The organism is Shewanella algae (assembly GCF_009183365.2).
In the GTDB taxonomy this organism is placed as follows: Bacteria; Pseudomonadota; Gammaproteobacteria; order Enterobacterales; family Shewanellaceae; genus Shewanella; species Shewanella algae.
Genome location: NZ_CP068230.1, coordinates 2,180,874 through 2,411,559, shown reverse-complemented (window position 1 = coordinate 2,411,559; position 230,686 = coordinate 2,180,874). Strand labels below are relative to the sequence as shown.

Annotated in this window: 200 protein-coding genes, 11 tRNA genes, 3 pseudogenes and 1 riboswitch (1 of these 215 running past the window's edge); of the genes and pseudogenes, 81 read left to right on the top strand and 133 right to left on the bottom strand. The window is 52.9% G+C overall.

Annotation, left to right across the window (positions count from 1 at the left end; translation table 11 throughout):
* Positions 1–572 precede the first annotated feature (572 nt).
* Positions 573–1,787, top strand: coding sequence for a multidrug efflux MFS transporter EmrD (gene emrD, locus E1N14_RS10710; RefSeq protein ID WP_255265331.1), 1,215 nt, complete (start codon positions 573–575; stop codon positions 1,785–1,787).
* Between the two features lie 303 nt (positions 1,788–2,090).
* Here emrD and E1N14_RS10705 read toward each other — a convergent pair whose 3' ends face one another.
* From E1N14_RS10705 to dapA, 4 genes are all read right to left on the bottom strand, one after another.
* Positions 2,091–5,183: an efflux RND transporter permease subunit gene (locus E1N14_RS10705; RefSeq protein ID WP_028779221.1), complete on the bottom strand. Its 3,093-nt coding sequence runs from the start codon at positions 5,181–5,183 to the stop codon at positions 2,091–2,093.
* A complete protein-coding gene (locus tag E1N14_RS10700; RefSeq protein ID WP_025009714.1) occupies positions 5,180–6,265 on the bottom strand; it encodes an efflux RND transporter periplasmic adaptor subunit in 1,086 nt (361 codons plus the stop codon). Before E1N14_RS10700 ends, E1N14_RS10705 begins: the two co-directional genes overlap by 4 nt.
* Positions 6,266–6,704: 439 nt before the next feature.
* Positions 6,705–7,805, bottom strand: a complete 1,101-nt coding sequence (bamC, locus tag E1N14_RS10695) for an outer membrane protein assembly factor BamC (RefSeq protein ID WP_025009713.1) — start codon at positions 7,803–7,805, stop codon at positions 6,705–6,707.
* 4 nt (positions 7,806–7,809) lie between these two features.
* Positions 7,810–8,694: a 4-hydroxy-tetrahydrodipicolinate synthase gene (gene dapA, locus E1N14_RS10690; protein WP_028779222.1), complete on the bottom strand. Its 885-nt coding sequence runs from the start codon at positions 8,692–8,694 to the stop codon at positions 7,810–7,812.
* A 174-nt stretch (positions 8,695–8,868) separates the two neighbouring features.
* Between dapA and E1N14_RS10685 the strand changes: the two genes are divergently transcribed.
* On the top strand, positions 8,869–9,417 hold the full coding sequence (locus tag E1N14_RS10685; protein ID WP_025009712.1) for a glycine cleavage system transcriptional repressor: 549 nt from the start codon (positions 8,869–8,871) through the stop codon (positions 9,415–9,417).
* A 40-nt stretch (positions 9,418–9,457) separates the two neighbouring features.
* Complete coding sequence (gene bcp / locus E1N14_RS10680) at positions 9,458–9,925, top strand: thioredoxin-dependent thiol peroxidase (protein WP_025009711.1); 468 nt, start codon at positions 9,458–9,460, stop codon at positions 9,923–9,925.
* 116 nt (positions 9,926–10,041) lie between these two features.
* On the opposite strand, the gene E1N14_RS10675 is transcribed toward bcp, so the two are convergent.
* Positions 10,042–10,668 carry a LysE/ArgO family amino acid transporter gene (locus tag E1N14_RS10675; protein WP_025009710.1) on the bottom strand — a complete coding sequence of 209 codons (627 nt, stop codon included), beginning with the start codon at positions 10,666–10,668 and terminating at the stop codon, positions 10,042–10,044.
* 156 nt (positions 10,669–10,824) lie between these two features.
* On the opposite strand from E1N14_RS10675, the gene E1N14_RS10670 reads away from it, so the two are divergent.
* Positions 10,825–11,718: a LysR family transcriptional regulator ArgP gene (locus tag E1N14_RS10670; protein ID WP_025009709.1), complete on the top strand. Its 894-nt coding sequence runs from the start codon at positions 10,825–10,827 to the stop codon at positions 11,716–11,718.
* Between the two features lie 65 nt (positions 11,719–11,783).
* Here the strand turns inward: E1N14_RS10670 and E1N14_RS10665 are convergent, their stop codons facing one another.
* Positions 11,784–12,875, bottom strand: coding sequence for an AI-2E family transporter (locus tag E1N14_RS10665; RefSeq protein ID WP_025009708.1), 1,092 nt, complete (start codon positions 12,873–12,875; stop codon positions 11,784–11,786).
* A gap of 81 nt (positions 12,876–12,956) precedes the next feature.
* Positions 12,957–13,178 (bottom strand): sulfurtransferase TusA family protein, encoded by a 222-nt coding sequence (locus tag E1N14_RS10660; protein ID WP_025009707.1) that lies wholly within the window; start codon positions 13,176–13,178, stop codon positions 12,957–12,959.
* A 102-nt stretch (positions 13,179–13,280) separates the two neighbouring features.
* Between E1N14_RS10660 and bepA the strand changes: the two genes are divergently transcribed.
* From bepA to E1N14_RS10640, 4 genes are all read left to right on the top strand, one after another.
* Complete coding sequence (bepA, locus tag E1N14_RS10655) at positions 13,281–14,750, top strand: beta-barrel assembly-enhancing protease (protein ID WP_051472599.1); 1,470 nt, start codon at positions 13,281–13,283, stop codon at positions 14,748–14,750.
* 122 nt (positions 14,751–14,872) lie between these two features.
* Entirely contained in the window at positions 14,873–15,223 is a 351-nt protein-coding gene (gene arsC / locus E1N14_RS10650; RefSeq protein WP_025009706.1) for an arsenate reductase (glutaredoxin), read from the top strand.
* The gene (locus E1N14_RS10645) at positions 15,224–15,607 is read left to right on the top strand and encodes a DUF2069 domain-containing protein (RefSeq protein ID WP_025009705.1); all 384 of its coding nucleotides are present in this window, start codon (positions 15,224–15,226) and stop codon (positions 15,605–15,607) included.
* Positions 15,608–15,831: 224 nt separating this feature from the next.
* Positions 15,832–17,781, top strand: coding sequence for a PKD domain-containing protein (locus tag E1N14_RS10640; protein ID WP_062793682.1), 1,950 nt, complete (start codon positions 15,832–15,834; stop codon positions 17,779–17,781).
* A gap of 91 nt (positions 17,782–17,872) precedes the next feature.
* On the opposite strand, the gene hda is transcribed toward E1N14_RS10640, so the two are convergent.
* Both hda and E1N14_RS10630 read right to left on the bottom strand, forming a co-directional pair.
* Positions 17,873–18,583, bottom strand: coding sequence for a DnaA inactivator Hda (gene hda / locus E1N14_RS10635; RefSeq protein ID WP_025009703.1), 711 nt, complete (start codon positions 18,581–18,583; stop codon positions 17,873–17,875).
* A 77-nt stretch (positions 18,584–18,660) separates the two neighbouring features.
* Entirely contained in the window at positions 18,661–19,806 is a 1,146-nt protein-coding gene (locus tag E1N14_RS10630; protein ID WP_025009702.1) for a DUF2066 domain-containing protein, read from the bottom strand.
* A gap of 211 nt (positions 19,807–20,017) precedes the next feature.
* Between E1N14_RS10630 and E1N14_RS10625 the strand changes: the two genes are divergently transcribed.
* Entirely contained in the window at positions 20,018–21,265 is a 1,248-nt protein-coding gene (locus E1N14_RS10625; protein ID WP_025009701.1) for a uracil-xanthine permease family protein, read from the top strand.
* Positions 21,266–21,371: 106 nt separating this feature from the next.
* Here E1N14_RS10625 and E1N14_RS10620 read toward each other — a convergent pair whose 3' ends face one another.
* The 3 genes from E1N14_RS10620 to E1N14_RS10610 form a co-directional block, all read right to left on the bottom strand.
* Positions 21,372–21,851 (bottom strand): GNAT family N-acetyltransferase, encoded by a 480-nt coding sequence (locus tag E1N14_RS10620; protein ID WP_037436570.1) that lies wholly within the window; start codon positions 21,849–21,851, stop codon positions 21,372–21,374.
* 222 nt (positions 21,852–22,073) lie between these two features.
* Positions 22,074–24,011: a sensor histidine kinase gene (locus E1N14_RS10615; RefSeq protein ID WP_062793683.1), complete on the bottom strand. Its 1,938-nt coding sequence runs from the start codon at positions 24,009–24,011 to the stop codon at positions 22,074–22,076.
* A gap of 14 nt (positions 24,012–24,025) precedes the next feature.
* Positions 24,026–26,245, bottom strand: coding sequence for a GGDEF/EAL domain-containing response regulator (locus E1N14_RS10610; protein ID WP_044734446.1), 2,220 nt, complete (start codon positions 26,243–26,245; stop codon positions 24,026–24,028).
* 809 nt (positions 26,246–27,054) lie between these two features.
* Here E1N14_RS10610 and E1N14_RS10605 point away from each other — a divergent pair.
* From E1N14_RS10605 to E1N14_RS10595, 3 genes are all read left to right on the top strand, one after another.
* Positions 27,055–27,489 (top strand): GNAT family N-acetyltransferase, encoded by a 435-nt coding sequence (locus E1N14_RS10605; protein ID WP_025009696.1) that lies wholly within the window; start codon positions 27,055–27,057, stop codon positions 27,487–27,489.
* Between the two features lie 54 nt (positions 27,490–27,543).
* On the top strand, positions 27,544–28,032 hold the full coding sequence (locus E1N14_RS10600; RefSeq protein WP_025009695.1) for a LabA-like NYN domain-containing protein: 489 nt from the start codon (positions 27,544–27,546) through the stop codon (positions 28,030–28,032).
* 95 nt (positions 28,033–28,127) lie between these two features.
* The gene (locus E1N14_RS10595; RefSeq protein WP_062793473.1) at positions 28,128–28,913 is read left to right on the top strand and encodes an alpha/beta fold hydrolase; all 786 of its coding nucleotides are present in this window, start codon (positions 28,128–28,130) and stop codon (positions 28,911–28,913) included.
* A gap of 96 nt (positions 28,914–29,009) precedes the next feature.
* On the opposite strand, the gene ruvB is transcribed toward E1N14_RS10595, so the two are convergent.
* From ruvB to E1N14_RS10565, 6 genes are all read right to left on the bottom strand, one after another.
* Positions 29,010–30,014: a Holliday junction branch migration DNA helicase RuvB gene (gene ruvB, locus E1N14_RS10590; protein ID WP_025009694.1), complete on the bottom strand. Its 1,005-nt coding sequence runs from the start codon at positions 30,012–30,014 to the stop codon at positions 29,010–29,012.
* A 35-nt stretch (positions 30,015–30,049) separates the two neighbouring features.
* Positions 30,050–30,667, bottom strand: a complete 618-nt coding sequence (gene ruvA / locus E1N14_RS10585) for a Holliday junction branch migration protein RuvA (protein WP_025009693.1) — start codon at positions 30,665–30,667, stop codon at positions 30,050–30,052.
* Positions 30,664–31,185, bottom strand: a complete 522-nt coding sequence (gene ruvC, locus E1N14_RS10580; RefSeq protein ID WP_025009692.1) for a crossover junction endodeoxyribonuclease RuvC — start codon at positions 31,183–31,185, stop codon at positions 30,664–30,666. Before ruvC ends, ruvA begins: the two co-directional genes overlap by 4 nt.
* Positions 31,186–31,196: 11 nt before the next feature.
* Positions 31,197–31,943: a YebC/PmpR family DNA-binding transcriptional regulator gene (locus E1N14_RS10575; RefSeq protein ID WP_025009691.1), complete on the bottom strand. Its 747-nt coding sequence runs from the start codon at positions 31,941–31,943 to the stop codon at positions 31,197–31,199.
* A gap of 106 nt (positions 31,944–32,049) precedes the next feature.
* On the bottom strand, positions 32,050–33,831 hold the full coding sequence (aspS, locus tag E1N14_RS10570; protein WP_025009690.1) for an aspartate--tRNA ligase: 1,782 nt from the start codon (positions 33,829–33,831) through the stop codon (positions 32,050–32,052).
* A 188-nt stretch (positions 33,832–34,019) separates the two neighbouring features.
* Positions 34,020–36,836, bottom strand: a complete 2,817-nt coding sequence (locus E1N14_RS10565; RefSeq protein ID WP_247600874.1) for a diguanylate cyclase domain-containing protein — start codon at positions 36,834–36,836, stop codon at positions 34,020–34,022.
* Between the two features lie 147 nt (positions 36,837–36,983).
* Between E1N14_RS10565 and cmoA the strand changes: the two genes are divergently transcribed.
* From cmoA to E1N14_RS10515, 10 genes are all read left to right on the top strand, one after another.
* Positions 36,984–37,715 carry a carboxy-S-adenosyl-L-methionine synthase CmoA gene (gene cmoA, locus E1N14_RS10560; protein ID WP_025009689.1) on the top strand — a complete coding sequence of 244 codons (732 nt, stop codon included), beginning with the start codon at positions 36,984–36,986 and terminating at the stop codon, positions 37,713–37,715.
* The gene (gene cmoB / locus E1N14_RS10555) at positions 37,712–38,680 is read left to right on the top strand and encodes a tRNA 5-methoxyuridine(34)/uridine 5-oxyacetic acid(34) synthase CmoB (protein ID WP_037436567.1); all 969 of its coding nucleotides are present in this window, start codon (positions 37,712–37,714) and stop codon (positions 38,678–38,680) included. The genes cmoA and cmoB overlap by 4 nt, the downstream gene beginning before the upstream one ends.
* A gap of 63 nt (positions 38,681–38,743) precedes the next feature.
* A complete protein-coding gene (locus E1N14_RS10550; RefSeq protein ID WP_037436565.1) occupies positions 38,744–39,508 on the top strand; it encodes an ATP-dependent zinc protease family protein in 765 nt (254 codons plus the stop codon).
* An 8-nt stretch (positions 39,509–39,516) separates the two neighbouring features.
* Positions 39,517–41,022 (top strand): inactive transglutaminase family protein, encoded by a 1,506-nt coding sequence (locus E1N14_RS10545; protein ID WP_028779244.1) that lies wholly within the window; start codon positions 39,517–39,519, stop codon positions 41,020–41,022.
* 1 nt (position 41,023) lies between these two features.
* Positions 41,024–41,971: an alpha-L-glutamate ligase-like protein gene (locus tag E1N14_RS10540; protein WP_025009688.1), complete on the top strand. Its 948-nt coding sequence runs from the start codon at positions 41,024–41,026 to the stop codon at positions 41,969–41,971.
* Positions 41,943–43,781, top strand: a complete 1,839-nt coding sequence (locus E1N14_RS10535) for a M3 family metallopeptidase (RefSeq protein WP_152134906.1) — start codon at positions 41,943–41,945, stop codon at positions 43,779–43,781. The genes E1N14_RS10540 and E1N14_RS10535 overlap by 29 nt, the downstream gene beginning before the upstream one ends.
* Positions 43,741–44,811: a DUF3541 domain-containing protein gene (locus E1N14_RS10530; RefSeq protein WP_247600905.1), complete on the top strand. Its 1,071-nt coding sequence runs from the start codon at positions 43,741–43,743 to the stop codon at positions 44,809–44,811. The genes E1N14_RS10535 and E1N14_RS10530 overlap by 41 nt, the downstream gene beginning before the upstream one ends.
* Before the next feature lie 58 nt (positions 44,812–44,869).
* Positions 44,870–45,766, top strand: coding sequence for a LysR family transcriptional regulator (locus E1N14_RS10525; RefSeq protein WP_025009685.1), 897 nt, complete (start codon positions 44,870–44,872; stop codon positions 45,764–45,766).
* Between the two features lie 387 nt (positions 45,767–46,153).
* Positions 46,154–47,209 (top strand): DUF4365 domain-containing protein, encoded by a 1,056-nt coding sequence (locus tag E1N14_RS10520; protein WP_062793472.1) that lies wholly within the window; start codon positions 46,154–46,156, stop codon positions 47,207–47,209.
* Between the two features lie 100 nt (positions 47,210–47,309).
* Positions 47,310–47,594: a hypothetical protein gene (locus tag E1N14_RS10515; RefSeq protein WP_025009683.1), complete on the top strand. Its 285-nt coding sequence runs from the start codon at positions 47,310–47,312 to the stop codon at positions 47,592–47,594.
* Between the two features lie 129 nt (positions 47,595–47,723).
* On the opposite strand, the gene E1N14_RS10510 is transcribed toward E1N14_RS10515, so the two are convergent.
* The 8 genes from E1N14_RS10510 to E1N14_RS10475 all read right to left on the bottom strand — a co-directional run bounded on the left by E1N14_RS10510 (position 47,724) and on the right by E1N14_RS10475 (position 57,635).
* Positions 47,724–49,136 (bottom strand): putative metalloprotease CJM1_0395 family protein, encoded by a 1,413-nt coding sequence (locus tag E1N14_RS10510; protein ID WP_082813100.1) that lies wholly within the window; start codon positions 49,134–49,136, stop codon positions 47,724–47,726.
* A gap of 3 nt (positions 49,137–49,139) precedes the next feature.
* Positions 49,140–49,394 carry a hypothetical protein gene (locus tag E1N14_RS10505; RefSeq protein ID WP_025009680.1) on the bottom strand — a complete coding sequence of 85 codons (255 nt, stop codon included), beginning with the start codon at positions 49,392–49,394 and terminating at the stop codon, positions 49,140–49,142.
* Between the two features lie 124 nt (positions 49,395–49,518).
* Entirely contained in the window at positions 49,519–50,676 is a 1,158-nt protein-coding gene (gene thiH / locus E1N14_RS10500) for a 2-iminoacetate synthase ThiH (RefSeq protein WP_062793470.1), read from the bottom strand.
* Entirely contained in the window at positions 50,669–51,448 is a 780-nt protein-coding gene (locus E1N14_RS10495; RefSeq protein ID WP_025009679.1) for a thiazole synthase, read from the bottom strand. Before E1N14_RS10495 ends, thiH begins: the two co-directional genes overlap by 8 nt.
* A gap of 1 nt (position 51,449) precedes the next feature.
* Positions 51,450–51,650 (bottom strand): sulfur carrier protein ThiS, encoded by a 201-nt coding sequence (thiS, locus tag E1N14_RS10490; RefSeq protein WP_025009678.1) that lies wholly within the window; start codon positions 51,648–51,650, stop codon positions 51,450–51,452.
* Positions 51,640–54,126 (bottom strand): bifunctional hydroxymethylpyrimidine kinase/phosphomethylpyrimidine kinase, encoded by a 2,487-nt coding sequence (locus tag E1N14_RS10485; protein ID WP_247600876.1) that lies wholly within the window; start codon positions 54,124–54,126, stop codon positions 51,640–51,642. The genes thiS and E1N14_RS10485 overlap by 11 nt, the downstream gene beginning before the upstream one ends.
* A 1-nt stretch (position 54,127) precedes the next feature.
* A complete protein-coding gene (gene thiC / locus E1N14_RS10480) occupies positions 54,128–56,230 on the bottom strand; it encodes a phosphomethylpyrimidine synthase ThiC (protein ID WP_062793469.1) in 2,103 nt (700 codons plus the stop codon).
* A gap of 229 nt (positions 56,231–56,459) precedes the next feature.
* Positions 56,460–56,559: riboswitch (TPP riboswitch) on the bottom strand.
* Positions 56,560–56,723: 164 nt separating this feature from the next.
* The gene (locus E1N14_RS10475; RefSeq protein WP_152134904.1) at positions 56,724–57,635 is read right to left on the bottom strand and encodes a hypothetical protein; all 912 of its coding nucleotides are present in this window, start codon (positions 57,633–57,635) and stop codon (positions 56,724–56,726) included.
* Between the two features lie 90 nt (positions 57,636–57,725).
* On the opposite strand from E1N14_RS10475, the gene E1N14_RS10470 reads away from it, so the two are divergent.
* Complete coding sequence (locus E1N14_RS10470) at positions 57,726–57,956, top strand: hypothetical protein (RefSeq protein ID WP_152134903.1); 231 nt, start codon at positions 57,726–57,728, stop codon at positions 57,954–57,956.
* A 284-nt stretch (positions 57,957–58,240) separates the two neighbouring features.
* Positions 58,241–58,921: a PAQR family membrane homeostasis protein TrhA gene (gene trhA / locus E1N14_RS10465; RefSeq protein ID WP_037436562.1), complete on the top strand. Its 681-nt coding sequence runs from the start codon at positions 58,241–58,243 to the stop codon at positions 58,919–58,921.
* Positions 58,922–58,990: 69 nt separating this feature from the next.
* Here trhA and E1N14_RS10460 read toward each other — a convergent pair whose 3' ends face one another.
* From E1N14_RS10460 to E1N14_RS10445, 4 genes are read right to left on the bottom strand one after another with little or no spacing between them, the layout of a single operon-like run.
* The gene (locus E1N14_RS10460) at positions 58,991–59,572 is read right to left on the bottom strand and encodes a tRNA-uridine aminocarboxypropyltransferase (RefSeq protein WP_025009673.1); all 582 of its coding nucleotides are present in this window, start codon (positions 59,570–59,572) and stop codon (positions 58,991–58,993) included.
* 30 nt (positions 59,573–59,602) lie between these two features.
* Positions 59,603–62,761 carry an error-prone DNA polymerase gene (locus E1N14_RS10455; protein WP_062793467.1) on the bottom strand — a complete coding sequence of 1,053 codons (3,159 nt, stop codon included), beginning with the start codon at positions 62,759–62,761 and terminating at the stop codon, positions 59,603–59,605.
* Positions 62,761–64,446: a Y-family DNA polymerase gene (locus tag E1N14_RS10450; protein WP_025009672.1), complete on the bottom strand. Its 1,686-nt coding sequence runs from the start codon at positions 64,444–64,446 to the stop codon at positions 62,761–62,763. The genes E1N14_RS10455 and E1N14_RS10450 overlap by 1 nt, the downstream gene beginning before the upstream one ends.
* Position 64,447: 1 nt before the next feature.
* On the bottom strand, positions 64,448–65,605 hold the full coding sequence (locus E1N14_RS10445) for an ImuA family protein (RefSeq protein ID WP_152134902.1): 1,158 nt from the start codon (positions 65,603–65,605) through the stop codon (positions 64,448–64,450).
* 152 nt (positions 65,606–65,757) lie between these two features.
* Here E1N14_RS10445 and E1N14_RS10440 point away from each other — a divergent pair, with 152 nt between their 5' ends.
* A complete protein-coding gene (locus tag E1N14_RS10440) occupies positions 65,758–67,185 on the top strand; it encodes a HAMP domain-containing sensor histidine kinase (RefSeq protein ID WP_025009670.1) in 1,428 nt (475 codons plus the stop codon).
* On the opposite strand, the gene def is transcribed toward E1N14_RS10440, so the two are convergent.
* A complete protein-coding gene (gene def / locus E1N14_RS10435) occupies positions 67,182–67,676 on the bottom strand; it encodes a peptide deformylase (RefSeq protein ID WP_025009669.1) in 495 nt (164 codons plus the stop codon). The genes E1N14_RS10440 and def overlap by 4 nt on opposite strands.
* Before the next feature lie 176 nt (positions 67,677–67,852).
* Between def and E1N14_RS10430 the strand changes: the two genes are divergently transcribed.
* Positions 67,853–68,215 (top strand): MGMT family protein, encoded by a 363-nt coding sequence (locus E1N14_RS10430; protein WP_037436559.1) that lies wholly within the window; start codon positions 67,853–67,855, stop codon positions 68,213–68,215.
* A gap of 19 nt (positions 68,216–68,234) precedes the next feature.
* A complete protein-coding gene (locus E1N14_RS10425; protein WP_231473497.1) occupies positions 68,235–68,963 on the top strand; it encodes a DUF3108 domain-containing protein in 729 nt (242 codons plus the stop codon).
* Here E1N14_RS10425 and E1N14_RS10420 read toward each other — a convergent pair.
* Positions 68,907–69,707 (bottom strand): class II glutamine amidotransferase, encoded by an 801-nt coding sequence (locus E1N14_RS10420; protein WP_025009668.1) that lies wholly within the window; start codon positions 69,705–69,707, stop codon positions 68,907–68,909. The genes E1N14_RS10425 and E1N14_RS10420 overlap by 57 nt on opposite strands.
* Positions 69,708–69,959: 252 nt before the next feature.
* Here E1N14_RS10420 and fadE point away from each other — a divergent pair, with 252 nt between their 5' ends.
* On the top strand, positions 69,960–72,410 hold the full coding sequence (fadE, locus tag E1N14_RS10415) for an acyl-CoA dehydrogenase FadE (RefSeq protein ID WP_025009667.1): 2,451 nt from the start codon (positions 69,960–69,962) through the stop codon (positions 72,408–72,410).
* 229 nt (positions 72,411–72,639) lie between these two features.
* On the opposite strand, the gene bluB is transcribed toward fadE, so the two are convergent.
* From bluB to dnaQ, 6 genes are all read right to left on the bottom strand, one after another.
* A complete protein-coding gene (gene bluB / locus E1N14_RS10410) occupies positions 72,640–73,383 on the bottom strand; it encodes a 5,6-dimethylbenzimidazole synthase (RefSeq protein WP_025009666.1) in 744 nt (247 codons plus the stop codon).
* A gap of 201 nt (positions 73,384–73,584) precedes the next feature.
* A complete protein-coding gene (locus E1N14_RS10405; RefSeq protein ID WP_025009665.1) occupies positions 73,585–75,588 on the bottom strand; it encodes a cation:proton antiporter in 2,004 nt (667 codons plus the stop codon).
* A 204-nt stretch (positions 75,589–75,792) separates the two neighbouring features.
* Positions 75,793–75,869, bottom strand: a tRNA-Asp gene (locus E1N14_RS10400).
* A gap of 50 nt (positions 75,870–75,919) precedes the next feature.
* Positions 75,920–75,996: transfer RNA gene (locus tag E1N14_RS10395), tRNA-Asp, on the bottom strand.
* 110 nt (positions 75,997–76,106) lie between these two features.
* Complete coding sequence (locus tag E1N14_RS10390) at positions 76,107–77,417, bottom strand: TIGR03503 family protein (RefSeq protein ID WP_062793466.1); 1,311 nt, start codon at positions 77,415–77,417, stop codon at positions 76,107–76,109.
* Positions 77,418–77,425: 8 nt separating this feature from the next.
* Positions 77,426–78,172, bottom strand: coding sequence for a DNA polymerase III subunit epsilon (gene dnaQ, locus E1N14_RS10385; protein ID WP_025888086.1), 747 nt, complete (start codon positions 78,170–78,172; stop codon positions 77,426–77,428).
* Between the two features lie 72 nt (positions 78,173–78,244).
* Between dnaQ and rnhA the strand changes: the two genes are divergently transcribed.
* Positions 78,245–78,721 carry a ribonuclease HI gene (rnhA, locus tag E1N14_RS10380; RefSeq protein WP_025009664.1) on the top strand — a complete coding sequence of 159 codons (477 nt, stop codon included), beginning with the start codon at positions 78,245–78,247 and terminating at the stop codon, positions 78,719–78,721.
* A gap of 42 nt (positions 78,722–78,763) precedes the next feature.
* On the opposite strand, the gene E1N14_RS10375 is transcribed toward rnhA, so the two are convergent.
* Positions 78,764–79,681, bottom strand: coding sequence for a LysR substrate-binding domain-containing protein (locus tag E1N14_RS10375; RefSeq protein WP_025009663.1), 918 nt, complete (start codon positions 79,679–79,681; stop codon positions 78,764–78,766).
* 5 nt (positions 79,682–79,686) lie between these two features.
* Entirely contained in the window at positions 79,687–80,430 is a 744-nt protein-coding gene (locus E1N14_RS10370; protein WP_025009662.1) for a class I SAM-dependent methyltransferase, read from the bottom strand.
* A gap of 116 nt (positions 80,431–80,546) precedes the next feature.
* On the opposite strand from E1N14_RS10370, the gene gloB reads away from it, so the two are divergent.
* The 3 genes from gloB (at position 80,547) to E1N14_RS10355 (ending at position 84,884) form a co-directional block, all read left to right on the top strand.
* A complete protein-coding gene (gloB, locus tag E1N14_RS10365) occupies positions 80,547–81,359 on the top strand; it encodes a hydroxyacylglutathione hydrolase (RefSeq protein WP_025009661.1) in 813 nt (270 codons plus the stop codon).
* Between the two features lie 274 nt (positions 81,360–81,633).
* A complete protein-coding gene (locus E1N14_RS10360) occupies positions 81,634–83,166 on the top strand; it encodes a LysM peptidoglycan-binding domain-containing protein (RefSeq protein WP_247600906.1) in 1,533 nt (510 codons plus the stop codon).
* Positions 83,167–83,333: 167 nt separating this feature from the next.
* On the top strand, positions 83,334–84,884 hold the full coding sequence (locus E1N14_RS10355) for a methyl-accepting chemotaxis protein (RefSeq protein ID WP_062793464.1): 1,551 nt from the start codon (positions 83,334–83,336) through the stop codon (positions 84,882–84,884).
* A 98-nt stretch (positions 84,885–84,982) separates the two neighbouring features.
* Here E1N14_RS10355 and E1N14_RS10350 read toward each other — a convergent pair whose 3' ends face one another.
* From E1N14_RS10350 to E1N14_RS10340, 3 genes are read right to left on the bottom strand one after another with little or no spacing between them, the layout of a single operon-like run.
* Positions 84,983–85,525 (bottom strand): BsuPI-related putative proteinase inhibitor, encoded by a 543-nt coding sequence (locus E1N14_RS10350; protein WP_081782881.1) that lies wholly within the window; start codon positions 85,523–85,525, stop codon positions 84,983–84,985.
* Positions 85,522–87,357: an AsmA family protein gene (locus E1N14_RS10345; protein ID WP_025009659.1), complete on the bottom strand. Its 1,836-nt coding sequence runs from the start codon at positions 87,355–87,357 to the stop codon at positions 85,522–85,524. Before E1N14_RS10345 ends, E1N14_RS10350 begins: the two co-directional genes overlap by 4 nt.
* A 40-nt stretch (positions 87,358–87,397) precedes the next feature.
* Entirely contained in the window at positions 87,398–87,892 is a 495-nt protein-coding gene (locus E1N14_RS10340) for a putative 4-hydroxy-4-methyl-2-oxoglutarate aldolase (RefSeq protein ID WP_025009658.1), read from the bottom strand.
* A gap of 210 nt (positions 87,893–88,102) precedes the next feature.
* Here E1N14_RS10340 and E1N14_RS10335 point away from each other — a divergent pair, with 210 nt between their 5' ends.
* The 3 genes from E1N14_RS10335 (at position 88,103) to E1N14_RS10325 (ending at position 91,099) form a co-directional block, all read left to right on the top strand.
* Positions 88,103–88,420, top strand: a complete 318-nt coding sequence (locus E1N14_RS10335) for a hypothetical protein (RefSeq protein ID WP_025009657.1) — start codon at positions 88,103–88,105, stop codon at positions 88,418–88,420.
* A 358-nt stretch (positions 88,421–88,778) separates the two neighbouring features.
* On the top strand, positions 88,779–89,777 hold the full coding sequence (locus E1N14_RS10330; RefSeq protein ID WP_062793463.1) for an ABC transporter substrate-binding protein: 999 nt from the start codon (positions 88,779–88,781) through the stop codon (positions 89,775–89,777).
* A complete protein-coding gene (locus tag E1N14_RS10325) occupies positions 89,774–91,099 on the top strand; it encodes a GGDEF domain-containing protein (protein WP_025009656.1) in 1,326 nt (441 codons plus the stop codon). Before E1N14_RS10330 ends, E1N14_RS10325 begins: the two co-directional genes overlap by 4 nt.
* Positions 91,100–91,130: 31 nt before the next feature.
* Here the strand turns inward: E1N14_RS10325 and msrQ are convergent, their stop codons facing one another.
* A complete protein-coding gene (gene msrQ, locus E1N14_RS10320; protein WP_025009655.1) occupies positions 91,131–91,745 on the bottom strand; it encodes a protein-methionine-sulfoxide reductase heme-binding subunit MsrQ in 615 nt (204 codons plus the stop codon).
* Entirely contained in the window at positions 91,742–92,737 is a 996-nt protein-coding gene (gene msrP / locus E1N14_RS10315; protein WP_051546883.1) for a protein-methionine-sulfoxide reductase catalytic subunit MsrP, read from the bottom strand. Before msrP ends, msrQ begins: the two co-directional genes overlap by 4 nt.
* Positions 92,738–93,016: 279 nt before the next feature.
* On the opposite strand from msrP, the gene rmuC reads away from it, so the two are divergent.
* The 11 genes from rmuC (at position 93,017) to E1N14_RS10260 (ending at position 112,404) form a co-directional block, all read left to right on the top strand.
* The gene (rmuC, locus tag E1N14_RS10310; protein WP_025009653.1) at positions 93,017–94,513 is read left to right on the top strand and encodes a DNA recombination protein RmuC; all 1,497 of its coding nucleotides are present in this window, start codon (positions 93,017–93,019) and stop codon (positions 94,511–94,513) included.
* Positions 94,514–94,636: 123 nt separating this feature from the next.
* Entirely contained in the window at positions 94,637–96,511 is a 1,875-nt protein-coding gene (locus E1N14_RS10305; protein ID WP_037436581.1) for a transglycosylase SLT domain-containing protein, read from the top strand.
* 170 nt (positions 96,512–96,681) lie between these two features.
* Positions 96,682–97,398, top strand: coding sequence for an EAL domain-containing protein (locus E1N14_RS10300; protein WP_025009651.1), 717 nt, complete (start codon positions 96,682–96,684; stop codon positions 97,396–97,398).
* Positions 97,399–97,411: 13 nt separating this feature from the next.
* Entirely contained in the window at positions 97,412–98,314 is a 903-nt protein-coding gene (locus E1N14_RS10295) for an AAA family ATPase (RefSeq protein ID WP_025009650.1), read from the top strand.
* Positions 98,202–99,302, top strand: a complete 1,101-nt coding sequence (locus E1N14_RS10290) for a DUF58 domain-containing protein (RefSeq protein WP_247600878.1) — start codon at positions 98,202–98,204, stop codon at positions 99,300–99,302. The genes E1N14_RS10295 and E1N14_RS10290 overlap by 113 nt, the downstream gene beginning before the upstream one ends.
* Positions 99,299–101,362, top strand: a complete 2,064-nt coding sequence (locus E1N14_RS10285; RefSeq protein WP_062793462.1) for a transglutaminase TgpA family protein — start codon at positions 99,299–99,301, stop codon at positions 101,360–101,362. The genes E1N14_RS10290 and E1N14_RS10285 overlap by 4 nt, the downstream gene beginning before the upstream one ends.
* Before the next feature lie 51 nt (positions 101,363–101,413).
* Positions 101,414–105,043 (top strand): exodeoxyribonuclease V subunit gamma, encoded by a 3,630-nt coding sequence (gene recC, locus E1N14_RS10280; protein ID WP_025009648.1) that lies wholly within the window; start codon positions 101,414–101,416, stop codon positions 105,041–105,043.
* A gap of 1 nt (position 105,044) precedes the next feature.
* Entirely contained in the window at positions 105,045–108,716 is a 3,672-nt protein-coding gene (gene recB, locus E1N14_RS10275) for an exodeoxyribonuclease V subunit beta (RefSeq protein ID WP_062793461.1), read from the top strand.
* Positions 108,713–110,680, top strand: a complete 1,968-nt coding sequence (gene recD / locus E1N14_RS10270; RefSeq protein ID WP_081782880.1) for an exodeoxyribonuclease V subunit alpha — start codon at positions 108,713–108,715, stop codon at positions 110,678–110,680. Before recB ends, recD begins: the two co-directional genes overlap by 4 nt.
* Positions 110,681–110,877: 197 nt before the next feature.
* Positions 110,878–111,888, top strand: a complete 1,011-nt coding sequence (locus E1N14_RS10265) for a D-alanine--D-alanine ligase (protein ID WP_025009646.1) — start codon at positions 110,878–110,880, stop codon at positions 111,886–111,888.
* Between the two features lie 123 nt (positions 111,889–112,011).
* Positions 112,012–112,404 (top strand): VOC family protein, encoded by a 393-nt coding sequence (locus E1N14_RS10260; protein WP_062793460.1) that lies wholly within the window; start codon positions 112,012–112,014, stop codon positions 112,402–112,404.
* 111 nt (positions 112,405–112,515) lie between these two features.
* Here E1N14_RS10260 and E1N14_RS10255 read toward each other — a convergent pair whose 3' ends face one another.
* From E1N14_RS10255 to E1N14_RS10235, 5 genes and pseudogenes are all read right to left on the bottom strand, one after another.
* Positions 112,516–113,103 (bottom strand): cytochrome c3 family protein, encoded by a 588-nt coding sequence (locus E1N14_RS10255; RefSeq protein ID WP_025009645.1) that lies wholly within the window; start codon positions 113,101–113,103, stop codon positions 112,516–112,518.
* A gap of 8 nt (positions 113,104–113,111) precedes the next feature.
* On the bottom strand, positions 113,112–113,588 hold the full coding sequence (locus tag E1N14_RS10250; RefSeq protein ID WP_062793459.1) for a nitrate reductase cytochrome c-type subunit: 477 nt from the start codon (positions 113,586–113,588) through the stop codon (positions 113,112–113,114).
* 13 nt (positions 113,589–113,601) lie between these two features.
* Entirely contained in the window at positions 113,602–116,091 is a 2,490-nt protein-coding gene (napA, locus tag E1N14_RS10245) for a nitrate reductase catalytic subunit NapA (RefSeq protein ID WP_062793474.1), read from the bottom strand.
* Between the two features lie 2 nt (positions 116,092–116,093).
* Positions 116,094–116,351, bottom strand: coding sequence for a chaperone NapD (locus E1N14_RS10240; RefSeq protein ID WP_025009644.1), 258 nt, complete (start codon positions 116,349–116,351; stop codon positions 116,094–116,096).
* Between the two features lie 38 nt (positions 116,352–116,389).
* Positions 116,390–116,552, bottom strand: a pseudogene (locus E1N14_RS10235) (nitrate reductase).
* Between the two features lie 618 nt (positions 116,553–117,170).
* Here E1N14_RS10235 and E1N14_RS10230 point away from each other — a divergent pair.
* Positions 117,171–118,484 (top strand): ammonia-forming cytochrome c nitrite reductase subunit c552, encoded by a 1,314-nt coding sequence (locus E1N14_RS10230; protein WP_037436580.1) that lies wholly within the window; start codon positions 117,171–117,173, stop codon positions 118,482–118,484.
* 212 nt (positions 118,485–118,696) lie between these two features.
* Here E1N14_RS10230 and hrpA read toward each other — a convergent pair whose 3' ends face one another.
* From hrpA to E1N14_RS10215, 3 genes are all read right to left on the bottom strand, one after another.
* A complete protein-coding gene (hrpA, locus tag E1N14_RS10225; protein ID WP_062793458.1) occupies positions 118,697–122,572 on the bottom strand; it encodes an ATP-dependent RNA helicase HrpA in 3,876 nt (1,291 codons plus the stop codon).
* Positions 122,573–122,681: 109 nt separating this feature from the next.
* The gene (locus tag E1N14_RS10220) at positions 122,682–123,098 is read right to left on the bottom strand and encodes a CBS domain-containing protein (RefSeq protein WP_025009641.1); all 417 of its coding nucleotides are present in this window, start codon (positions 123,096–123,098) and stop codon (positions 122,682–122,684) included.
* Positions 123,099–123,193: 95 nt separating this feature from the next.
* Positions 123,194–124,228 (bottom strand): isoaspartyl peptidase/L-asparaginase family protein, encoded by a 1,035-nt coding sequence (locus E1N14_RS10215; RefSeq protein WP_062793457.1) that lies wholly within the window; start codon positions 124,226–124,228, stop codon positions 123,194–123,196.
* A 184-nt stretch (positions 124,229–124,412) separates the two neighbouring features.
* Between E1N14_RS10215 and E1N14_RS10210 the strand changes: the two genes are divergently transcribed.
* Both E1N14_RS10210 and E1N14_RS10205 read left to right on the top strand, forming a co-directional pair.
* Positions 124,413–126,212, top strand: coding sequence for an autotransporter assembly complex protein TamA (locus tag E1N14_RS10210; protein ID WP_081782885.1), 1,800 nt, complete (start codon positions 124,413–124,415; stop codon positions 126,210–126,212).
* Complete coding sequence (locus E1N14_RS10205; protein WP_062793456.1) at positions 126,209–130,207, top strand: translocation/assembly module TamB domain-containing protein; 3,999 nt, start codon at positions 126,209–126,211, stop codon at positions 130,205–130,207. The genes E1N14_RS10210 and E1N14_RS10205 overlap by 4 nt, the downstream gene beginning before the upstream one ends.
* A 174-nt stretch (positions 130,208–130,381) precedes the next feature.
* Here the strand turns inward: E1N14_RS10205 and rplY are convergent, their stop codons facing one another.
* Positions 130,382–130,669: a 50S ribosomal protein L25 gene (gene rplY, locus E1N14_RS10200; protein WP_025009640.1), complete on the bottom strand. Its 288-nt coding sequence runs from the start codon at positions 130,667–130,669 to the stop codon at positions 130,382–130,384.
* 294 nt (positions 130,670–130,963) lie between these two features.
* On the opposite strand from rplY, the gene E1N14_RS10195 reads away from it, so the two are divergent.
* Positions 130,964–131,467, top strand: coding sequence for a hypothetical protein (locus E1N14_RS10195; RefSeq protein ID WP_025009639.1), 504 nt, complete (start codon positions 130,964–130,966; stop codon positions 131,465–131,467).
* On the opposite strand, the gene mepK is transcribed toward E1N14_RS10195, so the two are convergent.
* Both mepK and E1N14_RS10185 read right to left on the bottom strand, forming a co-directional pair.
* Entirely contained in the window at positions 131,355–131,903 is a 549-nt protein-coding gene (gene mepK, locus E1N14_RS10190) for a peptidoglycan L,D-endopeptidase MepK (protein ID WP_081737067.1), read from the bottom strand. The two genes, E1N14_RS10195 and mepK, sit on opposite strands and share 113 nt — an antisense overlap.
* 184 nt (positions 131,904–132,087) lie before the next feature.
* A complete protein-coding gene (locus tag E1N14_RS10185; RefSeq protein WP_082813101.1) occupies positions 132,088–133,542 on the bottom strand; it encodes a L,D-transpeptidase family protein in 1,455 nt (484 codons plus the stop codon).
* A gap of 203 nt (positions 133,543–133,745) precedes the next feature.
* On the opposite strand from E1N14_RS10185, the pseudogene E1N14_RS10180 reads away from it, so the two are divergent.
* Positions 133,746–134,036 (top strand): annotated as a pseudogene (locus tag E1N14_RS10180) (HU family DNA-binding protein); the annotation flags it as partial.
* 213 nt (positions 134,037–134,249) lie between these two features.
* Here the strand turns inward: E1N14_RS10180 and E1N14_RS10175 are convergent.
* From E1N14_RS10175 to E1N14_RS10140, 8 genes are all read right to left on the bottom strand, one after another.
* Positions 134,250–134,323: transfer RNA gene (locus tag E1N14_RS10175), tRNA-Cys, on the bottom strand.
* Between the two features lie 36 nt (positions 134,324–134,359).
* Positions 134,360–134,435 (bottom strand) — tRNA-Gly (locus tag E1N14_RS10170).
* Between the two features lie 168 nt (positions 134,436–134,603).
* Positions 134,604–135,152, bottom strand: coding sequence for a CDP-diacylglycerol--glycerol-3-phosphate 3-phosphatidyltransferase (gene pgsA, locus E1N14_RS10165; RefSeq protein ID WP_025009636.1), 549 nt, complete (start codon positions 135,150–135,152; stop codon positions 134,604–134,606).
* A gap of 47 nt (positions 135,153–135,199) precedes the next feature.
* Positions 135,200–137,029, bottom strand: coding sequence for an excinuclease ABC subunit UvrC (gene uvrC / locus E1N14_RS10160; RefSeq protein ID WP_062793455.1), 1,830 nt, complete (start codon positions 137,027–137,029; stop codon positions 135,200–135,202).
* Between the two features lie 90 nt (positions 137,030–137,119).
* On the bottom strand, positions 137,120–137,764 hold the full coding sequence (uvrY, locus tag E1N14_RS10155; RefSeq protein WP_025009635.1) for a UvrY/SirA/GacA family response regulator transcription factor: 645 nt from the start codon (positions 137,762–137,764) through the stop codon (positions 137,120–137,122).
* 276 nt (positions 137,765–138,040) lie between these two features.
* Complete coding sequence (abiEi, locus tag E1N14_RS10150; RefSeq protein WP_025009634.1) at positions 138,041–138,562, bottom strand: type IV toxin-antitoxin system AbiEi family antitoxin; 522 nt, start codon at positions 138,560–138,562, stop codon at positions 138,041–138,043.
* Between the two features lie 507 nt (positions 138,563–139,069).
* Positions 139,070–139,160, bottom strand: a tRNA-Ser gene (locus E1N14_RS10145).
* 847 nt (positions 139,161–140,007) lie between these two features.
* Positions 140,008–140,098: transfer RNA gene (locus tag E1N14_RS10140), tRNA-Ser, on the bottom strand.
* A gap of 206 nt (positions 140,099–140,304) precedes the next feature.
* On the opposite strand from E1N14_RS10140, the gene E1N14_RS10135 reads away from it, so the two are divergent.
* Together E1N14_RS10135 and fabA are read left to right on the top strand one after the other, a co-directional pair.
* On the top strand, positions 140,305–141,909 hold the full coding sequence (locus tag E1N14_RS10135) for a Lon-insertion domain-containing protein (protein WP_062794002.1): 1,605 nt from the start codon (positions 140,305–140,307) through the stop codon (positions 141,907–141,909).
* 76 nt (positions 141,910–141,985) lie between these two features.
* A complete protein-coding gene (fabA, locus tag E1N14_RS10130) occupies positions 141,986–142,501 on the top strand; it encodes a bifunctional 3-hydroxydecanoyl-ACP dehydratase/trans-2-decenoyl-ACP isomerase (RefSeq protein ID WP_025009632.1) in 516 nt (171 codons plus the stop codon).
* Between the two features lie 97 nt (positions 142,502–142,598).
* On the opposite strand, the gene rmf is transcribed toward fabA, so the two are convergent.
* The 5 genes from rmf to rlmKL form a co-directional block, all read right to left on the bottom strand.
* Positions 142,599–142,775, bottom strand: a complete 177-nt coding sequence (gene rmf, locus E1N14_RS10125; RefSeq protein WP_081737068.1) for a ribosome modulation factor — start codon at positions 142,773–142,775, stop codon at positions 142,599–142,601.
* 182 nt (positions 142,776–142,957) lie between these two features.
* Positions 142,958–144,799: a DUF3466 family protein gene (locus E1N14_RS10120; RefSeq protein ID WP_025009631.1), complete on the bottom strand. Its 1,842-nt coding sequence runs from the start codon at positions 144,797–144,799 to the stop codon at positions 142,958–142,960.
* 29 nt (positions 144,800–144,828) lie between these two features.
* Positions 144,829–146,742, bottom strand: a complete 1,914-nt coding sequence (locus E1N14_RS10115) for an ABC transporter ATP-binding protein (RefSeq protein WP_044734386.1) — start codon at positions 146,740–146,742, stop codon at positions 144,829–144,831.
* Position 146,743: 1 nt separating this feature from the next.
* Entirely contained in the window at positions 146,744–146,974 is a 231-nt protein-coding gene (locus tag E1N14_RS10110; RefSeq protein ID WP_025009630.1) for a glutaredoxin family protein, read from the bottom strand.
* A complete protein-coding gene (gene rlmKL / locus E1N14_RS10105; protein ID WP_025009629.1) occupies positions 146,967–149,096 on the bottom strand; it encodes a bifunctional 23S rRNA (guanine(2069)-N(7))-methyltransferase RlmK/23S rRNA (guanine(2445)-N(2))-methyltransferase RlmL in 2,130 nt (709 codons plus the stop codon). The genes E1N14_RS10110 and rlmKL overlap by 8 nt, the downstream gene beginning before the upstream one ends.
* A gap of 243 nt (positions 149,097–149,339) precedes the next feature.
* Between rlmKL and E1N14_RS10100 the strand changes: the two genes are divergently transcribed.
* From E1N14_RS10100 to E1N14_RS10080, 5 genes are all read left to right on the top strand, one after another.
* Positions 149,340–149,416: transfer RNA gene (locus E1N14_RS10100), tRNA-Met, on the top strand.
* Positions 149,417–149,464: 48 nt separating this feature from the next.
* Positions 149,465–149,541: transfer RNA gene (locus tag E1N14_RS10095), tRNA-Met, on the top strand.
* A gap of 41 nt (positions 149,542–149,582) precedes the next feature.
* A tRNA-OTHER gene (locus E1N14_RS10090) sits at positions 149,583–149,670 on the top strand.
* Between the two features lie 41 nt (positions 149,671–149,711).
* Positions 149,712–149,788: transfer RNA gene (locus tag E1N14_RS10085), tRNA-Met, on the top strand.
* Between the two features lie 41 nt (positions 149,789–149,829).
* Positions 149,830–149,906, top strand: a tRNA-Met gene (locus tag E1N14_RS10080).
* A 269-nt stretch (positions 149,907–150,175) separates the two neighbouring features.
* Here the strand turns inward: E1N14_RS10080 and lpxM are convergent.
* The 4 genes from lpxM to pheS all read right to left on the bottom strand — a co-directional run bounded on the left by lpxM (position 150,176) and on the right by pheS (position 154,958).
* Positions 150,176–151,129: a lauroyl-Kdo(2)-lipid IV(A) myristoyltransferase gene (gene lpxM, locus E1N14_RS10075; protein ID WP_054743973.1), complete on the bottom strand. Its 954-nt coding sequence runs from the start codon at positions 151,127–151,129 to the stop codon at positions 150,176–150,178.
* Positions 151,130–151,274: 145 nt separating this feature from the next.
* On the bottom strand, positions 151,275–151,571 hold the full coding sequence (ihfA, locus tag E1N14_RS10070; RefSeq protein WP_025009628.1) for an integration host factor subunit alpha: 297 nt from the start codon (positions 151,569–151,571) through the stop codon (positions 151,275–151,277).
* Positions 151,572–151,574: 3 nt separating this feature from the next.
* Positions 151,575–153,962, bottom strand: coding sequence for a phenylalanine--tRNA ligase subunit beta (gene pheT / locus E1N14_RS10065; RefSeq protein ID WP_025888982.1), 2,388 nt, complete (start codon positions 153,960–153,962; stop codon positions 151,575–151,577).
* Between the two features lie 15 nt (positions 153,963–153,977).
* A complete protein-coding gene (pheS, locus tag E1N14_RS10060; protein WP_037436488.1) occupies positions 153,978–154,958 on the bottom strand; it encodes a phenylalanine--tRNA ligase subunit alpha in 981 nt (326 codons plus the stop codon).
* A gap of 365 nt (positions 154,959–155,323) precedes the next feature.
* On the opposite strand from pheS, the gene radD reads away from it, so the two are divergent.
* The 3 genes from radD (at position 155,324) to E1N14_RS10045 (ending at position 160,238) form a co-directional block, all read left to right on the top strand.
* Positions 155,324–157,072: a DNA repair helicase RadD gene (gene radD, locus E1N14_RS10055; RefSeq protein ID WP_062793484.1), complete on the top strand. Its 1,749-nt coding sequence runs from the start codon at positions 155,324–155,326 to the stop codon at positions 157,070–157,072.
* A 50-nt stretch (positions 157,073–157,122) separates the two neighbouring features.
* Positions 157,123–157,380, top strand: a complete 258-nt coding sequence (locus E1N14_RS10050) for a GrxA family glutaredoxin (RefSeq protein WP_025009626.1) — start codon at positions 157,123–157,125, stop codon at positions 157,378–157,380.
* Positions 157,381–157,616: 236 nt separating this feature from the next.
* A complete protein-coding gene (locus tag E1N14_RS10045; RefSeq protein ID WP_025009625.1) occupies positions 157,617–160,238 on the top strand; it encodes a PDC sensor domain-containing protein in 2,622 nt (873 codons plus the stop codon).
* A gap of 255 nt (positions 160,239–160,493) precedes the next feature.
* On the opposite strand, the gene E1N14_RS10040 is transcribed toward E1N14_RS10045, so the two are convergent.
* From E1N14_RS10040 to E1N14_RS10025, 4 genes are all read right to left on the bottom strand, one after another.
* On the bottom strand, positions 160,494–161,375 hold the full coding sequence (locus E1N14_RS10040) for a putative ATP-dependent zinc protease (protein ID WP_025009624.1): 882 nt from the start codon (positions 161,373–161,375) through the stop codon (positions 160,494–160,496).
* 83 nt (positions 161,376–161,458) lie between these two features.
* The gene (locus E1N14_RS10035) at positions 161,459–161,824 is read right to left on the bottom strand and encodes a SpoIIAA family protein (RefSeq protein WP_025009623.1); all 366 of its coding nucleotides are present in this window, start codon (positions 161,822–161,824) and stop codon (positions 161,459–161,461) included.
* 22 nt (positions 161,825–161,846) lie between these two features.
* Positions 161,847–162,200, bottom strand: coding sequence for a DUF3802 family protein (locus tag E1N14_RS10030; RefSeq protein ID WP_025888976.1), 354 nt, complete (start codon positions 162,198–162,200; stop codon positions 161,847–161,849).
* A gap of 135 nt (positions 162,201–162,335) precedes the next feature.
* On the bottom strand, positions 162,336–162,911 hold the full coding sequence (locus E1N14_RS10025; RefSeq protein WP_025009622.1) for a YceI family protein: 576 nt from the start codon (positions 162,909–162,911) through the stop codon (positions 162,336–162,338).
* Positions 162,912–163,182: 271 nt separating this feature from the next.
* On the opposite strand from E1N14_RS10025, the gene E1N14_RS10020 reads away from it, so the two are divergent.
* Positions 163,183–163,398 (top strand): cold-shock protein, encoded by a 216-nt coding sequence (locus E1N14_RS10020; protein WP_025009621.1) that lies wholly within the window; start codon positions 163,183–163,185, stop codon positions 163,396–163,398.
* Positions 163,399–163,457: 59 nt separating this feature from the next.
* Here the strand turns inward: E1N14_RS10020 and pdxH are convergent, their stop codons facing one another.
* The 11 genes from pdxH to E1N14_RS09965 all read right to left on the bottom strand — a co-directional run bounded on the left by pdxH (position 163,458) and on the right by E1N14_RS09965 (position 174,426).
* Positions 163,458–164,096, bottom strand: a complete 639-nt coding sequence (gene pdxH / locus E1N14_RS10015) for a pyridoxamine 5'-phosphate oxidase (protein WP_025009620.1) — start codon at positions 164,094–164,096, stop codon at positions 163,458–163,460.
* Positions 164,097–164,178: 82 nt separating this feature from the next.
* Complete coding sequence (gene speB, locus E1N14_RS10010) at positions 164,179–165,108, bottom strand: agmatinase (protein WP_025009619.1); 930 nt, start codon at positions 165,106–165,108, stop codon at positions 164,179–164,181.
* A 31-nt stretch (positions 165,109–165,139) separates the two neighbouring features.
* Complete coding sequence (locus E1N14_RS10005) at positions 165,140–166,069, bottom strand: adenosylmethionine decarboxylase (RefSeq protein ID WP_025009618.1); 930 nt, start codon at positions 166,067–166,069, stop codon at positions 165,140–165,142.
* A gap of 52 nt (positions 166,070–166,121) precedes the next feature.
* Positions 166,122–168,035 carry a biosynthetic arginine decarboxylase gene (gene speA, locus E1N14_RS10000; protein WP_025888969.1) on the bottom strand — a complete coding sequence of 638 codons (1,914 nt, stop codon included), beginning with the start codon at positions 168,033–168,035 and terminating at the stop codon, positions 166,122–166,124.
* Between the two features lie 28 nt (positions 168,036–168,063).
* Positions 168,064–168,939 carry a polyamine aminopropyltransferase gene (gene speE / locus E1N14_RS09995; RefSeq protein ID WP_028779304.1) on the bottom strand — a complete coding sequence of 292 codons (876 nt, stop codon included), beginning with the start codon at positions 168,937–168,939 and terminating at the stop codon, positions 168,064–168,066.
* A gap of 107 nt (positions 168,940–169,046) precedes the next feature.
* Complete coding sequence (locus tag E1N14_RS09990; protein ID WP_093983023.1) at positions 169,047–169,193, bottom strand: hypothetical protein; 147 nt, start codon at positions 169,191–169,193, stop codon at positions 169,047–169,049.
* Positions 169,194–169,671: 478 nt separating this feature from the next.
* Positions 169,672–170,331, bottom strand: a complete 660-nt coding sequence (locus E1N14_RS09985; protein ID WP_025009617.1) for a CoA transferase subunit B — start codon at positions 170,329–170,331, stop codon at positions 169,672–169,674.
* Positions 170,332–170,346: 15 nt separating this feature from the next.
* Complete coding sequence (locus E1N14_RS09980) at positions 170,347–171,048, bottom strand: CoA transferase subunit A (RefSeq protein WP_025009616.1); 702 nt, start codon at positions 171,046–171,048, stop codon at positions 170,347–170,349.
* Between the two features lie 30 nt (positions 171,049–171,078).
* Positions 171,079–171,849, bottom strand: a complete 771-nt coding sequence (locus E1N14_RS09975; protein ID WP_044734375.1) for a 3-hydroxybutyrate dehydrogenase — start codon at positions 171,847–171,849, stop codon at positions 171,079–171,081.
* A gap of 36 nt (positions 171,850–171,885) precedes the next feature.
* Positions 171,886–173,118, bottom strand: coding sequence for an E22 family MetX-like putative esterase (locus E1N14_RS09970; RefSeq protein WP_025009615.1), 1,233 nt, complete (start codon positions 173,116–173,118; stop codon positions 171,886–171,888).
* A 9-nt stretch (positions 173,119–173,127) separates the two neighbouring features.
* A complete protein-coding gene (locus E1N14_RS09965; RefSeq protein ID WP_025009614.1) occupies positions 173,128–174,426 on the bottom strand; it encodes a GntP family permease in 1,299 nt (432 codons plus the stop codon).
* A gap of 288 nt (positions 174,427–174,714) precedes the next feature.
* Here E1N14_RS09965 and E1N14_RS09960 point away from each other — a divergent pair, with 288 nt between their 5' ends.
* Together E1N14_RS09960 and E1N14_RS09955 are read left to right on the top strand one after the other, a co-directional pair.
* Entirely contained in the window at positions 174,715–176,994 is a 2,280-nt protein-coding gene (locus tag E1N14_RS09960; protein WP_025009613.1) for a TonB-dependent receptor, read from the top strand.
* An 88-nt stretch (positions 176,995–177,082) separates the two neighbouring features.
* Positions 177,083–177,727 carry a response regulator gene (locus E1N14_RS09955; protein ID WP_025009612.1) on the top strand — a complete coding sequence of 215 codons (645 nt, stop codon included), beginning with the start codon at positions 177,083–177,085 and terminating at the stop codon, positions 177,725–177,727.
* Positions 177,728–177,770: 43 nt separating this feature from the next.
* Here the strand turns inward: E1N14_RS09955 and E1N14_RS09950 are convergent, their stop codons facing one another.
* Positions 177,771–181,223, bottom strand: a complete 3,453-nt coding sequence (locus E1N14_RS09950) for a PAS domain-containing hybrid sensor histidine kinase/response regulator (protein WP_062793476.1) — start codon at positions 181,221–181,223, stop codon at positions 177,771–177,773.
* Between the two features lie 275 nt (positions 181,224–181,498).
* On the opposite strand from E1N14_RS09950, the gene E1N14_RS09945 reads away from it, so the two are divergent.
* From E1N14_RS09945 to E1N14_RS09930, 4 genes are all read left to right on the top strand, one after another.
* Positions 181,499–182,332 (top strand): CvfB family protein, encoded by an 834-nt coding sequence (locus tag E1N14_RS09945; RefSeq protein ID WP_025009611.1) that lies wholly within the window; start codon positions 181,499–181,501, stop codon positions 182,330–182,332.
* A gap of 167 nt (positions 182,333–182,499) precedes the next feature.
* Positions 182,500–183,204 (top strand): YceH family protein, encoded by a 705-nt coding sequence (locus tag E1N14_RS09940; RefSeq protein ID WP_420877394.1) that lies wholly within the window; start codon positions 182,500–182,502, stop codon positions 183,202–183,204.
* A 150-nt stretch (positions 183,205–183,354) separates the two neighbouring features.
* On the top strand, positions 183,355–184,197 hold the full coding sequence (locus E1N14_RS09935; protein WP_025888958.1) for an ABC transporter permease subunit: 843 nt from the start codon (positions 183,355–183,357) through the stop codon (positions 184,195–184,197).
* Entirely contained in the window at positions 184,194–185,099 is a 906-nt protein-coding gene (locus tag E1N14_RS09930) for an ABC transporter ATP-binding protein (RefSeq protein WP_025009608.1), read from the top strand. The genes E1N14_RS09935 and E1N14_RS09930 overlap by 4 nt, the downstream gene beginning before the upstream one ends.
* A 634-nt stretch (positions 185,100–185,733) precedes the next feature.
* Here E1N14_RS09930 and E1N14_RS09925 read toward each other — a convergent pair.
* From E1N14_RS09925 to E1N14_RS09870, 13 genes and pseudogenes are all read right to left on the bottom strand, one after another.
* Complete coding sequence (locus E1N14_RS09925) at positions 185,734–185,943, bottom strand: cold-shock protein (RefSeq protein ID WP_025009607.1); 210 nt, start codon at positions 185,941–185,943, stop codon at positions 185,734–185,736.
* Positions 185,944–186,196: 253 nt separating this feature from the next.
* On the bottom strand, positions 186,197–187,000 hold the full coding sequence (rlmA, locus tag E1N14_RS09920; RefSeq protein ID WP_028779314.1) for a 23S rRNA (guanine(745)-N(1))-methyltransferase: 804 nt from the start codon (positions 186,998–187,000) through the stop codon (positions 186,197–186,199).
* 43 nt (positions 187,001–187,043) lie between these two features.
* Positions 187,044–187,844: a hypothetical protein gene (locus tag E1N14_RS09915; protein ID WP_025009606.1), complete on the bottom strand. Its 801-nt coding sequence runs from the start codon at positions 187,842–187,844 to the stop codon at positions 187,044–187,046.
* Between the two features lie 382 nt (positions 187,845–188,226).
* A complete protein-coding gene (locus tag E1N14_RS09910) occupies positions 188,227–188,298 on the bottom strand; it encodes a DUF4113 domain-containing protein (RefSeq protein ID WP_420877398.1) in 72 nt (23 codons plus the stop codon).
* Positions 188,299–188,314: 16 nt separating this feature from the next.
* Positions 188,315–188,459 (bottom strand): annotated as a pseudogene (locus tag E1N14_RS22035) (S24 family peptidase); the annotation flags it as partial.
* A 512-nt stretch (positions 188,460–188,971) separates the two neighbouring features.
* Positions 188,972–189,442: a hypothetical protein gene (locus E1N14_RS09905; protein WP_025009604.1), complete on the bottom strand. Its 471-nt coding sequence runs from the start codon at positions 189,440–189,442 to the stop codon at positions 188,972–188,974.
* Between the two features lie 29 nt (positions 189,443–189,471).
* Entirely contained in the window at positions 189,472–189,684 is a 213-nt protein-coding gene (locus tag E1N14_RS09900) for a hypothetical protein (RefSeq protein WP_025009603.1), read from the bottom strand.
* Positions 189,684–191,522 carry a hypothetical protein gene (locus E1N14_RS09895; protein ID WP_025009602.1) on the bottom strand — a complete coding sequence of 613 codons (1,839 nt, stop codon included), beginning with the start codon at positions 191,520–191,522 and terminating at the stop codon, positions 189,684–189,686. Before E1N14_RS09895 ends, E1N14_RS09900 begins: the two co-directional genes overlap by 1 nt.
* Before the next feature lie 9 nt (positions 191,523–191,531).
* Positions 191,532–191,831, bottom strand: a complete 300-nt coding sequence (locus tag E1N14_RS09890) for a hypothetical protein (RefSeq protein ID WP_025009601.1) — start codon at positions 191,829–191,831, stop codon at positions 191,532–191,534.
* Positions 191,824–192,816: a hypothetical protein gene (locus E1N14_RS09885; protein ID WP_062793477.1), complete on the bottom strand. Its 993-nt coding sequence runs from the start codon at positions 192,814–192,816 to the stop codon at positions 191,824–191,826. The genes E1N14_RS09890 and E1N14_RS09885 overlap by 8 nt, the downstream gene beginning before the upstream one ends.
* 43 nt (positions 192,817–192,859) lie before the next feature.
* The gene (locus E1N14_RS09880) at positions 192,860–195,277 is read right to left on the bottom strand and encodes a hypothetical protein (protein WP_252727301.1); all 2,418 of its coding nucleotides are present in this window, start codon (positions 195,275–195,277) and stop codon (positions 192,860–192,862) included.
* Positions 195,278–195,281: 4 nt separating this feature from the next.
* Positions 195,282–195,662 carry a hypothetical protein gene (locus E1N14_RS09875; protein WP_025009598.1) on the bottom strand — a complete coding sequence of 127 codons (381 nt, stop codon included), beginning with the start codon at positions 195,660–195,662 and terminating at the stop codon, positions 195,282–195,284.
* Positions 195,662–199,072, bottom strand: coding sequence for a tape measure protein (locus tag E1N14_RS09870; protein ID WP_062793478.1), 3,411 nt, complete (start codon positions 199,070–199,072; stop codon positions 195,662–195,664). Before E1N14_RS09870 ends, E1N14_RS09875 begins: the two co-directional genes overlap by 1 nt.
* A gap of 112 nt (positions 199,073–199,184) precedes the next feature.
* Between E1N14_RS09870 and E1N14_RS09865 the strand changes: the two genes are divergently transcribed.
* Positions 199,185–199,451, top strand: coding sequence for a hypothetical protein (locus E1N14_RS09865; protein WP_025009595.1), 267 nt, complete (start codon positions 199,185–199,187; stop codon positions 199,449–199,451).
* A 498-nt stretch (positions 199,452–199,949) separates the two neighbouring features.
* Here E1N14_RS09865 and E1N14_RS09860 read toward each other — a convergent pair whose 3' ends face one another.
* The 16 genes from E1N14_RS09860 to E1N14_RS09790 all read right to left on the bottom strand — a co-directional run bounded on the left by E1N14_RS09860 (position 199,950) and on the right by E1N14_RS09790 (position 211,465).
* Positions 199,950–200,114 carry a hypothetical protein gene (locus E1N14_RS09860; RefSeq protein WP_156030547.1) on the bottom strand — a complete coding sequence of 55 codons (165 nt, stop codon included), beginning with the start codon at positions 200,112–200,114 and terminating at the stop codon, positions 199,950–199,952.
* Positions 200,115–200,124: 10 nt separating this feature from the next.
* Positions 200,125–200,850, bottom strand: coding sequence for a zeta toxin family protein (locus E1N14_RS09855; protein WP_025009594.1), 726 nt, complete (start codon positions 200,848–200,850; stop codon positions 200,125–200,127).
* A gap of 425 nt (positions 200,851–201,275) precedes the next feature.
* Positions 201,276–201,995 carry a phage tail tube protein gene (locus tag E1N14_RS09850; protein WP_025009593.1) on the bottom strand — a complete coding sequence of 240 codons (720 nt, stop codon included), beginning with the start codon at positions 201,993–201,995 and terminating at the stop codon, positions 201,276–201,278.
* Complete coding sequence (locus E1N14_RS09845) at positions 201,992–202,417, bottom strand: hypothetical protein (RefSeq protein WP_062793479.1); 426 nt, start codon at positions 202,415–202,417, stop codon at positions 201,992–201,994. The genes E1N14_RS09850 and E1N14_RS09845 overlap by 4 nt, the downstream gene beginning before the upstream one ends.
* Positions 202,418–202,425: 8 nt before the next feature.
* Complete coding sequence (locus E1N14_RS09840; protein ID WP_025009592.1) at positions 202,426–202,989, bottom strand: hypothetical protein; 564 nt, start codon at positions 202,987–202,989, stop codon at positions 202,426–202,428.
* Entirely contained in the window at positions 202,989–203,363 is a 375-nt protein-coding gene (locus E1N14_RS09835; protein WP_025009591.1) for a hypothetical protein, read from the bottom strand. Before E1N14_RS09835 ends, E1N14_RS09840 begins: the two co-directional genes overlap by 1 nt.
* Complete coding sequence (locus E1N14_RS09830; protein ID WP_025009590.1) at positions 203,356–203,679, bottom strand: DUF2190 family protein; 324 nt, start codon at positions 203,677–203,679, stop codon at positions 203,356–203,358. The genes E1N14_RS09835 and E1N14_RS09830 overlap by 8 nt, the downstream gene beginning before the upstream one ends.
* A gap of 68 nt (positions 203,680–203,747) precedes the next feature.
* Complete coding sequence (locus E1N14_RS09825; protein WP_168429406.1) at positions 203,748–205,820, bottom strand: ClpP-like prohead protease/major capsid protein fusion protein; 2,073 nt, start codon at positions 205,818–205,820, stop codon at positions 203,748–203,750.
* Positions 205,729–207,300, bottom strand: coding sequence for a phage portal protein (locus E1N14_RS09820; protein ID WP_025009589.1), 1,572 nt, complete (start codon positions 207,298–207,300; stop codon positions 205,729–205,731). Before E1N14_RS09820 ends, E1N14_RS09825 begins: the two co-directional genes overlap by 92 nt.
* A gap of 24 nt (positions 207,301–207,324) precedes the next feature.
* Positions 207,325–207,531 (bottom strand): hypothetical protein, encoded by a 207-nt coding sequence (locus tag E1N14_RS09815; RefSeq protein WP_025009588.1) that lies wholly within the window; start codon positions 207,529–207,531, stop codon positions 207,325–207,327.
* On the bottom strand, positions 207,528–209,507 hold the full coding sequence (locus E1N14_RS09810) for a phage terminase large subunit family protein (protein WP_025009587.1): 1,980 nt from the start codon (positions 209,505–209,507) through the stop codon (positions 207,528–207,530). Before E1N14_RS09810 ends, E1N14_RS09815 begins: the two co-directional genes overlap by 4 nt.
* Positions 209,482–209,982 carry a terminase small subunit gene (locus E1N14_RS09805; protein ID WP_252727300.1) on the bottom strand — a complete coding sequence of 167 codons (501 nt, stop codon included), beginning with the start codon at positions 209,980–209,982 and terminating at the stop codon, positions 209,482–209,484. Before E1N14_RS09805 ends, E1N14_RS09810 begins: the two co-directional genes overlap by 26 nt.
* The gene (locus tag E1N14_RS09800) at positions 209,939–210,316 is read right to left on the bottom strand and encodes a hypothetical protein (RefSeq protein ID WP_162173418.1); all 378 of its coding nucleotides are present in this window, start codon (positions 210,314–210,316) and stop codon (positions 209,939–209,941) included. Before E1N14_RS09800 ends, E1N14_RS09805 begins: the two co-directional genes overlap by 44 nt.
* The gene (locus tag E1N14_RS22225; RefSeq protein ID WP_420877397.1) at positions 210,306–210,572 is read right to left on the bottom strand and encodes an Rz1-like lysis system protein LysC; all 267 of its coding nucleotides are present in this window, start codon (positions 210,570–210,572) and stop codon (positions 210,306–210,308) included. Before E1N14_RS22225 ends, E1N14_RS09800 begins: the two co-directional genes overlap by 11 nt.
* Positions 210,478–210,951, bottom strand: coding sequence for a hypothetical protein (locus E1N14_RS09795; RefSeq protein WP_062793480.1), 474 nt, complete (start codon positions 210,949–210,951; stop codon positions 210,478–210,480). The genes E1N14_RS22225 and E1N14_RS09795 overlap by 95 nt, the downstream gene beginning before the upstream one ends.
* Positions 210,944–211,465, bottom strand: a complete 522-nt coding sequence (locus E1N14_RS09790; RefSeq protein ID WP_247600880.1) for a glycoside hydrolase family protein — start codon at positions 211,463–211,465, stop codon at positions 210,944–210,946. Before E1N14_RS09790 ends, E1N14_RS09795 begins: the two co-directional genes overlap by 8 nt.
* Before the next feature lie 514 nt (positions 211,466–211,979).
* Here E1N14_RS09790 and E1N14_RS09785 point away from each other — a divergent pair.
* Positions 211,980–212,354, top strand: coding sequence for a hypothetical protein (locus tag E1N14_RS09785; protein ID WP_025009582.1), 375 nt, complete (start codon positions 211,980–211,982; stop codon positions 212,352–212,354).
* 341 nt (positions 212,355–212,695) lie between these two features.
* Here the strand turns inward: E1N14_RS09785 and E1N14_RS09780 are convergent, their stop codons facing one another.
* From E1N14_RS09780 to E1N14_RS09750, 7 genes are all read right to left on the bottom strand, one after another.
* On the bottom strand, positions 212,696–213,349 hold the full coding sequence (locus E1N14_RS09780; RefSeq protein WP_025009580.1) for a hypothetical protein: 654 nt from the start codon (positions 213,347–213,349) through the stop codon (positions 212,696–212,698).
* Positions 213,350–213,740: 391 nt separating this feature from the next.
* Entirely contained in the window at positions 213,741–214,103 is a 363-nt protein-coding gene (locus E1N14_RS09775) for a hypothetical protein (RefSeq protein ID WP_025009579.1), read from the bottom strand.
* Positions 214,093–214,320 (bottom strand): helix-turn-helix domain-containing protein, encoded by a 228-nt coding sequence (locus E1N14_RS09770; protein ID WP_037436526.1) that lies wholly within the window; start codon positions 214,318–214,320, stop codon positions 214,093–214,095. Before E1N14_RS09770 ends, E1N14_RS09775 begins: the two co-directional genes overlap by 11 nt.
* A 57-nt stretch (positions 214,321–214,377) precedes the next feature.
* Positions 214,378–215,628: a tyrosine-type recombinase/integrase gene (locus E1N14_RS09765; RefSeq protein ID WP_174539788.1), complete on the bottom strand. Its 1,251-nt coding sequence runs from the start codon at positions 215,626–215,628 to the stop codon at positions 214,378–214,380.
* Positions 215,628–215,855, bottom strand: coding sequence for a hypothetical protein (locus E1N14_RS09760; RefSeq protein WP_025009576.1), 228 nt, complete (start codon positions 215,853–215,855; stop codon positions 215,628–215,630). The genes E1N14_RS09765 and E1N14_RS09760 overlap by 1 nt, the downstream gene beginning before the upstream one ends.
* Entirely contained in the window at positions 215,848–216,531 is a 684-nt protein-coding gene (locus tag E1N14_RS09755) for a replication protein P (protein ID WP_025009575.1), read from the bottom strand. Before E1N14_RS09755 ends, E1N14_RS09760 begins: the two co-directional genes overlap by 8 nt.
* Positions 216,528–217,301: a helix-turn-helix domain-containing protein gene (locus E1N14_RS09750; protein ID WP_082813103.1), complete on the bottom strand. Its 774-nt coding sequence runs from the start codon at positions 217,299–217,301 to the stop codon at positions 216,528–216,530. The genes E1N14_RS09755 and E1N14_RS09750 overlap by 4 nt, the downstream gene beginning before the upstream one ends.
* A gap of 140 nt (positions 217,302–217,441) precedes the next feature.
* Between E1N14_RS09750 and E1N14_RS09745 the strand changes: the two genes are divergently transcribed.
* On the top strand, positions 217,442–217,708 hold the full coding sequence (locus tag E1N14_RS09745; RefSeq protein WP_152134901.1) for a hypothetical protein: 267 nt from the start codon (positions 217,442–217,444) through the stop codon (positions 217,706–217,708).
* Here E1N14_RS09745 and E1N14_RS09740 read toward each other — a convergent pair.
* From E1N14_RS09740 to E1N14_RS09725, 4 genes are all read right to left on the bottom strand, one after another.
* A complete protein-coding gene (locus E1N14_RS09740; RefSeq protein WP_025009571.1) occupies positions 217,693–218,250 on the bottom strand; it encodes a hypothetical protein in 558 nt (185 codons plus the stop codon). The two genes, E1N14_RS09745 and E1N14_RS09740, sit on opposite strands and share 16 nt — an antisense overlap.
* Positions 218,251–218,597: 347 nt before the next feature.
* The gene (locus tag E1N14_RS09735) at positions 218,598–218,942 is read right to left on the bottom strand and encodes a hypothetical protein (protein ID WP_025009570.1); all 345 of its coding nucleotides are present in this window, start codon (positions 218,940–218,942) and stop codon (positions 218,598–218,600) included.
* Positions 218,943–219,130: 188 nt separating this feature from the next.
* Positions 219,131–219,724, bottom strand: coding sequence for a hypothetical protein (locus tag E1N14_RS09730; RefSeq protein ID WP_025009568.1), 594 nt, complete (start codon positions 219,722–219,724; stop codon positions 219,131–219,133).
* Positions 219,725–219,755: 31 nt separating this feature from the next.
* On the bottom strand, positions 219,756–219,965 hold the full coding sequence (locus E1N14_RS09725) for a Cro/CI family transcriptional regulator (RefSeq protein WP_025009567.1): 210 nt from the start codon (positions 219,963–219,965) through the stop codon (positions 219,756–219,758).
* A 156-nt stretch (positions 219,966–220,121) separates the two neighbouring features.
* Between E1N14_RS09725 and E1N14_RS09720 the strand changes: the two genes are divergently transcribed.
* Positions 220,122–220,781 (top strand): XRE family transcriptional regulator, encoded by a 660-nt coding sequence (locus E1N14_RS09720; protein WP_081782878.1) that lies wholly within the window; start codon positions 220,122–220,124, stop codon positions 220,779–220,781.
* A gap of 10 nt (positions 220,782–220,791) precedes the next feature.
* On the opposite strand, the gene E1N14_RS09715 is transcribed toward E1N14_RS09720, so the two are convergent.
* Positions 220,792–221,667, bottom strand: coding sequence for a DNA adenine methylase (locus E1N14_RS09715; protein WP_025009565.1), 876 nt, complete (start codon positions 221,665–221,667; stop codon positions 220,792–220,794).
* A gap of 70 nt (positions 221,668–221,737) precedes the next feature.
* Positions 221,738–223,240, bottom strand: coding sequence for a ParB N-terminal domain-containing protein (locus tag E1N14_RS09710; RefSeq protein WP_025009564.1), 1,503 nt, complete (start codon positions 223,238–223,240; stop codon positions 221,738–221,740).
* Between the two features lie 210 nt (positions 223,241–223,450).
* On the opposite strand from E1N14_RS09710, the gene E1N14_RS09705 reads away from it, so the two are divergent.
* The 7 genes from E1N14_RS09705 (at position 223,451) to E1N14_RS09675 (ending at position 225,920) form a co-directional block, all read left to right on the top strand.
* On the top strand, positions 223,451–223,777 hold the full coding sequence (locus E1N14_RS09705) for a hypothetical protein (protein ID WP_025009563.1): 327 nt from the start codon (positions 223,451–223,453) through the stop codon (positions 223,775–223,777).
* 9 nt (positions 223,778–223,786) lie between these two features.
* On the top strand, positions 223,787–224,158 hold the full coding sequence (locus E1N14_RS09700; protein WP_025009562.1) for a hypothetical protein: 372 nt from the start codon (positions 223,787–223,789) through the stop codon (positions 224,156–224,158).
* A gap of 73 nt (positions 224,159–224,231) precedes the next feature.
* Positions 224,232–224,483: a pyocin activator PrtN family protein gene (locus E1N14_RS09695; RefSeq protein ID WP_025009561.1), complete on the top strand. Its 252-nt coding sequence runs from the start codon at positions 224,232–224,234 to the stop codon at positions 224,481–224,483.
* An 11-nt stretch (positions 224,484–224,494) separates the two neighbouring features.
* Positions 224,495–224,791, top strand: coding sequence for a PapB/FocB family fimbrial expression transcriptional regulator (locus E1N14_RS09690; protein ID WP_025009560.1), 297 nt, complete (start codon positions 224,495–224,497; stop codon positions 224,789–224,791).
* Entirely contained in the window at positions 224,788–225,435 is a 648-nt protein-coding gene (locus tag E1N14_RS09685; protein ID WP_025009559.1) for an MT-A70 family methyltransferase, read from the top strand. Before E1N14_RS09690 ends, E1N14_RS09685 begins: the two co-directional genes overlap by 4 nt.
* A 9-nt stretch (positions 225,436–225,444) precedes the next feature.
* Positions 225,445–225,702: a helix-turn-helix domain-containing protein gene (locus E1N14_RS09680; protein ID WP_025009558.1), complete on the top strand. Its 258-nt coding sequence runs from the start codon at positions 225,445–225,447 to the stop codon at positions 225,700–225,702.
* Entirely contained in the window at positions 225,699–225,920 is a 222-nt protein-coding gene (locus E1N14_RS09675) for a helix-turn-helix transcriptional regulator (RefSeq protein ID WP_025009557.1), read from the top strand. The genes E1N14_RS09680 and E1N14_RS09675 overlap by 4 nt, the downstream gene beginning before the upstream one ends.
* 45 nt (positions 225,921–225,965) lie before the next feature.
* Here the strand turns inward: E1N14_RS09675 and E1N14_RS09670 are convergent, their stop codons facing one another.
* On the bottom strand, positions 225,966–227,189 hold the full coding sequence (locus tag E1N14_RS09670; RefSeq protein ID WP_025009556.1) for a PIN domain-containing protein: 1,224 nt from the start codon (positions 227,187–227,189) through the stop codon (positions 225,966–225,968).
* Entirely contained in the window at positions 227,186–228,373 is a 1,188-nt protein-coding gene (locus E1N14_RS09665; protein WP_025009555.1) for a tyrosine-type recombinase/integrase, read from the bottom strand. Before E1N14_RS09665 ends, E1N14_RS09670 begins: the two co-directional genes overlap by 4 nt.
* 178 nt (positions 228,374–228,551) lie before the next feature.
* Between E1N14_RS09665 and sbcB the strand changes: the two genes are divergently transcribed.
* Positions 228,552–229,970, top strand: a complete 1,419-nt coding sequence (sbcB, locus tag E1N14_RS09660; protein WP_025009554.1) for an exodeoxyribonuclease I — start codon at positions 228,552–228,554, stop codon at positions 229,968–229,970.
* Positions 229,971–230,059: 89 nt separating this feature from the next.
* On the top strand, positions 230,060–230,686 hold the 5' portion of the coding sequence (gene cdd, locus E1N14_RS09655; RefSeq protein WP_025009553.1) for a cytidine deaminase. 270 nt of this gene lie beyond the right edge of the window; 627 of the gene's 897 nt are visible here — the first part of the coding sequence; the start codon lies at positions 230,060–230,062; its stop codon lies off the right edge, out of view.

The window sequence follows — 230,686 nt, the reverse complement described above, 5'->3', positions numbered from 1 at the left end:
AATTACAATGACTTAATAACTCTAGTGTACGACTTTCTTACCGCCAGCCTTGATGCTTTGACTGCCGTACGTAAGAGCCGGCGCAGTTTACTGCTGCATCCATGTGGCAGCAAGTCATTTAACCTCACTCTTGCCAGGATAGCCGGCACTTGGTGCTTGTCCATAAGGCCGAATGAAAGAGCCGATGGAAAATAATCCATCATCAAGATTTGTAAACATATCATTCCAATATAGAGACTCAATACAGCAATGAAAGCCCTCTGTAGTGCTGCCATAGCGCTTCCAAAGGTAAACACCCCCAACTTTTGGGTTATATTCCACCCAAACAATGTAAAGATTAAGGTACACAAACCTATTCTATAGAAAATGTTATCAATAGCTTTAATTTTTTTCTTGTATAACAGCGACTTCTGTCATTGAAATTGCAAAATTGCCGAGTATGATAGCGCCCGTCTCGGGAGCTCCCGAGCAGGAAGGGGCTGATACTTATCTCAAGAGGCACTCGCCTTGTCGGCATCTTCCCAAACGGTTCTTTAGTTATGGTTCTTTATCAAGGTTGTAGGAGTATTACTGTGGTACCTGATGAGAATGTTTCCGGCGTATCCTTGAAGCCTTTATTAATCATGCTGGTGATGATGGTCGCCAGCGGCCAGATTGCCCAAACCATTTTTGTGCCGGCGCTGCCTATGATGGGTGAGCAATTCAGTGTCAGTGCCGGGCAACTGCAGGCGATTATGGGCACTTATCTCTTGGCCTATGGCCTACTGCAATTTGTTTATGGTCCGGTATCGGACAGATTCGGTCGCAAGCCGCTGCTGCTCATCGGTCTCAGTCTTTTCGTCATAGGTGCCATCATCGCCGCCTGCGCCGAGAGCTTTAATACCTTGCTGCTGGCCAGCGCCATTCAAGGCTGCGGCACCGCCAGTGCCGGTGCCCTTTGCCGCTCTATTCCAAGAGATTTCTTCTTCGGCGAAAAACTGGTGCGTTTCAACAGCTATGTGTCCATGGCCGTGGTGTTCTCGCCGCTGCTGGCTCCCTTTATTGGCGGAGTGTTGAGTGTGCATTATGGCTGGCATGCCGTGTATTGGTTCCTGGCTTTTTTCGGTGTCTGCGTGGTGATAACCCTGGCGCTGAGGTTCAAGGAATCCCTCCCCAAGGAGAAACGCCAGCCGCAGTCCATGCTCAAGTCCTATGCCTTGGTGCTGAAGCACAGAGCCTTTCGCGGTTATCTGCTGTCCTTGGTGGCTACCTTCGCCGGGATTGCCGCCTTTGAAGCCATCGCCGGTATACTCTATGGCCAGGTGCTGGCTATGAGCCCCATGATGGTCAGTTGTTATTTCGTGGCGCCTATTCCGGGTTATCTGTTGGGAGCCTGGTATGCCGGCAGACAGGCATCACTGCATAAACTGTTTCACCACGGTGTAGCCCTGCTGGGTGCCGGAGCACTGTTTTTACTGCTGCCCGGCCTGTCAACTTTGGTGATAGGTTGGAGTCTACTGATTGGCTCAGTGCTCTTCTTTACCGGGGCCGGCATATTGTTTCCGGCGCTGACATCGGCGGCGCTTGAGCCCTTCCCGCGCCAAGCCGGGGTGGCCGGCGCCCTGCTTGGTGGACTGCAGAACTTTGCCGCCGGTCTTGCGGCCATGTTGATGTCGCTGGTGCCCATGATGGGACAACTCAGCATTGGGCTTTTGACTTCGTCCATGGTGGTGCTGGTGGTGTTGGCACTCAACTATGCCAGAACCCATCCGGATATCGATGTGCATACCGCCGGGGACCCGCTCTGATTTCCCTGTCAAACCATTAAGCAAGACCGGCCACTGGCCGGTCTTGCTGCTTCTACCCCTTACACTTCATGCTCTTCTTTGCGATTCAGACTTTGTCAGCGTTTTAGTCGACGAAGGCATTCGCTTTTGGACGTTATCCTTATGCGCCTTGCCAAACTGCGATCATGACAACAAAGCCAAAACAACCGAATAGCTCAGGCATAAAAAGCGCCCCTAAAGGAGCGCTGGTACCTAAATCTGAGGTTAAACCGAAAACAAAACCAACAGCCCTACCTTAAACGGTTTGGCGACTGATTAGGCCGGTTATTCTGCCAGCTCCTTTTCCAGTTGCTGCGCCACGGCTTCGGGCGAACTGGAATGGCGGGCAAACAGTGAATAAGCCACAGGGATGACCAACAGGGTAAACAAGGTGGCCAGCAAAATGCCGGAGAGCACCACCACACCGATGACAAAGCGGGTCTCGGCGCCGGCACCTTCGGCGAGCACCAGAGGCACGGCACCGGCGGCCGTGGTTATGCCTGTCATCAGTATGGGTCTGAGCCTTTGGTTGGCCGCCTGCAAAATAGCAGCATCAAAGTCGACCCCCTTATCCCTGAGCTGGTTGGCAAATTCAACAATCAGAATACCGTTCTTGGCCGCCAACCCCACCAACATGATGATGCCTATCTGGCTGTAGATATTCAGACTTTGACCGGTCAGCAACAAACCCACCAAGGCGCCCACGGTTGCCAGCGGTACAGTCAGCATGATCACCATGGGGTGAATATAGCTCTCAAACTGCGCCGCCAATACCAGGAACACTATCCCCAGTGCCAGCAGGAACACGAAGTACATGGAGCTGCCGGACTCCTGATAGTCGAGCGACTGACCTTTGTAGCTTATCAAGGCTTCTGCCGGCAGATAGGTGTGGGCCAAATCATTGAGATAATCGAGCGCCTCACCCAGGCTGTAACCTTCCGCCAAACTGGCCTCCAGCGTAATGGCCCGCATCCGGTTGTAGCGATGGAGCTGACTGGCGTCGGCAAACTCCTCTATGCTGACCAGGTTCGAGAGTGGGATCAGCTGCTTGCTGCGATCTGAGCGCACATAGATATTCTGCATATCCGAGGCGGTGTTTTGGCTGTCGCGGTTCCCCTCAATGATCACGTCATACTCTTCACCGTCGCGCATAAAGGTAGTCACCAGGCGTGACCCCAACATGGACTCAAGCGTGCGCCCTATATGAGCGATGGAAACCCCGAGATCGGCCGCCCTGTCTTTGTCGATAACGACTCTGAGCTGGGGCTTGGTTTCCTTGTAGTCATGATCCAAACCGACGAGATTGGGGTTTTCCGCCGCTTTTTCGAGCATGATGTCGCGCCATCTGGCAAGCTCCTCATAACTGGGGCCGCCAATGACAAACTGCACAGGTTTGCCCACTCCACGGCCAAAGGCCTGACGCATTACAGGAAACGCTCTGACACCGGCGAGATCGGCCAGCCTGGCACGGACATCATTGATGATCTCCTTGGCGGGACGGCGCTGGCCCCAGTCATTGAGCACTATGATCGCCATACCGTTGGAGAAGTTGGCCGAGCCGCCCCAACCGCGAGGCGCACGGATCAACAAACGCTTGATTTCGCCGCTGTCGACCAGAGGCATCAAACGTTGCTCCACCTCGTTCATATAGGCTTCAATATATTCATAGCTGGCGCCTTCCGGGCCGTTGACCATCAGGAACATAGAGCCCCTGTCTTCTTCCGGCGCAAACTCCTGCGGGATCAGTTTAACCATGTAGGCACTGGCCCCAAGAGCCGCCACCACCAACAGGGAAACCAGCAAGGGGTGCTTCATGGCGCCGGTGAGGCTGCGGCTGTAAAAGCCTGCCAGAGCGTTCATTCCCTTGTCGACCTGCCGCATCAACCAGGTATCCTGGCTCGCGGGTTTAAGCAGCTTGGAACACATCATGGGGCTGAGTGTCAGTGCCACTATCGAGGAAAACAACACGGCGGCACTCATGGTGACGGCAAACTCTTTAAACAGCTTACCGAGATCGCCATCGAGGAAGGTGATTGGCATAAATACCGCCACCAACACAGCCGTAGTGGCAATAACCGCAAAGGCCACCTCACGGGCGCCGAGGAAAGCGGCTTTCAATGGACTGTCACCCTCTTCGATGCGGCGGTGAATGTTTTCCAGCATCACGATGGCATCATCCACCACCATGCCGATGGCCAGGATCATCGCCAGCAGAGTCAAGAGGTTAATTGTGTATCCCAAGGCGTAGAGCACGATAAAAGTGGCCAGCAGGGATACAGGCACAGTCAGCGCCGGGATCAACATGGCGCGCACACTGCCAAGGAACAGGTAGATGACGATGATCACCAGAATAATGGCGATAAACAGTGTCTGATACACTTCATCGATAGAGGCTTCGATAAACACTGAGCTGTCGTAGGAGCGTTTAATCTCCATCCCCTGGGGCAGAGTCGGGTTGATCTCATCCACCAGTTTATTCACCGCCCGCGCCACTTCCAAAGTATTGGCGGTAGACTGTTTGGAGACCCCCAAGCCTATCATGGCTTCGCCGTTACCACGGAACATGATCCGCTCTTCTTCCGAGCCGATTTCGACCCTGGCCACATCCCCGAGCTTAACCAGGTAGCCATCGCCCCCTTGGGTCAGCACCAGGTTGGCAAAGTCTTCGGCGGTGCGAAAGCTGCGTTCAAGCCGCACGGTAAAGTGACGTTCCTTGGATTCGATGGAGCCGGCCGGCAGTTCGACGTTTTCCGATCTCAGGGCCGCTTCGACATCGGCTACGGTCAGGTTGCGGGCCGCCAGTGCCTGGCGGTCAATCCAGACCCGCATGGCGTAAACCTTGCCGCCACCGACACGCATATTGGCCACCCCGTCGATGACGGAGAATCTGTCGGTGAGGTAACGGCGGGCATAGTCGGTGAGCTGCAAAGTGGTCATCTGATCCGACACCAGATTGAGCCACATGATCACTTCATCGCCGCCATTGGCCTTTTGAACTTCCGGCGGATCGGCCTCTTCCGGTAAGTTATCCAGCAAACCGGCAATCCGGTCACGGACATCGTTGGCGGCGGCTTCAATATCGCGGTCAATATCAAACTCAAGCACCACAGAGGAGCGGCCATCTGTGCTGGAAGAGTCGATATGACGTATGCCTTCAACGCCACTGATCCTATCTTCAATCAGCTGAGTGATACGGCTTTCCACCACAGAGGCACTGGCGCCACGGTAGCTGGTATCTATCGAGACTATCGGCGGGTCGATATCCGGGTATTCGCGTAGTGGCAACTTACCGAAGGACACCAGACCGAAAGCGATCAGCAACAGGCTGATGACCGAGGCGAAAACCGGCCGTTTAACGGAAATGTCTGTCAGTATCATGCTGTGGTCTTCGCCTCTTCAGCCGTCAGGAAGCTGAAATGTTCCTTGAACTCCACCTTGACCTTGTCACCGGGACGGACCTTGAGGATCCCGCGAATGATCACCTGCTCACCCAGCTCAACGCCTTCGAGAATTTCCACCCAGCCACGGCTGCGCAGCCCAATAGTAACCTGACGTTGTTCCACCACACCTTCACTGTTGGCCAGATAGATGTAGTGACGGTTTTGAATAGGAATAATGGCCGACTCAGGCAGCAACAACGCCTCACGGTTTTGCTTGATAAGCTTGACCTTCATCAACATGCCCGGTAGCAGTTGACCATCGGGGTTGGGGATTTCGGCGCGCACCACTACTGCCCGTGTGGTTGGGTTAACCCGGCTGTCGATGGAAACAACCTTGCCGCGAAACAGCTTATCCGGGTAAGCGACCGCGCTGGCTTCCACGATTTTGCCCGGCAACAAGTCCTGAATAAAACGCTCGGGAACCGAGAAATCCAGCTTGATCACCGAGATATCATCCAAGGTGGTGATCACCACTCCCGGGGTGACCAGGCTGCCGACCGAGACCTGGCGTAAACCCAGGCGACCATTGAAGGGGGCGGTGATCTGTCTGTCCCGCAGCGCCGCCTGTGCCTGCTCGACTTCGGCTCTGGCACTTTCTATCAGAGTTTGCAGTCGGTCGCGCTCGGTTTCTGCGACTGTCTTGCTGGTGACCAGAGAGCTGATGCGGTCGAACTCGCGGGTATTCTCCCGCACCTTGATCCTGGCCAGTTCCACTCTGGCCTGCTGCTCGGCGTCCTGCAGCTTGGCAAGCAGTTGCCCTTGCTTGACTATCTGACCATCATCGAAGCGAATCGAGGTCACCACATCGCTGACCTTGGGGGTAATGGTGACTGACTCATAGGCTTTGGAAGTGCCAAGGGCCTCCACTTCATCCCGCACAGCCTGAATGGCTGCCTTATACACCACAACATTGGGTACCGGGCGGGCCTTTCTCTCCGCCGGGGCTTGCTGCTGATGCCATTGTTGATAACCAATGGCTGCGGCCGCCAGTAGTACCAAAAGGAGTATTATTTTTTTCATTGATTGTCCGAAGGTACAGAGTTTTATGGGTAAAACAGTTTACTCTGCGACTTATCGGCTTCAATACGTTTTACCTTTTCTTACAAATTACATTTATTTGACACAGATACACACACAGTTAAAACAACTGCATCAAAGCCGCCGAAACAAAGATACAGGCTATAGATTGACTCAAAAACCAAGGACTATTCTGCAAATGACTTTACAAACAGGGAGGCGTTGATTTCATCTCTCGTGCGGTAAAGATGAAGTAGTAGGACAAATATCAAACAAAAACATTATAAATTAAATGGTTATAAATGGCTGGTGCTGAGAAAGCCACAGAACTTCGGTACCGACTTTTGGCACCCAAGGGCAGTAATAGGCTTATGAGGAGATCAAAAAAGGCGCCGAAATCGGCGCCTTTTCAATCACACTCTCTGATATAAACCCGCAGAGCTTAACGCACTTTACGATCTTCGCGCATCAAATCCGCCAGGTTCTGATAGACGGCTTCAATGGTCTCATTCGCGAGCGGTTGGTCGGCCACATCGTGCAGGCGGATCTCAGTCTGCTCTTTGTTGGCGGCACTTTCCTGCAGCAATAAACGATAGCTACCCTCTTTAAGCGCTAACTTGTTATCGCCCCACAGGGAACTCCAGAAGCCGGAGTTGTCATTCAAGTTAACGTAGAACAAACCTTTGCTTGAGTCCATGTCCACCACTTCCAAACCAAGCTCAGGCAGTACTATCCGCAGACGATCCCAAGTACGCTTGAATGGCGCATCAGCCACCCAGTAGCTCTCGCTGTCGCCGCCCTGATGCAATGACATATCAATGCCCAGACTCTGCTTGATACGGTTGGCCTTGATCATCTGCTCACGCTTGAGGCTCATATAGGCCACGGCGCTGTTGAGCATGTCTATGGTGTAACGGCGCTTATCTTCACCACTGAGCAGTACCGGCAGCTCTGAGCCGTCGTAATGCTCTTCGTGATCTATAAGGTTGATCACCAGGTTACCTGTGCGGCCATGAGGACGAACTTCGACATCGAAACGGAAACGCTGGCGCAGCTGGTAGACTTTATCGCTGCCAAACCAGGAAGAATCGAGCACCTGCTCTGTTTCAATCCAATCTGTTTCGATAGCGCCTTTATCATAATCTTCAGAGACTATGCCATAGCCTTGCTTTTGCAGATAACCCTTAACCGTGCTGAAGATCTCCTGTTTGAGATCAACACTGTTGTCGATGGACTCAACCACCACTTTGATGTTGTCGCTGCCCTCTTCCACATGGGTGCCTTCAGCCATGGGCAGCACTTGCAAAGGCGGACGAATATCGAGTTTTTCACCAACAAACTCAGCATTACTCTTGGCGCCCGCTTGCGGGATCTCAAACTCTTTACTGAACCTTGGGGTGTCCAATCCTTCCGGGATCACCAAGGGAGCTGAAGTGCCGGCTTCAACATACTCGAAGTTGCCATTGGCCTGACGACGGTCAATCGGCGTACTGCAGGCTGAAACTGCGACAACCAGCACTAAGGGGGAAACTTGCTTTAGCATTAAATTATTCAACCTCTATCCCGGCTTTTTGCATTGCGTTAAGCAACAGACCATGAAACTCCTCGGAAAGTTCAGTCAAAGGCAAACGAATTGTGCCTTCGCTGATGAGTCCCATGCGATGGGCCGCCCACTTAACCGGTATTGGGTTTGCCTCACAAAAGAGTGCACTGTACAGGCCGCTCAGGGGTTCATCCACGGCTTTTGCCTCTGCCGCTCTTCCTTGCAGCGCTGCCTCACACATGGCCTTGAACGCCTTAGGGACGATATTGTTGGCAACCGAGATCACCCCGTTGCCACCAAGGGCCAGGAATTCGCGCGCCGTGGCATCATCACCGCTGAACAGCAGAAAATCATCGCCGCAAAGCTCACGCAGCAGTTTAACCCGTGCGAGATCGCCTGTGGCTTCCTTCACCCCTATGATGTTGGGCACATCACAAAGTTGGGCAACGGTTTCCGGCTTCATGTCAACCGAAGTGCGGCCTGGAACGTTATACAGAATTTGGGGAACATCCGTACTGGCTGCAACCGCTTTATAATGGGCAACCAACCCCTTGGGAGTGGGCTTGTTGTAATAAGGTGTCACCCCCAGCATGGCAGCCACATCGAGTTTCGACAGGCCCTGGGTAAGCTCTATGGCTTCAGCGGTGGCATTGGCACCATTACCGCCTATGACGGGAATACGGCCTGCGGCAAAAGAAAGGGTTTGTGACACCACTTCGAGGTGTTCGCGAATGGGCAGAGTGGCAGATTCGCCTGTGGTACCAACTGCTACTATGGCATCGGTCCCCTGCTCGATATGAAATTCCACCAAACGCTCGAGACTTGCAAAATCCACTGAGCCATCGCCTTGCATGGGCGTAATTAAGGCTACGATGCTTCCGTTTATCATCTTATGTCCCCAAGATTTCAGGATTCGCTATGGTACTGGTGCAGCCAGCCAATGACAAGCACTGTCAGGGCTAACAAATCGAATTAGTTGTGGTAGCATGGTTGACCGCACAAAAAACTCAGCTCAAAGGGGCTGAGTTTTCGCTCTATGATACCGGAAATATGAGGAAAATTCATGACCAACTACCTGGTCGTTACCGCTATGGGGGCCGACCGTCCCGGCCTGGTCAGCAAACTGGCAAGATTAGCCAGTGATTGCGACTGTGACATAGTCGACAGCCGCATGGCGCTGTTCGGCAACGAGTTTACTCTGATTATGATGTTGTCCGGCTCCTGGGCATCCATTACCAAGATAGAAACCAGCCTTCCCAGTCTCAGTGTCGAACTTGAACTGATGACGGTAATGAAGCGCACCTCCAAGCACACGCCGCAAAATTACATCTCGCGCATTGAAGTGACTTTCAACGGTCAGGACCAGCGCGGCACCATGAAGCGCATCTCCCAGTTCCTGGCAGACAGGTCCTTGGATCTCGGTGCGGTGCGCTCCTACTCGGAAGAACTGCCGGACGGCAGCCAGACTCAGCACGTTTTCCTGGCCATCAATATCCCGGAAAAGGTCGAATTGGATAAACTGGAAACCAGCATCCAGGCCTTGGCCGAAGAAATGTCCCTGACCTGCAACATCAAACGTATGCAGGGTATTGCGGTCCCCAAAGCCGATTGAATCCCACTCATCCCAGATAAAGATCAAAAGGATTGAACGCATGAACACCTTAAAAGCAGGCGATAAAGCGCCACTCTTCACCCTAAAAAACCAAACCGATGAAAATATTTCACTGCAAGATTGCCTGAAAAAAGGCCGGGTACTGGTGTATTTCTACCCCAAGGCGATGACGCCGGGTTGTACAGTGCAAGCCTGTGGCCTGAGAGACAGCAAGGCGGAACTGGACGAATTCAATGTAACCGTGCTTGGAATAAGCACAGATCCCGTGGCGAGACTGGGCAAGTTTATCGATAAGCATGAGCTCAACTTCACCCTGCTCAGCGATGAAGACCACGCAGTAGCCGATGCCTTCGGTGTCTGGGGCGAGAAAAAATTTATGGGCAAAGTTTATGATGGCCTGCATCGCCTGAGTTTCCTGATTGACCAGGACGGCACCATCTGCCACAGGTTCGACAAGTTCAAGACCAAAGATCATCATCAAGTGGTGCTGGACTATCTCAAGGGATAAACCCCACGGCTATTTTGCCGGCTCCTATTGCCGGCATTTACCGCATCCCCAAGCCAGAGACATTAAAAAGCCCGCAATGCGGGCTTTTGTTTTTCTGCAAGATACCTGAACTTACCTCAGAAGCCCCTTCCCTGAAAATAGGGCCACAGAATAGCCAGGGCGATTGACCACATGGTCAACCAGATAAATCTGTCCAGATAACGCCAGGCCGCGGGACGGCTGAACACGGGCGCCAGCAGGCGCGCGCCAAAGCTCAGACTAAAGAACCAGATAAAGGAAGCCAGCACGGCCCCGGCACCAAACCAGCCCCTGACCTCGGTATCAAACTGGGTACTTATGCTGCCGAGCAAAACTACTGTATCCAGATACAAGTGTGGGTTCAAAAAGCTGATCGCCAAGGTGGTGATCATCGCCTTGCGAAATGAATCCGCCGCTTCAGCATCCCCGGTCTGCAACCCCTGACTCTTGAATGAAGAACGCAGCGCGTTGAAGCCGTACCACAGCAGGAAGGCCGCGCCGCCAAAGCTCGCCAGATGTTTGATGGCCGGCACGGCCAAGATCAACTGCCCTAGCCCGGCAACCCCAGCAGTAATCATCAGGGCGTCTATCAAAGAGCAGGTCAAGGCGATGGGAAACGGATAAGCACGCTTGATGCCTTGCTTCAACACAAAGGCGTTTTGAGCTCCCACGGCAATGATTAGACTGGCACCTATCCCCATGCCCTGAATGAAAGCGGTTTGCATAATCTCTCCAACAGCAGTTCGCCGCGATAGCCGGCGACCAATAAAAGTTTTCAATGGCGGCAGTTTACTCCCGGCAAGAAAATTAATATAACTAATATTTTTTATCGGTCATTAGCAAAACTTATAATCAAACAAGGATTAATCCAAGGAGTTTTTATGCTGGACTACAGTCACCTCAAAGCCCTGTCTGTGGTGGTCGCTGAAGGCGGTTTTGAGCGAGCAGCCAAACGGCTGCATGTGACCCAATCGGCGGTATCACAGCGGATAAAGCAGCTTGAGGAAAGAGTGGGTCAGGCACTGCTCGTCAGGAGTAATCCCGTAGTGCCGACACCAACAGGGAAGCGGCTCTTGCGCCACTATGCCCAGGTCGAACTGCTGGAGACTGAGCTCAGAGCCGAAATGGACGCCGACGATCCGGCCATGCCCACTGTGGTGAGAATCGCGGTGAATGCCGACAGTCTGGCAACCTGGTTTCTACCGTCCATCAGCGCCATATTCGCCCGCCGCGGTTGGTTGTTGGAATTGATAGTGGATGATGAATCTTACACTCATCACTTGTTGAAAAACGGTGAGGCTGTCGGCTGCGTGACCACCTTGGGTCAAGCGATGAACGGCTGCTCCAGCGAGTTTCTCGGGGTGATGGAGTATGCCTGTGTGGCCACGCCTGAGTTTGCCGAACGTTTTTTCGACGGCTTGCCGGATACCGACTCGCTGGCCTCGGCGCCGGCAGTGGTATTCTCCACCCGCGACAAGCTGCATGAAAAGTACTTGAAGCGCTACTTCGAAATGCTGCCGGGACAATGGTGGCAACACACAGTGCCGTCATCGGAAGGCTTCTTGGAAGCGATTCTACAGGGATTGGGTTATGGCCTGGTGGGCCATTTGCAGGCCGAGCCGCTGTTGGCATCCGGGCGCTTGATAGAGTTGACACCCATGATGCGGATGCGGGTACCGCTTTACTGGCAACACTGGAACCTTAAGGCCAAGCAGACCACTCTGGTATTCAGGGCATTGGCGGCGAGCGCCAGAAACCACTTGTTGCCCGAATGAATAGCGGTTGAAAAAACACAGGCGACCATAGGCCGCCTGTGTCAGTAAACTTGAAATTTACCGCCTTATTCGGCTTGCGCCTCTAAAGCGGCTTTGTCCGCATCTGCTTCGGCGTTGGGCCAGGCGTTCAATACAGCCTTGACCAGAGAAGCCAGCGGGATCGCGAAAAACACGCCCCAAACACCCCAAAGGCCACCGAAGACCAACACTGCGGCTATGATGATCACCGGGTGCAAGTCCACCGCATCGGAGAACAACAAAGGCACCAGCAGGTTGCCATCCAGCGCCTGAATGATGCCGTAACCCAGCATCAAATAACCGAACTCGGGGCTGACGCCCCACTGGAAGAAGGCAACCAGCGCAATAGGTAAGGTCACCAGGGTGGCACCGACATAAGGAATAAGCACGGAAAGCCCGGTCAACACCCCAAGCAGCGCCGCATAGCGCAGATCCATCAGGGCGAAGAATACGTAACTCACTACCCCGACAATCACAATTTCAATCACCTTGCCGCGAATGTAGTTGAAGATCTGCTGATTCATCTCGAACCAAACCTTACGGGCCAGATCGCGATTGCTGGGGAAGAAACGCTTGCTGCCGCGGATCAGTTCATCTTTATCCTTGAGGAAGAAGAACACCAGCAACGGCACCAGGATGGCGTAAACCATCAGCACCAGCAAGGATGCCGAATAGCCGAGAAGCTGCTTGGCGATATCCAAAAGATGCTGGGTGTCGAGCAATTTTTTGAGCTCGGACACCATGGTATCGAGCTGATCTGTAGAGATAAACTGCGGATATTGCTGCGCCTGCTCCTGCAGCAGGATTATCCCCTTGTCCAACATGGTGGGCAGGTCAGTCAGCAGCGCAGCACCCTGGCGCCAGATACTGGGGATCAGACCGAATGACAACAAGATCATCAAGCCGATAAAGAGGATCAGTACCAAAGAGGCGGCCGCGGTGCGGCTTATCCCTACCCTTGCCATCTGTGCCACCGGCCACTCCAGCAGAAAGGCCAATACCAGAGCGACCAGCAGCGGCATCAATAAGCCACCGGCGAAATAGATGGTCAAGGCAATACCAAGCAGAATAAACAGCAGTGTCAGAGCCTGAGGATCACTGAAGCGGGCCTGGTACCAACGACTCAAATAGCTAAACATCCGGGATTCCTGTGGTGATGATGGCTGCGGCCATCTTGATTATCGCTTCTTCAAGAAGCTGTGTAGTTACGTCCTGCGCTTCTATTCTGCAACGGACACCTGTAAGCGCAATACGGCCGGCTCGTCGGACTCAATCCGACAATCATAGCCCTGTTTTTTGGCAAAGCGGGGAACATCCTGCCGCGATCCCGGGTCTGAAAGCAAGAGACACAGAGTTTCACCGGGCCGCAAACGTTTCATCGCCATCTTGGCCTTGACCAGGGCTTCGGGACAACGACTCTGAGTTAAATCAATTAAAACCATGATGAGCTTGCTAAACATAAACCTCGGCTATTATCCTAAGTTGCAACTCAAACCACAAGCCAGGCAGTTATGCATTAGTGGCATACAGGAAATCTAATCAGCTTGAGTACATTGACTTTTTCCAAGTTCCGACATTCCATTCTGGCCGGTGCCACTGCTGTTTTAATTGCCACCGCCAGCCAAAGTTTCGCCAATAACGACTTGCCGGATCTCGGTACCGCCGCCGTCAACACCTTCAGTCTCGAAAAAGAGATGGTTTATGGTGATGCCTATATGCGGGTTATTCGTTCCCAGGCGCCTGTGTTATCCGATCCTGTGTTGAGCCAATATGCCACCGAACTGGGTAACAAATTGGTGGCGCATGCCACCGGGGTTAAGACCCCCTTCTATTTTTTCCTGTTGCGAAACGATGAAATCAACGCCTTTGCCTTTTTCGGCGGTCATGTGGCAATCCATACAGGCCTGTTTCTCAACGCCGACAATGAAAGTGAATTGGCCTCGGTACTGGCGCACGAAATTACCCATGTAACCCAGAGGCACCTGGCGCGCTCACTCGAAGCCCAGGAGAAAGCCAGCCCGGCTACCATTGCCGGGTTGCTCGGCGCCATCTTGCTGACCATAGCAGCGCCTCAAGCCGGGATGGCGGCGCTGGCCACCACCCAGGCACTCTCGACTCAATCCAAGATCAACTATACCCGCTTGCATGAAAAAGAGGCCGACAGGATAGGCATGCAAATTCTGGTGGAATCCGGTTTCGATCCCAACGCCTCGGCCAACTTCTTCGGCAAACTGGCGGCCCGTTACCGTTTTACCTCCAAACCGCCGCAAATGCTGCTGACTCACCCCCTGCCAGAGTCGCGGATCACCGATGCCCGTAACCGCGCGGCTCAGTATCCCCACAGATATGTGGCAGACAACCTTAACTTCCACCTGGCCAAGGCCAGGATCCAGGTGCGCTTTTCCAGCTACAGCGACGATGCGGCACTGTCGCTGTTTGAGACCCAATTAGCCAAGCACAACTATGCCTTTAAAGATGCGGCCCTCTATGGCAAGGCATTGGCACTGTTTCGCCTCAAGGACTTCAAACAATCCGAGCAGCTCATAGATCAATTGCTGGAAAAAGATCAGGACAACCTCTTCTATCTTGATACCAAAACCGATCTGCTGGTGGAGCGTAAGGATTATCAGGGCGCGATAACGATGTTGGAAGCCCAAAGACGCCTCAAACCCACCTCCCAAGTGATCAACGCCAACCTGGCCAGTGTTTATCTCGAAAGTAAACAGCCACAGCGGGCAATCCCTATTCTCGAGGACATGGCGTTTCTGGATAAGCAAAACCCCTTGCCCTATCAGTTGCTGACCGAAGCCTACAAGCAAACCGGTAACAAGGCGCTGGAACACTTCTCCAATGCCGAGTCCATGGCACTCAGGGCCGACTATAAAGGTGCTATCGATCAGCTCAATTTTGCTTATAAAGCCGCCGACGGCCAACCACTGCAGATTGCCAGAATCGAGGCCAAGATTCGCCAGTTCCGTGTCGCCGACCGAGCGCTGGACGAATTGAAGAAATAATCGGTTTACACTTTGATTATGCTGGCTTTCACTGGCCCGTTAATCGGGCCACTTTCCCCTGACGTAACCGCAGATTTTTGCTATCATCGTCGCACTTTTCAGCCAAGGTAAAGAGAAAACCCATGACCCAGGTCACTATTTTCCATAATCCTCGCTGCTCCAAGAGCCGCGAAACACTGGCACTGCTGGAGTCCAAAGGCGTCGAGATCCAGATTGTCGAGTATCTGAAGCAGGTACCGGATGCTGCCACCCTCAGTGAACTGCTGGCTAAACTGGGCATCAGCGCCCGTGAATTGATGCGCACCAAGGAAGAGGAATACAAGGCTCAGGGGCTGAATAACCCGGAATTGACCGAAGCTCAATTGATTGCCGCCATGATTGCCACCCCCAAGCTGATAGAGCGCCCAATCGTCCTGGCCAACGGTAAAGCCGCCATCGGCCGCCCACCGGAAAACGTGTTGGCGATCCTGTAAATGAGCAGTCATGCGTTATTACAGGTCTCACGCACAGGCTATCTGCTACTGACAGCCTTGTTGACCTATGCCTTTATCGGTAAAGGGCTCGACGGCGAATACTCGCTGCTGTTCACCAGTCTTTGGCTGGTGCCCTTGCTGCTGCCGTTGCCTGGGATCCTTAAAGGTAATCCTTATACCTTTGCCTGGGCCAGCTTTATTCTCTGTCTCTATTTTTTGCACGGCTTGACCTTGCTCTACATAGCCGAGGGCAATGAATGGTGGTTTGCGCTGATTGAGAGTCTGTTGATCTCATGCTTACTGATCAGCATGCCCTTCTACGCCCGCAAGCGCGGCCGCGAATTGGGTCTGGGACTCAAGAAACGCGCCAAAGACAAAGAGTAAACCCGGATAATAGATAGGGGCCGACGATAATGGCCCCTTTTTTGTGCTCTGTTCAGCTCTTGCTCTGACTCCCTCGCATACTGGCATAATTTGCAACAATTTTTCCCATCTTAAGGACTATTGGTCACCCTGCTGGCCCGTGCTATAGTGCCCAAGCAACACAACCATTTTTATATAAAACAACAACAAATAATAACAAGCAGTCAACCAAGTGGAGTCGTGCCATGAAGATACTGCCTTACCTCCCCTTCACCTGTACTCTATTGCTCACCGCCTGTGGCGGTGGTGGCAACGATGATGGCAGCGACCTTATCCCTCCTGTCGTTACCCCACCTCCGGCCTTGTCGCGTTGTGAACAACAAAGTGAATTCGACAACCAAACCACAGCCTCTGGTCTGGTTTTTAAGCTGCAAAGCCGCTATTTAGCCGGCCAGCAAAGCGGTGTTCTGGCCACTCTGGGAACGCTCAACAGCCGTAATATGCAGTTCCAGTGGCAACAGTTGTCCGGGCCCAGTGTCGATATGGACATGAATGACAGCCCTGTGCTGGCCTTTGTGCCGCCGCAAAGCGGTGATTACCGCTTTCAGTTGAATGTCAGCGGCAGTGATCTCAGCCTGCAGGAAACGGTAACCCTGACAGTGATGGACGGAAGTGGCCTTAATATCCGCCAGGATCACCAAGTGGTAGAGGGCAACAATGTCAGCGTACGACTGGATAGAGTCGATGGCACAGTGGCAAACAACATCAGTTGGTGTATTGCCGCCGGACCTGAGCTCAACCTGGATCTGACCAACCCTGAACGCCCCTTATTTGTTGCGCCCGAGGTCAATCAGGACACAGGGGTGATCTTAAGAGCCAGCGCCAGTGTCAATGGCGAGACCTTAAGCGATGAAGTCAGCATACTGATAACAGATGAAGCGCAAATCACCTCAGAGTACTTTGATGCGCCCATCGCCCGCACCCATGCCTACAAACGCAACTCGCCTTATGCCGAAGTGTTAAAGCGCTGCACTTATTCCAATCAGTTGAGCGCTTGCCAGCTCAGTACCCTGCCCTTGATAGGACAAGGTGCCGGCGGCATCAGTGATAAAGAAGCGATAATGAACCGGGTACTGGTATCCCACGACTGGATGGGACGTAATTTTGAAGCCTTCCTCGATCAAATGGACACTCATGGTGACTTTGCCACCTTGCTGCAGTCTGTCACCGCCGTGGTGATAAGTTACGATGTCCGCCCCTCCTTCTACTGGGTGGTCACAGGTGCTATCTATCTGGATCCGGAAGATCTTTGGTTGACGGCAACTGAGCGCGACAGTATCAATGAAGCGCCGGATTACCGTGCCGGTTTCGGTAATGAACTGCAGTTCCTGATCCCCTGGCGTTATGTCAAAGACAACGATTATGCTTCTGTCTATCGTGATCGCAGCCAGCGCAGCAACCGCCCTATCAGCGAGTTGACAACCGATCTCTCCTCGCTGCTTTATCACGAGTTGGCCCATGCCAATGACTTTTTCCCGCGCAGTGTTCACCAAAGCCTTGAGGGGCCGACTTTGCTGGATGACTATTACCGACGCACGGCACAAAAAGCCTTGATATCGGATCAGCTCAGCAGCGCCTATCCGCTGGGCAGCGCAGAGATGAGCGCCCTGGCCGGCGTGAGCTTTATGGGCCAAACAGCCACCGCCACCCAAAAGGCATATACGCCCGGGGATGTCAGTGGCTTCTTCTCCGCAGACAGAGCCAATGACTTTTACAACTACAGCACCCCCAGGGAAGATGCCGCCATGCTGTTTGAAGAAGCCATGATGAGCTACCGTCTTGGCGTGCAGCGTGATGTGGCGATTACAGACAAACCCGAAACAGTGACCGCAAATAGCATCAGTGTCGACTGGGGCCAGCGGGGACGTATCGGCGCCTCGGCCCTCAGAAACCGTACAGGCTTGGTGCTGAGCGAAATGATGCCTGAGCTCAATGCTCAGCTGCTGCTGGATAGTTTGCCGGCGCCGCTGCAGATGCAACCAGGCCTGAGCTGGGCGGCCAACCTCGGCATATCACCCACACTTATGGCGCCGAAGAGCAATGTCCAGCGTCAGCAAGGGCGTGAACAGACCCAAGTGCCGCTGCGTTTAAGTGGCGATCGCCACAAACCCCCCGTAGGGGTGAACAGACCCTGACACGCTTTTCGGTTTATTCGAGCATCAAAAAAGCGCAGCTTCAGCTGCGCTTTTTAAATGCATTTAAAATAACTAGGCTTGGACTCGACAGTCAGAGGCGCAACATCTCTTTGATAAAAGGAATGGTCAACTTACGCTGATGAACCATGGAGGCCTTGTCCAACCTGTCCAACACATCGAACAAGGTGCGCAGATCCCGGGCCAAACGATTGAGCAGAAAACGGCCCACATCTTCCGGTAATTGCAAGCCACGCATGGCGGCACGGCGCTGCAATGCCACCAACTTTTCCTCATCGGCCATGGGTTGCAGCTGATAATTGAGCCCCCACTGCATCCTTGAGACCAGATCCGGCAAGGCAAAACCGGCATCTATGGGTGCCGCACTGCCGCTGACCACCAAAGCACAATGTTTCTGCTCGGCGACTCGGTTGTAGAGATCGAATATCGCTTCTTCCCACAAAGGGTGGCCGGCAATGGCATCGACATCATCAATACAGACAAGATCGAGCTGCTCCAAGCCTTCAAGCAAAGCGGTGGAGATACTGGCATGAATACCCAGGGGAATATAGAAGCTGCTGCGTCCCAACTCATTGGCATGAGCGCAGGCGGCGTGCATCAAGTGGGTTCGTCCCGACTTAACCGGTCCCCATAGGTAGACGGCTCCCTGGCTGCGGCCTTCGGCACAGGCCCTCAAGGTCTGGATCAGTTCATCGTTTCCTGCCGCAGGATAATAACTGTTAAAAGTCTCATCGTCCGGCAAGTGAACGGGCAGTGAAAGTTGCAAGGGTGAGTTTTGTGTCACTCAGGATCGTTCCAAATCGCAGTAAATCAAGTAATGCGGGCGCCAAGTCTAGCATGACTGGCGCCGCTGTTAAAACCTCAACGGCTGTGCCATTGGTATGGACCTATGGACTGGTTCACAGTATCGCTGAATTCTGTGGTCTTGGATGGCTGCGACAATGTATTCATGCCGTCGTTGCCCTGCCCGCCAGCCAAATTCTGAAAACCAGTCTCGGCCGAAGATAAACGTGGTTCCAGACGCAGCAGGTTTTTCAAGTCCTCTTCCGAGCCAAAAAGCTGCACGTTGAAAGTGGCACTGTCACCCTGCAGAGTACTGAGGCTGGCTTCACGCACCGCACTGAGTTGGTTGAGAAACGCCTCAATCTCAACCAACTGTTTCATTTGGTTGATGCCGGTAAAACGCACTTTGCTCAGCAGGCCATCGCCGGAATCGGCAATCGCGTACCGGGAAACGAAGTAATCAGACAGTGACAGCATCATCTCGGCCACGGCTTCGTCCTTACTGGCGGCCCGCCCCTGACGGCTGAGCAGAGGTTGGCCAAAAGACTGACTGACATCTGTCTTGGGATAAAGCACCAGTTGATAGCTGAATTCACTGCCGCTGGCTTCCAGTGTGCCCATGGCAAAGAAGTCCGCCTGGTAACGCCCTGAAGCGGTAGCGACGGTATCTGCAAACAAACCGCGCACATCATTGACATTGATGCGCATCAGATCGTCCAGATCCATCAAAGGAAACATCAAAGGCACACCACGTTCCATCGAGGCATTGGCAAACGCCTTGCGCTCTTCGGCACTCGAATCATCACTGAGGATAACCCTCTCATTATTGATATCCGTGCTGAGCCAAAACAGAGTCAGGGGACGTTGTTTGCCCCAGACCGGCAAGCCGGCTTCGCGCAGCATGCTGATTATCTTGCGGTGATCGAAATTCGCCTTCAGCTTTAGCCCCTCTTCGGTATCCAGATAGCCAAACTGACTGACCATGGCATCGGCATTGGCGAGCTTGGCCTGAATTTCCGGGCTTTCGAGGGCGCTACGGGAGCCGGAGTTTTTCAAAATAACATCTTCCAATGCCTTCTTGAGCCCCTTGCTCTTCTCGGCACTGGTTCGGGATTCCACGGCTACAGTGGCTTCATCCAAACGTTTGACCTCAACAGCCTGGGCCAGAGTTGTGGCACAGAACAGGGAGAGAAAAACGACTGGCTTTATAAATGAATTCAGCATCTTTGCGACGGTAAAAAATGGTCGGAATGGCAAAAGTGTATCATATATGCCTCACTTGGCGAGCCGATGGAGATGAAAAACCTCCCGCTTCGTTCATCTCGGGTTCAGCGGTAGAATTTGTGAAAAATTTGATCTAAAACGGCAAATAGTCCCCCACAATTTACAGTGAACTGGTAATATTGGCCGGTTTAACCTAAATACGGATAAAAAAATGAAATACCTTGCCCGTCCTCTGCAAGGCGCACAGATGTTATTTGTCGCTTTCGGAGCCCTGGTGCTAATGCCGCTGCTCACCGGCCTAGATACCAGCGTAGCCCTGTTCACCGCCGGATTCGGCACCCTGTTGTTCCAGTTGATCACCAAACGTCAAATCCCTGTTTTCCTTGCTTCCTCCTTTGCTTTTATTCCACCTGTCATGTACGGCGTACAAACCTGGGGCGTCCCCGCGACCATGGGTGGCCTGATGGCTGCAGGATGCGTCTATCTGGTACTGGCCTCTGTGGTTAAACTGCGTGGCGGTGGCGTAATCATGAGACTCCTGCCTCCTGTGGTGGTGGGACCTGTGATCATCATCATAGGCTTAGGTCTAGCACCGGTTGCCGTGAATATGGCGCTCGGCAAGAGTGGTGACGGCAGTCAGGTACTGGTTGCTCAGGATACCGCCCTTATTGTTTCTCTGGCATCACTACTGACCACCATAGCCGTGGCCATCTTTGCCAAGGGACTGTTGAGGTTGATGCCGATCCTGGCCGGTATCATAGTAGGTTACGGCCTGAGTCTGTATTACGGCATAGTGGATTTCAATGTGGTACATGAGGCCGCGTGGCTGGCCATGCCCAACTTCGTTGCCCCCGAGTTCAACTGGCATGCCATTGCCTTTATGATCCCGGTTGCCATAGCCCCTGCCGTGGAACACATAGGAGACATTTTGGCTATCTCCAATGTTACCGGTAAAGATTATTTGAAAAAGCCCGGTTTGCATCGCACTCTTGCCGGTGACGGGGTCGCCACCATAGCGGCCACCGCTTTTGGCGGCCCGCCAAACACCACTTATTCTGAAGTGACGGGCGCTGTGACCCTGACCCGCAACTTCGACCCCAGAATTATGACCTGGACTGCCATTACCGCCATTTTGCTGGCCTTTGTTGGTAAACTGGGCGCCCTGATGCAGACGATTCCAGTACCTGTGATGGGCGGTATCATGTGTTTGCTGTTCGGCTCTATTGCCGCTGTGGGCCTCAACTCATTGATCAAGCATCAGGTGGATCTCAGCGAGCCCCGCAACCTCTCCATAGTTGGGGTAACATTGGTATTCGGTATCGGCGGCATGGCTTTCGGTATCGGTTCATTCAGCCTGACCGGTATCAGCCTTTGCGGTATTGTGGCCATAGTGATGAACCTGCTGCTGCCAAGCAGCAAGCCCCAAGCAGCCAAGACAGGTGACTCCCTCGCGGACTGAGCCTTATCTCATTTTGCGTAAACTTGAGTATCAAAGTACAAAGCGCCCAAAAGGGCGCTTTTTCATATTTTAAGCCACCCAAAAGGCCTTAACGACTCTTTGGCTGCTATAACGTCAGGCTCATGGGAATATCCACCATTCCCTCTCGCTCACGAACGCCATCTATACGTTTAAAACCGAATTTCAGGTAAACATTCTCGGCAGTGACGGCTGAATTAACCGTAAATTTGCCTTCATTGCCCTTGTCCAGGCATGCCTTTCTGGCCACATCCCAAAGTCGCCGTGCCAGCCCCTGACCTGCAGCATCTTCGCGAACAAACAGATGATACAGATGGCGATTTTCCCTCATGCCTACTACCCCCAGGAGCTCACCTGAATCATTGACAGCCAGATGATAACGGTAATCTCCGTTTAAATAGCCGCTGACACTGGCAGGCGACATGGAATCAAGCAGCATTGCATGAACCTGAACACCACAGGAGGGCAATACAAACTTGCGGGTTTGGGGAATAATCAGATCACTGATAGCCTGGGCATCGGCAGAATTAGCGATTCGGATACTGGTACTGCTAGTATTGGTAGCCAATTGATAACATCCTGTTTTTCGTTCTAAATAGTTAGGGTTAATACTTTATGCATGGAACGCATCTATCTCAAGGTTGTTTGCCGTCAACCAGGGAAAAGTTCACTCATACATGACAGATACCGTCGGGTTATTGTAAAAATACGCAGAATAACAAGGGGCTGAGGTTAAGCTTTATAAGCTTTTATTTCAGGTAAGGACTTTTAGCTTTGCTCAAGGCAGGCTTCAGGCCGGTGCCATATCGGCTTCTTTAGCTGCGGGCTTGACCGCCGTTTGCTCCAGCGGCAACAGCAATATCATCGACGTTCCTATGCCATTGACTCCCGAAGATACCCGCACACTTCCTCCCAACACTTCAGTGGTCAGATGGTGCACTATATGCAGGCCGAGCCCGGTACCACCGCTACCTCGCTTGGTGGTATAAAAAGGATCAAACACCCTTTGACTATCCTGCTCCTTAATCCCTATGCCGTTATCCATCACGCAGATCTCCACCTTGTTTTGCAGCTTGCGGGCACAGATATGCACTTCGCCCCGGTCGGGTTCTTCAAAGGCATGGATCAGCGCATTGTGTACCAGGTTCTGGATCACCTGCCCCAGGGGGCCGGGATAACTGTGCATATGAATATCGCTGGGAATATCCGTGGTCAACTTATGATGGCTGTGTTTCCACTGGCCATGATTCAGTGCCAGGATATCCGCTATCAACTCGTGGAGCCAGAAGGCTTGCCTGTCGGCATTGGCCCTGTCAGATGCTACCTGACGGAACTGTTGAATAAGCAGGGCTGAACGTTTGAGATTGCGCTCGGCCAGGGTTAAACCTTCCGCTTGGTATTCAATAAACTCCTCCAACTGCGAGCGTTTAATATTGCCACTGTGATACCCACGCTTGAGTTCGTCCACCCTTTCATTCAGCGCAGTGACACACAACATGGCGGCACCAATAGGCGTATTGAGTTCATGAGCCACTCCGGCCACCATCAAGCCCAGAGACGATAGTTTCTCGGTGCGAACCAGTTCCTGCTGTGATGCCCTCAGTTGAGCCAATGTCAGTGCCAATGCCGCGTTGCTCTGTTGCAACTCATGAGCCTTATCCCCCAGACGCAGATTGGATCGCGCCAAAAATGCCCCCAGTAAAGTCATGCACAGAAGCACCACGGCGCCGACACCTGTATAGAGCTGCCTCAGCCTGGCTTGAATGAGCAAAGGCTGCTCATCATGGGACAAGGTGTAAAGCATGGGCACTTGGCTGCCATTGTTTAAGCTCGGGCCCACCCGAGAGAAGGTCCACATACCGGTTTCATCGATAAACTGCCCCTGGCTGGTCTGCTGAATGCGCTGCCAGACCTTGGGGTGAACGACCGCCAGGCGCTGCTCGGGATCGCCGAACATAAAGCCCCATTCCCTGTGACCATAAGTTGAAAGCAGCCAATAGCCTTCGGCATTCAGTAGCATGGTCTTGCCGGACTGGCGTAAACGCTCGAGTAAACCACTGCCATCCAGGTTTACCAATGCCAGTCCAAGCTCGCTGGTATTGGTATCCATCACTTTGGTGGCGGCGCGTAAGGTGGGACGATAGGGTTTCTCTATCTCTCCGCCTTCGATATTGAGATCAAAAGGAGAGTAATAAACCGCCCCCGGAGCCAGTCGGTTGGCTTCAATCACGTAATAGCGTGATGATTTATCCTGCAATGCGTCGTTGGCAACGACCCGCCTTTGATTATCTGTATGATCAACCCTGACCCGCTCAACTCCTGAGGTGCCTATCCAGCGAACTTGCATATAACTGGGATAGGCCTTGCTGAAATCAACAAACAGGCGTTGTAACAAGCTCAGTTGTTCGCTCTCGTCAAGCTTTGGGTCGGCCAATACCGATGCCGTCATTTGCGATAGCAGGCTGACATCCTGATGCACCTTGGTCAACTGTGCATCGAGTACCAGAGCGTCTCTGTCTACCAGCTCCCGCTGAGCATAACGCACCTGATCTATCTGCCATTGGGATGCATAGTGATACATGAGCCAGCTTCCCAGCGGTACCAGCAGCCACCAAGGCAAGAGATAACTGACCCTGGTCAACCACTTATTGCGTTTCTGACTCTTGGATGAGGCTTCCCCTGAAATCAGTGGTGTCATCACGGCCTGTTCGGGCAACTCTATCGACATAAGTGGGGTCCCATTCAGCGTTTACTGAGCCACAACAACAGCTCATCCAGTGGCATGGCCTTACCATACAGCCACCCTTGAGCGATATGGCAGCCATTATCCCTGAGCCAGTTGGCCTGGCTGCGAGTCTCAACCCCCTCGGCAACCACAGAAATATTCAATCGCCGTCCCAACTCAATGATCATCGACGCCAGAAAACGGCTGCGCTCATCTTCATCCAGCCTGGCGACAAAGGTCATATCTATCTTCAAGTGATCGGCCGGCAGCTGCAGCAGGTATTCGAGTGACGAAAGCCCGGTACCGAAATCGTCTATCGCAACTGTGCCGCCCCAGGCACGGTGACGCTGGAGAATTTTCGCAACTTGCTGGAACGATTGCATCATGGCGGTTTCGGTGACTTCCAAACACAGACGGCTAGGCTCAACACCTGCCAGACGGCATTGTTGTTTGAGCCTGTCGAGAACATCCGGTTTATCCAGTTGGCGGGCCGAATAATTAAGACTGACCAGAATATCGGTAAAACCGGCCTGATCCAGCGCATGTACCGCCTGACAGGATAACGCAACCACTATGTCGCCTATGCCGTGAATGTAAGACGACTGCTCTGCCAACGGGATAAAGGTGCCCGGAGGTACCATACCGTCTTCGGTCTGCCAGCGCAGCAAGGCCTCCACGCCGACAACCTCACCACTCTTGAGATCTATCTGTGGCTGGAAGTGCAGTACAAACTCCTGGCGTTGAATGGCGGTATGCAGCCGTTGCATCAACTTGAATCTGTGTGCCGCCTGATGCTCAAATTCGGGATCAAACGCCTGTATGCTGCCAGGCCCTCGGGATTTGGCATTTCTGAGCCCGGTACCTGCGGTGCGCAGCAGTTCGGCGGGATCCTGGCCACTGATGGCCAGAGAGACTTCTGTCATACAGGCGGTGAGAATATGACGGCTGTTATCGATTTCAAACGGCGCACTGAACACCCGCTGCGCCCTGTCGATATTGACCTGCTCCTTATGGCCAATGACGGCGAACAGATCTGAATGCAGTCGTCCAATAACAGTCGGCTGCGGAAAAACCTCCTGTAACCTTTGGGCTACCGCCTGCAGCACCTGATTGCCAAACACTGAGCCAAACAGATTATTGAGGCCGGAGAAATGATCCAAATCCAATAACAGCAGATTGTGCGCACTTGCGCTGGACATAGCCTGCAACCTGGAGAGTTCCCGCAGCAAGGCACTGCGATTGGGGATGCCGAGCAGTTCATCCTGGTAGGCAATCTTGTCGAGCCGGCTTATCAGGGCTACGTTGCCAAAGCCCTTGGAAACATTGGCGGCAAACACCTTTAGCAGCTCCATTTCGGTGTCGTCCAAGGTGCGATCTGTGGCCACATAGATGGCAAATTCGGCCAATGCTGCCGATTTCGGGAAAAACAGCACCTGGCTCTCATCGGTACTGACAAAACGTTTTTCCCTGAGCGCCTGTTCCACCATGGACTGAATGGTCGGATCCGGCAACTCCCTGAGGGCACGATTGGCATACTGCCGGAAACGACCACTGCAGGCTATGGTCATGGGCTCAAAGATCTCCTGCCCCGAGCCATCTGCGCTATGACGCCCCCGATTGACACAAACCAGCCCCTCATCCGGCACATCAATAAGATTGGCGATTTCACTTAAGGTAACCGAGGCTATCTGTGCCAGCGTTCGCAGCCCAAGCAAACGGTTGCTGGACTCGACAATGAGTTGCAAACCACGGCGGGCAGAGGAAATGGTCTTGAGCTGGTGATAATTACGCACAGCACCCGTAAGTATGTTGCGAATGCCGCGGCTGGCGAGATCGGACTTAAGCACATAATCAGACAAATCATAGTCTTGCATCACAGACTCGGCCGGTGCCATTCCCGGCTGGCCGGTTAAAAGCACAAAGCGGGTATCGGATATCCCCAGCAGATCCCGCACCGCCTTGACTAACCTGAGACCGGCATCTTCGGTTTCCATTACCACATCGACCAGGACTACGGCAAAGTCGGCGTCTTTACCAAGCAAACTGGACGCCTCGGCCATGCTGTAGGCTTGTATGAGTTCGAGAGGCCGCCCCATCAGGGTCATTTTATTGATGGCAAAACTCAGCGAGTTCTGGAATTTGACATCATCATCCACCGCCAGAATACGCCACTTATTGTCGCGTTGATGGAGCTCTTCCGGCGATGTTTCAGACGAAAACAGAAAATCATCGATCATAGTCACTAATCCCTCAGTCACTTTGCCCGCGTTATTACTTGGACAAAACCTGCAGGCGCTCTATGCCCTGCCCGGTACTCAGCACTATTTGCCTCGGCCAACGTCCTGAACCTATGCTCTTGAACTTCAGGTCGCTGAACCCAAGAGCCGAAGTTCAGATGAAATCAGCATGGTTGCCGCAATCGCTGCGGCAGCACAATTCGGCATCAAGTACTTTTCAATACAGTACGCTATGTCTGATTTAAAGTGTAATCCACTTTTGGCTTAGGGAAAGTGCAAACAAGTCCCATGTGTGCTCTGCGTCGGCTTACAGGCCTGGATGCAAGGCGTGGTTCGCGGCAAATGGCCCTAGTCCTTTGCAAGAAGCACAACACAGCAAACAGGTCTGTAAGCCACGCCCTTTGGGGCTTTCACAGCAAACGGCTCTCTGCGTTATCCGACTTCGACAGGCCCCGGCATGCCTTCAGTCAGATGCCTTGAACGCCAATTGCTGTGCAAGCCAGAGTGCCATGAGGACTTATTCGCACTTTCCTTATGCCGGTTAACTGTCAGAATGACGGTGTAAATTTTTGTCTAGTACCTGTTTCTGCCTGCGATACTGGTTCAGTTGCCAACAACTGACGGGAAACAACCTATGTTGACGGTATTAAAGCAATAAAAGTAAGGCTTTGAGCCATTTATCATTTTTTTAGCTTGCCCGGTTTGCTATTCTGCCCCCCAATATAGGGATTTGCCGAGCCCGCCAGCCAATTGGGGCGGGCAAGCCTCCTAATCCCGTAACCAATTAAAATAATCCACAAGGAAGTTATATGATCCGTTCATTCGCCAAGGAAGACATGTATCCGCTATTGGAAATCTGGTTGACCGCCTCCATCGATGCACACGATTTTATCGCCGCAGATTTTTGGCAGTCCCAACTGGATAATATGCGCCGGGTCTATATTCCAGCAGCCGAGAACTATGTCTACCAGCATGGCGCCGAAGTGCTGGGGTTTTATTCTCTCTACGAGAACAGCCTGGCGGCTTTGTTTGTTAAACCTGCGATGCAGGGATTAGGAATTGGCAGTCGCTTACTCGAGCACGCCAGGCAGCAAAGAGAACAACTGACCTTAAGTGTTTACTGCGACAACCAGGCCAGTGTCGATTTTTACCAACGCAGGGGAGCTGTGATTATTGGCGAACAAACCTGCGCCGACACAGGCCACAGAGAATATAGCATGCAGCTGACAGGCCTCAGACCCTGAAAGTGGCTCAGATTGCCGATAAAGTTAGCGCCCTGAAGAGAAGGAACACCCGCTATGAGTGAGCAGCGAGGCAGAGTATTGATCCTGGTTGACGTGCAAAACGTCTACTACACAACCAGGCAAGCGCTCGGGCGCAATCTTGACTACAACCGGCTCTGGTCCAAAGTCACCCGTCAACGGCAGCTGGTTAAAGCCTTCGCCTACGCCATAGACAGGGGCGATAAGAAGCAACGGGAATTTCAAAATATCCTGCGGGCCATCGGCTTTGAGGTGAAACTCAAACCCTTTATCCAACGCGCCGATGGCTCGGCCAAAGGCGACTGGGATGTGGGAATTACCATAGATGCACTGGAATATGCAGATGTGGTGGACACCATAGTGCTGCTGTCCGGTGACGGCGATTTTGCCCTGTTGGCCGAAAAACTACGTCAAAAAGGTAAACGGGTTGAGGTTTACGCCGTTCCCGAATTAACTTCGTTGGCTCTGATCAATGCTGCCAGCGAATTCTTCCCCATAGAGGGAGAGTTATTGCTCGGGCAGTGAGCTGGGTTAAGGTCTGCAATCCAGTATCTGCTCTATTGCTTGGCCGGCGTGGTTTACACCGGTTAGCAAAGCCAAGTTCAAAAAGGAAAATAAACATGGAAAACAGTGGTTCAGATAAGCGCCCTTATCTGATTTTGGTGCATGGTGCGCTGGCCAATGCCGAGATGTGGCAACCGCATCTTCCCCACCTTGAAAATGAGTTTGAGATAATCCCTGTCAACTTACGCCATTTCACAGGCCAAACGGACGGCGGTTTCGGCCTCAATACCCACGCCGATGACCTGTATACACAGATAAACAAATTACCGCAGAAGAAGGCTTTGTACCTTGCCGGTTGGTCTTATGGCAGCGATGTGATCCTCAATCTGCTGCTAAAGCATTCTGTTATGCCCACAGGGATATTTCTCTATGAACCCGGTTACCCTGGGGCACTCGAAGGTCAAGTGATGCAAAGCTGGGGGGACGATGCCAACAATATGTTTGCGCCGATATTTGAACGGGTCGCCAAAGGCGAGTTGGCTGCAGCTGTTGAAGCCCTGATAGATGGCTCGGGCGGTAAGCCCGGCTACTTTAGCCGCCAGGCCGAGGATATTCGCAAGCCCCAACTGGCGCTGGCTTATACTTTGCCGGTGCAGCTCAATCAAACCGAGAGCCCTGCCATCACAAAAGATGCCTTGAAAGCCTTCAGGCTCCCCCAAACCTGTACCTTGATAATTGCCCACGGCAGCGATACCCGGGCACTGTTTCGCTTGGTCAGTGAGCAGACCTCAAACCTAGTTGAGAGTGCTCAACTAAGAGTGGTGAAAGACGCCACCCATATGTTGCCTTTGGAAGCGCCCGAGCGCCTGGCCGAGCTTATCAAAAAAAGTTTACTGTCCTAGCCTCGGCATTTTTCCTAAATCACAAAAAAGCGGCAACCTTTCAGGCTGCCGCTTTTTGTCTTATTCCCATTCCGCCTTACGACTTTGGCCGGTGCGTTATTCGGGTTTTATCATCTCAAAATGGCTGTAGGCCCTGGCAGTGGCTATCCTGCCCCTGGGAGTACGCTGGATAAAACCTTGCTGGATAAGAAATGGCTCCAGCACATCTTCTATGGTTTCCCGTTCTTCGCCTATGGCCGCCGCCAGGTTGTCGAGCCCCACAGGGCCTCCCATAAACTTGTCGATGATCGCCAGCAGCAACTTGCGATCCATGTAATCGAAGCCTTCGCCGTCCACATCCAGCATATCCAGTGCTTGCTCGGCCACCAACTTGGTGATCCGGCCATCGTGTTTCACCTCGGCAAAATCACGCACCCGTCTGAGCAGGCGGTTGGCGATCCGCGGGGTTCCACGGGCTCGGCGGGCAATTTCCCTGGCGCCGTCAGAGTCCATCTGCAGTTCCAACATGTTGGCAGAGCGGGCAACTATGGTGCTGAGGTCGTCCACATTGTAAAACTCAAGCCTCAGCGGGATCCCGAAACGAGCCCTTAACGGAGAAGTCAGCGCACCGGCGCGGGTGGTGGCTCCCACCAGGGTAAATGGCGGCAAGTCCAGTTTGATGGAGCGGGCCGCCGGGCCCTCGCCTATCATGATATCCAGCTGATAGTCTTCCATCGCCGGATAGAGAATTTCTTCCACCACTGGGCTGAGACGATGAATTTCATCGATAAACAGAACATCGCCCGGCTCAAGATTGGTCAGCAATGCCGCCAAATCGCCGGCTTTTTCCAGTACAGGCCCCGAGGTGGACTTGATATTCACCCCCATCTCATTGGCCACTATCATTGCCAAAGTGGTCTTGCCAAGCCCCGGCGGGCCATAGATCAGCATGTGATCCAAGGCTTCCTGGCGGTTTTTGGCGGCTTGAATAAACACCTTGAGCTGAGCACGAGCCTCATTCTGACCTGTATACTCGTCCAGCAACTTGGGACGCATCGCCCGATCGATAAGCTCCTCCTGAGGAGAGCTTTGGGGTTGGATCAGTCTGTCGGCCTCTATCATGCCTTTACCTTCATTCCTCAGTTATCCGCTCCATGTTACAGCATGGATTTGAGTGCGGCCTTGATCAGGGTTTCTGAATCTATGCCTTCAACAAAGGCGCTGGAAACCGCTTTGCTGGCCTGGGCGGGTTTATAGCCCAAAGAGAGCAAGGCTGCAATGGCATCTTCTTCGGCGCTGTTGGGCGCTTCTACCGGGGTAAAGTTGGACTTGAGCACAAACTCACGCTCATTGCCGCTGGAGGCTTCCATCAGGCTCTTGAGCTTGTCGCGCATCTCAACCAATAAACGCTCGGCGGTCTTCTTGCCCACCCCCGGCAGTTTCACCAAGGTGGCGATATCGTCGCGCTCGACACAACTGACAAATTCCTGCGCCGTCAGCCCCGATAGTATGGTCAGCGCCAACTTGGGGCCGACCCCATTGGCCTTGATAAGTAACCTGAACAGCGCTCTTTCCTGCTTGGTAATAAAACCATACAGCAGCTGAGCATCTTCACGCACTACAAAGTGGGTATAGAGAGTGGTGCTCTGTTGCAGTTCCGGCAACTCATAAAAGCTGGTCAGCGGCATCTGCAGTTCATAGCCCACGCCATGCACATCCAACAACACTTCCGGAGCTTGCTTTTCCAGCAATATTCCCTGTAAACGCCCTATCATCTGTATCTTCCATAGCTGCGGGCCGTTGCCCGGCCGCCGAGGGCAACCAGACTCTGGCAAGTATGATAATGACACACGGCCACGGCGAGCGCATCTGCCGCATCCGCTTGCGGGGCGGCCGGCAGTTTAAGCAACTGCTGGATCATGTGTTGTACCTGAGTTTTCTGGGCCCTGCCCGTCCCGACCACGGCGCTCTTTATCTGGGTTGCCGTGTATTCAGCCACCGGTAAATTCGCCACTGTGGCCGCCACTATGGCCGCGCCTCTGGCCTGCCCCAATTTCAGTGCCGAATCGGCATTTTTGGCCAGGAACACTTTCTCAATGGCAAACTGCTCCGGCTGATATTGGCGGATAATCTCCGACAGGCCGTCGAATATCTGTTTGAGACGGGAGGGAAGGTCCTCGCAGCTGGTGCGAATGCAACCGCTGCCGAGGTAAATCTGGTGCCTTCCCTGACACTGGATCACGCCGTAGCCTGTGATCCGCGAGCCAGGGTCGACACCCAAAATAATCGCCATAGTCCGCCTTATCAGCCGAGGCGTTCCATCACATCATCGGCAATTTCCGCGTTGTGATAAACTTCCTGAACGTCGTCGTGATCTTCCAGCGTGTCGATAAGACGCAGGAACTTGGCGGCGGTATCTTCATCCAGATCGGCCTTGGTCGATGGCACCATGGTCACTTCGGCATTCACCGCTTCAACCCCAATGGCATCCAGTGCATCTTTTACCGCACCGAAATCGGCAGGTGCAGTGTAAACATCCACTGAGCCGTCATCATTGCTAACCACGTCCTCGGCGCCGGCTTCCAGCGCGGCTTCCATGATGGCATCTTCATCAACGCCCTCTTCGTAGCTGATAACGCCCTGCTTGGTGAACAGGTAAGCCACTGAGCCATCTGTCCCCAGGTTGCCGCCGGACTTATTGAAGGCGTTACGTACGCCGGTAACAGTGCGGTTGCGGTTGTCTGTCATACACTCGACCATAACGGCAGTGCCGCCCGGGCCGTAGCCTTCATAAACCACGGTTTCCAGCGACTGGCCATCGAGCTCACCGGCACCGCGCTTAACCGCACGTTCGACTGTGTCACGGGTCATGTTGTTGGACAGCGCTTTGTCGATAGCGGCACGTAAACGGGGGTTGGAATCCGGATCTGAGCCACCTTCGCGGGCTGATACTGTCAGCTCGCGGATAAGTTTGGTGAACAGTTTACCGCGCTTGGCATCCTGAGCTGCCTTGCGGTGTTTGATGTTGGCCCATTTACTATGACCTGCCATAGGTATATCTCCTCTCAATACCGGTTTAAATTCAAACCGGTAAAAAAACAGACCGAGGCTTATGCCCCGGTTTGATTCACACTTTTATGACTTCAAGCTCAGTCCTTCAGACTTCAGCTTTGTCGGCCGCCTTTTCAGCAACCTTGATACCCAATTCCACCAGTTGTTGTGGATTGGCCTCACCCGGTGCATTGGTCAACGGGCAGGCTGCGGTAGTGGTTTTCGGGAATGCCATCACGTCACGAATCGAGCTGGCGCCTGTCATCAGCATTACCAGACGGTCGAGACCGAAGGCCAAACCTGCGTGCGGTGGTGTGCCGTAGCGCAGTGCTTCCAGCAGGAAGCCGAATTTTTCTTTGGCTTCTTCATCTGTGATCCCGAGAATACGGAATACTGTGGCCTGCATCTCCTGATTGTGGATACGCACAGAGCCGCCGCCGAGTTCGGTACCGTTGAGTACCATATCATAGGCGTCGGATACCGTCTCGGCCGGGTTGGCTTCCAGCTCAGCCGGAGTCACGCCCCTTGGCGCGGTGAACGGATGGTGCACTGCGTACAGGCGACCATCTGCCTTTTCAAACATAGGGAAGTCAACAACCCACAGCGGCGCCCACTCGCCCTTGAGCAGGTTGAAATCTTCACCCAGTTTCAGACGCAGCGCGCCCATGGCTTCGGCAACCACATTGGCCTTGTCGGCACCAAACAGAATGATATCACCGCTTTGCGCGCCGGTGCGTTCCAGCAGCGCCTTGACGATATCTTCATTGAGGAACTTGAGCACAGGTGACTGAATGCCTTCCATGCCGGCAGCCAGGTCGTTGACCTTCATCCAGGCCAGACCGCGGGCTCCATAGATACCGACATACTTGGTGTAGTCGTCTATCTGCTTACGGGACAGCTCGGCGCCGCCCGGCACCCGGATAACCGCCACTCGGCCTTCAACATCGTTGGCTGGGCCGTTGAATACCGCAAACTCAACATCCTTGACCAGATCGGCCACGTCCACCAATTCCAGTGGGTTACGCAGATCCGGCTTGTCAGAACCGAAACGACGCATGGCTTCGGCATAGGTCATGGTCGGAAATTCACCCAGATCCACGTTGAGCAATTCGAGGAACAGACCGCGCACCATCTCCTCAGTCTTTTGCATCACCTGCTCAGAGCTCATGAAAGAGGTTTCGATATCAATCTGGGTAAATTCAGGCTGACGGTCGGCGCGCAAGTCTTCGTCACGGAAGCACTTGACGATTTGGTAGTAACGGTCGAAACCTGACATCATCAACAGCTGTTTGAACAGCTGAGGCGACTGAGGCAAGGCGAAAAACTGCCCCTTGTAAGTGCGGCTTGGCACCAAATAGTCACGGGCGCCTTCCGGCGTGGCCTTGGTCAGAATAGGGGTTTCGATATCCAAGAAGCCGTTGCTGTCCATAAAACGACGCACGGCACTGGTGACCTTGGCGCGGAAAATCAGTCGCTGGGCCATTTCCGGACGACGCAGGTCCAGATAGCGATACTTGAGACGCTGCTCTTCGCTGTTGTTCTGGAAGTTATCCATACTCAGCGGCAGTGGGTCGGCGGCGTTGATTATGGTCAGTTCCTTACCCAGCACCTCGATTTCGCCGGTACGCATATGAGCGTTGACCTGGCTGTCGGGACGGGCTCTGACCACACCTTTGACCTGAACACAGAATTCGCTGCGCAGTGTGCTGGCGACATCGAAAACCTCAGGCAAGTCCGGGTCATATACTACCTGGATCAATCCTTCACGATCCCGGAGATCCAAAAACACCACACCACCCAAGTCGCGGCTACGGTTTACCCAACCCACCAGGGTCACTTCTTGTCCAACGTGGGACTTGTTTACGTCCCCACAATAATGACTGCGCATCTGCTTTATATCCTTTATTCCGGCCTGCTGAGCTCTGGAACGATTCAACACGATAAGAGCGGCATTATAGAGAAAATCTGCCGCTTACCAAAGTACTTCACTTTCAGACGGTGAAGTATCAAACAGTTTGCTCCCTTTGACCAGTGGCTGAACCAAGGTCAAGGCACGAGCGTTCAAAATAACAACAATCAGGCACTGCGATAACAACTGCCGCCACTCTCTTTGGCGCGATACATAAGTTGGTCGGCCCGTTTGAGCAGTTCGATGGCGTTGTCGCCGTCCACCGGATACACGCTGATCCCGACACTGAGTGACAGCTGCACACTGATGTTTTGCCACTTGAGTGGCCCGGCAAGCGATTGGATCAAGTTATCCGCCACCTGGCAGACGGCATCGAAATCCTGAATTCGATTGAGTATCACCACAAACTCGTCACCGCCAAAGCGCACCAGAGTATCAGATTTACGGATCACCGCGGCCAGGCGCTGAGTGACCTGCACCAGCATTCTGTCACCCACCTCATGACCATAGGTGTCGTTTATGGCTTTGAAGCCATCGACATCCAAAAACAGTACGGCAAAACGCTCCTGCTCTCTGGCATGTTGCAAAAACGCCTGCTCCAGCCTGTCATCGAGCAATGCCCTGTTGGGTAAGCCGGTGAGCGGATCATGATTGGCAAGATGCTTCATCTTAAGCTCGGCCTCACGCCTTAAGCTCATTTCCCGGCTGAGGCGCCGATTGAGCTGCAACACCAGCAGTACAATAAACAGCGCAATCAAGAGTGCCAGCAGAAAATAGCCCAACCATTCCTTGTATTGTTGGCTCTTGTCGGTAATCACAGTGCCAACCCATTTTTCATGGATCCTTTGCCGTTGGCTGTCATCTATACCGCTTATTACCCGGTTAATCAAAGGCACCAAAGGCTTATAGCCGGGCGTGACGCCAATATGGCTCTTTTGATCGGCCATATCGGTTATCAGGTTCATCTTCAGCGCCGGATATTGCCCGGTAGAAAGGGCCGAGGCCAGCGATACCACTTTATCAATAAAGAGATCCGCCCTTCCCAGGTTGACGGCTTCCAACCCTTCGCGCATGCCGGGCACCAACACTGGGCTTATGCCCTGGCTCTTGGCCATAAGCTCACCGGCCAACTGATAACCTTCAACAATCGCCACCCGCTGGCCATTGAGTTGTCCCAGGCTATAAAGATTCAGATGATCCACGGTGGAAACCATGGCCCAGGGCGATGGCCAATAACCGTCGGAAAAAGCCAGCGCAACATGTTGCTCATCCCTCGCCGCCAGACTGGCGGCCATCACCACTTCGCCGCTGCCAAGCGCCTTGAGGAGATCGCGCCACTCATCGAAAGCCACGGGCAGCAGTTTAAGCCCCAACTGCTGCGCCACCCTCGTCATCACGTCGGCATTAATTCCGGCAAACTGTCCCTGCTCATCCTTGAATTCAAAGGGCGGCCAATCCTTGAGGTAACCTACTTTAAGCTCGGGCAAGCTTTCAAGATAGCCCAGCTCTGCCTGGGTCAATGGCAGCCGACTTTGATCCCTGCTGTAAACATGATCGTCACTATTGAGCATCCATTTGTTTTCCAGCGCCGCCAACTCCTCGCGGGTCAACAGATTAAAGCCGGCGATCAGCCTTTGGGTCAGGCCATCGTCCTGGCGGCGGGTCAACACATAGATATCTGAGCTGAACTGCAAGGCTTTTGCTTGCTGGTAACCGGCCCAGAGTCCATGAGTCAACAGATAATGCTGAGTCCAGGCCGAGGGCGAGACGAAGCCTGAGATATCGCCCCGGTCGGCGGCATTGACCATGGCATCGAGAGAGTCGAAATACTTGAGCTGTACCTTGGGTAAGACCTGTTTCAGCTCTGTGATATAGGGTGATGATGGGAAAATCCCCAAGCGTTTGCCGTCCAATAGCGCCAGCGGGCTCTCCATCTGACCTTTGAGAAACAGACGGCTGCTTTGGGTGTGTAAGTGCCAGGCACGCTTGAGTCCAGAGCTGAGATCGTCACTTTCCGGATAACCTATATGGGCATCGACAATCCCCTGCTTGACCTGCTCCAGAGTGCTGTTCATGCTACCGGCAACAAACTCCACCGGCACCCCGGTTTTGGCGGACCATTTGTGCCAGATATCCACATACAGGCCGTGGGGTAAGCCATCCGGGCCAAGATCGGAAAACGGCTCCATATTCAGTGGCATGGCAACCGTGATCCCATGCTGATCGGCACGATACCCCAGCCAGCGCCTCTGGGTCTGAACGATAAACTCAGGAGTGATCTGGGCAAAGCCACTATCGATTTCGGCCACCAAGGTCTGCCTGCCTTTGGCGACAGCCGGCGCCACCGGCGAATGCTTTATCAGCATCCGGTTGGCGGTGGGATATTGCTGGGCAATACTGCGGGCCAATTGCCGGTCACGTAGATACCCTTCCATGCCTGCAAACACCTTGATTTCTCCGCGGGATACCGCCTTGAGCAATGCGTCGCGACCTGGGTATAAGGCAAATGAAAGGCCGGACTCCTGAGCCTTAAGATCCGATTCGTGGGACGAGCCTTTGACTATCCCTATCCGATACGGCAGCAGCTTCTCAAAACTGTCCTTGTGCCTCAGTTCAGAGTGCAGATAGAGGTAGGTATCAATACGACTGATGGGCTTGGCAAATTCAAATTCGGCCTCGCGCTCCGGGGTCAGCGCCAACGCCAGGTGTACATCCGCCTTGCCTTCTTTGAGCTGCTTCAGGGAATCGTTCCAGTGCCGCGCCACTAGTGTGATGGGTCTTTGATTGATCCGGCTCCATTCCTGCCAGAGATCCACTAGGATCCCCTGTGGCTGGCCGGCATCATCAACAAATTGGTAGGGATAACTATCCTCCCCCATCACTATGACGAGTGGTTTGGCGGGGGACTGGACTTGAGTGGCCGCATCCAGCGGCAGACATACGAGCACACACAATAGACTCAAAAGAGAGGTCAGCGATTTCAAGTGCTTATTTCCTGGTAAGGCGATGTAATTATTTTGTTATTCCTGCACTATTAGACAAAAAATTTGCGTCAATTACCAGAGCGCACTTGCTGCTTTCACGCGGGATTCGGTAAAATACGTCACTGATTTTCCCGCACAAGATTTCAGATGAACACTTCTCAAGACACCATATATGCGACTGACTGCGGTCAGGTCTCAGACTTTACTTTTGATGACAGGGTAGCCGGCGTATTCAGCGATATGATCCGCCGCTCTGTGCCGGGTTACGGCCAGATCATCAACACCATTGGCGACTTCGCCGAGCGCTTTGTGACACAAGACAGTAAAGTCTATGATTTAGGGTGTTCTCTTGGCGCGGCAACTTTAAGTATTCGTAGGCGCATTGAAGGCAAAGGTTGCGAGATTATCGCCGTCGACAACTCACCGGCGATGACCGAGCGCTGCCATGAGTATCTCAATGCTTATGTCAGCGATACCCAGGTGCAGCTTATTTGTGGTGATATCCGTGATATCGCCATCGAAGACGCCTCCTTGGTGGTGCTCAACTTTACTTTACAGTTTCTGCCGCCCGAGGATCGCGATACCCTGATCCAGAAAATATATGCTGGCTTAAGACCCGGTGGCGCCTTGGTGCTGTCGGAAAAAATCCGCTTCGGCGATGAGGTTATCCAGCAAGTACTGGATGAACATCATCTGGATTTCAAACGCGCCAATGGCTATAGCGAGTTGGAGATCAGCCAAAAGCGCAGCGCACTGGAAAACGTGATGAAACCTGATCAACTCAGCAATCACTACAACAGATTATCCCAGGCCGGTTTTGCCCATTACGGTGTCTGGTTCCAGTGCTTCAATTTCACATCCATGGTAGCTATCAAGTGATCAGTTTCAGTAATTTCTATCAACAGATTGCCGACTCCAATCTGCAGCATTGGCTGGAAACACTGCCGGCCAAACTCGGCGACTGGCAAAGAGAGCACAAGCACGGTGCCCTGCCCAAGTGGGAGAAAGTGCTCGCCAAGCTCAATTACCCCAGCCCCGACAGCCTGGATTTCAAAGACAGTGTCACCATAGGCTCCGGGGAGCAACTGGCAACGGGGCAGCGGGAAAAACTGGAAAACCTGCTGCAGTTGCTGCATCCCTGGCGCAAGGGGCCATTTCATATCCATGGCATTCATATCGATACCGAGTGGCGCTCCGATTGGAAGTGGGAGCGGGTCGCACCCCATATCAGCCCACTGGCAGGCAGAACCGTGCTGGACGTAGGTTGCGGCAGCGGCTATCACATGTGGCGCATGTATGGTGAAGGCGCCAAAATGGTGGTAGGTGTCGACCCCTCTTCACTGTTTTTATGCCAGTTTGAAGCGGTCAAACGCCTCACCGGCGGGACTCCGCCGGTACATCTGCTGCCTTTGGGTATAGAAGAACTGCCGCCACTGGACGCCTTCGATACTGTGTTCTCCATGGGGGTGCTGTACCACAGGCGCTCACCAATTGACCACTTGTTGCAATTGCGTGATCAATTGCGAACCGGAGGTGAACTCGTGTTGGAGACTTTGGTCATAGAAGGTGATGAAAATGCCGTACTGCTGCCACGGGATAGATATGGAAAGATGAATAATGTATGGTTTATTCCGTCCGTTGCCGCATTGCAACTCTGGCTTGAGAAGTGCGATTTTCGTGAGGTTCGCTGTGTCGATCTTGATGTTACTTCACTGGCCGAGCAACGCTCCACGCCCTGGATGCGCAACGAATCTCTGGTGGATTACCTCGATCCGACCGACATCAATTTGACAGTGGAAGGTTACCCCGCCCCCAAACGGGCAACCTTTATCGCGATTAAGTAAGTCGAGTTCACCGAACCCTATATAAAAGTGACGCAATCTGGAAAACAGAATACAGGAAGCACTATGTTGAAACAGACGATTTCAATCGCCGTCATGGCCTCCATGGCAACACTTGCCGGCGGCTGCGCCAGCACTCAGGAAGTGGCAAATGCCCCGGTGCCGGTCGACGCCCAGACCTTGCAGTCCAACCTCGCCTCTCAGGAAGCCAGCATAGTCAATGTGATTGCTCAGGCTCAGAATCAACAGCAACAGCATCTGGATGCCTTGAATACTCAGCTTCAGGGTTTGCAACAGCAGATGAAGAAACTGCAGCAGCCCCCCAAGGAAACCATCAAGGAAGTACAGGTGCCTGCGCCCTGCGAAGCTTCACCTATTGGCGACAAATATATTCTCGGTGAAGTCGAGAGCGTCTTTATCGATGAGCTGAATGCCAGTTTCGATACCCGTATCGATACCGGTGCCGAATCCTCTTCACTCGATGCCCGCAACATTATTCTGTTTGAGCGTGACGGCGCCCAATGGGTTAGATTCGATGTGATGATCAATGGCGCGGATGCGCCGGGAAAAACTTTCGAATCCAAGGTGGTACGTTTTGTCCGTATCAAGCAAGACGCCGATGAAAAAGACGATCGCCGTCCGGTGATCCACGCCCACCTCAAAATAGGCAAATATGCCGCCGAAACCGATCTTAACCTTACCGACCGCAGTCACCTCGAATATCCTTTGCTGCTCGGCCGCAAGTTTATGAAAGACATAGCCGTTGTCGATGTAGGCCAAGCTTACCTGCACGGCAAAGCCAAAGACTTAGTGATTTCGAGCCATAAATAGGAGCGGTAATGCATTCACGGAAACCTTTCTACCTGGTGGTAGCTCTGCTGTTTATTGTTGGGCTCAGCGCCAGTATTTATCGTGGTATTGAACACAATGTGCCCTTCCTGCCCGGTGAGCAGGTACAAAGTTGGGCTGTCGATGCCAAAGTCAGTTTTCAGGGTACGGGTGGCCCGGCAGAAGTCTCTTTCTCCCTGCCACAGGATCCGGCATTTGAAGTCTTGATGGAAAATGCCACCTCCCCGGGTTATGGCCTGACTATCAGCAACAATGAACAGGGCCGCCGCGCGCTTTGGTCGATTCGTCAAGCCAATGGCCAACAGGACCTCTACTACAAGGTCACCCTGATCCCCACCGGCCGTGAAATACTCAAGGCTCAGGAAGAACCTCTGCCGCCGGCACCTTATATCTGGTCTGCGACCGAGAAAGCCGCCGCCGAGCAGGTGATGGACGAAGCCTGGGCTCGCAGTGCCGGTAACCTCTCTTTTGCCCGTGAGATCATGCGCGCCATTGCCGGTCGCGATCGCAGTCAGAACATAGAGCTGCTGCTGTCGGCCAACTCACCCACCAAGCTGTTTGTCCATATGCTCAATAGCCGCGGTATTCCCACTCAGGAAGTCAATGGTCTGTATCTGGAAGATCAGCGCCGTCGGCAGCAACTATCCCCCTTTGTCGAAGTCTATCAGGACGGTAAATGGCATCTGTTCGATCTGGTCAAAGGCACAGAGGGCCGTCCGGAAAACATGGTGCTGTGGGAGCGCAGCGGTAAATCGGTATTGGACGTCCTGGGTGGCAGCAACTCCCAGGTCAACTTCTCCATGCTGAAAGACACACGTTCAGCCCTGGCGACCTCCATAGACATGATGGCCAAAAACAACGCCATCGACTTTTCCCTCTATCAACTGCCGCTGGAAGAACAGAGCCTGTTCAAGGGTATTTTGCTGATCCCTATCGGGGTGCTGATGGTGGTATTCCTTAGGGTTATCATAGGAATAAAGACTTCAGGTACCTTTATGCCTGTGCTTATCGCCCTGGCCTTTATCCAGACCACACTGCTGACCGGCCTGATAGGTTTCCTGCTGATTGTGGCCTTTGGCTTGATGATCCGCTCCTATCTATCGCATCTAAACCTGTTGCTGATTTCACGAATATCGGCGGTGATCATTGTGGTGATAGGCATCATAGGCCTGTTTACCCTGCTGTCGTACAAGTTTGGGCTCAGTGAAGGCCTGACTATCACCTTCTTCCCGATGATCATTCTCGCCTGGACCATTGAACGTATGTCTATCCTCTGGGAAGAGGAAGGTGCCAAAGAGGTGATGGTGCAAGGTGGCGGTTCACTTCTGGTAGCCACTCTGGCTTATCTGGCCATGAGCGCCACTTGGGTACAGCACTGGGTGTTCAACTTCCTGGGTATTCATTTGGTGATCCTGGCGCTGGTGCTGCTGATGGGTCAGTACACGGGTTATCGACTGCTGGAGCTCAAGCGCTTCAAGCCACTGGCAGGAGAATAAGATGAATTTTGCCTGGCCATGGCAGCTACGCCGCGCTGGCGTGCTGAATATGAACAAGCGCAATATCGACTATATTGGCCGCTACAATCCGCGCAAGTTTTACAAACGGGTGGACGACAAGCTCACCACCAAGCAACTTGCGCTTGCCAATGATATTGCCGTGCCCGATCTGATAGGTGTGGTGCGCGAGCAACACGGTATCAATAGCATTCCCGAGCAGGTAAAAGATCGCAGCGGCTTTGTGATCAAACCCTCCAAAGGCTCGGGCGGCAAAGGGATCTTGGTGATCACCCATGTGGAGAATGGTCGCTTCTATAAGCCCAACGGCAATGAAGTCACCCCGAGCGAAGTCGATCGCCACGTTTCCAATATCCTCAGCGGCCTGTTCTCCCTCGGTGGCAAGCCGGATGTGGCCATTATTGAGGGCTTGATTGAGTTCGATCCCGTATTCGATGGCTTCAGCTATGAAGGGGTTCCGGATATCCGCCTGATAGTGTTCAAGGGGTTTCCTGTAATGGGAATGCTCAGGTTGTCCACCGCCGCTTCCGATGGCAAGGCCAACCTGCACCAGGGCGCGGTTGGTGTCGGCTTGGATATCGCTACCGGCCGCGGCCTGCATGCGGTGCAGTTTGACTGCCCGGTCGATTTGCATCCGGACACGGGGCGTAACCTGATTGAAATCGAGGTGCCCCACTGGGATACCTTGTTGCACACGGCCTCGAGCGCCTATGAGATGTGCGAACTGGGTTATCTGGGGACCGATATGGTACTGGATCAAAACAAAGGACCACTGCTGCTGGAGCTCAACGCCCGTCCCGGGCTTGCCATCCAGATAGCCAATGGCATGGGGATATTGCCAAGGCTGCAGCATGTGGAAAGAATGACGGGCAAACCCATGTCAGTGGAAGAACGGGTCGCTTATGCCAAGAAGCACTTTGCCAGCCGTTAACTCCGGCCTGAGTCCATCTCGCCTCAAGTCCAGGCTGCCACTGTCGGTGTTGGCGTCGCTGCTGGCATCGACTGTGGCCTCGGGCATTTCCCCTGCCCTGGCCGCGCCTGATGCCGTCCCCTTGCTGACGGCCCAATGTGTCGAATACAGCAGCAATTTTCAACCTGAATTTCAGGATCTGCAGTTGCTTGAGCGACAAACCCTCGGGCTGCACAATATCAATGACCGCCTCGGTTATTATCGGAGTTTTCCCCTGTCAGCGGCGCAGCATGAGTTGCTGTTGCAGTGTCAGTTGAAACTGGCCGACACCATGGATAGATTCCTGAGCGAACCGGCGCTGATAAGCCTGACATCCGAACTTAACCAGGATGATGAGCCACAGCTTCAGGCATTGGCCCAGAGGTTGGACTGGTTGATGCAGCAACATCTGGGCATAGAGGAAAAGGCCCGTCTTCATGGCGCCCAGGCCAGCATTCGCCAGGGAATGCGCAGTGACGATCTCAAGCTGGAGTTGGGACAATGTGCCCTGCCCGGCATGCAACAGGCTCTCAATCCCGAAGAGAATTCAGCGGAGCAGGAAGCCGCTCAATCAGCCCAAAAGCCCGGCTTTTTTGCAGTCAATATCGCCTCTTACTTGATGCAACAGGCCGATGGTGATTGTCGCGCCAAGGTTTGGCGCACTTATCAGGGCCGCGCCAGATTACGCAATCAACTGCCGCTGTCATCCGTTTTTGCCCTGAGACAAGAGCAAGCCAAGGCGCTCGGTTACCCGAGCTACAGTGATTTTATCCTCAGTTCTCAGTTGCTGAGCACGCCAAGCGATGTGGCCAAGTTTCTCGATGCCAGCACCCAAAAACTGGATTACGCCCCTTGGGATCTGGGCCGCGAGTTACAGCAGGCCCAGTCAACCAAAATGGTCGCGCTCAAAGGCTCTGAAGTACTAAAAGCCCTGTTTGACCATCTCAAACCGCTGGGATTAACCACAGAGCAGATTAACGACGACTGGCTCAGGGTGTATCACCATGGTCGGCTGCAGGGTGAACTTCTTATCAGCGAAGGCAAACACAACCGCCATAAAATGCTGCGCCGCGCCGTTGTCGGCCAACAAACCGGCCAGAGCGAGCTGGTGCTTAAGCCTCAGCAAGTGAAGCTCAAGGACTATCAGACCGCAGTTTCTTCCCTGAGCGCCGCCATAGCCCAACTCAGTGGCGGCGGCCGTTATTATCTCAACAACAGTCTGGAGTTGCCTCAGGATGGCGCCGGTGTGGGCAAAGCCTGGCTTGAGCGCTATCTGGCCGGCGCCTTTGCATTTTCACTCAAGCCGGCTCCCGGCTCTCGCGAACAACTGGCCGAAGAATACCAGCAGCAGCTCAAGGTGTTTCGTGCCAAAGTGGCCCTCGCCAGCTTTGAAGCCTTTGGCAACAGCCAATACCCACAGCTGCACAAGGCGTTTGAAGCCAGTTTTAATGGCTCCTGGCCCGAAGTCAGTGACTATAGCTACAGCTTTGGCGCCATCAGCGATCAGGGGCCGCTCTATTATCTTGGGCTCTGGCAACAGCAACTTGCCAAAGCCATAGATGTTCACACCCGGGGCTGCAACCCGGCGCAACTATTTGATCTCTTGCTGGTCAACGAATCAGCCCAACCTATGGCCGCCCGTTTGCAAAGCCTGTTTGGCGCTGCCGATGCGGCCACACTCATCCGGAGGATACGCGATGCCAATACTCAAGAGAACCGGTCAACTGACACTTGCCCTCTGCCTGGGAGTGATGAGCAGTACCCTGGCGGCCAAGAGCCAGCCCAGCGCTGACGAGGTTTATCAACGCATTCAGCAGAATCTGGAGCAGCATCTCTACCAGCTGCCACCCAGGGTGCAGGGTCATTACGGGATCCGTCTCTATCGGATGACAGGTGACGAGCAGTACGCCAACGCCGCCCTGGTGGATCTGCTTGCGGTTACTGAAGCGCAAAGCTTCTATGCCTGCCAACTGGACGACCCTGAATTTGTCAAAAGTGAATCGCTCAAGGCAATATCCCAACTGGGCAATGGCCCCCGGGCCAAGGCACGCAAAAAAGCGCTCAAACCCTTCCCCGAATTTCTGTTTTATACCGATGTGCTGCTGCGCTACGCCAGTCGCATAGATGAATTGGGATTTAGCGGACCCTGCCACGACAAGTTGCTCAAAGGGCTCAAGAGTACAGATCTGGAGCACGGCCTGACCGACGAAGCCATGATTGAAGCCTGGGCGGCGCAGCTGATCAATTATGTTTACTGGGCCAAGCAGCTTGGCGCTGGCGATTATCTGGAAGACTACAAGGCCGCCTTTAAACGTGTCTACCCGGATGCCGAGGATGGCAAGCTCAGTAAGGCACAATATCGCAATAAGCTCTATGGCCTGACTCACTTTATCTTCGCCGCCAGTGAATACTATCAGCACCCGGTAGATGCCAAGGAGTTCGCCTGGATCCTCGACTACTTCGAAGCCAACCGCGAGCGGATCCTCAGTGATGCCACCGACGATATTATTGCCGAAGTCGGAATAAGCTATCTACTCGCCGGCAAGGGCAAAGATCATCCCATGGTGAAAGCCACCCAGGCGCACATCATCAAGTCCTTCGATCCTGAGGTGGACTTTATTCGCTCCCCCAAAGGCAACCCGGCGCTGGCCCTGGGGGAACACCGTAATGTGCTGGCGATGATGCTGCTCAAATGGCCGGAAAAACTGCATAAAGGCCCCTATTTGAGTGAGCTCAAGGCGACCCGAAAATACCTGCCGATGCAGGTGACGCCACTCGAGTCGGTCAAACAGGCGACCGAGTCGACGAAAAAGGCTAAATAGTTTGAAAAACTGGCAGTTTCCACCCATGATAGGCCGAAATCTGACGAGTTTTTAGAAAATGAACAGACCCAAGTCCACATTGGAACAGTGGCGGATCCTGCAGGCCGTCGTCGACTTCGGTGGTTACGCCCAGGCCGCCGAGCAGCTCAACAAGAGCCAATCATCCCTCAACCATGCTGTGGCCAAGCTGCAGCATCAGTTGGGGATCCAACTCCTCGAAGTGCGTGGCCGCAAGGCCTATCTGACCGAATGCGGCGAAGTACTGCTTCGTCGCTCTCGTCACGTCACTCAGGCTGTGGGGGAGTTGGAGCAGCTCGCCAGCAATCTGGAACAGGGGTGGGAGCCGAGTCTGAGCATCGCCAGGGAACTGGTCTACCCCATGGAAACCCTGACCGAGGCGCTGGCCGCCTTTCTGCCCCAAAGCCGCGGAACCCGGGTCACAGTGCGGGACACAGTGATCAGCGGTACCCAGGAGATGATCAAAAACCATCAGGTGGATATTGCGATTTGCGGTACCCCGCCCATGGGTTATATCTCTGAGCCCCTTTGCGATCTGGACTTCTACCTGCTCTGCCACCCTTCCCATCCGCTGGCGGCCCAAGTGGAAATTGAAGATGACAGAGTGCTGGCCCAACATCTGCAAATTGTGATCAAAGATACCGGCGTCAATAGTCAGCAGGAAATCGGCTGGCTCAAGGCCGAGCAGCGCTGGACCGTCAGCAACTTCCACGAAGCCAAGGTGATCCTGGCCAAAGGCATAGGTTTTTGCTGGATCCCGGCGCATCTGGTCAAGCAGGAGCTGGAAAATGGGCAATTGGTACGTCTCAGTCTCAAAGGCTCCAGCAGCCGCAAGATACTGCTCAGTCTGGTGGTGCCACAGAGAGACAAACAGGGCCCGGCCTGTAAGCTGCTGGAATCACTGATCCTGGCTCAACATAAATCTGGCTCTGTATAAATCTGGCTCATTATAAATAGTGAAAAACGGAGCAACTTCATACTTACCCTGTGTCCGTAAGGTATGACGTCACGAATATCAGTTAGAAAAAGACTCGAACAGCTCCGGGAGAGCACTATAGTGCTTGTTTTTCACACCGTATTATTGAGGTTTTGACAAAAGCCCCTGAGATTTGAAGATAATCTGGCGCATTAATTCTGTAACATCACAGAAAATATCATTAAAGTCATATAGATATAAAACACTGTTGGCAGATAATAGGTTTGGAGACCGCGTATGCGCGTATAGCCGCAAGGGATCTAACTAATACAAAGAGATAGCGATGCGCGTTTACACTCCTCCGAGGACAAGCGTACTATATACAGCTGTTAGACTTTTTGAGGCATCATGGGAACAACTAAACTGAAAAGCTCGGCAATGGCTAAAAGAGGAGTTAATTATGTTCGAAACATAATTGAATCCTCAAACAGTATCTTTCATGAGGTGCACCAAGAAAATGATTATGGTAACGATGCGTTTGTAGAATTAGTAGATGAAGAAGACGTGAAGGGTATTACCGTCGCATTGCAAATCAAGTCGGGAAAATCTTTCTGTACCAATAAATCTTGCTCCATTCCTACTTCTAAAAAACACTTTGAGTACTGGAAGTCACACTCATTACCTGTAATAGGTATTGTCTATGATCCGGATGAAGATGCTGCTTATTGGACGGATATTAAATACCATATTGGCTCCGAACAGGACGTAATAAACAATGGCCCTTACACAGTGACTTTCAATAAAACAGAGTTATCAAGTTTCACGTCTAAAAATTTTGAGAAGATATTCAAGCCCTTACATTTGAAACAAGAGATCAAACTGTCACTTGAGGAATCAATTAAATTTTCTGAATCGAACGACTATACAGAGCACTGTTTAGGCTTAAGTTCATTGGCTCGATGCCATACCCAATCTGAAGAAGCTTGGATGAAAATACTTAATATTTTCAAGAGTTGGGACGTTAACGAGTTAGATCCAGCTATATTGTACTATTTAGCACACATTCCTGGGCACCCTGATATATTCTGGCGTAGCGGGCAAGATATCCCAACTAGCTTAAGGAATAACTTACGCTCATCTATAGCATCTATGTCAGAAAGTGATGTTGTCAAAATGCTGAACTTGCTAGATGAAGACGACTGTTTTGAGCGTGGCTCATTAGGGCAAAATGCTGAATCTCTTATCTCGTTGATTCATGAAAAAGAACTCAAGCTCTTAGCTATCATTGAAAATAAAGAACTAATGACACATACACGTGACTCGGCAGTGATTCTTTATGCTCATTATTTGCAAGAGAAAGCAATTGACATGTTGAAACGGCTTTGGGAAAAGTACCCTGAGTTAAGCTGGACTAAAGAAATGGCTATACAGTTAGAGCAAGAAGGCTACGTATACCTTTACTAAAAAAATCTAACAAACGCCATAAAAAACGCGCCCTTTGGCCGCTCGACTTGCAATACGTTCCTCGCGTTTGTGGCGGGCGTTATATGTATAGGAAAGAGATATGATCGAGAAGCCTAAAGTAACTACGCTTACAGAAGCCAAGGTAATACACAAGCTTCATTGTGGCGAATGCAACTGGAAGCAAGAGATAGCTGCAAACACCGATGCAGAAATTAAGTGTTGCCCTTGGTGTGGATGGAGTGATTTAGACATAAGCACAGTTGCTAATGAAGGTGGATTTCAAGAAATTGAATGCGAAAAGCACGGTAAAGTAACAGTAATTATGCCAAGTCCAAATATTGAACTACTAGATTTTATGGATAATTTATTTTGCCCATTCTGCTGAGAATATAGATTCCCAACGTTAATGACGCGGAAGTAAACCTCCTACTATGCTTTGTTTAAGCATTGAACAAAGAGGTTATTAAACCGTGCCCTCGCCGAACTCAAATTGGCCTTGAAGATATGTGAAGCACTAACGACTCTCATCCCGAATGCGCTGCGCCTGTTGCTGCTCAGCGGCTATCACGTCGGCAACTGAACCCGACTCAAGCTGCAACTCGGCCTTGGGTGGACTGAAAGCCTGTTCATTCAAGGCATTTGACTGCTGTGCTATGGCGCCCATCAAACGAGACAGACCTATGGGGAAGTTTGCAGAGTCGCCAGCCTTGGGTTCAAAGGAAGGCGCGGACTTTTCAGCAGCCGGATCTGCGGCTCCCAACAGGTTTTGACTCAGCTCAGGCTTTGGTGCGGCGGCAAGTCTCTGGGTTCCGGCCTCTTCTCTTGCCTGGTTATATTTACGCATCGCCTCGGCGGCAACCCGGATATCGGCCATGGAGGGATCGACAGGTGCCATCGCCGCCGCATAGACCTGTTTCATTTTCGCCATGGTCGCCAGCGGATCGCCGTTCACTACAGAGACATCTATCTGAACTTCACCTTCCACCGCGTAACGCTTGCCATCGGGTCCTTTCTCGAATTCAAATGCCGGTTGTCCGGCATGGATCCCGCCTACCGCGGCATGAGCCTGTTCATGGGATCGCACCTGGGTATCGCGCTTCATCAGGGAGTCGATTTCCCGCTCAAGCGCCTGTTGCTCACGACTCTCACGGTTCTGCTGCTGTTTCTGTTGCGCCTCATCCGGCTTGGGTTTGGGTTCGGGTTCGGCTGCGCTTGTCGTATTCGGCTCCCCGGTTGACTGGCGAGCCGCCCCTTCGTCCCCTTCTTTTACTTCGCTGCCTACCTGGCTCGATGAGCTGCCTGAAGAGTTGCCGAAAGCCTGCTCTGCCCCACCCATTGAGTTGGCGGAAGTATTTGTGCCATTAAAAGCGGGAACATCAGGCGCTTCTCCCGCTAAAGTCACTGGTATCGCGCGGCTGCCGGCAATGTCATTCCCCTGGCCGGAAAAGGCAGATGCTTGAGCCGATATCCCCGCGAGCGGCATCGATGCTTGAACCTCTCCATGCCAATGGCCGGAGCTGGACAAGGCCGCGGCCCCAAGGGCTCCTTTAGTCAAACTGATCAGTGCTTCCCGCGGCGGCTTTACAGTTTGTGGCTCTGAATGTTGTGCAGCTGAACCTTGGTGCGGGCTCGAATTGACTGAGCTCGAATTGACTGAGCTTGAATTGACTGGGCTTGTATTGATTGGGCTTTGATTTCCCGAGCTCGGGTTTAATTGACTCGGGTTTATTGGGCTTGGCTTTACGCCACTTACCTGAGAGGGATTTTCCTGAGAGGGATTTTGAGTGACGGAGATTTTACCGGCAGGGTTGGCGCTGATAGGCGATTGGTTTATGGAGCTGCCACTGCTTAAGTTGGCAATTGACGCGCTTGGCCGCCGGGACACGGCTGTTGCCGTCAGCCCCGCGCCGGCCAGCGCGCCAACCATATATTACACCTCGATATCTATGATACTGCCCAAGGTGTCGGATGCGCGTTCAATCACCTCTACTGAAGCTTGACCCTGTGCCTTGGATTCCAATGCCGATACCAATGCCGAGGTTTTATCTGCCTCCTCAACCGGGCGGGTCGAATCGGCCTGCTGCGCAGGTGCCGGACGGGCGATATCCACTGTTGCCTGAGTCAGGCCGGACTGGGCGCTTTGCAGCCCTTGAACTCCCGCCGAAAAAGCCGATGGAATTTGCATGATTGCCCCTTGTCTGTATTGGACTGTGGATTTTCGTTCTGTGGTTAAAATCAGTTGCTACCATTTCAGCCACAGCTTTGAACAATTATTGGCCAATTCAGTGCAAATGTACAGCCCGAAAGATTTATGCGCCTTGATGGGTTTCCGCAAAAGAGGCGCCTGCGAGCCAACTCGCGTCCCAATCTTTCCACACAGGTTGCATGCCTTGTGCTCGAATGGCGCTGACTACCTCAGGGACGGTTCGCTCATCACTTATCTGGAACTGATCCAGCTGCAACTTGGGATTGCTGTAACCACCTGGCTCTGTTGAGCTGGCGGCACTCACATGGGTGATCCCTAGGGGCAATAGATTGTTCCTGAGTGAGGCGCTCTCCCGGGTAGAGAGACTCAACTCCAGCGCCGGGCTGAACAAGCGCATGGCGCAGATTAGTTGCACCAGTCCGGCATCATCCAGAGTCACAGCCGGCGTTACTCCGCCAACGCAAGGCCTGAGCCTTGGCAGCGACACGCTGAAGCGGCTACGCCAGTACTTTTGCTGCAGATAGTCCAGGTGCAACCCCATCAGTGCCGAGTCCAGGCGCCAATCATCCAGCCCGAGCAAAACCCCCAGGCCTATCTTGTCGACCCCGGCCCTGGCGGCCCTGTCCGGTGTATTGAGCCTGAAACCAAAGTCCTTTTTATTGCCTCTGAGATGATGGCGGTCATAGGTGGCGGGCTGATAGGTCTCCTGATATACCATCACGGCATCCAGTCCCTCATCAACCAGGCGCCGATAGCCCGCTTCGGCGAGAGGCTGCACTTCAATCGCCAGGTAGCTGAAGTCCTGCTTGAGCGTCAAAAGCGCCTGGGCAAAATAATCCAGCCCTACCTTGGTTTCATGTTCGCCGGAAACCAGCAACACAGAATCAAAGCCGCGCTGCTTGAGAATGGCAATTTCAGCATCCAGTTCGGCCTGGCTTAGGGTCTTGCGGCGAATTTTATTGCTCATGCTGAAACCGCAGTAATCGCAATCATTGGCGCACAGATTGGAAACATAGAGCGGCGCATAGAGACCTATGTTGGCGCCAAACTTCTTGCGGGTGAGCGCAGCAGAAAGCTGCGCCATAGGCTCGAGAAATTCCCGGGCCGCCGGTGACAAAAGAATGGGCAAGGCCGAGGGATTGTGCGCTATCGTCTCGGGCCGCGCCAGACAGCGCTCAACCTCGGCGGCGCTGACACTGGCAATAGCAAGGCGCAGTAGATCTCTGTCGATAGCGGTAAAACGCTCAAGAAAATCAGCCATGGTTTTCTCCCAGATTGAGAAACCCGGTCAGCGGACTGGTGTTTTGGGCTCGATTGCTGATGGTCCCGAGTCCGGCAAGATAGGCCGCTCGCCCGGCGCGCACCGCATCCTTGAAGCAGCCCGCCATGGTCACGGGATCCGAACTGGAGGCGATGGCAGTATTGACCAGCACGGCATCGGCGCCCAACTCCATCGCCCGCATCGCCTGAGACGGCGCGCCGATCCCGGCATCCACCACCACAGGCACATTGGCCTGCTCTATGATGATCTTCAAAAAGGGTTCTGTGGCCAGCCCCTGATTGGAACCTATGGGACTGCCAAGCGGCATCACGGCGGCGCAGCCGACCTCTTCGAGGCGCAAGCACAGCACGGGATCGGCATGTACATAAGGCAGTACGGTAAAGCCATTGCTGCACAAGACCCGGGCCGCTTCCAGTGTTTCTACCGGATCCGGCAATAGATAACGGGGATCCGGGTGGATCTCCAGCTTCAATAGTTGGGTGCCCAGCATCTCCCGTGCCAGCTCGGCGGCAAAAATTGCCTCCCTGGCATTGCGAGCCCCGGCGGTATTGGGCAGCAGCTGCACGCCGCGCTCTTTGAGCGGTGCCACCAATTCATCGCTATCCTGGTTAAAATCGAGCCGCTTCATCGCCACAGTGACCAACTCGGCGCCGCTGGCCACGAGCGAGCGTTGCATCAGCTCTGCCGAAGCAAACTTGCCGGTGCCGCCAAACAGCCTGGATTGAAATTCAAACTCGCCAATTTGCAACATATCAACCTCCGGCAACGGCGGAAAACAGCTCGAGACTGTCTCCGCTTTGACATTCAAGCATTGGCCACTGAGATCTGGGCACTACGGCGCCATTACGCACCAGCGCCACGCTGCCAGGCGCTATCTCACACCACTTGAGCAGCTGTAACAGCGTCATAGCCTCAGGCAACTCTTTGACTTGATTGTTTATCTTAATTTGCATCGCAATTCTCCTCACGGCTAAGCTCTGGGCGCCCTGTCATAAATTGGGCTTCGGTTTGAAGTTCAGCCTCAGTGTGGGTTTGACAGCAAAGACATGCCGGGTCGGCGCAAAGCGCAGCCTCACGCACGCTTAAAGTGCGGCAATCCAAGCTGATGAGCCGCCCCAGGGTGCTGCGCTCTCCAAGCAGAGTATTGATGGTTGCCAGCGACTGCATCGCCGCCAGGGTTTGCACCGCAGGACCCAGCACCCCCATGTCGCGGCAGCGCCCCGAGCCTGTGCTATCCCGAGGGAACAGGCATTCATAACAGCCCGCCTCGGGGTTAAGCCAAGGGGCGGTATGACACAATAGGCCGGAATCGGCGCTGATCGCCGCCGCAATCAACTCTTTGCCCAGCTTCACACAGGCTTGATTAAGGTTATGACGGCAAAGGAAATTATCGCTGGCATCCAATACCAGCGACGCCTCGCGAATAAGCTCCGCGCTCTTGGGGCCAAACAGTTCGGGCTCAATCTCAATCAGGCAGTTTGGATAATCGCGCGCCAGCTTTTCCTTGGCCACGTCGACCTTCAAACGGCCGATATCCTGCTCGTTGTAGAGCAGTTGCCTCGGCAGATTACCCAGCTCGACAATATCGGGATCGATAAGAATGAGACGCCCTACACCGGCGGCGGCCAAAGAGTGCGCCAGATGATGGCCAAGGCCTCCGAGCCCCACTATAGCGACCGTCTTTGCCCGTAAGGCGAGCTGCCCCGCTTCTGAGACTCTGGGCAGCAGCAACTGGCTGCCGTAACGGATAAAGTCGCGATCGCTCAGCCCGGCACTGCCCTGAACTCCAGTATTTTGTTGAGCATAGCTAATCCCACTTGCAATAGCGGCTGCTCGCCCTAACCAGCTTTGTGTCAGGCGCCTGAAGGCCGTTACCGGCTCGGCGGCCTCGGTAATGGCCCGCACCACGGCGACATTGGCCACACCGGTATGCTTGACGGCATCAAGGTTATGCTCGTCAATGCCGCCTATGGCGACCGTCGGCAGCAAGGAGCCGAAAGTTTCGCTGTAGGCGCCAAGGCGCGCCAGTCCCTGGGGCAGAGATGGCATTACTTTGGTCGTGGTGGCAAAGATATGTCCGAGGGCCAGATAACTGGGCCTGTGGCGCAATGCAAGCAGCGCCTCGAAATAACCATGACTGGATAACCCCAGCGCCATACCCGCCCCTTGGATGGCCTCAAGGGATGCCTGGCTGAGATCCTCCTGGCCCAAATGCACACCAAAGGCGCCGTGGGCAATGGCCTGTTGCCAGTGATCATTGATAAAGACCCGCGCCTGATATTGGCGCCCGAGCGCGATGGCGCGAATGATCGCCTGCTCGGCGCTCGAACCGGGCTGTACTTCCCCCTTGAGACGCAATTGAATGGTGCGGCAGCCTGCCTTGAGTAAGACTTCCAGCAATTCGACATCGGCCACGACCGGGTAGATACCCAAATTATGGGGCAGCGTTTTGAAGCCTTCAGCACTAACGGCATCAGCAGAGGTTGGCGCTGCAAGCCAAGGGGCGCCGAGCACCTGTGCTGGGTTGGCCCAGGGATAATCCTCCAGCGGCCAGATGACAGGCATAAGCTCGGCGGCCAGACAAGCCCCGGGGCGACCTAAGGGCCCGGGACCACGGCCTACCCGATAGCTCTGCGCCAAGGCGCCATTGATATAGGCCTTGGCCAGGATCAGGGCATCGGGCAAGATCCAGTCGTGGGCCAAAAATGCCGCTATGGCACTGGATAACGTGCAGCCGCTGCCATGGTTGTTGCTGGATGCTTGTCTTGGGCTCGCCAACACAAACCCCTGCCGTTGATGCAACCCGGAGCTGTGAGGCAAGTCTTTAAAAAGCAATAAGTCTTCTGCCAGGCCGCGCGCTATCCCCGCCTCGAAATCCCCGCCCTTGGCCAAGAGATGGCAAGGCAGTTCGTTTGCCAGGCAATTTGCCGCATCTTGCCAGGACGGAAAGTCATGAATATCGCTGCGACTCAGCAACGCCAGCTCGTGAATATTGGGGGTCAGCACAGTGGAGAGCGCCGCCAGCGGCCGGTAATCGAGCCTCGCTGCGCCCATTGCAGTGCTCTTTGAGAGAGCGTCGCCGCAACTAGCGACCATGACAGGGTCGACCACCAAAGGAACATCAGGCAGGTGCCGAGCCAACCAGTCACAAAGCTGCTGCAGCTGCGCTTGATTGGCGAGCAAGCCGATTTTTATCGCCTTGGGCGGCAAGTCACCGAGCAGAGCATTGAGCTGCGCCAGCAACATCTCCTCGCTCACCGCCTCGGTTAGCGTCACTGTCACACTGCTTTGGGCGGTCAAAGTGGTGATGACAGTGCAGCCATGACAGCCAAGATTGCTCAAGGTGGCCAGATCGGCCTGGATCCCGGCGCCGCCGCCACTGTCTGAGCCGGCTATGCTCCAGACTATCGGCCTTTTATCCGCCGCCATTTCAGGCTTCCTCTTCATAGCGTGCAGCCTCTGGCTCGGGTTTGGGCTTGGACTTGGGTTTGGGATTGGACAAAGACTTTTCACTTGCCGTAGCCGGATGATACAGGGTGCTGCCAGCGGCCTTGAACTGCGCTGACATCCGCGCCATCCCCGCCTCGGCATCCAGTACTTCCAGCGGCTGTGCCGTCAGTTCTTCAGCCTGCACTGGCTCGGTTTGTCGCTCTGCCGAGTCTGGCTCTGACGCCTCCCCTGAAGCTAGCTGAGATGCAGACAAGGATGCTGCCAGAGACGCAGCATAGTCGCGTACATCCTGGGTGATTTTCATTGAGCAGAACTTGGGGCCGCACATGGAGCAGAAATGCGCCACCTTGGCAGACTCCTGAGGCAGGGATTCATCGTGGAACGCCCGGGCGGTATCGGGATCCAACCCCAGGTTGTATTGATCTTCCCAGCGAAACTCGAATCTGGCCTTGGACAACGCATTGTCGCGCAGCTGGGCGCCTGGGTGCCCCTTGGCGACATCGGCGGCATGCGCCGCAATTTTGTATGCAATAAGCCCTTGTTTAACGTCTTCCTTGTTGGGCAAACCCAGATGCTCCTTGGGGGTCACATAACAGAGCATGGCGCAGCCGTACCAGGCAATCATCGCCGCGCCGATGCCAGAGGTGAAATGATCATAGCCGGGCGCAATATCCGTGGTCTGGGGCCCCAAGGTGTAGAAAGGGGCCTCATCACAGTACTCAAGCTGCTTGTCCATATTCTCTTTGATCAGCTGCATAGGAATATGGCCCGGCCCTTCGATAATGGTCTGCACATCGTATTCCCAGGCGATTTTCACCAGCTCACCCAAGGTTTCCAGCTCGGCAAACTGAGCCTCGTCGTTGGCATCGGCAATCGAGCCGGGGCGCATGCCGTCACCGAGCGACAGAGAAACATCATAGGCGGCGCAAAGCTCACAGATGTCGCGGAAATGGCTGTAGAGGAAGTTTTCCTTATGATGGCTCAGGCACCACTTGGCCATAATGGAGCCGCCACGAGATACCATACCTGTCACCCGATTGGCCGTCATGGGCACATAACGCAGCAAGACCCCGGCATGAATGGTGAAGTAATCCACTCCTTGTTCGGCCTGCTCTATCAGGGTGTCGCGAAACACTTCCCAGCTGAGATCTTCGGCAATGCCGTTGACCTTTTCCAGCGCCTGATAGATGGGCACAGTACCTATGGGCACAGGCGAGTTGCGCACTATCCATTCGCGGGTTTCGTGGATATAACGGCCGGTGGACAGATCCATTACCGTATCGGCGCCCCAACGGGTGGCCCACACCAATTTTTCCACCTCTTCCTCGATGGAAGAGGTCACCGCCGAATTACCGATATTAGCGTTGACCTTCACCAAAAAGTTACGGCCGATAATCATAGGTTCGGCTTCAGGGTGGTTGATATTGGCGGGAATAATGGCGCGGCCACGGGCCACTTCGCTGCGAACAAACTCAGGGGTTATCGGCGTGGCAACTATAGCGCCAAAGGCTTCTCCTTTGGCCTTGCGGGCCAGTTGCGGATCTTTGGCAAGCGCTTCGTTGGCCCGGGCCATATTTTCACGAATGGCGATATATTCCATTTCAGGAGTGATAATGCCGGCGCGGGCGTAATGCAATTGGGTCACCCGCTTACCCGGCTTGGCCCGGCGCGGTTTGGGCAAAGCGTCGAATCTCAGATGATCCAGCCCTTCATCCGCCAGCCGCTGCTGGGTAAAACTGGAGCTGACCGAAGTCAGCTCTTGCGTATCATCACGCTCTAGGATCCAGCCCTGGCGCAGTTTATCAAGGCCCTGGCGCACATTGATAGCCGCGTTGGGATCTGAATAAGGGCCGGCACAATCATAAACACGTACAGTGGGATTGGGTTCAAATTGCTCACTGCCATCTTGGGTTGGTATTCGGGTGTCTGTCTGCCTGATTTGGCGCATGGCTACCTGAATATCGGCCCGGGAGCCCTGAACAAACAGCTTCTGTGAATTGGGATGCTGCAAGGGTTTAAGGTTATCGATAAAGGCCTGGGCGGCCTCACGGGTTTGACGACGATTGGATTGACGATTTGACATAAGCAAGCTCACTCTTTTGGAAAATGAAATTGCTTGTCAGGAGAGTTGAATAAATAAGCGGCGCAAGCTGACTGGTTAAACTCCTTGATTTGGAGTCCTCCTCCGGCGGTGTTGGCAGACTGACCTCGTGGTTTCAGGTCAGTTCAATGTCCGCTTGAGAAGCCAGATATCGCCTCGGCTCTTTAAAGCCTTTGGCATAGATTTTTGCTCGCAGTGGCTACGGTAATGCTGCAGCTGAATGCTTGTTTCCTTCGCAGGTGCTAGCCTGATCAGGTTCAACGGATCCCGAATAAACGGTCTCAGCCCAGAGGGCACTCCGACAAGATTGCTGCCGAGTATAAGCACAAGCCGAAGCGGGAAACAAGCCCAATGACAAAACGCGCCGCAGGATCAAATCCATTAAAATCACAATTTAATTATCTGAATTAAATGGAAATACTCGCAAAAATTGAACAAAAAATTTATTTCAAGTCAAATAAATTGATTGCAAAACTCACTTACCAAGCCGCTTTAGACGGCTGGCCACCGCCTCCTTGAGTGCTTTTTCCATCTCTGTCTGACCGCACTTAAATGGAAACCCCAAGTTTTCGGCATAGGGATTGAGCGGAGTCGGCACCTTGACGACCCGATAACAGGTATCACCATCCTTGACGATACGGTTGGGGTCGAGCGGCAGATCCAGACTGGCCACTTTATTGAAATCATCGGCGTCATTGACCCAAAGCACCTCCATCTCCCCATCCATTTCACTGAGGCTCTTACGTCCCGTGGCCTTATCCGCATATTGCTGTGATAGCTGCTGCAGCGCCTGCTGTTGAGAGTGTTGCAGTACTTTTCGGGCAGACTTTAATGCGCTTGAACTGAAGTCCAGCTGGGCTTGCTCTGCCGGCTGCGATCTAAAGTCATTTGCTCGCTCGGGCGCAGGTACGGCTGCATTTTTCGTTTTTTCAATGACTCTACCAATAGGCTTAACGCTTTGAGCCTGAGTCTTGGGGATGCTTTGCTCTTTCTGGTCTTGAACAGCCACTTGTTCAGTCTCTTGCGCTGACTCTTCGGCGGCCTGTTTTCGTGGCTCAGTGTTTTGTTGCTCGTTTTTTTGTGGCTCAGAACGGTTGCTTGAGTCAGCTTTTTTAACCTCTATCGCTTCCTTGGGCTGGGTTATTGCTTCTTCCTCCAAGGCTTTCGGCACTGGCGTTAACTGTTTTGGACTGGGCTGACTGAAATACAGATAGGATTGCAATGCCTTGGGTTTGGCAGGCTCTGTCACCACTCTTTGCCATTCGGCCTGCTGCCAAAACCAAGATAACCCCAGCAATAGTACTAAGTGCGCGGCTCCCGCCACAGTCCAACTGCTGAAGGCGTTGCCCTTTGCCTCACCATCCCCCTGCTCTGCTTTTTTAGCCATGCCAACTTGCGCCAGGCATTGGGGTTGAAACCCAAGCTGTTGACTAAAAGGCGATTGGGCAAAGAAAGGGGCAATCGAATGTGATTGAGAATGGCTTGGTTTGCAGGAGCAGGCATTAATGATTTCATCCAGACCAAGCTCAAAGGCAGCATCCCTACCCGGGATGCTGATGCTCAAGCTTGCCATTGCCGCCGAGCTTTCGTCTCGGCTGGCAATAAACTTTTCTGGAAGAGAAGGCATAAGCCGCTGATTTATCCGTCGCTGAATGTAAACTCAGTGTTAGAGAAAAACCCTCGGCAAAAAGTTCATTCCCTTGTTTGAAAAGCAATTTACGCTACAAACTCAAATCGATGGCTTCAAGCAAAACAGGTAAAACCCTTGTCGAATAAGACTGACGGAATCCTCTGAACAAAATAACTGTAAAAAGCGACTTGGAAGCCGGGTAACGAGTTGTTAAGGTTCAACATTAGACGTTTGCAAAAAATGCAGACGATACGGTTCAAAGAACAAACCAATCTCAGCGAACACTTGTACACTTTTATCTAGCCATGGCGCTACGGCGCTGTTAGACTCACTTTCAATGAGGTCGAACCAGAGAGTCAATCATGCCCAACAGCAAAGCCCCAGCAGCCGAAGCCCAGTTCAATGGCCAGTTTTCCGCTGGATACAGTCTGAATGAAGAGATAGCCAATGCCGTCAGCCATGGTTTGGGTGTGATTGCCGGCATTCTGGGGTTGGTGCTGATGTTGCTCAAGGGCTGGCATTCGCTGGACGCCATTCAGTTAACAGGTGTAACCATCTACGGCAGCAGTATTATCCTGCTGTTCCTCTGCTCGACCCTGTATCACAGCATTCCTCAGCCAGTGTGGAAACGGCGCCTCAAGATGCTGGATCACTGCGCCATCTATCTGTTGATCGCCGGAACCTATACCCCACTGATGTTAATTACTTTGGCCGATGCCCAGGAAGAATGGGTGCTGATAGCCATCTGGTCGTTGGCACTGGGGGGAATAGTGTTCAAGAGCTGCTTTATTCACAGATTCAAGGCGCTGAGCCTGGTGCTGTATCTGGCCATGGGCTGGCTCTGCGTCGCCGTGTTGCCTGAGCTTATCGATAATCTGTCAACTGCCGGGTTCAACTTGCTGTTGGCCGGGGGCCTGAGCTACAGCTTGGGGGTGATCTTCTACGCTACCAAGGCGATCCCTTTCAATCATGCCATCTGGCATCTGTTTGTGTTGGGCGGCGCCGTTTGCCATTTCCTGTGTGTTTATCTGACGGTGATCTAACGCAGGCGGATAGACTTAACTCAGCGCCGCCGTAGAGACGGCTTCCGGCTTGCTGTTGCAACTGTACAACTAGGCCGGAGCTCTTATCTCTGCCTGCCATTGATTAAACTCACTGAGTAACCGCCTGGCGGCGATACTATAGTCTCCCCCCAAGTTTTGCCAAACAGCCGCAATACATTCCAAGGTACATAACCCGCCCTGGCGCTGATTGCGCCGCAAGCGAAACGCCGAGTCCTGCTCTGTTTGCAGCTCGACTCTGGCAAGCGACTGCAGATAGGGGCTTTGGCGATACATCTTGCCGGCCTCCTGCCAGGTTGCATCGAGTATGACCAGCGAATTTAGCGGCTTCCCTAATTTCAGATCAGCTTTCTGAGCGGCTTCCTGAGTAGCGTCTTGAGGCAATGTTGCGCCCTGAGCCGGGCTTTGGTTTGGGCTTTCATTTGCAGCTTGAGTTCGCGAAGTACTTTCTTCGGTTTGCGGATAGAGTAAGGCTGTTCGCCCCAAAGACAAGTGCTCCATTAGCCAAGCATCCGGGGCTTTACGCGCCCACAATACCCGCTTACAGAGAGTCGGATAAGCATTAAGCGCCAGGGTGGCTGTATTACTGGCTCGATTCAGCTCTCTTTCATGGGTCAGCAGGATTATTTTCACAGGCAACAGCAGCTTAAAATGGGTTATCGGCTAATGGAAATCCCGCGAGTTTACCACCAGCGCGTGCATACTGCCCGAGATATCCTCCAGCCGACCGGCCAGCAGATGCAATACGCCGGACGAAAATTCCACGACCCCGCTCACCTTGAGGATCCTGGCGCTCAAATAAGCCTGTCTCTGGGCTCTGGCCGTATCACTCCATACCACCAGATTAACATTGCCGGTTTCATCTTCGAGGGTGATGAAGGTGACTCCACTGGCGGTGCCAGGCCTTTGCCTGCCGACCACCAGCCCCGCCACAGTCACATTCTGCCCATGACGACACTGCCATAAAGAGGCGGCGCTGTGACACTTGCCGAGTAACCCCTGCTCTCTGAGCAGTGCCAGAGGATGGCGCCCCAGAGTTAGCCCGGTACAGGCGTAGTCAGCCAGCAAGGCATCGACTTCGGTGACCTCAGGCAAGGCGGTTTCAGGGCGAAAATCGGCCTCGTCCGGCTGCTCAAACAGAGGCAAACTCTGCTGACGGGCGGCCAACTGCCACCTGCTCTGATGGCGATCGCCGCCCAGGGTAGCAAAGGCATTGGCGCTGGCCAGCGCCTCCTGCTCACGCCTTGGCAGTGCCAGAGCCGCCAACTGCGACAAGTGAGTAAAGCCCTCGTTCCGACCCGCTACTATCTTGGCGGCGCTGTGCTCGGATAATCCCTTGACCAACCTGAACCCGAGGCGCAGTGCCAAGGAGCCATCGGTTTGTCGCTCCAGTGTGCTGTGCCACTGACTGAGGTTGATGCAAACCGGCAACACCAGGCCGCCATGATGACGAAGATCCTGAATAAGCTGTGACGGGCTGTAAAAACCCATGGGTTGACTGTTGAGCAAGGCGCAGCAAAACGCCACTGGGTAATAGTGTTTGAGAAAGGCCGAAACATAGGCCAGGAGCGCAAAGCTGGCCGAATGAGACTCGGGAAAACCATATTCGCCGAAGCCGCGGATCTGGTTGAATATCTGCCTGGCAAAGGTGTCACTATAGCCTCGGGCCGTCATCCCCTGAAGCAGCTTGTGTTCAAATTGCTCCAGCTCGCCACTGCGTTTCCAACTGGCCATGGCGCGGCGCAATTGATCGGCTTCCCCGCCACTGAAACCTGCGGCGACCATGGCCAATTGGATCACCTGCTCCTGAAAAATGGGCACCCCCATAGTGCGTGACAACACGCCTTCCACCTCGGCCGAAGGAAAAGTAACCGGCTCGATTTTATCGCGGCGGCGCAGAAAGGGATGCACCATGTCTCCTTGAATTGGACCCGGGCGCACTATGGCTATCTGTATTACCAGATCGTAATAACAGGCGGGTTTGAGCCTTGGCAGCATGCTGGTCTGGGCGCGCGATTCCACCTGAAACACCCCCATGCTGTCGCCCTGCTGCAACATACGATAGACGGCCGGATCTTCCCAGCGAATATCCGACATGGCAAAGGGACGAATGTGACGGGAGATCAACTCGAAACATTTGCGGATCGCGGTCAGCATTCCCAACGCCAATACATCGACCTTTAACAGCCCCAGACTCTCGAGATCATCCTTGTCCCATTGGATCACAGTGCGCTTGGCCATGGCGGCATTCTCTACCGGCACCAGCTCGGCCAATGGCCCGGCCGAAATCACAAAGCCGCCGACATGTTGCGACAAGTGCCTTGGAAAACCCATCAGGGTCTCCACCAGCGGCAACAACCACTGCCCCAAACCTTGTTGTGGCAACAGCTTGCCTTGTTGCAACTGCTGCTGCCAAGGCACTTGCGGATCGCGGCGATCGACAGCGCCTATCAGCTCATCCAGCCGTTGCTCGCTGAGCCCCAGGGCCTTACCAACATCTTTCATGGCACTCTTGAAACGATAAGTGATCACACTGGCGGCCAGGGCTGCACGCTCGCGGCCATATTTTTGGTAGATATACTGGATCACCTCTTCGCGGCGTTCATGTTCAAAATCGACATCGATATCCGGCGGCTCATGGCGCTCCTTGGAAATAAAACGCTCAAACAGCATGTTGACCTTGGTAGGATCCACCTCGGTGATCCCGAGGCAATAACAGACCACAGAGTTGGCGGCCGAGCCACGTCCCTGATGCAGTATCCCTTGCCTGGTGGCAAAACAGACCAGATCATAGATGGTCAGGAAAAAGTATTCGTAATTGAGCTCGGCAATCAGCTTGAGCTCGCGCCGATACTGAGTCTGCACTTCAGGTGTTATCGCCTCGCCAAAACGCCTGCGGGCGCCCTTTTCCACCTCCTGCGCCAGATATTCACTGGCGCTTAGGCCGCTTGGCACCAACTCGGCCGGGTACTCATATTTGAGTTCATCCAAGTTGAAATGGCACCGGGACGCCAGCTCACAACTCCTTGCCAACCAGGCTTGGGGATGACGCCTGGCCATAGCGGTTATCGGCTTAAGCGCCATTTCGGCATTGCCCGATAACAGCTCACCGGCCATGGGCACGGCGCGGCCATGGCGGATACAGCTGAGTACATCGTGCAGCCTTTGCCGCTCTGCAAGATGCATCTGCACATTACCGGCGGCGACACAGGGAAGGGAAAAACGATTCGACAGCACCTCACAGGCCTCGAGATACCAAGCCTCTCCGGGTTGCAATTGCCGCTCCATCAAGAGATAAAGCGGCAGTGAAAACACGGCTTTGACCCGTGTCGCCAGGGCATTCAATTGTGCCAGACTGCGCTGCTGCAGCTGCGTCAACCAAGGAGTTTGCTGACTTAGGCTTTGGTGCTCAGTGCTTTGCAAGTCGGCTTGCGCCAGCAACTCGCTCACAGATGGTGGCCGCCACAGGCAAAAGCAGCCGCGGTCAATGGCCGCAAAATCATCCAGGGTTAACCGATACTTGCCCTTATCGGCCCGGCGCCGCCCCCGGGTTATCAGAGTGCTGATAAGACCATAGCCCCGGCGATTTCTTGCCAGCAGTACCAGGCAGCCTTCCGGCAGGTGGAATTCGGCGCCGACAATCAGCTTGATATCGCTTTGTTTGGCGGCCTCATGCGCCTTGACCACACCCGCCAGAGAGCACTCGTCGGTAATGGCGATGGCCTCATAGCCCAGTTTGGCGGCCTGCTGCACCAACTCATCCGGGTGGGAAGCCCCGCGCAAAAAGCTGTAATTGGAAATAGCATGCAATTCGGCGTACATCAGCTGAACCAAGCGTGCAGAAAGAGCCCATTAGCGGTGCGAAACAGCCAACACAGACCGCCGCTCTCCTTATGATGGGCAAGAAAATAATCCCGGCAGGGGAAAGGCCCTGAATGCCAGGGGCTTTGTAACCTTTCAGGCCCCCTCAGCAGCTCTACGGCTTCAGGAGCAATGGCTTGCGGCTCTTGCAGCAGCCAAAGAGGCCGCAGTGCCAGCGACGGCTGAACGGGCGGCCTTGCCGGTGGCGGCCAACGAGTCAGGGGAGCCGCAGTGCTGGCCAGTTCAGGCATGGGATCGGCCGCCAACACCAAAGAGCGCACCTTATGGCTACCTAACCTGGCCTGTAATCTGGCGAGTAATTGATTGGCATCCTGCTGCTGCCCTTCTCTGGACTCGGTCAACTCTCGACTACCCAGCTGCTGCGACACAAACTGCCTGGCTCGCAGCTCAATATCGACGACCGGGCTCGGCAGTTGCAATCCTTCCAGCTGTAAACGGCAGAGCTGAGATAACCCCTGCAGTTGATATTCCCCGAAGGGATAGTTGAGTGTCAGTTGCAGCGCCCGCGTCTCTGGCTCGCGAAACTTCAGCCACAGCTCCAACCGTTGCACCGCCAACTGCCTGATCCGCAAATAGGTTGCCAATTCCCCCAGCAGTTTTTGCAATGGAAACAGCAATCCCTGAACCCACTCAACATCATGCAGCAAGGTCAACCTTGCCTGAAACTGTTCGGGTAACTCATATCCCTTGCGGCAACAGGGCAAGCGCCCCTGGATTTGTGCCAGCAGCTGCAGCAAACCTTGACCAAAGCGCCGCCCCAACTCGGCAAGGGGTAAGGCATCAAGCATGGCTAGAGTCGTCAGGCCAAGCGCGCCGAGTCGTTGCCGCTCCTCTTGGATTAATGGCAGCAAATCCAGTGGTAAATCTGGCGGTAAGCCGTGATGCACCTTGAGGCGCCCGGCTTTTTCAGCTGTGGGTGAGCTCATGAAGGCAGCTGATACCGCGCTGATGCCGACGTGAGTATGCCGCGCCAATATCGCCGCATCCAGCGGTCTGTGTGCCAGCACCAATGAGCATTCCAGACCATAGTCGGCGACTTTGTTGAGATAAGCCTCGACAATGGCACTCAAACTGCCAAACAGTTTAACCATGGACCCCACTTCCAGCAGCAGTGTATCTGTAGGCCAGCGCGCATCGGCCGCGTTTTTGGCAGCTTGTTCAGTAAGCCCGGATAACAACGGCGGCCAGATTCTGGCGCTGAAATCATAGCTCCACTGACATAACCAATCCCGCAACGCCTCGCTGTCCACCTCCTGCAGTGGCCAGAGTTGCAACTCTCCCAACAGCGACTGGGCGCTGCCGACACTCATCCCCGCTGTAACGCCTTTTGCTTGAGCGGCGGGACAGGCCGAATGTATGACCAGCTTCCGGCTGTCATACAAGGCCATGGGGACTTGGGGATCAAAAGGCTCTGACGCCGCAGCGGTTGGCACTGCTTTTGGTTGATTTTGGGTTTGGGGCTGAGTTTGAGCGCGTATTTGAACCTGAGCCGCACCACTACCTGCCATACTTCCTGTCATAGTACCGGTCATAGTGCCCGTCATATTGTCGAGCATAGTCAGGCGATAACGCTGATATTGCAGCAATAGCTGCGGAAACCAGACTCCCATCCATACCTGGGGCATCTCAGATAGCCTCTTGACTCTGAGCAGTATGGCTTTGAGTGGTTTGAGAATTGACCGTTTGCGGATTAGCGCTTTGAAAAACCCCCGCGGGCTTGTTTGACTCTTGCCGTGCCGTCCAGGGATTAGGCGCGTATTCATTGGATGCAGCAATCCTTGACTGCGCCATCCCCCAAGGACCATGAAGCACGTTACCATAAAACACAGTGCTATGAAGACCAGTGCCATGTAAACCAGAGTCGTGAAGCACAGAGTTGTGAAGCACAGAGCCATTGGCCTTGCGGCCGGAATGCTTTGGATCAATTGAGTCTGTTGAGCTACTTAAGCGATGATTGGGAGCCGCCTTGCCGCTTCTCAGGGTTACCACGCCCGGCTCGACATGGGGCAGTTCAAGCGCCAGTGCCGGCAAGCCACGCAGATGCAATTCAGGGACGGGCCAACCACCGCGACGCTTTAAAATTTGCAGCCTGGCGGTATTAACGCCAGCTACGCTGATAGCCAGCTTTAGGGTGACAGGATGATTGCTGTCGGCCTGAGCCATAGGCAACTGGCAAATTCCCAGAGCTTTGCCCTGCTCTGCGGCAAGTTGCAACCTTCTGGCCTCAGTCAGTGTTAGCTTGTCCAGCCAAGCCAGCACCAGGGGACAGGCGCCGCTGCTCAGCCCTTGCTCCATGGCCCAGAGCACCTCTTTACGCTGGGTTAACTCCAGCCACAAAATACGCTCGGCGGCAATACCGTGCTGGGCAAAGCTCTGTGCCAGCGGCTGCAATGGCGGTGCTATCAGCATTATCATGGCATCTTTGGACTCATCCCCTCTAAATTGATTTCTTTTGGACTGATTTTTTTCGGACTGACTTGTTGCCGAATGATTTCTTTCGAAATGAGAGCCACACTGAGCCGGCAGTAAATAACGCATCAAAGGCAACAACAGGCTGAGTTCCCCGTGCCCAGGAGACTGGCTGAAGAGCTCACAAATGCCCTGCCTTGGCCACCCGGCATCACTGAGCTGCGCATCCAATGTTTCAAAACCACTGGGATACCCCAATATTTTGCCCTGACTGCCCGGCCCCAACCAGAGATCCCGGCGCTCCAGCAGGCCGTTCAAGGCCTGAGATTTTGCTGGATCAGATTTTACAGAGTGAGTTTTGGCTGAAAGAGACATGAAAAACACCGATACTGTATTTTTATACAGTATAGCGAACTTTAGCCAACTGACAAGTCGTGCTGGCGCCAAAGCCTTAACCCGAGATAGAATAAATGAGAATGATTATCGAAACATATTCTCGACTTCAGCGAATAATTCAGGAGCTTGCCTTGCTGCCCTTTTCCGGCCTGTTTTCCCAACTCCAATGGCGACTGTTTGGCTATTTTGGTGTGTCATTACTGCTTATCCTGCTGCTCGCCAGTAGTATTGAAGCCATGTTGCTAAACCGCTTGTTACTGCTGCCCCAGCAGACCCAAAGCCAGTTACAGCAACTGGCCGATGAGGCCAACGACTATATCGTCAGGGGCGATATAGCAGGACTGGCGGATTGGGAGGGGCGTCAGGCATTTGTACTCTATGTGCTGGATAGCAAGCAGCAGGCGGTGAGTCAGCGGGAAATGCACCCGCACTTTGTTTACAAACTCAATTTCCTCAAGCAGTTGCAGCAGCCTATGGGGGACAGGGTGCAAAAACCTTTGATAGGCCTGCCACTACGCAATAGCCTGGAGCCGGACAATCCCCTGCTCTTGGTGGTACAACTCAACGCCTCTTTACACCCGGCGCAGCAACTGGATAAAAGCCTCTGGCTTATCCGTATCCTGGTAGGACTACTGGTGCTCTTGTTGTTCAGTCGTCTGCTGAGCCGCCATCTGATCCAGCCGCTGAGTTTACTGCGCAGTGCCACCCGTCAGCTGGCACAGGGCCAACTCGATACCCGGATTGCCGGCCATTTTTCACTAAAGCAGCCGGAATTTTTCCAGTTGGCGACCGACTTTGACCATATGGCCGAGCAGCTGCAAAAGAGCATTCAAACCCAGCAGCGGTTACTGAGGGATGTATCCCACGAACTGCGCACTCCCCTTGCCCGGCAGGAGCTGGCCTTACACCTGTTGGAAAATCGCTTGGGGGAGGAACATCAACAACCGCTTGCCAGGCTAAGACGCCAGGGCGAAGAGATGGCGCAATTGATTAACACTATTTTAGACTTCAGCCGCCTGAGCAACGGCTTCATTAAGCTGACGGCAGCGCCTTTTACCCTGACAGAATTACGCCGCTCACTGCTGCAGGAGCTGGAGTTTGAGTCTGGCCCCAAGCAAAGCATAGTCTGGGCACAGGCCCCCATTGATGAGCAAACTTTGCATACCGATATGGCCTACTTGAAGCGGGCGCTGGAAAATGTCTGTCGCAATGCCCTCAAATATGCCGGTGAAACCTGCCGGGTGGAAATCCAGGTATCTCAATTGGGTGACGACAAATTGGGTGATAGCAGACTGCAGCTGAGTGTCAGCGATAATGGCCCCGGGATCCCCAAGGAGCAACTGGAAGCCTTGTTCAACCCTTTCACCCGTTTGGATGAAGCGCGTCACTGCTCTCAGGGAGGTTATGGGCTGGGGTTGGCGATTGTGCGCCAGTGTATGCAGCTCCTGGGCGGCTCGGCCCAAGCGGTCAACCGGCCTCAGGGCGGTTTGAGCATATTGCTTGAGCTGCCGCTGCAACTGCCAAGCTGCAGCGAAGCCCAACTTAAGTCTATTGCTTAGGCGGTAAACTTACGCACCTTCTTCAGTGCCATCTCCTGTTTAAGGCGGGAGAGATGCTCGATAAATACCTTGCCGTGCAGATGATCGATTTCATGTTGCAGCACTATGGCCAGAAAATCATCACTGTGGATCGTCTGGGCTTGGCCCTGGCGATCCAGATAGCTGACAGTGACCGACTCGAAGCGTTTTACCTTGGAGCGATAACCGGGAATGGACAAACAGCCCTCTTCACCGATAAATTCGCCGCTGGACTCAGTGATCTGCGGATTGATCAGCACCAGAGGTTGATTACGCTCTTCTGAGATATCAATGACGATTATCGCGTGTTCACTGCCCACCTGGGTCGCGGCCAAGCCGATACCATCGTCTGTGTGATACATGGTTTGCAACAGATCATCAATGAAAGGCTGCACGGCTTCTATTTCGGTGACAGGTTTGGCTTTACGCTTGAGCCTGGGATCGGGAACCGTCAAAATATCCATAATTGCCATAGGGTTATATTCTCAATTTACTCGACTTGGCGTTCAATGGGCGCCATTATGGCGAAAAAGCATCAAAAGGCAAACCTTGCATGTGCAGCACAGAGCCGCCAAGGCACTTTTGCCAAGTGAGTAACCTCCGCTATGGAATGGTATTATAATTTGCGCCAATAGCATCAGGAGCCAAGATGACCCCGGAAACGAGCGCCCCGCCACTGAGTCCAATGCAGAAGATTTGGCACATAGTTGCACTGATCCCCGAAGGTCGGGTGGCAAGCTATGGCAAAATTGCCGACTATGCCGGCTTGCCCGGACGGGCACGCTATGTTTCCCGGGCACTGAAACAGGCGCCGGACAGCCTGGCACTGCCCTGGCACAGGGTTATCAACAGTCAGGGGAAAATCTCCTTTGCCAAGGATACCCATCCGTTTCAACTACAGATGAGCCTGCTGCGCAGCGAAGGCGTACAAGTGAACCAAGGCAGAATTGCCCTGTCTGAATATGAGTGGCGGCCGGACATGGCCACTCTGGTCTTGTCCATGCCGTTTTAACCACAGGAGACTGCCTTTGATCCGTTCGCTTCTACTTTTGATACTGTTACTGCCCTTGCCGTTATGGGCGCAGACCAGCCCCCTGGCACCCCACACCGCCGAATATCAGGTCAATTATGGCGAAATCAATCTCGGTGGCGCCCGTTTTATGCTGTTGCCGCCAGAGGGCGACTTCTATCAATACAAGTTGGACAGCGATCTCAGCCTCTTGGTGCTGAGCGATAAACGCCATATCCGCAGTGAATTTACCTATCAGGATGGTCAACTGACGCCGCTGCGCTTCAGCCATCAGCGAACCGGCACAGGCCCCAACTTCAATGAGCAGATAGCCTTTGCCAAAGAGCAGGGCAAAATTTTCAGTCGCTACAAGGATGAAAAGAGCAAATTGGACTATTCAGGCACTCTCTACGATGCCCTGATGGTGCAGCTGCAGTTTCGGCTGGATCTCGCCGCCGGCAAGGAGCCCCTGGCCTATGAGCTGGTCAAGGACAACGAGATAGATGACTATCGTTTCAAGATAGTCGGCAAGGAGCGGATGACACTGGACAGTGGCGTCTATAACACGGTGAAACTGGAAGTGGTCCGCGACAGCACCAAGCGGCAGACCTTTGTTTGGATGGCGCCAGATCTCGGCTGGCTGCCGGTGCGCCTGACCCACTTTGAGTCAGGCAGTAAGCAGCTCGATATCAAGTTAGCCAAGCTGAGCCTGGGCTCGGAAGTCAATAACCAGCTCGCCAAGACGGAATAATTTCCAGTCCCCCGGCGCCAACAGCTGCCAGTTTTCATTGCCGGTCAGCGGCCGGGTGGCTATAACAGTGACCACATCCTTGGGGGTGGTCTGGGTGTCGAAATCAATCACCACATCCGTGTCTATCAGCTGCGCCCGGCCAAAGGGCGCCCGGCGGGTGATATAGCAGAGGTTATTGCTGCAATAACTCATCAGATAACGGCCATCGCTGAGGATCATATTAAACACCCCAAGAGTGCGGATCTCCTCGGCAAGCTGGGCCACATACTCAAACACGGGCAAAATATCGTCCGGCTCGGATTCGCCGAAACGCTCGACCAGGCGGCTCATTATCCAGCAAAAGGCCTGCTCACTGTCTGTGTCACCCACGGCCTGAAAGCGGCCGCTTTGAAACTTCTGTTCATAGTCAGACAACTGGCCGTTGTGGGCATAGGTCCAGTAGCGGCCCCAAAGCTCGCGGGTAAAGGGGTGGGTATTTTCCAGCGAGACTTCACCGCGGTTGGCCTGCCGAATATGGCTGACCACCACTTCACTCTTGATCGGGTATGACTTGATAAGGCTTGCCACATGGGACTGGCTGCTGGGACTGGCATCCTTGAAGGTGCGGCTGCCCTTGCCTTCATAAAAGGTGATCCCCCAACCATCCACATGGGGGCCGGTCACCCCGCCTCGCTCCGCCAGCCCGGTAAAGCTGAAGACAATATCCGTTGGCACATTGGCACTCATCGCCAGCAGCTCACACATCTTGTTTTTCCTGTCACTGAATCTGTTATTTCATTATCTGCGGCATTGTAGCCAAGCCGTGTCGGCAGGGGAATTATTGCTTGCAATAAAAAATTTAAACAATTGTTTGAAAAATGCTTGTATTCGATTTCGCTTAGGTTTAATTTTATTGCGACACAGGTCTGACCACATACTATAATTGTGATCTTGATCGCCCTCAAGCGAGGCGTTCTACACTGAATAAAGTGGTCGTTTTATTAAGGAGAACAAACAGTGACTACCCTACTATGGATCCTGGCATTGCTCTTGGTTTTAGGAGCAGCAGCGTACCTCAGAGTATCCCTGCTGACCGCAACCATAGCCGCCGCAGTGGTCATGGCAGCAGGCAGCCTGCTGGATGTAACTGGACTGATTAGCTGGATAATTTTCCTGGTTATTGCCCTGCCGCTGAACCTGAGTGCCTTCAGGCAGAGTGTGATAACCCGGCCATTACTTAAACTCTATCGCGGCATCATGCCGGAGATGTCTTCTACCGAAAAAGAGGCGATTGAAGCCGGTACTACCTGGTGGGAAGCCGATCTCTTCGCCGGTAATCCCAACTGGAAGAAGCTGCACAACTATCCGGTTGCCCGTCTGAGCGCCGAAGAACATGCCTTCCTGGAAGGACCTGTGGAGGAAGTCTGCCGCATGGTTAACCAGCATATGGTTTCCCATCAATTGGCGGACTTGCCTGCCGAAGTATGGCAGTTCCTCAAAGACAAAGGCTTCTTTGCGATGATCATCAAGAAGAAGTACGGGGGTCTGGAGTTCTCTGCCTACGCCCAATCCCGGGTACTGCAAAAGCTGGCCGGTGTCAGCAGTGAACTGGCCTCGACCGTAGGTGTGCCCAACTCACTTGGCCCGGGCGAGCTGCTGCAGCACTATGGTACCCCGGAGCAGCAGGATCACTACCTGCCCCGCCTGGCCAAAGGTTTGGAAGTTCCCTGCTTTGCCCTGACCAGTCCTGAGGCCGGTTCAGATGCCGGCGCCATTCCGGATTTCGGTGTGGTCTGCAAAGGCCAATGGCAAGGTGAAGAAGTACTGGGGATGAAACTGACCTGGAACAAGCGCTATATCACCCTGGCACCTGTTGCCACAGTTTTGGGGTTGGCATTCAAGCTTAAAGATCCCGAGCATCTGCTTGGCGATAAGGAAGAGCTGGGCATTACCTGCGCCTTGATCCCGACCGATGTTGAAGGTGTGGAAACCGGCCGTCGCCACTTCCCGCTCAACTGTATGTTCCAAAATGGTCCTACCCGAGGCAAAGAGGTGTTTGTTCCTCTGAGCTTTATCATAGGTGGCCCGAAAATGGCGGGACAAGGCTGGCGCATGCTGGTGGAATGCCTGTCGGTTGGCCGCGGCATTACCCTGCCCTCCAACTCAGCCGGTGGCGTTAAAACCGCGGCTTTGGCAACCGGTGCCTATGCCCGCATTCGTCGTCAATTCAAGCTGCCTATCGGTAAGCTGGAAGGCATTGAAGAGCCAATGGCGCGCATCGGTGGTAACGCCTATCTGATGGACGCTGTAACCTCCTTGACCACCACAGGTATTGATCTGGGTGAAAAGCCTTCCGTCATCTCGGCGATAGTCAAATATCACCTGACCGACAGAATGCAGAAATGCGTTATCGACGCCATGGATATTCACGGTGGTAAAGGGGTATGTCTTGGCCCCAACAACTATCTGGGACGCGGATATCAAGCGGCACCTATCGCCATTACAGTTGAAGGGGCCAACATTCTGACCCGCTCAATGATCATCTATGGTCAAGGCGCCATTCGCTGCCATCCGTATGTACTGGCAGAGATGGAGTCGGCCTTTGATACCGACGTAAACCGCGGCCTGAATAACTTTGATGCGGCGCTGTTTGGCCATATTGGCTTTACCACAAGTAACCTTATCCGCAGCCTGTGGATGGGCCTCACCGGCAGTCGCTTCTCCAATGCGCCTTTTGCCGACAAGACCAAGCGTTACTATCAGCATATGAACCGCTTCAGTGCCAACCTGGCCTTGCTGTCGGATCTGGCGATGGCGACCTTGGGGGGTAACCTCAAGCGGAAAGAGCGGATCTCTGCCCGCCTGGGTGACTTGCTCAGCCAGCTGTATCTGGCATCGGCAACCCTCAAGCGTTATCAGGATGAAGGCCGTCAGAGTGAAGATCTGCCACTGGTACAGTGGGCGGTTGAAGACGCGCTCTACAAGCTGCAGTCTTCTCTGGATGAGCTGCTGGATAACTTCCCTGCTGGCCTCGGCGGCGTGCTGCGCCTGGTGTTGTTCCCCTTCGGTCGACCACTGAAGCGCCCAAGTGATGTGTTGGACCACAAGGTAGCCAAGATAATGCAGACCCCTTGTGCCAGCCGTGACCGTCTGGGTAAGGGACAATTCTGGGAAGCCTGCGACAACAATGCCGTAGGTATTCAGGAGCAGACCTTCAAAGACATACTGGCGGCAGAGCCCCTGTATGACAAAGTCTGTAAGGCTGCCGGCAAACGTCTGCCCTTCATGTGGCTGGATAAAGTGGCCGCAGAAGGCAAGGCGCTGGGGGTTCTGAGCGATGATGAAGTGGCCCTGCTGGAGCGCGCTGAAATCGGCCGAATGAAATCCATCAACGTGGATGACTTTGACCCCGCCGAACTCAAGGCCCAGAGCCTGGAGCAGGACAGCCGCGAAGAACAAGCTGCTTAAACCTGCCGAGTAACAAGCATGAAAAAGGAGACTCTGAGTCTCCTTTTCTTTTATGGCGAGGCAGACTTGATCACTTTTATGTGTCTATCTTTTATGTCTCTATCTTCTCTGTGCTTATCTTCTTGTAGCTATATCCACCTATTTTTCACCGACCTTACCGCTCTGCCATTTCATCCTTGCCTTGAGCTCATATCTGCGCTTAGCTCAACTGTTTCTATAGAATGAGATGTCATTTTCCGCTTTGGCGCTCTCTTTGGCGCAAGAATTCGGCCAGCAGTTCATCGGTTTGTTGCTGCTGCGCAGCCTGCCAGCCATCTTCATGGACCGCCAACTCAAGTGGTCGCCGGGGCAACCAGCCTTTGCGCTCAAGCTCAGGGGTATCGTTGAAAGCGCTCACCCGCCCCAGACACAAATAAGCGATAATTCTTATCTCCTCAGGTATCCCCAAGGTCTCACGCAGCACTTCATCATCAAGAATACTGACCCAGCCCACACCCAGGCCTTCGGCTCTGGCGGCGAGCCACAGATTTTGCACCGCGCAAACTGCACTGTAGTTGTCCATTTCCGGCTTGATGGTGCGGCCAAGTACCACAGGCCCGGTGCGGCTGGGATCGCAGGTCACACAGATCCCCAAAGGCGCCTCAAGAATACCTTCAAGCTTTAACCGCTGATAATGAAGCCGTCTTTCGCCACTGAACTGTTCCGTCGAACGGGCATTGGCGGCATCAAACCCCTGTTTAATGGCGCGGCGCTTGGCTTCACTGCGCACCAGAATAAAGTCCCAAGGCTGCATAAAGCCAACGCTGGGCGCATGGTGCGCCGCATCCAGGATCCTCTGTAAGCTCTCTTCGGGAACCGGCTTTGACAAAAATTGACTGCGTACATCGCGGCGGGCAAATATCGCCTTGTACAAGGCTTCTCTCTCCTGCAAAGAAAACGCTTCTGCTTCGGAGGAAACGGCAAAATCGGACATGGTTCACCTCTTTGATGGCTGATTTTTAACGCCTGCGGTGCCCGGACTATAGCAGGCATGTTAGTGGAAGCGCCAATCCGGCATCTCAAGATTTGATGCTGCATTAATCTTCTATAGCCAAACCTTGTGATACAAAAATACCGGGCCGTTTTAATGACCCGGTATTTTCCGTTTACTTTCGGCGCCGTGGCTCAAATTTGATCACGCGGTAACTTTCCCCTTGTTTTCCCCATTACCTTTCCCGCTCTCTTTTCCACCGGCTTCGCCCTCTTTATCACAGCTCACTTTGTCTTGCACTTCAGCCTCAGTTAGCGCGGCTTGCTGTTCTTTCGCTTCCTGCTCCTTGGCCTTTTGCTCGGCTTCAGCCCTTGCCTGCTTGAGGGTTTCCTCCGCTTCCTTGAGCGCCGATGCCTCCGCCAGCGCCTCTTTGGGGATCAGGCTGATAAGCTCGATTCCTCTTGGCAAATCTGTAGTGTTGCCGGTCAACATAGTGACCTTACCATTTTTCAGGTACATCAAGGGCACCACAGTTTCACCATAGCGGCGGCAAAAGTCTTTGTAGCCAAAGCTCTCTGTCAGGTTAGTGCTCTTCAGCACCCCGCCCTTGGACATCAAACTGGCCAGTTTGGCGTAGGAGACAGTTTCACCGAATAGGCACATACGCTTCAAATAGGACTCAGACAATTGATGGCGGGCACTGGTACCGTTGCTTTCCGTGTTACTGAGACCATAAACCTTCTTCTGTCCGAGAATATCCTGGAAATGGAAATAGACCACAGGGTTGAGCTGACGATAGGGAGACAGGATCAACACCTTGCCGATGCCGGTCAAATCCAGATAGGTGTCGGCATGCTCCGAGGCCGGGTTGCCAAAGTAAACCGGAATATTATCCATCCGCGCCAAACGAATGTTATCCCAGTTACTGTCGGCAAGGATCACCTTGATATCCTTGCTCTTGAGCACCTTGGCCAGCTCCCGGGAAAACTTGGAAGCGCCAAAGATCAGCAGGCCGCGGGCAGAGCCTGCCTGCACCCCAAGAATACTGGCCCAGCGTCTGGCGGTGAGCGACTGGATCACAACTGTGCCTATGATGATTAAAAACACCAGTGGCACTATGGTCTCGGCGCCGGGCACTTCCATCTTTTCCAGCTTGATGGCAAACAGTGATGACACGGCCGCCGCCACTATCCCCCGCGGCGCCACCCAGCTCAAAAACCACTTTTCAGCGCTGCTGAGCGAAGTGCCTATACCCGAGAGCCAAATGCTCAGCGGCCTGGCCACCAAAAGCACCACTGCCAATACCCCAAGGCCGCCCAGACCAAGGTCCAGCATGGCCGACGAGTCCAACCTGGCCGCCAGCAAAATAAACAGCGCCGAGATAAGCAGTACCGTGAGCGTCTCTTTGAACTCGAGGATATCGGCAATATCCACGCCGCGCATATTGGCGAGCCAAATCCCCATTACTGTCACGGTCAACAGGCCGGACTCTTCCTGCAATAGGTTTGAACCGACAAAGACCCCGAGCATTATGGTCAGCACTGCCGTGTTGGTCAGATAGTGGGGTAAGAGATTACTCCTCAGCACCCGCCCAACAAGATAACCGGCCAAGGCACCAAGCCCAAGGCCAATACCCAGCATAGAGCCGAGTGCCAGCAGTACATGCGCTGTCTGCCCAGCACTGACAGTAATGTACTCAAACACCAACACCGCCAGCATGGCGCCTATGGGATCTATCACTATCCCCTCCCAGCGCAGAATGCTCGCCAGCTGAGACTTGGGCTTAACGGTTCTGAGCATGGGCACTATCACAGTCGGCCCGGTAACCACTACCAAGGCCCCAAACAACAGTGCCAGCGGCCAATCAAAACTCAGCAGGAAATGCGCCGCCGAGGCGATGCAGCCCCAGGTGATCAGCGCGCCCACAGACACCAAATGCGTCACCATCCGGCCATGGTCCTTAATCTCCTTGAAGTTGAGCGTCAACGCCCCTTCAAACAGAATGACAGCAACCCCGAGGGAGATGATGGGAAACAGCAAGTCGCCGAAAATCGCATCGGGATCCAGTAAACCCAGCCCGGGACCCAGCAACAAACCACAAAGCAGCAGCGGCAATATCGCCGGCAGACGCATCCGCCAGCCAATCCACTGACACGCCAGAGATAAGACTCCTATCAACGCCAGCATGGCGGTGATTTTTTCAACCATAAGTAGAATCCTTTTTTGTTTCTTTCGGGCGACCCGAAACAGCTTTACAGCATGAGCAACGCCAGAGTCAATCGCTGTTTCTGTATGAGCATATATGAGTTAAAGAGGATGGGATCAGAAATTTTTGTGGCAATGTGCCAGATTCGGCTTGAAACCAGATAAAACAAAAAGCCCGGTCATTGCTGACTGGGCTTTTTGTTTGTTTGGCGGAGCGGACGGGACTCGAACCCGCGACCCCCGGCGTGACAGGCCGGTATTCTAACCAACTGAACTACCGCTCCAAACTCTTGCTTATCGCTTGGGCAATAAGGCTTGAATTCGTTAACTTGACTGGCGGAGCGGACGGGACTCGAACCCGCGACCCCCGGCGTGACAGGCCGGTATTCTAACCAACTGAACTACCGCTCCACTCAAGTTGCCGGGAATAATACGTAGGCCCCTTGTCAGCGTCAACAACTTTTTTACCCCGAGGATCCCGATTAGCTAAAAAAACAGCAAAGCATGGATAATCAAGATGTTCAGTTGGATTTGCGCTCATCCTCATCGGGTAGGGTCAGGTCAATCTCCTGCACATCATCTTCCTTGGACGCTGCCTGCTGTTTTGCCAGCAACTGCTCTTCAGCCGCAGCCAAGGCCTGCTTCAGACTTTGACGCTTGCGCCAAAACAGAATCGCACCGACCCCAAACAGTAACAGCAAGACGTTACCGCCTATGATCAGGTAAAGGGCATTTTGTTTGGCCGCCGCTTCTTCTTTGGCTGCTATTGCTGCAGCCCTGGCGGCCATCTCTTCGGCGCTCGGTGGCGGCTTGGGTGGCTCGACAAAATTGAAAAAGCGCTCCGGCAGGGTCAACACCAGCTCCCTTCCCTGCTTGTCTGTGCTGAAGACAGTGCCCTTGATACGGTAACTGCCAAAGTCACTCACCTGGGGCAGCACGAGTTGCGTGGTGCCTTCTGTGGGCTGACGCACGGTAACCGGCAGTTGCAATCCGGCCGGCCCCAAAAGCTCAACATCGAAATAGGTTTCCTCAAGGCGCAGAATGTCTGGATTGGCACTCAGCATCAGGCCCCATGGCTGAGTCAGGGGATCGTCCGGCTCAACCACCTTAATATCCACAGGCGAAGGTTCGAGGCGAAATGCCTGTTTGAACTCACGTTCAAACACATCGTTTTGCACACTGACCTGCAGGGTGTAATCTCCCCAGGGCTGGTTGAGGTTAATATTGGAAGTAAAGGTGCCGTCATCTGGCCGTTCATCCAGCGCCTCTCCGTTGTCCTGATAACTGCCGACAATAAGGGTACCGGCGGCAAAGTTTTCATCGCCCGGTTTGTGGGAGGAAACAAAACGCGCCGTCCATTGCAACAGGTATTCAAGCCCGGGAAGTCGCATTCTCAGCGAATCACCAGTGAGATGGGCGGTCAGCTTAAGGCGCTCGCCCTGATACAGTGGCTGAGGCAGTTCATCCACCTCAATCCCCAGCTCGGATACCCGGGTAATTTGCGAGCCGGGCACCACTTTACCAATGAGCTGCCAAGGGCCTGGCACCGGGTTTTCCACCGAAATCATGTCGCCTGTGACGCCATCGGTCCATTTGACATTCTCCGGGTGGCGCGAGGCATACCATTTACTGCCATCAGGCAAAACCACCACCACAGGGGCGGAGCCGTATTCCCGCTGCACCAGAAGCACGATTCTGTCGACCATATGGTCGACCCGAAAACGATTCTTAAGCTCAGAGGCCTGTTCCTTGGGTACTATCTCGGCCACAGCCGGGGCCCCAAGGCCAAGCAGCAGACACACCATGAGGCCCAGCGCTGGTCTCAATCCCATTATTTGCTTCAATCCATAGGTTGTGGCTCGTCGCGCCAGAGGCACTTGCCTGATTTTGCAACTAAATCGAGCCTTTGCTCATGCATATTCAGTTCATCGGCCGATGCGGCGATCACTTTAAGTTTTGCGCGATTGGCATCGAGACGCATGATGCCGCCGGCTTCCTGACCTGCTTGTTCACTGGAGAGGTTGAACTTGGTCTGGCCGCCTGTCATCGCCAGATAAACATCGGCGAGGATCTCGGCATCGAGCAAAGCGCCGTGATACTCGCGGCGGGAGTTGTCTATGTGATAACGCTTACACAGGGCATCCAGATTGTTCTTTTGCCCTGGGTGCAAAAACTTGGCGATGGCCAGGGAGTCGAGGATCTGACAAATATCCGCCGTCACCGGCCCCCTGGGATGGGTCATGGAAAACTCATGATCCATAAAGCTCACGTCAAACGAGGCGTTGTGAGCCACAATCTCCGCCCCTTGAATAAAGGCGATAAAGTCGGAGGCTATTTCATGAAACCTGGGCTCGTTGGCCACTCTCTCATCTGTGATACCGTGAACCGCAATCGCTTCTTCATCAATGGGTTGGCCCGGATTGATATACTGGTGGAAAGTGCGGCCGGTCAAGCGGCGGTTAATGACTTCCACACAGCCGATTTCAATGATTCTGTGGCCTAGATAGACGGGGCCTGCGCCCTGGTTCATACCTGTGGTTTCGGTATCCAGAATGATCTGCCGACTGGCATTCGATATGATATTCATCTATTTTTTGCAGCTTCCTGAGTGAATTTACGGGTATACTCGCCCGCATTTGCCGGATATGGTAACAACTTGATGAGCGAACTGAAACAGATCCAGATATACACCGACGGCTCTTGCCTGGGCAACCCCGGGCCCGGCGGCTATGGTGTTGTCATGCGCTATAAACAGCATACCAAAGAACTCTCCGGTGGCTTTGCCCTGACAACCAACAACCGCATGGAGTTGCTGGCACCTATCATAGCGCTTGAGAGCCTGAAAGAGCCTTGCAAAATCGTGCTGACCAGCGACAGCCAATATATGCGCCAGGGGATCACCCAATGGATCCACGGCTGGAAGAAAAAAGGCTGGGTCACTTCCAACAAGACGCCGGTGAAAAATGTCGATCTCTGGCAGCGACTCGATAAGGCCACGCAACAACATCAGATAGACTGGCGCTGGGTCAAGGGCCACGCCGGACACCCGGAGAACGAACGTTGCGACACCCTGGCCCGCGAAGCCGCCGAGGCCAACCCTGCCACTGTCGATCAGGGTTATCAGGCCAGTCTTTAATGGCTATAATCTTTAGAGGCTTGGTCGTTAGAAGCTTGGTCTCTAATGACTACCTTTGTCCGCGACTGTCTTGAGTTTCAAAAACTTGCCGCAAAAGTCGATAAAGGCCTGCGCCAATGGCGTCAGGCTGTGGCTCTTGTGGCGAATAAGGTAAAACGGCCGCTCGAGCGCCAGCCCCTCCACCTCCACCAACGCCAACTCTCTGCGAGCCAGCTCTTTATCCAGTGTCAGCTCAGATAAAACCCCAAGCCCGGCGCCCTGTTTCACCGCCTGTTTGATGGCATCCGGAGTAGGAAAACAGAAACGGGCTTCTGGCTGCAGGTCCAAGCGGTTGGCGGCATCGACAAAGTACTCCCGGGTGCCCGAGCCCTCTTCTCTCAATACCCAGGAGAGCCCCTTGAGCGCGCTTGGCGATACCTTGCTTCCCGCCAGCGGGTGCGCCGGATGGCAGAACACCTTGAGACAGTCCTGATGCCAGGGCAATACGGCGATACGACTGTCGAGGCAATAACCTTCAATGAAGCCCAGCTCGGCGCGAAACTCGGCCACATCACGGATAACCTTACGGGTATTGTCTATCGCCAAGTCGACCTGAGTCTGAACGTGCTGCTGGCTGAATGCCACCGCCGCCTTGGCCAGCAGAAAATTGCCTATGGTGGAACTGGCGCTGACATTTAGCATACCGGCCAGTTCATGGTTGTTCGGAGTAAAAGCCTGCTCTATGCGCTCGATGCGCTGCAGCACATCGCTGGCCAGAGGCAACAGCAGACTGCCTTGAGAGTTGAGCTGCAAGCGGTTGCCTATACGCTCAAACAAACGGGTATCGAGCTGCTTTTCAAGCTCCGACAGTGCCATGGAGGTGGCCGGCGCAGAGAGGTTAACCCGCTCGGCGGCCTTGGCCACTTGGCCTGTGCGGGCCACGGCTTCAAAAATCATTAACTGTTTCAGGGTAATACGCATTGCAATTATTGCTCTTCTTTAGTGTGGCGCTCCAGTTGCCTGCCGGAGAATCCCGGTGTCGGCGTGGGTTGCCAGCCGGGGATCCGCTGACGACGTTTATCCCCCAAGGGGGTTAACGGCGAATCCAGCTTGCGGGCCACCAATAGATACAGAGAGCCGGTACCCGGCAGCCACTTTTGCTGCCAATGATGCCATATCCTCAAGGGCGCGGCTTCGCTGAGCAGCGAATGGTACAAGAGCCGCTCATCGTGCACCAACTGATACCCCAGAAGCCCCAGCCAGTCCTTGACCCTGGCCGGCATAAAGAAATGGCCGCTCCAGGGTAAAGCCTGCTGAAATCTGGGCAGCAGCTTGCCGAAAAAGGCGCAGCTGAACGGGTTAATCCCGACGATGAAAAGATAACCTCCGCTGACCAGCACCCTGTCGGCTTCACGTAAAATCCGGTAAGGGTTTGTCTCAAACTCCAGTACCAAGTTCATCACCACCGCATCTATGCTGGCCGGCGCCAACGGCAGCGAGGCAAAATCGGCAACTATCGAAGCGCCGTTGCCGGGATAGAGGGAAAACTGATGCCCGACCGGACAGTTTTTGATCTCGAGTTCGCGGCTTAAGGCCCCCAGGCGCAACAGATGATAACCAAACACTCTGGGCCACCAATAGGCCAGTTTGCTTTCCAGTTCACGTTTGATAGTCTCACCGGCTGGCAAACTGTCCCAGGAGCTGGGTCTGGACTCAGACGAGAGAGGCATAGATACTCCGGTTAAGCCGTTCTAGGCTCAGCTTAATAACGAACCCCCTATACAAGCAAGTATGAGGCTCAGTAAAATTGAAACTGATCCCGTCGACTCAAAGGAGCCTTGAGCTTATGTCCAACGTCAATGTCCCCCTCGCCCGGCCAAAGATAACGCCCATTGCCGCCTTCGATGACAACTATATCTGGGCCATAGTGGCACCCCAAGGTGATTGCTGTTGGGTGGTGGACCCGGGTGATGCCGCGCCCGTGTTGGCTTTTTTGGCGCAAAATAATCTGACGCTGGCCGGGGTACTGATAACTCACCATCACAGCGACCATACCGGCGGTATCCTGGCCTTAAAGGAAGCTTTCGGCTCGCTCCCGGTATACGGGCCTGCCAATCCGGCCATCAAAGGCATTACCCGGGCACTAACCGAGGAAGGCGAATATCGGCTTGAGCCTGGGCAAGGCCGATTTGCTTTAGAGTGTCGACTGTTCAAGGTCCCCGGGCACACGCTGGATCATATCGCCTACTTGATTGGCGATGCCCTCTTTTGCGGCGATACCCTGTTCTGCGCCGGCTGCGGCCGCCTGTTTGAAGGCAGTACCGAACAGATGTACCACTCCTTGAGTCAGTTTGCGGCCCTCGATGACAACACCAAGGTGTATTGCACCCATGAGTACACCTTGGCCAACCTGCGTTTTGCCAAAGCCGTTGAACCGGATAACCAGGCACTGGCTGACTACCAACTTGCAGCCGAAGCGCTGCGCGAGCAGCAACAACCCACACTCCCCTCCACTATTGGTCGTGAAAAGGCCATCAATCCCTTTATGCGCTGCCAAAAGAACACACTGCAGAACGTACTGGAGGCCCACAGCGGCCACCCCTGCCATGATCCCGTGAGCCGCTTTGCAGTTCTCAGGCAATGGAAAGACAATTTCTGAAAACCGGGTTACAATAAGCCGCTTTTTTGTGTCGTTATTATGACAATGCCAGGCCAAGATAGATTTATCTACTTGTTTTAAATAACAATACTTGGCTTTCAGTAACGGCACTTCTTTTTCACCACGGAAACCAAACCAGGGTAAAAGTACCACCCAAGGTGCTATCCCGGGCCAAGGGACCAGGCCTATCCCGGGTTTCCGTTTGATGTGCGTTTGCCTGTCTGTTCAGGCCATCATTCGAGGATTGCTGTTTTTGAAGCAAATCAGATTTTTTATGTTGGCGGGGAGCCTTTCCCTGCTTGGCGGCTGTCAGCTGCTGTCTCAGGCGCCGGAGTCCACTGCCGAAGCGCCGGTCAAGGCCACTCCAGCTCCGGTCATCACTCAGGCTCCACAAGTCATCACTGAGCCTGAAGTCGCTGTCACAGATGTATGGCAACGGATCCGCAGCCAACTCAATATGCCGGTTCCCGATGAGAAGCTGGTGCGTCAGTACCGCCAGTGGTACATCAATAATCCAAGACACCTGGAGCAGATCTCCGAGCGGGCTGCCCCTTTCATGTATTTGATTGTCGAGCAGATAGAAGAGCGTAAATTGCCGATGGAGCTGGCGCTGCTGCCGATAGTGGAAAGTGCCTTCGACCCCTTTGCCTACTCCCATGGTGCCGCCTCCGGGCTGTGGCAGTTTACGGCGCCCATGGCGCTGCATTTTGGTCTGGAGATCAACTGGTGGTATGACGGACGCCGCGACGTACCAGCTGCCACGGCCGCTGCGCTGAATATGATGGAATACCTCTACGACAAGACGGGCGAGAACTGGCTCTATGCCATTGCCGCATATAACACAGGCGAAGGTCGGGTGTTGAACGCGGTCAAGCGTAACCGTCAAAAAGGGCAAGCTACCGATTTCTGGTCCCTGTCACTGCCCAAGGAAACCGAGCGTTATGTGCCACAACTGCTGGCACTGGCCGATGTGATCAAAAACGCCGACAAATACGGCATTAACCTGACACCAATTGCCAACGAGCAGAAGCTGGAAGTGGTCGATGTCGGTAGTCAGATAGACTTGGCCTTGGCAGCCCGCCTTGCCGGTATGGAAGTCAATGAACTGCAACAGTTCAACCCGGGTTTTAATCGCTGGGCCACAGCGCCGGAAGGGCCACACAAATTGGTACTGCCGTTGGACAAGGCCAAAGAGTTTGAAATCGCCCTGGCCAGCACTGAACCCAGCGAGCGCCTCAACTGGCTCAGATACAAGATCCGCAAGGGTGACTCCCTTGGAGTGATAGCCAAGAAACATCATACCAGTATCGATGTGATCCGTTCTGTCAACGGCATCAGTGGCAACAATATTGTCGCCGGCAAGCACCTGTTGATCCCGGTCGCCCTCAAGGATGCATCGGCCTACCCGCTCTCCAAAGAGCAGCGTCTGGGTCAGAATAAGTCCGGCAAGAGCAAACGCAGCTACCAGGTCAAGTCCGGTGACTCCCTGTGGCAGATAGCCAAGGATAATGGTGTCAGTGTCAACGAGCTGGTGAAATGGAACGGTATCTCGGCCAAGACGCCGTTGCGTCCCGGGAAACAGCTGACCATCTGGACTAAAGCCTCTGGCAAATCCCAGAATGCCAACGCCGTAATGCGCACCGTGAAATACAAGGTTCGCTCCGGGGATTCGCTGGCACGAATAGCCAGCAAGTTCAATGTCACTGTGGATGATCTGCTGGAATGGAACCAGCTCAAGGCCAGTAAATACCTGCAACCCGGACAGATGTTGACCCTGTTCGTGGATGTGACCCGAGTCAAGACCTGATAAAAACTCCTACCCAAGCGGCATCTTTGATGCCGCTTTTGATCCTGCTCTAACTTTCACAAGCCGCTTCGGTACAATTGTTAACCATTTGTTCGCTGTCACAAATTTGACGCTCATCTTTGTCGATAATCATCCGCTGAATTAATCCACCCTAAATAAAAACAAAAATGAGCAGAGATTTGTCCATTACCGGCATCGAGACGCCGGTGCCTGAAGGTGCCCGTATTCTATCAACCACAGATCTCAAAGGGCGTATCACCCACATCAATCAGGAATTTGTCGAACTTTGTGGCTTTTCCCATGAAGAGTTGTTGGGCCATGGGCATAACATAGTGCGCCATCCTCATATGCCCAAGGCAGCCTTTGCCGATCTCTGGCAACAGATCAAGAGTGGCAACAGCTGGATGGGTTTGGTGAAAAACCGCCGCAAGGATGGTGGTCACTATTGGGTCAACGCCTACGTCACCCCGATCCGCCGAAAAGGCAAAATAGTTGAATATCAATCAGTGCGAACCAAGGCAACACCAGAACTGATTGCCAGAGCCGAGGCCTGCTACCGGGCCATCAATCAGGGAAAATCGATACTGCCACGCGTTAAACTCGACCTGACAACCAAACTGGCACTATGCTGGGGTGCATCACTGCTATCCTTGGTGCCCCTGCCCTGGCTAAGCGGTCTCTGGCAATTTGTGCCTGTCTGCACCGCGGCAACTTTGATGGGCTGGAGCCTTTTCAGACTCAAACAAAGGTTAAAAAATGTCAGTCAACTCAGCCGCGGAGTACAGAATAATCCACTGATGCAGGCTATTTACTGTAACAGCACAGATGAACTCGCCGAGCTGGAATTGAGCCTGAGAATGCAGCAGGCCGAGATATTTGCCATCACAGGGCGGATAAAAGACAGCGGTGAGATCCTCGATAACAGTTTGAGTGCCCATCAGGCCGCAGTCGATGCCAACTACCGCGAACTGGCACAGCAAACCGGCGCACTGAAACAGCAAGGTGATGCCATCAACGAACTCAAAGGTGCTGTGACAGAGATTGCCGAAACTTCCGCTGACACCGCCAACGAGGTCACTGAGCTTGAGCAAAGTAACCGGCAAACGCTCGAAGCCCTGGCCGCCAGCCGCGCAGCCAACAGTGAAATCACCGCTCTGCTTACCAAGGTGGAGGCTCAACTGCTGGCGCTGGATAAACGCTGCAGCAGCATTAACACCGTGCTGGAAGTGATAGAGCAACTATCGGATCAGACCAACCTGCTGGCACTCAATGCGGCAATCGAAGCGGCCCGGGCCGGTGAAGCCGGCCGCGGATTTGCCGTGGTGGCCGATGAGGTACGTAACCTTGCAATGCGCTCCGGTGAATCCGCCGGTGAAATACATCAAATTATTGCCGAGCTCAGTCTGCAAAGTCGGCAGACAGTGACCGAGATGGAGCGCAGCCAGCAACTGACCAAAGAAAGTCTGCAACTGGAGCAAAAGTTGGCGCAGCGGTTGGATGAAGCCACCAGTGCCCTGGGCCGAATTGCCGCACACAGCCAGCAAATCGCCGTTGCCACGGAGCAGCAAGCCTGTGTGGTTGAGCAGTTGCACCGCCACTCAGAGCAGTTGCAACAAGGGGTTGGCAGCCTGACCAGCAACAGTGAAGCCGCAAGCCATCACGGCGAAGAGTTGACCCGCCAAAGTGAGCGGCAAAAGGAACTGATAGCCCAGTTTTAACGCGCTTTACCGCCCGTTACAGCTTGGTCAAAGACTGAGTACCCCAATAAAAAAGTCAGGATTAACCTGACTTTTTTATTCCAACCTAGATAAGCGCCTTAACGCCTCGCCACCGGCACTTCCAGCATGGCCATAGCCGCCAACTTGGACTCCAGAGGTTTGCCTTCAAAGCGGGCCTGGAAGCTGTATCCCTCAGGGCCAATTCGCTCAAGTGTCTTGGCCGGTACCTTGAACATCACTTTCAGCGTCTGTCCCGGCTTGATACTGGTATCTCTGATAGCCTGAGTGAACATCATTTCATCCGACCAGGCCCAGACTCGCTGTTCCTTATCATCCACCAACCAGAGATCCGCCGTCATCCCTGAGTTAAAGCGGATCCCAACCACGTGCTCGCTCGGGTTACGGATCTCCAGCATCGCCTGCAGCGGCTGCTTATTGACTACTTCTGCAAACGTCAGTTTACCCTCAAGCAAGGCAGCTGTCGGTGCTTTTTTGATGGTACCAAAGTGCAGTGTCGGCATTCTGAGTTCCTCCATCCCAGTCGGAGTCTTTTGAGGCACAGGCTCAGTAGTTGCAGCATTGGAGCCACTGCAACCTGCGAGTGCCAAGACCGCCAGCAAAGGCAAAACGGCACGCATCATTTACCTCCTCCGAGTTTCTTGAAGATGCTGTCTTTAAGCTTGTCTTTCACCTTCTCGGTTTCTTCCTTGAGTTTGGAATCAAACAGCGCCTGGGTATCGAGTGCAAACTTGGGTTCCTGGAATGAACCGGAAATCATCAGCGGAATTTCAACACCGGCCAGATCATTCTTGCCTTCACCGCCTTGGCCCTTGAGACTGCCGACCACTGAGGTTTTCAGCTTATAGTCCAGTTGCTCACTGATAAGGTTGGCACTACCGGCACCCGCCAAGCGAATAAGTGGTGAGGCCATCGCCAGATCCGGGTTATTGGCCACACCATTTTTCAGACTGAAACTACCGGTCAGGCTGGAGAAGTCTGTCTTGCGTTCGCCCTCTTCCTGAGCCGACAAATCACCTTTTAGCTTGGCCTGGGCGCTGCGGATCATATGAGGGATATTCACGCCGTAAAGGGCACCGTCACTGATTTCAAACTTGCCGTTGGCGTCCAGGTTTTGCTTGATGTTATCCGGAATTAGGCTCTTGCCTTTACCTTTGACATTAAAAGCGGTGGCACCGGCAAGAATTTCCAAATCGGCCGCATCCTTGAGCAAAGGTTGAATTTTGACGCCACTGAGCTGAGTATCAAAATTGTAGCTGGCGACCTTGTTGCGACCGTCAAGCTGTGCCTTGGTCATCAGTTTGCCCTGATACAAGTCAGCGCTGAGCTGCTTCATATCCAGCACGCCATTGTTCAGAGCCAGATCCATTTTCCAGTTTTCAGTGGTCAAGCCGGCAGCCTTAATGGTCTTAACAGTAAGATCCATGGCGAAGTTGACCTGCTTCATCGCACTCAAGTCCGGTTCACTGCCGGCCTTGGCGGCCGTTGCCGACTCAGTGGTTTTGGCTGCGGCTTTATCTTCCTCTCCGGCAGGCAGTAACTTGTCGAGGTCAATTTCACCCAGTGCCAACTTGGCTTTTACATCCGGTACCTTGCCGCCGAAAGCCACTTTAAGATCCCCTTTGCCTTCAATATCGGCCACCTTGAGACTGCTCAATACCAGCTCGGCGTTTTGACGGTTGAGATCCAATTTCACATCGGCATTCAGATCGGCGCTCAACTTGCCGCCGGGCATACTCTTGCCTTCAACGCGATTTTCAATGGCAAAGCCGGTGATCTCCAACTGCTTCATGTCCGCTGAAATCTTCAATTGCCCTTTACCCTCGCTGGCAATTTTCATGTCCGGCATGCTGCCGCTGAACTTATAAGCCAGAGGGGCAAATTTACCCAGCGAAAACTCGCCCAGGGTCAGGGACTCAAGTACAAAGGTTTGGTCACTGCCACTGCGCTTGTCGAGCAGATGAATTTGGGTATTGGTGATATTGATGCCACCGATATTGAGACTGGCCAGCCCCTGAGCGTTGCCTTCGGTATTCTTGGGTTGCTCTTTGGCCGTACCGGCATCGCCGCTGAGCCCATCCAGACTGGTGCGGCCGTCTTTCTGGGTTATGAGATCCAGTTTCAAGCCATCGAGGTTTAACTGGGCAATTTCCACTTCTTTACGAAACAGCGGCATCAGAGCAACTTCAGCGACAACCTGATTAACTGCCAACATCTGTTTCTCGTCGAAACCATCCGGGTTACTCAGGCTGATACCGCCCAATTCAATTCCCAGAGTCGGGAAAAAAGTCCAGTTGAGATCCTGACTGATGACCAATTCACGCCCTGTCTGTTTTTTTACCGCATCGACTATTTCGGGTTTAAAGTCGTTGGGATCAAATAACAAGGTCAAATACAGAACCAGACCGAGAAACAATACCGCGAAAATACCCAGTATCCACTTAACCACTTTCATAATAGTTTCCTTGTTCAACAATAAGGACAAAGGCGCTTGTTCAACTGATAAAGGCCATATTCAAGGGATTTTGGCTGACGGCGATGCCATTATCATCGGCATAGAGCATCATGCCGGGAGTTATCTGCACATCGCCAATGGAGAGCGCACAATTGATTTCTCCAGCCCCCTTACGCTCGGTTTTGATAGGTACCGCCGCCAGGGCCTTTACCCCAAGCTGCATGGTCGCCAAGGTAGCAACATCGCGCACGGCGCCATAAATCACGACTCCCTGCCAACCATGGTCAACTGCGCTTTGGGCAATAAGGTCTCCCATCAGGGCCTTGGATGTAGAGGCGCCACCGTCCACCAACAGTACTTTACCCGTGCCATCGGTAGCCAACAGCTGTTTCACCATGGAATTATCCTCGAAACACCTGACGGTTACGACTTCGCCCCAAAAAATAGACTTGCCACCAAACTGGTGAAAAACAGATGGCAGCAACATGAGATCATTTTCATAATGATCAAAGAGATCCGGTAACAAATCCAGCATATAGGCCTCCGTGCAAATACTGCTTTCTAGGTTAACGCCCTTATCCTGCCACCACAAGTTTCATGATAGCAAAACAGGCATCTCCTACGCTGTGCAGTGAAATGCTTGAGTAAGTTAGGAAATATACTATAAACTACTACAAGTGACAGCTTTACGATCCCTTTATCCTGTCCACTCTTTCGGGCAAAACTTCGTTTTAAGTGAACATACATGACAAAAGATCTCGATTTGCAGAGTGCTATTGCGGCGCTCGATGCATATGGATATGAAAAAAAACACTCAACGGATCTTGAGCAAGCCAGAAACAAACAACAAATGACCCGTTATTTGAAGTCTTTGGACTATAGCCTCAGGCGTCTGAAGCTTCTGCAGGAAGCGGTCAATGAATTGGTCGAAGAAACGCAGAACGACTTGCATAAACAAGAGCAAGTCCAAACCTTCAAGACCAAGGTCATCAATTTATCCCGCGAACTCAATATGTCCTACGATGAAGTATTGGTCTATATGGCCAATCAAGGCGGTAAGTAAGTCCTATAGGGAAGTGAGTTCAGTATCGATTGCAATATAGTTCGATATACCAGAAAGGCGCAGACAATATCTGCGCCTTTCTTTTTACAACAATGATATAAACCCTTTCTGTCCAACAACTATTTATTCCATCTTTTAAATTTCATTCCGTTATTGAAAGTTTCTGGTGCCTAATAAAAAGCAATAAGTATCCGCTCAAATCCCCAACCTATTATTCGTCCGGATTATTCCAAATAATCCCATGAAAACTATGAGGCTTTATAGCGCACCCTCTTGTTTGCACTACACTTAGGTACAAACGGCCCAGTTTGAAAAGATAAGGGCTCAAAGCTGTGACGAATGGAGGGCAGCAACCACTATGGGAAAGATGCTAGTGCCTTTGGCTCTGCTGCTACTCTTGTTTATCTGGCTCAGCGGGCCCAGGCAACCAACCTCCCCTGTTTTACTCAATCAGACCCCGGTTCGCATCGCCGTGTCCACCTCGCTGCTTTCAGCCCCTGTCATCATTGCCGATAAGCTCGAACTCTTTGCCCGCGAAGGCGTCTATGTGGTGCTGCAACCACTTCAAGGTGGCGATCTTTGTTTCGAGGCCCTGCTCTATCACAGGGCGGATCTGGCCACCAGCTCAGAGTCAGTGGTGATGTTCAACAGCTTTGAGCGAACCGACTTTACCGTGCTGGCCAGCTTTGCCGAATCGGATAACGACATTAAGCTGTTAACCCTGAGCCAGAGCGGTATCACTACCCCGGCGCAACTGGATGGCAAACGCGTTGGAGTCGTTGCCGGCAGTGCCAGCGAGTACTTTCTCGATACCATACTGAATATTGCCGGACACCCAGCCTTGGCGCCAGTTCGGGTGGATATCCGCCCGTCTGGCTTGGCACCGGCGCTGTTGGCCGGCGATGTGGATGCGATTTCAGTTTGGGAGCCCTACGGATTTCAGCTGCTCAAGCATCAACCGGGCAAGATAAGCGAGTTCCCCAGCCGGGGGTTATATAGCCTTTCTTTCAATCTCATCAGTCGTAAGGCCGACAACCAAGCGTACTACGAGCATCATGTGCGGATCCTCAAGGCGTTGAAACTCGCCAGTGAATTTATTGTTCTGCACCCGCAGGAAGCCCGTCAACTAGTTGCCGAGTATCTGCACCTGCCAACAGAGGAGGTTGCCGCCCTCTGGCCCGACTACCTGTTCCGTCTGTCGCTGGGTAACAGCCTGCTCAGTAATCTGCAGTCGCAGGCCCGCTGGGCCATGGCCAGCGGCACCATTGAAGCCCAGCAGCTACCGGATTTCAGAAGCGTCATAGATCCCACTGCATTGGATCAGATACAACACATGTCTTTGGTGGAGCAGAAATGAAGCTATCCAGCCGCCTCAATATTCTGGTCATTCTCTGCATCACCCTGACGCTGGTACTGGCGCTGTCACTGCTGCAACAGCGCCATTTTTCCCAGCAGACATTCCAGCAGATGCACAAACTGGTGGAGCTGCAACTGCATCTGGATCTACTGCGCTCCAACTTGTGGCTGCTGCAGCAATACCGGGATACCCGGGCAGTTGAAAATACCCAGCGGGATCTGCTGCGCCTCAACGCCCTCTTGAGTAACACTCAGGTCGATGATGAGCAGCAACAGCAGCTATTGGCCAATTTAAAACGCCAGAGCAACAACATCGGTACCCTGCTGGAGCATTCCCTGCCCAAGCTGTCGCTGATAGCAGATGATCAGTTGGTCAGCAGCATGTTGCTGTCCAGATACAATATGAGCATTCAATCCATGAGCGAAGATCTGTTTCGCTTTCAACATTACACCATGGACAGAGCTCGTATGCTGCAGCTCAGTCATCTCTATCTCAACGGCGCCCTGCTGCTGGCCATTGCCCTGTTGGTGACAGGCTTTACCCTGCATACTCTGAGGCGTTTTCGGCGCCATTTGGGCAGTTTGAAACGCGGCATTCGCGATCTGGCCAAAGGCGATCTTCACAGCCGTATCAGGTTGGAACAACAGGATGAACTCTCGGAGCTGGCCAATGAATTCAACAATATGAAACAGGCATTGATGGAAACTACAGCCCGAAAGGAGCAGTTACAGCTGGAAGTGGAGGCGCAAACCCGTCAGTTGCAGCAGCAACAGGATAGATTAAGATATTTGGCGGATCATGACGATCTCACCGGCGCACTCAATCGCGGTGCCGCCACCACCGAGCTGGAAAACGCCATAGTACGTTGCCAACGTCAACAGCTTAAAGCGGCGCTGCTGTTTATCGATCTGGATAAATTCAAACCCATCAACGACAACTTTGGCCACAGCGCCGGTGACGCAGTGCTGGTGGAAATCGCCAAAAGGCTGCGAGAGACCTTAAGACGCTCGGATTTGGTGGCCCGTATCGGCGGCGATGAATTTATCATCTGGCTGGAGCCGATAAATAGCCGCGAAGAAGTCTGTGCCGTATTGGAAAAGATTCATGCCTTGGGTGCCGATATCCCCTGGCAAGGGCAACAACTGCAAGTCGGCCTGAGTACCGGCATCAGTCTCTATCCCGAGCATGGCGACACCCTGGCCGAACTCATCGGCGCTGCCGACAGTGCCATGTATCAGGCCAAGCAGGCACTACCTCAGGCTTCCATGGACCTGGCACTAAAGAAGCGCTACAGCTTTGCCTCACCCAGTGCCGATGCCTGACTATGCTTGCCCGGCCACACACGCCTGAACTTCAAACTGCCGGCCAGAGGCGCCTAAACCAGTTGAATCTCGGCAGTCTTATCGCCAACAACAGCAACATGGCAGCAAGGTAAAGACTGGGCTCAATGATTTCAGACTTCACCGACCAGTAATAATGCACAGGTACCAACAGGGCAATGGCATAAATACTGTAGTGCAGTTGCTGCCAGCGTCGCCCCATCCGGCGCTGCATTGCCTTGAACGAGGTCAGCGCCAGCGCAGCAAGCAACAACCAAGCGCTGGCCCCCACCAAAATATAGGGACGCTTGATAATTTCACTGAGTAGCAGCTCCCAGGCAAACAGCAGATCCAGGCTGAAATAGCTGAGAATATGCAAGCAGGCCCAGGCGAATACCCAGAGTCCGAGCAAACGCCGGGTCTGCATCAACAACCCCAGTTTGAATTTTCTGGCAACTGGCGATACCAACAAGGTGGCCACCAAGGCGTTGAGTGCCCCTTTGCCGGTGAAATGGATAATATATTGCACAGGATCGCCACCGGCACTGTCTGTCACCACTTGCAGAGCCAAATAAAGCAGTGGCAAGCCGGCCGCCAGATGCAGCAACGCCTTTAACCAAGGCAGTAGCTTGGGGTCTAAGCGCATCAATAATATTTCCTTAAATCCAGATCCCGGTAAAGATGGGCTACTTGCTCGCCATAACCGTTGAACATCTGGGTCGGGATCCGTTTGGCAGAGAAGATCCCACCTTCGGCAATCCGCCGCTCTGTCGCCTGTGACCAACGCGGGTGATCCACCTTGGGGTTCACGTTGGCATAAAAACCATATTCATGGGGTGCCAGTTGATTCCAACTGGTCGGTGACTGTTTGTCCAAAAGCCTAATTTTCACGATAGATTTAATGCTCTTGAAACCGTATTTCCAGGGCACCACCAAACGCACGGGAGCCCCATTTTGCGGTGGCAGTGTCTTGCCGTAGAGGCCCACCGACAGGAAGCTTAACTCGTTCATCGCCTCATCGAGTCTTAATCCCTCCACATAGGGATAATGAATGCCGCCGCCCATCAAGCGATTGCGTTGCCCAGGCATTTGCTCGGGATCAAACAGGGTTTCAAAGGCCACATGAGTCGCAGAGGATTTGACTCCGGCCTTGGCCAGCAAAGCCGCCAGCGGAAAGCCGACCCAGGGGATCACCATGGACCAGGCCTCGACACAACGCAAACGATAGTGGCGCTCCTCAAGGGGAAGCAACTTGAGCAGATCGTCATAGTCCAGCGTCAAAGGGCGCTCGACCTCGCCTTCCACTTTCAGCATCCAGGGATTGACCTTGAGGTCCTGACTGTTTTCGAAGGGATCTTGTTTACCTGTGCCAAACTCGTAAAAGTTGTTATGGCGGATCACCTTGTCAAGGGGTGTCAGGCTCCCCGGTAATTGAAACTCAGGATTGCTGCGATAGTTGAGATTTGAGGTCACAAATGCCTCGCTCTGGCGCTTTTCACCAAAAAGGTCAAACAGGCCTGCCTGAACATGGCCGGGAATACTGGCACCTATGGCGCCGAGCCCCAACGCCTTGACTATGTTGCGCCGATCGCGAAACACGGCTTCCGGCGTGACTTCAGTTGCCGGCAACTCCCAGGGCATTTGCCTGCCGATACCCGGTTTGAATTTTTTATTGCTCACAGAGACCTCTCAATAGCTGCAGTCAATTCAGTTTATAAGACCCAGGCAGACAAAGAAAAATTTCCTGCTGGAATAATTCCTGCGGCTTCATTGGCTGAACCTTGGCTGACAAGGGGTACAAAATGAGCAACTCTTGGCCATTTATCCTGAGTCTGCATGCCCTGGCCCTTGAAGGCCCTGACTCATTCTGCGACTCTATCCGGGTTTTCCGCTCCTCTTTTTGCACTCAAGGGACATGATATGGACTTGGCCACCACAATTTCCGCGCCTCAACTCATTGCCGCCGCAGCCGTATTACTGCTGGGTATCTTGCTTGGCGCCCTCTTTAATCAACGCATGACCCGCGGCCGCTGGCAACAGATCAAAGACCAGTTAGTGCTGCAACATGAACAAAGATGCAGCGAACTCAACGAACAACTCAGCAGCAGCCAGGGAAAAGCCGAATGGCTGGTGTCCCAGCTTGGCAAGGCAGAGGCCATTGCCGAGCGGGTGCCCGACCTTGAACAGCAACTCAAGGATGCTCAGCGCAAGCAGTTGGAAACTCAGCTTAACCTGTCAAAGTCCAATGCCATGCAGCAGACAATCAGCGCCCGCTTCGACGCCGAGCAACAGGCGCTCAACGATAAGATTGAACTGCTTGAACGCAGTGAAGCCCGCCTGAAAGAGCAATTTGAAAACCTGGCCAACAAAATTTTTGAAGACAGAAGCGAAAGGCTAAAATCCCAAAATCTATCGCAGCTGGATGGTGTTCTTGGGCCGCTGAAGCAACAACTCGAAGGATTTAGAAGACAGATTCATGAATCCTATTCACAGGAGCGGAGTGAACGTTCCTCACTGAAACACCAGCTGGAAGATCTCAAGCAGCTCAACCTGCGCATGAGCCAGGATGCGGTCAACCTCACCAAGGCGCTCAAAGGCGACAACAAGCAGCAAGGCAACTGGGGGGAAGTGATCCTGGAGCGGGTGCTGCAGGAAAGTGGCCTCAGACAAGGGCACGAGTATGACGTGCAGCAGGATCTGAAAAATGATGCCGGCAAGCGCTTTAAACCCGATGTCATCGTCCACCTGCCGGCCAACAAGGATGTAGTGATAGATGCCAAGATGTCACTGCTAGCCTATGAGCGCTACTACAATGCCGAAACCGATGAAGAGCGCTCCTTGGCGCTGCGTGAACATATCAACTCTATCCGCGGTCATATCAAAGGCCTGAGTCAAAAGGACTACCAGCAACTGCACGGCATCAAGAGCCTGGATTATGTGCTGATGTTTATTCCGGTGGAACCCGCCTTCCTGCTGGCACTGGAACAAGAGCCGCAGTTGGTTAATTTTGCGCTCGAAAACAACATCATGCTCGTCAGCCCAACCAATCTTTTGGTGGCACTGCGCACCATCAATAACATCTGGCGCTACGAGTATCAGAACCAACATGCACAGAGGATCGCCAGGCAAGCCGGAAAAATTTACGATAAACTCTGTGGCTATCTGGAAGATATGGACAAACTCGGGCGCGCGCTGGACAATGCACAGAAGTGTTTCAACGGCGCCATGAATAAGCTGGCTACCGGCAGGGGTAACCTTGTCCGCCAGGCTCACCAGATGCAACAGTTGGGCGTTGAAACCAGTAAACAACTGGATAAACAGTTGCTTGAAAAAGCGATGACAGAGACTTCCTTGCCGACAGACCAGGAGGTTGATGCCATAGAGGATACAGAGCCGGACAGCGAACTGGCTTCCTGAGCTCAACCCCGCTCTCAAGTGAACCAGGCCATCAACAAGGAGTTTTAGATGCGCAGAGCCTTGACCCGAATCGCCCTCGCCGGCAGCGTTGCCTTGAGTGCATTGACAGTATCCACTCCCTGGATGCTGTTTCCCGGGATAGGCCATGCGGCCAAGGCACCTGCCGCTTTGGAGCAACAACGCCAAAGCTACCTAAAGGCCAGAGAAGCGCTGGATAAGGGCCAACTTGAGGAGTATCGCAAGCTCAGGGCCCAACTCAAGGATTACCCACTCAATATCTATCTGGATTTTCACGCCGAGCTGGATGACATAATGGCGCTTTCTGGCTCAAAGGCGCTAAAGGCACTGGACAAGTTTGAGCATTCACCCTTGCACGCCAGTGCCCGCCACAGGTACCTGGTGCAAGCCGGTGCCGACAAACGCTGGCAAGACTTTCTGGCCATTTCCCCGGAACTTCCCCGAGCCACAGAGCTGCAATGCTATTTTTACAGGGCCAAGCTTGGCCAGGGTGAGACTCAGGTCGCCTGGGATGGCGCTCGCCAACTCTGGCTCTATGGTCGCTCCCGTCCCAAGGAGTGCGATCCCCTGTTCAATGCCTGGAGCAAGGCCGGGCACCGCACTCAGGAATTGATTTGGTCGCGGATGATGCTGGCCTTTGATGCCGGCCAAAGCGGCCTGTTGCAGTATCTGGGGCGTAAAGTGACTCAGCACCAGAGCCAGGCCAAGCTGCTGCAGGCGGTATACAAAGATCCCAATCGCCTCAGGCACATGAATCAGTTTGATGGCGATGCCCCCATCTACAGCGATATAGTGTCCGCCGGGCTTAAGCGCTTGGCCCGCAAAGATCTGCGTCAGGCAGTTCGCCTGTACGTCAAGTATGAAAAGGCCGGCAGATTCAGCGACTTCCAAGGGCGACAACTCAACCGTTATCTGGTCAGGCGAGCGCTTATCGTCGAGGACGAGGGGCTGAGAGATCATATCGACACCATGCTGCCACTGCTCAAGGCCGACGATCTGACCGAGCGCCGTCTGCGCTGGGCTATTGCCGAGCAAAATGACGCCGATATCCGCCGTTTTCTGCCGCTGCTCAGCGACGAAGGCCGCAACGATGCCCGCTGGCGCTACTGGCACCTGAGGGTCAATGGCCGGGACGATACCATGCTCGAAGCGCTCAGCAAAGAGCGTAATTTCTATGGTTTCTGGGCCGCCGCCGAACTCGGTGTCGCCCCCAACCTGGCGCATGTGCCGACTCAATCCCAGGCGCAAATGCAGGCAAGACTCGCCGATGACAAGGCGCTGGCGCGGGTATCTGAACTGCTGGCACTGGATAAACTGGTCGATGCCCGCATCGAATGGAGCCAAATGCTCGCCCGCCACAACAAGCAGATGCGCGCCCAGTACGGCGTCTACGCTCAGCAGCAAGGTTGGGACGCGCTGGCGGTTGAAGCCAGTATTCAGGCTAGGCTATGGAATGATATGGAGATGCGCTTTCCCTATGCAGCAGACCCTTTCTTTACCCGGGCAGGCAAAGACTTCAAGGTCAATGTCAATGAAATTCGAGCAATCTCCCGCCGCGAAAGCGCCTTCTACCCTTATGCGACTTCGTCAGTGGGCGCCAGAGGCCTGATGCAGCTGATGCCGGCCACCGCCAAGCAAACCGCAAAAGAGTTCAAACTGGCGTTCAACGGCAGTCGCAGTCTGTACGACCCGGCCATCAATGTGCCACTCGGTAGCGCCTACTACACCAAGCTACTGGAACAGTTTGACAACAACCGGGTGCTGGCCGTTGCCGCTTACAATGCTGGCCCTCACAGGGTAAAGCGTTGGTTGAAGCAGAGCGATGGCAAACTGGATGTGATGAGCTTTATCGAAACCATCCCCTTCAGTGAAACCCGCTCCTATGTGCAGGCCGTATTCACCTACCGGCAGATTTATGAGCTGCGTCAACAACAGGCGCTGCCACAATTCAGTGAAACAGAGCTTGGCCGCCGCTATTGAAGCGGCGGTGAATTGGCACTGAGTCAATTTCCCAACGCTTTGATATTAAAGCGCTTGTTCCTCGCTGTATTTTTCAGCGCTCGGTACTTTAGTGGGGTAAATGGGCTTGTTATCCCACGGCTATAATGGGAATAATTAGCATTCATTTAGCTAACTCCGTTGATGACTGCATGGATCTTTCTCCTCCGCGGCACATTGCCTGCGAATATCAGCCACTTGTTTGCCCCCGGACCCTGACCATTCAGGGCTATGAGGCCCTGGCCCGCTTTTACAATCAAGAGGGAAAGGCGCTGGCGCCCAATCTGGTATTCGACTGGCTGCACAGAGACAGCCGCGCCCTGGCGGCGGTAGAACTGCAAGCCAAGCTGTTGCAACTCAATCAGGCGCCTAAAACGCCAAGGCTGCACCTGAATCTGGATCCCCACGCGCTGGACAGCGCCAACTGTCAATGCATGATGCAGGCGCTGGACAAATATCAGCAGCAAACCGGAGGCTTGACGGTAGAGCTGATAGAAAACACCTGTGTCAATGACGCCGATAAAGCCCAGGCACTACTCAAGGAACTGCACCGCCGCGGGATTACCGTGGCACTCGATGATGTCGGTGCTCCCCATGCCATGGTGTCGCTGCAACTGCTGACTGCCATCGACTGCATCAAGCTCGACCGTCACTGGCTGAGTGCCATCAAGGCACCGCTCATGGCTAAGCTTTTGGAAAATCTGCTTAATTTTGCCAAGTCCTGCCAAAAAATAACTATACTCGAAGGAATTGAAACCGAGCAGCACCTGTCTCAGGCACTGGCTTTGGATGTGGATTTAGTGCAAGGTTTCTATTTCAGACCTCAGTTCATCCAGACGGAGCCGGAACTGATTTCAGTGACCATCTAACAAGGAAGCCAATGTGTCCAAGAGCCAGATAACCCAGGTACTGCAGCAACTCGAGCAAGTTTTGATAGGCAAGCCCAGGGTAATACGGCTGGCACTGGCCTGTTTACTGGCCCGCGGCCACCTGCTGATTGAAGATCTGCCGGGCATGGGCAAAACCAGTTTATCCCACGCACTGGCGCAAACCTTAGGCTTGAGTTATCAGCGGGTTCAGTTTACCAGCGACATGCTGCCGGCGGATATTCTCGGGGTTTCCATCTTCGATAAGCAGCAATCTGAGTTTGTATTCCACCCCGGCCCCATCTTCAAACAGATGGTGCTGGCCGACGAAATCAACCGCGCCAGCCCCAAGACCCAGAGTGCCTTACTCGAGGCGATGGCAGAGCGGCAGATCACTGTCGACGGTGTGACCCACAGGCTGCCGCATCCTTTTTTTGTGGTCGCCACCCAAAACCCCACCGACCAATCAGGCACCTTTCCACTGCCGGAATCCCAGCTGGACCGCTTTATGATGCGCCTCTCCATTGGTTATCCCAACCAGGACGCCGAGTTGGCCATGCTCAAAGGGCAAGAGCGCACTCAGCCCCTGCCCCAGTGTCTGAGTGCGCTCGAGCTGGATCAACTGCAGCAGGAGTGCGAGCAGGTGGCCGCTTCCGACGCCCTGCTTAACTATATTCTGGCGCTGGTGGAAGCTTCCCGCAGCCAAAACGAAGGCTATGGCCTTTCCCCCAGAGCCACCAAGGCGCTGCTGGCGGCTGCCAAGGCCTGGGCCTATATCCAGGGGCGTCAATATCTGGTGCCCGAAGATGTGCAAGCTGTGTTTGGCGCCGTTGCCGAGCACCGCCTGCGGCATTCGAGCCAACTTCAGGGCGAGCAGTTATCGGCCAAGTTACTCGGCACCATTAATCCCATTCGGTAACAATGAGATGGCCTCTGTGACCTCCCTCTTCTCTGCCCGGTTCAACCGCTGGTTGTCAAGGCGTATTCCCGCCGCCAAAGAGCAACGTTTGAGCCACAGAAGCATCTTTATTCTTCCCAGCGGCTTCGGCGTTATCTGGCTGGCGCTGGTACTGCTGCTGTTTCTGTTCGGCACCAACTATCAAAACAACCTGGTGATCGGCCTGGCCATAGTATTGGCCAGCGTGTTTCACACCTGCATCATTCACAGTTACCGCAACCTGGCGGGACTGAGACTCAGTGCCCGTAAGCCTCCCCAAGCCTACGCCGGCGACAGCCTCTCCTTCCCTGTGACCGTCAGCGCCGACAGAAGCCTTTTTCGGCTCGGTTTCAGCTACCCGGGAGAGCGGCAAGTCTTTGTCTCCTGTGTCGATAACCAGGAGCAGACGGCTTTAGTGCCCATGCAGCCAAGGCCCAGGGGCCTTTGGCATCCAGGCCGGCTCAAGGTGGAGTCCTGCTACCCTCTGGGGCTCTGCCGCGCCTGGTCTCATCTGGATCTCGACACCAGTCAATGGGTGTTTCCAGCGCCTGTGGTCAGCACACCTAAACTGGGGCGCAGTGAACACGTCCCCGAATCCCAAGACAGTGGCGAGTGGCTCAGCGGCGTCGATGAATACGCCGGTCTTAAGAGCTATGTCCCGGGCGAATCGCTCAAACAGGTGGCCTGGAAACAGTGGGCTCAGGGCCGAGGCATGCTCAGCAAGGAGTTTGCCGAGCCTCAGGGGGCGCCCTTGTGGCTGGAGCTTGATAGCAAGTTAACCGGCGATGAGTTGGAAAAGCGCCTGGGTGAGCTGAGTTATCAGGTCAATCAACTGGCCCATTCAGGCCAAACCTGGGGGCTTAAGTTAGCGGGCAGGACCATAGCGCCTTCTCAAGGCGGAGCTCAGCGTCAGGAATGCCTCAAAGCCCTGGCGCTCTATCCTGGTAAGGCTGAAGGTACCGGCCGATGAAAGCCGCTCGCTTGAAAGCCGCGCTCAAGGAGACCTCGGAGGAGATCATCGCCCGCCGCACCTTGCTTTGGCTGCTGATCACCAATCTGGCAGTGCTGGCGCCGCTTGCAGGCAAAATCACCTTGGGAACCCTGGGGATCTGCGCCATCTGTTTTGTCTGGCGCTTGGGGATCTATCTTGGCAAGGTCGCCAGGCCCCCCAGAGTGCTGGTGACTGTGCTGGCCATTGCTGCGGCGCTGACGTTGGCGCTGGTGAGTCGCGAACTTGGCCTGCTCAATGCCCTGGTCAACTTGTTGATCCTCGGCTATTCCCTCAAATATATCGAAATGCGCAGTCGCCGCGATGTCAAAGCCGTGGTACTGGTGGGCTACTTTCTTATCGCCCTCACCTTTATCGACCATCAGCAGATGCTCGACACCCTGCAACTCTCGCTGGTGGCGGCGCTCAACACCTGTGTGTTGGCAAGCCTCTACCACGAACAGGCCTCGTTCAATCGCCAGATCAAGCTAACCCTGGTGCTGCTGGCACAGAGTCTGCCGCTGGCACTGCTGCTTTTTGTAGTGCTGCCGCGTTTCAGTCCGCTTTGGATGGTGCCGCAGATGAAAAGCAGTACCACAGGTCTGTCCGATGAGCTGAGCTTTGGTGATATCTCGCGCCTGACCAAATCCAACGAGCTGGCATTTCGCGCCAGTTTCAAGGGCCAGATACCGGCTCCGGAAGACAGGTATTGGCGCGCACTGGTATTGGAAGAATATGACGGCAAACGCTGGCAGCAGTCACGGGGAATAAAGGCGCTGCAGCAAGACAGCTTTATCATGAATCGCCGCCCCGAACCCGGCGCCCCCAAAGGGCCTTTTATCGATTACAGCATCATAGCCGAGCCGAGCGGCCAGCATTGGCTGTTCGGCTTGGATCTCGCCTACAGCATGGATCCGCGCCTGGTGAATCTGCCGGACTTTCGCCTCTATGCCATAAGGCCGGTAGAACAAAGGTTGCAATACCGGGTGATGAGCTATCCGGATGCCCCCCTGGATAACCGCTTGAGAGCGCCGCTGCGGCAGCTTAATCTGAGCCTCCCCGATGAAATCAACCCCCGCAGCCGCAAACTTGCCGCCGATTTTGCCCGCCGTTACCCGCAAGCCGAGCAGCGCTTGACGGCCATGATGCAGTATTTCAACAGCCAGCCCTTTTTCTACACCCTGACGCCCCCACCGGTGGGGCCGCAGCAACTGGACGACTTTTTGTTTGAAAATCGCGCCGGTTTCTGTGTTCACTACGCCTCGGCATTCACCTTCATGGCCAGAGCCACCGGCTTGCCCGCCCGCATTGTCACCGGTTATCAGGGCGGCGAATACAACCCGCAGGCCGGTTATCTCAGCGTGTATCAATATATGGCCCACGCCTGGAGTGAAGTCTATCTCGAAGGCAAAGGTTGGGTACGTTACGACCCCACCGCCATGATAGCGCCCGAACGAATTGAGCAGGGTTTCGACTCCCTGTTCAGCCCGGAAGAAAGCTATCTTTCCGAACTGCCGTTTGCCGGGGTGCGGGCCAGCGACTGGTACAACAGCCTGAGACTCAGGCTCGCCAGCCTGGATTACTACTGGAGCGTCTGGGTACTGGGTTTTGACAACGCGCGCCAGCAAGAAGTGCTCTCCAAACTGCTGGGGGAAGTGAGTATCGGCCGCCTGGCAGCCTTGGTCCTCGGGGTGATGGCCCTTACCTTTATCGTCATTTTGTTCACCACTGGCCTGCTGCGGCTTAAAAGAGGCCCTGACAGCATTAACCGTCACTATCTCAAGGTATGCCGCCAGGCTGCCAGGCTCGGGCTGCCAAGGCCGGCTTCCCTGGGGCCAGTGGATTACGCCGCGGCGCTTGTTGCACGCTGGCCGGCGCTGACAGAGGAGATAGAAAGTTGGACCTCACTCTATATTCAACTCAAGTATCAAGACGCTTCCAAGGAGTCGGCGATATATAAACGCCGCTTTATCCGCCAGTCCCGCGCTTTATGGTTCAAACTGCTGAAACAAGATTTGCAACCCGATAAATCAAGCACCTAGAATAGAGCACCAAAGCAATAAACGGCCCAAAGCCAGGTAACCCTGCTGCCTATGTTTACTCTTATCCAGTCCAACAAGATGGAATTGCTGTCGGCCACCCTGGCAGACCGGCTTCGCGATGGCGTCCCCGGCATGTCGCCGCTTAGCTGTGAGCAAATTCTGGTGCAAAGCCCCGGCATGTCCACCTGGCTCCGCCTGGAGTTGGCGCGCCACAACGGCGTGGCAGCAGCGCAGGAGTTTCCGCTGCCGTCCAGCTTTATCTGGCAGCTCTGTTATCTGCTGCTCGATGACGTGCCCAAGGAAAATCCCTTTACCAAGGCGGCGATGACCTGGAAACTGATGGCGCTGTTGCCCTCCCTTCTGGATAGAGACAATTTTGCACCGCTCAGACATTATCTGGGCGACGATGTCGAGCTCAAACTGTTTCAACTCAGCGGCCGTATCGCCGATATTTTCGATCAATATCTGGTATACCGTCCGGAATGGATCCTCGGCTGGGAGCAAAATGAATCTCCGCTGGAGATAGCGCCGCAGCACGCCTGGCAACCCGAGCTTTGGCGCGAGTTGGTGCGTTACAACAATCAGGAGTTGCAACAGAGCCATTACCACAGGGCCAATCTGCACCAGGCGCTGATAGAAACGCTGACAGGCGGCAACGATCATGCCTTGGAAGGCCTGCCGCCCAGATTGTTCGTGTTCGGGATCTCCTCGATGGCGCCGCAAACACTGGATGTACTCTATGCGCTCGCCAGTCGCATCGAGGTAGTGATGCTGAGCCTCAGCCCCTGTCGTCACTATTGGGGCGATATCATAGAGCCCAGGGCGCGGGCGCGAATGGCGCTGGCTTTTGAGGGCAAGAAACAGTTGCCCGAGCTCTGGGAAGACAAGCTGGAAGTGGGCAATCCCATTCTGGCCAATAACGGCCGTCTCGGCCGCGAGCTGCTGGATATGGTGCTGGAGCTGCCCCCTGAGCGGCTGGAACTGGAAGAGCTGTTTCACCCCGGCAACACAAATACCCTGCTCGGCGGCATTCAAAATGACATTCTGGAGATGGAAACCTTAGGCGAGCCTCTGGGGCCGGATGTCAGCAAATACCTGAATATCGCCCGGCGCAGGCCCTTGGCCGCCACCGACGACTCCATCACCCTGCGAAGCTGCCACAGTCCGCTGCGGGAAGTGGAAACCTTGCACGATCATCTGCTGCATCGCCTGCGCAGCAACCCTTCGCTGGCCGCCAAGGACATCATGGTGATGCTGCCCGACGTGGCCGCCTACGCCCCCTATATCGATGCGGTGTTTTCCGCCAAGAGCGGCGATCATTACATCCCCTATGCCATAGCCGATCGCGGCGCGGCTCAGGAATCCCCCTTAATTGCCGGTTTTCTCAACCTGTTGGCGCTGGACAAGAGCCGCTTTGGCCTGACAGACATCATCAGTATTCTCGAAGTGCCCGCTGTGCTGGCCCGCTTTGGCATAGCCCAGGAGGAGCTGGAGCAGCTCAAGGGCTGGCTCAAGGCCGCCGGTATTCGCTGGGGCCGCGACAGTCACAACCGCGAAGAGCTGGGCTTGCCCGGGTTTGACAAACACTCCTGGGCCTTTGGGATCCGCCGCATGCTGCTGGGCTATGCCCTGGGCGATGATGCCGAGCTGTATCAGGGCGATCTGCCGCTGGCCGGTATTGAAGGTCAGTCGGCGCAGGCGCTCGGCAAGCTGTTGAATTTTATTGAAGCGCTCGATGACTTCAGGGAAGAGCTCAAGCAGCAAACCCCGCCGGAAGAGCGGGTGGCGCAGCTTAACGCCCTGCTCGATGCCTTTTATCTGGCCCAGGAAGACGATGCCAGGGAAGAGATCAACAACATTCGCCAGGCCATAGACAGATTCGCCGAAGAGCTGCGACTGTCGGGCTTTAGCGGGGTATTGCCGCTGACAGTGGTTTGGCAATGGTTCAACTCAACCTTGAGTGAGTCCAGGGTCGGTCAGCGTTATCTCGCCGGCAGCGTCAACTTCTGTACCCTGATGCCGATGCGATCCATCCCCTTCCGTCAGGTGTGTTTGCTGGGAATGAATGATGGCGTCTACCCCAGGGTGCAACATCCTGTGGGGTTCGATCTCACCGCCCATGAAAAGCCAAGACGCGGCGACCGCTCAAGACGCCTGGATGACAGATACCTGTTTCTCGAAGCCTTGCTGTCGGCCCGGGATCAGCTCTATATCAGTTACATAGGCCACAGCGAGCGCGATAACAGTGAACGTATTCCCTCCATGCTGGTATCGGAATTGCTGGAATACATTCAGCTGTGTTATCGCCCGGACGAGGCGCAATTTACGCCGCCCACAGTGCCCACAGATGCCGATGAGATAGCCGCCCTTGGCGATCTGGCGGCCGATGCGCTGATGCAGCGCCTCATCATTCAGCAACCGCTGCAGCCCTTCGATGCCCGGCTCTACAGTGACAGCGAGCTGCCCGGCAGTTTTGCAACCCAGTGGTGCCCCCGGGAGATGTTTGCCGCCCAAAGCCCGGCGCCTTTTATTGAACATGAGCTGGGCGAGGAAACCGCCCTCAAGGAGCCGGAGCTTGAACTCTCGGCGCTGATCCGCTTTTTCCGCAACCCGGCGCAGTATTTCTGCCAGCGGGTGCTGCAGCTGGACTTGAGACTGGATATCGACAGTCAGGACAATGATGAGCCCTTTGAGCTCAACGCCCTGCAACGTTATCAGCTGCAGCTGCTGATGATGCAGGATGCGCTGGAAGACGAGCGCGGAGAGCTGGATGAAACCCTGCTCGACAAGCTCAAGGCCGAAGGTCTGCTGCCGATGGCGCCGTTTGACGATCTGCTGCTGGATCAATACCGCCGCGATATCGCCCCGGCGGTGGAGCGTACCCGTTTTCTTCGCGCCGAATTGCCCAAGCCGGATGCCGTTGAAATAGCCCTCAAGCTCGAGGTCAATGGCCGCGAGCTGTTGCTCTGTGGCCGCATCGAAGACTGCTACCCCAAGGGGCTGGTCAACTTAAGGCCGGGTACCACCAAGCCCAAGGACCTGTTGAGCCTCTATATTCGCCATCTGTGCCTCAATGCCAGCGGCATTCACAGACACAGCTATCTGCTGGATGCAGGTCACTTCCACGCCATGGCACCGCTCAAGGCCGAGTCCGCCAAGGCCCTGCTGGGTCAGCTGGCCGCCTTGTTCGAACTGGGGCAGCATAGGCCGCTGCCCTTTATGGCGCAAACCTCCATGGCGTACTTCAGCGCCGAGGTAGAAGATGGATTGCCCATTGACACTGAACATCAGCTGCGGCTTGCTGAGGCCGAGAGCGCCTGGTTGGATGATGCCGGGTTCGGTGACGGCCAGGATCCCCATAACGCCCGCCTGTTCCGCTTTCCGGATGACTTTGGTTTAACCCTTGATGACAACGCCTATGCTGCCACGGCGGCAGATTTTGGACTCAAAGCTGGTGAACCTAAGTTAAGTGAAGATGAGTTGAGTGAAGATGAGTTGAGTGAAGATGAGTTTACGCTGAGCAACATGAGTGCGGGGTTGCCGGACGGTTGGCAACTCAGACTCCAGCAGAGCCTGAGTTTCCCGGCGTTGGCCCAGGGGATTTTGGCGCCGCTTATCAGCCTTTACCACAAAGACAAACTGGCCGCCCTGGCCGATTTTACCCAGATGGGGCAGGAATAATATGCAAGCACTGGAGCCATTGAGTTTACCGCTGAGCGGCCGGCGCCTGATTGAGGCCAGTGCCGGGACCGGCAAGACCTACACCATTTCCGGCCTCTATCTGCGCTTATTGCTGGGTGATTTTGAGCGCCCGGGCCTTAGCTGTGAGCAGATCCTGGTGGTCACCTTTACCAACGCCGCCACCGAAGAGCTGCGCGACAGGATACGCAAAAGGATCCGCAGCTGTTATCAGCGCTTTATCGGCTTAAGCGTCAAAGACGATTTTATCGAGCAGCTTTATCAGCGCTGCCCGCCAACGCAGCGTGCAACCGCCCTCAAGCAGCTGGATCTGGCGCTCAAGAGCCTGGATGAAGCCGCCATTTTTACCATTCACGGCTTTTGCCAGCGGATCCTCTCGGATATGGCCTTTGAGTCGGCGCTGCTGTTCGAGTCGGAATTTACCCTGGATGACAGCGAATATCTGCGCCAGAGTGTGCGCGATTTCTGGCGTCATGTCTGCTATCGGCTGCCAACAGCGCTGGCGACCGCGATAGCCGCCCATTACGCCACTCCGGATGCGCTGGGGCGCGAATTGAGACCACTGCTCGGCGCCAGTCAAGCGAGCGCCAACCGCGACCCGGGGAAATTCGACCAATATGCCGAGCAGTTGCAGACCCAGCTCGCAAGGCTGCGACTGAGCTGGCCAAGAGAAAGGGACGCCACCGAGGCCCTGCTCCACAGCCTGCCGCTCAACGGCACCAGCTATGGCAAGCAGGCCGATGGCTACCCCAAGCTCACGGCCATGCTGGAGCAGATGGACAACTGGGCCAAGTATCATCAGGGGCTGCCGACCCCGAAACTCCTGGACAGCCTGGCTCTCGGGTCACTGAAACTGAGAAAAGGCGGCGAAATCCCTACAGCACAACAAGCGCCGCTACTGGCGCAGATAGAAGCGCTCAGAGACAGCGTAGACTCGCTTATTCCGGCATTTCTCTATCAGGCAAGAGCCCAGATAGCCGAGCGTTTTGCCGAGCTCAAGGCCGAGCGCAACTTGCTGAGCCCGGACGATCTGTTGCTGACCCTGGCCAAGGCCATAGGCGGACTGACCCAGACGGCGCCGGATAGCGGCCTTGCCATAGGTGAGCAGCTCAAGCAGGAAATAGGCAAACGCTTCCCGGTGGCGCTTATCGACGAATTTCAGGATACGGATCCGCTGCAGTTTGCAATTTTCTCCGGCATCTACCCGGCGCAATTGCCACAGCAGGATGCGGATGCCGGCGCCCAGCCTGAACCCAAGCCCGAGCCTGAACCCAAGCCTGAGTCAAGTCGCACGCTGTTGATGATAGGCGATCCCAAGCAGGCGATTTACGCCTTTCGCGGCGCCGATATCTATACCTATATTGAGGCCAGGCGCAATACCGCCGATCACTATAATCTGGACACCAACTACCGCTCGGCCTGTAACATGATTGCAGCGGTCAACCGCCTGTTTGCCGGTCGCAACGACCCTTTTATCAGCGACGCCATCCCGTTCGAGCCGGTCAAGGCCAATGACGCTGGCAGCAAACAGCTACTCGCGCCCGGCGCAGACTCGGCGGCGCTGCAGCTCAGGCTGCTCAAGGAAGATCCGGACAAGGGCCTCAACAAGACCCAGGCCCGTAAACTGCTGGCCGAAGATACTGCAGCCGAAATCGTGCGTCTGCTCAATGCCGCCAACCGTGGTGAGTGCCGCCTCACCGGCAGTGAGCAGCCGCTGCGCGCCCGGGATATCGCCATTTTGGTGCGCGACAGAAACGAAGCCGCCGTCATGCAACAAGCGCTCAATAGTCGCCAGATTGGCGCCGTATTCCTCAGCCGCGACTCGGTAATGGTCACTGAGGAAGCGCGGGAAATCGCCCTTATCCTCAAGGCGCTCGCCAGCCCCAGGGATGAACGGGCGATTCGCTCGGCACTGGCCTGCCGCTTGCTGGGCTTCAGCGCCAATAAGATCCATGAGTTCAACCAATCTGAGACACTGCGCGCCGAGGTGCTCGATACCTTCATGTCGCTGCATGAGCTCTGGAGCCGCCGCGGCATCATGCCGGCGCTGCTCAATCTCGCTGATCACTGGCAGCTGCTGGAACGGCTCGGCCGAGAGGCCAACGCCGAGCGGCGTCTCACCGATTTTCGTCATCTGGCGGAACTGCTGCAGCAAAAATCTACCGAGCTCGAAGGCATGAGCGCCCTGGTCAACTGGTTTGAGCAGGAACTGCTCTCCGGCCAGAGCCGTGAAGAGCAGCAACTGAGGCTCGCCAGTGAGCAAAACCTGGTGCAGATAGTCACCATCCACAAGAGTAAGGGGCTGGAATATCCTGTGTGCTTCATCCCCTTTGTCAGCCTGGCCCGCGACGGCAGTCGCCGCCCCTCGCCCATGCTGTACCACAAAGACAATCAATTAGTCTGGGATCTGGACGCCAGTGACGAAGGCTGGGAAGCCTGTAAACGCGAGACGCTGGCCGAAGATCTGCGCCTCTTGTATGTGGCGCTGACCCGGCCCATATATCGCTGTTATCTGGGGCTGGCCAATCACTGCCGCATGAACAAGACGGGCATCAACAGCTTTTTGAAAGACACAACCATAGGCTATCTGCTCGGCATTGAAGACAAGGACTGTGACGGCGATAGGTTGCAAAGCGCCGCCGCATCCCTTGTTTGCGAGGCCATCTCCTTGACCGAAATAGGCGATGCAGACCCAAGTCGCCTTCAAGGCACTGAAAACCACTCCCAAAGCCCACTTTGTGCCCAGGTGCCGGCGGCGCGTCAAGGCGCGCCCTGGCGGGTTGGCAGCTATTCCGGCTTGGTCAAACATCTGCCCCACGAGCGGGTGTTGCCGGGCGCCGGTGATGAGGAGTTTGAAATCGAGCCTGCCTCTGTCTATGAACCGCAGGATGTCTTGCAGGCCAACCGCTTCAGCTTCGCGCGCGGCGCCAATGCCGGTTCTTTTATGCACCTGGTACTGGAGAAAATCGACTTTACCCAGGCCGAAGAGGAACTCTTGCTGCATCTGCCCCAGGCGATGCAGCAGTATGGCATCGACAGCGATTGGCAAGATGTGCTTTATAACTGGTATCGGGATCTGCTTAACGCCGACATCGCTCTGCCCCAGGGGCAGAGTCTGCGTCTGGGCGACCTCAGCAAGCGCCAAAAGCTGGTGGAGATGGAGTTTTATCTGCCCCTTGGCGGCGATACCCAGCTTATCGATACCGAACTCAGCCGCTTGCTGGCCAAACACGGCTATGGCGGTGAGCTGCGCTTCGATGCCTTCAAGGGCATGCTCAAGGGGTTTATCGATCTCACCTTTGAATATCAGGGCCGTTTCTATATTGCCGATTATAAATCCAACCATTTGGGGGACGATTTCAGCGATTACCGCCAGGACAAGATGGCCGCCGCCATCAGCGAGCACAGATACGATCTCCAGTACCTGCTCTACAGCCTGGCGCTGCACAGATATCTGAGCCTCAAACTGCCGGACTATTGTTATCAAAGCCATTTCGGCGGCTGCTGTTATCTGTTTCTACGGGGCATGTCCGCGGCCCATCCCGGCGCCGGGGTGTTTGTGGACAGGCCGGATGAAGCGGTGATCCTGGCCCTGGATGCCTTACTCAAGGGCGAGTCGCCCTCGAGCGCCCCTCAGTTGGAGTTGAGTCTATGACAGATAGCCCATCAATACTGCAAAGCAGCCAAGCTGTTACTGCGCTGCTCAAGCAATGGGAAGAGCAGCGGCTGCTGACGGCGCTCGACCGCCACTTTGCGCTGCAGATGGCCGCCATTCACCGGGAGCCATCGCCGCTGTTTCTGCTGCTGTGCGCCCTGCTGAGCCGCCAATTATCATCGCAGCACGCCTGCCTGCCTCTGGGGAGCATAGCGTTTGATAATCCGCTGGCAGAGTCCCACCCCAGTGTGCGCCTCAATACCGACCCGGCAAGCCTTGAGTTGGCGGTGGCCAATTTTGCCGCCGTCGGCGCCCCGGGTGAAGACAAACCCTTGATCCTCGACGCTGGCCGCCTCTACCTCAAACGCTATTATGATTTTGAGTGCCGGGTCGCCCGGCGCCTCACCGCCATGGCAGCAACTGAATACCCCGCCACCGACGAGGTGCGACGCGCGCTGGATTGCCTGTTTTTGCCGCCCGCCAGCCATACTGGCCAAGCGACTGATGGTGAAACTCAAACTAATAATGAAAATTCCGGCAAACGCGATTGGCAAAAAGTCGCCACCGCCACCGCCTATTGTCGCCAATTGGCGGTGATCACCGGCGGCCCGGGCACAGGCAAGACCACCACAGTCACCAAGCTACTGATGCTCCTGTGTCTCGGCAGTGAGATGAACATACGTCTGGTGGCCCCCACGGGTAAGGCGGCTGCGCGCCTGACCGAATCGATAAAGGCCTCAAAACAGCGCCTGGCAAAAGAGCTTATGCCCTTTGCCGCCGAGCTTGACCTTGGTGCCATAGACAAGATCCCGGAAGAGGCCGCCACTGTGCATCGACTGCTGGGGGTGATCCCCGGCTCGCACAAATTCCGTCATCACCAAGACAACCCGCTGCATCTGGATCTGCTGATTGTCGATGAGGCCTCCATGGTGGACTTGCCTATGATGGACCGGCTGCTCGATGCCCTGCCCGCCAATGCCAGGTTGATACTGCTCGGGGATCAGGATCAGCTGGCCTCTGTGGAAGCCGGCGCCGTGCTCGCCGATATCTGCGCCGGTCTGCGCCACCAGCAGGACTGGCGCATGCGTTACAGCGCCGAGTTTGCCGCAACACTGACAAGGCTCACCGGCTTTGACCTCAGCGATTGCGTCAATCTCGCCCCCGGCATAGGCAATAATCTTTGTATGCTGCGTCACAGCCACAGATTCCGCGGCGATGCCGGCATAGGCGTGCTGGCCAAGGCGGTCAACCTCAGTGATGGCGCCGCGATAACTGATGCCTGGAATGGCGGCTATCAGGAGCTTGAGTGGCTGGAAATCGGTAAACAGCAGCAGGGGCTGGCTCAGCTTCTCAGCCAGGCCTGTGAGCACTACCGCGACTATTTGGAAGTGGTGCACAGGCCGGACATCGGCGCCGATGAGATCATCGCCCGTTACAACCGCTTTCGACTGCTGTGCGCCACCCGTGGCGGCGATTTCGGTGTCGAGGGGATCAATCGGCAACTGACGCAAGTGCTGAAACAGGCCGGATTGATCGCCCCGCAGCAGGAGTTTTATCCGGGCCGGCCGCTGATCATCCAAAGCAACGATTACAACCTGGGGCTGTTTAACGGCGATATCGGCGTTATTCTGCCCGACCGAGACAGCAACAGGCTACTGGCGCACTTTATTCAGGCCGATGGCAGTGTGCTCAAGGTGTTGCCGGCGCGTCTCCCCGGCCACGAGACCTGTTTTGCGATGACAGTGCACAAGTCCCAGGGCAGTGAATTTGATTCTGTGGCTTTGGTGTTGCCACCAAACCCGAGTCCGGCGCAGCTGCAACTGCTCACCAAGGAGCTGATCTACACCGCCATTACCCGCGCCAAACAGCATTTTTGCTGCCTGGGCAACAGCTCAGTGTTTGACGGCGCCTGTCGTCGCCTCACTCGCCGGGCCTCGGGGCTGGCCGATAGGCTGTGGCAGTGATTGTGGCAGAGATTATGGCTGTAACCGGGACGATAGCGAAAACAGCAACCGGGCCAGATGCCATACGGCCCCGTTTCGCTCTGGCGGCAAAATAACCAGATGAGAGCCTGCGTCAGCTGCCGTTATACTCAAGGCCTGTCTAAGCAGGCATAATATCGGCCAAGGTTATTTATCAGGCCGCTCAGTCAGGAGAATTCATGAGCAAAACCCATATCTTGTTACTCTGTGGCGGCGGGGCCGCCGAGCACAGTATCTCTTTGATGTCGGCTGACTATATCGAAAGTTGCCTGGCAAATATTCCCGACATGGAAGTGCTCAGGTTGGAGCTGGACGCCGCCGGCCACTACCACACCAAGCAGGGCCAGGTTTGCGAGCTGACCAATCGCCGTGAAGTGCGCTTCGATGAGGCCGAGCCCAGCTGGCCGGTGGACTATGTGATCCCCTGCATTCACGGCTATCCGGGTGAGACCGGCGATATTCAGTCCTATTTCAATCTGATCAACCTGCCCTACTTTGGCTGCGGCTCCGAACCCAGCAGCAACTGCTTCAACAAGGTCACGGCCAAGATGTGGTTCAGTGCGCTCGGTATCCCCAATACCCCTTATCTGTTTCTCAGTGAAGCCGGTGAAGCGGCCAACAGCCGCTGCCGTGATGCCTTGAGTGAATGGGGCTCACTGTTTATCAAGGCGGCATCCCAGGGGTCATCCGTCGGCTGCTACCGGGTGGACAACGGCGATGATATCCCCTCGGTGCTGGAGCAGGCCTTCAGTTACTCCCCCTACGTGGTGGTGGAAAAGACCATCAAAGCCAGGGAGCTGGAAGTGGCCGTATATGAATACCAGGGTGAAGTGATTGCCACAGTGCCGGGTGAAATCATCTGCGCCAACAACACCTTTTACAGCTTCGATGAGAAGTATGATGCCAAGAGCAAGGCGGTGACCAAGGTCGAGGCCGAATTGAGCCAAGCGCAAATCGATACCATACGCGATTATGCCATTCGTGCCTTTAAGGGCATGAAGCTGTCCCACCTGTCGCGTATCGACTTCTTCCTTACCGATGAAGGCGAGATACTGCTCAACGAGATCAATACCTTCCCGGGCATGACGCCCATCTCCATGTTCCCCAAGATGCTCAGCAACAATGGCCATGATGTCAGCGAGTGGTTGGTGAGTAACATAAGACGCCAGCTGAGCGAACCGCTCAAGTAAAGCCCCCGTCCTGAGCCAAGCACCAACCGGACTGAAACAAACGCAAAACCACACCCGCCACTCGCGCGGGTGTTCTTTATCCTGCTAAGCTGACAATAGGTGTGACGGCATGCAGGAGAGCTTATGTTCAGTGCGATAGATATAGATCATCTGGTGTTGATCTGCAGCAGTCTGGAAACCAGCGAAGCATTCTACACCCAGGTGCTGGGGGCTCGTTTCGAGCGGCGGCTCGACTCCCCTTGCCTGCTACAACTGAGATTCGGCAGCGCCCTTATCGATCTGGTGCCAAGAAGCGATCAACCTTTAGGCCTTAATATGGCGCACTTCTGCCTCAATATTGCCGCCAAGGATGAAGCCTCAGTGCTGCAACACCTGGAGCAACACGGCGTGCACCACGAAGGCTTTTCGGAAAAATATGGCGCCCGGGGTTACAGCCGCTCTATCTATATTTACGATCCGGACGGCAATCAAGTGGAGCTTAAACTGCTGAGTCGGCAACAGGAGAGCGGCCAATAAGGCGTTGCTTAATCATGGATTTTTAATGGCGATTTAACAGATAAAAAAGCGCGCCGGGAAAGTTCGGCGCGCTTTGTCATGAAGCAATAGGCTCTGCCCAGAGCTTTGGGCTCAGAAGCCTTCCACTCCCTGCATATCCGGCAGGTGATGGGCTATCCCCTTGTGGCAGTCGATACAGGTCTTCTCACCGCTCGCCAGCGAGGTGGAGTGCATATTGGCCGCCCGCTGTGACTGACGGGTGAAGTCCATATACTGGAAGTTATGACAGTTTCGACACTCCAGCGAGTCGTTGGCCTTGAGTCTGGCCCACTCATGCTCGGCCAGTTCACGCCGCTTGGACTCGAACTTCTCCCGGGTATTGATGGTGCCGAACACCTTGCCCCACACCTCTTTTGAAGCCTGCATCTTACGGGCTATCTTGTCGGTCCAATTATGGGGAACGTGGCAGTCCGGACAGGTCGCCCGCACCCCGCTGCGGTTAGTGAAATGTATGGTGGTCTTCAGCTCCTGATAGACGTTGTTCTCCATTTCATGGCAACCGATACAAAAGGCCTCCTGGTTGGTGGCTTCCAAGGCAGTGTTGAAACCACCCCAGAAGATGATCCCGGCAACAAAGCCTCCCAGGGTCAGAAAACCCAGACTGAAGTGAACACTGGGCCGGTTCAGCACCCGCCATATCTGTTTCAGTTTCTCAAACATAGCGACTCCTAATGGCTGGATGGGTTCTCAGCCCCGGACTTGAGCAAGTGATCCATATCGACAAAGTCATTCTCCACCATCAATCTGGCGTCCAGTTGCGGCACATGGCACTGGGTACAGAAATAACGTCTGGGTGACAGCTCGGCCAGAAAGTTATTGTCTCTGTCCATATAGTGAGTCACGCTCACCATAGGCGCCTGCGATTCGCCGGTGCGACTGCGGGCATGACAGGACATGCACTTGTTGACCTTAAGATCCAGCTGGTAGCCATCTATCTTGTGCGGTATAACCGGCGGCTGCATCGGGTAGTTACGGGTCTGTTTGATATCCGTATTTCTCACCTTCTGCATCACAGGCGGTGTCGGCTGGCTATTGAGCGGCGCCTGACGCAAAGTCGCCACCTTATCCTCGGGAATACCGGCGGCATTGACGGACAGCGCAGTCAGCAGTGCAGCAAAAGCCAACAGGGTATGATTCGATTTCATCTTCTTATCCTCCTCAGGCCTTCATCACTTTCACGGCACACTTCTTGAAATCGGTCTGCTTGGACAGCGGATCCGTGGCATCCAGAGTCACCTTGTTGATCAACTGACTGGCATCGAACCAGGGGACAAACACCAAACCCACCGGCGGCTTGTTGCGGCCGCGGGTTTCCACCCGGGTCAGTATCTCGCCGCGACGGGATACTACCTTGACCTCATCACCTCGGCGCAGGCCGCGTTTTTTGGCATCATCCGGATGCATAAAGCACACGGCATCCGGGAAGGCGCGATAGAGCTCGGGTACCCTCTGGGTCATGGAGCCTGAGTGCCAATGTTCCAGCACCCGCCCGGTAGAGAGCCAGAGATCATATTCTGCATCCGGGGATTCTGCCGCCGGCTCGTATGGCAGCGCGAAGATAACCGCCTTGCCGTCTTTTTTGCCATAAAACTCAAAGCCATTGCCGGGTTTAACGTAGGGATCCGAGCCCTCACGGTAGCGCCAGAGGGTTTCTTTGCCGTCAACCACAGGCCAGCGCAAACCATGGGCCTGGTGGTACATTTCAAAGGGAGCCAAGTCGTGACCATGACCACGGCCAAAGGTGGCGTATTCTTCAAAAAGCCCCTTTTGCACATAGAAACCAAAGTAATTGGCCTCGTCGTTCAGATACTTGTTATCGCTTTCACTGAGAGGGAACTTATTGACATTGCCGTTCTGGTACAACACTTCATACAAGGTCTTGCCCTTGTATTCGGGATTGGCCGCCAACACAGCCTCGGACCAGACTTCGTCTGTGGTAAAGCGCTTGGAAAACTCCAGCAACTGCCAGAGATCAGAGCGCGACTGTCCGGGCGCTGTCACCAACTGGTGCCAGAACTGGGTGCGGCGCTCGGCGTTACCATAGGCGCCCTCTTTCTCCACCCACATGGCAGTGGGCAAAATGAGATCCGCGGCCTGGGTGGTAACCGTTGGGTAAGCATCGGACACCACAATAAAGTTTTCCGGGTTACGGTATCCGGGCAAGCCTTCTTCGTTGATATTGGGGCCGGCCTGCATATTGTTATTCACCTGCACCCAGTAGCAGTTGAGATCGCCATCTTTCAGGCGCCGGTTCTGCTCTACCGCGTGGTAGCCTGGCTTGGGCGGAATAATCCCGGAAGGGATTTTCCAGATGGTCTCGGCAATCTTGCGGTGCTCTGGATTATTCACCACCAGATCCGCCGGCAAGCGATGGGAGAAGGTGCCCACTTCCCGCGCAGTACCGCAGGCTGAAGGTTGACCTGTGAGTGAAAACGGACTGTTGCCCGGGGTGGCTATTTTGCCGGTCAGCAAATGGATATTGTAGATAAGGTTGTTACACCAAACCCCGCGGGTATGCTGGTTAAAGCCCATGGTCCAGAAGGAGGTCACCTTCACCTCGGGATCGGCGTAGAGTTTCGCCAGCTCCAGCAATTTATGTTCGGGTACGCCCGAGAGCTTGCTGACCTTCTCCAGGCTGTAATCGGCGACAAACGCCTTGAACTGATCGAAGTCCATCGGGGTGGATTCACCGGCGGTGGCCACGTTCTTGGCTTTTTGCTGCAACGGATGTGAGGGCCGCAGGCCATAGCCGATATCGGTTGTACCTCTGCGGAAGTTCACATGCTTGTTGACGAAGTCCCAATTAACCTTGTCATTACTGATGATGTAGTTGGCGACATAGTTGAGAATGGCCAGATCGGTTTGCGGCGTGAAGACAATCGGCAAGTCGGCCAAATCAAAGCTTCTGTGCTCGAAGGTGGACATCACAGAGACTTTTACATGGGGCGCGCTGAGGCGTCTGTCTGTGACCCGGCTCCAGAGGATTGGGTGCATCTCGGCCATGTTGGAGCCCCAAAGCACAAAGGCGTCGGCAGCTTCAATATCGTTGTAGCAGCCCATGGGCTCATCCATGCCAAAGGTACGCATAAAGCCGCCCACGGCCGAGGCCATACAGTGACGGGCGTTGGGATCGATATTGTTGGAACCGAAACCCGCCTTCATCAGCTTGGAAGCGGCATAACCTTCCCAAACCGTCCACTGACCTGAACCAAACATGCCTACCGCCGTCGGCCCTTTGGTCTTGATGGTGTGCTTCCACTTCTCGGCCATAATGTCAAAGGCCTGATCCCAACTGATAGGGGTAAATTCACCATGCTTGTCGTATTTGCCGTCTGTCATCCGCAGCATGGGAGTCTGCAGCCTGTCATGGCCATACATGATCTTCGACAGGAAGTAGCCTTTAATGCAGTTGAGGCCGCGGTTGACCTCACTGTTGGCATCGCCATGGGTCGCCACGACCCGGCCTTCGCGGGTGGCTACCATCACAGAGCAGCCAGTACCGCAAAAGCGGCACGGCGCCTTGTTCCAATCTAACTGGGTGTGTTCTGAACTGGTGATCAGGTTGCTGGCGGTGGCAGGTAAAGCCAATCCGGCGACCCCGGCTGCCGCCATGGCGGCATTGGCCTTCATGAATTCGCGTCTGTTCATTTTCATTGCTCTTCCTCTTCGAGCTGTTCACACTGGTGATACACCATAGCGGTGGAGATCACCCCCTTGAGGGCATTGATCTTGTCCATGGTGGCGAGGATCGCCTGTTCGGTCGGGCCTTCCAGCACCACAACCAGTTTGCTTTCATCGTTAACCGACAACTCGGCATTGCCGAATGACAGAATTTGCTGACGAACGCTGGCCATCTTGGGTGGCATCACCTGAAGGATCAGGCTGCTGACATGCAATTCCCTACTCATCTCGTTCCCCTGTTTTAAGGACTCTCGTTATGCTGGCGTTAACCGGCTCCCGGTGGACCGGTTAAAATTTGACTGAACCAGATGGCAAAGCCCAGACCGCTGACCAGTAAAACCGACAGCAGGGGTGCCAAAAAAAACCGTCAGGAAGATAAATATCTTCAGCTCCAGACGTTTTTCATCAGTACTCGGTGTCTCGCTCATGGCTCCTCCCTAGGCGCTATGAAGATGGCTTGCTGCTGTGCTGTTCCAGGGCAACTGCCGCCAAGCCAGGCAGATTAAAGCCGCCTTTGAAATGCAACTTGTTTTTCGGTTTCAATCATAAAGGCAAAGTGTTAACAAACTGTATACCCCCAAGTTGGTAAACACCTGATGCCGTTGATCTGGATCATATAAATAGCCGGCAAAAGACGGATATCACAGCTTTCAACCGCCTCAATCGATTGTAATTTCGACATTTTCCGTTTTTAGCTATTCAGGCTTACATGAAATACAGCAAAGAAGTGGCTATTTCGCCAATAAATAGCGGTCAAAAAACCAACGAAATGAGCAAAATATCCATTAGGGAGTAGAGCCCAGCCGGGGCAGGCTTTAAAGGCATAGTTCGGCAATCAAGGGCGAAACAGAATCCTGTTCTATGTCACAGAACTCAGTAAAAACAGTATCTTGCCGTTGCAGCGACCGGCGTGGAACCTTAGCATTATCATGCATTTTAGTTAAATCTTTTAATTTCAGGGCAGATTTCACACGCCTGATTGTACGTCGCCCAACCAAGGAGAGCCTTTAGTGAATCCCTTCCCCCACTCTGCTGCCACACTCCCCATTTTGCTCGGCCTGAGCCTGTCATTTTCTGTTGTCGCAGCAGACAAAACATCGAGTCTGCAATATCAGACCTGGGCCCAAACCGCCGAAAAACTGCAGCGGGAAGATATGCTTGAGAAAAACCCTGCCAGCGTCATCCTCTGGGCCGGCTCGGCTTATGCCAAGGAGTACCATAGCCCCAGAGGGCACCACTTTGCCGTCGCCGATGTCAGTCACAGTCTGCGCAGTGGTGTTAGCCCCAAGGCTGGTGAAAGAGCCCTGTCGGCCAGCTGTTGGACCTGCAAGACGCCGGATGCGCCCAGGCTGATGAAAGAGCTGGGCGTCGAAGGCTTCTCGGCCAAGAGCTTTGCCGAGCTGGGTCCGGAAATCCAAAACCCTGTGTACTGCTCCGATTGCCATACCCAGGGCTCAGCTGAACTGACACTGCCAAGACCTCATGCCCAGGACGCCATGGCCAAAGTGCACAAACCCTTTGGTGAACAAAATCAGTCGATGCAGCAATCACAGGTTTGCGGCCAATGCCATGTCACTTATTACTTCCAGCCTGAGCGTCAGGACAAGGTCAATATCCCCTGGATCTTCGGCAACAGCGCCGATGAGATAGAAAAGTATTATGATGCCCGGCAGTTTTTCGAGTGGGTGCACCCGGTATCGAGAACGCCGCTGGTGAAGGCGCGCCATCCCGAGTTTGAACATTGGAATCGCAGCGCCCACGCCAAGGCTGGTATCAGTTGTGTCACCTGTCATATGACCCAGGAAACCAGCGCCGACGGCAAATCTTTCACCAACCACAAGATAACCAACCATCTGCCGGACTTTGAAGCGGCCAATTGCAGCAGTTGTCACCAGAGTCAGCAGCAAATTACCCAGCTGATTACCGACAACAAGGCGCTGCTGGAAGCCAAGGCGCAGCAGTTGCAGGAACTGCTTATCAAGGCCCATTATGAAGCCGGCGCCGCCTGGAAGGCAGGGGCCCAATGGCAACAGATAGGCTATGCCATCATGGGGATACGACATGCACAGTGGCGCTGGGACTTTGCCATGTCATCCCACGGTATTCACGCCCACAACGCCAAAGAGGGTGAAGCCTTGCTGGACAAGGGCTTAGAGCAGATCCACGCTGCCAGAGAGATATTGAGCAAGCTGAATGCCGACCTTGGCGTAACCCGAGTCGATTATCCGGACTACAGTACCAAGGCCAAGGCGCAGGCCGCCATAGGCGTAGAGCTGGAAAAACTGACCGAGGAGAAGCAAGCCTTTATCGAGACTGAAGTGAAAAAACATTGGTCCAAGGCTGCAAACTTCGGCTATTGAGCGGCAAGGTGAACAATAGCCGGGATGAGAGCCAAGCCTTAATCAAAACATGCAATTTTGATTGGGAATAAGCGGCGTTCAACAATAGCCGCGGTGGGAAATATGGCCGTTTACCAGGCGGGCACCAGCAGGCACTGTATTGTTCTTGCTGTGCTCTGGGCCCGCCTGTTTTTTTATCGGGTCCACTTTAGGAGCCAGCTGCAGCTGTCCAGTTAAAACTGCTGCAACTGGTTAAGGATGCGCTTTTCCGATATCGGATAGGCAGTGCCCAGACTCTGAGCAAAACAGCTGACCCTGTACTCTTCCAGCATCCAGCGCACCTCGGCCAGTGCCTCCGGTACCGCCTGGCTGCGCGGCACCTTGGCAAGCGCGGCCTTGAACTCTGTCTCGGCGTTGTGAATGCTGTGCAGATGCAAACGGTCACGGTTGGGATCCACCGGCAGCTTGTCCAGGCGCAGCTCAATCGCCTTGAGATAGCGGATCAGATCGCCAAGACGGCGCCAACCGGAAGCTTCAACAAATCCCTTGAACACCAGGGCGTCCAATTGGCTTTGAATATCACTCATGGCAAAGGCGATATCCAGGCTGATTTTGCCCTTGAGACGCTTACGGATCTTCTGGTGCAAGGTCAAAATCTGCTCTACCTTGAGGGCGATGGCCGCGGCGGTTTCATTGAGCTCGGCCCTGACAATCTCCTTGGCTTTGGCAAAGTCATCGGCGCTGCGGACATCCAACTGCTGCTCATCCAAAAGCTGCTGAATTGCCGCGGCAATAATGTCATCTATCAGTATCTGCACCTGGCCGAATGGATTGAAATACATCGCCAGTTTGGCCTTGTTGGGCAAGGCCTGCTGTAGATGTTTCACCGGCGATGGAATATTGATAAGCAGCAGCTTTCTCAGCCCTTGTCTGTGTTGGGAAAGTGCCTGCTGTTCGTCATCAAATAATTTGATCGAAACTGTATCACCGGCATCCACCAAGGCGGGGAACGCCTTCACCTCATAGCTGCCTTTGCGGCTTTGATATTCTTTCGGCAGGTCGCCAAAGTTCCATTCGGTCAGGGCGTTTTGCTCTATGCCCTTGTCGGCAACCTTGCGTATCGCCTGGTTTACCTGCCCCTGCAATGATGCCTTGAGGCTGTCGAGATCCCGGCTCTGGGCCAAGAGCTTGCCCTTATCGTCTTCCACCTTGAAGTTCATCTTCAGATGGTCTGCAATGGCGTTGAGATCGAAATCCTCCGGATTGACACGGGTGCCACTCATTCTCAACAGCTGTTTGCACAGGGAGGGCAACAAAGGCTGGGCAAAAGGTTCCATCGCCTGCACACAGGCGCGGGCATAATCCGGCGCCGGCACAAAATTGCGCCGCAGCGGTTTGGGCAAGGACTTGATCAGGGTAACACACTTCTCCTCCCTGAGCCCCGGCACCTGCCAGTCAAAATCGGTTTCATCCAACTGATTGAGCAGCGCCACCGGAATAAGCACAGAGACGCCGTCATCCTCGGCCGCCGGTTCAAAATGGTAACTCAGCTTAAGGCTGAGATTGCCCTGCTGCCAGCTGTCGGGGAAGTCCAATGCCGATACATGGGTGTCATCCCTTTGCATCAAGAGTTCGCGGCTGAAATTGAGCAGCTCAGGGGTCTCTCTCCTGGCCTGTTTCCACCAGGTGTTGAATTTGGGCTGGTTGTATATCCCTTGTGGAATGCGTTCATCGTAGAAGGCGAACAAGGCGTCTGTATCCACCAGAATGTCGCGCCGCCGCGACTTATGTTCGAGATCTTCCACCTCTTCGAGCAACGCCTGGTTGGCCTTGAAGAAGGCTTCATTGCAGCGCAGCTCACCCTCGGCCAGAGCCGAGCGAATAAAGATTTCCCGAGCCTTAACCGGCTCCAGCGGGCCAAACTGTACCCGGCGGCGATTGACTATGGTGAGGCCATAGAGCACCTGATTTTCCAGGGCGATCACACTACCCTGTTTGGCTTCGAAATGGGGCTCGATGTGCTGCTTCTTGACCAGATGCGCCGCCAGAGACTCGAGCCATACAGGGTCTATACGGGCGCAGGTACGGGCGAACAGGCGTGATGTTTCGGTAAGCTCGGCCGCCATAATCCACTTGGGGCCCTTCTTGGCCAGCGGCGAGCCGGGAAACACAAAGAAGCGCCGGTTGCGGGCACCCAGATACTCGTTGTCTTTGTCCTTGAAGCCGATATGGCTCAGCAGCCCCGAGAGCAGCGCCTGGTGCAGCGGCTCATATTCGGCGGCCTGACTGTTGAGGCGCCACTTGAGGTCGTGCACACTTTGACGCAGCTGGGCATAGAGATCCTGCCATTCGCGAATACGCAAATAGGCCAGATACTCGACCTTCACCTGCTTGCGGAACTGGCTGGATGACAGACTCTTCTGTTGCTCTTTGAGGTACTGCCACAGATTGAGCCAGGCGACAAAGTCGGAGTCTTTATCGGCAAAACGGCGATGGGCCTCATCGGCGGCCTGTTTCTTCTCATGTGGCCGCTCGCGGGGATCCTGAATCGATAACCCGGCGACAATCACCATCACTTCATGCAGACAACCCAGCTTGTTGGCCTCAAGCACCATGCGTGCCAGGCGGGGATCGACCGGGATCTTCGCCAGATCGCGCCCGAGCGGGGTCAGTTTCAGCGCCCCTTTGTGCTTGCTCACCGCCTGCAACTCTTCGAGCAGCAGGAAGCCGTCGCGGATATGGCGCGGATCCGGAGGCTGAATGAAGGGGAAGCCCTCAATGTCACCCAGGCCTATGGCCAACATCTGCAGGATCACGGATGCCAGGTTGGTACGCAGAATTTCAGGATCGGTAAACTCCGGCCGATTAATAAAGTCCTGTTCGTCATAGAGGCGAATACAGATCCCCGGCCCAACCCGGCCGCAACGTCCCTGGCGTTGATTGGCACTGGCCTGGGAGATGGGCTCAATCGGCAAACGCTGCACCTTGGTGCGATAGCTGTAGCGACTTATCCTGGCGGTACCCGGGTCGATAACATAGCGGATCCCGGGCACAGTCAGCGAGGTTTCGGCCACGTTGGTGGCCAATACAATGCGCCGCCCTGGATGCGACTTGAATACCTTGGACTGCTCGCCGTATGACAAACGGGCATAAAGCGGCAAGATCTCGGTATCGCGCAGGTTACGCTTTTTCAGCTGCTCGGCGGTATCGCGGATTTCGCGCTCGCCGTTCATGAAAATCAGAATGTCCCCCGGGCCTTCGCGACAGAGTTCATCGACGGCGGCAAAGATGCCGTCCATCAGATCCAAGTCGGCGTCGTCATCCTGCAGCAGGGGGCGATAGCGGGTTTCCACCGGATAGGTGCGGCCGGACACTTCCACCACGGGCGCATTGTCAAAATGCCTGGAAAAGCGCTCCACATCTATGGTGGCCGAGGTGATGATCAACTTGAGATCCGGGCGCTTTTGCAAAATTTGCTTCAGATAACCCAGAATAAAGTCGATGTTGAGACTGCGCTCATGGGCCTCGTCTATGATGAGGCAATCATACTGACTGAGCCATTTATCCGATGCCAGTTCTGCCAGCAGGATACCGTCTGTCATCAACTTGATATAGGAGTCCTGGGAAACCGCATCGGCGAAACGAACCTTAAAACCCACCGCCTGACCCAGCTCTGTCTTGAGTTCATCGGCAACCCGGCTGGCCACACTGCGGGCCGCCAGCCGCCTGGGCTGAGTGTGGCCAATCAGACCACGGCTGCCAAGCCCCAAGTCGAGGCAGATTTTGGGCAGCTGAGTGGTCTTGCCCGAGCCGGTCTCACCGGCCACTATCACCACCTGATGATTGATGATGGCCGAGGCGATTTCATCGCGCTTTTGTGACACCGGCAGCTCATCCGGATACTCGATGACAGGCCTGTCTGCCAGCCTTTGCTGCGCCCTTTCATAAGCCTGCACCGCAGCTTCACTGAGCTCGGCGAGTTTTTGCTGTTTGGCTTCTGAGTCGGGGCTTTTTTTCAAGCGAAACAAGCTGCGGCGAATGCGCGCCGCATCGGCCTGAAAGCAGAGATCCAGATATTCGCGGGAGAGTGGGTGCAGCTTAGCGTTCAAAACCTGTGTCCATTGGGGATCAAAAACGGCGATCCTAACAAGGATACGCCGTCTTGGGTATGCTTACTGACTGATAATGCCCAAATTTCAGTCAAATCAAGCGCAGTTGTCAGGCCGGAGTCAAATAACACTGCTGCATATAGATATTCATGGCCTTGAGCACATTGGTACGGTTGATGGTGCCCACCACCCGGCCATCTTCCACCACAGGGTATATTTTCGGCTTCTGCCCCAGCATCTGCTCGGCCAGCTGCAATATGCTGTCATCCGGCCTGACCCAAAGGACATCGGCGCGCATGCAGTCGCGCACCACGGCGGTCAGATCGCAGTGATAACTGCTCTTGAGCATGGCGGCCATGCAGTCTTGCTGTGACAAAAAGCCCACCAGACTGCCGCTGGCATCCACCACGGGGGCCCCGCCCTTATTGGCCTCAAGCAGTTTTTCCACCGCAGTGGCTATCGACATATCCGCCTTCAGCAACACAGGCTGACGGTCCATATGATCACGTATTTTTATCGAATCCATAGCTTTCCCCAAGTTCAAAACGGCTTCATTGTTCAGTGTAGCCAATATTTTGCCCTTGGGGTTCAAGCCAACAGCGATTGCCTCAATCCAAAATTTTAGTTATCCCGCCAGATCATCACTTCCGCCGCTTGATTGCTCTTGCGCCAGGCACGGTACATACCTTCGGTATTGAACGGCGTTGCCACATTGCCCCTTTGGTCAATGGCGATCACCCCGCCACTGCCGCCGGCAGAGATCAGCCGCTGGTTGATCACTTCATCGGCAGCCTGCAAAATCGATTTTTGCTGATATTTGGCCCTGGCGCAGATATCGCCGGCCACATGGAAACGGATGAAGTACTCACCGTGGCCGGTCGCCGAAACGGCGCAGACACCGTTCTCGGCATAAGTGCCGGCACCTATCACAGGTGAATCACCGATGCGGCCATAACGTTTGGCTGTCATGCCGCCGGTCGAGGTCCCGGCTGCCAGGTTGCCCTGCTTATCCAATGCCACTGCGCCAACGGTACCGAACTTGTAATCGAGATCCAGAGGGCTAAGACGCGCCTGAAAGTCTTTATTGGCTTCGGCGGCGTTGATTTTGGCCTTGGCATCAAGAAGCTGCTGATAGCGCGCTTCGCTGTCAAAGCGATTGCCGGGCACCAGCTCCATTCCCAACGTCAGGGCGAACTCTTCGGCGCCCGCCCCCGAGAGCATCACGTGCTCTGACTTGTCCATCACGGCTCTGGCGAGATCGATTGGATGACGTATATGTTTAACCCCGGCCACTGCACCGGCATTCATGCTCTTGCCGTCCATAATGGAGGCATCCAGTTCATGAGCACCATCAAAGGTATACACGGCACCGACTCCGGCATTAAACAAGGGACTGTCTTCCAGCACCCTGATGGCAGCCTGCACCGCCTCCATACTGGCGCCGCCCTTATCCAGCACCTTATAACCGGCATTGACGGCTTCCGTCAGCTTGTCGCGGTAGGCTTTTTGCTGCTCTTCAGTCAAGGCCGCCTTGGAAATAGTGCCGGCGCCACCATGAATGGCAATCGCAAAAGGAACCTCGGCCGCCCAGGCCGGCAGCAACCCAGGTAACAGGAGTCCCAGGCTCAGGGCAAGAGTTTTTATTTTTGTTTTCATTGTATTGCTTCCATATTAACGACTGCTGCCTTTGTAACCATTTTATGCCTGGATGGCAATCTGTTACTTGCCTGAGCCAAGATCAGAGGCGACAATAGCAGCAATGTTACGCTAAGCAAAAGTTCTGATTTCCTTGACCAAATACAGTCGCTTTCCCGCGTATATCCTGAGTTTTGCGTCGATCATGCTGGCAAGCTCCCAGGTAGTGGCCGCCGATGATCCTCTGCTTAATCTCCGCATTGAAGGGGTTTCGGGCGAGCTTGAGAAAAATATCCGCGCACACTTGGGCAACTTTCCGGAGTCCAAGGTGCAGCGCCGTGCCTATCTATTTAATGTCAGCGACAGCGTTGAGGCCGCGCTGGAATCCATGGGTTATTACCATGGCAAGTTGGAACAAGAGCTCAAGGAAAGCGAACAAGGGCCGTGGGAGCTCAAGCTCACTATCACTCCGGGAGAAGTTACCCGTCTGCAGTGGGTCGATATCCGCCTCGAAGGCGAAGTACTCAACGACCCCTGGATCAACCGCTGGCTCAGTCAGGTCAAGGTCAAACCCGGCGATCCCCTCAACCACGGCGATTATGAACAGATAAAGTCGCAGCTTATTTCGCTGGCGCTGGCCCGGGGCTATTTTGATGGCCATTATCAAAAATCAGAGATCCGCGTTAATCGCGACCTCAATCTGGCACAGTTCAACCTGTTTTTTGACTCGGGCAAGCGTTACCAATTTGGTGAAGTTAGCTTTGAAGGCCACAGTCTGCAGCCGCAGTTGCTCGATGACTTGTTGCCATTCAAACCCGGCGCGCCCTACAGTACCCGCAAGCTCACGCGGCTCAATCAGGAGCTGCTGGATACCGGCTATTTTGCCAATATCAAGGTGTTGCCCCAAATCGACAAGTTGACAGAAGACAGCATCCCGGTACGGGTCGAGTTGACCCCAAGACCGGATCACTCCATAGAGCTGGGTCTGGGTGCCGACATCGGGTCCAGCACAGACAGCAGCCTGGATCCCAGGGTCCGGGTGACCTGGCGCACCCCGCAGATCAACAGTTACGGCCATTCCCAGGAGACCAGCATAGAGTGGTCGAGAGACAGACCCAAATTCCTCTCTACCTATACTATTCCCCTGACTCATCCTTTGGATGATCAGCTCAAGATCCGCGTCGGTCTGCTGAGGGACAAATACGGCGTAACTCAGGACTATGTTCCTGAGGACAGGGACTTTAGCAATACAGGTCAGTTGGAATCGACCAAGAAGCTTCTCGGGGTTGGCCGCAGCAAACGCCTGCATAACGGTTGGCTACTGAGCTACTCGCTGGAAGCGATTCAGGAAAGCTACACCCAGTCGGATATTGATTATGATCCTGGATTTTTGCTGTTTGGTACCACGCTGTCCAAGACCATACGCGGCGATAACAGCCTGGATCCCAAGTCGGGTTTCCGGCAACTTTACAGTATTGAATATGCCGATCCTTCACTGGGTTCAGAGATCCGCCTGACTCGGATGCAGGCCAAATTCAAATGGATTGAGACTTTCTTTGAAAAGCACAGATTTGTTTCCCGTCTCGATCTCGGGGTCAACCTGGCGGCCGAAGGCGATCTGGCCTTGATCCCGCCGTCGCTGCGCTACTTCGCCGGTGGCGATCAGAGTATTCGTGGTTACAGCTATCAGGAGCTTGGGCCTCACTTGGATTACACCAATGATCAGGGTGGTCTTTCACGGGAGGTGGTCGGTGGCCGCTATCTGGCGGTCGGTAGCCTGGAGTATCAATACTACCTGACCCCAAGCTGGCGGCTGGGTACCTTTGTCGACGCAGGTAACGCCTTTGATGTCAGTCAATTTGAACCTGTGGTTTCCGTGGGCGGTGGTATTCATTGGATATCCCCCATAGGCCCCATCAAACTGGATGTGGGCTTTGGCCTGCACGAATCCGATGCCGAAGACAGGCCCTGGCGTATTCACCTGACCATGGGGACAGAATTATGAGTCAAGCCCCAATGCCACAGGAACCCAACCCAAGCAGCAAGCAAGTGGCGAAAAAGACGCGCCCCCTGTGGCTCAAGTCCTTGAGGTGGTTCACCCGCACACTTTTGTATATCCCGCTCGGCTTGCTGGTGCTGTTGGCACTCTTGCTGGGCACGGCACCCGGGAGCCATTTGGCGGTATTTCTTGCCAGTGCTCTGGTGCCGGATCTTGAGCTGGAATATGCTTCCGGCACCCTGAACCGGGAGCTGCAACTCAAACAGGTACACTGGCAGATGGACGGCATCAGTGTCGATGCAGATGCCGTTACCCTTGCCTGGCAGCCTGCCTGCCTTTTGCAAAAGCAGTTATGTGTCGACGCCCTGGAGTTGACAACAACCCAGGTCGACATAGACACCAAGGCCTTCGCCTCAGATTCAGCCACAGAGGAAGAAGCGACAAGTTCGGGAGAACTGGTACTGCCCTTTGGCATCAGCCTGAAACAAGCAAGCATCACGGATATTCAAGTGCGGGTCGATGAGATGCATTTTGATGCTGCGGCATTTAATACAGCAGCCAATTGGCAGGAAAGTGGTTTGCAGATCATCCAGCTTGAAAGTCGCGGACTCAGCGTGCTGATCCCTGAGGCTAATGCGGCAGAAGCGCAAGCGACAGACAAAGACAAATCAGCCGCAGTGGCCAAGCAACAAAAAGCGGCACCAAAGAGTGAGACTGATGAATGGGCGCTGGCGCAGATGCCAAACGTTGCCATGCCCTTCCCCATCTATTTAAAGCATGCCGAGCTAAAGGACTCACGCCTGCAGATCATGGGGCGGGATGATAGGTTTGAGGAACTGCGTCTCAGCGCCAGCTACATCGGCGCTGAGCTGCGAGTCAACGAGTTTTATGCCAAACACACAGATGCCAGTCTGTCGCTGGAAGGTGAACTGACTCTGGATAAACATTGGCCCATGGCACTGACGGTACAACTGGAGTTACAGCGTTTACCTGAACTACCGGGACTCGAGCAGCAACAGCTGGATCTCGCCCTCAAAGGAGATTTCAGCGACTTGCAGCTCAAGGCCAAACTCAGTGGCGAGCAGAGCCTGGCACTCAATGCCAGCGTCAATCTCGCCAACCCTGAACTGCCATATTCAGTGAACATCTCAGAAGGGGAACTGCATTGGCCCTTTGATCTGGCTCAGTACAGTGTCAGCGGACTGGCGTTGGAAAGCCGCGGCAGCCTCAAGCAACAGGCCGCCAGTGTGGTCGCTCAGATAAGCACTCCCTTCTACCCTGAGCTCAGCCTCAATACCCGCCTGGCGCATCAAGGCCAAAGACTCAAGATTGAAGAGTTCAACAGTGACAGCAGTGCCGGTAAACTTGTACTCCAGGGTACGCTGGATTACGCCGATGGCATCGCCTGGGATGCAAATCTTGCGCTTTCACACTTCAACAGCGGCGCAATAACCCTGCCTTCTACCGAAGAAGCTGCGAAGGAAAAAGACCCAAATAGCCAAGTTGCCCACAACAAGCGTAAGAGTGACAACGAGGCAACAAGTGCACAAAGCCAAGCTGACGAGGGCAAATCTGAAGAAAGTCTGGCGGTAGATACGCCGGTGATCCCGTCCAGCGATATCAGCGGACAGCTGGCCAGCAGTGGTCGCTGGCAGGATAGCAAGTGGCGAGTGAGTCTGAAGCAGACCCAGCTTCAGGGCTCATTGGACCGCCTACCCTTTGAACTGACAGGCGATCTGGATATAGATGATTCGCTGCAGCTCAGCAGCCAGGGATTATCGCTGCGGGCGCTCAATACCCGCCTGGACCTGTCAGGCAGCGCCAAAGAGCAATGGGATCTCAGTGCCACGCTGGACGTGCCCGATTTCAATCTCTGGCATCCTGACGCTTTCGGTGCTTTGACGGCAGATATCCAGGTGGTGGGCGATGCCAAACACCCGCAGGTACAGCTCAAGGCCAATACCCAGAGCATCAGATTTGGCGATCTCAAACTCAGCGGCAGTCAACTCAAGGCGCTCTATGCACCGCTGGATCTGCATGAGTTTGCCCTATCGCTGAAGACAGGTGAATTTGACGGCGCAGGTATTCATCTCGATGGCATCACTCTCAGAGCCAAGGGTAATGAACAGCAACAGAAACTGGGGCTGGAAACCGAGGGCGATCTGCAGCTGGATACTGCCATCCACAGCAAGCTGGATCTCGCCAAACAAAAGGCCAAGGTGGAACTCAGCAAATTCAACTTGGGATCCATTCTGGGGCTGTGGCAGCTTGAACAAACAGTGTCACTGAACTGGGATCTCAAGCAGAACCGGGGCGAACTCAGCGCCTTTTGTTTGAGTCACCCATCCAGCAGACTCTGCCTGACCGATAATGTCAGCCTCAGTGACAAGGGTGAAGCCAAGTTGCATTATCAGGGGCAACCCGGGCAACTGCTCGCCAAGCTGTTACCCGAGCAGTTCAGCTGGCAGGGTGATGCCTTGATGGATGCCGCCATCGCCTGGAAACCCGGCGCGCGTCCGCAGGGTAAGCTCGACTTCCAGTTGGCTCCCGGGAAAGTCAGCCTTAAACGCAAACAGCAAGCCAGTGCCAGCGTCGACTATCAGGCGTTGAAACTCAACGCCACCCTGGATGATGATGCGCTGAGAAGCCATATTCTGTTCAATTCCGATGCTCTCGCCCGCTGGGAAAGCCAGCTGGATATCAAGGTCACTCCGGATCGCAGCCTCAGTGGTTACGTCAATATTGAAAAAATCAATCTACAACTGCTTGGCCAGTTCATGCCACAACTTGAAACCATTGAGGGTTTACTCGGCGCCAACTTGAAGTTGGCTGGCAGCCTCAACAACCCAGAGCTCAGTGGTCAACTTAACCTACGCGATGGAGCCCTGGCCAGTACAGTCAACCCCACTAGACTGGAGCAGATATCACTGGATATGGCCTTTGCCGGCCAAACCGCCGAGCTCCAGGGCCAGTGGATGATGGGCAGTGGCCAGGCGAACCTCAGCGGTCAACTGCGCTGGCCTGAAGGACAATTCAGCGGTGATATCCAGCTCAAGGGGCAAGAGCTCGGTGTCATTCAACCACCACTGGCGATTGTCAATGTCAGCCCGGATATTCAACTGCATTTCAGCCTGGACGCGCTCGATATCAAGGGTGAGGTCAAGGTGCCTTCTGGCAATATCAAGGTGGTGCAACTGCCGGCCGGAGGGGTGAGCGTATCATCCGATGTGGTATTCAGCGACTCTATTTCCGAGCAGGAGACCAAGGCATCCTCCATGGCCTTGAGCGCCGATCTGAATATTGATGTCGGTGATAAGCTGGCTATCGATGGTATGGGTCTCAAAGGGATGTTGGTGGGTACCTTACGGATGCAGCAATCGCCGCAGAAGCCGCCGCAACTCTTTGGTGATATCAAGGTAGTTAACGGCAGCTATAAATTCATGGGGCAGACGCTGAAAATTGCCACAGGTGCGGTGCAGTTTGTTGGGCCTATGCAAATCCCCAACCTCAATATCGAGGCTATCCGGGAGATCCGCGATGAAGATGTCACCGCCGGGGTACGTATTACAGGCACTCCCAACAAACCGATAGTGACCCTGTTTTCCAACCCTGCCAAGGAGCAGGCCGAAATCCTCTCCTATATTGTTCAGGGTAAAGGTTTTGGCTCCGGCAATGAGCAAAACAACTCATTGATGATGGGCGCAGCACTGTCGCTGAGCTCCCAGGTCGATGGCGGCGCCATTTCGAGCCTGGGCGACACGGCGGCCGGCCTGGTAGAGATGTTTGGCTTCTCCAATGTGCAGTTGGATACCAATGATGATGGTAAAGTCGCCATCAGCGGCTATATTGGCAAAGATTTGATGATCAAATATGGTGTCGGTGTATTCAATCCGGGTTATGAAATGACGGTACGCTACTATCTGTTGTCGCAGCTCTATCTGGAAAGTGTATCCGGCACTCTGGGCCAGTCACTGGATATCTACTACAGCTTTGATCTTTAAGCTGTAAACACTCATGGTAGCGGATGTCAGCCTTGCGGGTATCCGCTACTTATCCCATCCGGCCTGGACATAAAATGCGACTTAAAGCCTAATTAGCTGTCCCCGCTGCTCAAAACCCAAAATGCAGACATAAAAAAAGCGCCCTGAGGGCGCTTTTCAACATCCAATTATCGATTAAGCGTAAACGAAGTCTACGTGCTCGATCATTGGCTTGAACGCGTGACGCTGCATAGCCTGAGCGCGTACTTTAACTTCTTTGCCGTCCAGAACTATGGTCAGATCGCTGGTGTAGAAGTCATCGTTGCTTTGGATGTTGATGATATCTTTGTGCTCGAACACAATAGCAACGGCTTCTTTGCCGGCGCCATAGATAACGGCTGGAACTTTCCCGTCACGACGCAGGCGGCGGCTCGAACCTTTCCCAATCTCAGTGCGGGTTTGTGCTGGAATAGTGTAAGACATAATAATACTCTTTTGATAGTCAATAACTGGCCACTATTTTCGACCAATAGCGGCCTTCATATAAAGCGGGCGAATACTAGCACAGAGGTAACTGAGCCGACAAGCTGATTTACCCTTTACAGGTAAAAGTGAAGTCAATTTCTCTCTCCCGCTGTTGCTCATCTGTAACATCTGTAATCATTAAGAAAAGCCATTGCTTAGCAGAGGTTTTACCCTGATCGAGATCACAATTTTTCCATCGCCCTGCTGCTACCCTGCTTTCAGTAATCTGGTTTTATTACATGAAGCAGGCCGATGAACGCCAATCTGCAGCAACTGATACGGGATGATAGCCTGTGCTATAAACTGGCAGCGGAACTCCATTACCTGATCGAACATGCTCCGTTTCAACAGGAGAAGCTCGACCTGATTTTATTGGAGTTTCTCGCCTGTAATCAGCAGAAAAGCGGCCATCTGTTACATTTGATGCGTGCCTGCAACTGCCCGGATCTTATCGAGCAATTGAGCTCAGACGCTCTCTTTTATGACAGACTCAACACCTTGGTCGCCGACTGGCAGCAAACCCGCGAGCTGTTACGTCTCAGATTGCAGTTCAGCGAGCTGCTGGCACTGCTTGAAGATAGAAAGCCCCGCGAACAGGGCTTTATCCGCAGGGCAGAAACCAATCTCTCTGTGCCGGAAAAACCTACCAGCTGCGCACCGGCCCGCAGTCAACGTGGACAAATCCCGACTTCGGATAATAGCCGACTCCCCCTAGTTTTAATGACAGGGCAGCCTCACGCAAAGTCTCAAGCTTAACGCCGGGGATCGCGATATCCATTGCCATACCCCGCATATGGTAACTCTTCTTGGCTACGCCGTTACTCTTGCCGGCCAGCATGGCGTTGGTTTTAGGCGAGCGATAACCTGAAATCACATGGATCTCTTCAGAAACCGACAGCGTCTGCTGCAGGTTGAACAGGAGATCGAACAGGCGTTTATCCATAGGGGCCGCCAAATTCAGCCGATGATCTCTCAGCAGATGGCTGAACTGCGACAGAGTGTTACTCTGATAATGACCGTCTTTCCAATAAGTCCCATCGCCACGCTCCCCTGTATGCCGGTTATAAAAACTCAGATATCGACTACCTTTAGTAGACCGACTCGCCATCGCTTTTGAAGGAAGCATAGAAACCATTGCCGCGCCGCCAAGGCCCATCAACAACTGCCTACGGGCAGGACATACTACTGACACTTATTCACCTTGCACAAAAAACAACCACAAGGCGGCAAATTATACGGGATTAACGCCAAGGTCAAGCGCCGATTTAGAGGCAGCGCCGCGGCCTTTTGAGATGAACTAGACAGAAATCGAGATAATTCCTTGCACCACATTAAGTTAGTAAAGCTTGGGTTAGGCGTCCCAAAGATACTGTTTATCAAGGACGCAGCAAATGCTCCTCACTTCCCTGACGCTGCTCTGCCTTGTGGGCCAATTCAGTATTCCTTATTGTCTGCGCCCCAAGTGCCACCTTAACTCCCGGGCTCAATTGATAGATGTCACTGCGAAATTGCGCTGTTTCCCGCTCATCCATCCACGCAGTCCAATAAACCAGATGAACAGGCAGGCGCTGCTCAAAGGCAAACCATTGAGTGGTTTGATAGTCACTTTGCATCCGCTGCCAGGTTCTCTTGTCCCGCACCAGATTATTGGCCATCCAGGACGCCAACTCTTCCACCTTGTCGACCCGGATACAACCGGAAGACAGGGCTCGATTGGCTTTGGCAAACAGATGCTTGTCCGGTGTGTCATGCAGATAAACATTAAAGCCATTGCTGAAATGGAACTTATAGCGTCCCAAGGCATTATCGGCCCCCGGTTGTTGTACCAAACGATAAGGGAAACGGCCACTCGCCTCTTTTTGCCAGGCTGCGGCGCTTTCTTCCACTCTATTGCCCTGATAGTCATAGACATTGAAATGCCGCTGCTGCAGATATTCGCCATCCTTGCGGATCTGCGGCAGTAAGTCGCGCCTCAGTATACCCCTTGGCACAGTCCAGGTAGGATTTAAAACGATATTGGATACCTCACTGCTGAGCAGTGGTGTTTGCCGATAGGGTTTGCCGACTATGACCCGGGAGCGTAACTGCACCTGGTTGTCATCCACGAGAGTCAACTCAAACGCCGGGATATTCACCAACAGATAGCGCTTTCCCAATTGCTGCTTGTAGACGGTGCGGGCGACGAAGTTGCCGGCCAGCATGCGGGCACGTTGCAATGGTTCAGTATTGAGCCAACGCAGCGTATCAGGGCCTATGATGGCATCGGTTTTAAGCCCATGACGGGATTGAAACGCTTCTACCGCCGAGGCCACCTGCGGTGAATAAACCTTGTTATCGCCCGGCTCGCTGCTGAGATCGCCAAGCCAATATAGACGCTTCGCAATTGTTGGGATCAGCAGATGACTGTCGCCAGGGCGCAGCCAACCACCGGGATCCAACCTGGGCCATTGATGCCGCTCAGCGAGCCAAATGAGATAGCGGATCCGGCTGCTGGTTGCCAGATAGTCGTCTTCCTGAGGTTCCAGCGCCAGCGCCCGGCTGAGCGAATTGGCGTCAAGGGGTAGCGTGTTGAAGGCCAAAGGAACGCCACGACGCTTCCAGAAGGCTGCAATATCCTGTTCAATCCCCTCACGCAACTCCAGTTGAAGGTTAAGATCGCCGCGGCTCATGGAACGTAAATCATCGGCAAACTCCTGCCCTTCAGGCAGCAGAGCCAGCAACTGCAGCTGATTATTCAGGATCCTGATAGCGGCATCATCGGCTTTAACTGCATATGCCGCGCCGCTGAGGAGTAGAATGATCAGTAAAGGCATTAACACGCGCTTTGTCATATCGGCCTCCCGGGACATAAGCTCAATTATGGCAAATATGCGCCGTGATTCGATGATATTTTGCTGACAATTGGCTGAACGACCCTTGATTAACATAGGACATTGGCAAGTCAATGATTATTAGCGATTGATAATTAATCACTTATCAGCACAAGCCTGTGATCATGGAGATTATTCTGATATAAAATCCTGCCAAAGCAGTAACAGGCAATATAATGAACAGACAAATGCTCATTCGGCAGATGGCCGAAAGACAACAGATCTCAAAGGCTCAAGCCAAAGTGCAACTGCAGCATATTCTGGCTAGCCTTACCCAGGCACTCAGTGAAGGCGAGAAGGTTTATCTGCCGCAGTTTGGCACTTTCGAGCTCAGATACCACCTTCCCCGCAACGGCCGTAACCCACAAACCGGTGAACCTTTGGAGATTGCCGGCAGCAATCAGCCTAGCTTTAAGGCTTCCCCTTCGCTGAAACAGGCTCTGCAGCCAGAGTAATACGTTCTCGGGGCAGGCCCTCTGCCCCCTGCATCAATAGTCATGCTTGTTTCCGGCCAAAGATATCAATACTGACGCTTGTATCTGACAGTTGAACCGGGATTTGATGTGATAAAAGTCAGCAGCTATTAACGAACGTAAACTTGGTATGAAAACAAGGGCTAAGTTTGCTTCGAACGACTTTGAGGGAATTCAATTAAGGGGGATTAAATTTGGAGGCGCGACCCGGAGTCGAACCGAGATCGACGGATTTGCAATCCGCAGCATAGCCATTCTGCCATCGCGCCTTTTTGGGGTCACAGCATTGAGGTGCTGTGTGAGATTGGAGCGACATATCGGGTTCGAACCGATGACCTGTACCTTGGCAAGGTACCGCTCTACCAACTGAGCTAATGTCGCATCACTTTTCTTGCTTCGTTTTGTATTCAGAGCCAGCCCTGACTACGGATTGGCATTCTACGCTTTTAACCCCGACTGTCAACGAAGAATTAGTGCTTAACTGTTTGCTTGGACACTAAATAATCTTATCGAAACATTATTGTGCAATCGGGCACAAACTAGCACCGTTTAACCTGCTATCAGATCCTTCCAGGCGGCCTTGATATAACTGATCATCGACCAGAAGGTTAAGAAAGCCGCCACATACAGCAAGGCATAGGCGGTATAGATCATCCAGTCGCCCTGCTTCCAGATAAGGCCAATAATTGCCACCATCTGGGCTGCCGTCTTGTACTTGCCAATCCAGGATACCGCCACAGCACCGCGTTTACCTATCTCGGCCATCCACTCACGCAGCGCCGATATCACCAGCTCACGCCCTATCATAAACAGCGCCGGCAAGGTCAGCCAGATGGTATTGTAGTCTTCAACCAACAGCACCAGGGCCGTGGTCACCATCAGCTTATCGGCCACAGGATCCAGGAAGGCGCCAAAACGAGTGGACTGCTCCAGTTTACGGGCCGCATACCCATCCAAGGCGTCGGTAATGGCTGCGAGCCAGAAAACAAATGCAGCCACAAACGGCGCCCAACTGTACGGTAAGTAAAATACCAGAACAAAAACAGGCAGTAAGAACAGCCTAAACCAGGTAAGGGCGATGGGTATATTAAACGGCATGATAAAACCAAATAATCAAAAGCAGCGCCAATCTTGCCTGATTTTTACTACCCCCGCAATGCATCGTGTATCGTTTGAGCCATTTCTGGACTAATCCCGGGCACTTTTGCCAATTCCGCCACACTTGCCCCCTTCACCTGTTGCAATCCTCCCAGATATTGCAGCAAAGCCTTGCGTCTTTTCGGGCCAATCCCCGGGATAGACTCAAGGCTTGAGGTGTTGCGGGTCTTTTGGCGTTTATTTCTATGACCGGTAATCGCAAACCTGTGTGATTCATCGCGAATATGTTGAATAAGATGCAGCGCCGGTGAGTCATCCGGCAGTGAAAAGCTCTCTTCGGTATCACCGAAGATCAGGGTTTCCAACCCGGGTTTGCGGCTTTCACCTTTGGCGACCCCGATAAGCGTGGGTACGGCCTCTATGCCGACAAACTTTTCGTTGACCACTTCCTGGGCCATTCTGAGTTGCCCAAGGCCGCCATCGATAAAGACAATATCCGGGATCTTGCCCTGTGCATTGACTTTATCAAACCTGCGAGTCAAGGCCTGCTTCATTGCTGCATAATCATCACCGGGAGTAATGCCCTTGATGTTGTAGCGCCGATATTCGCTCTTGTCCGGCCCTTCACGATTGAACACCACGCAGGAGGCCACAGTGCTCTCCCCCATGGTATGACTGATATCGAAGCACTCCATACGCTTAATCGGGGTGCTTTGTTCAAGCGCCTCTTCAAGCAGCAGGAATCTCTGCTCCACCGTATTGCGGTGGGCCAGCTTGGTATTGACGGCATTGGTAGCATTGGTCTTGGCCAGGCGCAGATAACCTGCTCTGTCACCCCTGACCCGGGTGCGGATGGCCACTTTCTTGTTCAGCGCGTCCATTAACACCTGCTCCAGCTCTTCCAGCTCCTCATAGCCGTCACTCAGGAGAATTTCCCGCGGGATAGTACGCTGAATATCGACATTGAGATAAAACTGCAGCATAAAGGCTCTGAGCACCTCAGCCATTTCGGTCTGCGCCGGCACGCTGGGGTAGTAGCTGCGGCTACCGAAAATCTTGCCCTCGCGAATAAACAACAGGTGGAAGCAGGCCATCCCTGAGGCGTAGTGCACCCCAATCACATCAAGATCACCATGGCTGGATGACACTTCCTGCTGCTCGGCCACTCGTCTGAGCGCCATGATCTGATCCCGATAGCGTGCCGCCTGCTCGTAGGCCATGGACTCGGCCGCCTGCTCCATTTTCTTGACCAAGGCGCTGAGCACCTGTTGATCCTTGCCCTTGAGAAACAGGGTCGCCAACTTGACCTGCTCCAGATATTCCTCGTCCGAGACCTTGCCGACACAAGGGGCGCTGCAACGCTTGAGCTGGTACTGCAAACAGGGACGCGAGCGCGCCTTGTAGTAGAGATCGTCACATTGACGAATAGGAAACAGTTTCTGCATCAAATGCAGGCTTTCACGCACCGCACCGCCATTGGGATAAGGCCCGAAATACTGCCCCTTCTCCCGTTGCGGCCCCCTGTGGTAAGCAAGCCTGGGGTGCCTGTGCTGGCTCAGCAAAATAAAGGGGTAAGACTTGTCATCCCTGAGCAGCACATTGTATTTCGGCAAGTACTGCTTGATGTAATCGTTTTCCAGGATCAGTGCTTCGGTTTCACTGTGAGTCAGTGTCACATCGATATTGGCGATATGGGACACCAGCGCCTGAGTCTTCACATTGGGCAGATTCTTGCGAAAATAAGACGAGAGCCGTTTCTTGAGATCTTTGGCCTTGCCCACGTAAATCACGCTACCGCCGCTGTCGTACATACGATAGACGCCCGGCGCTGAGGTCAGATTTTTAAGAAAAAGCTTGGGATTGAATTCCTGCGGCATGAACCCACTCTATGAATAACGGCTGAAGAGATAAAGATTTCAGGGACAGAAAACAACAAAGAAAGAGGGAGCCATGGCTCCCTGTGTAAATCAGAACTGCCCGGTGTCGAGCATTTTATACCGAATCGCCAATCGGGTCAGCTCCACATCGCCGCTGATCCCCAGTTTGGCAAACAAGCGATAGCGGTAGCTGTTAACCGTCTTAGGGCTGAGGTTCAGCTGCTCGGAGATATCATTGACCTTCTCACCATTGGTGATCATCATCATGATCTGCAGTTCCCGTTCAGACAACGACTTGAAGGGGTTCTCATCTGTCTGATCAAACTGACTCAAGGCCATCTGCTGGGCAATTTCCGGTGACAGATATCGCTGCCCGTGAGCCACCTGCCGAATGGCTTGGATCACCTCCGGCGGCTTGGCTCCCTTGGTCAAATAACCGGAAGCACCGGCCTGCATCACCTTGGTCGGGAAAGGGTCCTCTGAGTGAATAGTCAATACTATGATTCTGGCATGGGGTTGGTAACGCAGAATTTTACGGGTGGCCTCAAGCCCCCCTATTCCGGGCATATTCATATCCATCAAAATCACATCGGCTTCATTCTGCCTGCTCCACTGCACAGCAGCTTCGCCATCACCGGCTTCCCCTACAACTTTAATGCCTTTCTCATCTTCGAGGATCCGGCGGATCCCGGTTCTGACCAACTCATGGTCATCCACCAAATATACGGATATCAACTTCAACCCACCTTATTATTGTCGGCCTTTTCGTGTAGCCCTGATTCTTCGAAGCCTTTGGGATAATTTAGCCCATCTGCCGACAATAGAAAAGCTCAAGTTAACTTTATGATTATAAAAGAAACTCATTCTTATGTTGACTTGGATAAGGGATAAAGTGCAACAATCTTCCCTTTTGTTGCATAAAAATTCTCTTGCCAAGGCAATAAAATGCCAAAATCAGTGCAACAATGCCTTGGCAGAAAGACAAATAGGTTCTGGTCAACATTGAGCCGGTTAGGATTCAACCAACATATGTAAGTTCCGGCCAACCCGTTTCAAATCTCTCAGGGCAGCCGCTTCTGTAGCCATACGCAGCGGCCTTTGCGGAATTTTGATGGTATTATGCAAAATATCCATGTCATCGCGCTGGGTATGGGTAAATTCGATAGTGCCATAGGGTGTCTTGAAAACTCCCTTTCGACCTGTGGTCATCACGGTAATGTAGCTGATAGGGATCTGCGAAATCGCACCGTATTCAGACAGGGCCGATTCCAGCGAAACATAGTTATACTCACCGCGCCGCAGTGCACAGGCGATATGCTCTACCGCGTAACTATCTCGCCGGCTCAGTGCAAACAGGTATACACCGCGGCAGGGCCTTTCCAGGATCCCCTGCTTTATCAACCTCGGCAGGCTCTGCTTAAACGCTTCTGCCGTATCATCAAAAAATAGCCGCCTGAGATTCCCCTTGGTATAAACATAAATACCTTTACGATCAAAACTGTGCAGCCGTTGCAAAGCAGTACTGATATCCATAATCCAATCAAGTAGACATAAAAGTGCTTAATAGCATACCTAAATGCCCACTTAAAGCCTATTGGAACGAGATAGCCTCTCTGTCTGAATTAAGAGGAAAATTTATGGTCTTGAAACTGTGTAGGTGAGCTCTAACACAGAACTGATTTTCCAGTAGCAATCATTAAAACTGGGACACGAAAAAGCCCGCTTATTTGCGCAAGCGGGTCTCTCAGAATAAGGCAGAGGTACAGAGATTTAAATCCTGCATAACGGCGCTATAAACCCTGTTACGCTTCAGTCAGAATGACAACTAGCTTGGATAGATATGGAAATCAGGCATGAAAAAGCCCGCCTGTTTGCACAAGCGGGCTTCTCTGAATATGGCGGAGGTACAGAGATTTAAATCCTGCATAACGGCGCTATAAACCCTGTTACGCTTCAGTCAGAAAGACAACTGGCTTGGATAGATATGGAAATCAGGCATGAAAAATCCCGCCTGTATGCACAAGCGGGCTTCTCTGAATATGGCGGAGGAGCAGGGATTTGAACCCTGGATGGGCTATAAACCCATGCCGGTTTTCAAGACCGGTGCATTCAACCACTCTGCCACCCCTCCGGAACGACGCAAATAGTATATCCAACCCAAAAGCGTGTAAACCTTTAATAAATCATTTTATTCCAACTGCTTATTCGTTAAACAAAGCGGCTTTTAGTTGAGCATTTCAAGGCTATAAACTGTCCCAACCCCGTCAGATAGATCTGAGTATCGTTGATGTAGTCGCTGGACAAACAAGTGGATTGGGTTGAGAACCCCTACTCTATTGGCGACTTTAAGTCTATGACTGGCATAGGAACGGAAATACAAAAAGGCCCACCTTTTTGCACAAGCGAGCCTCTCTGAATGTGGCAAAGGAGCAAAGATTTGAACCCTGCATAACGGCGCTATAAACCCAACAATCCTCTAAGTGGTGCCCGGCCAATAGCAATCATCAAAACCAAATACGAAAAAGCCCGCCTGTTTGCACAAGTGGGCCTATCTGAATGTGGCGGAGGAGCAGGGATTTGAACCCTGCATAACGGCGCTATATAAACCCAGCAATACTCTAAGTGGGGCCAGGCCAATAGCAATCATCAAAATCAAATACTAAAAAGCCCGCCTGTTTACACAAGCGGGCCTATTTGAATGTGGCGGAGGAGCAGAGATTTGAACCCTGCATAATGGCGCTATAAACCCTCAATACTCTAAGTGGTACCTGGCCAATAGCAATCATCAAAACCAAGTACGAAAAGCCCGCCTGTTTGCACAAGTGGGCCTATCTGAATGTGGCGGAGGTGCAGGGATTTGAACCCTGCATGACGGCGCTATAAACCCAGCAATTCTCCAAGTGTACCTAGCCAGTAGCAATCATCAAAACTAAATACGAAAAGGCCCGCCTGTTTGCACAAGCGGGCTTCTCTGAATATGGCGGAGGAGCAGGGATTTGAACCCTGGATGGGCTATAAACCCATGCCGGTTTTCAAGACCGGTGCATTCAACCACTCTGCCACCCCTCCGGAACGGCGCAAATATTATAAGCTCACTAAGCCGTTGTAAACCCTTATTTCTAAAAATATGTTCATATGCCTAAATCTCAGCCATCCGAAAGATTCAAACGGAACTCATATCGCACAATAAAAGCCGCTCCAGAATGGAGATTTACCATGCCGCTCCGTCACCCCTGTGGTAAAATCAGCTTATCTTTAAATGACTTTGAGCCACAATGAAGCCTAGCTTGATCCCGGCCGGGGCCCTTACCCCTCAATACTCCAATCTGCAGCTTCCCACATCGAGCCAACTGACAGATCTATTACTTGGACAGGAAAGAGTCATAGACGCCTTTGGTCTGCTGCAAACCTTATCAGGACAACAGCTCTTCCTGGCAGACTTCCAGGGTATCCACCGCACTTGGCTGTTTGAAGCCCTGAGCGCCCAAAGCAAAATGCCGATGCAATATTTAAGCGGTCGCATTACCCGGGCACAGCTACTCGGCTATCCGGATAGTCAACCATCAAGGCAACCGGGAGCCCTCGCAAAGCCCGGACTACTTTTTATCTGCGCCGAGTCCTTGTGGAAACGAGAGCCTTTGTGGGAGCTATTGTTGGATGCCATCGAAAAAGGTGGCTTCGAGCTTCAGGGACAATGGCAGCCACTGCAAGCCAAAGTTGTATTGGTGGGCTCGAGTCTGCTCTACAGCGAGCTCAGGTACCATGAGCGCAGATTCAGCGAGTTGTTCGCCCTGCTTGGCGAGCTGGTATTTGAAGTTGATTTGCAAAAGGTTACTGTCAATGCCTATGTAGCCTGGCTGGCAGAGCTGGCCAAGCTCAGTCATTGTCAACTGACCGAGTCGGCCTTACTGCCTCTGCTCAGATACAGCAGTCGCCTGACAGAGCATCAGCAGCGTTTGAGCCTCGCTAGCGCAGATTTGGCACAAGTGTTCGCTGAAGCTGCTTTTTACAGCCAGGGGCAAGCGCTGGATGCCCACGCCATTGAACATGCCCTGGCACAACGTCAGCAGCGACATAACGCCCAAGAACAGCAGTCGGCACAAAATCTTGATGACGCCTTCATCTATTTGCCAACTGAGGGTGCTATGGTGGGGCAAATCAATGGCCTGACAGTGATAGACACCTTGGATTATTGCTACGGCGAGCCGGCCAGGATCACGGCATCGGTGCATTATGGTGATGGTGAAGTGGCCGACATTGAGCGGAAATCTGAGTTAGCGGGCAATATCCACGCCAAGGGAATGATGATCCTGTCCGCATGTCTCTATCGGGTATTTGGCCGCGACGCGCCCTTGCACCTCAATGCCAATATTGTATTTGAGCAGTCCTATCAGGAGATTGACGGCGACAGTGCCTCCTTGGCCGAATATTGCAGCCTGATCTCGGCGATAACCGAACAGCCAATAGACCAAGGACTGGCTGTAACAGGTGCGCTTGATCAGTTCGGCAACGTACAGGCCATCGGCGGTGTCAACGAGAAGATTGAGGGTTTCTTCAAGCTCTGCGACAGGCGTGGCTTGACCGGCAGCCAAGGGGTGATTATGCCCAAGTCCAATGTGCAGCAACTCAACCTGGCACCCGAGATCATAGCGGCGGTAGAGCAAGGTCAATTCCTGCTCTACGAAATCACTCATGTCGACCAAGCTGTCACTCTGTTGATGGGGATAGAGGCCGGGGAAGCAGACGAAGACAACAACTTCCCCGAAGACACTTTATACGGCATGGTGCAACAACGACTGGACAAGTTGGCAGGCAATCTTGATGAAGAACCGGGCTATTTTGCGAGCTTGCTGGCAAGATTGCCATTTTTTCGCCAATAAGTAGCTGATCGGAGTTGTTTGGCTTACACCTGTTCGCTAATCTTGGCGGCACTTGATGAAGGATGTGGTAACAACAATGACTAAAGCAAACAGTTTCAACAAAGAAGAGCTCATCGCCTGCGGCCATGGTGAGATATTTGGCAAGAACTCCCCTCGCCTGCCCGTGGACAACATGTTGATGATCGACAGAGTCGTCACCATCAACGACAACGGCGGAGCCTTCGGTAAAGGTGAAATTGTTGCGGAACTGGATATCAACCCGGATCTCTGGTTCTTTGGCTGTCACTTTGTTGATGACCCTGTTATGCCAGGTTGTCTGGGACTGGATGCCATGTGGCAACTGGTTGGCTTTTTCCTTGCCTGGGAGGGCGCTGTGGGTAAAGGCCGTGCACTTGGTGTAGGCGAGGTCAAATTTACCGGCCAGGTGCTGCCAGGCGCCAAGAAGGTGACTTATAAGCTTAATATCAAGCGCACCATACACCGCAAACTGGTGATGGGTATTGCCGATGCGACTTTGGAAGTAGATGGCCGAGAGATCTACTCGGCCACGGATCTGAAAGTGGGTGTATTCAGCGATACCTCAACCTTCTAAAGCCATCGAATACAAGTAACAAGGTCGGCAATTGCCGACCTTGTTGTTTTCAGAGCGCTATAAAAATGCCCTCATCTGGGAGGGCAGTCTTGCTGAATTACTTATTGAACAGGCCGTTTATCCGGCCTTCTACCCCTTCGCGCCAGCCTCCTAGCCACTGGGAGCGAGAATCAAGATTCGAATAAGGACAAAGCTCCTTGGAGCGGCCGCCGACACCGGCTTGGAATCCCTTCGAAAAGGCTCGGTCTAAACGATCTCGTTTTTGTCTCTTCATGCAAGCGTCCTCTGTACTATTTTACATAGAAGCATCAGCTTCACTTGCTATGAATAGAACTTTTCAACGCCGAGATCAATCAAAAAATCGCCAATTATAGCGAAGAAATTTTAAACTATTGAGATCCTGATTAAAAAAAATCGGCGCCTTTTGGGCGCCGATCTCACAGGCTTAAACTAAGCTTAAATTTTGCGTCTGCGCCACCAGATCAGCGGCAGCAATGCCAACCAACCCAAACTGGCCGCACCGGAACGCTCAAACGGCTTATCGATATCACCGTCGTCCACCTGAGTACAAGCTTCACCACTGCCACTGGGCTTAAGAACAACCATACGCGGCAGATAAGAAGTCACTGGCTGACCGTTACCGTTAAGCTCAAACAGCGGCTTGCCGTTTTCACCGATCACCAAATTACCTTTTTCATCAAACTGGTAAGAAGGCTTACGGATAAAGGCGGTACCTACTATGGTGCCTTCCTCATTGATGCTGTTGGCTTCCACCACCACTATGTCAGTGTTGTAGGTCAGGGTCTTGCCTGAGCCATCTTCAACACTCACTTCATGGCGTTTCCAGTTGCCTTCGGCATCTTTCTCATAGCCTTTGGACTCACAGGTCAGCAGCTTATTGAGATTACTGAACTCACCGGATTCTTTGTCAAACAGGAAACCCACCTTGGGTCTTGGTTTATCCTTGTCATGGGTAGACTCGATATAACCCACGACCTGACCTTTGTTGTTGATATCTCTGGGCTTGCTGGAGAGATCAGACATGGTGTTGTAGAAATCATTGGGGGTAACCGGCTTGGTCTCAGGGTTATTGGTATCATAGATAAAGAACTTATCGCGGATATAACCCTGAATGTACTTGTTGTAGCTACCGACCAAGATCCCTGCATCATTGACATCATAGGCAATGGAGTTGCGCACATCATCATCGACAACCGGGATCCAATGGTACTTGTATTCACCATTGGCATCTTTACTCCAGTAGGCCGCATCCATTCTCAGGTTGTCTGAATCGTTATAACGATAAACATGGGAGCGTCCGGCAACAACTCCAGAGTTGTTCAGCCCCAGCCCTTGAGCGGTAAAGGTATAGTCTGAATCACCGGGAGTCAGACCAAGTGGCAGCTCAGTGCCGGTAACCGCGCCATTGTCATACTGCCAGACATAGGCACGCATCTGGTACTGGATATTGCGGGTGTTGTTGGCGTTGGGATATTTTTCCCGCTGCAAGCACACATCCAGCGGCAGCGTGTTGTCGTCACTGAGACAAGCCGCGGCCCGTTCGGCGCCATAGTTACTGATGGCGGTACTGGCATAGCCGGCAACCAGGTTGTTGCTGTTGATGGCTGATGCCATGGACCAACCGCCGAGCTCGGCCGTCTTGTCGTCCTTGGTATAAGTGGTATAAGGCGGCAACAGCGGCACTTCAGTACTGCCGTCTTTAACAAAACCGCGCTGCTCGAAGTCACGGTAATACCAGTACTCCTGCCCTTCGGTTTCTCCGGTGTAGTCGACTTTCTTCTCTTTACCTGTCATGGCACCGACACGAATACCGGCGTCATTGACGTCGTAGAAGAAACTATCGACCGAATTGACACTGGCCGGATCGGCAGGGTCGGTATCCGCAGGCGGCGTGCTACCGTTTACACTCTCGAAATTGGGTGTCCAGGGACTGGCAGGATCGTTTTCCTGAGAGTTGAAGGTGAAGTTATTGGCAATGATGGGATCATTGATGGAATAGGTGATCTTTTCCTCTGGGGCGATACCATCTTCAATGTCGATAATGCCGTCATCATTATCCACATCCGAGGTGCTGAGCTTTTTCTTGCCCTTGGCTACACCTATGGCTTCATTATTGGCATTAACGCCCATACCATAACCAGTACGAGTATCGGTCAGGTTACCTTTGAGATCATATTCATCCAGGTTGACGACTTCATAGACAGGAGCCGCCTGCGATACCTGTAATACACTGATAACCCCCATGGCCACCAATGACAGCGCACTATTCAACTTCATTAATTTGATTCCCATTTAAATTTTTGAGCTTACTTCATTGACTCGAGTTCTTCCCAACGCTCGAAGTAAGCCTCCAGTTGCTGTTCTTTCTCTGCCAACTGTTGCAATTCGCTGCTCACAATAGCTTGATCCTGCGAATAAAAGTCCGGCTGATTGACGCGCTCCTGCAGCTGTTCCAACTCCTGCTCCAGAGTTTCCATCAAGGCAGGTAAAGCATCCAACTCACGTTGAAGCTTATAGGAAAGCTTTTTGGCTGTCTTGGGTTCTGCGGCTTTTTGCGGCGCAACCTCCTGTTTGACAGGCTTAGCCGCCTCAGGTTCCTCAGCGTCGCGATAGAAACGTGCCCCTTGGGCAACCGCATCCTGATAGCCGCCGACATATTCACTCCAACGGCCGTTGCCACCGAACCACCAGGAACTGGTGACCGTATTATCAATAAAGGCCCGGTCATGACTGACAAGCAGCAGAGTACCTTCATATTCAGTGAGCAGAGACTCTAGCAATTCCAGTGTCTCTATATCAAGATCATTTGTCGGTTCATCGAGAATGATAAGGTTGGCCGGCCTGAGCAGCAGTCTGGCCAGTAGCAAGCGGTTTTTCTCACCGCCGCTGAGCGCCTTGACCGGTGTACGGGCCCGCATGGGTGAAAACAAAAAGTCCTGCAGATAACTGAGGATATGCCTGTCTTTGCCGTTAACAGTAACAGTGCTCTTACCCTCGCCGACGTTTTCTTCAACCGTCTTTTCCGGATCCAAGGCTTCGCGGTATTGGTCAAAGTAGGCGACTTCCAGCTTGGTGCCCGTCTTGATTTCACCACTCTGCGGCGCCAACTGACCTATCAACAACTTGATAAGCGTGGATTTACCACAACCGTTGGGGCCAATCAGTGCGATGCGATCGCCGCGCATCACATTGGTGGAAAAGTCTCGCACCAAGTCCTTATCTGCCAGGTTGTAATTGAGATCCTGCACCTCAAACACCAACTTGCCACTGCGATCGGCTTCAGACACCTGCATTCTGGCATTGCCCTGGCGTTCCAGCCGGGCCCGGCGCTCCATTCTCAAGGCCTTGAGAGCCCTCACCCGGCCTTCATTACGGGTACGTCGAGCCTTGATCCCCTGACGGATCCACACCTCTTCCTCGGCGAGTTTCTTGTCGAAGTGCGCATTTTGCTCGGCCTCAACCCTGAGCCACTCCTGCTTACCATCGAGATAACTCTGGTAATCACCAGGCCAGGAGGTAACCACTCCGCGGTCCAGATCCACTATGCGGGTGGCTATCTTCTGAATAAAGCCACGGTCGTGACTGATAAAGGCGATGGCGCCCTTATATCCCAACAGAAACTGTTCCAGCCATTCTATGGTGTCGATATCCAGGTGGTTGGTAGGCTCATCAAGCAGTAACAAATCCGGCTCACTCACCAAGGCTCTGGCCAGGGCAACTTTACGTTGCCAACCACCGGAGAGTTCAGACAGAGGTTTATCCGGGTCCAACCCCAGCAGCCGACAGTTTTGCTGAATACGGTTGTCGAGCTGCCAACCATCGAAGTGATCCAACTTGGATTGCAACCGCTCGAGGTTTTTCAGCATTTTCTCGAGCGCTTCACCCTGGGCCTTGGCCATAGACTGCGACAGCTGATGGTATTCTTCAAGCAGTTGGCCCACATCAGCCAGACCGGCGGCAATATAAGAATAGACAGTGCCCTGTTCCGCTTTGGGTGGGTCCTGTTGCAGGCGGCTGACTTTAACATCGGTGGCGATATTGAACTCACCATCATCAAGCAGGACTTCTCCTGCCAAGACCTTCAATAGGCTGGATTTGCCGGCGCCATTACGGCCGACAATACAGACCCGCTCGCCAGCTTCAATACTGAAATCTGCCTGCTGCAGCAGAGGGGTATAACCATAGGCAAGCGAGCCATTATTGATACGAACCAGACTCACATTATGCTCCTGTAAAGCGTTTTACTTGCTGTTCATCGAAGGGCCAACAGAGTTCCTCACCCAAGCTATTGGCCAGCACAGGAATAAGCACGCCATAGCGCTCGGCAAGCGTTTCTTGCTCGCAAATATCCTGGGTGCGATAACGAATATTCAGGCCATCGAGCAAGGTCATGGCCAACTCACACAGATGGCAACCATCTGTGTGGTATAGGGTCAATGGCGCCTCAGGCATGGGTGATCAACCAGGTATTATGAATATGCGGATTGCGCTTGTAATCCATTGGCAGCATCTGGGCATCCATATTGGTGACTGACATGCCCTGAGCCGCCATGGCCTCGCTATCCATTTTGAACTTACGTTTATTGTTGGAAAAGATTATCTCTCCGCCCGGATTGAGCAGCTTGAATAGATCAGACAACAACTTGACGTGATCGCGCTGCACATCGAATGAGTCTTCCATCCGCTTGGAGTTGGAGAAGGTTGGCGGATCGATAAAGATAAGATCGAACTTACGGTCACAATCGCGGATCCATTGCAGGCAGTCGCCCTGCTCGAAACGATACTGTTTGCCAATCAAACCATTGAGCACAAAGTTATCCTTGGCCCAGTTAAGGTAAGTGTTGGACATATCCACAGTCGTGACCGACTTGGCGCCGCCAAGCCCGGCGTGAACCGACGCAGTTCCCGTATAGGCGAACAGGTTGAGTACGTCACGGCCATTGGCTTTACTGCCCACCAGTTTGCGAATAAGCCTGTGATCGAGAAACAACCCGGTATCCAGATAGTCGGTCAGGTTAAGTTTGAAACGGGCACCATATTCCTGGGTAACCAGCTCCAGCTTTTCTTTGTCGAGCCGTTGATACTGATTTGTACCCTTCTGCCGCTCGCGGGTCTTGAGGATGATCTTGTCCGGCTCAACACCTATGGCGCCGGGCAAAGACAGAAGCACATCGGTCAAACGTCGCTTGCTGACGGCTTCAGGTATGCTGGAAGGCGCCGCATACTCTTGGATCACAACATAATCCAGATACTTGTCGATAGCGACATTATATTCAGGGATATCTGCATCATAGAGGCGATAACTGTCGATCCCCTCTTTACGAGCCCACTTATCCAGCTGTTTCAGATTCTTTTTCACCCGGTTGGCAAAGGCACTGGCGATGTCACTGACCTCAGCCCCTGACTGCTCGGCCGCTACAGCCGCCCTGCGGGTAGAGTTGGCATGCAGAGTATAGAGGTTAAAGGCGCACTCCAGTGCCCCGTTGAACATCTTCATCTGCTTATCGGCCTTGAGCTTAAGCGATGAGATCAATTCGATATCACTGCAAAGCAAGGCCACTTGCCAGCCACCAAACTCACGCTTGAGCTTGTCGCCAAACTGATAGTAAAGCTGCAACAAAGAGGAGACATTACCCAAACGCTCGCCGTAGGGCGGGTTGGAGATCAACAAACCTTTGTCCAGCGGTGGCGTGATATTGAGAGCATTGGCAACACTGAACTCAATCAGGTGACTGACACCGGCGCTCTTGGCATTACGTTTGGCCAGCGCCACCATGCGCGAGTCTATGTCCGAGCCGAAGAACTTCACATCACAACGGTTCTTGCCTATGCTGGCCCGCGCCTTTGCTTCCTCGACTATGCTTTGCCAAAGTTTGGCGTCATGGCGATACCAGTGCTCAAAGCCAAAGCGACTACGTTGCAGCCCCGGGGCCATATCGGCCGCGATCAGAGCCGCCTCAATCAACACTGTGCCGCTGCCACAAAATGGGTCCAGCAAAGGCGTTTGTTTATCCCATTGGGCCCTGGCCAACATGTTGGCGGCAAGGTTCTCTTTTAATGGCGCCTCACCGGTACCGCTGCGATAGCCACGTTGATGCAGCGCCGGACCGGAGAAGTTCAGCGCTATGGTTACCTGACCGTTTCGGTAGTGGGCATCGATTTTGAAGTCGGCATCGACACGTTGCACATTGGGGCGGTTGAGATCGTCTTCGCGGAAGCGATCCACTACAGCATCTTTAATCTTGAGGGCGCCGAACTGGGTGTTCTTGATAAAACCGCCCATGCCGTGAAAGTCGATACTAAAGGTACAACGGTTATCAAAGTGGCTCGGCCAATCGATACAGAAGGCCGCATTATAAAGCTGTTCGGCGGAATCACAGGGACCGCGATGCAATATAAGCAAAATACGGCTTGCCAGTCTGGTCCAAAGGGTAATGCGGTATGCCAGCTCCAGTGGACAGGAGAAATAAACCCCGGCCAGGCTTTCCTTGACCTCAAGCGCACCAAACTCGCGCAGTTCCTGCGCCAAAGCATATTCAAACCCCTTGGGGGCCGCCGCAAAAAAATTCAACATGAACAAACCAGATAGCAAAGCAAAAATGAATGGCGCATTATACCCTTTGATTAAGGTAAAAGATAAAAACTTCCGTTTTCAGGACCGCTTTTCTTGGTCAATCCTGCCGAATTGTTGGAGTTGTGACCGATACGTTTAATCTCCGCGCACTGATGAATTAAATTTGAACACTCAATGGCATTTTGATGATTTGTCCTTGCATTGCCGCCCCTTGGTCGTTATAGTCCACCCCGCTTTAACGGACGCGGGATGGAGCAGCATGGTAGCTCGTCGGGCTCATAACCCGAAGGTCGTCGGTTCAAATCCGGCTCCCGCAACCAATTTCAAATTCCTTAATTATGAATTCAAACTGATTAGCACAATTCGGACGCGGGATGGAGCAGCATGGTAGCTCGTCGGGCTCATAACCCGAAGGTCGTCGGTTCAAATCCGGCTCCCGCAACCAATTCCTTAATTATGAATTCAAACTGATTAGTACAATTCGGACGCGGGATGGAGCAGCATGGTAGCTCGTCGGGCTCAGTTCTTTATAAGAGCCTCGAAGGTCGTCGGTTAAAATCCAGCACCGCAACCAATTCCTTAATTATGAATTCAAACTGATTAGTATAATTCGGACGCGGGATGGAGCAGCATGGTAGCTCGTCGGGCTCATAACCCGAAGGTCGTCGGTTCAAATCCGGCTCCCGCAACCAATTCCTTAATTATGAATTCAAACTGGTTAGCACAATTCGGACGCGGGATGGAGCAGCATGGTAGCTCGTCGGGCTCATAACCCGAAGGTCGTCGGTTCAAATCCGGCTCCCGCAACCAATTCCTTTCTAAAGAACCAACTCCTCTTATTAACTAAATTTGAATGATGAGCATAGCAAGAGCTTATCGAGATCGGCTTGTTCTCGTGTCGCAGGAAATTGTAAATGCTTCCCATCCTCTTGCTTCAAGCTCAAAATATCAACCTTTGCCATAACCACCAATTCCTTGGGCACATGATTCTTCCCCAAGCCTGCAAGCAACAGGCAGCACTTTGCCGATAGTACATAAAAGAAAAGCCACTCTGTGAGAGGCTTTATCTGTGTTCTATTTCAATAAATCGGCGGCATACCTTCCGGACGAGTGCGCAGTACCTTAAGAAACCACATGTACTGCTCAGGATAGGCGTTGATCACCTGCTCCACCGCCTTATTCAGCGCCTTAGCTTCATTTTCCTTGCCCTGCATCGACTCGGGATCAATTGCCGGCATAACAGTCAAACGAAAGCACCTGGCTTGCTCGTCGTAGCCAATCTTCACCGGCATTACCTGAGCGTTACCTGCCTGCGCCAAACGGCCAACCACAGGTAAAGTAGCCTTGACTGTTCCTAAAAATGGCGCAAATACACTCTGCTCCGGTCCCAAGTCTTCATCCGGCAAATAGAAGAAACTGTTACCCTGTTTCAGCTCAGCCAACAAGGCCCGGATCCCGGCTTCACGCATATAGATATTGCCGCCTTGAGAGCTGCGCATCCGGTTATTGAACCAGTTGAACAATTCATTTCGATGCGCCTTGGCCATGGAGACCATGGGCAAATCCAAATTCAGCCTCAAACCGGCATACTCTATGCCCCACACATGGGGCATGATAAAGATAATCGGTTGCCCTGCTTCACGGGCAGCGGCAATATGCTCTTCTCCCTCAACCTTGACTCTTTTGCGTATATAGGAGCTCGGCATCAAGATAAGCTCAGATTGGGCCAGCAAGGTCATCACAAAAGCTTCGGTGTTGCGCTCCAGCAACTGCTCGATTTCCGATTCACTCTTATCGGGGAAACAGGCTTTGAGATTGGCTCTGGCCACCTTAATGGGCTTATGGGCTATACGCCTGACCAAACGTGACAAACCGCGAGCGATAGGATCGCGAATAATGGCGGGCAAGAGACCAAAGAGAACCAGTACGCCTATCGCCAACCAACTGCCCCAAAATCTCGGATGCAACAATGACCAACGGAAGCGCCTATCGAAGTATTTGCCTTTCTTAGGCTTGGAAGGTGTATTTGACAAGGTTTAACCCCTGGGTGTAATTCCAATGCAATGCCAAACCAGGCATTAAAAAGCGATACAGCATAGTAGAAGTGTTTTCTACAGACACAAACAGGGAAGCCACTCACAGGAGCGGCTTCCCTGTTCTGAATTACTGACCGAGCAGTTATTTGCCTTTGTTAGCGGCTTCTACGCGACTCTTCAGCTTCTGTCCCGGACGGAATGTCACCACCCGACGGGCAGAAATTGGAATGTCCTGACCTGTTTTGGGATTCCTTCCCGGTCTTTGATTCTTATCCCTAAGATCAAAGTTGCCAAAGCCAGATAACTTGACCTGCTCACCATTTTCAAGCGCAGTTCGGATCTCTTCGAAAAACGCTTCAACCATCTCTTTGGCTACCCGCTTGTTAATGCCAAGCGTTTCAAAAAGATGCTCTGCCATTTCGGCCTTGGTAAGTGCCATACTTTAATCCCTCAACGATGCGTTGAACTCGGACTTGAGTGCAGAAACCACTGTATCAACCATCTCAGCTATCTCTTTTTCCTCAAGTGTACGAGTGTTATCTTGTAACGTAAGTGCGATCGCCAGACTCTTTTTGCCCTGCTCTACACCTTTACCTCGGTATACATCGAACAAGTTTAAGCCAACCAACTGATTTTCGCCAACTTTTCTTATCAGCGTCATCACGTCACCTGCGGCGACTTCTTCATCAACCACTATGGCGATATCGCGGCGATTGGCTGGAAACTTAGACACAGCCTGGGCTTGCGGTAATTTAGCCTGCAGCAAGGCGTCCAATTCCAGCTCAAAAACTATGGTTTTGCCATTCAGCCCAAAAGGCTTCTCGAGGCTGGGATGAACTGCACCTATATACCCTATGACCCGATCATTTCTCAATATTTCAGCACATTGCCCCGGATGCATAGCCGGATGCTGCGCTCCTTTAAAACTAAATTCAGCTTCGGAAACTGTCAAGCCAATAATGGCCTCTAAATCACCTTTAAGATCGAAGAAATCAACGGTTTTCGACTCCATGCTCCAGTGTTCGTCACTCTGGGGACCGGCGATCACCGCACCCAGCATGGCTTGTTGTCTTACGCCGGATTCTGCTTGTGCATCAGGAATAAAGCGTAAACCGGTCTCAAACAGGCGTACACGAGTCTGTTGACGGGCCTGGTTGTAACCCACAGCATTCAGCAATCCGGTGAACATAGACAGGCGCATGGCTGACATTTCACTGGAAATAGGGTTAGGCAGCACCATGGCTTCGCTATCAGGATGCACCAGTTTTTGCAGCTTGGGATCAACAAAACTATAGGTGACAGCTTCCTGGAAACCTCGGGCCACCAACATAGCCCTCACCCGGCTAAGCTTCAGATCCGACTCTTTATGATCTGTCATAGAGAGGTGCGCCAGCGGGGCTGTGTTCGGAATATTGTTATAGCCGTAAATTCGGGCTACTTCTTCGATAAGATCTTCTTCAATTGCCATGTCGAAGCGGTAAGTGGCGGTTTTCACCTGCCAGTCGCTGCCCTGCTTTTCAACCTGGAAGCCCAGACGGGTCAGGATCTCTTCCACATCGGCATCACCAATCTGATGACCAAGCAGTTTGTCCAGCTTGCTGCGGCGCAGTTTAATGTCGGCAGCCTTTGGCAGATGCGCTTCGCTCTTGGCTTCAACCACAGGGCCGGCTTCGCCGCCACAGATATCCAGCACCAGGCGGGTAGCTCTGTCCATAGCCTTATGCTGCAGCTCCGGGTCAACGCCACGCTCAAAACGATGCGAAGAGTCGGTGTGCAGCCCAAGGCGACGGGCCTTACCCATGATGGCCAAAGGCGCGAAGAACGCACACTCCAGCATAATATCGCGGGTTTGCTCACTGACGCCGGAAGCCTCACCACCGAATACACCGGCCAGGGCCAATGCCTGGCTGTTATCGGCAATCACCAGGGTATCGGCTGGTACAGTAATTTCGTTGCCATCGAGCAGAGTCAGCTTCTCTTCACCGTTACCCAGACGCACCTTGATACCGCCGTCAATCTTGTCCAGATCGAAAGCATGCATAGGTTGACCGAATTCAACCAATACATAGTTGGTGATGTCCACGATAGGATCTATCGAGCGAATACCGCTACGGCGCAGTTTTTCCACCATCCAGTCAGGCGTTTGCGCCTTGACATTGACATTGCTGACCACCCGGCCCAGATATCTCGGGCAGGCTTCCGGGTTGGCCACGTCAATTTCAACTCTACGCTCACTACCGACGTTGGCAGCTTCCCAGCTTGGCTCGGTCACGTTAAGACGGTTGAGCACGCCCACTTCGCGGGCTAACCCCACCATACCCAGACAATCTGCACGGTTGGCGGTCAGATCCACATCGATAATCACATCATTGAGCTGCAGATATTCACGAATATCGGTACCGATAGGAGCATCAAGCGGCAGCTCAATAATGCCGTCGCTCTCAATCTCTATGCCCAGCTCGCCATAAGAGCACAGCATGCCGTGTGAAGGTTGTCCACGCAGTTTGGCTTTCTTGATTTTGAAGTCACCGGGCAGCACCGCACCGACAACGGCCACGGCAACCTTGAGTCCCTGACGGCAGTTAGGTGCACCGCAGACGATATCCAACAGCTCTTCGCCGCCGACATTGACCTTGGTGACCCGTAACTTGTCGGCATCGGGGTGTTGACCACATTCAACCACTTCACCCACTACCACGCCGGAAAAGTCACCGGCAACGGCAATGACGTCGTCCACTTCCAGGCCGGCCATGGTGATTTGGTGAGTTAATTCGTCACGGCTAATCGCAGGGTTAACCCACTCACGAAGCCAGGATTCACTGAATTTCATAATACTAAAGCTCCGTTATTTGAATTGCTTGAGAAAACGTAAGTCGTTTTCGAAGAAGGCGCGCAGGTCGTTGACACCATAACGCAACATGGCCAGACGCTCGACGCCCATACCAAAAGCAAAACCGGAGTATTTATCAGGATCGATTCCCACACCGCGCAGCACATTAGGATGAACCATGCCGCAGCCGAGCACTTCCAGCCAGCCGTTCTTGCCTTTCACATCGACTTCGGCAGAAGGCTCGGTAAAGGGGAAGTAAGAAGGACGGAAACGTATCTCCAGATCCTCTTCAAAGAAGTTACGCAGGAAGTCGTGCAAAATGCCTTTCAGTTCGGCAAAGTTAACATTCTCATCGACCAGCAGGCCTTCCACCTGATGGAACATAGGCGTGTGAGTCATATCGTAGTCATTACGATAGACACGACCGGGAGAGATAATCCGCAAAGGTGGCTTTTCCACTTCCATGGTGCGAATTTGCACCCCTGAAGTCTGGGTACGCAGCACTAACTTGGGATTGAAGTAGAAAGTATCATGCCCCGCACGTGCAGGATGATGCTCGGGCATATTCAAGGCATCGAAGTTGTGATAATCGTCTTCGATTTCCGGCCCCTGTTTGACACTGAAGCCCAACTCACCAAAGAAGCTCTCAATCCGTTCAATGGTTCGGGTGACCGGATGCAAACCACCATTGTCCAGGCGACGCCCCGGCAGGGTGACATCTATTTTCTCAGCCTGGAGCTTCTGCTCCAACTCGGCTGCTTTCAGCCCTTCAATTCGCTGACTGAGGAACTGCTGTACCTTTTGCTTGGCTTCATTGACCTTCTGGCCGAAGGCGGGCTTTTCTTGTGGACTCAGGGTCGCCATCAACTTCATCATGTCGGTGATCTTGCCCTTCTTGCCAAGATAATCGACGCGGATGTCATCGAGGATTTTCAGATCACTGGCCCCTTCGATGGCGGCTAAGGCCTGTTCTACGATCTCAGTTAACTGCTGCATCTTCTCTTCCAGTGCATGCCGGCCCGTAGGCGGCGATTTTGGTGTCTGTTTGAATTAAAACAGTAAAAGAGTGAAATTTTACGTTAGCTACAGGTCTTTGACCAGTGGTGTGAGGCATTTTAGCAAATGAATTGCCTACAAAAAGTGCTTTTTTTAACCATTGATGCCCTGAGCAAGACGAGTTGTGGTGTCCGAGGATAGAAAGTGGGCAACAATGCAGGAAAAGCACAGTACCCAAGCACGTCTGTGATAAGCTCGCCCCACGGTCAATTCCTCTTTGCAAGTCAGTGTCAACAGATAGTAAAAAGCCAGTAGCTCAGAAAGCGACGACAAAAATTCAGGCAGAAGATACCGCCAAGGCCGGCATTCACCTACGTGATTATCAGCAGCAAGCCGTGGATGCCGCTGTGCGCTATTTTCGCGCTCAGTCAGGCTCGGCTGTGATAGTGCTGCCCACGGGTGCCGGCAAGAGTTTGGTGATTGCTGAACTGGCCCGTATCGCCAAAGGCAAGGTACTGGTACTGACCCATGTTAAAGAGCTGGTCGCCCAAAACGCCGAAAAAGTTGCCCTGTTGACTGATGAAGCCAGTATCTACTCGGCCGGCCTGAGGCAAAAGCTCACCCAAGGCAAAACCGTTGTCGCCAGCGTGCAATCCGCCGGGCGCAACCTGGAAGCCTTTGACAGCCACTACTCCCTGGTGGTCATAGACGAGTGCCACAGAGTGAGCCTTGAGCTGGACAGCCAGTATCAGCAACTGCTTGAACACCTCAAATCCCACAACCCCAAACTTAAGCTGCTGGGGTTGACGGCCACCCCTTATCGCCTTGGACTGGGTTTTATTTATCGCCGCCACTATCACGGCCGGGTCGGTAATCCCGACCGAGGGATTTTCGATGACTGCATCTTTGAGTTGCCCTTAAGGCCCCTAATTAAACAAGGCTATCTGACGCCGCCCAGGCTTTACGATGGCCTGAGCGCTCAGTACGACTTCAGCAGCCTGCCGAGTAACAGCAATGGGGAGTACGATGAGGCTAAGGTTGATGCCCTGCTCAGTCACAGTGGCCGTGCGACCAAGGCCATTGTTAACCAACTAAGGCAACTGGCTAACACCCGCAAGGGAGTGATTATTTTTGCCGCCACTGTGCGTCACGCCGAAGAAGTGCTAACGCTACTGGCTGACGAACAGGCAGCGCTCATCACAGCGACCACAGAGATGCAACAGAGGGATACCGTCATCCGCGCCTTTAAAGCCCAGGAACTTAAGTTTCTGGTCAATGTGGCCGTACTCACAACAGGGTTTGATGCGCCCCATGTAGACCTTATTGCCATCATGCGGCCCACGGCATCTGTGAGCCTGTTTCAACAGATGGTTGGCCGTGGCCTGAGACTGGCCGAAGGCAAACAGGACTGCCTGGTCATAGATTATGCCGCCAGCGGCTTTGACCTGTTCTATCCCGAGGTCGGCACTCCCAAGCCCGCGGCAAACTCGGTGCCGGTACAGGTTCCTTGCCCCGAGTGTGGTTTTGCCAATATCTTCTGGGGCAAGACGGATGAGGATGGCGACATCATCGAGCATTTCGGCCGCCGCTGCCAAGGACTGTTGCAGGACAATAGTCAATGCAGTTATCGCTATCGCGCCAAGTCATGCCCGGATTGCGGTGCCGAAAACGATATCGCAGCCAAGATTTGCCATCAATGCCAATCGACTCTGGTCGATCCGGACAAACGCCTCAAAGAGGTGTTGTCAAAACAACATCATCATCTGTTCAAGGTGCAGCAAATGTTGCTGCACGCCGAAGAGGGGCGCCTCAGAGTTCAGTATCTGGATTATGACGGCAATGACTTCAACCAGTATTTTAAAATGGAGACCAGTGCTCAACGCCGGGCGCTGTTTGCTTGTTTTATCCATCCCCACAGCAAAACACCTGGGCTGAAACTGCCGAAATACAGTCAACCACAACAACTGGTCGACGATGCCGCGCGGTTTCGGGCACCGGATATGCTGCTGCTGAAAAAACAGGCGCGGCGCTGGGATTTGTTGCAAACTTTCTTTGATTATCAAGGCAGGTTTCAAACCGAAAAATCATTCCTGGGATCAAGCGACTTAGCATAGGTCTTTAAGCTGTGGTATAACTGCTGCAAATCAAGTCCATGGGAGTCAATATGTTTGTAGTTATTTTCGGTCGTCCAGGTTGCCCATATTGTGTGCGTGCAGTGCAGCTTTCTGAGCAACTGGCTGAAAAGCGTGATGATTTCAAGTTTAAGTATGTCGATATTCACGCCGAAGGCATCACCAAGGCCGATCTGGAAAAAACCGTAGGCAAGCCGGTTGAAACAGTGCCGCAAATTTTCGTCGACAAAGAGCACGTCGGCGGCTGCACTGAATTTGAAGCTTATGTCAGAGAAAACAACCTGCTCTGAAGCAAGCCTCCTTCTCAACGCTAAGGCACCCAAAGGGTGCCTTTTCTTATATCCCCAGTCCGGATTGCATATCTCTGCCCGGCTTCGCGCTCAGCCCAACTGCAAACCCCACGCGCGCATTCTGCACGAGGGAACCCACTACACTGAACTCACTATTAAGTGCCCTTAGAAAAATGGCGGCTTTTCTCAAGAGGTTGTATTATGTAACAGCTTGAAAAGCTTATTACTGAGGATATATGCAAGGGAACCAGGCAAAGCAACAATCCAACCGATTACCTTGGCTTCCAAGCTGGCTGAAACGCTTGCCGGTCAAGTTTGCCCTCAGTCAGTTACTCATCAGCGCCCTCATTGTCATCAGCACTGTGCTGGTATTGCTCAGCATTCAACGTAACCAGTTGCTCAGTCAACAAAGAGCATTGAACCAAAGCTATGGTCAAGTCGTTACCGCAAGACTGCAGGAAGTGACCTCTCAGATAGAAAGCCTGGTCAGTACCATGGCGAATCTTGGTGCCCTTTACCGCAGCAATGGCACAGCGCTCAAGGCCAGTATCGAGTCGGTGCTGGAATTGGAAACCCAGAAAGAGATGATCACCGGAGGCGGGATCTGGCCTGAACCCCGAGCCTTTGAACCCGGGCGGATCCTCGACAGCCTCTTTTGGTATCGCGACAGCTACGGCAAACTGCAGCAACTTAACAGCTATAACGAGCAGCCACAGCAACGCTACCACAACGAAGACTGGTATAAACCCACCCGCTTTTTCCCGGCCGACAGAACCTTCTGGTCCAGCGCCTATCGCGATCCCTACACGGCCGAAGCCATGGTCACTGCCTCTGTCCCTATCTGGCAGGATCATGAGTTTATCGGTGCCGCCACAGTGGACATCAGCCTTGGCGGCCTTAACCGTTTCTTCAGAGGCGCACTCAAAGATCTCAGCGGTTATGTGTTTGCCCTCGACTACCGCAACCATCTGCTCGCCTCTCCCTGGGAAGATGAGTTGCTGGACAGCACGCTGGAAAAGCCGCTGAGTCTGGATAATTTTCAACGCCTTGAACGCCTGTTCCCCGAGTTTCAATCTGTTGGTGAAGCACTGCGCAGCGCCGATCAGGTGCTTATTCAGGAAGCCAATCAACATAAGGCCTTCAGCAGTCAACAGCTCAAAAGCCTGATGGGCGAGCGTGATGAAATCGAGGCGGCACTGCTTGCCACCATAATCAACAACTCTGCCAGAGAATGGCCGGCCAATGCCAAGCTGCTGCTGACCCAAGAACTGACCCGGGATCCCTTGCTCAACGAGCCAGCGCTGGTTTCGGTATTTTTGATGCCCAAGACCTACTGGAAAATAGTGATAGTCACACCGCTGTCATCCCTCAAAGAGGACGCGACATTGATTGCCGGCAAAGTCGGCATCTACCTGGTGGCGATCCAGTTGCTGGCACTGCTGCTGTTATTTCTGGTGCAGCACAGATTGTTTATCAAACCTATCAGCCGCATGGTGGCAGCACTCAGGGAAAACAACCCTGCCCGGCTGGAGTTGGACGCCAGAGACAGAGAAGATGAACTGGGGATGCTGGCCGGCAGTTTTATCTCCCGCACCCGTCAGTTGGAAACGGCGATGGCCAGCCTGGATGCCAGTAACCTGGCGCTGGAGCAGCAACTGGAGGTGCAACATAACGCCCAACAAATTCTCAAAACACGTACCGAGCAGCTCAATGCATTGATGAATCATTCACAGAACATCATCTACATCAAAGATTTAACCGGGCAATATACGCTGGTCAACGACAAGTATTGCGAAATTACCGCCCACGAACGGGCGCAGTTTATCGGTGCGGATGACAATCAGGTCTTCCCTCTCGGCCTGGCACAAATTTACCAAGCCAACGATCAAAGGGTGATCAGTAACCAAAGCCCCTTCTGCTCCGAAGAACCCGTTGCCACCCCTCTGGGGGATGTCCTGTATCAGGTAACCCGCTTCCCCATCCGCGACGAATTTGGCGAACTCTGTGGCATAGGGGCAATTGCATTCGATCTTTCCAGTCACAAACGCCAGGAACAGCAGTTGGGGCAAGCCCTGGAGTTACAGGCCGATATCAATAAACGCAACAGCCGTACCCTGCAACAACAGCAGCAACAGATAGCTCAATTGGAAGGTCAGTTGCAGCAGGCACAAAGCAAGTCTCAGTTGCTCAGTCTCAGCAGCACCTTGATGAAAGAGCAGGAGTTGCAGCTGCCAAGACTACTTGCCCAGTTGGTTGCTGACTTGTCTGCCGACTTCGATCAGCTCGGCGCGAGTTTGTTTGAAGCCGAAAGCACCGAAGTTTTGAATCAGTCCAAGGAACTTATTCTGCTTGGTTCCGCCAGATTGCGTCACCTGTTGGCGCTGGTCAATTATCCACAGACAGAGGTCAAGACGCTTCATTTCGATGAATTCGTGACTCACCTGCAGGCTCTGATGGCGCCGCAGTTTGCCGCCGCAAACGTTGAAATGAAATTGGCGATTGCGGACAAGCTGTTGCCTGGTGCCAAACCCTGGCAGCTTTTATTGCTCTTCTACCCTTTGCTGAGCAATATCCTGCATCATGCATTTACCCATCAATCTGCCAATGCCCTGATAACTATTAAGGCGGACAAGCTGGACGAGCGCCATCTGGAGGTTACAGTAACAGACAACGGCAGCGGAATAAGTCAGGAGATGCTGGCCCGTATTGAACAGTCCTCTTCACAAAGCGGAACCGGCACTCTGTCACGGTTACAGAGTTATGTGAGGCTAAAACTGCTTGGAGAAATGACCATCAGCTCCCAAGAGAGAGACGGCTGCTGCATCCGCCTGCTGCTGCCGCTTGAATCCATTGAGTAGTTTAACCAGGCTCCCCATGAGGCGAGAGAAGACTCAAGCGCTGGACTTATCAAACCTTTGCAAAACTTTTTCAGCTAGACGATTTAACATGGGCCGGGATTTCACCATAACCCAAGTCTAAACAATGAGAAGCAAAGAGCTGCCATTCCATGCCATTGAAAAATATCACTATAATATTAGTGAGTTTCACCTCTGAATGACAAAAGCCGCCATAATAGGCGGCTTTCACGGGGTATGGTTAGAAGCGCTTAGCTGTCAGTCGCTTTCTTTCAGACTGACATCCACCAGATAGTGACCCTGCAGCCAATTTCGGCCAATCAACAGTTTATGGGTCATCTTGCTTCTGTCTTTAAGGTTAACCTTGACCGGATACTCTCTTCCCGGCTCGCCAATGTTGAGTTCCACCATATAACGAATTTCACTGCCTTGGGCATTACGGATAAGCGAGGTATTGGTGATCATGGCATGCAGGCGTTGCTTTTCGCCCTTTTCGTTTTCTGTGGTGAAGCTCAACTGCTTACCGATATTCTTTTCCATATCCTCATCGCCGTTTTCCACTTTCAGATCCGTAGCATGCAGTGAGTTTTCCACCGCGCCGGTATCGATGCGGGTTTGGAAAATCAGTCCTGATTCCCGCACACTGATGGGAGCGACCGGCCCTATGATGCGCTTTTCAGCCACATCGACCAGAAAGTCATCGGACAGCCAGTTGCGGCCGATAAGCAGTTTATAATCCATGTGGCTGCGGTCTCTGAGATTAACCTTGACCTTACGTTTGTGGTCGCCAAACGCGACGTTCAACTCAACCATGTAACGCGTCTCCCGTCCCTGAGAGTTACTGACGGTAGATGTCTTGACGATTTTGGCCTTGAGCTGCTTTTTCTCACCACGTTCGTTTTCTGTGGTAAAACTGAGCATTTTGCCCACGTTATCCTGCATCTTCTTGGCACTGCCGCCAATGACCTTGAGATCCACCGCATGCATGGAGGTGTTGGCCGCCCCGGTATCGATACGGGCCTCAAAACTGAGCCCGGCTTCGGCGACCGTCATAATTTCAGTCTGACCTATGACTGTTTTTTCCTGGGCAAACACTGATGTCGAAAGCAACATAAAACAAAGACCAAGTTTTTTAAGCATAGGACTATTCCATTCATTTCACTTAACAAGATGAAAATCCGGCTGAAATGCCGGAACTTACAGATAAGACAGATGTTAACGCTTCAGGTTCCCGAGAGCCAGGCTCGGCCCTTGGCCATTTCCGCTCTGGGAAACACGGCCACCGGGCAAGGGAGCATCAGCGCCAAGGTTTGAGCCATGCCCTCGATGGCAGGGCTATCGGTGATCACAGCTATACGGGAAAAGTCCTGCAGATGAAACAGCCCAAGACAGGCATCGTCCCACACCGCTTGCAAAGAGATGCCCTCGAAGTCGGCACCGTATTCATACCAGAGTTTAATGAGCACATGTTCCCTGAGTTTGGACTCGACCGCCGGCAGCAAAACAGCATCGTAATCATCACCGCTGATCACACCGCTGGCGCGAACTGCCACTGTATTGTCATCAAACCCGGAAAGCAGTGTCAGCATCGAGCGCCTCCACATGTGTGCGTTATTGAGACAGGAGCTTGGCAATTTCCTGATCAAACAGATTCTTGATCAAACCGGCAAACTCGCTGATAAACAAGGTTTGCTTTGCCGTAGCCTTATGATTGGCCACCTTGGCCAGGATCTCTTCCAAATCGTACACTATGGCATCTATCTCACGGATAACAGTGTTACGCTGGGCGAAGGACAGTTGCGGATTCTGGCCACAGACCATAATAATCTGCGCCGACAGCTGCTCTTCAAACTGTTCCATGACGCTGCTGTCGCCCAAAGATTCCCCTTCGGGAGTCTCAAACAATCCAAGGTGTTCGGTCAGGAATTGTATGAGGTGCATATAGCCGTCTTTGTCTGTAACCATCTTTCTTCCCGCGTGCAACGTCTCAGGCCAACCCATAAGGGGCAAACTTCCGAACGCCGCCAATGCGGCGATCAGAGAGTCACATTATGAAACAAAATCCGCCTTGAGTCTTGCCTCAAATCAAGCCGTCGTTTGTTACTTGTTTAATCTTAGAACAAAAGAGACAGGAACAGCCTTACTGATGCTGGATAGACCGGCAATTTCACGTAATTTTTCAACCCCATCGGTCAAACCAAACTCTTCGGCGTTCACTATGACAGCTTTTTGCGAGGTTACCAAAAGGCTCGACTCACCGAGTCTGGCCACCACCACACCAAAGCGCTTGTTCTGACTCTTGCCATGCAGCGACAACACGCCATCAATCTCAGTAGTCAGCAACTCGCCGGGTTTGAGCTTGTCCAATAGATCCGCAGGCACTTGTGCTGTCAAGGTCAGGCTAGGAAAGTTAGCCACCTCAAACAGCATGGTTTGCATCCGCTTGTCGCGGATTTCAATGCCGGTATTAACGCCGTTGAGCGGGATCTCCAACTTGAATTCGCCACTCTCGGCAAGTGTACCACTCACCTGGTTGAACTCATGTACCTCGGCAATATCACCTTTCTTGACCGACACAAAGCTAACCTTGGAGTCGGCATTGTCCAACTGCCAGTCAGCCGCCAGGGCCAGGTTACTGAAGGCGCCGAGCGCCAGCAAGGGGATCCATTTCTGCATATTCTTGTTCCTTGTAGGGTGTGAATTGAACTGCGCCGGATTTCACCCGGGTAAAAGCAAGCGCTTTTTGTAGATTACTCATTACTAAAGCATATTGTTCACTTCAAGAAAACCTTTGCCGCTATTGAGTGAACTTTTGCTCACGGACCACCACGGCCGCCTGCAACCATTTCTCTCAGCGTCATCAGGCTGTCAAGCCAATGAAACAAAAACCTTTTATGCTACAAACGCTGATACAGACCAGCAGCCAAGATTAGGTAACGAGGAAACTATGTCAGAGCAACAAGTGACAGGAACCGTTAAATGGTTCAACGATGAAAAGGGCTTTGGTTTTCTAACCCAGGAAAACGCCGCCGATGTGTTCGTCCACTACCGCGCCATTCAAGGCAGCGGCCGCCGCACCCTGAAAGAGGGTGAGAAGGTCAGCTTCAGTGTGACTGAAGGCCAAAAGGGACTGCAAGCGGAAAACGTAGTGCGGTTAAAATAGCTGACGGATAAAAGTAAAGGGACGGCAGATGCCGTCCCTCTTGTTATGCCATAGCGCCATCAAGGTGCAAGGCGATTGATCTCCCATCCGTCATCTGTGCGGCTGTAGAGGAATCTGTCATGCAGCCTGTGCTCACCGCCCTGCCAGAATTCCACACTGGAAGGCACTATGCGGTAGCCGCCCCAAAACTTGGGCAAGGGGACTTCGCCCTTGGCAAACTTGGCCTTCATCTCGGCAAACTTACTCTCGAGTGCCTGACGGGCGCTAAGCTTGCTCGACTGTTTCGAGACCCAGGCCGCTATCTGGCTGTCTTTCGGACGGCTGACAAAGTACTTGAATACCTCTGTAGCAGACAGGGCTTCGGCTATACCTGTCACGGCCACCTGGCGCTCCAGCGGATGCCAGGGGAACAGCAAACTGACCTTGGCGTTGACGGCAATCTGCTGCGCCTTACGGCTTTCCAGATTGGTAAAGAATACAAAACCCTGCTGATCAAAACGCTTCAGCAAGACTATCCGCTGAAACGGCTGGCCGGTTTCGTCCACCGTGGCCACCACCATGGCGGTAGGGTCCGTCAAAGGTGCATCCTTGGCCTGCGCCATCCAGCGCTCAAACTGCGCCATGGGCTCGGCGGCCAGATCGGCGCGCCTGAGGCCGCCCTGGGTGTATTCGCGGCGAATATCACTCAAATCTGTCATCGTCTATCCTTGTCCCTGAGCCGGGCGCAAAGCCCCAGCGAAAGAAAAGCCAACGACAAGCGTTGGCTTAACGTAAAGCGGCTTACTTGACTTTGCCCTGCCCCAGCGCCCAGACATGCAGCATTTCCAGGCCCAGAGTCGCGCCCGCCAGCGCAGTAATGTCGGCGCTATCGTAAGCAGGTGCCACTTCAACCACATCCATACCCACTATGTTGAGGCCCTTGAGACCGCGGATAATCTTCAGCGCCTTGTCACTGGTGAGGCCACCGCATACCGGAGTACCGGTTCCCGGCGCGAAGGCAGGATCCAGGCAATCGATATCAAAAGTCACATACAAAGGCATATCGCCAACCCGCGCCTTGATCTGCGCCACAATTTCATCGGCGGTCATTTCATTGGCCATGGCGGCATCAATCACCTGAAAACCGTGGCCTTCTTTGGTGTATTCGGTACGGATCCCCACCTGCACAGAATGAGCCGGATCAATCAAGCCTTCGTTGGGAGCATGATAGAACATGGTGCCATGGTCAAACTTGCTGCCCTGACTGTAGGTGTCGGTGTGAGCATCGAAGTGCAGCAGCGCCATCTTGCCAAACTGTTTGTGGTGCGCGCGCAACAGCGGCAGGGTCACAAAGTGATCGCCACCAAAGCTCAGCAGTGTCTTGCCGGAGGCCAGAACTTTGCTGGCAAAGTTTTCGGTGCGCTCGGTAAAGTCAGCGGCATCACCACAGTTGAATACCAGATCGCCGGCATCCACTATCTTGATATATTCGCTGAGGCTGAAATCCCAAGGCCAACGCTTCTCTTCCCAGGCCAAATTGGTCGAGGCATTGCGGATAGCTCCGGGCCCCATACGGCCACCGCTGCGACCGGTAACGGCCATATCGAAAGGCAAACCTATTACCACCACATCCGCATCGCTTTCTAGCGGTTTGAAATCCAGTGGCTGACGCAAATAACCAAACGCATTTGAATAAAGCGAGTAATCAGGTTTATCTGCTAAAGTGGTCATAAATACTCCAAAACTTGGCTAATGCCGATATTTACATGGACTCAGGGATCAGCACTTCGTGGCACATCTGCTGATAGTGACTGAAGCCAACATTATAACCCTGCTCCAGGGACAAAGAGCAACTTCCCAGACATAAATGTTCAGGGTAACCACGGGTGTCCAACTGGGCGTTGAAGCCGATGACATCCCAGCTGCCGGGATTGAGAATGGCCAGCAAACGGGCGAAGATATCTATCGGTTGCGCGGCGAGATCCAGATTGGTCTCGAAGCTGACATAAGAGCTGCTTTCCTGGGGCGTGATATGAATAGTCATATACTCTTTGCCGCGAATGCCGTTGATGGAATAACCAAAGGGCTCAAACAGGAAGTCATCAAACTGGAATTCGGGCAGCATCTCTTCCAGTGCCAGCAGTTGGCGCACCCCGGCGCAGCTTTGGTTATCGGAGCGCAGATAGTCGGCCGCTTCACCGCGAATGTGATACATCAACAGCTCACTGGTGGCATCACCGCTCTCGGCGCTGAAGGCCTTGTCACTGCAAAACAGGTAATGGTGATGGGAATCCAGATGACCGATACGGTACGCCACACCGGACAGTTTCTCTCTCAGTGCCTGTAAGTCCTGCTCAAAAGAGCTGGCCTGCAGGTGTGAAAGATATTCGTTTTTGCGCTGAAAAGTCGCAAAGGCTATCGCCTCTTCACCGAGGGAGTCGATAAAATGCAGGGTCGAGCGTGCCAGTGTGGTGGTACCACAGGTCAACATTAAAAATCTGTCGTCCCAAACAAACAGGCTCGACTCGCTGAGCAGATAGGCATCGCAATAATCATTGCTGACGGAAGAGAGGATTTCTGCATTGGCCTTGGCCACCATCTCTTCCCAGAAGGGCTTTCCCAGTGAGCGCAGCGAAGGCGTAGCCGGCGTCACTATCACTTCAATTTTTTTTTCTGAACCTTCAAAAAACATCTTTTATCTCTACTTGTTGCAGGCCCCGAAGGGCCTGCTGAATACACCGACCTTATGAAAAATCTTCCAGATAGGTATAACCCTTAAGACCCAATTGCAGCTCTTCAAGGATCGAGGTGCGTTCGTCTTCGGCAATATGCTGATTCACCAGCTCTTCGTAGGTGCGCATAAAGGACACGGCATCCAGGTTCACATAGCGCAGCACATCGGCCACAGTGTCACCGGACAGCACAGACTCTATGTTGGCCAGGCCGCTTTCATCGAGACGCACCACAGCCGAGTTGGTATCACCGAACAGGTTGTGCATGTCACCGAGGATCTCCTGATAAGCCCCCACCAGGAAGAAACCGATAAGATACGGGCTCTCGGCACTCCAGGCAGGAACCGGCAGTGTGGTTTCAATCCCCTGCCCGTCCACATACTGATCCACCATGCCGTCCGAGTCACAGGTGATATCCAGCATCACGGCGCGGCGCTCTGGCGCGGTATCCAGCCCGGTCAGCGGCAACACCGGGAACACCTGATCTATACCCCAGGCATCCGGCAGCGATTGGAACAGCGAGAAGTTAACGAAGAACTTATCGGCCAGTTTCTCATTGAGTTCATCAATGATGGGTCTGTGATAACGGTTCTTGTTGTTCATCAAGCCCTGCAGCTCGTGACAGACACGCAGGTTGGTCTGCTCCGCCCAGGCGCGCTCTTCCAGGCTAAGTTGCCCAAGAGCAAACAGAGCGTGAGCTTCGGCCAGATCCGATTGGGTATCGTGGAAAATCTCAATCAGGGCGCGGGAATCGGCGCGGCCGCGGATATCGCTCCAGGACTGCCACATGTTGTGCAGCAGCTGTGGGGCATCCTCTGCCGGTGGCTGGATATTCTCAGGGGAATAGGCCTCGGTACCGATAACATCCGTGATAAGTACGGCGTGGTGCGCCGTCAGGAAACGGCCGGACTCAGAGATAATCCTCGGCACCGGCTGCTCGTACTCGGCGCAGACATCACTCAGGGCGCTGACGATATTGTTGGCGTATTCGCTCAGGCCATAGTTCATAGAGTTGTTGCTTTGGCTGCGGGTACCGTCATAGTCCACCGCCAGGCCGCCGCCCACGTCGAAACAGTTGACCTTGGCACCCAGTTTTCTCAGCTCACAGTAGAAGCGCGCCGCTTCACCCACACCATGGCGAATATCGCGGATATTGGCAATTTGCGAACCCAGGTGGAAGTGCAGCAACTGCAGCGAATCCAGCATGTCGGCACTCTTGAGCTCGTTGACCACCCGCAGCACCTGCGCAGCAGACAGACCAAACTTGGACTTTTCACCGCCACTGGCCTGCCACTTGCCCTTGCCCTGGAACGCCAGGCGTGCGCGCAGACCCAGACGCGGAGTAACCCCAAGCTCGCGGGATTCCTGCAGTACCATCTTAAGCTCGGACATCTTCTCCAGTACTATGTAGACCTTGTGGCCCAGCTTTTCGCCTATCAGTGCCAAGCGGATATATTCTTTATCCTTGTAGCCGTTACAGACTATGACTGAGCTGGCCTTTTGTGCCATGGCCAGTACCGCCATCAGCTCAGGCTTACTGCCGGCTTCAAGCCCTAGTTGCGGTGCTTCTTTGCTGACCTGGCTGGCGAGGATTTCCTCAACCACTGTCTGCTGCTGGTTCACCTTGATGGGATAAACCAGCAGATAGTCCTCGCTGTACTCATACTTTTGAATCGCCTGATTAAAGGCCTGGCACAGGCTATCGACCCTGTGGTGCAAAATCTGCGGAAAACGGACCAGCACAGGCAGGTTAACACCGGCCTTCACCATGTCCTTGGCCAGTTCGTTCAGGCCGATTTTGCTGTCCGGATTCAAAGGATCCGGTGACACTGTCACCTCACCCTGATCGCTGATCCCGTAAAATCCCTGGCTCCAGTATGCGACGTTGTAGCCGACGCGGGCATCGTCAATAGACCAATCACTCATGTTCGTTAGCCTGTTATCAAAAAATGGGTTATGCGGTAACCGTCATCGCTGACGCGACCGCCTGTTCGACAAACGCCGGCAGCGCAAAGCTTGCCTGATGGATAGCCGGCGTGTAATAACGGGTGGTAATACCGGCCCGTTCAAAACGCTCTTCGAGAGTCGCCAGGCTATGCTGACGCGCCTCAAGATCATCGGTTGCCCAGGCAAAGGCCATGCTGCCACCCACATAGGTAGGCACGGCCGCCATATAGAACCGACACTCTTTCACATAAGAGCTCATGCGTCTGACGGTATTTTGCACTTCATCCAGCTGCATAAAAGGCACGCCGTTCTGAGCGACAAAAATCCCATTTTCATTGAGACAACGCTTACAGCCCTCGTAAAAGTCGGAACTGAACAGCACTTCTCCCGGACCAAGGGGATCTGTGCAGTCAGAGATAATCACATCAAATTTTTGCTGTGATTGCCTAACATAATCCATCCCGTCGCTGATCACCAAGTTGACTCTGGGGTCATCATAGGCACCTTGGGAATGGTTTGGAAAATAGCTTTTACACATTTCCACCACGGCGGCATCAATCTCCACCATGGTAATGGATTCAATCTGTTTATGTTTGACCACTTCCCGCAGCATGCCGCCGTCACCGCCGCCTATGATAAGCACCCGCTTGACATCGCCGTGGGCCAGAATAGGCACATGGGTCAACATTTCGTGATAGACAAACTCATCTTTCTCAGTGGTCTGGATGGCACCATTGAGCGCCATGACCCGTCCCATAGCGGCATTTTCAAAAATGCTCAGGTGCCACTGTTCGGTCTTTTGCTCGAACAGCACCTTTTCCACCTCAAAATACTGTCCGTATGCCGGATGCAGTGTCTCGTAGTAAATATTCTTGGCTTGCATTTAACCTAAAACTCTTGGTGTTGAATGTAAGGGTGGACAAATAACCCGTCCTCGGCGATTCAAAAATGAATGCCGAGTGAATGTATCGTCGTAGATGGACGACGGGCTCAGTTGGGACTATTGGCCTGTTCGCGGCCGGAATTGATGCGGATTAACGTGAGATGTTTCAAGCCGGTATTGTCATAGCTGACAATGGTTGAAAACCTGTGTTGTGGCACTTGGCGAACCAGTGCGGCAAATGAATGGCTGTGCATTAGCTAAAACCCTCTTAACCCCGTGTAAATGGTGCTTTGTTCATTTACACGGTTAATGACTCGTGAACCATAATAACCCTGTTACTCACGTTTGCCTGTCAGGACTGAATGTACCTTCAAAACGGCGCAATTAAACCTTGCTGTGCCCCATAATGCAAGCACGAATCACAGTTTATCCAAGGCTTTGAAATATAAACTACAGTTGCGATGTTCACCTATGCCATTTAAGCGAGCTTTTTTCGATTTATATCAATAAATTGAGCTTTGAAAGCTGATTTTATCTGTTCAAGATTTTTTAAATACTCAGGCTCCCTATTTTGATGGCCAGATACCGCTTTGGGTACCTGGTTTGATTCAATGCCGCCCCCTTGGGGAATTTGAGGGTGAAAACTCACCCTCAAACAAAGGTTTGTTATCTTGAAACCTGGCGATTCGAGCGCAAATCACGGCAGCTAAAAATGCCCCCCAATTTAGCGAATTAATCAAAGGTCATTTCCGGCACAGACTCGCCACAATGCAGTCTGCCCGCCGTCTTGGCACGGATCTCCTCAACAGTCACCCCCGGCGCGCGCTCCAGTAGATGAAAGCCGCCGTCACGGATCTCCAGCAGTGCCAAGTCCGTCAGCACCCGCTTGATACAGTTAACCCCGGTCAGCGGCAGCGTACAGCGCTCAAGCAACTTGGGCTCACCCTGTTTGCTGCAGTGCATCATGGTACATATAATGTTGGCCGCACCGGCCACCAGATCCATGGCGCCGCCCATTCCTTTGACCATCTTGCCTGGGATCATCCAACTGGCAATATTGCCCTGTTGATCCACCTCCATCGCCCCCAACACTGTGAGATCCACATGCCCGCCCCTTATCATGGCAAAGCTCAGGGCCGAGTCGAAAATCGCCGCGCCTTTGACCGCAGTGACCGTCTCCTTACCGGCATTGATCATGTCGGCATCTATCTTTTCCTCCAGCGGAAACGGACCCATTCCCAATAGACCATTTTCCGAATGCAGCATCACCTCTATCCCGGGTGGCAGGTAGTTGGCTACCAGAGTGGGAATGCCTATGCCCAGATTGACATAGTCACCGTCACGGATCTCTCTGGCGACCCGCATAGCCATCTGTTCGCGACTCAACGCCATAATGCTGTTCTCCTGTTAGCTGGGCCGAAAGGTGCGCTTTTCGATGCGTTTTTCAAACTGTCCCTGCACCAGGCGATCGACAAAAATCCCCGGCGTATGAATTTGTGATGGCGGCAGGCTGCCGGGCTCGACTATCTCTTCGGCCTCTACCACGGTTACCTTGCCCGCCATCGCTGCCAAGGGGTTGAAGTTCATCGCGGTGTGGCGATAGATGCAGTTGCCCTGCCAATCGGCCTTCCAGGCGCGAACCAGCGCAAAGTCGGCGACTATGCCGCGCTCCAGCAGATACTCCCGCCCTTCGAAATGTTCACTGGGTTTGCCCTCGGCCACCGGAGTACCGACTCCCGTGGCCGTGTAAAACGCCGGGATCCCGGCGCCGCCGGCGCGGATCCGCTCGGCCAGAGTGCCCTGAGGCACCAGCTCCACCTCCAGCTCACCAGTCATCATCAATTGCTCAAACAGAGCATTTTCACCCACGTATGACGCCACCATCTTGCGAATTTGGCGGTTTTGCAACAAGAGTCCAAGACCGAAGTCGTCGACGCCACAGTTGTTGGACACCAGCTCCAGATCACGCACCTCTCTGCGCACCAACTCGGCTATCAAGCCCTCGGGAATGCCACAAAGGCCAAAGCCTCCGGCAATGATCCGCATCTCATGGGTTATCCCCTCCAATGCCTGTTCATGACTGGCAACCCTTTTATCCAACCCGGCCATAGTGATTCTCCAGTGTCAGCCTGTCTTGCCTTATTGCGCGGTCCAGCCACCGTCCAACACCAGTGTCTGGGCGGTAATATTGCGCGCCGCCGGCGCCATCAAAAACGCTACCGAATGCACGATTTCATCGACGCCGATAAACGCCTTCTTCGGCATGGGGGACAGCATGATGTTGTCGATAACCTCTTGCTCGCTCATGCCGTGCTCCCTTGCCTGAGACGCTATCTGCGCCTCCACCAGCGGTGTTTTCACATAAGCCGGGCAGATAGTGTTGACGGTAATATCCCAGTCGGCGTTTTCTAGCGCTACTACCTTGCTCAGCCCCAGCAAACCGTGTTTGGCGGCCACATAGGCCGACTTGTACCTGGATGCCACCAGTGCATGGATAGAGCCGATATTGATGATGCGGCCAAAGTTGCGCTCCCGCATTCCCGGCAGCAATGCCTTGCAAAGCATCGCCGGGCCGGTGAGCATCACCTGTTGCAGCAGTTGCCACTTCTCGGCCGGAAAGGCATCGAGGCGCGCCACATGCTGCAGTCCGGCATTGTTGATGAGCACATCCACTTCAATGTCAGCCAGTTGCTCGGTCAGCGCTTCAATGGCCCGGGGGTCGGCGACATTGAGCCCAAGACCCAAGCAGTTGCCGCCGGCTTGATTGAGCGTGTTGGCGGCCAATATCGCCCGCTCAGGGTCGAGATCGCTCAGCAATATCCTGTGGCCAAAGGCCGCCAGCTCGGAGGCAATCGCCAGGCCGATACCGCTGGCCGCGCCGGTGATCAATACGGTTTTAGGGTCTTTCATACAGGCTCCTTAAATTACGCCCTGCGGCGGCGTGACTCAGTCCGCCAGAAATGTACGGATTTCATCACTCTTGCTCTGAATGGAGAACAAGCCATCGAGATGCCCCCAGGGGCCTTTAATTTCACTTATCTCTACCTCTTTACCCAGTTCCTTCATGGTGGCAGCCATCTGCCTCACTCTCTGGGGCCGCAGCAGCAGATCGCCACTGGCGGGCAGCAACAGGCTCTTGGCCTTTATCTTGGCCAAGGCGAGTTTCAGCTCGCCCCCTTGCCAATCGGCACTGAACAGTTGTGAGGCCCGTACCAGATACAGTACATGGTTGGCATCCTGCAATGCCGCCCTGGCCCCGGCGCGCTGTTGCAAGATCTGGCTGATTTGCGGCAGCGTGCGAATATCCGCCAGCGCGCCTTTGTCGGCCACAGTGAAATCCTTGAAGCTGGCCAGATAAGCCTCCGGCGCCATTGCATCCTGGGTGATATTGAGCAGCGCCGCGGTCAGCCCTGCCACCGGGGGCGCCTTGCCGTAGTAGTCGCCGCCGCGCCAGTTGGGATCCAGCCGGATAGGCAGGGCCCATTTTTCCAGTGCCGGTACGCTCCAGGCATCCATGCTGTCGGCACCGATAACATGAATGAGCCGCTCGACTCTGTCCGGGTAACTCACCGCCCAATCTAGCGCCTGAAATGACCCCATGGAGGCACCCATCACCGCATGGAGTTTTTCAATGCCGAGACTCTCCAGCAGCAAGCGCTGCACCTCGACGAAGTCATGAATGGTCACCACGGGGAAATCCAATCCCCAGGGTTTGCCGGTTTCAGGGTTGATACTGGCAGGCCCTGTGGTGATGGTATGACCGTCGTGCACATTGGCGTTGACCAGAGTGTCGGCGCTGACAACAAAGAAGCGATTGGTATCTATCGCCTTGCCCGGCCCTATGATGGCGTCCCAATAGCCGCTTTGGGGATCAGACTCGGCGTACTTGCCGGCGGCGTGGGAATTACCGGAAAAGAAATGAGTGATCAGTATGACATTGTCCTTGGCCGCATTGAGACTGCCGTAGCTTTCCCAGCCGACGGTCACACTGGGCAACACTTTGCCCGATACTGTGCGAAACTCAGTGGTGGTAAACGACTTTTTCTCCACCAGCATAGGCTGGGCGGCCGCTTTCAAGGACGAAGCAGCCGTGGCAGAAACGGACTCGGCCGAAGCCGGAGCACTGGCTTGGGCAATCCCAAGCAGCGCCACAAACATGCAGGATGCAAATAACTTCATATTCACCTCTTAAAACCAAATAAACAGAGCCAGTGCCAGCGCGACACCGATAAGGGGCAGCAGGGTCGTCAGCGCCGCCATCGCCCAATAGGCGCGCTTGTGGGTTTCCTTACAGATGGCTCGAATGGTGGTAACCACATAACCGTTATGGGGCAAGGTATCCAAAGCACCGGAAGAAATGGCCACCACTCGATGCAACTGATCCGGGTTCACCCCCATATCCAGATAATGGGGCGCCACCAAAGGCAGGGCTATCGCCTGGCCGCCGCTGGCAGAGCCGGTAAGGCCGGCAATCACGCTCACCGCCACCGCAGCCCCCAACAGCTCATTGCCCGGCATATTGGTCATCACCTCAACCGCAGTGGCAAAGGCAGCCGATGATTTGGCCACGGCGCCAAAGCCGACCACGGCGCTGGTATTGCCTATGGCCACCAAAGCGCCTGTGGTGCCGTCATTGACCGCCCGTCCCAGATGATGAAAATGGCGGAAGTTGATTAACATCAGCGTCAGCACCCCACCGAGCAAGGCAACTATCAGGGCATTTTGTGCCAGGGTATCGTGCAGCCAAAAGGAGATAACCAGCACCACAATGAGAGGGATCACCCCTGTGATGGGATGGGGCAGATCCCGCTCCGGCACTTCAGGATCATCACTGCGCGCCTCGAAACGCTCGCCTCTGGCGATGGCTCGGTTAATCATCCACTTGAGCCAGAAATAACCGCTGACCGCCATAAACAGGGCCACCACCAGGCTCACTTCCCAGGCGGCCCAGGGAGAGGTATTGAGGTATTTGATCGGGATCCAGTTCTGGATCTCAGGCGAACCGGCCGAGGTCATGGTAAAAGTCACCGAGCCCAATGCCAGCGCCGCCGGAATAAAGCGCCGCGGCAGATTGGCGTCCTTGAACAGCCCCAGCGCCATGGGATAGACGGAAAATGCCACAATAAATACGCTGACGCCGCCATAGGTCAGCACGGCACAGGCGGCCACCACGGCCAGCACCGCATAGCGGATCCCGAGTTTCCCCACAATAAAATGCGCCACCGCATCGGCCGCGCCGGTATCTTCCATAAACTTGCCGAACAAAGAGCCCAGCAAAAACATAAAGAACCAGGACGCCAGAAAGCCGGAAAAACCGCCCATATAGGCACTGACAAAGTCAGCCCCCGAGGCATCAAATAACGGAATATGGTTGCTCAGTGCCACCAAGGCCGCGCACAGTGGCGCGGCGACAAACAGGTTGACACCTCTGAGTGTCAAAATGATCAGCAGCAGTAAGCCACCGAAGAGTCCCAGCATACTCAACATAAGCCCATCTCTTGTTGTTGGCCGCCCTGTTCCGTCGCCGCAAATTTGCAGCGATTGATCAGGCGCCATTGTTAATTTTTTGCAACCAATTTTTGCAACCAAGAGAGTGACAAGCAAAAGCCGGATTGAACATAACACCATAGTGCTATACAAAAAATAACCAATAAATTTCAAATCATTAAATAACACTGTACTAAGGTGCTAATTCCCTTCTGCTTCCTTTGCTCTAGAGTAAACGCCGAAGTATTAACAAAAACAAAACAAACAAAACAGCAAAAGGACTTAATCATGAGTCAAGCCAAGATCCCCTACTCTCTGCTGGCACTGGCCATAGCTTCGGCACTGACACCGATAGCGGCTCAGGCAGAAGAAACCAACAATAAGGGCGAGCTGGAACGTATTGAAGTCACCGCCAGACGCACAGTGGAAAACCTGCAGGAAGTACCAGTCGCCGTCACCTCAGTCAGTGAGGCCGAGCTTAATGAACGCGGTATTACCGTGGTGACCGAAGTGCAGCAGTTCTCCCCCAATACCACGCTGCAGGCGAGTCGGGGAACCAACTCCACCATGACCGCCTTTATTCGCGGCGTGGGCCAGCAGGACCCGCTCTGGGGTTATGAGCCCGGCGTCGGTATCTATGTGGATGATATCTATATCGCCCGCCCACAGGGGGCGGTACTGGATCTGCTGGACGTGCAGCAGATAGAGATACTGCGCGGCCCTCAGGGCACGCTTTACGGCAAGAACACCATAGGCGGTGCGGTCAAGTATGTAACCAAGGTGATGTCCGGCGATCCCCAGCTGAATATTCAGGGCTCCTACGGCAGCTTTAATCAGAAAGATCTCAAGATCACCGGCCAGTATCCGTTGATAGACGAGCAGCTGTATCTGGGCTTTGGCTATGCCAACCTCAACCGCGATGGTTTCGGTGAGTTTTTGACCTCGGCCGAGCCGAACCAGGACAAAGAGAACTACAACAAAGATCTCAGTGCCATGCGACTCACCCTGGAGTATCACCCGACAGACTCACTGTTTTTCCGCCTCGCCTGGGATAAAACAGACGATAAGTCCAACGCCAAGGGGGGCTATCGCCTGCTGCCGAGTCTGCTGACCAATGCCCCGGTACCGGACAGCAAGTTCGACTCCTACACCAGTCTGCCCACCTGGAACGAGGTGGACCTCGAAGGTTGGAGCTTCACCGGCAGCTGGGACATAAACCACTCAACGCAGCTGAAATATATCGCGGCCAGAAGAGAGAGTTACTCACCCACCAACATAGATTTCGACAACACCTCACTGCAGATTTTCGACGTACCGGCCATCTATGACGACGAGCAAACCACCCATGAGTTGCAACTGCATCACAGCGGCGACAACTATAAGCTGGTGTCCGGTCTTTACTACTATGATGCCGAGTCCTGCGGCCAGTTTCAGGCGATTCTCGAAGAGCTTGGAAAGGCGCTCAACGCCCCTGGGCTGACCCGTGAAGTGAGCGGCTGTTCCAACTCCACCAGCAAGGCGGCCTACATTCAGGGCAGCGTAGACTTGAGTGACAGCTGGTCCATAACCCTGGGGCTGAGATACACCCAGGACGAAAAGCAAGCCTATGTCCGCAACGGCCTGATATTCGATACCGTCTATCCCGAATCCGGCTGGGTGCCGGGCTATGTCCGCCCCGAAGGCGACTTGGTGCCCTTGGTATTGGACGACAGTGAAGACTGGTCCAAGCTGACCCCAAGAGTCGGGGTGGAATACCAGTACTCGGATGACATCATGTTCTTTGCCAGTTACGCCCAGGGCTTCAAATCCGGCACCTTTAATCCCAGGGCCGAAAGCGCCGAGCCGGCGGCAGATCCTGAAACCGTTGACAGCTTCGAGCTGGGGATGAAGAGCGAATGGGGCCGCAACTTAAGGGCCAACCTGACCCTGTTCAGCCTGGATCATAAGGACAGGCAGTATATCTCTGTATTGCCGGGCGACACGGCCGCCGACCTCAATCAGCGCCTGGGTAACATAGGCTCTTCGGAGGCACGTGGCGCAGAGCTTGAGATGACCTGGGTGGCCACAGACGCGCTGAACTTTGACCTGGCGGTGGGCTATATCGATGCTGAATTCAGTGAAGTGTTCGATACCGACCCTGTCACAGGTGAAACCTTCGACAAATCGGACAGGTTTACCATAGCCAATACCCCGGATCTCACCTTTAACCTGGGTTTCACCTATCGCCTCTATGCCGATATCGGTGAGTTTGTCTTTAACGGCAACTATTACTATCGCGGTGATTATGTGCTGTTTGAGGAAGACAGCCTGCTAACCCAGGACGCCTACGGCCTGTTGAATCTGGGGATCACCTGGTATAGCAATGACGGCAGCTGGTATGCCGGCCTCTATGGCAAAAACCTCACCGATGAAGAGTACCTTATCGGCGGCTATCAGTTTGTCACCCCGGATCCGAGCGATCCGACAGATGTCAGCAAGTACACCCCGGGACTCGGTGGCGACAACACCCTGATTGGTTATTACGGTGATCCACGCACAGTGACCCTGACGGTAGGCTACCGCTTTTAATCCGTACCCCGAACAAGGCTTACCCTAGGGTAAGCCTTGTTTTTATTGATACTTTCCCGTATAAAATTTGAAACCCGGAGCCCTTAGGATGAGTCTGGTGAAAGCCATAATTGCCGATGATCACCCGCTGTTTCGCAGCGCCCTCAAGCAGGCCGCCGCCTGCGTATTGGATGAAGCACAGATACGCGAATGCGCCGATCTCGAGGGGTTGTTTGAGCTGCTCGGGCGACACAGTGAAACTGAGCTGGTGTTTCTCGACCTCGGCATACCAGGAGCCAATGGTTTGCAGGGACTGTCGCAACTGCGCAATCAATATCCGGATGTGTTGATCATCATGGTGTCGGCCACCGAAGCACCGGCGATTATGCAGCAAGCCATCGCCCTGGGCGCTTCGGCCTATGTGCCCAAGTCCTCGCCGCTGGAGCGGATATCCGAAGCCATCGCCGAGGTGCTCAATGGCGAAACCTGGCTACCGGCGGATTTGGCGCTGGACACTCTGGACGCCGATGACGAGCAGACGGACTTTGCCAGAAATCTGGAAAAACTGACGCCGCAACAATACAAGGTGCTGGCGATGATTGCCGATGGCCTGCTCAATAAGCAGATAGCCTATGAAATGCAGGTGCAGGAAACCACGGTCAAGCAGCATGTATCGGCCATTCTGCGCAAGCTCGGCCTCAACAACCGAACCCAGGCCGGCATCCGCTATAACCAGCTCAGCCGCCCCGAATAACGGTTTCCCCTTCCCCACAAAGCGCTTTATTTAAAAGCGCGCCTCAATTGAGCAAACGCTTGATACTGCGCCTGAGCGCCGGCAACTTCAGTGGCTTGTAAAGCAAGGGGAAACCGGCATCACTGACCTGCTCGCGAATGCTTTCGGCCTGATTGGCGGTATTGATAATCACAGGTAATCCGGACAACCCCTGGGAGGCCAACAGCTCAACCCCGGTGAGACCGGCATCCAACTGATAATCGACTATCAAAAGTTGCGGCAAGGGCAAACGCGCTTGCAGTTCAGCCAACTGTTCGGCGCCGGTGGCCTTTTCTATCTCGCAGCCCCAACTGCCCATGACCTGCCCCAGGGCTTCGAGCACGGTTTGATCATTATCCACCAGCCAAACCCGCAACCCGGCAAAATCGGACTCACTCTCCAAAGTCTTGGGTTTGACCGCGGCCACAGCCCCCGGCAGCGACTTGCATTGCAGCAACAAGGTAAACTGAGTACCGGTCCCTACCTGGGAACCCAGTAGCAAGGGGATGTCCAACAGATCGCAGATACGCTTGGTAATCGCCAGCCCAAGCCCCAGTCCTTCGGCGTTACCGCGGCTGCCGAGCTGCTTGAACTCTTCAAATATGGTCAGTTGATCTTCCTTGGCGATACCAATGCCCGTGTCTTCCACTATCAATGACAAGAGTCCGTTTTCAAGATAGGTCTTCAGCCGCACTTCACCCTGCTCGGTATAACGAATAGCGTTGCTGAGCAGATTACGCAGCACACGTTTGAGCAGCGCCTTGTCGGTATTGAGCAGCACTTCCTGACTCTCGAGATGAAAGCCTATGCCTTTTTGCGCCGCAAGCGCCTGATACTCGTGCCTGAGGGGATCTATGATTTGCCGCAATGGAAATTCACTGACATTCACCTTGAAGGCTCCGGCGTTGAGCTTGGTCAGTTCCAGAATACTGCTGAGCAGCTCTTCGGCGCTGCCAAGGGAGCTGCGGATATTATCGGCCAGGGTTTCCAGCTCACTGCCCCTGGCTTTATCACTCATCAAGGAGCAGAACAGGCTGGCGGCATTGAAGGGTTGCAACAGATCGTGACTGGCGGCGGCAAAAAAGCGGGTCTTGCTCTCGGTTGCCTGCTCGGCCACCCGTTTGGCATTGGACAGTTCACGGTTGGCCTGGGTCAACGCCCGGGTGCGCTGGTTGACCTTTTCTTCCAGCGAGGCATTGACGTGTTCCAGCTGGCGCTGCTGGCTGACAAAGTCGGTCACGTCCGTATAGGTGGTCACAAAGCCGCCACCGGGTAAGGGGTTACCCTGCATCTCATACACCCGGCCATTGCTGTGGGTGCGCTGATACTTATAGGCACTGCCCTGACGCAGATAGTCGAGACGCTTGGCAATTTCCTGCTCGGGATCCTCGCCACGAAACATACCTCTGTGGGCGTTGAGGCGAATGATCTCTTCCACCGGCCGACCTATATAGAGCGCCTCATCCGGGTAGAGAAACATATCCTTGTAGCCCTGATTCCAGGCCACCAGCCTCAGCTGGGAGTCCACCACACTGATCCCCTGTTGGATATTTTCTATGGTCGATTGCAGCAAGTCGCGATTAAAGCGCAGCACTTCGCGGGCCTCATCGACAAATTCGGCCACCTGCTCCAGCCCCTGATGTTTCTCATCTTTGGCGGCATCGATAATCAACCTGGCCGAAGCGCCGCCGACCATGGCGGCGAGCTCTCTCTCGACCAGCTGTTCGGTTCGCACCGGCGCATCCACTTTCCAGTGATTGGGATCCAGCGGGAACTCGCTGGCAACCAACTGACTGGCCGAGTCGGCTTCGCCGAAGCGTTTCAGCAAGGCCGCCAGATCATGAAAACTCAAACTGGCCTTGGGCACACCTTCCCGTCTGTCATCCCGGCTGATAACAAACTTGCTGCTCTGCAGCCGCTCGGCGAGCCCCGCCGGGCGCAGTACAGGCAGCAAGATATACACCATTAAATTGAGCCCAAGCGACAGCAGCATGGACTGGGTAATATCATCCAGCCCTAGCCCAAGTAGATCCCGCGGCGCCAAAGCCTGAACACCGAATGGGCCATTGTCGAGCCAGGGCTGGTAACCGACTGCGCCTATCACCAGGTTCGGCAGCAGCAAGGTATAAAACCACACCAGCGAGCCAGAGGCGATCCCCAGTTGTGCCCCGAGACAAGAGGCCTGACGCCACCATAAACCTATGATCAGCGCAGGTGCAAACTGTGCCACCAGGGAAAAAGACATCAAGCCCACCATGGCCAGGGAGTTGGTATCGGCCAGTATTCTGTGGGTGAAGTAACTCAGCAGCAACAGCGCGAAGATCACCGCCCTTCTGGCCTGCAGCAAGGCGTTTTGGCTGAGGCCGCGACTGCCGGAGGCCAGCGATGAGCGCCGCAGAATAAACTGATTGATAAAGTCGTTGGTGATCATGATTGACAGCACTATCGCCGAGACTATCACCATGCTGGTGGCCGCCGAAAACCCGCCGAGAAACACCATCAGGGAAACGGCGTGATTCTCTACCGCCATCGGCAAGGCCAGTACGAAGGAGTCCGGCGCCACCTGCTCCTTACCGAACCATAACAGGCCGGCTACCGCGATAGGTAAAATAAACAGATTGATAAGAATGAGATACAGCGGAAACAGCCAGCGCGCCGTACTGAGATGGCCCTCGCCGCCCGGTTCAATAAACTGCATATGAAACTGACGCGGCAAACAGAACATGGCCAACACCCCAAGCAGGGTATGGGTGGCATAGATGTAGCCGGAGTCGACCTCAAAGCTCAAGCGCCCTTCGGCCTTGGCGCTCTGAGCCTGTTGCCAGAGTGCCAGCGGGCTGTCGAACAAACCGAAACAGACAAACAGTCCAACCGAGATAAAGGCAGCCAGCTTCACCAGCGATTCAAACGCCATACTGGCCACCAGCCCCGGGTTGTGCTCGCTGGGTCTTGGACGCCGGGCACCAAACAGTACGGCAAACAGCGCCAGCAGCAACATGATATAAAAGGTACTGTCTTGCCAGAATCCGCCGGAGGAAACTTCTTCACCCGTGAGCATGGCGATACTTTCCGAGGTGGCCGACAGCTGCAACGAAATATAGGGCACTATGGCAATCACGGAAATAAAAGACACCAGCCCGGAGAGGCTGGAAGACTGGCCATAGCGGCTGGCGATAAAGTCGGCCAGGGATGTGAGTTTTTCATCGCGGCAGATTTGCGCCACCCGGCAGTAAAGCCGCCAGCCAAATAGAAACAGGATCAAGGTACCGGCATAGGTGGGCGCCAGCCACCAACCATGATTGGCAGCCTGGGCCGTGGTACCGAAAAAGGCCCAGGAGGTGCAGTAGACGCCGAGTGTCAGGCTATAAAACAGCGCCCGAAAGCGTTTAGGTTTATATTTATCCGCCCACCAGGCGATGATAAACAACAGCGCGAGATACAAGAGTGCCAGCAGGCTGACGGACCAGATAGAGAACATAGGCAAAGGTTTTTATTTTCAGCTTAACCAGTTCTGCTGCAAAAAGCAGCGCTAACTTTAGTCTTATTCAAACTTAGGGAAGTCTGACTTCGACAGGCCCCGGCATGCCTTCAGTCAGATGCCTTGAACGCCAATTGCTGTGCAAGCCACGCCCTACAAAAGAGAAGGCCACGAGGACTTATTCGCACCTCCCTAACAAAAGGCACGGGCATAGGTGGGCGCAATCCGTTATAATCCGCCGCAGCTGAAACAAAGTTAATCAGGTTCAAAAACAGATGGCAGAAATAGGTCAAAGTTGCACCCTGGAAGTGGTCAAACAGGTTGATTTCGGGGTTTACCTCAACGCTCATGAGTTGGGACAGGTGTTATTACCCAATAAAGTGGTGCCCAAGGGTTGTCAGGTTGGCGACAAGTTGGAGGTGTTCCTCTATCTGGACTCCAACGACCTGCCCATCGCAACCACTAAAAAGCCCCTGGCTCAGGTGGGTGAGTTTGCTTATCTCAAGGTGGTTTCCATTGGTCGGGTCGGTGCCTTCCTCGATTGGGGACTGGAAAAAGATCTGCTGCTGCCCTTCGGTGAGCAGCACAAGCAGGCCGAAGAAGGCCGCAGTTATCTGGTCTATGTTCACCGTAACCGCGCCGACGAGCGGATTGTCGCTTCGTCCAAAATCGATAAGTTTGTCGATAAGAGCCCGGCTTGGTACAAGAATGGTCAACAGGTTGACCTTATCATCGCAGGTACCACAGATCTCGGCTACAAGGCGATAGTCAACAACAAGCATTGGGGCGTCATCTATCAAAATGAGGTGTTCCGTAAGCTGAAGTTTGGCCAAAAGCTCAAGGGTTATATCAAGCAGGTGCGTCACGACAACAAACTGGATCTGACCCTGCAAAAGGCTGACCGTCAGGAGTTGGATCAGCAATCACAGCGGATCATGAAGAAGCTGGCTCAGGCCGGCGGCTTCCTGCCCTACAGCGACAAGACCTCGCCCGAGGTGATCTACGCCGAGCTCGGCATGAGCAAGAAGGCCTTCAAAAAAGCCATCGGCGGCCTGTTCAAGGCCGGAAAACTGCGCATCGAAGATGACGGTATCCACGCCAATAATTGAACAAAGAACTGGCAAAGAATTGAGCAAAAATAACGCGCCTGCCCTATTCAGGAAAGGCGCAGCCGAGGAAAACCGCGACATCGGCTCAAGGCTCTGATATAACTCAAAAACACTGAGTAAAATGTCGGTCAGTTGGCCGACATCTGCCTTGAATGGAACTGTCAATTATGTTGCAACTCAATGCCATCGAAGCCAGAGTGATTGGCTGCCTGCTGGAAAAAGAAGTCACCACTCCGGATCTTTATCCCCTGTCTCTCAATTCACTGACCCAAGCCTGCAATCAAAAGACCAGCCGCGATCCCGTGATGGAACTGAGCGAGTCTGAAGTGCAGCAAGCCTTGGACAGCCTGAGTAAAAAACGTCTGCTGAGTGAGCAATCCGGCTTTGGCAGCCGGGTCATAAAATACCGCCACAGATTCTGTAACACTGAATTTGGCGAGCTGCAGTTTTCCCCGGCGGAGCTGGCGATAGTGTGTTTGTTGCTGCTGCGCGGCGCCCAAACCGCAGGTGAACTCAGAAGCCGGGCTCAGCGGCTGTTTGAATTTGACGGCCTGCCACAAGTGGAGCAAACCCTATTGGCGCTGAAAGACAAAGGCTTTATCCGCCAACTGGCCAGGGAGCCTGGAAAACGTGAGATACGCTTTGCCGAGAACTTCACCGAGAATGATGGTGTATCTGAAGGTTCCGGCGGCGCAGATACCACTCAGATTGCCAATCAAGCTGCAGCTCACCATGAAGGTGAGCGCGAAAGAGAGCCAGAAACGGCGAGCCAGAGCCGGATAGCCTTGCTTGAACAAGAACTGGCGACAATGAAGCAAGAGCTGGCTTTACTAAAACAGGAATTGGCCGAGCTTAAGGCGCAACTGGCATAATTGGCCTTAAAAACGACAGCTACGGCTTGAAATAGCGGCCAGGCGTTGGCCTGCCTGGCCTCATGGTGTTAGGCTGGCGTCTTATCGGCAACCCAGTGCTTGCTCCGGTCGCTGCAAGGACTCCATATTTGGAGCAAAACAAGGAACCACATGACAACTGCAACTCACAGCACTCATCCCGGAGGGCTGAAAAACGCCCTGCAACTCGCGGGATTTGAACTCTATAAACTCATTTTCCACCGCCGTGGCACCCTGGCGATGATAGCTTTCGCCCTGGTGTGGCTGCTGATCCTCGCCTATCCGGTCCGAGGTGCCGCCAGCTTTCTGTTGAACCCGGACTTCAAGCATTTTGTTACCGGCGCCTTCGGTGAAGGCACTCTGGATCAACTGTTTGCCTGGCCGGTTGCCGAGCAAGCCGTCTATTGGGTCATCAGTCTCTACCTGTTCCCCATGTTCAGCATTCTTATCTGCGGCGATCAGTTCGCCTCGGACAAAAACCGCGGCACACTGCGCTTCCTCAGCCTGCGTTCGGGCCGCGATGCCCTCTTCTTCGGCCGCTTCCTCGGCATGATGTTGATCCAATTGCTGTTGGTTGTCATCACAGTCATAGCAACCGTATTTTTGGCCATGAGCCGGGATATGGCGTTGGTGCTACCCGCGCTGACTTCCGGCTTGATGATGACACTCAATCTGGTATTGATCCTGCTGCCCTACACCGCCCTGATGGCGCTGTTCTCACTCTGGGCAAGCTCGGCCAGATTGGCCAGCGTTTTTGCGGTGCTTTTCTTTGCCGCCATGATGATAGTAATGGCGGTTATCAATGCTCAGCTGCCCATGCTCTCTTTCATCGGTTATCTGGTGCCCGGAGCACAGATAGATGCCATGCTCAATGCCCAGCCGCTAACGGCACTGTCAAGTGCTTGGTTGCCGCTGCTGCAAACCATTGGATTATTGGCGATAGGCCGCACCATGATGCAGCGAGGTGATCTATGAGTCTGATTAACTGTAAAGGCCTGAGCAAACTCTACGGCGGCAAGCGGGCATTGGATTGCGTCGACTTGCAACTGGAGCCCGGTAGTCCCATCGCCCTGGTCGGCCCCAACGGTGCCGGCAAGACCACCTTAATGAGCCTGCTGCTGGGTTATATACGTCCAAGTAGTGGTGAAATCACTGTGATGGGACAGCGCCCGGGTAGTAGCGAACTTTTGGGGCAGATCTCTGCCCTGCCCCAGGACGCCGCCCTGGATCCCGGCTTCAGCCTGCTGACTCAATTCAGCCTGTTTGCCCGCATGCAAGGTATGGGCGCCGAAGCTGCCAAGGCTGAATCCATGCGGGTGCTGGCGCTGGTAGGCCTTGAGGACGTCGCCAATCAAAAACCCAACTCTCTGAGTCATGGTATGGGGAAACGCGCCGCGATTGCTCAGGCGCTGATAGGCAACCCCAAGTTGGTGCTGCTGGATGAACCCACGGCCGGACTGGATCCCGCCAACGCCCGCAAAATTCGCGAGTTGGTAGAATCCCTGAGCGCAGACACCACCTTTATTATCAGCTCCCACAATCTGGATGAGCTGGAAAAGCTCTGTGATAGAGTGCTGTATCTGGACAAAGGTAAACTGAGCCAGTCGGTCACCATGCAGCAGAGCAGCGCCGAAGCCTATCTGACGTTGCAGATGCAACACTGTGATCAGGAAAAACTGCTGGAGGCACTCTACGCCCTTGAAGGTGTTTACGAGGTCTCGGCCAAGGGCAAACAAAACTACCTTATCCGTTACCAACCGGAGAAGGACACCTTGGATATCGAGCTGCTGCAGCTACTCAAGCAAAATGGCTGGCAATATCGCAGCCTGATGCGAGGCCGCACACTGGAAGATACCCTGTTCGACGGCGCAGCCTGAATCTCAGCCACTCGTCTATACCTGTCGAGCCCTGACACGCAAAAACCTATGCCTTGGCATAGGTTTTTTCTTTCGTCTACAGCAGGTTAGTGTCACGCTTTTACTTTTTTAATCGAACCACCCAGGGTATTTTCACCTAGCCCCGCTATTTACACTCATTCATATCAATTTGTATCAAAATCAGTTTGCAGCAGCTTAATCACATCCCTTTCTACTTTATGCCTGCTATTTTCACCAACAAAGTCTTGGGAAAGGCACAAGTGCGTTATTTTTCGTAAGGAGTGGCTTGGGCCTGACAGAAGTCGTACCGGGGGCCTGCCAAAATCGGATAAATCAGAGACTCAATTGCGGTTATCGGGATAAATGAAGGTATATTTTTTAAAACAGAGTAATAGCTTGAAATAAGTTAATCTTAATTTGAGAGATCACTACAAATTAGAATAAAAGCTCTAGCCAGAGACCACTTGTTGAAGAGATAAAAGACTGAAGAGATAGAAATTGAGCGGGCTTAACTATGAAGACATAAAAAGCCAATACATAAAATCAAGGCATAAAAAAACCGCGCTTCCTTACACCAGAAAGTGTAGGCTCGCGCGGTTTATTACTGTATCGCTCGGGTTACCCCGAAAAGCGATTAGCCGATAACAGAAACGTTTTCAGCTTGAGGACCTTTCTGGCCCTGAGTAACAGTGAAGGATACTTTCTGACCTTCGTCCAGAGTCTTGAAGCCGTCAGAGTTGATGGCGCGGAAGTGTACAAACACGTCTGGACCAGACTCTTGCTCGATGAAACCGAAACCTTTGTCAGAGTTGAACCACTTAACTACACCAGTTACTTGTGACATGATATAAATCCTGTAAATAAAACTATCTTTTAAGCCTTAACGGCGGTGGAGCTGAAAATGCCGGTATTACTTATGTTTACAGGACGAACTGGTCGTATTGAAGACATAAAAATAAGCCCAACTTTCAAGCTAAGTAGACTATAAATCATTCTGGAGATAAGTCAACAAACTTAATTGAGCCCTTGAGGTTTTTTTTACTTAAATTTCGAGTATTTGCCGTAACAAGTTGAAACCTATCTTATAGTTCTACGTCTTATGTATTACGCCGGTAAACCTGAATGTAAAAATCCAGCTCACAACCCAATCCCTCAGCCTGCAGCTGCTGTTTTTGTTCGGCGCTGAGCTTCCAAGCATAGGGAGTCATCTCCAAAAAGTCATTGCAAACCTGCCCGGCCGGTAAAACCAGCGGCCACTGCAATCGCTCATCATGCAGCAGACCAAAACCCGGTAGCTCTGACTTGGTCGGCTCATGCTCTCTTGGCTCACTGTAGATGATCTCTTTCAACTGAAAGTGATGTCTGGGGCCTGGGGATACACAGATAAAAATGCCGCCTGGCCTACACACCCGCGCCAACTCCTTATCTTTTGATGGCGCATAGATACGCAACATGAGCTCAAAAGCAGCATCGGCAAAAGGCATGTCGTAGGCGCTGGCCACACAAAAGCGCATCTGGGGATGTGCCTTGGCGGCGTAGCGAATCGCGGTTCTGGAAATATCCAATCCATAGAGTTCGCCACCAACAGCTTGTTGCAAACGCTCGCTGTAGTAGCCTTCACCGCAGCCCAGATCCAAAATCTCGGGTTGTCCCTTGCCATACTCCAGCGCCAGCTCGTTGACCCTGTCGCTGAGAGCCTGATAATAGCCGGCGTTCAAAAAAGCACGCCTGGCCTGCATCATCTGCTTGTTGTCACCGGGATCGCGGGAGTTTTTCTTCTGCACCGGCAACAGGTTGACATAGCCTTCCTTTGCCTGATCAAAACTGTGGTTTTGGCCACAACGCCATTGTTTTCCGTCCTGCACCAACTCGCTGCGGCACAGGGGACAAATATAAGTCATGCATTACTTCCATCAGAATCGGGCTTTGCAGCCCAAGGTGGTTTTACTCTTCGTCGGTCAACTGCCTGACCATGGCATTGAGCTCCGGCGATGACAAGAGTTCATAGCACTCAAGCGCGCGCCTGAGCTTTTCTTCGGTGCCATCATGGTTGGCACTCTGGCGGTAATTGGGACGCTCAAGCGACTGATTATAACATCGCAGCAGCCATTGACGTTTCTGGGATAGACCTGTGAGCAGATGCCAGACTTCGTTGAGCAGGCCTTCGGGCAATTTAGCCCCATGCGCCTGCTGGTATCGTTCCAGCCTGATTCGAGCCTGAGTCACTTCACTGAGTTGCACCGCCAACTTTTCACTACTGGCTTGATAATCCTGAGCTTCGGCCAACGCTGTCTTGGCCAGAATGATCTCTCTTGGCTCCTGTGACAAACGCAAATCCTGCTCCAGAGGCAGCAGCTCGAATCTGCCGGTTTGTAACGAGCAGAGAAATGTCTGCCCCGGCCATAAATCGAGACACACTCCCTGCCTCAGGGCAGCGATGCAACTTGAAGTACTGGTTCCAACTTCAGAGTAAAGTCTAAAGCCCTGACCTGCCGTGCGCGACACTCCATCCTTCCTGACGGATTCCAAGGGTAGCAACTGCTGAGTCAGAAAAGGTTGCAGCCTCAAAATAAACTGCCCCTGCGAAGCCTTGTCTTCTCCTTCAAGCATTACCCACTCAAGCAGCGGCGAGCGCAAGGCCTCCGACAACACAAAATCACTGACACTGTCCGGCAGGCTGAGGCACAACCTGGTCGGCATTGAAAGATTGACTATGGTGGGTGAACTGAAAAACTGACTGTACATCTGCATCCCTTCGGGTAATCCGAACCTCGTTGTCCCTGCCGGCAGGCCGCTTATTGTAACCAGAGGCCATCGATTCACCAAGGGCGGTTTTTAACCGAAATACCAGCGATAATACTGGCAAAATCCCATTTCCGTAAAAAAATGTTAAGATAAGCTTTTGTCTACAGAGCCAAAGTCATCAGCATGAGTCAAGCCCAACCTCAGCCTTCCATATTCTGGCATGATTATGAAACATAAAAATACAAGGTGTTGATTGAAATCAGATTTTCAAAGATAAACTTTTCTAAAATGTACGCATCAATGTACACAGCGCTCATTTACCACTTATATAGACCATTTGTGTCATGGGATTCAGCCCGCCTCCCCCGCTCTTCCTTAACCTTCACTTACAGCTGATTATTGGTAAGTGATGCCAATTGGTAGTGTATTGCGGGGTTAGTAATTGACGCCTCATTGACCATTTCTGTTCAATCCCCTGCTGCTTGTCCTATGAATGTAGCACTGGGATGTTCAACCAAGAGCTCATCTAAAGCTCAACGGAAGTTGATAATAATCCGCTGCCGGGCTTTCGAAGCCTGTTATCCCGGCTCTTGCGAGTAAAGGAATGACTTTCATTTGACACAAACAATACTGTATATACATACAGTTTAGTGTGCGATTTGGGGATTATTTAAGTTGATGTACCCGTTAACGGGTACAGGTGACGGGGAAATGAACAATGGCTAGTATGGGAAACACTGTAAACCATGAAGGAAAGACGATGACATTCACTAGCTTGCTATCATTTACCAAGCAGAATAGTTACAAGAATAGTCAACCTGATATAGTTCGTGTAACCCAATACGTTTTAGATCACGGGAAAAATGGATTCAGCGTGCTCTCTGCATCAAATTCGAAGGAGCTAAACGGTATAGGTGTTCACACCGTTGCCACGGTACTGCGGAGCATTTGCTTGGATCTATGGGAAGGCCATCTGGAATTCAATACTAAGGTAGATTCAACATACTCGCATGCATCCTATGTAAAATGGGAGCTTACCCCGCAAGCGTACAATGACCATATTTCCCATCGTTCACTGCTGATGTCCAAATGGTCATTGTGGGCTACGTTACTGGCGCTGTTAGTTGCTATTGGGAGTTAGAAAAACTCTTGCTGCCACCAGGATCGACCACATACCCCCCTTCCACTATCGCATAAGACGGAAATCCATAACGGGGTTCGGTGAACCGATACTCTTTGTAATGCTTACCGTCTTTATAATACTCATAAACGTTGTATTGCTGAGGCCCAGCAATACTCAGCATTTGGCTCTCGGTCATACAAATAGCCAAATGCCGCCAACGTATTGCATCACGTGGTATTTTTTTCCCATAACAAGGGTGATTATTGGTCATGTCTGTGGAAGGTTTTTCTTCCACCGCAGGTTCATATTCCACTTTAGGTGGGACCCGGTATTCAACGTTGGATCCTTGTCGAAGCTCTAACGGCTTGCTGTCAATGCTACATGGCTCTGCTTGGAAAACCCCAGGCTCGCACTCGTACACCTCTGCAAATGCTGCCGAAGAACCCAGGGCCAATATTAGCGCTATCGTTCTCATGCTGCTGTTCCTCCTTGATCTGTTTCAGTCTACACAAGGATTTGCGAGTGCGGCAAGTCAGGCGCCGGGCCCAGTACCCGGCCATCCTGAATATAAACGTATGAGCCAACATTGCCGCTGCCGGTTGCCCGGAATGTTTTACCGCTTCGCGTTGTGGCAGTCACTGTGCCATCGGCGTTCTCTGCGTTGACCTTGGCTATCTCCCGCGCTGGCAGCAGCTCCCGTTTCAGTTGTTTCAGCATTATGCCCCCTGCCTGATTAAACCAGCTTTCTGGCGCACTGTCAGACCGCTACTGCTCATGTTTGCGCTGATGGTCACGGTATCACACAGCGCTTTATAGACTTCACCGCGCCATGTAATACCAATCAGCTGGCCAGGGCGCAGCGGCGGCAGGTCGGCCATCACTGTGGTGTTGATACTGACTCGGCGCTTGGTACCAGAATCGGCAATGGCATTGGTACCTGCCAGCCTGGCGGCCTGAGTATCGACAATCAGCATGTTGCTGATATCGTCTGTTGGTTCGTCACCGGCGGTACCATTGAGCCGAACTTCTACCGAAACGCCCTGCTGTTCCCCGCGCACCCAGGCGACATTGCATTGCTGGCCACGTTCTGTTTGCTCGCTGTGATTGAAGATCACCGCATCGTGCAGCAATACGTCAGGAATTGCGGCGGCCATGCTCCAGGGGGTATAGGTCCAGCGCGGCAGGATCCTGAGTTTGCTGTTATCTTCGTCCGGGTCCACCATGCAGCCAACCAGTCCGGCCAACTCGGCCACGGCATCCAGCGGCGTTTTGCCGCTAACTGAGCAAACTCCGGCGGGGATCACAAAGTCCGGTACCTGAACCAGTTCAATGCTCCAGCCGCTGTTGGCCACAATATCGCTCAGGCAACCGGCGAAGGAACGCGCCGCTTGGTTGTGATAACTGATCTCGCGCTTCCAGGGCCATGCCAGCTGAGAAGCCCGGCCCCGGGCGGATGAGGTGTAGCTGTTAGAGGCCCAGGCTTCGCTGCTGCTTGGCGCCTCGGCCAGCAGGTAAAACTCATAGCCATTGATACCGATACGCAGCACTTCGTCAACGGCAAGCAGTGCATCCACTTTACTGGAAAACTTAATACTGCCAGATTTCACAAACTGGCTGCGGCTGTCAGTTATGCTGCATTCAGTAATAACAAGCTCGCGGTTATCAGAGAGGCGGTGACAGGTCAGTGTCGGTTGCATTAAATACAGTCTCCGGATCTGTGGTTCAATGGGGACTTTGAGATCAAGCGGTGGCTGAACCGGATTGGCATCTATCAAGCCACCGCCATCATCCCAATAGCAATGCCTTGGGTTTGGCTTGAACTTCAAGCTGACTGGGCTCTGGTTGTCCTGCCAAGGTTCACTGAAACGGATAGTGATTGGCCCTGGCTCAGGTGGCAGGTAGGCATCAGAGCAAATCCAAACGCCACGATGCGGCCCCCAAGCTATGGCAGGTTCTGCGCCGCGCTGATCTTCATGGCTGTAGCTAATCTCGGTTTCGCCATAGCATTCAATACCAAAGGCCCAAGCAATAGGCTGAGGTAAATAAACACTGCTAAGCGCCTTCCATCCCAGCTGCCAGATGGCTTGCCAGGCTGCAGGGTTTAACCAGCGAATACCGGCGGCCGTCTGCAGCGGTACCGGCAGGCGCCAGGTAACTGCAGTTGAATGCTGCAGGGCATCTTTGCTTTGCCAGTTTGTCAGTACCTCAATGCCATGCTGCCTGCCTTGGCTCCAGTAAACCTGCAGCCTGTCGGCAATGGCCGTTGGACTCTGCCAACTGAGTGCCAGCTGGGCCGTAGTGTGCGGCCCAACCATAGGCAGCTGCAGCTGCTGCTCAGTCTGGTGATTATGGATCCAGCGAATAGCGATATCGGCGCCAAGAGACGGCTCTGGAATATCCGGCCCGGGATCCGGTGGGATATCACCACCAAACTTTATCTCAACGGGTGAAGTCACATTCTGCCATGGTCGGCTGAATGTGATGGTTACCCCGCCCTTATCGAATTTTGGTGATACCGGCGATTGAAGCTCGATCCATGCTTTGCTGAATCTCATCGGTTATCCTTACACTACTGGAATATTCGCGTCAGTAGCCTCCAGCTTTATGCCGTCAATAACCTCGGCAGCATATTGCTTGTCATCATCCAGTATCATCAATATCACTGAGTTTGTGTGCTGATATCTTGGTGCAAATATCAGCGTTCTGTCGTGGGAACTGCCAAACACACCGACCCGCAATACCTTGCAGATATCACGGTCAATAACCATGTATCTCTCTGACGCAGTATCGGCGTTAACAATGGTCAGTTTCGACATATTGCGGGGGATAGTCTTATCTGGTGAAGCTACAAGCACTTTACTCATACCATGACTCCGCATTAATCCAGTATTGGCAAGCTCCGTTATGTGGGTTCGGAACCAAATAATGCTCGGCCCCATTAATCACTTTGGTGACCGGGAAAATAGCGTCAGAATATGCGGCCGATGAACTCACCAATATCCCGGGGAACTGCCCCCTTACTTGAGGCTGCAACAAACTATCTTTGAATAATACTCCCTCTGAGTCCTTGTATGTTTCGCCGGTACTTGATGCACTATATGCGTCAATGACTATGGTCATTTTCGAGTATATTGGGTTTGGCGAACCCTCACCATTGTGCGTTGTATTAAGAGAACTTGTACCAGGAAAAAACAGGGCTACCTCATGATCTTTTCTGGTATCTTCACCTGTTACCTGGCCAAATCTTCCAATAATTGAAGTATTGTTGGTGTAACCAAGCCCAAACTGCCATGAAGAAGTAAGGTTGTCTGAATTCTGATGATAAGTAAGAACCCCGAATCCGTTAACATCATTGACGTAAAAGCTATCAATACTCCCTATGCCGAATGCTGGATGCTCATAGGTGCCCTGCGCCATTATCGGCTTAAAGTCCGAGCTGGTCAGGATGTAAAACGAAACGGCAGTGGCAATAACGATCCACTTTGTAGCATAAGACCCACCCCAAGAAAAAAGGTAACTGAGACCCGGAACAGAAGCCCAATCAGGATTGGACGATGATATTGCCGGAGCTGTTCTTACCTGCATATTTTCACTATTGCGGCCATCCTTGTACCTTGACGACAACCACATGCAACCACCAGGATAACCAGGCACATTATCAGCAGTTTTGAAAATCATGTAATTATTTGCGGCATCGTCCAAAATAACGCTCCACCCTGCAGGCTGCTTGGTGCCATATCCATCAACCAAGCACTTGCGAAGGATCTCAAGCCATTCAGCATAAGTTCTATTTTGCAGCTGAGGTGCGCCGGGATCGTCCCAGCGGTAAACCGTTACTGGTAAAGACATTTGATAAACTCCAAATTAAGGCCCGGTTGGGCTGAGACTTTGATTACGATTCGGTACCACGGAAGCTGAGCACAGATTTATCATCGGTTATCTGGCTGTGGCCGCTCTGGACTGAGCGAATTGCCTGAACTGGTTTTGATGCAGCATACTGCTGGAACCTGGCCGCTTCACCCGGTTGCCAGCCGCCGCCGAATATTCCCTGAGGCATAACAAAGAACGGTAATCCTGTGGCTTGGTTTATTGGCCTGAACTCCTGATGAATGTCACCAGTGGCCACCTGGCCCCGACCGCGGCCAATGAGCTTGAAGGTTTCCCCAGAGCCGGTAAACACCAGCGCCCAGTCTTCATTTACAGCGCTTTCGTTGACCACTTCGATGGGGTATTCAATTACGTTCAAGCTGCCATTTGCTGGCGCCCCGTCTTGATCCCAGTTGCCATCCCAGGCGGTCATATCGCGCACCTCACCAATGCGGGATTCCAGCTCACCGAGTTTGAGAATGCTCGATACTGTGGCGCCAAGCTGATAGTCATTTTTCAACTGGCCGGCGAGCAGCAAAGAGTTATCTGATACCCCAGTTACCATGGCCAGCTCGCCAATGGTGTCTGACAGAATGAAAGGCGCCGTGAAGCCAGGGAACGCGCTCTTGATTGTTACCACGCCGGTTTCTTTGTCATGCTCGAAATGCTGATCGTCAACAGTCCAGAGACTGAGGCCATCGGCATCCGTGATATCAACAAAACGGGCATTCTGGCGCACGTTGAGCGTTTGCCCTGCCTGCGGGTTATTCACCGGCTGAAAGTTGCTGTGCTGAACGCTGACAGTGCCGAACTTGCGGAAAATATCGACCTGGCCACCGCCAGGGATCCTCAGCGGGTTCAGGCCATACATTTCCGGCGGCGGCAGCAGCCGCACCCGTTCAGTGAGGTCATAGGTCAGAGTGCTGAGGTTTACCGGCTGATCAAACGTCAGGGTTACCAGGCCATTGCTGATAGTGCCGTTTACCCCGGCGCCGGTTACCGTTCCGTCATTATTGCCACTGGCACTGAGCAGTGAACCGGCAACCGCTTGCACTTGGATATAGAGCGAGTCCAGCAGAGGATCCTGAGAGTTGAGATTAAAAGCACACTCTGTTTCGCCTACCTGGCTGCGGATCAAAAACTGTATGTCACTGTATCCCTGTTCAAATGTGACTGTGCCGCCCTCATAGTCAACAATCGCAACTCTGGTGTTAAAGCTGTATAGAGCACTATCTTTCTCTAATGTAATCTTGGCGCCCCATCCGTTTGACTCTTCGACAGCGCTACCAAAGAAACTGCCTTCCGCGATTATCGCACCCCGGGGCAGTGGGTCGGCCAGCATGTGTTCTTGATACACCTCTGAGCTGATATAGGCACATGACACTTCCGAGCCCAAATCCGGCTTGCGTGTCAGGGTCGCGGCAATTTCACCCGTGCCAACCGTGACCACTGCTTCCTCGTTGCCGTAGATCACGCCGCCGGAAATGAAGCTGATCACCGGCTGATAATCCACGTTCTGGTTTTCACCCTGCAGCACATCAGCCGCTGGCCAGCTGTAGCTCTGGGCACCACTGGCGGCGGTAGTCACTATCTTGCGCACAATGCTGTTATCGCCTGCAGTGATACGGATCCCCGACTTGGTTTGCTCAGTGACAATCGCAGGCAGCAGCTGCTGCTTGGTTTCTTTCACCTCCAGGCTGTTATCACCGGAAGCGGCGGGGGCCGTCAGCTTAGTGACACCGTGGAAAATCACATTGTCGGCCGAGTTGGTGAGGCGCAGCTTGGTGCAGTTGGCCTCACCATTGATCAACCTGTCATGCTCAGGGGTCGCAAAATCTATCGGCGGGTCAAACACTATGTTGCCGATGTTGTTACCTGGGGCATTGGTTTCAGTCACCATGGCGTAATGAGTGCGGCGCGGCCAGTTCTTATCCTCCTGGCCCTCATACTCGGTTGAAATGGCAATGATCTGCCCTACCCTGAGATCTATCCGGCGCACGTATTCTTTGCCGTTCAGCATATAAATGCTTTCCAGATATTCGCGGCTGAAAGAGTTTTGATTTGGCAGGAACCCGGGCGCCCCGGATCGAAACAGTGAACCGGCAGTAACCGATGACTCAATGGCGTTAACCATTTCCTGCATGCGGCTGGCATCATCCAGGGTTGGCGACTCCACCAGAAACAGATTGACCAGGGGATCCTGAGGGGGCGAAGACCAGAAAACGTGCGCCCCGCGCAGTGTTGCCGTGTCCTGGGTGACCAGTGACGGAAACGCCTTGGCGATATCAATGGCGGCCTCAGCGTGATCAACATCGGAAATGGCCCGAAATAATTCATTCAGGATCCCCGACCGAATGGGGTTAAGAGTACGCTGGCCCCCGGCATCTTCGTTCTGGCCAAGCTTTTCGGGTTTGTAAACTATCAGATTGTTCCGATTAATCACGATGCTATGCCTCTGCAGTCAGAAATTTAAGAACGACATTGCTCAGCAGCGAGTCGCCGCCGACTGTTGGGAATAAATCCGCTCCGACAACAGCCGGGCCATCGCGGTTATCCCAGATCACATTCCAGCTGTTGCCATCGAGCTCCAGTTCAAACGGGGTGAGGGTTGAATAGTTGTGCTGTTGCAGCGCTTCAAAATCTGTGCGGGTCATTCCAGAGTTTGCGGTGCCGATGACCAAAGGGAACCCGCCAGGCAAAACAAATTGCTCGTATATCAGGGACCCATTCCCGCCGCGCTCTGCCACAGCCATTACTCGCTGCTGTTCGTTTTGGTTCAACCAGAGCAACTGCTGGTGCTCTGGGATAATGGTGTCAATGCGCTGCATTAGCCCCCCTGGGTCAGTTTTGCTTTCTCGATAGAACGCAGCAGCTCGTCCAGCTGATCTTTATTGGTATCCAGTTGGGTACGGCGCCCCTCAACAATCAGAGTCAGCGTGGCGTTATAGCTATTGCCGAAACTGGACTGACTGGTTGTTTGTTTTGATTGGGCTTGCTGCTGGGTAGAAGTGGGGTTTGATTGGGTGTCGCGCTGGTTCTGCTGTTGCTGGGCTTTAACTTCCTCAGTGCGATACTTGTAAACTTTGTTCAGCGTCTGCTCGGCGCGGCGCAGTTGATTAAGCAACTCCCTGTCGCCTGTCTTTTCAGCCTCGGCCAGCTGGCTTTTGATATCGGCCAACTCTTGTTGATAACGGCGCTTCTCAATATCGGCTTGGCGCCCTTCGTACTCGTCCAGCTCATCAAGCAATGAGCTGAGCGTGTCTGATGCCGAGTCTTTCAGAGCGTCCATTCTCGAACGCGCCTTATCTATTGCGGCAGTGAGCAGATCAAGATCCTGTTCGTTCAATAGCCCCAGGGTATTGCTTGCATGTTCGGCACTACGCAGCAATTGCATGTTGGCACTGTCAGTATCGTCTAATGCTTCAACTAACTTCAGCAACTCTACACGCTGCTCGTAGTAGGCCATTTGAGCGGATTTGCTGGCTATGTCCTGCTCATACTGCCAGCGGCGCAGACGGGTAAAATCGAGTGTTTTTGATTGCTCAAGATAAAGCTCGTTAATGGCATGCCGCAGGTTTTCGATTTTCTCTTGCGTTTGCTCAATACCAGACAACTCACGGTTATATGCAGCGACACCTGATGTCAGCGATTTGAACAGCGCAACCGTTCCCTCGCTGAGTTCTTTTACCGCTGCATAAGCTGCATAACCGGCTTGACTGATAACAGCCGCTACCCCGGATACCTGTTTGCCAACATTCTCAGTAGTGTCGCCGACATCCTGCATGGCCTGATTCATTCGCTCGCCGGATTGCTCCACTGAGTCTGCGGTGTTGTCAGCTCCCTGCTCAACATTCTGTTGCGAGTTACTCAAGTTTTGCTGAGTAGCAATGAGTCGCTGCAATTCAGCGTTTAAGCCTAGGGCAGCGGCGGCTTGCTGTACCATTACCGAAACCTGCTGCTTTCCAGCTGCAGCCACTTTTACCTCAGCTTCAGCCCACTCAAGAAAGGCTTGCTTTTGATCATAGGCGGACGCGGTACCGTCTTTCATGGCCGCGGAAACTTGAGCAAACGTTGACTTGGCAATATCAGCCTGCTCGCGCAGAGCTCGAACGGTTGTGATCCCAGCCTTGGCCATAGCTAATTCATAGGCCTTGGCTTTTGCGACTTGTTTGTCGAGTGCGCTGGATGTTTCGTTTGCCGCTGCTTTCTGTTTAGCGGCAGATTCTTTGGCGGCAGTTGCGCTGGCTTTGTAAGAGTCCTTACTGCTCTTGGCCATCGCTTTGGTGACGGTTGCCCATGCCTGACGAATATCGGCGCCGTCCTGCTCTACCTGATCCTTGAAACCTTTGGAGATCGCATAGATGGCCCCGGTCGCCTCGCGGATTTTGGCAGCCAGAGCATCTGCCCCAACAGCATCAAGCAGTTTTGCCCAACCGCTGAGAATGGTCGCATAGGCAGCCGTGGCGGTCATTGCCAGTGTTGACAGGCCTGCAGTGATACCATTCCAAACCAGTTGGATACTGGCGCCAACAACAGTTAACCCCTGAGTGAAGGCGCGGATGTTATCAATGGTTGCAGTGAGACTTTCGCCGCCATCTTTGATGATAGTGGAGAAGAAGTTACTGATATCAGCAGCAGCCTGTTGCAGCTTGCCATTGCCGTTGAGCTCATCAAATTTGTTGTTGAGATCATCCAGAAACTGCAGGCCAACCTCATACAGACCTGAATCGGCAATTTTTTGCTGAAACAATTCCCAATTGTTTGACAGCACATTGACCTGACCAGAAAGGCGCTCGAGTGATTTGGCGGCTTGGCCGGTGGCGCCCTTGCCCATTTCCTCAAACAGGGCTTGGATAGTTTCACGCCCGAGCTTGCCTTGTTCTGAAAGCTTTGAAAGCTGCACAGTGTTCTTGCCGGTCACTTTCTCCAGCAGCTCCCACACGGGCACGCCACGCTCAACAAGCTGCAGTATCTCTTCCCCTTGCAGCTTTTGTTTAGCCCACGCCTGGCCGACGGCAAGGATGATGCCCTCTAACTTTTCTTGGCTACCGCCTAGCTTGGCGTTGTAGTCCACCATGGCTTGTAAGCTGCCATTCATGGGGTCGATGCCAAACGCCTTCAGGCTGGCAAAGGCCTGCTTGATAGTATCGAGTTTTGAGCCGGTATTGTTGGCAAACTCTTTAATCCAGGCGGTGGCCTGTTCGCCGGCAGACAAGCTGCCCATCATGGCAGTCATTTGGGCAGTGAATGCCTTGGCCTTATCACCTGCCGATAAGATGCCGGTCAAACTAGCCCAGAGGCGATCAACACCGATATAAGCCGAAGCCATGGCAAGCAGTGATGCCGTGGCTTGCTTTATTGAACCGCCAAAGTTCTCTGCGCCTTTGCTACTTTCATCGAGCAGCCTGTTCTGACGCGCCAGGTTTTTATTAACGCCCTCAAGCGCATTTTCAGCCGCAGCTTGCTGCTGTTTCAGATCTTCGCTGGCTTCGGCCAGCTTATCCATGCTGATCCCGGCTTTATCGAGAACAGCCTTTTGCTGATTAAGCGTGCGCTGGTTTTTGTTGAGGCTTGAGCCCAGTGTGTTAAGTTCGCCCCTGGCGAGTTTTACTTTAGCCGCATAGTCGGCACTGGCCAGCGCCGCTTCATCTGATTCAGTATTGAGCCTATCCAGTACCTGGCGCTGTTGTTCCAACTCAGTGTTAAGCTGGTCGGCGGCGGTTCTGGTTGATGACTGAGCCTGCTCCAGCGCCTGCAGATCAGCTTTGGCAGCCGCAATGGCAGTTGCATGTTTGCCGCTGGCCACGGCCCCGGATTGCTGCTCTGCTGTCAGTTGTTCAAGCCTGGACCGCGTAGCATCTATCTGAGAGTTGTATTGTTGCAGCTCATCACTCAGCTGCTGATAATCCTGCTCAAGCTTTGCTGTTTGAGTGGCAGCCTGAGCCTGTTCTTGCTGTAGTTTTTTGGCAGAGCCGGCGGCATCGCGTTGTTCCTGCTGTAACTTTGAAAGTGCCGCGGCAGCTTCTGAATATGAACGAGTGCCCTTGCTTATCGCAGCGGTTAAATCCTCAATGGTATCAACGGCCTGTTTCTGGTCTTGTAATTCTTCCAGCCGTTGGTTGAGTTTTTCGCTTTGTGCAGCCAACTCGGCCAACGTCTTTTCAGACTTTTTGGCTTCGCTGCTAAAGAGATCCCGCCCCTGAATGATCAGGTTGATAATGTGGTCTTTAAATGCCATTAGAGCCTCGATGACGCCGTAGCCGTGAGCAACGCTTCACGCCTTATTTGCGGCAATAGCTATCCTTAAACCATCCCGAAAGCGGCTTGAGAACAGGTTGATGGAACACTCATTGGATAAAACAGAGATTTACAACGGCCTACTACAGCAGGCGTTTGTACAGCACGACATCAAGCAATTTGAAGATGTTTATGCGTTTAACGAAGATAGCTTTGTGGTTGAACACTTTAATGCATCTAGGCAACTCACCGTGTGGTTAGGGTTTACCTATCGGTTTGCGATTCGTGATGTCACTGACCAATGGCGCGAAGCAATAGCCACCGAGTATGACGAGTTAATGTGTGGTGTATTACCGGGCCCACACCAGTTGGTTAATTGACGGCGCCAAGTTTTGGAGCTCATTTTGATTACCACCACCGAATGGCATAAATCAAAGGTGTTGATGACAGAAGCAACAAAGCTAATGCAGCCATAATCACCGCTGCACCAGCACACTTTCGAATCCACTTACCTGTTACGTTACTAAGACCATCTTTAGCACTTGGATTTGCTATTATCTACGTATGCTTTACTCCTAAATAGTGCTTAGGGGCGGATGTAAAAAACCGACTATTTGCCGTATTCGGGGTTTTGCTTTTCATAAATAGATATTCAGCCCTACTGTCATAAGGCACTGCAAATCCTCGATAGATTGCCGATGCCAGAAATGCAAGAACCGCCCAAAAGGCGGTTCTTGTGCATGGCAGACACCCACATTGGTGACAGAATAAATTCCCACAATAACCTTGTTAATCAATTGGTTACCGCTGGAATCCTTCAGAGTTTCCTCAACAAAAAACCGCCAATCTAAGGCGGTTTTTTTAACTATATCTGTCTGTTAGGCTGTTTGCTTTGCCATTTCAATAACATAGTTCTGTTCTTTGATTGCTTCATCAATCGCTTTCTTGTAGACACGTTTTTTATGCCTAGAATCAGCCTCTCTAACAAATCTAGATAGAGGTGTAGATGAAGCCTTTTTACGTGTGGTGAGCATTCTAATCATACAAACTCTCTCATGCTATACCGACGATTTCCATAACTTCTTCTCTTGTGTACTCTTTGGGCAAGTAAGGTTTAATACTTGCAACATTACTATAGTACACCTTTGTTTTACCATCATTGTCCTTGATAAGTAAATCCACAGCAACATCTTTTTTGAACTTAGCCTTAAGTTGCTCAACAACTTGCTGCGAGCCGAAAAATTGTTCTACAAAATGCTCAGGAAGGATCTTGCGACCTTCAAGCTTTTCTCTTGATTGAACGAAGCTCCAAGCCAGTTCGGGACGTTGAAGGACGAATATTATCAATACTTGTCGCCCTTTACGCAAGGACCTTTCGACGTTTTTTTCAGCAACGCCATAATGAGCTAACGTACCATCAAGTAGAAAACTCTGATTGTTTTTAAAGCAATAATCTAAAGCCCTTTCGACAATGAATGACACAGCCCTTTGAAACAAATGAGAATTTCTCCCATTGTACTCTTCAAATAATTCTCTCAATTCATCAGGATCTAACCGAAGAACTCCCTCTTCACCATCACCAGAAATACCCTTGATGAACTGCTTGGATGACTCGGTTTTCCCCGCCCCCGGTGAACCACACATGAACACAGATACAGGTTCTTGTTCTGGAACATACTTGGTCTTATCAGTTAAATTACGGCAAATTTGTGTTCTATTGCTCTTAGAATAAGCAATCGCACGCCGCTCAACTTCAGCCTCTTCGGCAGTTAATGTCATATCCTAAACCCAGTGAAAACAAAGCCAAAACCATTGCTAAAATACATCAAAATCTGAGCAATTGGCTACTGGAGATGTCTCCCCTAACACTAACTGAAATCATACGTTTCAGGGGAAAGATACTAAATAATATTAGCCTGTTAGAACGCAAGACCTGTACAGTCTTGGTTTGCTGCTGAACCGCGCCGAGCACATGCGCTTATACATTGAGCGCATATTGCCGTTACTGAAAATTGTCGAGCACCGACTGTTTGGCGCAATGTGTGAGCAAGCTGCAACAGCCAAGCTGGATATTGCCCTCTGAATTCCTTTGTTAGAGCGGGAACTGCACCGCAACCAAGACGATTTTTTAGTGCAACTCTCTCAGTTGATGAAACGTTTACAGGCTTAACATGAAAGCGGCACCCATTGGGTGCCGCTCTGTTTTACGCAGCCAGGCGCTTGAAGAATTTCGACTTGCCGGCGGCAACTATCGCATCGTTTGCGAGCACTTCGCCCTCAATGTCGAATGAACCATAGTCATCGGTAATCAATGACAGGCTGGACGTTGGCGAAGGCTTCCACAGATAGAACCTCAGCACACAAGGTTTGCCGTTTGCATCGTTCATACCGTCGATCACCACAGGGACGGTAACACCGGCCTCGGTCAATGCTTCGAGGGCATTGCCTGCAGCAGAGGTATATGACACCTTCAACTGGGCCCCATCAACAATTTCCCCTGTGCCAATGGCGCGGATACCGGCAGCGCTAACGTAGTAATCAACGTCCACATCGTATGCAGTGGTGCCGTCACTATTGGTGACTGTTACCGGCTTAGATATGTCTATCAACTTCTCGGTTGGGGCCAGTCCATCCAGTTTTGCAACAACAATCTCATTATCAACAGGATCAGCTGTCAGCACTGAAACTTTGCCGCGCAGCGCGAGAGCCAGGTTTTCATTGCTGAATGCGTTGAGTGTCATCTTGAGTTTTACAGATGACACTTTTGTAACTGAGTCATAGTTACCGCCACCACCACGATAGTTGGGCAGAGACTTTTCTTCCTGTTCGATTGAAACTTCAACGCCGGATGCGTTGCCAACATCCCGGCCGGCAACGTACACGATGCCGGCGCCGATGTACGACTCTTTGACTATTACACTCATAATCTATCCTCGAAGGTTGGGCTGTTTGAAATGGAGATGGTGATCACTGCAAGGCCGTGGTGTTCATGAGCTTCCGGCATGATGTATTTGCATTCTTCGACTTCAGCAACGCCATAGGCGCCATGAAGCCAATCGGGGCGAGCGGGATCCCGTTGTTTTGAAAACAGGGATGAGCGGATCTCTCTGGTTAGGTTGATCAGCTCGCTGGTAGGTTGGGTAAAACCAGGTATCTTGATGCCGGCGACAATTTGCAAAGTGAGGTCTTCTTTGTATCCAGGTTGCATTCCCGGAACAGATGCTTTGCTTGTATAAGGTTGCAGGAATATGAATTTGGATTCACGCACCAATGACTGGGCATAAAAGCCTTCGCGCACAGTGGCGCCCGGCACCAACTGCAGCCGTTCAATAATGTCGTTGATCATGGAATGTCCTAACGCTTGGCGTGATGCCGATACCGCTCACGCAAATGGCGGATAATGGGGGGATCTATGTCATCCCTGATAACACCGAATGAACCGGCAACGCTGGGCCCGTATAGGGTTTTGCGGCCTTTAAGGCTGCGCCAGCGGTTATCACCTTTTTGGCGCGAAACCATCAGCTCATTGCCATTTCGGCCAATAAAAGTAAACGCACCTCTGAACCATGTTGGTTTGTTGCGAATAGCGGCTATCGTCATGCCATCAGGAACTGCGCTGCCGCCGCCTTTGCTGGTTCGGGTATTACGGCGGACAATGAATCGGTTTAAAGTGCAGGGGCGATAGCGCGCTGACACTCGCCCCTGCAGAGTTCGTTCGTTAAATGAAACTGACAAGTGGCGGGCAACGTAACTACGATCACGAAAGCCGTAGCGCTTAAATACTTCGGTAACTGCAAGCTCTTCGCCAAAACGACTGGCCTCTTTCACAGCTGCAGCGATAGCCGGTGCCTGGGCATTTCGTATTCGCTGCAACTCTCTGGCGACAGCGTTGAACCCCTCAGCTCGAATGCTTGCCATTACAGTTCCAAATAAACATAAGTGACAGACACTGCGTCTATTGCCGAAAGCAGCGTCAGTTGCAGCTTGGTGCCATCGGCAACAAAATCACCATGTGCATCAATGTCTCCGAGCTCAACAGTGTCGCCGGAGAAAACCTTGCCATCTTGCAGGAGAAACTCGGCCTGCATAATTTTTTCAGGCATGTATTCATTGCCTGCTGATGCGGCTATCTCGCCTTTTGAGCCGGCAAGATTCACCAGCCTTACAACGGGCTCAGCGCCGTCGAAAGGAACAATCCTGCACCATTGCCCCATGCGTTCAAACAGACGGCGAAACTTCGCCGCCTGTCTGTCTGCTCTACTCATGGAAAAGAGCTGATCAATGTCAGACATTGATCTTCACTTCAACAGAAAGCGCGCCGTTACCGGCAGCAGCCCAGGCTTTACCTGCCGGGGTGTTATCGGTGGCTGTGGTAGTGATCACCTTGGCAGCTGCATCCCAATACACTTGATCACCTTGGCCGATATCGTCAGCCTGGGCTTTGGCGAGTTCAAACACGCCTTCTGGTATAAAAGTGCCAGGTGTATTTGCCGGAACATTTGCCAAGGCAACAGCAAGCATTGCGCCAATCAGCACAGGAGTACCACTCACAACATCCACGGTTGGAGCGTGAGTAATGGTGGTGCCATCTTGAATAAGGTTTTTCATTGGGCTGTCCTTTTAGATTTCGGATATAAAGAAGCCGCCCGAAGGCGGCTTAGCTATGTTGGCTGCAGTTATACGCCAGTGGACTTGGCCAGACCACGGTAATCCAACGGCGCTACACCGGCATCGATACGTACCTTGGTGGCCACGCCATCCACGGTGAAGCCGTCCTGCTGCTCGATGTAAGGGGTATCGATACCGTCGAGGTATGCCACCTCAATAGTGTCCTCGCCCAAACCAGCAGCCACGTACCAAGCTTTATCGCTGTTTGTCTTGAGACGAGGTTCTGAGATCACCTCAAGCAAATCTTGAATTGGGTTGGCGATTCCAGCATTAACATCAGCACCTTTGACCGAACTGGATTTGACGGTCTGCAGCATGGTGCGTTTCAGGTTAGGTGGCACCATGGCGAAGGCTGGCTGAATATTCAGCGATTCTTCGCCAATCATCTGCGACTCCATCAGTTCACACAGCGCGCTGATGGTTTCAACGCTGGGCGCACCTGAACCAAGGTTCTTGTGATCGGCATGGAACAAGGCCTTGTTATCGCTCATCTTGGGGTTGCCGGTAATAATGGCCCACACCAGGTTGCCAATTGTGCGCTTGGCAGCTCGCCCCATTTTTTCTGGTACCGACATCAACATGTTCATGTCATCGTTGATGATGGCCTGACGGGTGATAGAGAAAATTTTGCCGTAGGTGGCCAGCATGATTTTTTCGCCGTGGTCAGACAAAGTGGCGTATTTGTACTCGGCCCCCTCTTCAACCTTATCCAGCGCCTTAAAGCCATCTAGGCCAACACGGTTGGCAATCTTGAAGTCGCTCAGTTGGCCTTTCTTACAGAAGCGCTCGAAGGACTCTGGCTGCGCTTCCCAACCCTTGAGCACAGACTTATTGGCCACATCCAGCAGGATATTGCCAAAGTCGGAGCTTGAGTGGGTGAATGCCAGACCAACCATCTGCATCACGTTCATGCTGGCCACACTAATACCACGATCAACCAATGATGCTCTGGCCAGTTCGCGCAGGTTATAGCTTGAATAGCCGTTATCCTTTTCATGTTCGCCGTGGCCGGCACGAGCCATAATGTGAGCGCGAATAGAATCACCAACCAGATTGCCGTTGCCGGCATGGATGATCACACTGCGAGGCTGGGCTGCTGCAGGGGTAGTATTCTCACCGAGTTTAGCCAGGATCTTGTCCTTGGCTTTTTCAGCGGTCATTTCAACGTCAGCAATACACTCGTTTTTCAGCTCGGCAAACTGAGGCCAACTGGCAAACAAGGTGTTCAGCCCATCAACCCGGGTGCGGTTCAGCTCAGCTGCGGCTGCATTGATCTGCTCTTGCGTTGGCTGTGCCGATGGTGCTGGCGATGGAGCCGGCTGGTTAACAGGTGCAGGAGTTGGAACATTCTGCGGGTTAGCACTATTGGCCTGCGGTGCCAGCAGGATTTGAAGAGCTTTAGGCATATTGGCGTAATCCTTCATTCGATTGGATTGGAGTGATGCCGCCATTGCGAGCGGCTCGGTAAGCGTGTCAGCAAAACCCTTTTCAACCGCCTCGCGGCCGGTGAGCCAGGTTTCTTCTGCCAGCAGGGCGTGCAGTTGTTCATCGGTCATGCCGGTCTTGTCTCGGTAGGCACCAACCAGATTGCCTTCTACCTTGTCGAGCAGATCGGCATATTTGCGCATATCATCGGCGTCACCCATGGTGCCACCCCATGGCTTGTGAACCATCATCATGGCGTTCTCTGGCATGACTACCTCGTCAAACGCCATGGCGATAACCGAAGCCATAGAAGCTGCCAGCCCATCTATATGGGCCACTTTGTGCGCAGGGTAATTTTTGAGGATGTTGTAAATAGCCATCCCTTCGAACACATCACCGCCAGGGCTGTGGATGCGTGCAATAAGCTGAGTAATTTTCCCAAGGTCTTTAAGATCTCGGGCAAACTGTTTGGCGGTTATGCCCCAACCGCCGATTTCATCGTAAATCATCAACTCGGCTTCGCCGTTGGCGGATGCTTTGAGGCTATACCAGCTTTTCTCTGGCTTATTGGTCGGCGTCAGTGCGCCTTGCGGCGCGATCAGCGCGGCGCTGGTTAGCGCGGTCGCGCACGCTGCCGCTAGATGAGTTCGTTTCATTTTTAGCTCCATTGGTTTCTGGGTCTGGATCGTTGGCGGTCAACATGCCGTTATCGCGGTTGTATTCAACTTCGCGGCGGCGCTGACGCTTCACTTCTGCAGGGTTGCGGCCTCGCGCCCGAGCCCACTCTGCCTCTGTCGCAGCATTGCCCGCGATCATCATTTCCCAGCCCTCAGCCTCTTTGCGCGGGTCAATCCACGGCATGGTGGGGCCGTAATACTGGGCATCAAATAACGTGCGAATATCCAGCTCGCGCGGCAGCTTTAACGGATCAACTTTGTTAAGTTGCTCAGCAACAAGCCATTGGCGATAAACAGGCCGCGACCAGCCGGCGCAAAACCACTGCTGCAAGATGCGGTTGGATTCATCCTGCTCAACCAATTCTTGGCGCTGGCTTGAGTAACTACCGGCATATTCGCGGGCGATGCTTGAGTAACTGGTACGTGTTCCGGCCGCAGCTGCACGCAACTGGCCATTTCTGAAATCCACCATATGTACATTGGGGCGATTGCTCTCAATCATGCCAACATCCTCGCCGGGTGCGAGGTCGTCAAAGGTCATGCCTGGGGCTATCGGGATTTCCCGGCTGCCTCCGTTATTACCAGAGTCGGTGTACATATCGGGGTTGCCGCGCTTGATGTAAAACGCCAGCGCCGCGGCAATCCGCGCCGCTACCCGCTCACTTTCCTCATAGTCCTTGATATCAGCAAGACGGGTGAGAATGCCGTGAAACACACTCACACCGCGCAACTGATGCAGGCGCTTGAGCTGGGCCAAGTGCATCATGGCCTTGGCAGGGATCTGTTTGGTAACGTGCTTGAACCCCATTACATCAGCGGGGTGCTGCTTGAGTACGTTATATGCAGTGACCTGGCCCCAGTCGTTCACGGTTAGCCCTTGGCGGATCTTCTTTGCCGTATCGTTGAGCTCATAGGGAACAAAGTCAGGCTCAAGCGCTTCGATAGAGTAAGGGGTGCCCTGTGGATTGGGGTGGATAAGACTAGGGATTTTGCCAACCACATGCTGGCCGAAACATTCACCATCACGCAGCGCAGTGCGAAGCACCAAACGCTCAAGCTCTGGACGGGTGTAACGCCCTGTTACATCAGGCTTAAGACTCCAGGCAGCAAAGCGACGCGCCAGTTCTTCGGCAAAGTCACCGAGTATATTGCCCGCCATGTCTTTTGGCTGCGGCTCCACCACAATGCCATTGGCGCCGACCACCCTCTCTTCCAGCCGGTCGAGAATGCCGATACTGAGATCGTGGTTTTCATCCAGCCAGCGTGCTTGCTCTCGCAAGTTTTTGCCGGCGGCGAATACAGCCTGGTTTGCACCTCGGCCTTCACGCTTGCCCTTATGAGTGCGGCTTGGGCTAGCGGCTTCATACGCCCTGATATTCTGGTATTGCAGTGTGGAAACAGCACGTTTTAGCGCCCACGCGGGCGAGACTGTGACAATGATGTCATTGAGCCAACTCATGAATGCCCTCGGGTTTGTGTTGATTTAATTGAAAGTGGCCAGGCTGGCACCACCACGTTGGCGCCCTATGGATGCCAACCGCCGTTCCCATTCCTGACGTCCTTTGCGAATGGACTCCAGATCTTCCATTGCCATCTGCTTGCCGTTGATAGTGGTGGACTTGCCATCCAACACATCAATTTCAGCCTGCAGATAAACGGCAATCATTTTCTCGATTTGCTCTTTGTTCACAGCCAGCCTCCGCCGGACGTTTTCAGCCAGCCATTGCTCTCGCTGGATTTTGTTTTTTGGGGTTTGGGTTTTGGTTGGGTATGCTCAGGCTCAGGTTCACTTTCCTGACTTACGGCCTGCAGGCTTAGCTTTTCGAGATCTATGCCGAAACGCTCAATGGCGATATAGAGCGCGGCCAGGGCATACACAAAGCAGTCCAGCGCTTCATTACGGCGATTCCCGTTGTCCCAGCGATAAACTATCTTGCCGTCCCTACGCTGAGGGATCTTGCGTTCTGATGTCAGTTGCTGCAGCTCGGTTTCATCGCAGATACTGTCATCCATTGGTAGGTGGATGGCATTTGCCTTCGGAACAGATGGATCAGGCTGGATTAACAAGTGAGACATCAGCTGTTCTTTGGCACCATCGGTACCAATTTCAGTTAGGTAAACTCCTTTGCGATTTCGCTTGCGAGGGAAATTGGCAATAGGCTTGCCATAGGTTTTTGCACCAAAGATAGGGATAACCCTTTGGATACCCATACGCTTTGACATTGAGACAACTGTATCGTGGTAGTGACCACCGGTATCCCAACAAATAATCCCGATGTTCAGAATGATTCCATCGGCACGGGTATAAGTTCTATTTAACCTATCTTCAACCCTGCCCAGGAGTTCATTGTCATCAGGACGGCCGTGAAGAATGAATCGATCAATCAACCACTTTTCTTTGTTGGCTCCCCAGCCCCAAATTCTGCCTTCATAGCGATTGTCTTGAGTATCAACACCTGCTGTGAGATAAACGACACGCTGCGGCATCTTGCCATCCGGATACATTTCCCGGCGGCGAAGAAGATCTTCCCATTCCAGCTTTTCGCCGGTGTCATCATCCCAGGGTTGGCCGAGCTTGGTATTGACGAATGTTTGCAGCTTTTCTTTGTCGTCCTTGGCCTTGTAGAAGTCGGCCACCAACTTTCGCCAACTTGAAAGGGGGTTGTAGGCCGACCAAATGTAGATAGCTATGTTTTCAGGGGTGGCTATCTCGCGGCCTTCGCTGTCGAAGAACGCCAGAAAATCTCTAGTCCAGATGCCTGTTTTTTCGCAAATCCACTTGGCATCAGGGTGTTCCTGCATGGCCGTGAGGCATTTGTTTTCGATTACGCAGGCGCAGTGTTCACACAGGTAATAGGCGGTTTTGGGGTCGTCCCCATGCCACTTGATACCAAAGGGCTCGTCTTTGCCACCCCACTTAAGCCGCTGTAACTCACCGCAGTGAGGACACGGCAAATAGAAATGAAAATGGTGAGGGCTTTCGCTGCAGGCCTTCTCCATTTGACAGCGGCCAAGTATCTTTGGCGTTGAACCACGGATAGACTTTGGAAACACCGACAACTCAACTCGAGTATCACCAAGCCCGGTAGCGTTGCCTTCATGCTCAATGGATTCATCGAAGCCGGCCAACTCATCGTAAATCACATCATCGGTTGATATTTCACGATAGTTGGCAGCAGCCGTGCCACCTCGAACCATCAAGGTTTTGCCGTTGGAAAACATCTTATCTTCCAACGTGCTGTCTTTATGCTTCTTCCCCAGCCATGGCGCAAGAGCGCGCCATACTGGAATGTCCCGGATAGCCGTTTCAACGTGCTTCTTCATAAAGCTGACGGCTTGCTTATCGCGGGGCTGATAGATAAGCACATTGCGCTTTTTGTGCTCTATCTTATAGCTGGCATTGGCCATCAGCATTTTGGTGTAACCAACCCGCGCCGACTTCATCACATTCAGAGTGGTGATCAGGTCGTTACCCATGGCATTGAGAATGCCAACCTGGAACGGCAGACTCTTCCACTTACCCTCTGAGTAACTGGACTCAGACGACATATAAAAATGCTCATCGGCGTACTCAGCGCATGTCATCCTTGGCGGGCGCCACATGGCTTTGAGTCCAGCAGTAACCGCAGCTTTCAGATTGTTAATCTGTGCTGCGGAGATATTCATCCAGATAATCCTCTATACGTTCCCCGATGCCTGACGCGATATTGCCCGCCTTGATGATTTCGGCGCGCATGGTTTCCAGTTGGTGTTCGTCGGTGTCGGGGTGTTGCCTTTTGACATTGAGCGGTGCCTGGTCGAGGATTGGACCAATTTGCACCGCTATTTTGTTAAGAAGGAAAGTGGCGAAACCAACCTCTACAACTAACTTTCGGTCCTTATCGTTCTTGAGCTCTTGCCCATCCGCCTGAGCTTTGGTCAGACGCCAGCGCTCAAAGTCGAGGTTTGGCTTTTCGGGATCATCCTCTGGTACTGATGCAGCAAACTTTCGCTCGGCATGGCCAACCCGGTTGGCCACTACATCGGCCACGGAATATAAACACTCACGACCGCGCTTTTCTCGAAAGTTTACTCCCCACTTATCGAAGGCCTGAGTGCTAATCCCCAGGCTTGAGCACAGATCCCGCTTGTTCAGCAACACAACATCCGGGGCTTTGGGTGGAGTTTTTCTCATGCTGATCTGGCTGCCTGTTCACTTGACGGGGGTTTAACTGCTCCAGCTTTGCCTGAGCCAGTCGCATTTCAATTAGGTGAAGTTCTTGCGCCCTCGACTCTGCGCTGGTGTGCTCTTTGTCTTTGATACGCCGCAGATACGCGTTGTGGGCGCGGTTACCCAAATAGGTTGCAATAGCCAACACCATCCCCAGCACTACAGCTACCTTGTCCACGGATAGCAGCCCCCCAATAGCGCTGGCGAAAGAAGATAAATAGCTGGCCAGATTGAAGGCCTTTTGCGCTGGTAGGTCATTCATCATGCGCACCCTGTTTCGGTACAGGCTTTCGCTGCTCGTTCAGAAACAGTTCGAGGCGTTGCCATTGAGAGTCACAGTTGGAGATCACGGCTAGCAACCGACTGATGTAGCCGGTATGGTCGCCATTGTCGGTACCGCCAATCGGATAAGGTGGCGGGTCACATCTACCAATGATCTGAGGTGGGATCTCTACAGGCCTCGGCACCTCGATTGTTACGGTGCGCACAATTGGCGGCGTTGCTGAGCAACCGCTGAACATCATCAGGCACAGCAGTGCCCATCCACTGGTTAAGGCTTTCATCATGGCTGCTCCTGTATTCACCTAGGGTAACGCTGAGAACTTCTTGGCGACCGCGAATACCAGCCAAGTCGGTGCGATATTGCTGCTCAGACACGGCGAGCGCCGTCAGCTGCTGCCATATCTTGGCTTTATCCGCTTCCTGCCTTTCAACGGCAGTCGTCAGTGCCGACACATCCAGTTGCAGCCCGAGTTGATTGGCGCTGGCGGTTTCAAGATTCGCCTGCAATAGGCTGACCTCTGAGCGAGTGACAGTGAGTGCCAGACCCAAGGCCACACAGGCCAGAATAAGACCGCCAATCAAGTACAGATGGGCGCGGCCGGCGGCAACTTTAATCATGTGATTGCTCCTGAATGCAGAGTTGATGTCGTTCCTGTGCTCTTGTCCACACGCCCATGCAGCGTTTGTTGCCTGGGGTTGAACAGTCAAAACCGCCAACTGTGCGATATTCTGGCAGCAACAACGCATTACAGGCTTCAAGGTGACGGCCTTTCAGCAAATAACTGCGCATAGCCGATTCGCGCCATCGGCCAATGCCATACTGGTATACCCAATTGATATAGAGGTCGTATTCGCCCTGCGTCATTTCAACGCCAGGCAAGCTCTCCTTAAAGCGCACTTCATCGTTTGCGACATGGGCCTGGGTTGTTTTCAGGGCCTGCACTGGCGTGAGCTTGTCGCCAAGCTTCACTGGTTTACCGTTGGCATGATAGGTCGAGCCGAAGCCCACTGTAGGCCTGTCACCTTGCATCGGGATAGTCGCCGATGGGGAAAATCCCTCAGATACGACCAGGGTGATAAGAGCTGCGGCCGATAAGCTTAAGCTGGCCACTTTGATCCTGTTGGTCATCATGGCTCCTTAGATTCATTCATATAGGTAGGCTTACTGATGGATTAACCGGGCGCCAACCGGCGGCTGCGTCATCCCTCTAGGGGTTCTTCTCGCTGACTATGCTCCAGGGCGAGTGCTCAGTGGGGTATCAATGTAAACGCGCTTACTTTTACGTGGCATCGAAAGCCCTAAAGTAAAAAAGACCCGATGAGGGTCTTTGGTGGTTGGCAGTCATTTTTAGCTCTGGCGAGCATGCCATAAACATAGCGATTTTCGGGGGGCAAAAAAAACCCTTTTCTGTCCGTTTTAGTCCTAGATCTGCCCCATTTGATAAATGCGGTTTGAAAGTTGTGTGTTAACACACAAGTTTGTTACCGATATCGGATGGCGAGACAAGCCTCTCAGTACAAACATCAATGAAGTTAAAACAATTTCAATCAAGGTTGTGGCTCACAGTTCACTAACTTACTAATTGAAATTTAAAGATTTTGCTATATATTTCGATGAATTAAAACACTAACTAAGAGGGCCTTCAATGAAGTACGCTTTAACAATATTACTTTGCGGAATATTAAGCGGATGTGCATATACACCTATTGCAATGGAGTTTTCTAACGAGGAACCCGCGCTAATTGGAGAGGCTGGAGGTGGAGGCTTTGAGCTATCAAACTTAGAAGGCACTACCTGCGTGGGCTCTTACAACCTCCTGTCTAACTCTAAGCATATCATTACTGACATAACATGCTCAGATGGAAGAACAGGAAAGGTTCAGGTATTGAGGACAGGCCCCAGTCTTACGAATGGTTCTGGATATGGTGTTTTGAGCGATGGAACCAAAGTAAGGGTACTCATTGGCGATATGGTTCACTACCGTGACGCACAAGGCGTGTGGGAAAAAGTTAAGCTGTAAATAAACAAAGCCCGCAGGAAAGGGCGCGGGATTCGGTTTACTTATGACAGGAGTCTAAATCTGTCACTGAAAGCCTAGTACAAAACCAAACATATGCAAAAGATCGGCGTGATCAAAAAAGGATCTGCAAAGTTGGTGTATCAGCGAACCATGGACCAGGCGAAAACCCATAAGCATTTTTGCATTTACAATCAACAGATTGTGATACAGAGAAGGCACCTAGGAAAGGTGCCTATAATCAATGGTTATAAAACAACAACCAACCACCAAAATTTTTCATATGTAGTGAAGGATTGCGAGTCCCCGCCCCCGCAATACAGTTGGTGAGAAGGACCCGCAAACTATATTTGGAGCTTCCTTAGTTCAGCTATGCAATTTCCAACAGCAATATTCTTTTTTTGCTGCTCATTAAACCATTTAGAGTAAAAATCTAAAGCCTCTTCATTAGATAAAGAGGCAGCATTCAAATGATTCGCATCACCGTAATCAACCACAAAATCACAATTCAACAAATTATCAACCGCCTCCAACAAAACAGGTGACGTATGTATTTGTTTTGCGTAATTCACTTTATTCTTTATTGATTCTAAAATATACCTATCCTTAGTCACTAATTCATTATGTTCAAGATAAAATTTTATCCCAGCCTTAAATTCCTTTCCTTCCCTATCGGCTAATACAGAATCAAATATCAGCTCGTTAATATTTGACTGGTGCGTCCTAATTTCCGACAACCTTTTTTCAAACAATTCAGCTATCTCATATAACTGATTAAGATCATGTACTTTTTTGTCACGCACATATGTCATGTAGGCATATGCAATACCCATAACACCTAAGATTGTTGCGATATTGGCCAAAAATGATGTAATCTCTTTTAAAATATTAAATTCCATCCCACCAAACCAAGCAACAATCAAGTTAAAATAAACCCCTGTCAAAAGCACGAAAACTATAAACAAAGGAACAAAAAAATACTTTACATACCCAATCATTTTTCAATCACCAAATAAATTAGTACAAATACACTTTCACTAACATCACTAAAAAATTTATCGCAACCAAGATTTCAAATGAATCATGCATACGAAATTTAACACAATTGAAAACTTCCGAGTTTACGCACAAGAACGTACTACAACCATAAATCTTCGTAATTTTCTACAAAAATAACAGATTATACTTCCTCTATGATATATTTATCACATACGCAATTACATTTTTCATCAACACATACAACGCTTTGCCTACTCTTCGCAAACACACTATTGCCATGCATACCTCCACAGACCTTTTCACTACAATCATGGTGATCACAGGTCGTTTCAAACATATAACCTATAGGCCGACCAATTGAATCATAGCCACTGTTTCACCATCCCATACTCACCTCACCAGCGCCAGTTCTGCGCGTCTTAACCAGAATACAAAGGACTTACGACTGTCGAAGTCCAGCAATGCCCACTTACCCCGGCACAGGTACTGAGCTCGAATAGCTCGGCGGCACTCGGGCGCCAGCTGCTCAATGCGCCAGTCGTAACGAATAACCCCGGGCGGTGGGTTAATGTCACGCTCACTCACTGTCGTTCCGTAGGTGATAGGGTCCTTGAGCCGGTCACAGCTACTGCGGACGGCGTACCCTTTGCCATACTCATGCCTGAGCCACCAGTTAGCCCACGCTCGCAACTCGAGGCGGAGCTGCTTCATGTTCATCAGCGCTTCATGCTGCGCATCGTGCTTATGCTGCATCGGCCAGCCCCCTTAAGTTGAACAAGTCCAGGGCAAAAATATCAGCACAGATGGCGCAAAGGTCGTCATACGGTACCGGGCTTTGTCCCTTCTCCCAGCGCCGATAGGTTTTGACATTCACCCCGTAGGCGCTTGCCACTTCCTCCTGGGTCATTTGGCGCAATCTCCGCCCCATTGCCAGCAGTTTTGCCCCTGATGCTGCCGCCGCTTTTGCCATCCTAAAACGCCCCTTTTCGTGCAATTGCATCCTCTTTTGACAATGATGCAGTGATCATCACAGCCACCCGCTTGCCATCTGACTTTGCCCGTTACCAAGATCTGAATGCGATCTAGGGATTATCTCGGGCGCGATCTGATTAAATCCGCGCTCAATCAAATACTGGTGATACTGCTCAAGTGCCTGGCTCACCCCTGCATTGAGGGATGACTGAACATAGGTACGCAAAAGCACAGGCAGGGAGTGATTGAGCAACAACTCACCAATCACGGTATCAATACCAATCTCAGCAATAATGGTGCGAAAAAGCCGCCTGATATCGTGTGAAGTGAAGTATTTAAAGCGAAGGCCAACAGACCAATCCTGAGCAGTGCGCACAGCAATAGGCGCCTGACCTCGGCCGGGGAACAGCCAGGCACGCTTGCCAACATTGGCCAACTGCCAGCGGCGGTAATGATCAATCAAAGCCCGGGCAGATTTGGTCAACGGCAACCGCAACTCATTACCGTTTTTGGTGTTTGACGGCGGTATCACCCAAACATCGCCGGTGAACTGGTCCCACCTAGCCTGGCGGGTTTCATTGATACGGGTACCAAACATCATCATCAACACAAACAGCATAGCCTGAACCATCACAGTCTCTGATAACAGCTTGAACAGCTCGCCAAGGTCAGAGTCATACAGCCTCGCATCCAGCGCCTTTGGCAGCCTCACACTGGGCTTGAACCCGGCCAAAGGGTTGCTATCGAGCAAGTGCAGCCCAGCGGCAGAACTGAACGCCGTCTTGAGCTTACTTACCACCTCCACCACATAGCGGGGCGAATACCCATCAGCCAGCATCGACTTAACCAGCGCACTATCCAAATCACTCCAACTCAGTGATGCCAGCGGCAACTGCCCAGCCCTTGGGATCAAGTGCCTGGTAACTATCGAACGCACATTCCGGCGCCAACTCACACTCATAGTCGTGTTATCTGCCACATGCCCGACATACCAGGTAACCACATCAGCCACAGTCACAAACTGCCCAAACATAACCTCACCTCCAGCTGCTCGCTCGGCCAGAGTGGCCGGCAGCTGCTCCAAAAACGTATCGATACACAGATCCGGCCAAGTGCCCACCTTGCGCCATCGAGTCACGTTCTGCTCATTGAACACCAGAAAAATACTCGCCTTGGTGCGCTCACCATTGGCCCGCAGTCTCACTGTCGGATACTGAGGATCCCGATAATCCCGGGTAACACCGCCGCTCAACCAACGGCGCAGCGGCGCCCGCTTCAGCTTGCCAACTTCAACACCGCTCGCCATCAAGCCACCATCCTGTATTCATAGGTTTTGTTCGTACCCTGGCGAATGCGCTTCATCCGCTTTTCGGCGGGTAACTCCCGCCAACGGGCACTCAGAGCTGTTTCGCTATCAAGCGTTCCAAAGCGTTCTCGGCTTAACCGCTGAAGCTCAAACAACGTGTGCCACTTGCCATCATCCAGCATCGCAACCAAGCGTTGCTTCTGGGTTTTCGGTAATTGCTTACTCATCGTTTGCTCCTTTCGTTGTCCGTAGGCCAAACTTCACCCGTAAATCTGCAATGTTCGCTCTTGCTTTATTGGCCGCTGTAGGTCGAGTAACCCTCGTTGGCAGTGCCTTGGGCAGATTAAAATCAATCTCCTCACCATTGGCATAACGGCGGATCAACATGGTGTAATTGCGCTCAAATACCTTGAACGAATCATCTGCTGTGGATGCCCCAAACAGCCAACTCCCGCCAGACTCACGCAACGCCAACCGCACAATGGCATGGCTCCACTTGTGTTTGGCAACATGCGAGTAATGCCGCATAGCTTCACGATAAGCCTGCTCAACGCTTGGCAGTCCTAAATCATCGGGTTCCGCATGGCACCAATGGCAAAACTGCAAAGGCGAAGGCCAAAACTGCCGCTTACCATCGCGCTCACAACGGGCACGGTTAATGCCACGCTGCACCACTTCAACGCTGCCAATGCGCTGCGCTACCAAGGTTTTCAACCATTCCGCCTTCATGCTGGGCTCTTGCTCAGGCTTGGGCGCCCCAATCGGAAACAAGATTTTCAGCTTCGCAAACACGCTATCAATCAGCTGCCCGTCAAACTCCGACACCACAGGGCGCGATTGCTGCGCCGACGGCATAAAATCCAACGCCTGAATCGGCTGTGGTTGATGGTTTCGTTGTGTCATATCAGCGGATCTCCATCGTCAAAAACATTGCTGGTCCAGTGCTGCAGTGCCTGGCCACTGGTTGGCACCAGCCCACGGTTTACCGCCCAATCAAACTTGAACCCCTGCCAGCCCTCGCCCAACGTCACTCGCAAGCAGTCATCCACACTCATGCCAGCTGCAACCGCCTTGTGCAGCTCAGGGGCAACGTAATCAACCGCACCTTGCGTCAAGGGCTTCTTAGCCGCTGCGCGTGCTTTCACCCAATCGGCAAATACCTCATCCGATGGCGCCGCAGGCCACTTATCAAAAATAAACTTGTCGCTTGGAGAATTGCGCTTGGCGGGCACGCCAACACGCTCTTGGTTCATTGACTGGTTAAATGACTGGTTCTGAGTACCGTTTTTGGGACTATTCAAAGTACCGTTTTTGGGACTATTTCCTGTCCGTTTTTGGGATGATTCCGTTTTCGGAACCATTCCGCTTTTGGGACTGTTATCACCGGTGCTTATTGGCTGCGAAACATCCACCAAATTCAGACGGTAAATCTTCACCTTGCCCGTTCTGCCGGCTCGCTTACCCGTATCGGTTAGCACACCCGCGTCTTGCAGCTTGGCAATGTTGCCAATAATGGTTTTACGGTCCAGGCCCGTGTCTTTCACCAACCGCTCAACCGACGGATAACAGCGGTGATACTCGTCCGCACGGTCAGCCATCGACAACAACAGCAATTTCAAACTCGCAGGCTTAATCGCTAACGACCAAGCCCAATCAGTCGCAGCACGGCTCATAACCCACCCCACATTGCGCAAGGTGTTGAAACTGAGCTACTATCACCACGCAGCTCACTTTCTCCACGAATGTTGTTGCACTCGCCCACCAGTCCGCCAAGATCGAGTGGGCGTTTTACTACCATCAAAAGGAACTTGATATGCCGAAAAACCGCAATGAATACGGCGTTGTAATTGCTATTCACCGCAAACGGGGCATGGTGGCTGTCAGCATCGAAGGCACCGGCATCACCGTTTTTAATGTGGTTGACTCTTACGACATTGAGCTGAACGATGTTGTTTACGGCCCGTTGGATTACGTTGGTGGTCAAACAATTTTTCATCCCGCCAAAAGGCAAGAAATTCAGGTTGTTGTTGAAGCCACCGGCTGCACTGAAAAGAACTTTCGCCATCACATGTCCTCCTGAGTTATCTTGCGCAGTAAGTTGTCGTGCAATAGCTCTAACAACGCACGCCGTTCACCCCAGCGTTTCAAGTGCTCCTCAAGCCCATCGAATGGCTGCACATAACGCTTGCGTAGCATCACCTCATCACAACGGCCTTGCTCCATTTCCAAGTAAGCCAAAAAGTATTCAACGGCCGCAGTGGGCATCGGCAATGCACGCTGCCCAAGCAGCGCCTCATTCACAATGGTTTTTGCCACCTCATCGAACTGCTGTCTCACCGTATGGTGATCAATTTTTGATACCAAAACGTCATACCAACCCACATTAGAAACGGCACTAATTAACGCGTTTCGGATCAAACACTGCATGTGCCTCGCATAAATCTCATGCGCGTTCATGCCATCAAAGCAAGCACCGTCAGATTGCATCGGCACCAAACACAAAGGCTTTTCTGCATCCAAAGCGACAGGCGTTAACATGGCGTCATACTGCGCTCGCTGCTCTCCAGTTAAGTGGCTGTTTAGCGCCACAAGACCATCATCATTTTTATTGTCCATGCTCATACGTCACCGCCTTGCGCCAAATTGACGCACATCAATGGCTTGGCTATGATGACCAAGCCTGAACTCAGGTAAGCGCCCGCAGCTGTCACTAAACTAACGCGGGCGCTTCTGTTTTTGTGGCTCATGCGGCCTCCGGTCCATCGTCAGGCAAACGGCAGCCTGCGTCATACAAACGGGCGCAAATGCCGGTAAAGCTGGTTGAGTGAGAACGCGCCGCAATAGCCGCCATTTTGGCTATCTGCTGCTCTGGCGCTCACTGTCTGGCTGCCGGTGCTTTTGGCGGTTGGCCATAAACTCAAACGCCTCGCGTTCCTCTGCCGTTTCGATGCTGATAACATTGCCTTCGCTCATATCGCCTCCAATCCCAACGTCTTGCGCAACGTAGAGCGCAACACTGCAACAAACTCATGCCAGGCCAGCGCCAACGCTTCACGCTGTTCCATTTCGTCAATCACCCGGTCAAGTTCCAGTGATGCCGCCCTGAATGCGTCTATCGCCAGCCCTCTCTCAATTGAGTTTGCCGGCAGCTCAATCGCCACTTGATAGGCCACCACAGTCGCGGCATATGCCTTGCCAATCACCGCCAAGGCGCCGCGCGAAAACCCGCAGCGGTTCGCCTCACGCCAAGCGTTAACGTTCTCAGCCTGCATTTGCGGGTAAATATCGAGTTCAATCAGATCAAGCTCGTCCATGCTTCCTCCTGTTAATCCATTCAAAATCATCACGGCAATCCGCATCACAAAAACGGGCCTCAGCGGCAACCGGAGCACTGCAATACAAACAGCGGCCGGTGCTTGCAGCTGCCTGCGCTGGCTTCCTTGCTTGGGCTATTGCCAGGCTGTCAAACAGCTCAGATACCCGTTGGGCTTCGTCTGCTTCGTTACTCATTGGCGGTGGCTCTGCCAGCGCGAAGGAAAGAAAACTCGGCTTCCAGCAATTGAATACTGGCCTCAGTCGTCGCCCGCGATTCCCTCAGCTCACGGTGGCATTGAATAACCTGCTCGCGGGTCGGCTGCGAGCCTAGGGTAATAACCGCAATCTGTGCTTCGCTGTTTTCCTTGGTGAGAATTGCCGCCACCCTGCCCGGCTCCAACTGCCCGCCAACAAGGCCCGAGTCTGCAACTACCGTTACCCCTATCGGGCCATACACATCATTCAGGTAAGCCATACGCAAATGCGTTGGCATAGCGGCAAGCAAAGCTTGCTCTACATGAAACAGGCGTTCCGGGTTTGGATGGCACTCTTGATACTGGCCGAGCCAGCGGAAGATCTTCTGGGCATTGATCCTGGAATCGTTGTAAGGGTCGTCGGTTCGCGCAAAGCTAATCCCCTCTCTGGCCAGTGGCTTTTTCAGGCCCAGGCGATCAACAACCTCCACAACGCTGGCCGCCAGTGATGCACGGCTCACCTTGGGCAACTCCAACCAGCGGTGAATAGCAACCATTAGCAGGTCAAGGCGTGATTTGTGTTTCATGGCTAAACTCCCTTTTAGGTTTACCGTGTAATCAAGCTGCTTGCTGCTCGTCATCATTTTGCGAATCATCAGCCATTAGCTTGCCGTTGGTGATGCGTTCGAGCTGATACGCTCTAAGTGGCGGGACGTTATCGCCCCATTTGGAAACTGCCGCTTGGCTGATTGGGAATCCTGCTTCGGTGAGCGAAGCAGCAACCTTTTGTTGAGTTTGAAAGAAGTTGAGTACGTCAGATTTTTTCATGATGTGACACCTTTCCGTTGGTCATGCCCTGATAATATAACCAAAGTAAATTACACATCAAGAAAAATATTACCATATGAAAGTGATTAAATATAACCTGCGTAATATCATTCGGATATGAATACGAATCCTCTCAGCACTAACGTAGTGCAGCGCATGAAAGAACTTGGCATTTCTCAAAAGGAGCTGGCTGAGCTTTCTGGCATTTCTCAACCAATGGTTCACAAGTTGGTATCAGGCAAGGTAAAGTCCTCCGCAAAGATTGTGGAGCTTGCGCGCGCCCTAAAGTGCTCACCAGAAAGATTGCTTTATGGTATTGAGCAAAGGGCAGATGATGAGATTTCAGAGTATTCGGGTTCGTTTGCTGTCTGGGATGACAAAACACCGCTGGGCAAAGACGAACTTGAAGTGCCGTTCTTCACTGAAGTGAAACTGGCAGCAGGCAACGGCATTGTGGCCGATATCGAAAACCACGGTCCTAAACTGCGCTTCTCTAAATTAACCATGCGTAGTCAAGGCGTGGAGCCAGCTGCTGCTGTATGTGTGAAGGTTTCGGGTAACAGTATGGAACCGGTTTTGCCAAACGGCAGCACTGTCGGTATTGATACTGCCAACAAAACTATTGTCGATGGGAAAATGTATGCCATTAATCACGATGGCATGTTGCGGGTTAAGCTGCTCTATACCCTTCCCGGTAATGGCTTACGCCTGCGCAGCTACAATCAAGATGAATACCCTGATGAGAGTTATAGTGGCGACCAAGTAAAAGTGATTACCGTTATTGGTCGCGTGTTTTGGTATTCTGTGCTGCTGTAAGATTTTGAATTTAGACTGCTAGCTTTAGCGGCATATTCTTATGCAAAAAATCTTTGGAAGGTATTTCGACATCAGGGCCATATATCATCACTTCTGAGCCCTTTCTTTTCTCCTGAGCCGTATAACTCAAAAAATATGAGTCTTGACGATAGTCCTTATATATCTCTCTAATTTCAGGCACATCATCGTATGAAACGATCCAAGGATGACGGACATTTGCCATTGTTGCAGCTATTTCAACATGATCATCATGATTGTAGAAGTTACGGTATAACCCAGAGCCCTTAACGTAGTATGGAGGATCAAGATAAATTAGTGTCTTTTTAGGCAAAGTCGGAACAACCTCGCGAACTAGTTGTACAGCATCCATGTTGTAGACAAATATTCTTTCTTTGTAACGACCAATCAGCTCTATTCGCTTAATCAAATCTTTCTTGTTGTAGCGAACATCCAACTTCCATTTACCAGACTGTTCTTTCCCGCCGATTACACCAGCCTTAAGGATGCCGGAACGGTTTGTTCGATTAAGAAAAAATGTCGCGAACGCTACATCTAAAGTTGAGTATTCCTCAACATTCGCAAGCACATTCTTCTGAACATGCCAATTGTCTATAGTAACTGGCGTATCACTGATCAGTTTGCATAGATCATCATTGTGCTCTTTAACAGATACCCAAAAGGCATACACTGCAGGGTCATAGTCATTAATGTGAATTTTTGATGCGTACTCATTGAACAACAGTTCAATCGCTACTCCAGCACCGCCAGCGTATGGCTCCAAATAATGACCATCTAAAAGCCCATTTGCTTCAAAGACTTGCTTCACAAACTGAGAAAATTTTCCTTTACCACCAGGGTACCTCAAGGGAGTTGCAAATTTCTTCATCTTAATAACTATCTTTTTGAGCCTTCCGCATATGAAAACATAAACTACAAGTAATGGCCAGCACTGAAGCCTAGCCCCAAATGGTATCAAAAAGAGGTTTATATGTCTCAGCAACACTATTCAATTCCGTTGGAATTGGTGCCGAAAACTGATTATGTACCAATTGGTTGAGATGTTCTATTGAACCTATAGAACTATCATTAGAGCCTGTCGCTCTGTTACGTATAGCTCGACTTTGGGACTTATCGAGTAAAGTAAGCTGCTCTAACTTCGACACCACAGCAACTAATTTTACTGAAAGCTTATCATCGTCTTTAATTGGCTTGTGATTATCAACACGACATACTTGATCATTTGCTGCTTTTTGATTAGAAATGAAGGTATCTAATGTGAGCTCAAGGAACACTCTAAACATAACTCCAGCTGCATTAGGCGACTCATGTACATTTATAGAATGTCTCAATTCACGATAAATTTCGTTAATTCTGGAGTTGGTTATTTTGAGGGACCATGGGATTAGGTGTTTCCTCATTAAAGTCGAAGGCTTAGCTTTAATTTTAGGATTGTTTGAATTGTCTTCGCCGCTCCCGCCGCGATTGTTCCCTGAGTTATTGTTATCGTTGTTGCCATTACTACTATCATCTGCGGTATTTCCATTTCCCGTAGAATTAGTACCTCCGGAATTTGGTGATTGACCTGAATCTGTAGCATTGGGAACTTCGGTTGAAGCTGCTTTTTCCTTTAGTCGAACTGGTAAAAGTTCAGGCGGAATATGACCAATAAATTTCACTCGATCATCATGATTCCGTATATCATTTACATTATAGCCTTGTGTAGTAAAGAGGTTTATTGCGAAATCAACAGATGGTGCAATAAAATGTAGTTCCAAATTTGGCTCAAGGACCCGGTTCTTTACTTGAAGCATAAAGGCTTCCTGCGCAGGCTTTGAGCTGAATAAACGCGTAAGTGTAGTAACAGGAATATACATAACGCCTTTAACAGTCTCATCAGAAAAAATGTGTTTGTTATCTTTAACTAAGTTTCTAATTTGTCTACCAATAGACTCAACGCCGGTAAGCCGCGCTCTTCTCTCATCACGAATGTCGCTGTCCCATCCTACCCGACCAACGCCCCCGTTTGGCCCGGTGTGTTTGAGTTCAATCCAAATATCACCACTTTTTCTGTCTGGTACTACACTGCATTCTACTTCTGAAGGGAGCTGAAGATTTTCTATGGCTGAGATAATTTCTTGAATTGACTTGGCAATTTTACTATCTGACGCAAGATCTGGATTTTGTAGCAGTTTAAGGGCGGTCAGTCTACGATTTCCCTCAAGAACGATATAACTACTTTCGTCAGATGGATCTGGTGTAACTAACTGTAATTCAGTTGGATCCAGGCCAAATTTTGCTATGTGCTCAGCAAGCTTAACTATTTTCTTGGCATCTTCTGGATCAGCCATCATGAGATCTAGGGCTTCACGCTGATTCTGGGCAACATCACCGCCAAACCTGACGTTTTCCTGATCAAGTTTGATTGAATTGACAGATAAAGATTGAATATTCCTTGCCACGTAAAAACTCCATTGTCGAATAGATAACCGTATCAATTATATCGATTTTATATGTTTCATAATCAGAAAGCTTCATCAGTTGCTCACAATAACAGAAATAAATTGAGAATACTGATTGAAGACATCTTACAAAACATGACCAAAGTAATTAACCAAAGTAGTTTACTTTGGTTATATTTAACCCGTACCACTTAACCAGAGGACGGGACCATGCCAATTCTGACCACCAACCCAAGCACCGCGAAGGAACGCGCCGAACACCGCTTGTTAGTGTCACTGCGCTTCGCCTGCTTGATGACCAAGCACAGCAATCCAATGGACTGCCCACGGGTAAAGCAACGTGTGGCAGAGTTGGAGCGCTACCTCTACCAACACCATCCAAGCCAACGGTTCGACCAGGTATATGTCGATTGCGCTGGCGAACTTGGTGAAAGCTTTGCCCTTCGGGTACACAGCCAAAACTACCAAGCCACTATCTGGCGCAGCCATCATCATGCTGCCGCTATCACACCGCTGTTTAGCAACGCTATTGCGTAGGAGGCCGACATGGACTGCCAATCAACTCGCACCCGCACTGCCCGTAAACCGCACCAATGTTGTGAGTGCCACACCACCATCAACCAGGGCGAGCAATATGCCTTTACCTCAGGTGTATGGAACGGCGAACCCGCCAGTTTTAAAACATGCCATAACTGTTGGGAAATACTCGCGCAAACATCACGTTATGTGAATTTAACAGCAAGTGAATGTGATGACTATCCCTACTTTGGTGGATTGGTTCAATGGTTTGATAACCGCATTACCTGCGACTTCCAAGGCGAGGCCTTTGTTTTGGAAATGGCCGAGGCCATCCAAGTACCGCCACAGCAGTTAGCCACCCTACTCTGCATTGAGCTAACCAAGGAGGCAGCGGCATGAAGGGCGAACACATCTTCAAAACCTTAATGGGTTGGGTGCTACTCAAGCCGCTGGAGCAACAAAAGGAGTCGCAATGAATACTGTGTTTTTACTGATGGCTGAGCACAGCGCGGCCATTGTCCCGCTGGAGTCCATTTGCGAGAAGTATTTTGGCATGAACCCCACCACGGCAGCCAAAAAGGCCAAGGCCGGGTTGTTGCCGGTGCCTGCGTTCCGCGGGGGCGAAAGCCAGAAAGCCACTTGGCTGGTAAACCTCACCGACCTGGCGGCATACCTCGATAAAAAGCGCGCTGCGGCAGCAGCGGATCAGGTTGAAGCGGCGTAAGGAGAACGGCAATGAAACACCTCATCCCCGGCATGGAAAGCCAAGAGCGCTTTGAGCTGCTAATCAGCTTCACCGATATCACATCAGAGCCAATGATCAGCGCCTTGCAGGATCACTATGTGAAGGGGCACCCGGCCAGCGTGGCCGCCAAGATTAATGGCATAGACCCGGGCAACCTCAGCACTAACCAGAAATCAATGGAACAAGTTGCCGCCCGCATCGAGCGTGTGAAGGAAATCGATTGGCAGCGCTTTGGCTACAAAGCAACGAATAGTTGTGGGTTAACCAACAAGGAGGCGGCTCGATGAGTTATCAAATTATCTATGCTGACCCTGCCTGGCAGTTCAACGACAAGAACCAGAACGGCAACCGAGGCGCCAGCTGTAAGTATGACGTTATGAGCCTTGAGCAAATGAAGGCCATGCCGGTTGCTGATATGGCGGCGGCTGATTGCACCCTGTTCATGTGGCACGTTCCCGCCATGCCATTGGAAGCACTGGAACTGGTAAAGGCTTGGGGGTTCACCCTTAAGACCATGAAGGCATTCACCTGGGTAAAGCTGAACAAACGCTTTTTAAACAACCTGCAGCGTGAATTTAGAGTCAACCAGATTGACCTGCAAACCATGCCGGAAGAACAACTGCTTCAGTTGCTGATGGCCGCCACCAAGATAGGCCTCGGGCACTGGACCCGTGGCAACACTGAGGATTGCCTGATTGCTGTTAGGGGTAAGCCCAAGCGTCAGGGCAAGGGTGTGCGGCAACTCATTATCGAACCGATACGCGAGCACTCACGGAAACCGGATTGCACTAGAGACCGCATTATTGAACTGATGGGTGATCTGCCGCGCGTAGAGTTGTTCGCCCGTCAAAATCACCCAGGGTGGCATGCATGGGGTAACGAAGTTGAGCACTCAATCCCATTACTCACTGCCGGCAACAAAGCCGCTTAAGGAGACTATATGGACCAGATAGCAGAACTCTACAAACGCGGCCTGAGCTTTGAACGAGTAGCCGCTGAACTGCAGTTGCCTGTTCATCGAGTAAAGCGCCACCTGCAAAGCTTGGGGATCACCCGCTCACGTACCGAGGCGGTGGCCATGGCAAACAAGCAGCAAGAGCAACGGCCGAGTTACTTGGATATTGCAGAACGAAAGGAGGCGGCCCCTTATGCCCGCTTCCTGCATCAAATGGATCAATTGAGGAGGAAGGCAGCATGAGTAATGAGCAACAGCAAACAACCCAACTGGTAATACAGCACACAGAAGAGAAACTGTTTTTAACCACCAAAGAGGTAATGGAACGTTACCGGCTTTCCAGCCCCACAACACTGTGGAACTGGCGCCGTAAAATTGGTTTCCCCGCTCCTATTCACAACGGGAGGTTTTACTCGAGAAAGCAGCTGGAAGCTTGGGACAGAGAGCAAGAGGCGGCTTAAGGAAATGGGCAAGTCAGTAGCGAAGATACTGACTTGCCCATTACTTTAGAATTGATGCCGCTTATATTCATTAATAGCTTTAAAAAGTTTATACTGCAATATTAAAAATTTCATGCTTGTACGTCCTTCAGTTGAAAAACCATTCAACCTGCTGCACAAACCGGCAATTGTATCAAGTAAAGACAACCTTTTGTCGCTAATATCACCAAGTCTAGGAATTTGTCTTCTCTCTTCTTCCATAACCCATGCCCAAATAGATTCAAAATCCTTATTTATCAAAAAACTATTTAGAGCATTCGCATCACCTGAATTAACAAAATCCTCGAAATCACTCAAATGATGACTTATTTCAGGCGTAGAACCTTCACCACTTATGGTATCTTTCAAGAGTGAATCAGTATAAGTCAACTCTTGCACTTCATGAATACTTTTATCACTAACATTCAATTTAAGATAGTCTGTAGCGAAGTCGAAAAACTGATCAGAAGTATACATATGAAACTTCTTTCCTGTTTGAATTAAAAACTCTTCTAACAACTCCGTTCTAGGGCCTATCAAATCCTTATTGTTTTTATGCCACCAATCTATTTTAACATCATCAGTAACAAAGATAATATCAACATCTTCACTCTTCGCGTAGTCCATAATTTCATCCCAGATGATGTAATCACCATAAGCACGGAGTTTATCACGAAGTGCAGTGCAGTCTTTGGCCTTAGATCCATCTTCAAATCCTGGGGGGGTTTTATTCTTAAATCTATTCTCTGCTTCAGTGGTAATTTTTTTCAGTTCATCTTCAGACTTTGACGGACCAACCTTACCATCAAAGATATCTGATACGTCGTCAAGTATATCATCGACATTGATTCTTGATGCATGTTTAGCTTTCCCAGCCTTTAACTCTTCTGAAAGCTCTTCAAATAGTTCATTCGATCTCTTATGTAAATCCTCACCAACAAAAGGGTGCTGTTTTGAGTGATCGATATCCCTTTTTAATTCTCTTATTTTCCCGACTGCTTTTTCATATAAATCCAACTGAGAGTTAATGACACCCAAACGACCATTAAAGAATTCCAACGCTACTCTATTAGGCATAAAACAACGTTCACTCAGGCCTCTAATAACGTTTAAAAAATCATTCTTGGTTTCATTTGAATATCGGTATAAGTTTAGCAATATATTTGTATCAAAAACAAATACAGCCTTATCAAAAATTTCTTTTAACTCTTGCTCTGTTTTTTTATAAAACCATGGAAATGTTGCTCTCATATCGTCCCTGCACTGGTGTTATTTAATAATTTTGAATTCCACAACGTATAAGCAGTTCGCTGTTCATCAAGCCAATCATGCTTGTTATATACCGCCATTACCCCGCCGAGCACATGGCCAAGCATTTTCTCGGTTACATGGGGCAATACCCCTACCTCACTGAGCCTGGTAGACAGAGTGCGACGGAAATCATGCAAGCGCCAGTGTGGAATATCCATTCTGGCACGTATCTCACGCACTAGCTTATTGACCGATGCTACCCCCAGGGGCTTTCTGTGCTCATTAGGGGCCGGAAAACTCCACTCTGACTGATAAAGTGACCACTGCTGCTGCAGAATGGCCAGTAAGTCTTCCGTGATTGGCCTGCGAACAGGCAAATTAGTTTTACTATTTTCAGCAGGTACTGTCCAGACCATGGACTCCAAATCATAATCGGCACGCTTTGATTTCAACAGCTCAGAGATCCTTGCCCCGGAGTACAAGCAAGCCTTTATCGAGTTGATAACTGTAGTAGTTGCACGGCTTTTATCTAACTCAGCGAGTATTTTATGGCACTCGGGAAAGGTAAGTACCCTGTCACCTACCTTGGAGGGTGAACCAACATCAGATACACGCAGTTGAAGTACATCAAGATTAGAGATCATCTGCCGGCGAATAGCCCAATTGCATATTGCTTTTACGTGCTTGAGCATGGCGCCTGCAGTTACCCGGCTGGTTTTGGCGATACCGTCGAAGAAATCGATCCACTCACTCATAGTGATTCTTTCAACTGGTTTACCGGGGAATGCGTTGAACAGATAAGCATTGAACGCAGAACGATAGATAGCAACTGTGCCCGGCTTTAACCCTGGGGCCCGTAGCTGCAAGAATGCCTCACAGATATCTTTCAGTGTAGGCATACCTTCTTGGGTAGTTCGGTGTTTCCAGTAAAGGCGTGGGTCTGTACCATTACTCAATACATTGCGGATTTCAGGAATCAGCTGCCTCGCTTCTGCAACCTTTAAGTCGGGATATCGGCCAACAGATAACCGACAAGACTTTCCTTGCCAGCGAAAACGCCACTGCCATGTTATAGTGCCCTGAGGTGTGATGCGTACCCCAAGGCCATCACGGTCTGAAAGCTCGGGTTTACCCTGATATGGTTTGCCAAGAATCGCGCGTAACTTAGCATCAGACAAAGACATTTCACTAACCTGTGTACATATTTTAGATTAAGCATAAGTTAGCTTGAGCAACATGTACACAGGTATGTACACACATGGGTTCAAACGGTCTTAAAATCTGGTGAAAACAAATAAACAAGCATGGTCAGCGTTGGCGATATTTATCAGATAGTTGAGCAGAATATTTGAAGAGTTATAAATGACAAGAAACAACGATACAATGCCAACAATATTCTGGCATGATTATGAAACATTCGGTGCTAATCCGGCGAAAGACAGGCCGGCGCAGTTTGCCGGGATACGTACCGATCTGGAGCTGAACATCATTGGCGAGCCCGAGACCTTTTACTGTCAGATAGCCAGCGATTACCTGCCCTCTCCCGAGGCGATCCTCATCACAGGTATCACGCCGCAGCTGGCGAATGGCAAAGGGCTGCCGGAAACCGAGTTTATGGGGCGGATCAATGCCCTGTTCAGCCAAGCCAATACCTGCGTCGCCGGCTACAACTCGCTGCGATTTGATGATGAGGTCAGCCGTTATGGTTTTTACCGTAACTTTATCGATCCCTATGCCAGAGAATGGCAGCAAGGCAATTCCCGCTGGGATATTATCGATCTGGTTCGGGCCTGCTATGCCCTGCGCCCGGACGGGATCAACTGGTCAACCAAAGAGGACGGCTCTCCCAGTTTCAAGCTCGAACATCTGACCCAGGCCAACGGACTCGGCCATGAAAAGGCTCACGATGCCATGTCAGATGTTTACGCCACCATAGCCTTGGCCAAACTGATCAAAGAGAAACAACCAAGACTGTTTGACTACTATTTCAAACTCAGACGTAAGCAGGCAGTCTCTGAGCAAATCGATGTACTCAATATGCAACCTTTGGTGCATATCAGCTCCAAGATCCCGGCGACTCAGGGCTGTGCCACTCTCATTGCCCCTGTGGCCCATCATCCGGAGAACAAGAATGCCATTGTCTGCGTTAACCTGCATATGGATATCAGCCCGCTGATTGAATTGGATGTAGACAGCATTCGCGAGCGCCTCTATACGCCAAGAAGCGAATTGGCAGAAGATGAATTACCCATACCGGTTAAACAGGTGCATATCAATAAGTGCCCCTTTATTGCCACCGCCAAGACACTGACCGATGAAGCCGCCGAGCGGATTGGATTTGACAAGGCCTTTGCCCGCGAGCAATACAAGCGCCTGCGCCAGCATCCGCAGATCCGCGCCAAGCTGGCAAGCCTGTTTGATACCCCAAGGGACAACCAGAGTACAGATCCGGATCTTATGCTCTACAGCGGAGGATTCTTCTCTCCGGCGGATAAGGCCAAGATGGAGATGATCCGCCATACCGCCCCCGATAATCTGGCGGCGCTGGATCTCAGCTTTGACGACCCCAGGCTCAAGGAGATGCTGTTTCGTTACCGTGCCCGCAACTATCCTTCGACACTTACGGACAAAGAAACACTGCGCTGGCATGAGTTCTGTCAGCAAAGACTCAACGATCCGGATTATGTCATTCGCTTGGAAAATCTGTTGGAAGAAACTGCCGAAAATGAAAGTCACCAGCGACTTCTCAAGGCTCTGGTGCAATACTTACAGGCGCTTTAACGGAATTTTGCGAAGCCAGTCCCGTTTCCACTGTAACTTCCTGACTAAACTGGATAACCATTAGCTTAACATTTAACAAGGAATGGCCAATGCAAGACAGATTTGTAAACAGCCTGAACCAGTTGCCCAAGACACTTGCCGAGCAATTGGTGCCACTGCTCAACGATGAGTTCGCCGGTCATCTGGATGCACAGCAGCTGAGTGAGTTGGCCAAGGTCAGCGGCCTTGGTGATGATGAATTACTGCTGGCACTCTTGCCTATTGCTGCGGCACTGGCCAATCCGCCAATCAGCGAGTTCTATGTCGGCGCCATCGCCAAAGGCAAGAGCGGTGATATCTATATGGGCGCCAATATCGAACTACCGGGTGAAGCCTTGTGTCACTCGGTTCACGCCGAGCAAAGCGCCATCAGTCATGCCTGGCTGAGCGGTGAAAGCCAGGTAGTCGATATCATAGTCAACGAGAGTCCCTGCGGCCACTGCCGTCAGTTTATGAATGAGTTGGTGGCCGGGCAAGAGATCCGCATTCATCTGCCCAAGCAGCCTACAGCGCCTTTGAGTCATTACCTGCCCTACGCCTTTGGTCCCAAAGATCTCAATGTCACCACGCCTTTGCTGAGTAAACAACAGGTAAACCTGGCGCTTGAAAGCTCCGATCCCATGGTGATTGAAGCGCTGGATCACGCCAGCCTCAGCTATGCGCCGTATAGCAAGAGT

Excerpts from the sequence above, each read along its gene's own strand:
- E1N14_RS10290 (WP_247600878.1), top strand. The coding sequence starts at position 98,202 with ATGTGCAAGCTGTGTTTGGCGCCGTTGCCGAGCACCGCCTGCGGCATT.
- E1N14_RS10600 (WP_025009695.1), top strand. The coding sequence starts at position 27,544 with ATGAGTGAGCAGCGAGGCAGAGTATTGATCCTGGTTGACGTGCAAAAC.
- arsC (WP_025009706.1), top strand. The coding sequence starts at position 14,873 with ATGACCCAGGTCACTATTTTCCATAATCCTCGCTGCTCCAAGAGCCGC.
- E1N14_RS10575 (WP_025009691.1), bottom strand. The coding sequence starts at position 31,943 with ATGGCAGGTCATAGTAAATGGGCCAACATCAAACACCGCAAGGCAGCT.
- E1N14_RS10360 (WP_247600906.1), top strand. The coding sequence starts at position 81,634 with ATGTTGGCGGGGAGCCTTTCCCTGCTTGGCGGCTGTCAGCTGCTGTCT.
- ruvC (WP_025009692.1), bottom strand. The coding sequence starts at position 31,185 with ATGGCGATTATTTTGGGTGTCGACCCTGGCTCGCGGATCACAGGCTAC.
- gloB (WP_025009661.1), top strand. The coding sequence starts at position 80,547 with ATGTCCAACGTCAATGTCCCCCTCGCCCGGCCAAAGATAACGCCCATT.
- E1N14_RS22225 (WP_420877397.1), bottom strand. The coding sequence starts at position 210,572 with ATGTTCAGCGGTTGCTCAGCAACGCCGCCAATTGTGCGCACCGTAACA.
- E1N14_RS09830 (WP_025009590.1), bottom strand. The coding sequence starts at position 203,679 with ATGAAAAACCTTATTCAAGATGGCACCACCATTACTCACGCTCCAACC.
- E1N14_RS09970 (WP_025009615.1), bottom strand. The coding sequence starts at position 173,118 with ATGAAGTTATTTGCATCCTGCATGTTTGTGGCGCTGCTTGGGATTGCC.
- E1N14_RS09775 (WP_025009579.1), bottom strand. The coding sequence starts at position 214,103 with ATGCAGCATAAGCACGATGCGCAGCATGAAGCGCTGATGAACATGAAG.
- E1N14_RS09855 (WP_025009594.1), bottom strand. The coding sequence starts at position 200,850 with ATGACATTAACTGCCGAAGAGGCTGAAGTTGAGCGGCGTGCGATTGCT.
- E1N14_RS09735 (WP_025009570.1), bottom strand. The coding sequence starts at position 218,942 with ATGGACGAGCTTGATCTGATTGAACTCGATATTTACCCGCAAATGCAG.
- E1N14_RS10335 (WP_025009657.1), top strand. The coding sequence starts at position 88,103 with ATGACAAAAGATCTCGATTTGCAGAGTGCTATTGCGGCGCTCGATGCA.
- E1N14_RS09785 (WP_025009582.1), top strand. The coding sequence starts at position 211,980 with ATGAAGTACGCTTTAACAATATTACTTTGCGGAATATTAAGCGGATGT.
- E1N14_RS10640 (WP_062793682.1), top strand. The coding sequence starts at position 15,832 with ATGAAGATACTGCCTTACCTCCCCTTCACCTGTACTCTATTGCTCACC.
- E1N14_RS10670 (WP_025009709.1), top strand. The coding sequence starts at position 10,825 with ATGCTGGACTACAGTCACCTCAAAGCCCTGTCTGTGGTGGTCGCTGAA.
- E1N14_RS10505 (WP_025009680.1), bottom strand. The coding sequence starts at position 49,394 with ATGCAAATTCCATCGGCTTTTTCGGCGGGAGTTCAAGGGCTGCAAAGC.
- rmuC (WP_025009653.1), top strand. The coding sequence starts at position 93,017 with ATGGACTTGGCCACCACAATTTCCGCGCCTCAACTCATTGCCGCCGCA.
- E1N14_RS09780 (WP_025009580.1), bottom strand. The coding sequence starts at position 213,349 with ATGATTGGGTATGTAAAGTATTTTTTTGTTCCTTTGTTTATAGTTTTC.
- E1N14_RS10340 (WP_025009658.1), bottom strand. The coding sequence starts at position 87,892 with ATGCTGGATTTGTTACCGGATCTCTTTGATCATTATGAAAATGATCTC.
- E1N14_RS10220 (WP_025009641.1), bottom strand. The coding sequence starts at position 123,098 with ATGGATTCGATAAAAATACGTGATCATATGGACCGTCAGCCTGTGTTG.
- E1N14_RS10210 (WP_081782885.1), top strand. The coding sequence starts at position 124,413 with ATGCTGGCAAGCTCCCAGGTAGTGGCCGCCGATGATCCTCTGCTTAAT.
- E1N14_RS10515 (WP_025009683.1), top strand. The coding sequence starts at position 47,310 with ATGATCGAGAAGCCTAAAGTAACTACGCTTACAGAAGCCAAGGTAATA.
- E1N14_RS10430 (WP_037436559.1), top strand. The coding sequence starts at position 67,853 with ATGACCCCGGAAACGAGCGCCCCGCCACTGAGTCCAATGCAGAAGATT.
- E1N14_RS10535 (WP_152134906.1), top strand. The coding sequence starts at position 41,943 with ATGCCAAGAAGCACTTTGCCAGCCGTTAACTCCGGCCTGAGTCCATCT.
- E1N14_RS10240 (WP_025009644.1), bottom strand. The coding sequence starts at position 116,351 with ATGAGTAGGGAATTGCATGTCAGCAGCCTGATCCTTCAGGTGATGCCA.
- E1N14_RS10645 (WP_025009705.1), top strand. The coding sequence starts at position 15,224 with ATGAGCAGTCATGCGTTATTACAGGTCTCACGCACAGGCTATCTGCTA.
- E1N14_RS09675 (WP_025009557.1), top strand. The coding sequence starts at position 225,699 with ATGAGTAATGAGCAACAGCAAACAACCCAACTGGTAATACAGCACACA.
- E1N14_RS10285 (WP_062793462.1), top strand. The coding sequence starts at position 99,299 with ATGAAAGCCGCTCGCTTGAAAGCCGCGCTCAAGGAGACCTCGGAGGAG.
- E1N14_RS09930 (WP_025009608.1), top strand. The coding sequence starts at position 184,194 with ATGAGTCTGATTAACTGTAAAGGCCTGAGCAAACTCTACGGCGGCAAG.
- E1N14_RS09725 (WP_025009567.1), bottom strand. The coding sequence starts at position 219,965 with ATGAAAAAATCTGACGTACTCAACTTCTTTCAAACTCAACAAAAGGTT.
- E1N14_RS09695 (WP_025009561.1), top strand. The coding sequence starts at position 224,232 with ATGAATACTGTGTTTTTACTGATGGCTGAGCACAGCGCGGCCATTGTC.
- speB (WP_025009619.1), bottom strand. The coding sequence starts at position 165,108 with ATGACCACTTTAGCAGATAAACCTGATTACTCGCTTTATTCAAATGCG.
- E1N14_RS09745 (WP_152134901.1), top strand. The coding sequence starts at position 217,442 with ATGCCGAAAAACCGCAATGAATACGGCGTTGTAATTGCTATTCACCGC.
- msrP (WP_051546883.1), bottom strand. The coding sequence starts at position 92,737 with ATGCCCTGGGAGTTGCCGGCAACTGAAGTCACGCCGGAAGCCGTGTTT.
- E1N14_RS09730 (WP_025009568.1), bottom strand. The coding sequence starts at position 219,724 with ATGAAACACAAATCACGCCTTGACCTGCTAATGGTTGCTATTCACCGC.
- E1N14_RS09680 (WP_025009558.1), top strand. The coding sequence starts at position 225,445 with ATGGACCAGATAGCAGAACTCTACAAACGCGGCCTGAGCTTTGAACGA.
- abiEi (WP_025009634.1), bottom strand. The coding sequence starts at position 138,562 with ATGGATATCAGTACTGCTTTGCAACGGCTGCACAGTTTTGATCGTAAA.
- rlmA (WP_028779314.1), bottom strand. The coding sequence starts at position 187,000 with ATGACTTATATTTGTCCCCTGTGCCGCAGCGAGTTGGTGCAGGACGGA.
- E1N14_RS09840 (WP_025009592.1), bottom strand. The coding sequence starts at position 202,989 with ATGGCAAGCATTCGAGCTGAGGGGTTCAACGCTGTCGCCAGAGAGTTG.
- uvrC (WP_062793455.1), bottom strand. The coding sequence starts at position 137,029 with ATGCCGCAGGAATTCAATCCCAAGCTTTTTCTTAAAAATCTGACCTCA.
- aspS (WP_025009690.1), bottom strand. The coding sequence starts at position 33,831 with ATGCGCAGTCATTATTGTGGGGACGTAAACAAGTCCCACGTTGGACAA.
- E1N14_RS10475 (WP_152134904.1), bottom strand. The coding sequence starts at position 57,635 with ATGGCTAAAAAAGCAGAGCAGGGGGATGGTGAGGCAAAGGGCAACGCC.
- E1N14_RS09825 (WP_168429406.1), bottom strand. The coding sequence starts at position 205,820 with ATGAAACGAACTCATCTAGCGGCAGCGTGCGCGACCGCGCTAACCAGC.
- E1N14_RS10040 (WP_025009624.1), bottom strand. The coding sequence starts at position 161,375 with ATGCTTAAAAAACTTGGTCTTTGTTTTATGTTGCTTTCGACATCAGTG.
- recB (WP_062793461.1), top strand. The coding sequence starts at position 105,045 with ATGCAAGCACTGGAGCCATTGAGTTTACCGCTGAGCGGCCGGCGCCTG.
- E1N14_RS09940 (WP_420877394.1), top strand. The coding sequence starts at position 182,500 with ATGTTGCAACTCAATGCCATCGAAGCCAGAGTGATTGGCTGCCTGCTG.
- E1N14_RS10390 (WP_062793466.1), bottom strand. The coding sequence starts at position 77,417 with ATGGGATTGAGACCAGCGCTGGGCCTCATGGTGTGTCTGCTGCTTGGC.
- dnaQ (WP_025888086.1), bottom strand. The coding sequence starts at position 78,172 with ATGAATATCATATCGAATGCCAGTCGGCAGATCATTCTGGATACCGAA.
- E1N14_RS09985 (WP_025009617.1), bottom strand. The coding sequence starts at position 170,331 with ATGGCGTTGAGTCGCGAACAGATGGCTATGCGGGTCGCCAGAGAGATC.
- E1N14_RS10595 (WP_062793473.1), top strand. The coding sequence starts at position 28,128 with ATGGAAAACAGTGGTTCAGATAAGCGCCCTTATCTGATTTTGGTGCAT.
- E1N14_RS09885 (WP_062793477.1), bottom strand. The coding sequence starts at position 192,816 with ATGTCTTTACCAGTAACGGTTTACCGCTGGGACGATCCCGGCGCACCT.
- recD (WP_081782880.1), top strand. The coding sequence starts at position 108,713 with ATGACAGATAGCCCATCAATACTGCAAAGCAGCCAAGCTGTTACTGCG.
- E1N14_RS10625 (WP_025009701.1), top strand. The coding sequence starts at position 20,018 with ATGAAATACCTTGCCCGTCCTCTGCAAGGCGCACAGATGTTATTTGTC.
- E1N14_RS10705 (WP_028779221.1), bottom strand. The coding sequence starts at position 5,183 with ATGATACTGACAGACATTTCCGTTAAACGGCCGGTTTTCGCCTCGGTC.
- thiS (WP_025009678.1), bottom strand. The coding sequence starts at position 51,650 with ATGCAAATTAAGATAAACAATCAAGTCAAAGAGTTGCCTGAGGCTATG.
- E1N14_RS10255 (WP_025009645.1), bottom strand. The coding sequence starts at position 113,103 with ATGTTTGAGAAACTGAAACAGATATGGCGGGTGCTGAACCGGCCCAGT.
- bamC (WP_025009713.1), bottom strand. The coding sequence starts at position 7,805 with ATGCTAAAGCAAGTTTCCCCCTTAGTGCTGGTTGTCGCAGTTTCAGCC.
- E1N14_RS09750 (WP_082813103.1), bottom strand. The coding sequence starts at position 217,301 with ATGAGCCGTGCTGCGACTGATTGGGCTTGGTCGTTAGCGATTAAGCCT.
- rlmKL (WP_025009629.1), bottom strand. The coding sequence starts at position 149,096 with ATGTTGAATTTTTTTGCGGCGGCCCCCAAGGGGTTTGAATATGCTTTG.
- E1N14_RS10035 (WP_025009623.1), bottom strand. The coding sequence starts at position 161,824 with ATGCTGACACTGCTTTCCGGGTTTGATGACAATACAGTGGCAGTTCGC.
- E1N14_RS10405 (WP_025009665.1), bottom strand. The coding sequence starts at position 75,588 with ATGGTTGAAAAAATCACCGCCATGCTGGCGTTGATAGGAGTCTTATCT.
- ruvA (WP_025009693.1), bottom strand. The coding sequence starts at position 30,667 with ATGATAGGGCGTTTACAGGGAATATTGCTGGAAAAGCAAGCTCCGGAA.
- E1N14_RS09860 (WP_156030547.1), bottom strand. The coding sequence starts at position 200,114 with ATGATTAGAATGCTCACCACACGTAAAAAGGCTTCATCTACACCTCTA.
- E1N14_RS09965 (WP_025009614.1), bottom strand. The coding sequence starts at position 174,426 with ATGTTGAGTATGCTGGGACTCTTCGGTGGCTTACTGCTGCTGATCATT.
- E1N14_RS10185 (WP_082813101.1), bottom strand. The coding sequence starts at position 133,542 with ATGACAAAGCGCGTGTTAATGCCTTTACTGATCATTCTACTCCTCAGC.
- E1N14_RS10110 (WP_025009630.1), bottom strand. The coding sequence starts at position 146,974 with ATGCCTGAGGCGCCATTGACCCTATACCACACAGATGGTTGCCATCTG.
- E1N14_RS09875 (WP_025009598.1), bottom strand. The coding sequence starts at position 195,662 with ATGCAGCGCATTGACACCATTATCCCAGAGCACCAGCAGTTGCTCTGG.
- E1N14_RS10470 (WP_152134903.1), top strand. The coding sequence starts at position 57,726 with ATGGCTTGGTTTGCAGGAGCAGGCATTAATGATTTCATCCAGACCAAG.
- E1N14_RS09845 (WP_062793479.1), bottom strand. The coding sequence starts at position 202,417 with ATGATCAACGACATTATTGAACGGCTGCAGTTGGTGCCGGGCGCCACT.
- E1N14_RS10265 (WP_025009646.1), top strand. The coding sequence starts at position 110,878 with ATGAGCAAAACCCATATCTTGTTACTCTGTGGCGGCGGGGCCGCCGAG.
- pheT (WP_025888982.1), bottom strand. The coding sequence starts at position 153,962 with ATGAAATTCAGTGAATCCTGGCTTCGTGAGTGGGTTAACCCTGCGATT.
- E1N14_RS10530 (WP_247600905.1), top strand. The coding sequence starts at position 43,741 with ATGAGCAGTACCCTGGCGGCCAAGAGCCAGCCCAGCGCTGACGAGGTT.
- E1N14_RS10545 (WP_028779244.1), top strand. The coding sequence starts at position 39,517 with ATGCATTCACGGAAACCTTTCTACCTGGTGGTAGCTCTGCTGTTTATT.
- E1N14_RS10550 (WP_037436565.1), top strand. The coding sequence starts at position 38,744 with ATGTTGAAACAGACGATTTCAATCGCCGTCATGGCCTCCATGGCAACA.
- napA (WP_062793474.1), bottom strand. The coding sequence starts at position 116,091 with ATGAACAGACGCGAATTCATGAAGGCCAATGCCGCCATGGCGGCAGCC.
- E1N14_RS10520 (WP_062793472.1), top strand. The coding sequence starts at position 46,154 with ATGGGAACAACTAAACTGAAAAGCTCGGCAATGGCTAAAAGAGGAGTT.
- E1N14_RS10370 (WP_025009662.1), bottom strand. The coding sequence starts at position 80,430 with ATGCCTCTCTCGTCTGAGTCCAGACCCAGCTCCTGGGACAGTTTGCCA.
- E1N14_RS09950 (WP_062793476.1), bottom strand. The coding sequence starts at position 181,223 with ATGTTCTCTATCTGGTCCGTCAGCCTGCTGGCACTCTTGTATCTCGCG.
- E1N14_RS10420 (WP_025009668.1), bottom strand. The coding sequence starts at position 69,707 with ATGTGTGAGCTGCTGGCGATGAGTGCCAATGTGCCAACGGATATTGTC.
- E1N14_RS10375 (WP_025009663.1), bottom strand. The coding sequence starts at position 79,681 with ATGCGTATTACCCTGAAACAGTTAATGATTTTTGAAGCCGTGGCCCGC.
- thiH (WP_062793470.1), bottom strand. The coding sequence starts at position 50,676 with ATGGCTGATTTTCTTGAGCGTTTTACCGCTATCGACAGAGATCTACTG.
- E1N14_RS09820 (WP_025009589.1), bottom strand. The coding sequence starts at position 207,300 with ATGAGTTGGCTCAATGACATCATTGTCACAGTCTCGCCCGCGTGGGCG.
- speA (WP_025888969.1), bottom strand. The coding sequence starts at position 168,035 with ATGAGTGATTGGTCTATTGACGATGCCCGCGTCGGCTACAACGTCGCA.
- pheS (WP_037436488.1), bottom strand. The coding sequence starts at position 154,958 with ATGCAGCAGTTAACTGAGATCGTAGAACAGGCCTTAGCCGCCATCGAA.
- E1N14_RS09980 (WP_025009616.1), bottom strand. The coding sequence starts at position 171,048 with ATGGCCGGGTTGGATAAAAGGGTTGCCAGTCATGAACAGGCATTGGAG.
- E1N14_RS10485 (WP_247600876.1), bottom strand. The coding sequence starts at position 54,126 with ATGGCGGCGGATAAAAGGCCGATAGTCTGGAGCATAGCCGGCTCAGAC.
- E1N14_RS10610 (WP_044734446.1), bottom strand. The coding sequence starts at position 26,245 with ATGATCGATGATTTTCTGTTTTCGTCTGAAACATCGCCGGAAGAGCTC.
- E1N14_RS10300 (WP_025009651.1), top strand. The coding sequence starts at position 96,682 with ATGGATCTTTCTCCTCCGCGGCACATTGCCTGCGAATATCAGCCACTT.
- fabA (WP_025009632.1), top strand. The coding sequence starts at position 141,986 with ATGACTAAAGCAAACAGTTTCAACAAAGAAGAGCTCATCGCCTGCGGC.
- E1N14_RS10045 (WP_025009625.1), top strand. The coding sequence starts at position 157,617 with ATGCAAGGGAACCAGGCAAAGCAACAATCCAACCGATTACCTTGGCTT.
- E1N14_RS09770 (WP_037436526.1), bottom strand. The coding sequence starts at position 214,320 with ATGGCAAAAGCGGCGGCAGCATCAGGGGCAAAACTGCTGGCAATGGGG.
- E1N14_RS09800 (WP_162173418.1), bottom strand. The coding sequence starts at position 210,316 with ATGATGAATGACCTACCAGCGCAAAAGGCCTTCAATCTGGCCAGCTAT.
- E1N14_RS10685 (WP_025009712.1), top strand. The coding sequence starts at position 8,869 with ATGACCAACTACCTGGTCGTTACCGCTATGGGGGCCGACCGTCCCGGC.
- E1N14_RS10050 (WP_025009626.1), top strand. The coding sequence starts at position 157,123 with ATGTTTGTAGTTATTTTCGGTCGTCCAGGTTGCCCATATTGTGTGCGT.
- recC (WP_025009648.1), top strand. The coding sequence starts at position 101,414 with ATGTTTACTCTTATCCAGTCCAACAAGATGGAATTGCTGTCGGCCACC.
- E1N14_RS10540 (WP_025009688.1), top strand. The coding sequence starts at position 41,024 with ATGAATTTTGCCTGGCCATGGCAGCTACGCCGCGCTGGCGTGCTGAAT.
- E1N14_RS10510 (WP_082813100.1), bottom strand. The coding sequence starts at position 49,136 with ATGGTTGGCGCGCTGGCCGGCGCGGGGCTGACGGCAACAGCCGTGTCC.
- E1N14_RS09705 (WP_025009563.1), top strand. The coding sequence starts at position 223,451 with ATGCCAATTCTGACCACCAACCCAAGCACCGCGAAGGAACGCGCCGAA.
- E1N14_RS10005 (WP_025009618.1), bottom strand. The coding sequence starts at position 166,069 with ATGTTTTTTGAAGGTTCAGAAAAAAAAATTGAAGTGATAGTGACGCCG.
- E1N14_RS09990 (WP_093983023.1), bottom strand. The coding sequence starts at position 169,193 with ATGCACAGCCATTCATTTGCCGCACTGGTTCGCCAAGTGCCACAACAC.
- thiC (WP_062793469.1), bottom strand. The coding sequence starts at position 56,230 with ATGTCAAATCGTCAATCCAATCGTCGTCAAACCCGTGAGGCCGCCCAG.
- E1N14_RS10495 (WP_025009679.1), bottom strand. The coding sequence starts at position 51,448 with ATGTTGCAAATTGGCGAGTTTGAATTTCAATCCAGGCTGTTTGGCGGC.
- E1N14_RS10120 (WP_025009631.1), bottom strand. The coding sequence starts at position 144,799 with ATGAAGTTGAATAGTGCGCTGTCATTGGTGGCCATGGGGGTTATCAGT.
- E1N14_RS09720 (WP_081782878.1), top strand. The coding sequence starts at position 220,122 with ATGAAAGAACTTGGCATTTCTCAAAAGGAGCTGGCTGAGCTTTCTGGC.
- E1N14_RS09955 (WP_025009612.1), top strand. The coding sequence starts at position 177,083 with ATGAGTCTGGTGAAAGCCATAATTGCCGATGATCACCCGCTGTTTCGC.
- E1N14_RS10250 (WP_062793459.1), bottom strand. The coding sequence starts at position 113,588 with ATGAAATCGAATCATACCCTGTTGGCTTTTGCTGCACTGCTGACTGCG.
- E1N14_RS09850 (WP_025009593.1), bottom strand. The coding sequence starts at position 201,995 with ATGAGTGTAATAGTCAAAGAGTCGTACATCGGCGCCGGCATCGTGTAC.
- E1N14_RS10135 (WP_062794002.1), top strand. The coding sequence starts at position 140,305 with ATGAAGCCTAGCTTGATCCCGGCCGGGGCCCTTACCCCTCAATACTCC.
- E1N14_RS09755 (WP_025009575.1), bottom strand. The coding sequence starts at position 216,531 with ATGACACAACGAAACCATCAACCACAGCCGATTCAGGCGTTGGATTTT.
- ihfA (WP_025009628.1), bottom strand. The coding sequence starts at position 151,571 with ATGGCACTTACCAAGGCCGAAATGGCAGAGCATCTTTTTGAAACGCTT.
- E1N14_RS09740 (WP_025009571.1), bottom strand. The coding sequence starts at position 218,250 with ATGAGCATGGACAATAAAAATGATGATGGTCTTGTGGCGCTAAACAGC.
- E1N14_RS10445 (WP_152134902.1), bottom strand. The coding sequence starts at position 65,605 with ATGTCTCTTTCAGCCAAAACTCACTCTGTAAAATCTGATCCAGCAAAA.
- E1N14_RS09960 (WP_025009613.1), top strand. The coding sequence starts at position 174,715 with ATGAGTCAAGCCAAGATCCCCTACTCTCTGCTGGCACTGGCCATAGCT.
- E1N14_RS09715 (WP_025009565.1), bottom strand. The coding sequence starts at position 221,667 with ATGAAGAAATTTGCAACTCCCTTGAGGTACCCTGGTGGTAAAGGAAAA.
- speE (WP_028779304.1), bottom strand. The coding sequence starts at position 168,939 with ATGCAAGCCAAGAATATTTACTACGAGACACTGCATCCGGCATACGGA.
- E1N14_RS09670 (WP_025009556.1), bottom strand. The coding sequence starts at position 227,189 with ATGAGAGCAACATTTCCATGGTTTTATAAAAAAACAGAGCAAGAGTTA.
- rmf (WP_081737068.1), bottom strand. The coding sequence starts at position 142,775 with ATGAAGAGACAAAAACGAGATCGTTTAGACCGAGCCTTTTCGAAGGGA.
- E1N14_RS09690 (WP_025009560.1), top strand. The coding sequence starts at position 224,495 with ATGAAACACCTCATCCCCGGCATGGAAAGCCAAGAGCGCTTTGAGCTG.
- E1N14_RS10615 (WP_062793683.1), bottom strand. The coding sequence starts at position 24,011 with ATGTCGATAGAGTTGCCCGAACAGGCCGTGATGACACCACTGATTTCA.
- E1N14_RS09685 (WP_025009559.1), top strand. The coding sequence starts at position 224,788 with ATGAGTTATCAAATTATCTATGCTGACCCTGCCTGGCAGTTCAACGAC.
- E1N14_RS10260 (WP_062793460.1), top strand. The coding sequence starts at position 112,012 with ATGTTCAGTGCGATAGATATAGATCATCTGGTGTTGATCTGCAGCAGT.
- rnhA (WP_025009664.1), top strand. The coding sequence starts at position 78,245 with ATGAGCGAACTGAAACAGATCCAGATATACACCGACGGCTCTTGCCTG.
- E1N14_RS10025 (WP_025009622.1), bottom strand. The coding sequence starts at position 162,911 with ATGCAGAAATGGATCCCCTTGCTGGCGCTCGGCGCCTTCAGTAACCTG.
- E1N14_RS10215 (WP_062793457.1), bottom strand. The coding sequence starts at position 124,228 with ATGAAAACAAAAATAAAAACTCTTGCCCTGAGCCTGGGACTCCTGTTA.
- E1N14_RS10605 (WP_025009696.1), top strand. The coding sequence starts at position 27,055 with ATGATCCGTTCATTCGCCAAGGAAGACATGTATCCGCTATTGGAAATC.
- pgsA (WP_025009636.1), bottom strand. The coding sequence starts at position 135,152 with ATGCCGTTTAATATACCCATCGCCCTTACCTGGTTTAGGCTGTTCTTA.
- E1N14_RS09795 (WP_062793480.1), bottom strand. The coding sequence starts at position 210,951 with ATGATTAAAGTTGCCGCCGGCCGCGCCCATCTGTACTTGATTGGCGGT.
- trhA (WP_037436562.1), top strand. The coding sequence starts at position 58,241 with ATGCCCAACAGCAAAGCCCCAGCAGCCGAAGCCCAGTTCAATGGCCAG.
- E1N14_RS10330 (WP_062793463.1), top strand. The coding sequence starts at position 88,779 with ATGGGAAAGATGCTAGTGCCTTTGGCTCTGCTGCTACTCTTGTTTATC.
- dapA (WP_028779222.1), bottom strand. The coding sequence starts at position 8,694 with ATGATAAACGGAAGCATCGTAGCCTTAATTACGCCCATGCAAGGCGAT.
- E1N14_RS09665 (WP_025009555.1), bottom strand. The coding sequence starts at position 228,373 with ATGTCTTTGTCTGATGCTAAGTTACGCGCGATTCTTGGCAAACCATAT.
- E1N14_RS10675 (WP_025009710.1), bottom strand. The coding sequence starts at position 10,668 with ATGCAAACCGCTTTCATTCAGGGCATGGGGATAGGTGCCAGTCTAATC.
- bcp (WP_025009711.1), top strand. The coding sequence starts at position 9,458 with ATGAACACCTTAAAAGCAGGCGATAAAGCGCCACTCTTCACCCTAAAA.
- E1N14_RS10205 (WP_062793456.1), top strand. The coding sequence starts at position 126,209 with ATGAGTCAAGCCCCAATGCCACAGGAACCCAACCCAAGCAGCAAGCAA.
- E1N14_RS10525 (WP_025009685.1), top strand. The coding sequence starts at position 44,870 with ATGAACAGACCCAAGTCCACATTGGAACAGTGGCGGATCCTGCAGGCC.
- E1N14_RS09975 (WP_044734375.1), bottom strand. The coding sequence starts at position 171,849 with ATGAAAGACCCTAAAACCGTATTGATCACCGGCGCGGCCAGCGGTATC.
- E1N14_RS09700 (WP_025009562.1), top strand. The coding sequence starts at position 223,787 with ATGGACTGCCAATCAACTCGCACCCGCACTGCCCGTAAACCGCACCAA.
- bluB (WP_025009666.1), bottom strand. The coding sequence starts at position 73,383 with ATGTCCGATTTTGCCGTTTCCTCCGAAGCAGAAGCGTTTTCTTTGCAG.
- E1N14_RS09790 (WP_247600880.1), bottom strand. The coding sequence starts at position 211,465 with ATGATGACCAACAGGATCAAAGTGGCCAGCTTAAGCTTATCGGCCGCA.
- rplY (WP_025009640.1), bottom strand. The coding sequence starts at position 130,669 with ATGTCTTACACTATTCCAGCACAAACCCGCACTGAGATTGGGAAAGGT.
- ruvB (WP_025009694.1), bottom strand. The coding sequence starts at position 30,014 with ATGATAGAGGCCGACAGACTGATCCAACCCCAAAGCTCTCCTCAGGAG.
- E1N14_RS10455 (WP_062793467.1), bottom strand. The coding sequence starts at position 62,761 with ATGTACGCCGAATTGCATGCTATTTCCAATTACAGCTTTTTGCGCGGG.
- E1N14_RS09900 (WP_025009603.1), bottom strand. The coding sequence starts at position 189,684 with ATGCTGAAACAACTGAAACGGGAGCTGCTGCCAGCGCGGGAGATAGCC.
- E1N14_RS09835 (WP_025009591.1), bottom strand. The coding sequence starts at position 203,363 with ATGTCTGACATTGATCAGCTCTTTTCCATGAGTAGAGCAGACAGACAG.
- sbcB (WP_025009554.1), top strand. The coding sequence starts at position 228,552 with ATGACAAGAAACAACGATACAATGCCAACAATATTCTGGCATGATTAT.
- E1N14_RS10020 (WP_025009621.1), top strand. The coding sequence starts at position 163,183 with ATGTCAGAGCAACAAGTGACAGGAACCGTTAAATGGTTCAACGATGAA.
- E1N14_RS09945 (WP_025009611.1), top strand. The coding sequence starts at position 181,499 with ATGGCAGAAATAGGTCAAAGTTGCACCCTGGAAGTGGTCAAACAGGTT.
- E1N14_RS10660 (WP_025009707.1), bottom strand. The coding sequence starts at position 13,178 with ATGGTTTTAATTGATTTAACTCAGAGTCGTTGTCCCGAAGCCCTGGTC.
- E1N14_RS09760 (WP_025009576.1), bottom strand. The coding sequence starts at position 215,855 with ATGAGTAAGCAATTACCGAAAACCCAGAAGCAACGCTTGGTTGCGATG.
- pdxH (WP_025009620.1), bottom strand. The coding sequence starts at position 164,096 with ATGACAGATTTGAGTGATATTCGCCGCGAATACACCCAGGGCGGCCTC.
- E1N14_RS10700 (WP_025009714.1), bottom strand. The coding sequence starts at position 6,265 with ATGAAAAAAATAATACTCCTTTTGGTACTACTGGCGGCCGCAGCCATT.
- E1N14_RS10325 (WP_025009656.1), top strand. The coding sequence starts at position 89,774 with ATGAAGCTATCCAGCCGCCTCAATATTCTGGTCATTCTCTGCATCACC.
- E1N14_RS09895 (WP_025009602.1), bottom strand. The coding sequence starts at position 191,522 with ATGAGATTCAGCAAAGCATGGATCGAGCTTCAATCGCCGGTATCACCA.
- E1N14_RS09935 (WP_025888958.1), top strand. The coding sequence starts at position 183,355 with ATGACAACTGCAACTCACAGCACTCATCCCGGAGGGCTGAAAAACGCC.
- cmoA (WP_025009689.1), top strand. The coding sequence starts at position 36,984 with ATGAACACTTCTCAAGACACCATATATGCGACTGACTGCGGTCAGGTC.
- E1N14_RS10355 (WP_062793464.1), top strand. The coding sequence starts at position 83,334 with ATGAGCAGAGATTTGTCCATTACCGGCATCGAGACGCCGGTGCCTGAA.
- E1N14_RS10195 (WP_025009639.1), top strand. The coding sequence starts at position 130,964 with ATGAACGCCAATCTGCAGCAACTGATACGGGATGATAGCCTGTGCTAT.
- E1N14_RS10345 (WP_025009659.1), bottom strand. The coding sequence starts at position 87,357 with ATGAAAGTGGTTAAGTGGATACTGGGTATTTTCGCGGTATTGTTTCTC.
- E1N14_RS09915 (WP_025009606.1), bottom strand. The coding sequence starts at position 187,844 with ATGTACAGTCAGTTTTTCAGTTCACCCACCATAGTCAATCTTTCAATG.
- def (WP_025009669.1), bottom strand. The coding sequence starts at position 67,676 with ATGGCAATTATGGATATTTTGACGGTTCCCGATCCCAGGCTCAAGCGT.
- E1N14_RS09890 (WP_025009601.1), bottom strand. The coding sequence starts at position 191,831 with ATGAGTAAAGTGCTTGTAGCTTCACCAGATAAGACTATCCCCCGCAAT.
- E1N14_RS09870 (WP_062793478.1), bottom strand. The coding sequence starts at position 199,072 with ATGGCATTTAAAGACCACATTATCAACCTGATCATTCAGGGGCGGGAT.
- E1N14_RS10350 (WP_081782881.1), bottom strand. The coding sequence starts at position 85,525 with ATGATGCGTGCCGTTTTGCCTTTGCTGGCGGTCTTGGCACTCGCAGGT.
- E1N14_RS09925 (WP_025009607.1), bottom strand. The coding sequence starts at position 185,943 with ATGTCACAAGTAACTGGTGTAGTTAAGTGGTTCAACTCTGACAAAGGT.
- E1N14_RS10305 (WP_037436581.1), top strand. The coding sequence starts at position 94,637 with ATGCTGTTTCCCGGGATAGGCCATGCGGCCAAGGCACCTGCCGCTTTG.
- E1N14_RS09905 (WP_025009604.1), bottom strand. The coding sequence starts at position 189,442 with ATGAGAACGATAGCGCTAATATTGGCCCTGGGTTCTTCGGCAGCATTT.
- E1N14_RS09765 (WP_174539788.1), bottom strand. The coding sequence starts at position 215,628 with ATGGCGAGCGGTGTTGAAGTTGGCAAGCTGAAGCGGGCGCCGCTGCGC.
- E1N14_RS09810 (WP_025009587.1), bottom strand. The coding sequence starts at position 209,507 with ATGAATATCTCCGCAGCACAGATTAACAATCTGAAAGCTGCGGTTACT.
- E1N14_RS10665 (WP_025009708.1), bottom strand. The coding sequence starts at position 12,875 with ATGTTTAGCTATTTGAGTCGTTGGTACCAGGCCCGCTTCAGTGATCCT.
- E1N14_RS10030 (WP_025888976.1), bottom strand. The coding sequence starts at position 162,200 with ATGGTTACAGACAAAGACGGCTATATGCACCTCATACAATTCCTGACC.
- E1N14_RS10450 (WP_025009672.1), bottom strand. The coding sequence starts at position 64,446 with ATGCCCCAGGTATGGATGGGAGTCTGGTTTCCGCAGCTATTGCTGCAA.
- E1N14_RS10630 (WP_025009702.1), bottom strand. The coding sequence starts at position 19,806 with ATGCTGAATTCATTTATAAAGCCAGTCGTTTTTCTCTCCCTGTTCTGT.